Source organism: Longitalea arenae (genome assembly GCF_016924755.1).
Lineage (GTDB): Bacteria > Bacteroidota > Bacteroidia > Chitinophagales > Chitinophagaceae > Niastella > Niastella arenae.
In genome coordinates, this window is sequence record NZ_JAFFJX010000003.1 from 173,014 (window position 1) to 403,699 (window position 230,686).

At 47.3% G+C, this 230,686-nt stretch carries 153 protein-coding genes and 1 riboswitch (2 of these 154 running past the window's edge); of the genes, 39 read left to right on the top strand and 114 right to left on the bottom strand.

The window, feature by feature from the left end:
• Positions 1–840, top strand: the 3' portion of a protein-coding gene (locus JT717_RS09550) for a diacylglycerol/lipid kinase family protein (protein WP_205509988.1). Its footprint begins 57 nt before the window's first position; 840 of the gene's 897 nt are visible here — the last part of the coding sequence; its start codon lies off the left edge, out of view; it ends in the stop codon at positions 838–840.
• A 228-nt stretch (positions 841–1,068) separates the two neighbouring features.
• Here the strand turns inward: JT717_RS09550 and JT717_RS09555 are convergent, their stop codons facing one another.
• On the bottom strand, positions 1,069–2,130 hold the full coding sequence (locus JT717_RS09555) for a response regulator (RefSeq protein WP_205509989.1): 1,062 nt from the start codon (positions 2,128–2,130) through the stop codon (positions 1,069–1,071).
• Between the two features lie 503 nt (positions 2,131–2,633).
• Positions 2,634–5,456: an FAD-binding and (Fe-S)-binding domain-containing protein gene (locus JT717_RS09560; protein WP_205509990.1), complete on the bottom strand. Its 2,823-nt coding sequence runs from the start codon at positions 5,454–5,456 to the stop codon at positions 2,634–2,636.
• A gap of 344 nt (positions 5,457–5,800) precedes the next feature.
• Here JT717_RS09560 and JT717_RS09565 point away from each other — a divergent pair, with 344 nt between their 5' ends.
• The 3 genes from JT717_RS09565 to JT717_RS09575 all read left to right on the top strand — a co-directional run bounded on the left by JT717_RS09565 (position 5,801) and on the right by JT717_RS09575 (position 9,570).
• Complete coding sequence (locus JT717_RS09565) at positions 5,801–6,319, top strand: hypothetical protein (protein WP_205509991.1); 519 nt, start codon at positions 5,801–5,803, stop codon at positions 6,317–6,319.
• A 115-nt stretch (positions 6,320–6,434) separates the two neighbouring features.
• Entirely contained in the window at positions 6,435–8,678 is a 2,244-nt protein-coding gene (locus JT717_RS09570; protein WP_205509992.1) for a CRTAC1 family protein, read from the top strand.
• Between the two features lie 424 nt (positions 8,679–9,102).
• Positions 9,103–9,570: a response regulator gene (locus JT717_RS09575; RefSeq protein ID WP_205509993.1), complete on the top strand. Its 468-nt coding sequence runs from the start codon at positions 9,103–9,105 to the stop codon at positions 9,568–9,570.
• Here the strand turns inward: JT717_RS09575 and JT717_RS09580 are convergent.
• The 8 genes from JT717_RS09580 to JT717_RS09610 form a co-directional block, all read right to left on the bottom strand.
• Positions 9,535–12,561 carry a glycosyl hydrolase gene (locus JT717_RS09580; RefSeq protein ID WP_205509994.1) on the bottom strand — a complete coding sequence of 1,009 codons (3,027 nt, stop codon included), beginning with the start codon at positions 12,559–12,561 and terminating at the stop codon, positions 9,535–9,537. The two genes, JT717_RS09575 and JT717_RS09580, sit on opposite strands and share 36 nt — an antisense overlap.
• Positions 12,562–12,682: 121 nt before the next feature.
• Positions 12,683–12,817 (bottom strand): hypothetical protein, encoded by a 135-nt coding sequence (locus JT717_RS28605; protein ID WP_255552944.1) that lies wholly within the window; start codon positions 12,815–12,817, stop codon positions 12,683–12,685.
• Positions 12,818–12,880: 63 nt separating this feature from the next.
• The gene (locus tag JT717_RS09585; protein ID WP_205509995.1) at positions 12,881–13,819 is read right to left on the bottom strand and encodes a glycerophosphodiester phosphodiesterase family protein; all 939 of its coding nucleotides are present in this window, start codon (positions 13,817–13,819) and stop codon (positions 12,881–12,883) included.
• Positions 13,820–13,839: 20 nt separating this feature from the next.
• On the bottom strand, positions 13,840–14,436 hold the full coding sequence (locus tag JT717_RS09590) for a histidine phosphatase family protein (protein WP_205509996.1): 597 nt from the start codon (positions 14,434–14,436) through the stop codon (positions 13,840–13,842).
• Positions 14,429–15,886, bottom strand: a complete 1,458-nt coding sequence (locus JT717_RS09595; protein WP_205509997.1) for an FGGY-family carbohydrate kinase — start codon at positions 15,884–15,886, stop codon at positions 14,429–14,431. Before JT717_RS09595 ends, JT717_RS09590 begins: the two co-directional genes overlap by 8 nt.
• 53 nt (positions 15,887–15,939) lie before the next feature.
• Complete coding sequence (locus JT717_RS09600) at positions 15,940–17,382, bottom strand: FGGY-family carbohydrate kinase (protein WP_205509998.1); 1,443 nt, start codon at positions 17,380–17,382, stop codon at positions 15,940–15,942.
• 6 nt (positions 17,383–17,388) lie between these two features.
• The gene (locus JT717_RS09605; protein WP_205509999.1) at positions 17,389–18,390 is read right to left on the bottom strand and encodes a 2-hydroxyacid dehydrogenase; all 1,002 of its coding nucleotides are present in this window, start codon (positions 18,388–18,390) and stop codon (positions 17,389–17,391) included.
• A gap of 43 nt (positions 18,391–18,433) precedes the next feature.
• On the bottom strand, positions 18,434–19,765 hold the full coding sequence (locus JT717_RS09610) for an MFS transporter (protein WP_240347929.1): 1,332 nt from the start codon (positions 19,763–19,765) through the stop codon (positions 18,434–18,436).
• Between the two features lie 536 nt (positions 19,766–20,301).
• Here JT717_RS09610 and JT717_RS09615 point away from each other — a divergent pair.
• Positions 20,302–21,066: a DeoR/GlpR family DNA-binding transcription regulator gene (locus tag JT717_RS09615; RefSeq protein WP_205510000.1), complete on the top strand. Its 765-nt coding sequence runs from the start codon at positions 20,302–20,304 to the stop codon at positions 21,064–21,066.
• Between the two features lie 74 nt (positions 21,067–21,140).
• On the opposite strand, the gene JT717_RS09620 is transcribed toward JT717_RS09615, so the two are convergent.
• Positions 21,141–21,515: a hypothetical protein gene (locus JT717_RS09620; RefSeq protein ID WP_205510001.1), complete on the bottom strand. Its 375-nt coding sequence runs from the start codon at positions 21,513–21,515 to the stop codon at positions 21,141–21,143.
• Positions 21,516–21,683: 168 nt separating this feature from the next.
• Here JT717_RS09620 and JT717_RS09625 point away from each other — a divergent pair, with 168 nt between their 5' ends.
• Positions 21,684–23,588, top strand: coding sequence for an AAA domain-containing protein (locus tag JT717_RS09625; RefSeq protein ID WP_205510002.1), 1,905 nt, complete (start codon positions 21,684–21,686; stop codon positions 23,586–23,588).
• A 99-nt stretch (positions 23,589–23,687) separates the two neighbouring features.
• Here JT717_RS09625 and JT717_RS09630 read toward each other — a convergent pair whose 3' ends face one another.
• Positions 23,688–25,499: an ABC transporter ATP-binding protein gene (locus JT717_RS09630; protein WP_205510003.1), complete on the bottom strand. Its 1,812-nt coding sequence runs from the start codon at positions 25,497–25,499 to the stop codon at positions 23,688–23,690.
• Between the two features lie 147 nt (positions 25,500–25,646).
• On the opposite strand from JT717_RS09630, the gene JT717_RS09635 reads away from it, so the two are divergent.
• On the top strand, positions 25,647–26,396 hold the full coding sequence (locus JT717_RS09635) for an SDR family oxidoreductase (RefSeq protein ID WP_205510004.1): 750 nt from the start codon (positions 25,647–25,649) through the stop codon (positions 26,394–26,396).
• 41 nt (positions 26,397–26,437) lie between these two features.
• On the top strand, positions 26,438–27,022 hold the full coding sequence (locus JT717_RS09640) for a TetR/AcrR family transcriptional regulator (RefSeq protein WP_205510005.1): 585 nt from the start codon (positions 26,438–26,440) through the stop codon (positions 27,020–27,022).
• 191 nt (positions 27,023–27,213) lie between these two features.
• Here the strand turns inward: JT717_RS09640 and JT717_RS09650 are convergent, their stop codons facing one another.
• The 9 genes from JT717_RS09650 to JT717_RS09690 form a co-directional block, all read right to left on the bottom strand.
• The gene (locus tag JT717_RS09650) at positions 27,214–29,787 is read right to left on the bottom strand and encodes a PAS domain S-box protein (RefSeq protein WP_205510007.1); all 2,574 of its coding nucleotides are present in this window, start codon (positions 29,785–29,787) and stop codon (positions 27,214–27,216) included.
• 415 nt (positions 29,788–30,202) lie between these two features.
• On the bottom strand, positions 30,203–31,258 hold the full coding sequence (locus JT717_RS09655; RefSeq protein ID WP_205510008.1) for a DUF6807 domain-containing protein: 1,056 nt from the start codon (positions 31,256–31,258) through the stop codon (positions 30,203–30,205).
• 126 nt (positions 31,259–31,384) lie between these two features.
• Entirely contained in the window at positions 31,385–32,740 is a 1,356-nt protein-coding gene (locus JT717_RS09660; protein ID WP_205510009.1) for a Gfo/Idh/MocA family protein, read from the bottom strand.
• 170 nt (positions 32,741–32,910) lie between these two features.
• Positions 32,911–33,681: a cupin domain-containing protein gene (locus JT717_RS09665; protein WP_205510010.1), complete on the bottom strand. Its 771-nt coding sequence runs from the start codon at positions 33,679–33,681 to the stop codon at positions 32,911–32,913.
• A gap of 178 nt (positions 33,682–33,859) precedes the next feature.
• Positions 33,860–35,569, bottom strand: coding sequence for a cellulase family glycosylhydrolase (locus tag JT717_RS09670; RefSeq protein ID WP_205510011.1), 1,710 nt, complete (start codon positions 35,567–35,569; stop codon positions 33,860–33,862).
• 10 nt (positions 35,570–35,579) lie between these two features.
• Positions 35,580–37,637, bottom strand: coding sequence for a chondroitinase-B domain-containing protein (locus JT717_RS09675; RefSeq protein WP_240347930.1), 2,058 nt, complete (start codon positions 37,635–37,637; stop codon positions 35,580–35,582).
• A 434-nt stretch (positions 37,638–38,071) separates the two neighbouring features.
• Complete coding sequence (locus JT717_RS09680) at positions 38,072–39,013, bottom strand: hypothetical protein (RefSeq protein ID WP_205510012.1); 942 nt, start codon at positions 39,011–39,013, stop codon at positions 38,072–38,074.
• Positions 39,014–39,317: 304 nt separating this feature from the next.
• Positions 39,318–40,139 (bottom strand): HAD-IIA family hydrolase, encoded by an 822-nt coding sequence (locus JT717_RS09685; protein ID WP_205510013.1) that lies wholly within the window; start codon positions 40,137–40,139, stop codon positions 39,318–39,320.
• 488 nt (positions 40,140–40,627) lie between these two features.
• Positions 40,628–42,010: a hypothetical protein gene (locus JT717_RS09690; protein ID WP_205510014.1), complete on the bottom strand. Its 1,383-nt coding sequence runs from the start codon at positions 42,008–42,010 to the stop codon at positions 40,628–40,630.
• A gap of 317 nt (positions 42,011–42,327) precedes the next feature.
• On the opposite strand from JT717_RS09690, the gene JT717_RS09695 reads away from it, so the two are divergent.
• Both JT717_RS09695 and JT717_RS09700 read left to right on the top strand, forming a co-directional pair.
• Positions 42,328–42,690 (top strand): hypothetical protein, encoded by a 363-nt coding sequence (locus JT717_RS09695; protein WP_205510015.1) that lies wholly within the window; start codon positions 42,328–42,330, stop codon positions 42,688–42,690.
• Positions 42,691–42,720: 30 nt separating this feature from the next.
• A complete protein-coding gene (locus JT717_RS09700) occupies positions 42,721–44,313 on the top strand; it encodes an FAD-binding protein (protein WP_205510016.1) in 1,593 nt (530 codons plus the stop codon).
• Between the two features lie 128 nt (positions 44,314–44,441).
• Here JT717_RS09700 and JT717_RS09705 read toward each other — a convergent pair whose 3' ends face one another.
• The gene (locus JT717_RS09705) at positions 44,442–45,572 is read right to left on the bottom strand and encodes an acyltransferase family protein (protein ID WP_205510017.1); all 1,131 of its coding nucleotides are present in this window, start codon (positions 45,570–45,572) and stop codon (positions 44,442–44,444) included.
• A 95-nt stretch (positions 45,573–45,667) separates the two neighbouring features.
• Positions 45,668–46,441 carry a phosphatidylinositol-specific phospholipase C/glycerophosphodiester phosphodiesterase family protein gene (locus tag JT717_RS09710; RefSeq protein WP_240347931.1) on the bottom strand — a complete coding sequence of 258 codons (774 nt, stop codon included), beginning with the start codon at positions 46,439–46,441 and terminating at the stop codon, positions 45,668–45,670.
• 168 nt (positions 46,442–46,609) lie between these two features.
• Between JT717_RS09710 and JT717_RS09715 the strand changes: the two genes are divergently transcribed.
• On the top strand, positions 46,610–47,251 hold the full coding sequence (locus JT717_RS09715; RefSeq protein WP_205510018.1) for a matrixin family metalloprotease: 642 nt from the start codon (positions 46,610–46,612) through the stop codon (positions 47,249–47,251).
• 79 nt (positions 47,252–47,330) lie between these two features.
• Here JT717_RS09715 and JT717_RS09720 read toward each other — a convergent pair whose 3' ends face one another.
• Positions 47,331–47,942 carry a hypothetical protein gene (locus JT717_RS09720; protein ID WP_205510019.1) on the bottom strand — a complete coding sequence of 204 codons (612 nt, stop codon included), beginning with the start codon at positions 47,940–47,942 and terminating at the stop codon, positions 47,331–47,333.
• Between the two features lie 623 nt (positions 47,943–48,565).
• Between JT717_RS09720 and JT717_RS09725 the strand changes: the two genes are divergently transcribed.
• The gene (locus JT717_RS09725) at positions 48,566–48,886 is read left to right on the top strand and encodes a LytTR family DNA-binding domain-containing protein (protein ID WP_205510020.1); all 321 of its coding nucleotides are present in this window, start codon (positions 48,566–48,568) and stop codon (positions 48,884–48,886) included.
• A gap of 922 nt (positions 48,887–49,808) precedes the next feature.
• On the opposite strand, the gene JT717_RS09730 is transcribed toward JT717_RS09725, so the two are convergent.
• The 11 genes from JT717_RS09730 to JT717_RS09780 all read right to left on the bottom strand — a co-directional run bounded on the left by JT717_RS09730 (position 49,809) and on the right by JT717_RS09780 (position 67,920).
• Positions 49,809–50,975 (bottom strand): DUF4861 family protein, encoded by a 1,167-nt coding sequence (locus JT717_RS09730; protein WP_205510021.1) that lies wholly within the window; start codon positions 50,973–50,975, stop codon positions 49,809–49,811.
• 7 nt (positions 50,976–50,982) lie between these two features.
• Positions 50,983–52,611, bottom strand: coding sequence for a hypothetical protein (locus tag JT717_RS09735; protein ID WP_205510022.1), 1,629 nt, complete (start codon positions 52,609–52,611; stop codon positions 50,983–50,985).
• 148 nt (positions 52,612–52,759) lie between these two features.
• The gene (locus JT717_RS09740; protein WP_205510023.1) at positions 52,760–54,163 is read right to left on the bottom strand and encodes a sugar porter family MFS transporter; all 1,404 of its coding nucleotides are present in this window, start codon (positions 54,161–54,163) and stop codon (positions 52,760–52,762) included.
• 32 nt (positions 54,164–54,195) lie between these two features.
• Positions 54,196–55,098: an ROK family protein gene (locus tag JT717_RS09745; protein ID WP_205510024.1), complete on the bottom strand. Its 903-nt coding sequence runs from the start codon at positions 55,096–55,098 to the stop codon at positions 54,196–54,198.
• 25 nt (positions 55,099–55,123) lie between these two features.
• On the bottom strand, positions 55,124–57,073 hold the full coding sequence (locus JT717_RS09750) for a glycoside hydrolase family 97 protein (RefSeq protein ID WP_240347932.1): 1,950 nt from the start codon (positions 57,071–57,073) through the stop codon (positions 55,124–55,126).
• A 2-nt stretch (positions 57,074–57,075) separates the two neighbouring features.
• Entirely contained in the window at positions 57,076–58,308 is a 1,233-nt protein-coding gene (locus JT717_RS09755) for a glycoside hydrolase family 88 protein (protein WP_205510025.1), read from the bottom strand.
• Positions 58,309–58,399: 91 nt separating this feature from the next.
• Positions 58,400–61,249, bottom strand: coding sequence for an endo-acting ulvan lysase-like protein (locus tag JT717_RS09760; protein WP_205510026.1), 2,850 nt, complete (start codon positions 61,247–61,249; stop codon positions 58,400–58,402).
• 133 nt (positions 61,250–61,382) lie between these two features.
• A complete protein-coding gene (locus JT717_RS09765) occupies positions 61,383–63,146 on the bottom strand; it encodes a RagB/SusD family nutrient uptake outer membrane protein (RefSeq protein WP_205510027.1) in 1,764 nt (587 codons plus the stop codon).
• A 19-nt stretch (positions 63,147–63,165) separates the two neighbouring features.
• Positions 63,166–66,441 (bottom strand): SusC/RagA family TonB-linked outer membrane protein, encoded by a 3,276-nt coding sequence (locus JT717_RS09770; RefSeq protein WP_205510028.1) that lies wholly within the window; start codon positions 66,439–66,441, stop codon positions 63,166–63,168.
• 234 nt (positions 66,442–66,675) lie between these two features.
• Positions 66,676–67,701, bottom strand: a complete 1,026-nt coding sequence (locus JT717_RS09775) for a LacI family DNA-binding transcriptional regulator (RefSeq protein ID WP_205510029.1) — start codon at positions 67,699–67,701, stop codon at positions 66,676–66,678.
• Positions 67,702–67,722: 21 nt separating this feature from the next.
• Entirely contained in the window at positions 67,723–67,920 is a 198-nt protein-coding gene (locus JT717_RS09780) for a hypothetical protein (RefSeq protein WP_205510030.1), read from the bottom strand.
• Between the two features lie 564 nt (positions 67,921–68,484).
• Here JT717_RS09780 and JT717_RS09785 point away from each other — a divergent pair.
• Positions 68,485–69,507, top strand: a complete 1,023-nt coding sequence (locus tag JT717_RS09785) for a LacI family DNA-binding transcriptional regulator (RefSeq protein ID WP_205510031.1) — start codon at positions 68,485–68,487, stop codon at positions 69,505–69,507.
• A gap of 513 nt (positions 69,508–70,020) precedes the next feature.
• Positions 70,021–72,885 (top strand): DEAD/DEAH box helicase, encoded by a 2,865-nt coding sequence (locus JT717_RS09790; RefSeq protein ID WP_205510032.1) that lies wholly within the window; start codon positions 70,021–70,023, stop codon positions 72,883–72,885.
• A gap of 180 nt (positions 72,886–73,065) precedes the next feature.
• On the opposite strand, the gene JT717_RS09795 is transcribed toward JT717_RS09790, so the two are convergent.
• Together JT717_RS09795 and JT717_RS09800 are read right to left on the bottom strand one after the other, a co-directional pair.
• A complete protein-coding gene (locus tag JT717_RS09795; RefSeq protein ID WP_369411698.1) occupies positions 73,066–74,481 on the bottom strand; it encodes a sugar porter family MFS transporter in 1,416 nt (471 codons plus the stop codon).
• Complete coding sequence (locus JT717_RS09800) at positions 74,411–76,402, bottom strand: glycoside hydrolase family 2 protein (protein ID WP_205510034.1); 1,992 nt, start codon at positions 76,400–76,402, stop codon at positions 74,411–74,413. Before JT717_RS09800 ends, JT717_RS09795 begins: the two co-directional genes overlap by 71 nt.
• 158 nt (positions 76,403–76,560) lie before the next feature.
• Between JT717_RS09800 and JT717_RS09805 the strand changes: the two genes are divergently transcribed.
• The 5 genes from JT717_RS09805 (at position 76,561) to JT717_RS09825 (ending at position 81,823) form a co-directional block, all read left to right on the top strand.
• Positions 76,561–77,448, top strand: coding sequence for an AraC family transcriptional regulator (locus tag JT717_RS09805; protein WP_205510035.1), 888 nt, complete (start codon positions 76,561–76,563; stop codon positions 77,446–77,448).
• A 224-nt stretch (positions 77,449–77,672) separates the two neighbouring features.
• Positions 77,673–78,005, top strand: a complete 333-nt coding sequence (locus JT717_RS09810) for a YegP family protein (protein WP_205510036.1) — start codon at positions 77,673–77,675, stop codon at positions 78,003–78,005.
• A gap of 280 nt (positions 78,006–78,285) precedes the next feature.
• The gene (locus JT717_RS09815) at positions 78,286–78,723 is read left to right on the top strand and encodes an SRPBCC family protein (RefSeq protein ID WP_205510037.1); all 438 of its coding nucleotides are present in this window, start codon (positions 78,286–78,288) and stop codon (positions 78,721–78,723) included.
• A gap of 292 nt (positions 78,724–79,015) precedes the next feature.
• Complete coding sequence (locus JT717_RS09820; protein ID WP_205510038.1) at positions 79,016–79,477, top strand: (2Fe-2S)-binding protein; 462 nt, start codon at positions 79,016–79,018, stop codon at positions 79,475–79,477.
• A 216-nt stretch (positions 79,478–79,693) separates the two neighbouring features.
• Positions 79,694–81,823: a xanthine dehydrogenase family protein molybdopterin-binding subunit gene (locus tag JT717_RS09825; RefSeq protein WP_205510039.1), complete on the top strand. Its 2,130-nt coding sequence runs from the start codon at positions 79,694–79,696 to the stop codon at positions 81,821–81,823.
• 100 nt (positions 81,824–81,923) lie between these two features.
• Here JT717_RS09825 and JT717_RS09830 read toward each other — a convergent pair whose 3' ends face one another.
• The 3 genes from JT717_RS09830 to JT717_RS09840 all read right to left on the bottom strand — a co-directional run bounded on the left by JT717_RS09830 (position 81,924) and on the right by JT717_RS09840 (position 85,804).
• The gene (locus JT717_RS09830; protein WP_205510040.1) at positions 81,924–82,517 is read right to left on the bottom strand and encodes a protoglobin domain-containing protein; all 594 of its coding nucleotides are present in this window, start codon (positions 82,515–82,517) and stop codon (positions 81,924–81,926) included.
• A 321-nt stretch (positions 82,518–82,838) separates the two neighbouring features.
• Positions 82,839–83,681 carry a metallophosphoesterase family protein gene (locus JT717_RS09835; protein ID WP_205510041.1) on the bottom strand — a complete coding sequence of 281 codons (843 nt, stop codon included), beginning with the start codon at positions 83,679–83,681 and terminating at the stop codon, positions 82,839–82,841.
• A 140-nt stretch (positions 83,682–83,821) separates the two neighbouring features.
• Positions 83,822–85,804, bottom strand: a complete 1,983-nt coding sequence (locus JT717_RS09840) for a glutaminase family protein (RefSeq protein ID WP_205510042.1) — start codon at positions 85,802–85,804, stop codon at positions 83,822–83,824.
• A 160-nt stretch (positions 85,805–85,964) separates the two neighbouring features.
• On the opposite strand from JT717_RS09840, the gene JT717_RS09845 reads away from it, so the two are divergent.
• Complete coding sequence (locus tag JT717_RS09845; protein ID WP_205510043.1) at positions 85,965–88,544, top strand: calcium-translocating P-type ATPase, PMCA-type; 2,580 nt, start codon at positions 85,965–85,967, stop codon at positions 88,542–88,544.
• On the opposite strand, the gene JT717_RS09850 is transcribed toward JT717_RS09845, so the two are convergent.
• The 3 genes from JT717_RS09850 to JT717_RS09860 form a co-directional block, all read right to left on the bottom strand.
• Positions 88,545–89,627 (bottom strand): WD40/YVTN/BNR-like repeat-containing protein, encoded by a 1,083-nt coding sequence (locus JT717_RS09850; RefSeq protein WP_205510044.1) that lies wholly within the window; start codon positions 89,625–89,627, stop codon positions 88,545–88,547.
• Positions 89,628–89,672: 45 nt separating this feature from the next.
• On the bottom strand, positions 89,673–90,422 hold the full coding sequence (locus JT717_RS09855; protein WP_205510045.1) for a hypothetical protein: 750 nt from the start codon (positions 90,420–90,422) through the stop codon (positions 89,673–89,675).
• Between the two features lie 356 nt (positions 90,423–90,778).
• On the bottom strand, positions 90,779–90,973 hold the full coding sequence (locus tag JT717_RS09860) for a hypothetical protein (protein ID WP_205510046.1): 195 nt from the start codon (positions 90,971–90,973) through the stop codon (positions 90,779–90,781).
• A 134-nt stretch (positions 90,974–91,107) separates the two neighbouring features.
• Here JT717_RS09860 and JT717_RS09865 point away from each other — a divergent pair, with 134 nt between their 5' ends.
• A complete protein-coding gene (locus JT717_RS09865) occupies positions 91,108–91,707 on the top strand; it encodes a phosphoribosyltransferase (RefSeq protein ID WP_240347933.1) in 600 nt (199 codons plus the stop codon).
• Between the two features lie 26 nt (positions 91,708–91,733).
• Here JT717_RS09865 and JT717_RS09870 read toward each other — a convergent pair whose 3' ends face one another.
• From JT717_RS09870 to thiS, 8 genes are all read right to left on the bottom strand, one after another.
• Positions 91,734–92,087: an HPF/RaiA family ribosome-associated protein gene (locus tag JT717_RS09870; RefSeq protein WP_205510048.1), complete on the bottom strand. Its 354-nt coding sequence runs from the start codon at positions 92,085–92,087 to the stop codon at positions 91,734–91,736.
• 131 nt (positions 92,088–92,218) lie between these two features.
• Complete coding sequence (gene thiH / locus JT717_RS09875; RefSeq protein ID WP_205510049.1) at positions 92,219–93,352, bottom strand: 2-iminoacetate synthase ThiH; 1,134 nt, start codon at positions 93,350–93,352, stop codon at positions 92,219–92,221.
• Positions 93,336–94,109, bottom strand: a complete 774-nt coding sequence (locus JT717_RS09880) for a thiazole synthase (protein ID WP_205510050.1) — start codon at positions 94,107–94,109, stop codon at positions 93,336–93,338. Before JT717_RS09880 ends, thiH begins: the two co-directional genes overlap by 17 nt.
• A gap of 110 nt (positions 94,110–94,219) precedes the next feature.
• Positions 94,220–94,846, bottom strand: a complete 627-nt coding sequence (locus JT717_RS09885) for a thiamine phosphate synthase (protein WP_205510051.1) — start codon at positions 94,844–94,846, stop codon at positions 94,220–94,222.
• On the bottom strand, positions 94,843–95,595 hold the full coding sequence (locus tag JT717_RS09890) for a hydroxymethylpyrimidine/phosphomethylpyrimidine kinase (RefSeq protein WP_205510052.1): 753 nt from the start codon (positions 95,593–95,595) through the stop codon (positions 94,843–94,845). The genes JT717_RS09885 and JT717_RS09890 overlap by 4 nt, the downstream gene beginning before the upstream one ends.
• Before the next feature lie 3 nt (positions 95,596–95,598).
• Positions 95,599–96,216: a thiamine phosphate synthase gene (locus JT717_RS09895; RefSeq protein WP_205510053.1), complete on the bottom strand. Its 618-nt coding sequence runs from the start codon at positions 96,214–96,216 to the stop codon at positions 95,599–95,601.
• A 93-nt stretch (positions 96,217–96,309) separates the two neighbouring features.
• The gene (gene thiC, locus JT717_RS09900; protein ID WP_205510054.1) at positions 96,310–98,196 is read right to left on the bottom strand and encodes a phosphomethylpyrimidine synthase ThiC; all 1,887 of its coding nucleotides are present in this window, start codon (positions 98,194–98,196) and stop codon (positions 96,310–96,312) included.
• A 215-nt stretch (positions 98,197–98,411) separates the two neighbouring features.
• Positions 98,412–98,615, bottom strand: coding sequence for a sulfur carrier protein ThiS (thiS, locus tag JT717_RS09905; RefSeq protein WP_205510055.1), 204 nt, complete (start codon positions 98,613–98,615; stop codon positions 98,412–98,414).
• Positions 98,616–98,682: 67 nt separating this feature from the next.
• Positions 98,683–98,775, bottom strand: a riboswitch (TPP riboswitch).
• A gap of 406 nt (positions 98,776–99,181) precedes the next feature.
• Here thiS and JT717_RS09910 point away from each other — a divergent pair.
• The 4 genes from JT717_RS09910 to JT717_RS09925 all read left to right on the top strand — a co-directional run bounded on the left by JT717_RS09910 (position 99,182) and on the right by JT717_RS09925 (position 104,959).
• Positions 99,182–100,009: a LamG domain-containing protein gene (locus JT717_RS09910; protein ID WP_205510056.1), complete on the top strand. Its 828-nt coding sequence runs from the start codon at positions 99,182–99,184 to the stop codon at positions 100,007–100,009.
• A 246-nt stretch (positions 100,010–100,255) separates the two neighbouring features.
• Positions 100,256–100,627, top strand: coding sequence for a hypothetical protein (locus JT717_RS09915; RefSeq protein ID WP_205510057.1), 372 nt, complete (start codon positions 100,256–100,258; stop codon positions 100,625–100,627).
• Between the two features lie 252 nt (positions 100,628–100,879).
• Positions 100,880–103,174, top strand: a complete 2,295-nt coding sequence (locus tag JT717_RS09920) for a TonB-dependent receptor (protein ID WP_240347934.1) — start codon at positions 100,880–100,882, stop codon at positions 103,172–103,174.
• A gap of 198 nt (positions 103,175–103,372) precedes the next feature.
• The gene (locus JT717_RS09925; RefSeq protein WP_205510059.1) at positions 103,373–104,959 is read left to right on the top strand and encodes a PepSY domain-containing protein; all 1,587 of its coding nucleotides are present in this window, start codon (positions 103,373–103,375) and stop codon (positions 104,957–104,959) included.
• 94 nt (positions 104,960–105,053) lie between these two features.
• Here JT717_RS09925 and JT717_RS09930 read toward each other — a convergent pair whose 3' ends face one another.
• On the bottom strand, positions 105,054–105,962 hold the full coding sequence (locus tag JT717_RS09930) for an AraC family transcriptional regulator (protein ID WP_205510060.1): 909 nt from the start codon (positions 105,960–105,962) through the stop codon (positions 105,054–105,056).
• 115 nt (positions 105,963–106,077) lie between these two features.
• Between JT717_RS09930 and JT717_RS09935 the strand changes: the two genes are divergently transcribed.
• Both JT717_RS09935 and JT717_RS09940 read left to right on the top strand, forming a co-directional pair.
• The gene (locus JT717_RS09935) at positions 106,078–108,417 is read left to right on the top strand and encodes a DUF5703 domain-containing protein (protein ID WP_205510061.1); all 2,340 of its coding nucleotides are present in this window, start codon (positions 106,078–106,080) and stop codon (positions 108,415–108,417) included.
• 1 nt (position 108,418) lies between these two features.
• Positions 108,419–109,111: a hypothetical protein gene (locus JT717_RS09940; RefSeq protein ID WP_205510062.1), complete on the top strand. Its 693-nt coding sequence runs from the start codon at positions 108,419–108,421 to the stop codon at positions 109,109–109,111.
• A 40-nt stretch (positions 109,112–109,151) separates the two neighbouring features.
• Here JT717_RS09940 and JT717_RS09945 read toward each other — a convergent pair whose 3' ends face one another.
• The 32 genes from JT717_RS09945 to JT717_RS10100 form a co-directional block, all read right to left on the bottom strand.
• The gene (locus tag JT717_RS09945) at positions 109,152–111,173 is read right to left on the bottom strand and encodes an aceric acid hydrolase (protein ID WP_205510063.1); all 2,022 of its coding nucleotides are present in this window, start codon (positions 111,171–111,173) and stop codon (positions 109,152–109,154) included.
• Positions 111,174–111,203: 30 nt separating this feature from the next.
• A complete protein-coding gene (locus JT717_RS09950; RefSeq protein ID WP_240347935.1) occupies positions 111,204–114,674 on the bottom strand; it encodes a glycosyl hydrolase in 3,471 nt (1,156 codons plus the stop codon).
• A 78-nt stretch (positions 114,675–114,752) separates the two neighbouring features.
• The gene (locus JT717_RS09955) at positions 114,753–116,294 is read right to left on the bottom strand and encodes a RagB/SusD family nutrient uptake outer membrane protein (RefSeq protein ID WP_205510064.1); all 1,542 of its coding nucleotides are present in this window, start codon (positions 116,292–116,294) and stop codon (positions 114,753–114,755) included.
• Between the two features lie 10 nt (positions 116,295–116,304).
• The gene (locus tag JT717_RS09960) at positions 116,305–119,451 is read right to left on the bottom strand and encodes a SusC/RagA family TonB-linked outer membrane protein (protein ID WP_205510065.1); all 3,147 of its coding nucleotides are present in this window, start codon (positions 119,449–119,451) and stop codon (positions 116,305–116,307) included.
• Positions 119,452–119,770: 319 nt separating this feature from the next.
• Positions 119,771–121,114 carry a bile acid:sodium symporter family protein gene (locus JT717_RS09965; protein WP_205510066.1) on the bottom strand — a complete coding sequence of 448 codons (1,344 nt, stop codon included), beginning with the start codon at positions 121,112–121,114 and terminating at the stop codon, positions 119,771–119,773.
• A 131-nt stretch (positions 121,115–121,245) separates the two neighbouring features.
• On the bottom strand, positions 121,246–121,905 hold the full coding sequence (locus JT717_RS09970) for an aspartate/glutamate racemase family protein (protein ID WP_205510067.1): 660 nt from the start codon (positions 121,903–121,905) through the stop codon (positions 121,246–121,248).
• A gap of 30 nt (positions 121,906–121,935) precedes the next feature.
• On the bottom strand, positions 121,936–123,273 hold the full coding sequence (locus tag JT717_RS09975) for a four-carbon acid sugar kinase family protein (RefSeq protein ID WP_205510068.1): 1,338 nt from the start codon (positions 123,271–123,273) through the stop codon (positions 121,936–121,938).
• 152 nt (positions 123,274–123,425) lie between these two features.
• Positions 123,426–124,670 (bottom strand): ribulose-bisphosphate carboxylase large subunit family protein, encoded by a 1,245-nt coding sequence (locus tag JT717_RS09980; RefSeq protein ID WP_205510069.1) that lies wholly within the window; start codon positions 124,668–124,670, stop codon positions 123,426–123,428.
• Positions 124,671–124,757: 87 nt separating this feature from the next.
• Positions 124,758–126,974, bottom strand: a complete 2,217-nt coding sequence (locus JT717_RS09985; RefSeq protein ID WP_205510070.1) for an alpha-L-rhamnosidase-related protein — start codon at positions 126,972–126,974, stop codon at positions 124,758–124,760.
• 27 nt (positions 126,975–127,001) lie between these two features.
• The gene (locus JT717_RS09990) at positions 127,002–128,582 is read right to left on the bottom strand and encodes a sodium:solute symporter (protein ID WP_205510071.1); all 1,581 of its coding nucleotides are present in this window, start codon (positions 128,580–128,582) and stop codon (positions 127,002–127,004) included.
• Positions 128,583–128,742: 160 nt separating this feature from the next.
• The gene (locus JT717_RS09995; RefSeq protein WP_205510072.1) at positions 128,743–129,807 is read right to left on the bottom strand and encodes a Gfo/Idh/MocA family protein; all 1,065 of its coding nucleotides are present in this window, start codon (positions 129,805–129,807) and stop codon (positions 128,743–128,745) included.
• Positions 129,808–129,935: 128 nt separating this feature from the next.
• Positions 129,936–131,816 (bottom strand): right-handed parallel beta-helix repeat-containing protein, encoded by a 1,881-nt coding sequence (locus tag JT717_RS10000; protein WP_205510073.1) that lies wholly within the window; start codon positions 131,814–131,816, stop codon positions 129,936–129,938.
• A gap of 26 nt (positions 131,817–131,842) precedes the next feature.
• Entirely contained in the window at positions 131,843–132,730 is an 888-nt protein-coding gene (locus JT717_RS10005) for a sugar phosphate isomerase/epimerase family protein (RefSeq protein WP_240347936.1), read from the bottom strand.
• Between the two features lie 61 nt (positions 132,731–132,791).
• Positions 132,792–134,180, bottom strand: a complete 1,389-nt coding sequence (locus tag JT717_RS10010; RefSeq protein ID WP_240347937.1) for an alpha/beta hydrolase family protein — start codon at positions 134,178–134,180, stop codon at positions 132,792–132,794.
• Positions 134,181–134,298: 118 nt separating this feature from the next.
• Positions 134,299–135,882, bottom strand: coding sequence for a sodium:solute symporter family protein (locus JT717_RS10015; protein WP_240347938.1), 1,584 nt, complete (start codon positions 135,880–135,882; stop codon positions 134,299–134,301).
• A 29-nt stretch (positions 135,883–135,911) separates the two neighbouring features.
• Positions 135,912–137,069 (bottom strand): four-carbon acid sugar kinase family protein, encoded by a 1,158-nt coding sequence (locus JT717_RS10020; protein WP_205510074.1) that lies wholly within the window; start codon positions 137,067–137,069, stop codon positions 135,912–135,914.
• Entirely contained in the window at positions 137,069–138,115 is a 1,047-nt protein-coding gene (pdxA, locus tag JT717_RS10025; protein WP_205510075.1) for a 4-hydroxythreonine-4-phosphate dehydrogenase PdxA, read from the bottom strand. Before pdxA ends, JT717_RS10020 begins: the two co-directional genes overlap by 1 nt.
• A 1-nt stretch (position 138,116) precedes the next feature.
• On the bottom strand, positions 138,117–139,040 hold the full coding sequence (locus JT717_RS10030) for a dihydrodipicolinate synthase family protein (RefSeq protein WP_205510076.1): 924 nt from the start codon (positions 139,038–139,040) through the stop codon (positions 138,117–138,119).
• A 2-nt stretch (positions 139,041–139,042) separates the two neighbouring features.
• Complete coding sequence (locus tag JT717_RS10035; RefSeq protein WP_205510077.1) at positions 139,043–140,191, bottom strand: iron-containing alcohol dehydrogenase; 1,149 nt, start codon at positions 140,189–140,191, stop codon at positions 139,043–139,045.
• 249 nt (positions 140,192–140,440) lie between these two features.
• Positions 140,441–144,199, bottom strand: coding sequence for a family 78 glycoside hydrolase catalytic domain (locus tag JT717_RS10040; RefSeq protein ID WP_240347940.1), 3,759 nt, complete (start codon positions 144,197–144,199; stop codon positions 140,441–140,443).
• A 38-nt stretch (positions 144,200–144,237) separates the two neighbouring features.
• On the bottom strand, positions 144,238–147,027 hold the full coding sequence (locus JT717_RS10045) for a glycoside hydrolase family 2 protein (protein ID WP_240347942.1): 2,790 nt from the start codon (positions 147,025–147,027) through the stop codon (positions 144,238–144,240).
• A 108-nt stretch (positions 147,028–147,135) separates the two neighbouring features.
• Positions 147,136–148,683 carry an MGH1-like glycoside hydrolase domain-containing protein gene (locus tag JT717_RS10050; protein ID WP_240347945.1) on the bottom strand — a complete coding sequence of 516 codons (1,548 nt, stop codon included), beginning with the start codon at positions 148,681–148,683 and terminating at the stop codon, positions 147,136–147,138.
• A gap of 182 nt (positions 148,684–148,865) precedes the next feature.
• Positions 148,866–150,713: a sialidase family protein gene (locus JT717_RS10055; protein WP_240347947.1), complete on the bottom strand. Its 1,848-nt coding sequence runs from the start codon at positions 150,711–150,713 to the stop codon at positions 148,866–148,868.
• 137 nt (positions 150,714–150,850) lie between these two features.
• Positions 150,851–151,684 carry a glycoside hydrolase family 43 protein gene (locus JT717_RS10060; protein ID WP_240347949.1) on the bottom strand — a complete coding sequence of 278 codons (834 nt, stop codon included), beginning with the start codon at positions 151,682–151,684 and terminating at the stop codon, positions 150,851–150,853.
• Between the two features lie 125 nt (positions 151,685–151,809).
• Entirely contained in the window at positions 151,810–153,228 is a 1,419-nt protein-coding gene (locus JT717_RS10065; protein WP_240347951.1) for a glycoside hydrolase family 140 protein, read from the bottom strand.
• Between the two features lie 63 nt (positions 153,229–153,291).
• Positions 153,292–156,453 (bottom strand): DUF6298 domain-containing protein, encoded by a 3,162-nt coding sequence (locus JT717_RS10070; protein WP_205510080.1) that lies wholly within the window; start codon positions 156,451–156,453, stop codon positions 153,292–153,294.
• A 201-nt stretch (positions 156,454–156,654) separates the two neighbouring features.
• Complete coding sequence (locus JT717_RS10075; RefSeq protein ID WP_240347953.1) at positions 156,655–158,307, bottom strand: pectate lyase family protein; 1,653 nt, start codon at positions 158,305–158,307, stop codon at positions 156,655–156,657.
• Positions 158,308–159,006: 699 nt separating this feature from the next.
• Positions 159,007–160,974 (bottom strand): RagB/SusD family nutrient uptake outer membrane protein, encoded by a 1,968-nt coding sequence (locus tag JT717_RS10080; protein ID WP_205510081.1) that lies wholly within the window; start codon positions 160,972–160,974, stop codon positions 159,007–159,009.
• 35 nt (positions 160,975–161,009) lie between these two features.
• On the bottom strand, positions 161,010–164,378 hold the full coding sequence (locus JT717_RS10085) for a SusC/RagA family TonB-linked outer membrane protein (protein ID WP_205510082.1): 3,369 nt from the start codon (positions 164,376–164,378) through the stop codon (positions 161,010–161,012).
• Between the two features lie 164 nt (positions 164,379–164,542).
• A complete protein-coding gene (locus JT717_RS10090; protein WP_205510083.1) occupies positions 164,543–165,247 on the bottom strand; it encodes a DUF3826 domain-containing protein in 705 nt (234 codons plus the stop codon).
• 527 nt (positions 165,248–165,774) lie between these two features.
• Positions 165,775–168,195, bottom strand: coding sequence for a beta-galactosidase GalB (gene galB / locus JT717_RS10095; protein ID WP_205510084.1), 2,421 nt, complete (start codon positions 168,193–168,195; stop codon positions 165,775–165,777).
• 176 nt (positions 168,196–168,371) lie between these two features.
• Positions 168,372–169,475, bottom strand: coding sequence for a glycoside hydrolase family protein (locus tag JT717_RS10100; RefSeq protein WP_205510085.1), 1,104 nt, complete (start codon positions 169,473–169,475; stop codon positions 168,372–168,374).
• Between the two features lie 221 nt (positions 169,476–169,696).
• Here JT717_RS10100 and JT717_RS10105 point away from each other — a divergent pair, with 221 nt between their 5' ends.
• Positions 169,697–171,124: a pectate lyase family protein gene (locus JT717_RS10105; RefSeq protein ID WP_205510086.1), complete on the top strand. Its 1,428-nt coding sequence runs from the start codon at positions 169,697–169,699 to the stop codon at positions 171,122–171,124.
• Between the two features lie 341 nt (positions 171,125–171,465).
• On the opposite strand, the gene JT717_RS10110 is transcribed toward JT717_RS10105, so the two are convergent.
• Positions 171,466–175,146 (bottom strand): malectin domain-containing carbohydrate-binding protein, encoded by a 3,681-nt coding sequence (locus JT717_RS10110; protein ID WP_205510087.1) that lies wholly within the window; start codon positions 175,144–175,146, stop codon positions 171,466–171,468.
• A gap of 76 nt (positions 175,147–175,222) precedes the next feature.
• Entirely contained in the window at positions 175,223–178,060 is a 2,838-nt protein-coding gene (locus tag JT717_RS10115) for a glycoside hydrolase family 95 protein (protein WP_205510088.1), read from the bottom strand.
• Positions 178,061–178,467: 407 nt separating this feature from the next.
• Here JT717_RS10115 and JT717_RS10120 point away from each other — a divergent pair, with 407 nt between their 5' ends.
• The 3 genes from JT717_RS10120 to JT717_RS10130 all read left to right on the top strand — a co-directional run bounded on the left by JT717_RS10120 (position 178,468) and on the right by JT717_RS10130 (position 181,521).
• Positions 178,468–179,409: a tetratricopeptide repeat protein gene (locus tag JT717_RS10120; RefSeq protein ID WP_205510089.1), complete on the top strand. Its 942-nt coding sequence runs from the start codon at positions 178,468–178,470 to the stop codon at positions 179,407–179,409.
• 151 nt (positions 179,410–179,560) lie between these two features.
• Complete coding sequence (locus JT717_RS10125) at positions 179,561–180,136, top strand: hypothetical protein (protein ID WP_205510090.1); 576 nt, start codon at positions 179,561–179,563, stop codon at positions 180,134–180,136.
• A gap of 773 nt (positions 180,137–180,909) precedes the next feature.
• Positions 180,910–181,521, top strand: coding sequence for a hypothetical protein (locus JT717_RS10130; protein WP_205510091.1), 612 nt, complete (start codon positions 180,910–180,912; stop codon positions 181,519–181,521).
• A 75-nt stretch (positions 181,522–181,596) separates the two neighbouring features.
• Here the strand turns inward: JT717_RS10130 and JT717_RS10135 are convergent, their stop codons facing one another.
• Positions 181,597–183,075, bottom strand: a complete 1,479-nt coding sequence (locus JT717_RS10135; RefSeq protein ID WP_205510092.1) for a hypothetical protein — start codon at positions 183,073–183,075, stop codon at positions 181,597–181,599.
• Positions 183,076–183,474: 399 nt separating this feature from the next.
• On the opposite strand from JT717_RS10135, the gene JT717_RS10140 reads away from it, so the two are divergent.
• Together JT717_RS10140 and JT717_RS10145 are read left to right on the top strand one after the other, a co-directional pair.
• Complete coding sequence (locus JT717_RS10140) at positions 183,475–184,545, top strand: hypothetical protein (RefSeq protein ID WP_205510093.1); 1,071 nt, start codon at positions 183,475–183,477, stop codon at positions 184,543–184,545.
• Between the two features lie 3 nt (positions 184,546–184,548).
• Positions 184,549–185,478 carry an FtsB/FtsL family cell division protein gene (locus tag JT717_RS10145; protein ID WP_205510094.1) on the top strand — a complete coding sequence of 310 codons (930 nt, stop codon included), beginning with the start codon at positions 184,549–184,551 and terminating at the stop codon, positions 185,476–185,478.
• A gap of 712 nt (positions 185,479–186,190) precedes the next feature.
• On the opposite strand, the gene JT717_RS10150 is transcribed toward JT717_RS10145, so the two are convergent.
• The 15 genes from JT717_RS10150 to JT717_RS10220 all read right to left on the bottom strand — a co-directional run bounded on the left by JT717_RS10150 (position 186,191) and on the right by JT717_RS10220 (position 204,894).
• Entirely contained in the window at positions 186,191–186,733 is a 543-nt protein-coding gene (locus JT717_RS10150) for a hypothetical protein (RefSeq protein WP_205510095.1), read from the bottom strand.
• 193 nt (positions 186,734–186,926) lie between these two features.
• Positions 186,927–187,343, bottom strand: coding sequence for a hypothetical protein (locus JT717_RS10155; RefSeq protein WP_205510096.1), 417 nt, complete (start codon positions 187,341–187,343; stop codon positions 186,927–186,929).
• 106 nt (positions 187,344–187,449) lie between these two features.
• Positions 187,450–187,779 (bottom strand): DUF7710 domain-containing protein, encoded by a 330-nt coding sequence (locus JT717_RS10160; RefSeq protein ID WP_240347955.1) that lies wholly within the window; start codon positions 187,777–187,779, stop codon positions 187,450–187,452.
• A gap of 109 nt (positions 187,780–187,888) precedes the next feature.
• On the bottom strand, positions 187,889–188,332 hold the full coding sequence (locus tag JT717_RS28790) for a polymorphic toxin-type HINT domain-containing protein (protein ID WP_205510319.1): 444 nt from the start codon (positions 188,330–188,332) through the stop codon (positions 187,889–187,891).
• Positions 188,333–188,406: 74 nt separating this feature from the next.
• Positions 188,407–188,820: a hypothetical protein gene (locus tag JT717_RS10170; protein ID WP_205510097.1), complete on the bottom strand. Its 414-nt coding sequence runs from the start codon at positions 188,818–188,820 to the stop codon at positions 188,407–188,409.
• Positions 188,821–189,419: 599 nt separating this feature from the next.
• On the bottom strand, positions 189,420–191,222 hold the full coding sequence (locus tag JT717_RS10175) for a RagB/SusD family nutrient uptake outer membrane protein (protein ID WP_205510098.1): 1,803 nt from the start codon (positions 191,220–191,222) through the stop codon (positions 189,420–189,422).
• A 30-nt stretch (positions 191,223–191,252) separates the two neighbouring features.
• Positions 191,253–194,273 carry a SusC/RagA family TonB-linked outer membrane protein gene (locus tag JT717_RS10180; RefSeq protein ID WP_205510099.1) on the bottom strand — a complete coding sequence of 1,007 codons (3,021 nt, stop codon included), beginning with the start codon at positions 194,271–194,273 and terminating at the stop codon, positions 191,253–191,255.
• Between the two features lie 429 nt (positions 194,274–194,702).
• The gene (locus JT717_RS10185) at positions 194,703–197,450 is read right to left on the bottom strand and encodes an alpha-d-galacturonidase (RefSeq protein ID WP_205510100.1); all 2,748 of its coding nucleotides are present in this window, start codon (positions 197,448–197,450) and stop codon (positions 194,703–194,705) included.
• A 39-nt stretch (positions 197,451–197,489) separates the two neighbouring features.
• Positions 197,490–198,551, bottom strand: a complete 1,062-nt coding sequence (locus JT717_RS28795) for a Gfo/Idh/MocA family protein (RefSeq protein WP_205510101.1) — start codon at positions 198,549–198,551, stop codon at positions 197,490–197,492.
• Positions 198,552–198,671: 120 nt separating this feature from the next.
• Positions 198,672–199,709 (bottom strand): L-rhamnose/proton symporter RhaT, encoded by a 1,038-nt coding sequence (locus JT717_RS10195; protein WP_205510102.1) that lies wholly within the window; start codon positions 199,707–199,709, stop codon positions 198,672–198,674.
• A gap of 156 nt (positions 199,710–199,865) precedes the next feature.
• Positions 199,866–200,711, bottom strand: a complete 846-nt coding sequence (locus JT717_RS10200) for an amidohydrolase family protein (protein WP_205510103.1) — start codon at positions 200,709–200,711, stop codon at positions 199,866–199,868.
• 123 nt (positions 200,712–200,834) lie between these two features.
• On the bottom strand, positions 200,835–201,998 hold the full coding sequence (locus JT717_RS10205; RefSeq protein WP_205510104.1) for a CaiB/BaiF CoA transferase family protein: 1,164 nt from the start codon (positions 201,996–201,998) through the stop codon (positions 200,835–200,837).
• Between the two features lie 134 nt (positions 201,999–202,132).
• Positions 202,133–203,281, bottom strand: coding sequence for a CaiB/BaiF CoA transferase family protein (locus JT717_RS10210; RefSeq protein WP_205510105.1), 1,149 nt, complete (start codon positions 203,279–203,281; stop codon positions 202,133–202,135).
• Positions 203,278–204,444 (bottom strand): ABC transporter substrate-binding protein, encoded by a 1,167-nt coding sequence (locus tag JT717_RS10215; RefSeq protein ID WP_205510106.1) that lies wholly within the window; start codon positions 204,442–204,444, stop codon positions 203,278–203,280. Before JT717_RS10215 ends, JT717_RS10210 begins: the two co-directional genes overlap by 4 nt.
• 6 nt (positions 204,445–204,450) lie before the next feature.
• Positions 204,451–204,894 carry a MaoC family dehydratase gene (locus JT717_RS10220; protein ID WP_205510107.1) on the bottom strand — a complete coding sequence of 148 codons (444 nt, stop codon included), beginning with the start codon at positions 204,892–204,894 and terminating at the stop codon, positions 204,451–204,453.
• A gap of 880 nt (positions 204,895–205,774) precedes the next feature.
• Here JT717_RS10220 and JT717_RS10225 point away from each other — a divergent pair.
• Positions 205,775–206,833: a phosphotransferase enzyme family protein gene (locus tag JT717_RS10225; protein WP_205510108.1), complete on the top strand. Its 1,059-nt coding sequence runs from the start codon at positions 205,775–205,777 to the stop codon at positions 206,831–206,833.
• A gap of 1 nt (position 206,834) precedes the next feature.
• Positions 206,835–208,142, top strand: a complete 1,308-nt coding sequence (locus JT717_RS10230; RefSeq protein ID WP_205510109.1) for a sugar MFS transporter — start codon at positions 206,835–206,837, stop codon at positions 208,140–208,142.
• 264 nt (positions 208,143–208,406) lie between these two features.
• On the opposite strand, the gene JT717_RS10235 is transcribed toward JT717_RS10230, so the two are convergent.
• The 3 genes from JT717_RS10235 to JT717_RS10245 all read right to left on the bottom strand — a co-directional run bounded on the left by JT717_RS10235 (position 208,407) and on the right by JT717_RS10245 (position 212,699).
• Complete coding sequence (locus JT717_RS10235; RefSeq protein ID WP_205510110.1) at positions 208,407–210,815, bottom strand: TonB-dependent receptor; 2,409 nt, start codon at positions 210,813–210,815, stop codon at positions 208,407–208,409.
• A gap of 173 nt (positions 210,816–210,988) precedes the next feature.
• Positions 210,989–211,705, bottom strand: a complete 717-nt coding sequence (locus JT717_RS10240; protein ID WP_205510111.1) for a LytR/AlgR family response regulator transcription factor — start codon at positions 211,703–211,705, stop codon at positions 210,989–210,991.
• On the bottom strand, positions 211,698–212,699 hold the full coding sequence (locus JT717_RS10245) for a sensor histidine kinase (RefSeq protein WP_205510112.1): 1,002 nt from the start codon (positions 212,697–212,699) through the stop codon (positions 211,698–211,700). The genes JT717_RS10240 and JT717_RS10245 overlap by 8 nt, the downstream gene beginning before the upstream one ends.
• Before the next feature lie 592 nt (positions 212,700–213,291).
• On the opposite strand from JT717_RS10245, the gene JT717_RS10250 reads away from it, so the two are divergent.
• The 4 genes from JT717_RS10250 (at position 213,292) to JT717_RS10265 (ending at position 219,274) form a co-directional block, all read left to right on the top strand.
• On the top strand, positions 213,292–215,001 hold the full coding sequence (locus JT717_RS10250; RefSeq protein WP_205510113.1) for a ribulokinase: 1,710 nt from the start codon (positions 213,292–213,294) through the stop codon (positions 214,999–215,001).
• A 63-nt stretch (positions 215,002–215,064) separates the two neighbouring features.
• Entirely contained in the window at positions 215,065–215,763 is a 699-nt protein-coding gene (locus tag JT717_RS10255) for an L-ribulose-5-phosphate 4-epimerase (protein ID WP_205510114.1), read from the top strand.
• A gap of 131 nt (positions 215,764–215,894) precedes the next feature.
• Complete coding sequence (gene araA / locus JT717_RS10260; RefSeq protein WP_205510115.1) at positions 215,895–217,394, top strand: L-arabinose isomerase; 1,500 nt, start codon at positions 215,895–215,897, stop codon at positions 217,392–217,394.
• 113 nt (positions 217,395–217,507) lie between these two features.
• Positions 217,508–219,274 (top strand): sodium:solute symporter family transporter, encoded by a 1,767-nt coding sequence (locus JT717_RS10265; RefSeq protein WP_205510116.1) that lies wholly within the window; start codon positions 217,508–217,510, stop codon positions 219,272–219,274.
• Positions 219,275–219,402: 128 nt separating this feature from the next.
• On the opposite strand, the gene JT717_RS10270 is transcribed toward JT717_RS10265, so the two are convergent.
• From JT717_RS10270 to JT717_RS10310, 9 genes are all read right to left on the bottom strand, one after another.
• Positions 219,403–220,518 (bottom strand): glycoside hydrolase family 88/105 protein, encoded by a 1,116-nt coding sequence (locus tag JT717_RS10270; protein WP_240347957.1) that lies wholly within the window; start codon positions 220,516–220,518, stop codon positions 219,403–219,405.
• 168 nt (positions 220,519–220,686) lie between these two features.
• Positions 220,687–223,659 (bottom strand): exo-beta-1,4-galactosidase, encoded by a 2,973-nt coding sequence (locus JT717_RS10275; protein WP_240347959.1) that lies wholly within the window; start codon positions 223,657–223,659, stop codon positions 220,687–220,689.
• Positions 223,659–224,450, bottom strand: a complete 792-nt coding sequence (locus tag JT717_RS10280) for a rhamnogalacturonan acetylesterase (RefSeq protein WP_240347961.1) — start codon at positions 224,448–224,450, stop codon at positions 223,659–223,661. Before JT717_RS10280 ends, JT717_RS10275 begins: the two co-directional genes overlap by 1 nt.
• A gap of 7 nt (positions 224,451–224,457) precedes the next feature.
• Positions 224,458–226,344 carry a rhamnogalacturonan lyase gene (locus JT717_RS10285; RefSeq protein ID WP_205510119.1) on the bottom strand — a complete coding sequence of 629 codons (1,887 nt, stop codon included), beginning with the start codon at positions 226,342–226,344 and terminating at the stop codon, positions 224,458–224,460.
• Between the two features lie 156 nt (positions 226,345–226,500).
• The gene (locus JT717_RS10290; protein WP_369411699.1) at positions 226,501–228,186 is read right to left on the bottom strand and encodes a GH39 family glycosyl hydrolase; all 1,686 of its coding nucleotides are present in this window, start codon (positions 228,184–228,186) and stop codon (positions 226,501–226,503) included.
• 334 nt (positions 228,187–228,520) lie between these two features.
• Positions 228,521–229,453: a glycoside hydrolase family 43 protein gene (locus tag JT717_RS10295; RefSeq protein WP_205510120.1), complete on the bottom strand. Its 933-nt coding sequence runs from the start codon at positions 229,451–229,453 to the stop codon at positions 228,521–228,523.
• A gap of 180 nt (positions 229,454–229,633) precedes the next feature.
• On the bottom strand, positions 229,634–229,933 hold the full coding sequence (locus JT717_RS10300; RefSeq protein ID WP_205510121.1) for a hypothetical protein: 300 nt from the start codon (positions 229,931–229,933) through the stop codon (positions 229,634–229,636).
• A 44-nt stretch (positions 229,934–229,977) separates the two neighbouring features.
• A complete protein-coding gene (locus JT717_RS10305) occupies positions 229,978–230,424 on the bottom strand; it encodes a hypothetical protein (protein ID WP_205510122.1) in 447 nt (148 codons plus the stop codon).
• A gap of 111 nt (positions 230,425–230,535) precedes the next feature.
• Positions 230,536–230,686 carry the 3' portion of a thioredoxin family protein gene (locus JT717_RS10310; protein WP_205510123.1) on the bottom strand. 323 nt of this gene lie beyond the right edge of the window, so only the last 151 of its 474 coding nucleotides appear in the window; its start codon lies beyond the right edge, outside the window — the gene reads right to left on this strand; it ends in the stop codon at positions 230,536–230,538.

The following is a 230,686-nucleotide window of genomic DNA, read 5'->3' on the forward strand; positions in this document are numbered from 1 at the left end:
TCAACGCTGTTACAGCTGATTGAAGCAGCCGGCTATGAATGTAGATATTGTTCTACAGACGATGACGACTGGCAGAATATAGATCCAAAAACCGATTTTATAGTCATCGCCGGAGGTGATGGCACTATTAAGGAAGTGGTTACAGAATTGCTTGAGAAAGAACCTCCCGTCAAAAAATTACCGATAGCCATTCTACCCTGCGGTACAGCGAATAATATAGCCACATCGCTCAACATCAGGGGCGAACTCATCGACATCATCCGGCGCTGGAGCCAGCCGCAAACGACGGCCGTTGATGTGGGTGAAGTATTCGATATAAATGGCAAACCAGATTTCTTTATTGAAAGCTTTGGATACGGGCTCTTTCCCTACCTGATGAAAGAAATGAAAAAAAAGGGCAAGGACGATATAGAGGATAAAGATGAAAAAATGAAGGCCGCCCTGCAGCTTATGCGCGATATCTCACATACCTATCAACCGCATCATTGTGAGCTCATCATCGATGGCGAAGATCATTCCGGCGAATTCCTGATGGCTGAGATCATGAATACCCGCTTCATTGGTCCCAATTTATTTTTATCACCTCATGGCCATCCCGGTGATGGCAACTTTGAAGTAGTGCTGATTCCCGGTGAACACCAGGCGAAATTTGCAGCTTATATCGACAGCAAACTCAATGATGCAGAAGTAGTGTATTCATTCGTAACCCTCAGAGCGGAAGATGTGCGCATAAAATGGAATGGCACCCATGTTCATGTAGATGACCAACAGATCAAATTAAAGGAAAATACGCCGGTGCATGTGCGGGTTCAAAAAAATGCGCTGGTGTTCTTAACATAAGCGTTACCACAATCATAACAATGCATGACACCCATCATTCTATAACATACCAGGCTGTTATATTTTCGATATACGGGTTTTTCATAGGATATTTAAAAAATCAGAACGAAGCTCCGATGTCTATCGGGGCTTCCTTGTTTTATATACATAAAAAAACGCGCAACTGTGCCTGTCGCGCTTACCGCGATGGCCAGTTGTGCGTTTTGCGTAAATCTGTTCAGGAAAGTATCAGTTCAATAAGTTCTCCAGTTCCTTTTCATTAAGAATAGTAATGGCGCCATCGTGAATATCGATCAGCTTTTCGCTTTTAAATTCACTCAGCGTTCTTATCATCGATGCGGTGGCCGTACCGGCAATGGCTGCCAGGTTCTCACGGCTTAAATTAATAGATGATTTGTATTTTCTGTTTACGGTGATCAATGCATCTGCCACCTTTTTACGCAAAGAATTGTATGCAAGTCCCAACAGCAGCTGTTCTTTTTCGGTTATGTTCTTTGCCATCATGGTCATAAAACGGTATACAACTTCCCGGCGGGTATTCATGAGCGCGTCGAACTCGTCTTTCGGAATAATGGCCAGCTCGGTATTTTCCATGGTCTCGGCCCTTTCTTTATATACAGTGCCTTCCAGCAGCGCCACATAGCCCAGGAAATCACCTTCCCCATAGATCCCTACTATAAGCTCCTTGCCTTCTTCATTGGTCTTATATGTTTTTACTTTTCCTTTTTTTATGTAATACAACCTGGCGGGGCGATTACCCTCCACGTAAATGATCTGTTTCCGTTTGTATTTGCATACGTCGCGGTTCTCAGACAAGAGGCTTAAAATATCCCTGTCATTGCCCATCTTCGGCTGTTCGTTCAGCAGGTGGCCGTTCACATGCGCTGATGTTTCCCGTCTAACGAATTCCTGCTTCATCCACTCAGCGCGTTTTAACCGGCATTCAATGGCTTGCAGCAATTCTGTTTTCTCAAATGGTTTGGTAATGTAATCGTCGGCGCCCAACTCCATACCCCGCCGCACTTCTGCCCGGTCGGTACGGGCTGAAAGAAAAATAAAGGGGGTGTTTCGAATAGCTTCATGTTTGTGCAACAAATGAAGAACGCCAAATCCGTCCAGTTGCGGCATCATCACATCGCACAAGATCAGATCAGGTTTCTCCTGCAAGGCAATTTCGATTCCTTTTTTTCCATCATCTGCAGTAAATACGTCGTAATTAGCCAACTCCAGGATCTCCGCAACATTCTCTCTGATTCCGGCATTGTCTTCAATAACAAGAATCTTTTTCATGTTTAGTTGGGTTTTAAAAATGAAATAAAGCTGTTTACCATGCCATGGCAAGCATAGTTTAAAGACATAGTCTTCGAGGGAATATCATAGATTATGAAACGGTTAAGGATAAGGCGGGTAAGAGCTGCTTTCGGAGTAGTACTTATTAATTTATCAATATAGCGGAGAGAACTATCTCTATGAATTCACTGTCATGAAAATCAAAACAGTGATAGCAATTGTTTGGTTACCTGCTAAGGATTCGGTTACTGTCAGAGCATGAATAGAATGGATCGTTAATTTTAAAGATAATGTATTTTATACATTATTCACATCCCATTCATATTTTTTTTATGAGTTCCAATCAGGCAATCATTCAATCTGTTTCCAATAATGTATTGTGGATTATAATTTCATGATAAGACACGGAAGAGGTATGCAAAGTTGCACAATTTTAAACTTTTTGCGTCCTGTACTATCAGGTTTTTTTTCTATTCTAAATAATTTAAGAAGTAGCAATTACTTTACTGCGATACTTCATCAAGTAGATACAATACCGAACGGTAGTTCTTACCAGATGCTTCGCCCAGCGCCATTTCACAGGTCTTTGCAGTAGAATAACAATCATTGCATTGAGTGCTGTTGACTTCTGCGACTTCAGCGCGCGTTGCTGCAGCTGTTAAGCCGGGATAATAAAAGCCGCGATCACCGGCCATTCCGCAACATCCTGCTGTTGCAGGCATAATTGGTTCTTCCACGGTTGATGCAGCAAGCTGTAACAAATTCTTATTCAGGTTCATCTTATGCAAGGAACAAACCGGATGAAATACTGCCTTTGTTTTCTTTTTGACGATTGTCAAACGTGGCATAAGTATATCAGTGGCAAACTGCAGACTGTCAATGATCTTTAAGCGGTCAAAGCGAAGCTGGTTCTCCGGCGACAAAAACGGCCGGCAGGTCTGCAGGGAATGCGTACACGAAGTAATATCAAGCACAATGGGCAGGCTGCCCTGTTTACTCCATTCCCACAGAACATCGATGGTCTTGTTTACGAAATAGCGATAGGCAGGGGTAAATCCTTTGGAAGCAAAAGGCTGGGCGCAACAGGTTCCGGTAAGTCCGGAAGGGATCAGTAAACGTACATTGGCTTTCTCGGCCAGCCGGCGGCATACATCCACGATCGATTCTTTTTTCTCCATATCGCGGCCCATGGTACGGCTGATGCAGGAAACGAAATAAACGACATCAGCTTTTTCAGGCACTTGCGGTGTAACTGTCACCGGAGCTGTTAATTGGCTGGGCCATAATGGCAAAGCAGGCGCCAGCTTGCGCATGCCGCTGGTCAGGCGGAACATCGTTTTCTGTCCAAATATGCTGTTGACCATACGGCCGCTGCGCAATCCGGTCTTTATGAGCCATTCCACGAGGCCGAAATTTTTAGCCACCTGCATGGCAATAGCATTGCCGGTTTTGGAATGATTCTCTTTTCTCAGCCGTTTTACGAGTTCTCCTGTGTTAATGGCTACAGGACAATCTGTAGCGCAGAGACCATCCACTGCACAGGTGTCGAGGCCATCGTATGTATAATCCTTTAGAATGCTCTTATAGGTGGCCGTGTCACCGGCTTTTTGCAGTCTTGCCAGCGAGCGTCTTAACACGATGCGCTGGCGGGGCGTAAGGGTGAAATGGCGGCTGGGACAGCGGTTTTCGCAATAACCGCACTCTACGCACTTGTCTACTTCTTCTTCCACCACCGGCATGGGTTTCAGGTTCTTTAAATGACAGTTTGGGTCGGCATTGATGATCACCCCGGGATTCAGGATATTGCCGGGGTCAACCAGGGCTTTCAATTCCTGCATAATGGCATAGCCATCCTGCCCCCACTCCGTTTCAACATAAGGCGCAATGATTCGGCCGGTGCCGTGTTCCGCCTTTAACGCTCCATTGAACCTTTTGATGATCAATTCCGCCAGTTCATCATTAAAAGCGCCAAAAACGGCTATTTCCTCCGGTGTATCAAACGATTGCGTCAACAGGAAATGCAGGTTGCCTTCTTTGGCATGACCAAATACAATGGCGTCGTTATAGTTGAATTTAGTAAACAGCTGCTGCAGGGCTTCAATGGCATCACCCAGGCGGTCAACAGGAACAGCAATATCTTCGAGCATCACCGAGGTGCCTTTTTGCCGCACGGCGGCCACGGAGGGATACATGCCTTTGCGCAGCTTCCAGTAATTGGCCTGGATGGCTTCATCGGTGGTAAACGCTGTTTTATATATTATAGGTAGTGCATCGATGAAAACAGCAGCCCGGGCTAATTTTTCCTGCAGGGCGGCCGCGGTTTCCGCCTGGTATTCGCACAGGATGCCGGCGCAATTGGCCGGTAAGGTTTTCAAAAATTCGGGCGCACCGGCCAGGTCTTCAATGGAATAAATAGCGGCCCGGTCCATAAACTCAAGCGCTTCGGCGTCGCTTTCCTTCAACGCAGGAATAGCATGGCAGGCTGCAGCCGGCGAAGCAAAAAAGAGCAGGCCGGTACTCTTATACGGCTTATCGGGAATCGTGTTCAGCACGGCTTCTGCAATAAAGGCCAGTGTTCCCTCGGCCCCGATGAGCAAATGGGCCAGCACATCCAGCGGATGGTCGTAATCGAGAAAGGCATTGATGCTGTAACCAACCGTATTCTTTATCTTGTATTTGTCCCGGATCTTCGCGCTCAGGGCCGGATTGTTTTTAACCCGTTGCGCCAGTTGTTGAATACCGGCAAACAATTGTGGCTGGGTGGTTTCAAAGCGCTTGTAATCTGCCGCATTTTCGGTATCGAACACTTCGCCATTGGGCAGTACGAACTTCACATATTTCAGGGTATGATAGGAATTATAGGTAACCCCGCAACACATCCCGCTGGAATTGTTCGACAGAATGCCCCCCATCATGGCGGCATTGATCGAGGCCGGGTCGGGCCCGATCTTCTTTTTATATTGTTTCAGGAAAAAATTCACGCGGCTGCCGGTGATGCCGGGTTGCACCCGAACGGTTTCACCCGCCTTTTCGGCTTTTACCAGCGGCCAGTTGCGCGACAGATCCACCAGAATGCCATCGGTCACTGACTGACCCGATAAACTGGTGCCGCCGGTGCGAAAAGTAAGGGAGGTTTCGAATTGTTTGGCCAGCCTGAAAAGCAGCTGCACTTCTTCAATATTCTCAGGAAATACAACGGCCTTGGGCACCAGGGTGTAAAAGCTGGCATCAGATGCGTACGCATGCAGGTCTATGAGCCGGGTCTTCAATCTGTTTGCCGGGAACTGAGCTGCCAGGGCTTGTTGGATCTGCTTTTCTTTCGTCATTGGGGATTTCGCTGGTTTCAGCTTGCAATTTAAGCCATAGAAGCTTAACGCCGAACGCTTAACGCTTAATGCTTTATTTACCAGCCAGATAATTCAGGCAGGCAGTTTTGGCGGCAGCTTGCAAAAAAGCGCAGATTGACCGGCTATTTGCAATGCGTTTACAGCTATGGCTCTCTGCGCAGTTTAATCTTAAATTTCTGCGTACACCAGAAGTGAACAGCGCCTTTATTTCACGCATGTATAAGCGCATTTCAGCCATTATAATAAAAAATATGCATCACCGTTTGAACGATTTTTTTTAAATTCAGGAAATTTTCGCCCTGAAGAAAAGCTTCGCCATACTAATGCTCGCCGTCCATTTGTTTAACCTGGGTGGTTATACGCTGTTGTTCGAATATTTTACACAGCGGTCAGATGAACAACTTACCAAACGGCTCGATAATGACCAGTATGACAACAGCGAACTGATTGAAGTAAAGGTTGCCCTGCATATGCCGTACATCCAGAGCCGGACCGGGTACGAACGGGTAGATGGTGAAGCGGAAGTAGATGGTTTTTACTACAGTTATGTGAAAAGAAAGATCTCCAACGATACCCTGTACCTGCTGTGCCTGCCGAACAAGCAGAAAACGGAGCTGAACGCTGCACGCATCGAATATGTCGGAAAGGCGCACGATGCGCCTGTTAATGCAAAAGATACTCATGCGTTCAAAAAAAATCCGGCCGGTATTGAATACAACCAACCTGAAATCCATTACGCTGTACCAGTTCTTTCAATGGCAACCAAAGAACCAGGCGAACATCCGACGCCTCCGGTTACATTGACCTGCATCTCCGGCCCCTTCCATCCCCCACAGGGTTAAATAAACTAAACGCTTTGCAGTAACCCGGTGGGGAGGCATTCTCCCCTGCCCATTCATTCACCAGCTTATTATTCAACCCATCGTTGAGATAAGCGTCAAGATATACAACACTTCCATGACCATTGCCTTTCCTCGATGGCTGGCCATTCTGTTATGGCCGGCCATCTCTTGTACTTCACAACCGTCGCCGAATCAAAAAATGATCAATTTGCTTTCAACCGTGGCTACGAGCACCAATGTAGCCGCAAACCCATTTGCCTCCGAAAGCAGGCTGCCTTTTTACGATTCACTGCTGCAGGCGGCGACCGTTTATCCCGACTCAGCGACGGCCATTTTTGCAAAGGCCAATACCTACCTGGAACTGGGCGAGGAAGAAAAAGCCATAACACTGCTGGAAAAACTATTTCACGATCTGCCGCCATACCTTTTCGATCATAAAAAGATGGTGCTGAAAACCCTGGCCATGTGCCACCTCCGCCTGGGAGAAAGAAAGAACTGCATCTATAACCATACGGGCGAATCATGCATTTATCCCATCAGCGGCAAAGGCATACACGTAGATAAAAAGGGGGCTGAAAAAGCGATTGAATTATACAAGACAATACTGAAATACGATGGTTTTGACCTGGAATCCAGATGGCTGTTGAATATTGCCTATATGGCAGCCGGCGGTTATCCTGATGCAGTACCGCCGAAATTATTACTTAACATATCCGGCACCGATAGCAGCTGTACCGTAAAACCGTTCACCGATCTTTCGGCCCGTGTTGGCCTTAACATCAAGAATATGGCCGGCGGCAGTATCATCGAAGATCTTAACAACGACGGTTATGTTGACATTGTCACCAGCAGCTGGGGATTACAGGAAGGCATGCATTATTACACCAATAATCGCGATGGCACCTTCAAAGATGCAACTGCTTCCTCCGGATTAAAATACCTTACCGGCGGCCTGAACCTTTTGCAGACCGACTACAATAACGACGGTTGGAAAGACATTTTTGTATTGCGTGGCGCCTGGAAAGATGCTTATGGCAAAGAGCCAAACTCACTGTTGCGCAATAATGGCGATGGCAGCTTTACCGATGTTACGCATAGCGCCGGACTGCTTTCCTTCCACCCTACTCAAACCGCTACCTGGGCTGATTTTAATAACGACGGCTGGCTGGATCTTTTCATTGGCAATGAAACAGGTTTTAATGGTGAACCACATCCCTGTGAACTTTATATCAATAACAGGAACGGCACCTTCTCCGAAGCAGCTGCAGCAGCCGGTTGCAGGATCACCGCATTTGTAAAAGGCGTAACATCCGGTGACTATGATAATGATGGCTGGATGGATATTTTTCTATCTACGCTGGATGGTAAAAAGATCCTGCTCAAAAACGAAGGCATAAGCAATGGCGCCGCTCACTTCAGAGATGTTTCCCAACAGGCCGGCCTTGGCAATAACCGGGCCCGCACATTCACCACCTGGTTCTTTGATTATGACAATGATGGCTGGCTCGACATTCTCGTTTGCGGATACGAGTTCAGCCAATCGCTTGCCTGGTATGCAGCAGCAGAAGCCCTGAACATGCCGCAGGGCCATTCAGGCAAGATCAATCTGTACCGCAACCGGCATAACGGCACATTTGAAGATGTTTCCGCAAGAACAGGCCTGAACCGCATCGCTTTTGCTATGGGTGGTAATTTCGGAGATATTGATAATGACGGCTGGCTGGATTTTTATCTTGGCACCGGCAACCCGCAATACGCATCCCTTGTGCCCAACAAACTATTCAAAAACGTAAAGGGTCAGCGCTTTGCCGATGTAACCACACCTGCCCGTGTAGGCAACCTGCAAAAAGGGCATGGTGTTTCCTTCGTTGATCTCGACAACGATGGCGACCAGGATATCTATATTGAAATGGGCGGGGCCTATGTGGGCGATGCCTACGAAAATGCGTTATACATCAATTCGGGTGAAAGTGAACATCACCGTATACTGCTTTCCCTGCAAGGCAATACATGCAACCGCGCTGCCATCGGCGCACGCCTGAAAATAACTTTTACCGATAATGGTATTAAACGTACCATATACCGCGATGTAAATTCAGGCGGAAGCTTCGGCGCCAACCCATTGATGCAGCATATTGGCATCGGCCGGGCAAGGCTTGTTGACGAGATCGTTGTACAATGGCCGGGCAGCCGAACATCACAGGTCTTTACACAGGTTCCGGCAGACATGGTTGTTTCGATCAAACAAGACATTCAGGCCTATACGGTTACCCGCCTGAAAACTTTTAACTTCAATAGCCAAACACCCGGCATCATCCATTGTTTTCCATCGGTTAAACCGGCCCTTACAGGGAAATAATTTTTACAGCTATTAAAAAACCGTCGGCATGGTAAAAGCAGTCTCTTTTATTGCAAAACTTTATTAATTTTGCGCCCGACACAACTGATTTACACGCTATTATAACTGCTAACGATAAACACGGTGGAATTTGGCCAGATGATTGCTGTATAGTTTGGGATAAGGAATCCTTATCTTTCGACCAATACATACATTGAATCCCGGTTCCGGTATATCTTCAAACTAAATCGCATGAATTCCTGGATATAGTTCAGGCCCTGGCAAAAGCTCAGTCAGAACGATTTCTTGTATTCCGTTTCCACCCTACATTAATCGACGCCGGAGTATGCCTCTCCGGAATAACCTGTTCACGGAAAAGGAAATAAATAACCATTTAAACCTGGGTAAAGGAAATTTATCCAATTGCAAAACATTGTTAGCGCACATGCAACGTGAAATAACGACCATACTGTATATAGATGATGATCAGGACGACCTGTTGATCTTCGAGGAGTCTGTGAACGCTTTATATCCTGATGTAACGCTGTATAAGGCGCAAAGCAGTGAAGCAGGCATCAAGCTCCTGCACCAGCTTGAATCGGAGAAAAAACCTTTTCCATCGCTGATCATGATCGACCTGAACATGCCAAAAATGAACGGCCGGGAAACGTTGCAGCATATCCGGAGCAATGAAAAATGGCATGACATACCAGTGGCTATTTTCACTACCTCTGCCAATCATGAAGATATAGAGTTCTGTAAAAACTTTGGATCAGCCTGTATCACCAAACCCATGAGCTATACCGACTTCAGCGGCACTTTAAAAAAACTGTTCAGTACGGCCCCTCCGCACCGCGGGAAAAATGAATTTGGCGATTCACGATTCACGCGTAATAATCACTGGTCCCAATAAGCCCGAAGGCATCAGGGGCGCATCTTTCTTAAAAGCGATATTAGTGCGGGTCAACCTTTTTTCCGGGGGCAAAGCCGCATCTCCGATCAGACGGTTGGGCCAGCAATTCACCACTACGATCTCCAATACATTTCCGGTTGGCTTTAACAAGCCCGTCACTTCAACGCGCCAGGGCGCCGTCCATAAAATACCCAGCTTTTTACCATTCAGGGTTAGTTCAGCAATGTTTTTCACAATGCCTGTCTCCAGGAAATAGCGCGTTTCTGGCTGAATATTCGTTGCCTCAAACTGTTTTACATAAGTTGCACTACCAGCATAATACTTAATGCCTTCTTCCGGTCTTTGGGTCCAGTCTTCGAGTTTAATAAACTCCACGCTGGCAGGCCCGCCCCACTTTGTATCGAAATGAACCATCCAGGAACCTGTTAATTCCATCACAGGGGTGTAAGACAAGAAATTAGCCTTAGCCGGTTTTACAGCGATCTTCTTTGGTGCAGTCGTTTTTTTGAATACAATGAACCACGACTGAAAAGGTGCAAACTCCAACGGGATTTGAGTATAACCTCCTCCCTGGCTGAATATTTTTACCGGCATCATTTCACCGCTTACGGCGTCCCAGATCTCCGCTTGCCCGGCTCTAACACGGAAGCGGCAGTTTGTTTTTTCTGCCCGGTTATTGCGATTGGCAATAAAATAAATTTCGGTATCCCCGGTGCTGCGATGAATGAAATCAATAAATGCATTTTCATTGTCACAGATAAAGTCCGGTCCTGCCCCTCTTTCCTGCAATACTTCTTTCAATGGCAGATTCCATACGATCTTTCCTTTGCCATACACCTGCTGTTTGATCGTTTTTCCGTCGCATTTGCCCCATATGGCGGCTGCCAGCTGTTTTATCTGCATATCACAAGCCGGATAATCTTTTAGCCCGCTGTCTTTTTCAGGTTTCGGTCCTATTACGGTAGCGCCTGCCATTACCAGCGCTTTTATTTTCTGCAAAACCGGCAGCGGCATGGAAGTGGTTTCGGGCAACACCAGGATGCGATAGCTCATGCCATCGGGCAATACCAGCCTGCCGTTTTTGACGCTCAGCCGCGTCAGCAGCACTTCTTCGTTACATACATCATAATCGTAGCCTTTACCGGCGGAGGGATCAACATGTTTGGGCAGCACGATATTCGGAGCGATATCACCGTTATAATATAAGATGTCGGCTACAAAGAGCCCCTGTTGCAACATATACTGGCAACGGGTGAGGTAATCAAGGAATGGCCCGGCCTGGTTCCACCAGGTAACATTGGGATTGAAATGCGTACCTGCACCGTATTCAATCCCCGGTTTTCCATCCTGCGGTCGCGTTGCAGTGGCCGTGTGAATGAGGAAGCGGTTAATGCCTTCGCAAAAGGCGCGGTCGGCCGCCTGTTTCATATTACCCGGATAATCGTACCAATGACGGAAAGAAGTGAATGATTCAGCAGAAGCGGTTTTCTTGCCATAAATGTGCGCCGCCGATGCTACCATCTTGGTCACTTTGTTCTGCCCGCCTTCCAGGCGCACCATGCCGTAACCCAGTTTTTCATCGAGCCCGCCTTCCTCATCGTGTTTCCCGCCCAGCCAGAATTCGCCCTGCGGTTTATCGCTTCGCCCCAGGTTCTTCAAAGCATCCATACACATGGTGCCTGAGCGGCTGGGGCCTGCCGCTTCATTCTGCACCTGTAAACCGTTCTTATGGCAGAGGGCGGCAAAATGTTTATAATGTTCATCGGCCAAACAATCGGCTACAGTTTTACGATAGTCGTTAAGAAAACGGTCGCTCACGTCAATATTGCCAATAATATATCCATTGAGCACCGGCAAATAAGGAACAGGATCATAGCCCCGGTATTTTTTAAAATGGGCAATAATATTTTCGGTCCAGTTGGGAAAGCCGTCCTCAAAACTATCGTCACATAAATACACGAGGGTTTTACCGGCCAGCTCACCGGCCTCTTCGATCAATATTTTTCCCAGGTGTTCAAATTGCAGGTCGACGCCGGTATGACTTAACCAGTCGACCGACAAGCCGCTGGCTTCCGGCTGCGCGATCATTACTTTAGAACCGGTCATGCGATGGCCGGTACGGATGATGGTCCATTCACCGGCAGGCACATCCCAGTCAAGCTGACCATCGGCCCTCACTTTATCGGTAAGATCGATCACTCTATCAACAGCAATGGGCTGGTCGCCGTGTTTGGCTTCCCAGGGGGTTGACACAGGCCCCATTACTTCGTTTGCTTTTATGAAATTGCTGGCGTCTTTGCGGTTGGTTTTTGCAGGAAATAATGCCGAACGCGCATCGGTCTTTAATGGATTAAGATCGGCACCGGCAGGAATGGCAACAATGGCGGTATCGCGATAATCGATCTGCTCCAGCGGCAGGTCGATGTATTCTTTCCAGCCGGGCGCGTTCACGAGCTTGTCGTAGCCGTCCCGATTGCCCGGCAGCGGTAGTTTGCCGGAGAATTTTTGCGGACCAGTAAGCGTTAATTTCGATTGCAGGAACCAGCGGCAGGCATGTTGCGGCGGGATCCAGGGGCCGCCCATACACCAGCCCGAACTCATGTTCACGCCCATTGTAAGACCCAGGCGATGGGCTTCTTTTAAGGAGTGGCGATAGAGTTCCCGCCATTCGGGCGACAGGAATTTGGCGCCCTGGGGTACTTTGGCGCCGCCCAAACCATCGGCCGAATTGATCAACAACACTTCGCCCATGCCCTTGGCTTTGAACTCCTCCAGGTCGCGGGTAATGCCTTCCTTATTTACAAATCCGTTAAACCACCACCAGTAACAACCGGGTTGAAAAGGCTGTCCGGGTGAAAGGAACTTTTCTTTTAATACCGAATAGCCCTCAAGGCCTGTAAAACCAGGCAGCCATTTTGTAACGCCGCTTTGCGCAGAAGCAAAATGAGCAGTGGTCAGCGAAGTAAGTGTTATGAATTTGCGACGGTCCATGCTTAATGACTTCTAAATTTAGATGTAAGCGTAAGCTTCTTAACAATCGGCAGCTCCGGTGCCGGTTACCGGTTGCCAGTTGCCGGTTACCAGTTACCGGTTACCGGTTGCCGGTTACCGGTTACCAGGTACCAGTCGCCGGTTGCCAGTTACCGGTTACCAGGTACCAGTCGCCGGTTGCCGGCTTTAATACGTTTAATGCCGCACTTACCACCACCCACTTAACAAAAGGGTAACGAAAACCGCTTTCATTCAAGCAAGTTCTTACTTTACATATCATTCCCGGCAACCGGAGACAGGTAACCGGGAACTGATCCGGCTATTTCTTCCGAAAATATTTTGCCTTCGCACTGTTGGCGGGCGCCAGTGATCTAATGGCAGCAGCCGCTTCAATGGCGCGGTCTGCTTCTATTACGTCGGCGCCATTCCTGATGATCTGTGCATAGGCTTTGGCGCGTTCTTCCGCCGTGGGCAGTTTATCGTAGATGGGCGCTGTAGAGATCATACACATCACACCGCGCTGGTGCAGCAGATCGAAGATCTCTTTGTTTTCCGGTTTATCGTGCGGACCTACATAAGCCATGATCTGTTGCCAGGGAATGCCTGCCTTTTCATATTCCTCCAAAGCTTTTTTTGTTTTTACAAATGCCTCGAACATCACATTCTTATTGTCGTCATAGTAAAATTTTGCTTCCTTGGCATTATGCACGGTGATCATTACCCATGCTTCGGCCTTGTGTTTCTTTATAAGCCTGGCGGTAGTAGCCAGCGGTACATCTTTTTTATCGAGGATCAGCACCGTTTTTCCTTTGGCCCAAATGATGGCTTCTTCCAAAGTAGGAATGCGATAAGGTGTCACTTTGCCTTCTACATCTTTCAATTGCAGCTTCTTCACTTCTTCCCAGGTATGATCTCTCAATTTACCAGTACCTGTTGTGGTACGATCGAGGCTGTCATCGTGCAGCAAAACCACCACGCTGTCTTTAGTAAGGCGGGGATCGATTTCAAAAGTGGCGGGTGTATACTGCAGGGAATGCGCCATGGCTTCGATGCTGTTCTCGGGATAACCTTTATCGGGTCCGCCGCGATGGCCGCTGATCAGCGGAATATCATTACCGGTGTATTTGAAGTACTGTTGTAACTGCTGCGGCTTGTTGATCTTCAACACATGCAATTTGCCGGATTGGCTATACAGGGGTGTTGCATAAGAGCAGAACGCCACGAGCGCGAACTGCCCTATCTTTTTGTGGAGGCTCATCGTATAAAAGATTTAAACTGTCAGAATTTTGAATTGAGGTGCCTTAGTACAAAGCTGCCATCAGGTTCCAGGGTGAACATGCTGGCAGTGGCGTTCTCCATAAAAAAACGGCGGTAATTACTCAACGGCATACCGAGCCTGTGTGCCAGGAACAAACGGTTCACGCCATTATGCGCTGCTACCAGGAAATTGCCGGACTGATATTTTTGTTGTAAAGATTGAAAAAAATCATCCACCCGCGAAACGATCTCAGCGCCGGTCTCACCAGTGCCGCCTGCCCTGTTGCTGGCCGGGTCGCGCATCCAGTCGGCCCAGAGTTTAGGGTTCTCTGCCAGGAATTCTTCTTTTGTCTTTTGCTCCCACAAACCGAAATCCGCTTCTATGAGGCGTTCGTCTTTAACAACGGTGGTTCCGCTCGCGATTTGTGCGGTAGTATAAGCCCTTTGCAGCGGTGATGAAAAAACGCCATCCCAGGTGATGGATCCTAATTGCGCTCGTAAAAGCTCCGCCTGTTTGAGTCCTTTTTCTGTCAGGGGAATATCTGTTCTTCCGCAGTACCGGTTATTATCGGCATTCCAGGCAGTTTCGCCATGCCTGATCAAATAAATATTAAGCATATTGTGTGTTGCTAATATAGCCTTTGCTGGCCAGTATCTCGATGAATTGCTGGTAATTCTGTTGATAGATCGCTGCCTGTTCCTGTTGCGGATGCACTTCTTTTTCAATTTGGGTCAATGCTTTTGCCGCTTCGGTCAAGCTGGTAAAATGCGTTTGGGAGGCGGCGATAACAGCTGCGCCCACTGCACCGGTAACATGTTTCATTTTATATACGGGCAGCTGCAGCACATTGCTCCTGATCTGCAACCACAGATCGCTGTTGCTGCCACCGCCGGCGGTGTACACGGCAGCTACGCGTTCGCCCGACAATTGCTCAATCACCTCATAGGCATACCGCTCAATATAGGCAACGCCTTCCATAGAAGCCGCAAACAATTCAGCGCGGGAAAGACCGGCCGGATGAAATCCCTGGGCCTGCGGTGCTAAGAAGGGAAAACGTTCACCGGCCTGTTTCAGCGGCCAGGCCATAAAACGGGTGGGCACCAGAGCAGCTGCCTGTCTGGTAAGCTCCTCCAGTTCATTCCCAAAATCACGTGTAACCCAATCGGCCCCGGTATTACTGGCGCCGCCGGGCATCCAGTATCCTTCGGGATGGCGATGACAATACAATCGGCCGAGGGGATCGTTGATCTCCTGCGTGGTTACACCTTTAACCACCAGCGTTGTTCCAATGGTAGTGTTCCAGTCGCCGATCTGCACAGCACCTGAGGCGATCTGCGCGGCACAGCCATCCGTCATACCGGCCACTACCTGGATAGTGGCGGGTAATCCCAGGGTCCCTGCTAATTCGGGTAAAATGTTCCCTACGGTTGTGCCCGAGGGTTGTACCAGCGGCAACCATTCTTTTTGTATGGGCAGCTTGTTCCAGATATAGGCCGGCCATTCTTTCTGCCGCACGTCGTAGCCCGATTTCAGCGCATTGGTATAATCGGTTACATCGTAACGGCCACTTAATTTGCCGATGATGAAATCAGCTGCATGGATGAATTTTCCCAGCCGGGCTGCTTTATCGGGATACCGGTTGATGAACCATAACATCTTGGGCAATCCGCTGCTGGCATTAAAGGCTGTATAACCGTTGCTATTTGCTGCCAGCGCCACTTTCTTACAATAGCCGGCTTCTTCTGCCGACCGCGGATCACTGTACATGATCGCATTATACAATGGCTGGTTATTGGTATCGAGCGGAATAATGGTTCCTGAAGTAGAGGTCACGGAAATGGCCAGGATATCGGATAACCTGATATGCGGCTTTACCTGCCCTATCACCTGTTGCAGACATAACATACAATCCTGCCACCATAAGTCCGGCGATTGTTCTTCCCTAGATTGATTACTGAGAGCAAAAGGCTGCTCCCCACTGCCCAACACCTCACCATCTGCATCGATCAATACGGCTCTTGCTCCCTGGGTACCTATGTCTATACCTATGAAATATGGCTTCTTCATCTAAAAATTTTATTAGTCGCCGGTTACCGGTTGCCGGTTGCCGGTTCCCGCTTTTACACATTCCGGAAAAAATTCCTGGTCTTCTTCCATTCCTTCAGCAACGCCGCATAATACGGTTGTTGCTGCGGATGGATCACTTCGATGGTATCATCAAAATCTACTTTCACTTTCAACGCTTCATTACAAATAAGCGCGCCGCCGATAACAGAGGACTGTTCAAAGCCGCGGCGAACCTGCACTTTCTTGTTCAACAAACCAGCGAGTAAACTGCGCAGGGTCACACTTTGCAAACCACCGCCACAGGCCCATACATAATCGGGCCGGTGGCCGGCCACTTCGCATAAGATCTTATAATTCTCTGCAATGGAGCAGGCGATATCCAGGATGGTGGCCCATACGAAATGGCCGCGCGTCAACTGATGCGATACAGGTGTGGGAAAAACAAAACCGCCTTTGATCAGCGGCGTTTTTTCATCGGCCACCAGCGATCCCAGTGAAGCCATGCAAAATGCATCTTTGGTAGCCGCCAGTTCCTGCTCAATGACACTGTAATTCTCATTGGGATAAAAGATCTCTTTCAGCCGTTGAAAGTTCAAACCGGTAACACCGGCATTGGCTTCAAATACCAGGCGATTGGCTTCAATATCCCTGCTCGTCCAGGTACGCTGGCTGGCATCAAGCATATAGGTATCAACCAGCTTTACTATAGGTGTTGTAGTGCCTGACACGATCACAATATCTTCCACGGCCGGCTGGGTGCTCTTGATGGCAAGCTGCGTATCGCCGCCGCCGGTCACCACCAGCGCTTCTGTTGAGATCTGGAAAGCACCGGCAACGGCTGGTAATACCGGTCCCAATACCGTACCCGAATTCTTCAGTACGGGCAAAAGTGAACTGTCAAGGTTGAAGAGATCGCAAAGCTCATCGCTCCACTGGCGTTTATCTACATCATAGAGCAAAGTTTCCGATGCCTGTGAATGCTCATATTTTATGACGCCGCTCAATTGAAATTCAACCCAGTCGCTGATGCTTACAAAGCTGTTGCATTGCTGCCAGATCTCTTTCCAGCGCTTTTTGACGCCAAGTAGTTTAAAGGCGGAAAACAATGAAGTTGGATACCGGCCCGTCATTTTATATACGAGCGTTTTATCGGGCAGTATATCTTCCCATTCACGGCCCCGGTGATCGATGTTCGGCAAGCCGACCAGCGATTCTCCCTTACTGCCCAGCAAAACAATACCTTCCCGCTGGCTGGTAGCGGTCAGCGCCCGCACGGTTACACCCGGTAATTCAGCAATGACCTGTTTCGCCAGCCGGCTCACCTGCTGCCACAATGCATTGGCATCGAAATACAGGGCATCAGGATATTTTTCATCGCGGATGTATTGAAGATCTTCGCGGGCCACGCCCAGCACCGTACCATTGGCGCTCACGGCTGCCACGCGCACATTGCCGGTGCCGATATCAATAACGATATATGCTTCTTTTGCAGTCATAGTCTATCAGATCTGTACAGTCAATAATTCTTTATTAGCCAGCCTGGCGCCTGTTCTTTTATTATGCACGTACCAGTCGACCAGGGTCTTATTTAAAATGGTCACATGATGGTCTTCCACTTCAAAGGTAGCTCCTGCAATATGCGGTGTTGCCAGCACATTGGGATGATCGATGATCTTATAATCCATTTCATCGGGCGGTTCATGATCAAAAACATCCAGTATCGCCCCGCGAATGGCGCCTTCTTCCAGCACCCGCAACAGGTCTTCGCGTTTTACCACCACTGCCCGGGCAGTATTAACAAAAATGGCACCGGGTTTCATTTTCGACAGGAGCGAATAGTCGATGAGTCCTTTTGTTTGTTCCGTAACCGGCAGGTGTATGGAAACGATATCGCTGGTTGCAAACAGTTCGTCTAAAGATACAGACCGGTAATTTTCGTTGAAACTGTTAACATAGGGATCATAAAACTGTATCGGGCAGGGATAACATTGCAACATGGAAGCGATGAGCTGCCCAATGGCGCCAAATCCTACCATGCCAACCGTTTTACCGGCCAGTTCAGTTCCTTTGAACTGAAGATAGGAAGTATGGGCACCGGCTGCCCAGTTACGGCCTTTCAACCATGCTACACCGGCCATGGTATTGCGCATAAAAGTGATCACATTGGCGATGAACATTTCTGCCACGGCCTGCGCATTACGCGCCGGCGTATAAAAAACAGGAATGCCATGTTTGGTAGCGGTTGCAAGCGCCACATTGGAAGGGGTTCCGCGGCAAACGCCGATGAACTGCAAATGGCTGCAGGCATCGATCACCTCGGCCGTTACATGGTCGTGCTCTGTTATCAATGCATGGGCGCCGGTTTCCTTCAACAAGGCCGTTAACTCATCTGCATAATATGCGCGGCCATTGGGTTTCCAGGGCCTGTATATTACCTCGCCAAAATGTTCCTGCAATGTTTCCAGGCCGTTGTCATTATAAGGCGCCGTCACAAGGATCTTCATATTTATTTACTTTGATTGTTATTTCCTTAATTATAATGTGATTCTATACTTTCTGATATTCCGGTGAATCGTCAATCGATTCCAGTGAGTGGCTCGCAGCCTGCACGCCTTCTCCCTTCACATGATGAAGGGTTTTTGCATTATCGGGCAGTGTGATGAATTTGGTAAGCACGGCGCTGATCAAATACAGGATGGCCAAAATCCAGATGATGCCTTCATTGCCCATGGCGCTGAAGAACAAACCCACCAGGGCAGGCCCTACAAATACCGGCAGGCCCGCACCCAGATTTAAAATGGCAATGGCCGCCCCTTTGTCTTTTTTTACCAGTGATGGAACCAGGGCCGATAATGGCACATAACCTGCCAGGCAGGCGCCCCATAATACACCGGCCGTTAATACGATCGCAAAATTGCCGGGCGCCGCCTGCGGCACATAATATAATAACAGCGTTGTAATGGCGCAGCCTACGCCGCCAAACCACATGATGGTATTGCGCCAGCCAAGGCGATCGCCCACAAATCCGAAGATCAGGTTGAAGATGATATTACTCGTAAAGATGGTGCCCCAGATCTTTAACCAGGTAGTGGTATCGAAGCCATGGTTCTCCATATACATCGGCAGAAATACCGGAAATGCGAATTGCGCCGTGGTATTGATGATGCGTACAATACCACCCAGTAACACCTTCGGTTCTTCTTTTACGATAGTGAGCCCCTTGAGCAGCTCCCGGGCTTTACTGCCGGTATGGTTGCCATTGGAACCACTTTTAAAAGGGGCTTTATTCAAAATGAGGGCGAAAAAAGCGCCGATCAGCACCCAGAATACGGAAGTCCATAAGGTATTGATATAACCCAGGCTTTCGATGGCCCAGCTCGAATAAAAAGCGCCCAGCACATTCAGTCCACCCGTGAACACGAACCAAAACCAGCCAACGGCCCGGCCGAGTTTTTCTTTCGGGCTTTGATATGCGATCCATACCATAAACGAATAGGCAAATAAGGGATAGCCAAATCCCCGTAAGGCATAGGTTACGATCATAACGGGAAAGTTCAGGTGCGCCAGGCCATATCCTACAAAACCGGCAGTACCTGCCAGGTATAGTAACAAGCCGGCCAGCATGGTTTTTTTCGGCCCATACCCTTCTGCCAGCACGCCGGAAAACCAGGCAGATACAGCCACGGTTATTCCATATGCTGTGAACAGCGATGCGTTCTGTTCAATGCTCATTCCCCGCGTTGTCAGGTAGGGGCTTAGCCAACCTGTTTCCATACCATCGCCCATCATAAATATGAGAATACCTACATAGCCCCAGAGCAGGGACATGGGAATGCCGGTTTTGTCGGCGAATGATGTGTTGTTGGCAAGCTTTTGCATGAATCGTTATTTTATCCCCTACCCGAACGGGTAGTACAGTTGTGAATAATCTTAATCTTTTTGTCGACCCTTTACATCCGAACCGGTCTGCCTGGTCTGCAGGTCAACTGACAAAGACCTGATCAAATGGCATTCATTATAACGGGAAAAGACCGGAGCCACCACCATTCAGCTTTGAAACGCTTTAAATTTTATTTAATTCGCATAAAACAGAACAGTGATTATTAACAATTGACAACAAAACTGTAAAAAAGTACTAGCCCCGCCTTTAAAAAGGGCGAAATAATGCAGCTCCTGTCATTGAATAAAGGCAAATCCGGCAACAAAGTAAACAAAATTTACAAGATTTAAACAAAAATAAATACAATTAAATCTTTTTAAACCACCAATTAAACATATTTGAGGGAAGTTTCGGGCAAGAGGCCATTATCTTTATTTAAAAAAGTAAACAAACCGTAACCTTTTTACAGAAACCGATTACATTTGTGGTCACTTATCCACCTTATACGTCAAACCATACCAGCAATACCATTCTAATGACTATAACCGACAGACACCAGCTCATTATCCAAAAACTTCAGGAAAAAGGACGGGTAGACATCCAGGAGCTCAGTGAAGAACTGCAGGTTTCAGGCGTAACCATTCGAAAAGACCTGAAATTGCTGGAAGAAAAAAACCTCCTGTTCAGAACGAAGGGCGGGGGTTCTATCAATAATCCATATGCGGCAGAACGCACGATCAATGAGAAGGAATTTATCAATGCCGATCAGAAGAAAAAGATCGCTAAAGCGGCGCTCACCCTGCTTGGGCAGAACGACAGCATCATTATAGGTTCAGGCACTACGGTATTTGAGCTGGCGCAGGCCCTGTATCCCTCCAAACACCTTACGGTGATCACACCGGCTTTACGCGTAGCGCTGGAATTGTGTAACCGGCCCAATGTTGATATTCTGCAGATAGGCGGACTGATCCATCATAGCTCGGCATCGGCTGCCGGCGCCTTTGGCGAACGCCTGCTGGAAGATATTTCCTGCGGTTTGCTGTTTATGGGGGTGGACGGTATTGAACCCGAATTCGGCTTAAGCATTACCAACCTCGCCGAAGCCAGTCTCGACAAAAAAATGATCCAGGTTGCCCAGCAGGTCGTGGTCATGGCCGACAGCACGAAGTTTGGCCGCCGCGGCATCGGCCGTATTTGCGGTCTCGACCAGGTTGATTACATCATCACCGATGCCGGCGCTCCTATCGAAAGCATCAGGCAACTGGAAGAAAAAGGCGTAAAGACGATCATAGCGGAATAGCTGTACAATCTCCATGTTGCAGGAAGACAGCTGTTGTTACCAGTTAGCGGCACCGCTAGCCGGTGATCATCTTTTTAAGCATCCGTTGACCTGTCAGCAGGCGCCGTCTGAACGGCAGCAGCAGGCACAGTTTCATCCACCCAATCGGCAGGCAAATAAGCTTTATACTTTAGCAGCATGGGATCCATTTTCTTTTTCACCCATTTTGAAATGACCTCAAAGACCAGGAAACCAATAATTATTGAGATCATCCACTCGAGGCCGCTGAAAGTTTGTTTGTCCACCACTGTTTTTTTGGCGGTCAATCCCCATAAGTTCTTAATGCTGCGCGTAGTGAAAAAATGAGAAACGAGGCGGGAAGAAGCCATCCCAATGGCAAAACCCAGGAAATTGCCGGTGAAATTACTGTACATGTATTGCAGGAATTTCCGGCTGACATTGCTTTTCATAGTGTAAAGTTTGGTATCACTAATATATGATCTTCCCGGGGGATTTTCCATAATCGTGCAACCCGGCTTACCAACTACTCCTAATCAATTAGTTATACTGTTTCTCAGACAAATGGCTTTACGGCAATTACAACAATTCATAAACGATAAACTGATTATTTTTGCAGAATGGATTATTTTAAAAGGCTCCTGGATCTGCTGAGAACGGAACGTGAAGAAGACCGGCAATTGTATCTGAAACTTACGCAAACTACTTCTGTAGCCCATCGGAGGGCTAATGGACTTACCTGGTATCCCATCGCCATCCGCGACCAGGAAATGAGCCGCGGCGATTACCTTACCGTAGAGGTTGAACGCACTACCCACCACGACATTATTCACCAGTTCAGGTTCGGCATGCCTGCCGTACTCTTCTCTAACCACGATGCAGTATCGAATAAGGTCGAAGGCACCATCAATTTTGTGAATGGCAACCGGCTGAAGATCACCCTGCGTACCGATGAGCTGCCCGATTGGGCCGGTGACGGAAAACTGGGCATCGATCTGCTTTTCGACGAGAACAGCTACGACGAAATGCAGAACGCCTGCAAACAGGCCATGGTGCTGGCTGAAAAACCGGTAGAAGGCCGCTTGATACAGATCCTCACCGGCAACAAAACACCCGGTTTTAAACCGCTCCATGGTTTTGAACCAAGCAAAGCCTTAAACGCCTCGCAGCAAGCAGCTGTAGAAAAGATCCTTGAAGCAAATGATCTGGCCATTGTGCATGGTCCGCCGGGAACGGGTAAAACCACAACCATCGTGCAGGCGATCAAAGCCATGATCAAAAGAGATAATCAGCAAATCCTGGTGGTGGCGCCCAGCAATACCGCGGTTGACCTGCTCAGTGAAAAATTAAGCGATGAAGGGTTGAACGTCTTGCGGGTGGGTAACCCCGCCCGCGTATCGGAACGCCTGTTATCGCTGACCCTCGACTACAAGATGGCCGAACACAGCCATATGAAAGAGATCAAGCGGCTGAAGAAACAGGCTTCGGCCTATCTCGATATGGCGCATAAATACAAAAGACATTTTGGAAAGGCAGAACGCGACCAGCGCAAGGCCCTGTTTGCGGAAGCGCGCAATATCATGAAAGACGTTGATCAGTCGGAACAATATATCATCAATGACCTGGTAGCAAAAGCCCAGGTGATCACCGCTACCCTGGTGGGCGCCAACCATTATACGGTTCGCAACCTGAAGTTCAATACCGTGGTGATCGATGAAGCCGGACAGGCCCTTGAACCGGCCTGCTGGATCCCTATCCTGAAAGCGCAAAAACTGGTGCTGGCCGGTGACCATTGTCAGTTGCCCCCTACCGTTAAAAGTACCGAAGCCGCTCAAAACGGACTCGCCACTACCCTGCTCGAAAAATGCGTGGCCCTGCATCCGCAATCGGTAGTATTGCTCGAAGAACAGTACCGCATGAACGAAATGATCATGGGGTATTCCTCTTCTACTTTTTATGCCGACCGACTGAAAGCGCATGCATCGGTAGCCCGGCATGTGCTGTTCAACAACGACAGCCCGCTTGTGTTTGTAGATACAGCCGGTTGTGGTTTCGATGAGAAGACGGAACAAACGAGCACCTACAATCCGGAAGAAGCGGCTTTCCTCTTCCGCCATCTTACACAGCTGGTATCGGCGCTGGACAGTCATTATAAACCCGAGCACTTTCCCAGCATTGCCATCATTTCTCCGTATAAGCAACAGATCGATACGCTCAAAGAACAGTTCCTGAGCTCGCCGGCCCTGCAGGCGTATGAACATAAGATCGCCATTAATACCATCGACAGCTTCCAGGGACAGGAGCGCGATATTGTATATATCAGTATGACCCGCAGCAATCCCGACAGCCGCATCGGTTTTCTGAGTGATATCCGGCGCATGAATGTGGCAATGACCCGGGCCCGCAAAAAGCTGGTTGTTATTGGCGATAGCGCTACCCTGTCACAGTTCCCCTTCTATTCTGATTTTATAAGCTGGGCACAGGAGCGGAATGCCTATCAAAGCGCCTGGGAGTTTGTGGAGTAATATAGTTGGCAATGAGCAGTTGGCAATTTCCGATCGGCAAACTGCAGTTCTGTTACCAGCTACCGGTTACCAGTTACCGGGGCGCGGCCGTCAACCAAATCAACTTTTCTCCAGGTACCGTTTCGCCTGCATATTGTATAGTTCCGCATACTTCTGCCCCAGTTGCATCAATTCGCGGTGTGAGCCGGATTCAACAATGCGGCCATGCTCGAGCAGGATGATCTTATCGGCATTTTTTACCGTGCTGAAGCGGTGCGTAATGAGTATGACCGTTTTCCCCTGCATATTCTGTTCAAGGGTGCTGAAGATCTTTTCTTCCGTCACCGCATCTATAGAAGCGGTAGGTTCATCGAGGATGGTGACTGGTGCATTTCGGTAAAACATTCTGGCCACGGCCAGCCGTTGGTGCTGCCCCTTCGACAGGTCAATGCCACCGGCAAATTCTTTCCAGATCAGCTGATCATAATCCCTGATAAAATCATCGGCGCCGGAGAACTGCGCGGCCTGTTGCAATCTTTTTTCTTTTTCTGCCGGCAACTCCCCATTCTCTTCAATGCGCCCTACGCCAATGGATTCGCGGATGGTCAAATTATAGACGGGAAAATCCTGGAACAAAATACCCAGCGCACTCTGCCAGTCTTCGAGATGAATGTCTTTCAAATTAATGCCGTTAATGAAAATATCCCCTTCCGTAGGATCATAAATGCGGCAAAGCAATTTAATAAGCGTTGTTTTACCGGAACCATTTACGCCCACGATAGCTACTTTTTCGCCCGGCTTTATGGTAAATGAAAGATGCTGCAATACATAGGGCGTTTCCCCTTCTTCTGACGGATACCGGAAGCTGACATTCCTGCATTCGATCAGGGGCGGTTCGGTAAAATGCACCCTCACCGCATGTTCTTTCGAAACAATGCGCGGCTGCATATCGAACAATTCAAACCAGCGGGCTGCATAGCGGGATGCTTCTTCTGCGTGCGAAATACTTTCAATATAGGCGTTGATGGTCTGGTAAAAACGTGTATACGTGGTAAATGCCAGTAATAAACCGCCCACAGCAATACGGTTGTTCAATGCTTCATGCGTCATGAGCCCAATGGCCGCCAGCAGGAAAATGAGGTACCAGAAGCTCATTACACCGTATGATATGGCCTTTTTCCGTTCGGCCACAATGATCTTGTTATGGTATGCCATTTTGCGGTCCCTGATCTGCGTTTTAAGCCATTGCTGCAACTTGAGCAAAATAACATCCACGGCCTTTTGCAATTCTTCAAAATGCGAAATGCGGTTGTGAATAATGCGGTGATCATCGACGGAAAAATGACGAATGCGGAAGACCTCCATGCTGTACTTCTTGTAAAAGAAATAGACCGGGGCCGCCGCCAGCACCGCAAACACCACCAGCCAGTAATTCAGGGACCACAGGATGCCGATGGAAGTGATGATGCCGGCAAAATTCGTAGCTGTGTTGAAAAAGAAATCCTGCAGGTTCAACACACTGCCCGTACCCCACTCCTTCGCACTGCGCAGCAGGTTCTGGTAAGAACTGCTTTCAATGGTGCCGATATCCAGTTTACCCTGCCGTTCGATCTTATACAGGTCGAACTGCACGCTTTGCTGCATGCGGAAGATCATGCGGTAATGCGAACCGATATTGCCTGTAATGAGCGGTACCAGGAAAGACAAACTCAGGATCACCGATTGATAAATGAGCTGACTGGTTTTACCCGTACCCTCTTTTATTTTGACGATCTCATCTACAATAGCGGCAAAACTGGTGAACTGCAGGTAAATAACAGCTCCCTGAAAGATATTCAACACCATGAGCAGAATCAGCAAACGCCTGTTCGTTTGCCAGGCAAAACCAATTGATTTATTGGCCACTGCAAACATGTTCCGGTACTTTTTCATTCCTCGCTCCTGTTTCATCGCATAATATTACCATTTTCCTGCCAATTTGTTAATACCGGAAATTTTATTTGGAACATTCGTTCCAATATGTATACATTTGTACCGGAATGATCGTTCCAATATCATTTACAACTTAATTTATCACTCATGAACCGTTTACAAAATAAAACAGCCCTCATTACGGGCGGCAACAGCGGTATTGGTTTTGCTACCGCCAAAGAATTCCTGGAACAAGGCGCTACTGTGATCATAACCGGTAGAAACCAGGCCTCCCTCGATGAAGCCAAACAAGCACTGCAGGGAAAAGTGTTCACCATTTTATCGAACAGCAGCAACCTGAACGATGTAAGAGCATTGCGTAAACAAGTAGAAGAAATAAGCCCGGCCCTTGATATCGTATTCATCAATGCCGGTATTGGCAAGTTCGCGCCCATAGAGGCGGTTACCGAGGAACATTATGACGAACAATTCAATGTCAATGTAAAAGGCGCTTATTTCACCATCCAGCAATTACTGCCCCTGATCAATGATGGCGGTTCCATCATCCTCAACACTTCGGTGAATGCACATATGGGTATGGCCAATTCGAGTGTATACTCTGCTACCAAAGCAGCGTTGCTCACCCTGGCCCGTACCCTCTCGGCCGAATTATTACACCGCAGAATAAGAGTGAACGCGATCAGTCCGGGCCCGGTGACCACCCCGATATTTGACAAACTAGGCATGGCCGCCGATGAAAAAGAAGGCTTAAAGACCGCCGTTCAAAGTAAAGTTCCCCTGGGCCGCTTCGGTGATCCGGCTGAAATTGCGCGGGTTGCCACCTTCTTCGCTTCCGACGACTCCACCTTTGTGCTGGGCACCGAGATCATTGCCGACGGTGGTATGATCACATTGTAAAATTTGCGGTAATTTTGGAACAAAGATTCCAAATACAACCGATGCCAAAGACAAAACAGTTCGACGAAACAGAAGTACTGCTAAAAGCCAAGGAGCTTTTTTGTGAAAAAGGATACAACGGTACTTCTATGGATGACCTGGTGCAGGCCACCGGTTTAAGCCGGTCGAGCATCTACGATACCTTCGGCGACAAACATGGTCTGTTCATGAAAAGTCTTAACTATTACCGTTGCTCACAGCAGGGTGATTTGGAAAAGCAATGTACCCGGTCAGACAGCCCGAAAAAGAATATCCGTGCCATTTTCGACTATTATATCAAGGATATCCTGGCCGACAGGGGCCGGAAGGGCTGTTTGCTGATCAATGTAAGCCTGGAACTGAGTGCGGTGGATAAAGACGTAACAGCCATTTTCCAGTCGAATATGGAAGATATAGAGCAGGTGCTCAGTGCATTGATAAAAGAAGGGCAAAGCAAGGGCGAGATCTCGAAGAAATTTTCGCCCAAAGCATTGAGCCGGCATTTGTTCAACAGCCTGGCAGGCCTGCGGGTAACCGGTATGAACCGGCCCGATGCCGATGCATTGCGGGAAATAGCGCGGATCGCGCTCTCCATCCTGGATGAATAAACGCTGAAAGTGAAGGCTGCATCCGCCAAAGGCGGACAGGCGCTTACCGCTTAACACAAAACGCTTAACGCGGAAAACAGGCCATGAGCATGGCGACCCGCGTTAGGCGTTTTGCTTTTTGCATTCCGCCCCGCCAAAGAACCATAAACCACAAACCACAAACTATAAACTATAAACTATAAACTATAAACCTATTTATCAAAAACAACCCGCACCATACAACCCTGCCCCGGTGCGGTCTCGATATCTACCTTGCCATTGAACACATCGGCGCGGTTGATGATATTATTCAACCCAATGCCCTTGCGTTTGGCATTCAGATCGAAACCTTTTCCATTGTCAACGATGGTGAGAATGAGTTTTTTATTCTGTTCCTTGATACTGATGCCGATCTTGGTAGCATCGGCGTATTTCAGGATATTATTCATTTGCTCCTGTACCATCCGGTAGATGGTGAGCTTTAAACCATAATCGAGTTTCGTTTCATCGAAGCCGCTATGATTGAAGCTTACATCAATTTTCTGCGCCCAGCGGATATCGCCGATCATATCCTCGATGGTCTCGATGATACCCAGGTCTTCCGTACTGGGCGATACCAGCGATTTGGAGAGCTTGCGGATCTCTTCGATGGCCATATGAATATGTTCCGCCGCTTTGTTGGTAAACTTTTCGCGCTCCTCTTCGGTTTCCAGGAAGGGAGACGACAAAAAGAGTTTGGCGGAAGCCAGGATCTGGTTCACGTTGTCATGCAGTTCCTTCCCTATTTCCGACCTCTCTTTTTCCTGGGTATTGATCGTATTGCGGGCGATCTGCCGCTGGTAATTCACTTTTTCTTCCGCCAGGCGGGCCTCCTGCTGCCGCAATTGTTCTTCTGCTTCTTTCTGGCTGGTAATATCATGCACCACACCGATCAATTTTTCGGGTTCCCCCAAATGATTAGTGAGCAGCTGACCCTGCGAATGAACGATGCGAATGCTGCCGTCTGGCCGAACGATGCGGTGCTCGATATCGAAACCGCCCTTCCCTTCCACGGTTTTTTTAATGATGTTGCCTACATATTCCCTGTCATCCGGGTGAACAATTTCCAGGTCCAGCTTCGGGGAAGGGAATGAAGGTTGATATTCGTAACCGAAAATGCGGTATAGTTCTTCCGACCAAAAGACTTCACCCGTCTTCAGATCGCTTTCCCAGCTGCCGAGGCAGGCAATGCGTTCGGCCTGTTCCATCAAACGCTGGTTGTGCTCGATCTTTTCTTTGGATAACCTGCGTTCCGTACTGTCGATACCGATCGCAAAATAACCGCTGAGTTTACCTTTTTTATCAAACTGGGGTTGCGCCTGCAGGGTCACCCATACCTTGCGGCCCGATTTGGTGTACACCAGGATCTCGGTATCAAAAATGCGGGCAGCCGTCCTGTTTTCCAGCAGTTCTCTGATAGTATTAACATTCGTTTCTTCACCATATAAAAAGTCTTCCGGCCTTTTGCCTACGGCCTCTTCCAGCGTATATTCCGTTACCCTGGTGAAAGCGGCATTCACCCACTGGATCCTCCTGTCTACATCGGTGATCAGGATCGGGCTCAGGGTCTCGCTGGCGATATGGGAGAGTTTTTGTAATTCTTCTTCGACTTTTTTCTTGGCCGAGATATCGCGAATGATCGTACTCATCCGCTGCTCGCCATTCAGATCGGTGAAGCAAACCGATGAGAACTCACTGGGAAAACGTTCGCCGTTCTTTTTGATGCTGATCTGTTCGCCCTGCACATACCCTTTTTTATTCCGTTCTTCAATCAGTTTTTTGAATTCATCGGTGAGCACGACGCAATCTTCCCGCCTCAGCTTTGTAAACTCTTCCTGGGTGTACCCAAACATTTCACAGGCTTTGTTATTCACTTCCAGGATGGAACCGTCGGGTTTACCCAGGATGAAAGCGTATAAACTGCTGTTGGCAATGGCCCGGTATTTGGTTTGGCCCACATAGATCATCTCCTCGGCCTTTTTCTGCTGGGTAATGTCCTGGAATGTGCCAAACAATTGAATGGTCTTATTGAAGATCTGTTTGGGCCGGCCAATAGCCCGCATCCATTTTACATCCGATTCACATTTGTTACAATCAAGTTCGATATTAAAAGGAATTCCTTTATCAACTGCCAGCTGTACTGCATCTATGAATTGCTGGTAGGCCTCCCTGCCAACAAATGAAAGTACATGCTCCCAGTTGATAGTAGTATATTTCTGTATACCAAGCAGTTTGTACATACCTTCTGTGCATGACAGGTGGTTGGTTTGCACATCGAGTAACCAACCGCCAATACCTGTTGCCAGTTCGGTTTCTTCGAGCAGTTGTTTATAATTATTGGTTTCCGTAATATCTGTTATGGAAGCGATCATATAGCGGTGATTATCCGGTTCAATGACCACATTTAATTTGCAGTATACGCCAAAGATGTGCCCGTCTTTTCGTTGTACGTGAAACTCACCGATGGTTTGTTTTGGAACGGGGGAAGCCATCGCCTCATTAAACGTGTATAAAGTGAAATCGCGTTGTTGTTCGGGCACCACCGATAAAAAATGTCTGCCTATCAATTCCCGGCTGTTGTAGCCAAGCATTCGGCAATATGTTTCATTCACATCCAAAAAGAATCCCTCATGGTCAACCACCAATACACCTACATCCAGAGAATTAAAAACAGCATTACTTACCGGATTTTTTGCATCACTCATCGCAGAGAACTTACCCCGTTGAGATTTGGAATGTACTCGCATATCACCCTTTTTACCAACTCTGTGTAGCTGCCCCGGCATTTACCAAAGGCAGTAAAGTCAGTTTAATTAAATTATGTAAATATGAATCATCAGGTACAAGCCTCATGGCAGGCAGCTTGAAGGAACAGGTTGACAAAAGGATTTCCATTACAGGGAACCGGGATACGCAGGATTATTAAAAAAGCAGCAATAGATCGCGAACATTGGTACCCGATAAATTTACTATTTTATCTAATATAAAGGCAGAAATTATTATGCCCTGCACGGGGTTTTATGCAGTTTATAAGCAGGTGGGCAAGTTTCGTGACCCTGATCACTTTACCGGTAAATATTTGTCAAAGAACGGGATATAAAAAACAGTGGCACACCTCAACGGTGTGCCACCTGGATGCATTATCATTTAAATGCGATGTGATTACCTGGCGATGTCCTTGATCTTTGTTTTGGCAAATTCATCGGCCAGCTGGTTCAGCTGGGCGGGGGACAGGGTTACCGGCCCCTGGTCAAAGACCACCCGGTATACAAAACGCACACTTTCCCCTTTTTTCAATTGCAGGTTTTTGGCCGATTTACCGTTGGTGAACACTTTCTCCCCCAGCGGATTGGCTGCGAATAATCCATAACCTCTTGCATGCCAGTAAGTGGGATAATTGATGTTGCTTGGGTGGTCAATGATGGCGATGCTGATGGAATCGTTCTTCATTTTGCCATACATCTTACACCACACCGCCCTTGTGCTCCAGGCGCTGTCGCCTTCCTTGCCTGCACTGGTCAGGTAATTACCCGTGGCAATGGCATCGGTATTGCCTTTTACCACGGTCACATTGCCCTTATCATCTTTAAATAATTTATCTTCCTTGGCCGAAACCTGGAGCTCGTGGGCCACACGCAAGCCCAGTAAACCGTCTTTGGCATCGGTGAACAGCACATTGGTATTGGCGGTCAACACGGTGATGCGATCCACAATACGCTGGTTTTCGGTACCGCTGAATTCATACTGCGTGGTCTCTTCCAGCAACACATTGTTCTTGAAATCTACCCAGTTCGCATGGTAAGCCAGTACCCCTTTTGAACCATCTTCTTTTTTCAGGATCTTATCCGTTTTGATCGTTCCGTACATCGACTTTTTACTGGCGGGAATGGCGAAAGAATTATTCCAGAAATCGAGGCCGTTCACATTTTCAAAATTGAGCCACAATCCCAGGTGATGCGGGTGGTCGGTAGGATCGCCCGGCAAAGTATAAATGGGATAGCCGCGGGTAAGCATGGCGCCATTGCCTGAAAAAATGGGATACAGCACCGGCTTGGCCAGTGAATCGGGATAAATAAAACTGGTGAAGAGTTTTGACCCCATCATTACGTTAATGGTATTCTTGTCTTTTTCCTGTACCAGTTTTACAGTTTCCTTTTTCTGCGCAAAACCGGCTGTCGCCAGACAGGAACCAATTGCCCAAAGAAAAACATGTTTCATCTGCGATTTATTATTTTTTTTGGCCAGATAGATCTTACCATGACAAAATTCTCAGTACCCTTAATTATAATAATGAGAGGTTTGTCATGGACGATTCATAACGGTTATACAATGGTTTTGAAAGTATCAATATTTAAACGGCTTTCCGCCTACCATTACTTCCTGTGTTTTTTCATCGAATGTCGCTTTCAGTCCGGTATGCGCTGCCGCTGTTGTCATGATGCAGGCAATGGAATGATTATAACCTGCTTCTACCGGTGCATTGGGTTGTTTACGGCTGCGGATACATTCCATCCAGTTACGTACGTGGTTGCTGGTTAGTTTATCTCCCCCGGTATTGGCGCTGGCGACTACCGCTTCTTCCTGCGAAAGGCTTTGCTCGGGCAGGAGGTTGGGCTGCATGCCCATGGCATCGGCAAACTTTTTGGTAAGGCCACCTTTGGGCGACACGGTATTGGTAATGAGGTTCAACTCACCGCCATTGGAGAAATATACCTCAGACGGACGTTCATCGCCATTGTGCATGCGGCTGCCGAACACCACCTGGAAGCCGCTTGAGGTATCGTTCAACGGACCGTAATCGAACACGGCGGTAATGGTATCCCAGTTCCTTCTGCCGTCCTTCCACATATAGATGCCGCCATTGGCCACCACACTGCGCGGATGTGCAAGCCCACTGAACCAATGCACGGTATCGATCTGGTGGCTCATCCACTGACCGGGCAAGCCGGAAGAATAAGGCCAGAAGAGGCGGTACTCGAGGTATTTGCGCGGATCAAATTTCTCAAACGGCCGGTTCATCAGATAGCGTTTCCAGTCGGTATCTTCTTCTCTTATTTCTTTCAGCAGTTCGGGCCGGCGCCAGCGTCCGGGCTGGTTCACATTCCAGGTAAGCTCAACCATGGTAATGGGACCGAACTTGCCTGATTTTATAAAATCATTGGCGGCATGGTAGTTGGAACCGCTTCTGCGCTGCGAACCGATCTGTACGATGCGGTCAGTGGCCTTGATGGCCTTCAGCGCAGCCCGGTTATCTTCCATGGTCTCGGCAAAGGGCTTTTCAACATAAGCATCGCAACCGGCCTTTACGGCTTCGATCGCATGCAGGGCATGTTGAAAATCGGCTGTACTGATGAACACGGCATCTACCAGCTTCTTGCTGTATAATTCTTCATTATTGCGACAGGCGACGATATCGTGCCCCATTTTTTCTTTCCATTGGGCAGCGCCTTCTTCCCTTCTTTTTTTCCAGATATCTGATACGGCGACGATATCAAAGTTCAGTTCCTTGTAATGGTTCATGAAACAAGGCATGTGAGAAGCACGATGACGGTCTGAGAAACCGACTACCCCTACCCGTACCCGGTCGTTTGACCCAATGATCCTTCTATAACTTTGTGCAGAAAATCCGGCCTTTGCAGCTAAGAGACTGGCTCCGGCCATAGTGGTTTGCTGAATAAACCGGCGACGAGAATTTTTCATATCGGCATTATTAAATTGGTTGATTGAGTGGCCTTAAAATTAAGGAGAACAATACCAATTTCAGCATTAAAAAGCGAATAGTATAAATTTATTACTAGTTGGATAGTATAGGTTAATACAAAAAATAAAGGTCGATGCAACCTTTTTTCAACCGGCAGCATCCGCAGTTCCTATTGCCACTGCAAGGCAAAATACTCCAGCGGCGTGGTACCTGTATTTTTGATCGAATGCAAACTGCCTGATGCAAAGAAGATGAGATCGCCTGCCGTAGCGGCCTGTGTGCTCTCACCCAGCAGCACCAGCGCATCTCCTTTTCTTACCAGGATGATCTCTTCCTGAGGGTGTTTGTGCGGACTATGACTTACCAACCCGGGCTTCAGTGCTGTTACATGCATTTCCATTTTCATGAACAAGGCCGTAAAACGATCGAACACCCCCCTGCGCTCGCCTTTTTCATTTTCCGTAACAGACCAGTTCTCCCAGTCGCCGGCAAACGAACCGCCGCCCTGGTTACCCCGTTCAATATTTTTCGGTGTGGTGGTATTAAAGCGCAGCACATAGTACACCGCGAGCGCCTTGCCGGTGTTTTCAAAACTATGTTCATCCCCCGGCATGATCAGTGCTACGCCGCCCGGACCAATAATAGTAGCCGTTCCTTTTACGGTCACTTTGAGGTTGCCTTCTTTTACAATGATGAGTTCTTCTGCATCTACGTACGCGAGGGATGAGTGGTGTGTTTTGCCGGGATCGAGCTCGATTACCCGGATGTTGAGGTTAGACAATGTAGCCGTGGGGCCATTGGCCACTTTCATAAAGTAGGTGCTGGAATCCTTTTCAACGACCAGGTCTTTCCAGGCAAATACTTTCGAGGTTATTGATCCCTGCTGCGCCTGCCCCAATAAACAGGCTAACAGGGTAATGGTCAGCAAGATAGGTTTCATTTGGTAAATATAACAATGGTTTGTTATAAGTCCGGTTAACCTGTATATAACGAACATTGCCCGGTCGGGATTGTGGCTGCCGGGGGTTCCTTTGAAAAAATTAAACCGTGCCCGGCTGGCCCGCCAAGCCAGGGGCTTCCCCCAGCCAGGCGCCAGCCATGACACGGTTTATATAAGTCTATTCTTTCAACAGTTTTGCGCTGCGAACTTTTCCATTATGCACCATTTTCAGCAGGTAGGAACCGGCTGGTAAACGGCGCGGCTCGAACCGGGCGCGGTGGCTGCCGGCCGATAAATTCCCATTTACCAATACGGCCACTTCCTTACCGGTAAGATCGAATACCGAGAGATACACATGGCCTGGTTGATCCATTGTGAAAACGATGGTACTGGTTTGTTTGAATGGATTGGGATAGCTCTGCAAGGTAACACCCGTACTCATCTGCTGCGTCGACTGCTCCGACAAGGTCAACAGCTGGCTACTGCCGGAACTGGTCTGGATCCTCACCTCGGTATAACTGTTCCAGGCATTGTTGCTGTTGCCATGTCCCACAATGCGAACGTATTTCGCAGATCTTGGCGCGAAGGGGAATGTTTCGAGGTTCAACGAAGTGCCGCTGCTTTGCAGGCCGGTAGCGGCATTGGACCAGCTAAGTCCATCGGCGCTGGTTTGTATATCAAACGTAGACCTACGGGTATTGCCCTGGTAAAAAGCGATCTGAACACCAGACACCGTAGCAGTTGTAGTTAAACAGAACTGGATCCACTGCCCGTCGCCGCTGGCCGACCAACGCGTACTCAGGTTGTTGTCGAGCACATTGGCGGGTACATTGCCGTCGTGGCTGCTGGCAGTAACCGGCTCACAGGTGGGTGTACCACCAGGAAAATCATCAGCCGGGCTCAGGATCCGCTGGCGGATCCAGGTGCCTGCTTCTTTGAGCCGGGCCGTGGTCCAGGGGCCATTTGAACAGGTTCCGGTTTGCCATACAGCGCCTGAACGGAAATCGTCGGAATAATTCCAGTTGGTCCAGCTGATCTTTTTAGTACGCATCAGGTCGATGAACTGTTGCGCCATCGCAAAATCATTTGGTCCATCACCGCTGGCCTGCTGGGTACCAAATTCGGTCACGAATACTGGCAGCCGGTCAGATGCAGCATTCAACTGGTTCAAATACGCGGTACGGTGATCCCTTGCATAGAAATGAAAGGTGTACATCACGTTGGGGAACTGCAGCGGGTTGTTAAACACGTCCTGCAGCGAACCATCGCCGGAAAGGCCGAAGGTAGACCATCCATGGGTACCCACGAGGATAACGGCATCGTTATCAATAGCCCGGATATGCGGGATCATCTGGTCGGCATAGGTCTTGATCTTTGCCCAGGTAGCGCCCGAGTTGGGTTCATTACAAATGTCGTAGATGATGTTGTTCTTGTTCTTGTGCTGGTTGGCAATGGCTGAGAAGAAGGTCTTTGCCCTGGACAGATTATAGTTGGGATCACCCGGCGTCAGCTGATGCCAGTCAACCAGGGCATACATGCCCCGTTCGGTAGCTTCTTCGATCAAACGGTTCACCTGGGCGGTAAAACCGGCCGGATCGGTCTCATAACCGCCTTCCTGCACATAGAGGGATATGCGCAGAACGTCGGCGCCCCAGTCATAAGCAAGGGCGTCGAGCGAAGCTTCGGTTAAACAGTCGCCCCAGCCGTACCATTGAATGCCGTGGGTGCTCATCCCCCGCAATTGAATGGGATTACCGTACTGGTTGCACAATTTTGTGCCGATCACGCGTAACTGGCCATTCCGGGCCACTGGTGTTTGCGCCTGGGCGTCGGACCCCAGCAGCAGGCGCAACATACTGCAAAGTGCAATGATTGTAATTCTTTTCATTGGATAATTATTATAGGTTAACGATCTTCCTGATAAAAGGCTTTCCATTATGCAAGAGCTTTATCCAATACACCCCGGCGCCGAGTCTGGCTGCATCAAATACCACCCGATGCGTACCTGCTTTCATATTCCCATTCAGCAACAGCGCTGCCTGCCGCCCCGTTATATCGTAGACGCTCAACTGCACATGGCCATCTTTTTCAAGCAGCCAGCTTATAGTGCTTGATGTACGGAAGGGATTTGGATAACTATTGAGTGTTGTCCTGGCCGCTGGCGTTTCCACCATCTCCCGGGCAACCATCAATGCACTGCTTTGAATGCGCACTTCGGTATAACTGTTCCAGGCATTGACGCTATTGCCATGCCCTACAATGCGTACATATTTTGCGGTAGCAGCAGGAATGGAAAACGTTTCCAGGTTCAGGCTGCTTCCACTGCTCACGCGGTTGGCAGCGGCTGTTGTCCAGTTTGTACCATCAGCACTCAGCAGGATATCAAACGATGAAGTGCGCAGATCGCCATTGAAGAAAGCGATCTGCACGTTGGTAACGGTGGATGCACTGCCCAAACAGAACTGGATCCATTGCCCGTCGCCGTTAGCCGACCAGCGGGTATTGAGATCATTGTCGAGCACATTGGCAGGCACATTGCCATCATCGGCGCTGGCCATCACCGGCAGGCAGCCAGTTGCATCAGCGCCATTATGGCCCACCATGGAAGTGGTGAGGATGCGCGCGGTCACCGGGGCTGAGGAGCTTTCATCGGCCCCTTTATCGAGTGGCGCAGTACGGCTTTGTCCATCCATGTCAACGGTAACCGCCGGATAAGCACCGGTTGCGGTACCTATGGCCGGACTACCGGCCTGCAAATGAAAAGTGCCGGTAGCATCGCGGGCCAGCAGGGGATTTACCGAAGTATAGCCGCTGGAAGGCATGGCGCCTGCGCCATTGGTCTGGTAAAGGATATTGCCCGACCAGACTGCTCCTGTATACGGGCCAGCAATGGATGCGGCAGCACCTCCACCCTGGATGATATTATTTGCAAAAGTGGTATTGGTAGCGCCTAACCCGTTTGTACGGCCGCTTTGTACATAATTGGATGGATTATTGACCAGGGTATTGAAAGCGATCAGGTTGCGATCGGGACGGTCATGCACTGTCAGCGCATCCCCATCAGCCACTTCCCCATCGCCATTTCCGATATTGATAGCCGGATTGCAATTCTCAAAATGATTACTGAATACAACATGATCATCGCCAAAAATGCGGATGCCGGGGGTATTGACAAAGTAATTGCCATAGACCTTACAAAAGTTGCCATGGCGCAGGGTAAATTGCGCCGGACAATTTCGAATGGTATTATACCTGATAGTAACCGCAGAGGCTTTTACCGAGATCAGTTCATTCTCGCCTTCGCATTCCTCAAAGAGATTGTATTCAATGATGCTGTTGCTGGAAGAAAGACTATAACCGCTCAGCCCGAACTGCAGGGTTTCGGCGCCGTTGGCGGTTTGTGGTTGCTGATCGTAAAAATAGTTATGGTGAATATGGATGCGTTGTGCGATCTGGCTGCCGCTGCCCCTTACCGTAATAAAACGGCCCAGGGCATTCTTATGCTGGAAGGTGTTATAATCCACTTCATGATCATTGCCGTTGAGCGACAGGTTCTCTCCGGTGCCCGGCGTTTGAAAGATATTGCGGGTCCACCGGCAAAAGCTGGTGCCGCTGGCCATGGTGGCCTGGGAAGCGCTGTGCGTGAATTTGAATCCTTTGATAATAATGTACCGGGCCGGACTTACAATATTAAATCCGTTGGTACCGCCAATTTCAGCGCCTCCTACAGATTGCGCCTGGATAGTGATCGGCGAAACAGCCGTGCCCTGTTTATTGATGGTGATATCGGCACTGGCGGTATATACGCCATTGGCGAGGATGATCACATCACCCGGCGCTGCATTGTTAATGGCAGTTTGCAAAGCCGGTAAAGAAGTAACGGTAATGGTAGCAGCCCTGAGTACCGCCGGTACTGCATAGAGCATTCCAAGCAATAGTAAAACTCTTGCATTCATGATTGATTGATTGTTTTAAGGTCATCAGCAGGCAGAACGATCCCTGGCAGGGTCGTAACCAGCCGGATGATGACAGGTAATAAGTAATTGGGGCTATACTTAATCCTGCATGCCTTTTAACAATACAGTGAAGAAGGTAAAAAAGTAACTGCCGCAATTGCTACACAAATCGCACCGCAATTACAGATGGGGAAAAAAAGACATGGCAGGCAAAAAGAATGTAGTGCTGGACGTTAGTATGGGATGTGTACAGTCAGTACACACCGATCGGTTTTCCTTTTCTCATATGACAAGCGTTTAATGAATGGTTAGAGGCAAATTAACAAAGTAAGAAAAGGGATGTGTTCCGGTTCTTGGCGGAATAATAAACTATTTTAGCATAATCGTTCTCGTTAACCATAAACTGCCAACTGAGCACTTTGAACTGTGAACTGTTATCTGGCCGGGCGATTATATAGTTCAAGACTGCCACTCTTTGACATACTGGAACTGAGCAGGAAACTTTCTTCTTTTTTACCATATATTATCCGCACGAGGGCGGTATTGGGCGGATAGATACCCAGGCTTTCGGCATGGATCACCAGGCGGTTGGGATAATCGGGAAAGAGCGGGATCCTGATAATATGTGGTTTTTCTTTTAAGCCCAGCTTTGGCTCGATCAGCTGACCATTATAAAAGATACTGATCGTATCGCCGTCTACGATCCCATTATCCATAAACCTGATCTCGGCCGAATCGGCATTAATGATATACCGGTTAGGCGGGCTCACTGCCCGGCCGGCGAAGAAATCGCGGCCCACCAAAGAATCTTTGTAAACAGGTTTAACAAAGGTAAAGCTGGTACCGGCTGTTTTGGTGGTGAACTGGCGGGGTGTAATGTCGGGCTCGTAGAGGAAGGCGGCTTTGTATTTCAACAATGCAGCATGTTTTGTATAACGGGCAACGATATTACATAGGGTATCGCATTTTCTTTCGCCCTGTAAGACCACCGTATCGCCTGCCTTTTCAAAGGATAATTTCATGCTGTCGCATAAATGGCAATGTTTGGCCCAGGTATATTGCCCCGGCGGATCTTTGAAATAGGTCACTTCCTTCAGCTTGGTCATAATATGGTCTTTATAGATCCTGCCGGTAATGCGGGTTTGCAGCCGTACGGTAGTATCGGAAGGCAGCATGCATAACACGGTTCCTTCAAACTGTGAGCCATGAACGCTGGAGATCTGCAGGCGGGTGTCAAAAGATTTGGTAAGTTTACTTTTCTCACCAAAATATACGCCATTCCATGTGCCGGCCAACCACTCGTTCTCCTGGCCAAGACCAGGTAAAACAGCCAGCAAACAAACCAGGTGAACTATAACCAATCTATATTTTGCCATCGTAGTACAGTTGTACAATTGCTGTAAGCAATTCAGTTAAAGGCCTGGCGCTCCAGGTCACTGTACAGTTCAGGGATGAAATTATCAGGACTGCTATGTGGGGGTTAAGTGCCCGGCAAATGCATTACATATACCAGGAACCGGCGGCAATTTAAAGCCAAAAAAGAATCCGGCAAAAAGGAAAAACCGGGTGGTGATATCCAGTGAATTAGGAACAAAAAAGAATCCCGCCAGCGGCGGGACCCTTTCCTCTTAAACATGTAGTATGCGGAAACTAAAGGAAAGCTTTGGAGTACTGCGCCCGCTATGCCACGAATAAAGCGGGCTCATGTTGTTTATCGAGCACCCGGGCAAAGAGGTTCTCATCGAGCAGGTCTTTGACCGACCTGATAATAAAATCGGGCGCATAACCAAACTGACCAAGATCGCTTTCTTTGGTTACGCCAGACAGGGTCAAGACCGTAGTAAAACCCATGGAGCCTGCACCGAGGATATCCGTGCTCATGGTATCACCGATCATAATGGTCTCGTCGGTCGACAACTGCAAGATCTTCCGGGCCATGCGCATCATTACCGGACTGGGTTTACCTACGCTGAAGGCCTGTTTACCGGTAGCAAATTCGAGCATGGCGACAAAAGCGCCGCAGCCGGCCCGGTACTTTCCACTGCCTACCGGGCAGTTGGGATCGAGGTTGGTGGCAATCAATTTCGATCCGTTCATGATCATGTTGATCGCCTTGTCAACCGACTCCAGCATAATGGTACGGCCTTCACCAATGATCACATAATCGGGATGATCATCTACAATTGAATAACCCACATTGTGCAGCTCGGTCAATAAACCACCTTCTCCAATGACATACGCAGTACCATGCTCTTTGCGCGAAGCCAGGTACCGGGCGGTGGCCATCGCACAGGTAAATATATCTTCATCATTTACATTAAAACCCAACTTGCGCAATTTATAACACACATCGCGGGGAGTACGCTGGCTGTTATTCGTAAGGAATAAAAACGGAAAACCTTTTTCTCGTAATGAGTTAATGAATTCAACAGCGCCGGGTATTGGTTCACTGCCTTTGTAAATAACGCCATCCATGTCGATAAGAAATCCCTTTTGTGCCATACGTTTACTTTTTTAATTTGCTAATATGCTAACTGATCAGCTGATGTGCTAGTTAGCTGATGTGCTAATTTGCTGATGTGCTAATTTGCTAATTAGCTAATGTGCTAATGAAATCTTCGCGGCAAGAACAATTCGCTGATATGATAATATACTCACAGGCAAGAATGAAAGTAGTGGCAAGGAACTGGCAAGATATTGAGTTAGGGAGTGATGCAGATCGCGATCAGGCAAGTACTATAAGAACGATCAATTGTTACACTTATTGTAAGCCGTACAAATATAGGAGTTAATGTTTAGAATCTTAGTTTAAACTATTATTAAATCGGGTCAATGGTGAATGGTCGATGGTCAATGGTGAATGGCGAATGGGCGGCGAACATGATACAAACAATATTAATAGCAATCTTCGCGTAAAGAACAGCCTGATAATATTACATAGATCATATTCAACAATGCCGTTAACAACTTTATAAACTTTATAAACCTTATTAACTTTTCACGGCTAAATCTTTTAATGCCTTATTATACCGGTATAATACCTCCACATATTTTTCCAGCACGGGCAACAATAACCAGCCGGAGGCTTTGCCATCGACGAGCATAAAATAATATTGTACCGAACGTTTGATGTCTTTTTGTTCAAGGCTTATCCAAAGGCGGGTGAGCCAGAAGTTGATGACTTCAGAAGCATGGTATTGTTCATAACCAGGCACGGCTTCGCGGATATCGGTATATGCATATATATGTTCAAAGCGCGCATCCGGTTCATGCTGGATCAAAGCACCCAGCGCCAGGCTGAAATGTAATACCGGATAATATTTATACATTTTTAGCGCATGCCGTTTCGCTACCTCGCACAAGTTATGCAGGTCGAGCAGGATGCCCTGTTCATATGCGGTTTGTAAGGCCAGCGGATTATGGGCGTACCGGTTGGTTAATGCGATCATTTTCTGTTCGAATTCATGCATCAGCTGCTCATTGTTGCGATCCAACAGTTCAGCCAGCTCATCGGCCTGGTTTACGACCTCGAGGTGTTCTGCAAAATGTTCTTCCAGTACATTATTAGGCTCTTCGGCGCCATGGCCTATTTCATCCCACATCTCATGCCACATTTGTTCCTCTGCCACCGTGCAGGTATTGATCTCGGGCGGCAATAAACGGGTAAGTAATTCCGCATGAATGGTGATCTGCTCAAGCACCGACCGTTGCTGCACTTTTTCGGTATTCAGCATATCGTCTGAGCGGATGCTCTGCACATTGCCCAGGCTTAGCTCTCCGGCCGGAATATGATTTATAGGCAGATTGGTAACGCTTGCTTCTTCCCGTAAACGGGGCACTGCGTTAGCATCTTCGACCGTATAATAATAATTTCCTTCGCCGGCATATTGCTTCAGCTTGGCCAGGATATCGGCAAACTGTCCGGCTTTTTCCACGATCAAATGCGGCAAACCGTCAGTACCTACCGGCACATCGATCACCGGCACGCCATGATCATCTTCTTCGAGTATAAAGCGGGTAACTTCAAAATTATGATGGGGATGAATATTGAACTCCAGCGCAAAATCATGGCCGGCATAAATGATATTGTGCGCCAGCGCATATTCTATTTCCTTGAAATCAGCCAGGTGCTGGCTGTATTCTTCAAAGAATTCTTCTTCAGACGTATTGAAAAAAAATACCGTATCTTTTATGCCCAGGCAAAGCAGGTCAACCCGGTATAAGCCAATAGTTACATTGCCATTAGGGTGTTTTCGCATTACCGATACATTGGCGATCTGGCTTTCTTCCCAATCTTTATTCACCATACATTTACTCACAGGCATCGAGCGTGCCTTTGCTTGCACGTATTTACGGGGAGAGAGTGTTTGCATACCCAATGTATTTATTGTTGCTGTGTTGACCTGGATTAATGAATCGTAGAAATAACCTTTAACGAGTAGTAATCCGTACAATCAAAGTAAACGCATTTTATGGTACAAGTATGCAAAAGTTGTTGTCATAATTTTCACACATTTCTGCACACAATGATAAAGTCCTGTTTGATATCGTTTTGTGATCGGCGTTCCATTTGACGATCGTCATTAAATATGCTTACCCCCTTTGTGGTATTGTTATGACCGTTACAAAGCCTTAGATTTGATCTTCGTTATCCACTTCCAGCCTACCCTCGCACCTTTAAACAAACTATATGATGCTTTTGCCTGCACCATTAACAAGATCAGTTTCCTTTTTTTTATTAGCCATCCTAACTGCAATAACCTGCATACTCAGCAGTTGCAGCAGCACCAAGATCATTACCGAATACGACTGCGCCGATGCGGCGAATGTCAATAAAGACACGACGGTATGGCATTATTTCTGGGGACTGAAACAATCGAAAGACATCCGGCCGCAATGCGATAACCGGTATAATCACCTGAACAAGGTGGTGGTGAAATCTACCCCCGGCAACGTATTGCTTGCTGTTATTACCCTGGGTATTGTGATACCACAAAAGATCTCCTGGTGCTGTGCACCGCCAAATCTGCGCCCGGGGCAACTGGGTAATTAGTAATACTGTCAACTTTTCAACGCTAACTACATGTCATTACCAGAAGGCATACTACCACTTCCTATCACCGATTGGCAGAATGGCCACCAAAACTTCCGGGTTACCTTAACAAAAGATGCCAGCTTTAATTTGCGACTGCCATTCCCTTTTGCTGAAACAGAAAAAAATTATCATGCTACCACCAAAAACTTTCAATGGCTCATCCAACATGCCATTGATAATAATCTGCGGTTAAGGGCCATGGGCAATGGCTGGAGCTTCAGTGATGTGGGTGTTTGTAATGGCGGACTGGTTGACACCCGCGAACTGCGTACTTTCTTCAGCATCGGCAATAACTTTTTATCGCCTGAGTATCTCGCAAGCGGTAAAACGGCGCAGGACCTTGTTTTCACCCAGTGTGGCATGAGCATTTTACAATTGAATAAAGAACTGGAACAGGAAAATGGCTGGCTCCGTTGCCTGCGTGCTTCCGGCGCCAGTAACGGACAAACCATTGCGGGCGCCACTGCTACCGGCACCCATGGGGCGGGCTTGTGGGCAGGCGCCGTTCATGACGCCATTGTTGGTTTGCATATAATAACCGGCGCTAACAGGCATGTATGGCTCGAACGCGCATCGAACCCGGTGGCATCTGCTGCATTCATCGACTGGCTGGGCGCTGAACTGTTCCGCGATGATGACCTGTTCAATGCGGCCGTAGTAAGTTTTGGCAGTTTTGGTTTTATTCATGGCGTATTACTGGAAACAGAACCCATCTACCTGCTCGAAAAATATACCGCTGCCAATATTCCGTTCAACGATAACCTGAAGCAGGCCATCAATGAATGGAACTTTGATGCGCTGAATGATCATCTCCCCTTCCCGCCCGAAAGCCCTGGCCGTAGTTTATATCATTTTGAAGTGTTGGTGAACCCGCATCGCTTCGCGATAGATGATGCCAGCAAAGGCATTTTCCTGAAAGTGATGTACAAAACACCCTACCGTACTGATTATCCCAAACCGGTACTCCCCAATGGTAATTTTCAATATGGCGATGAACTGTTGGGACTGTTGCAAACCATACTGGATAATATCGGCAAAAAATTAACCCAAAAGCTCGTTCCGCCACTCGTCACCAAATTATTTCCCCTGGCTTTTGCCGCTAATGAAAAATCCATCGGCACCATTGGTGAAACATTTACCAATACCCGTTTCCGTGGCCAGGCAGCCAGCGCCGCCATTGCTATTGATACGGCCAATGCAAGCCGGGCTATTGAGGAGATCGTACAGCTCAATAACAAAACAGCTTTTGCCGGCGCCCTGGCTTTGCGCTTTGTAAAAGGCACGAAAGCCACCCTCGGTTTTAATAAATTTGAAAAGAGCTGTGTACTGGAAATGGATGGGGTTGATGCTGCCACCAGCCGCCGATTTTTTACGAGTGTCTGGAACCGGTTTGAGGAAATAGGTCTGCCTTATACCATTCATTGGGGTAAGATCAACTTCCACCTCACCGAAGCGCGTGTCCGCGCAATGTATGGCAACACCGCCGTGAATAAATGGCTCACCGCCCGGCATAAATTATTGGATGATGTGACGCAACGCGTCTTTAATAACGACTTCATGGAAAGAACCGGCCTGATCTAATGTGATAATGTGATGATTCGATGATTCGATAATTAAATACAGCGGCCTGCTATCAGCGGGCGTTTCCATTATCAAATTATCAAATTATCACATTATCAAATTATCACATTATCACATTATCACATTGTTCACACCCTCACATAGATCTTCTTCTTATCCATCCAGTACCCCACTAACCAGCACAAAAGCATGTAAGCGATCGCTTGTATGAACGCACCCACATACGGCGTGGCCAGGTGAATGAAGATTTTATCATACAACCACCTGAAGACGGTTGTGCCAGAAGGCAGGCGGAATACACTCCACAGGATCACCAGCAGTTCAGAGAGCAGGTAAATGAACAGGGGATTTTTGCCGAAGACCTGGAAGAAAGGCGTCCAGGCCGTTTTTTGCTGAATATCGGCTACATAAACAATGGCAGCGATGATCAGGCAATCGAGCCCCACGGTGTGTAACACAAAGGAGCTGGTCCAGAGCTTTTTATTGAAGGGGAATGAATAATTCCAGAAATGGGCCAGCACCAGTAAGGCAAAACCGGCCAGCATCAGTCTGGTAAGCGCTTCATAGGTTCCCCCTTTCTGCTGCAGGAATTTTCCCACCCAATAACCGGCCACCACATTGGCGATCGCGGGAAAAGTACTTAAAAAACCTTCGGGGTCGAAGGGAACGCCATTCCCATGGTATAAATGATCAGGGCCCAGCAGCCAGAGATCGAGTTTCAGCACCGCATTGCCGCGCAATGAAAAAGGATCGGCGGCATCGCCGAAGAAATATAATACAGGCCAATAGAGCAGCAGGATCGCCGCAGTAATGATAGCTGCCGCCCGGAATTTAAAAAAGTAGATCATTAATGAAGCGAAACAATATACCAGCGCAATGCGTTGTAAAACGCCAAAAACGCGCGTTTTCCCGAAGGGCAGGAAAGCATATCCGCCGGTAGTGGCATCGGGCCGCACAAAAGGAAACCAGTACATCAGGTAGCCCAGCAGAAAGATCAGGAGGGTGCGTTTAAAGATCTTCCTTAACACGGATGCCGTGGAAGCCGCCTCCCATTTGGGCATTACAAAACTCAGGGCATTGCCTACCGCAAATAAAAAAGAAGGAAAAACCAGGTCGGTGGGGGTGAAACCATGCCATTGCGCATGCTTCAAAGGGGCAAATGTAAAATCTCCATCCGGGGAAGTATTTACAATGATCATGAAGCAGATGGTCATACCCCGGAATACATCAAGGGCCAGGAAACGTTTTTGTTGTAGCATGTCAGTTCTTAGTTAGCGTAGCAGTAAATACCTGGCGCTTCGAAAATAAACATTTCAACTGAACATGCAAATTCCGGTAAGCTCCGACAGGCAGATCATTGTTTCTCTTTTTCAAAAAAAGCAGCCAATGCCCTGATACTGTCGGTATTAATATAATCCACTTTCAGTTTCATCAACTGGCGCCAGGCATTGGGATTGTCGGGCGCAGCCCAGAAACGAACGGTCTTACCCTTGCTATGAGCCCGGTTTACGAGTTGTTGCAGCGTATCCTGTTGGGCGGCCGGCATACGCTCATTGCCGGTCCAGGATGTATACTTTTTCAAATTATCACTCATCATTACGATGCGCGACAAAGCCGAAGCAGGATAGTCCTTATACAATTCTCCATCGAACCAGATAAAAGCGGGATAAGAGGTATAAGCGGTGACATCGGGCCGATTGCCGCTAATGGCTATTCGCAAAGAAGGGCATTCTGTTAGGGCAGGATATTTTTGCAGCAGTTCTATCAGTTTGGCAAGGGTGGTCACTGCTTCTGTTTTTATATCGATCATGAACTGCAGGCGGCGATTGGTATCAGCATACACATGCCCCTTGTTCTTTTCAACCAAAGCCTGCAAAGGTTTCAGGTACAGGTCTTCCAGGGTGCGGCGCAAGGCAAGTTCACGGGTAGTATGGGCTACCAGCAATTCGCCGTTGTGCCAGAAGATATCGGCTTCAATGGACCCGAATTGTTCGTTATAGGCCGCCATCAAAGGCATGGACTGTTCATAATCATTATGCGAATGGGCGTTGGCTGTGGTATAAATAATAGGTTGGGCAAAGGAAGCTGTGCTGATCAGGAGGATTACTGAAAAAAGTAGCTTATTCAATATATTATGATTTTTGAGTTGTTCAGTTATTCAGTCTCGCGACTGTATTTAACTTAATAACTTATAAACTTATGAACTTGATAACTCAGGAACAAAACGCAAAAATAAATAGATTAGCACTCCATTTAAGTATTCTTATATTTAAGAAATTATTATTAACAAGCCCCTATGCCAAACACCTTAGTCAGGCAATTTACCATTTTATTCGCGGCTACCCTTTTGAGCTATTGTTCCAGTCCTATAAAACCCGGCAGCAAACAGATCATCGGGTTACAACCCCTGGGCAAGTACGATACAACGCAACTAAGTTATATTGAAAAAGAATTGCAGCAGTTCTTTAAAGTGCCGGTCGTGATCCTTCATGAAACTGCCCTGCCGGCCGCTTTCCTCAATACCACCAAGGGTGAACGCTATTCAGGTGATTCGATCATCAAATGGCTGGCGTTTAACGCGCCGGACTCCATAACAAAGGTAGTAGGCCTTACGCACAAAGACATCTTTACCACCAAAAAGGAAAACGGGCAGATCAAAAAACCTGAGAGCACCTATGCCGTATGGGGCATCTTTGGGCTCGGTTACCGGCCAGGCCGTTCCTGCGTAATAAGCGATTTTCGGCTAAAGACAAGTGAGCATACCAAATTTCAACACCGCCTTCGCACAGTGGTCATTCATGAGTTGGGCCATAACCAGGGCCTTGACCATTGCCCGGCAAAGAACTGCATCATGAGCGATGCTAATGAAAGGATACAAACTGTTGATAATAGTGGCGTGAACTATTGCGGCAAGTGTCTACACTGGTTAAAGCATTAACGAAGCAGCCACATTAAAAACAAGGGGCTGCCCATAGACAGCCCCCTAATGATCAGTTAATATGTAATTATCCCTCCTGTTATTGAATAACCCGGGAAACGGATGTGGAAGCAGACTGCTGGTCATTTACGCCGAAAGCGATCACCTGGAACCAGTACTTCTCTTTCGATTCAAGACCGGTAAAAGTATAACTGGGTTCGGTGGAGACCTTACTCACCCATACACTCTCGCTTGTGAGCGGATCGTTCGTATACTGGTGAGCGTAGGCTTTGGCGCCTGCCACTCTTTTAACTGAAGTAACTGCTTCACCAGGACGGTCAATCGTTACTTTCAGGTCTTTAATGGGCGGTATAGGCTTTGTACCTCTCGCCCGGTTTCGCTCAAAACCGCCGCTGACCAGGATAACAGGGTCGCCTCCCGCTTTGCCTGTTACATACTCAGCCAGTTCGGCTAATAAGTCGACCGTTTTCACCCGCAAAGCCTTTCTTTTAAGACGCATTACTTCATCACCGTTACGTGATCGGTAATTGACCTCCTGGTACTCGGGCAGTACTTTTTCAAGTTCAGCCAGCGCCGCGGGCGCATCCGTAAAATGGGCATTACCGCTCATTTTTCCGGTAACGCCGTACCCAAAACTGATTAAATCGTTATCACGGAATTGTTTGTATCCGTGTGTAATTCTGTGTGCCATGATCTTGCATTTTAAAGATTAAGAAATGAAATACCTGCTACCTGCCCCAACATGAGCGCCGGGGCAAACCAGAGCCATTACACATTTTATTGGCGCCAATAAAGTGTGTCAAAATGAATCCCGGTCGGCCGGGAAACAGTTGATGGATCCATCGTACTTGTTACAACTGGAAGTTTCATTGCGCCCATCGCATCCTCGTTTCCGGTTTGCCGGTCAGCAGATGCAATGGTTGCCGATTGCAAGCTGCTACTTGTTTTGTGGAGCGGGGACCTTAATGAACATTGTCAATTGCAAGTACTCATCTGTTTGATTATACATCCTTGTTCATTTGACTGATGACACAAATGTAGATCAGTATCCAACGCCCTTTTTCAAAAATGTGACGGAGTTGCCTTCATGATGTGACGGTCTTCGGAAATGGGTGTGATGTTTGGTAAGCTTCCCTGGGGAAGCTCTACTTTTTATGTGACGGCATTCGAAAATGGGTGTGACGAACAGTCGAAAACAGGGGATGTTTGGTAATATTTGTTCTTAATGTTAATGGCGTATAGTTAACGCATACCTCTCAATAAAAGCTTTTATTTTTTAAATTGTCAGCCATTAACCTATAACCTCTTTCAACTATGCTGAAGCCCTTTTTTGTATGGCAGAATAAAATATTGAAAAATATCAACCCGGCAGAGGTCATGTGCCTCCTTACGGAAGGGAATTATACCAAAATAATTCTTTCAAATAAATCTTACTTTATGGTGCGTTCCAGTTTATCCAGCGCCTTAAAAAAACTTCCTACGGATATTTTTATTAAAACACACCGCTCGATCGCCGCCTCCATTTATTTTATCGACAATGTATCCAGGGATCATTTAACGGTCGGCGGCGAGCCTATTCCCATTGCGAGGCAATATTACAAGCGGGTGATCGATCAGCTGAACATTATTGAGTGAGCCGAATAAGCGGAATGCATTCGTTTAAATGCGTTGCCCTTGCATTAAAGGGAATGAACCTGGTACAATTGAGTAAAATTACCGGTACGATAATCACTGTTCACTCACTTATAACATTATTTTACCTGTTCATAAATCAAATATCGGGTTCAATGAGCTCGTTTTGCCCGTTTTTAATGTACAAACGGCGCCCAAAACCGTTTTTATTCCCTTAAAAACGGAAATGATCGCACCAAAAAGTGGATTGATCGTAACAAAAAGGACATATGCAGGCTTTTTAAACTTAATATTGTCAAAATCAAGTTTAGTATCGTCCATTAATAGCCTACGATCGACAGTAATAAGTTTACTGTTGGCAATAAACAAGTTACTACCAGTGATCAATAACGAAGTTTCAACAGTCAGCAGCATGGTATCGAAGGTCAACAGCTTACTATCGGCAATCTAAAGCTTATAGTTCCCGTAAAAGGATCAGGCAATGAGAAAACGTAATCATTTGCTGAGCCGTTTAAAGCTATGAGCAAGTGCGCATAAGCTATTATTGGCAACTAATTGCCTTGTTTTAAAAATAAATGGATCAGTTATGCAAAACAATTGATCATAACCGGAAAAAGTACATCTTACTTCCCGGGAAAACAGGTTTCGCACCAGGGAAGGATAATCATTGCATGAAAAAAGGGATCTTTTGAACGAAAGAGCATGACCATTTTCCGGCAAAAAGATCTATTCCCGACCAAATAAAAACGATCTCACAAGCAAAAGGGATCATTGCCGAAAAAAAAGAGCTATATCGGCGGAAGAAAGAACTATCTCCGAAAAAAAATAGTTACCACCGGAGTGGCTACTGACCCATTTCTTTTTCTATAAACTGCTTAAACCCCTCCAGCGTCGTAAAACGGCTATCACTTTTTTCCCAACCGGCCTAAAAACGAAATACCGCTGGTTTGTCATTTGCTATTTTCGCTTTTATGATAAAAGTATTCCGGATATCGGTATGGGCATCAGGCGTAGTAGCCGTACCCGCCACCTGGTCAGCCGGCATTATAATAGCCATCCCGAGTTTGTCTTTATTCTCCGCCTGCCGGTCAAACGTATAAATCCCTTCAGCCTTACCACTGCTGATCTCATACACCTGTTTACTGTTCAGGTTAACGATGCCGGTTACGAGCTGAGCGCCTGCCGGTGCAGCTGTCACCCTCACTTTGCTTTCATAGAAATATTGTCCACCCCAGATATGTATCTCCTCTGTCAGGGAAACAGGAGCCAGTCCTTCCCCCGGTTTCCAATTCTTATAATGTAATCTGCAAATGGCGCGTACCGGTCCATCCGCTACTTTTTCATACACCACCTGCTCAATATTGGTTCCGCCTAAACGGACCAAAGTATCTTTTCCATTGGGTAATGTAACCTGCAGGGCCAGCGAGCCTGCGCCCAGGGAGGGGCCAACTTTCAATACATCCATTCCCCACTCCGCCTGGTGATGATAGTTATGGGCCGTATCGAGCCCTACTTCATCGAGCACCATACGATCGGTGGTTTTGCCCCAGATATCTTTTCCATTACGCACGTCAAAATATAATCGAAAACCTACTTTATCATTTTCCCAGGCCGGCCCTTCCGTTAAGTAAGGCGGTAATGGCTGTTTTGAAAAATCGGTAGGGGCTGCATTCACCGGCATGGTATCTTTTTGCAGGGAAACCGGTCCGAAGCTATTATCAGCGTTTTTTTTCATATGCCGCACATGCGCCCGTACCACTGCTTTGATGGTTGGCGGCGCATCCACGATCACCGGATGCAGCACAAACTTTTCATTCGGTTGAAAAGAATATAAAAATGCCGCTTCATCCCATTCATGATCCCCATCCAGGTCATCGAATTGTATGACAAGAGGAACTCCGGTGGGCTGTTTAATACTAATATACTTACCGGCCGGAATAGCACCGGTCTGCTTTTCCACGGCAGCTCTTTTCAGCACGATCAGCTGATCGGCCAGGGCAATATTTTGATGATTTTTGTATGCCAATTCTTTCTGGGTCAGACAAGAGGCCAATGCTGCTAAGAAGGCCAAGGCGATATAATTATGTTTCATTTTTAACCTATTCTACATAAAAACTTTGGGCTACCGGTTGGGCGGATTGAATTTTTGGTACCGCAGTGCGCCCATACTGCCAGGCAATAACCGTAATTCTAACCGGTAACCTGCTACGGGGCGGGGTCTCCGTTAACACCAGTGTGTTGTCTTTAATATACGCCGGACCTTCGCGCACAAAATAAAAGACCGGCAGTTTTTCGCTTGATCTTGCCTGTAACTGTACCGACTTCCTGCCTTTGCGAATCGTTATTGGCGGGAAGGATATGGTTTGCGGCCTGCCTGCTGCATTCCTGCCGGGGATATCCATTTTTGCCTGTTGCACGGCCGGTTTATACAGCGCATCCCCTGCATGTTCGACGGCGAACCAGCATTGATACCCGGAAGCCTGGTCAGGCAATCCTTTTTCAAGATATAGCTGGAAAGTAGTATCATTTATTTTTCTGCAGGGTCCTGCGATGCGGTTAATAAGAATCTCTCCTTTTTGTGCATGGCCAATAGCGCTTCCTGCAGCAAGCCCGGTCCATTCGGCCGTACGGGGATGGGCAGCCGGCACTTTGTCGAGAAAGACCGGTTTTACTATAAACGTTATCCCATCTGCCTGGGGTTGAAATTGCAGATCCACCTGCTGATGCGTATTCCTTTGTGGTACAACCTGGCCATTTTGCATAAAGCCTAATAACTGCGCTTTCTTATTTCGATGACGCGCCTGGTATTCCTGTGTTGCCTTTACCATCTCTTCATCAAAATACCAGAAAGCCTGTGCCAGATCGCCTTTGTATTTGTTAACAGGCGCCGGGGATGCAGCCGGCTTTTGATTATAGCGCCATTTCTCCATTAACCAACCTGTTTTAACAGGATCTACCGGCAATAGTATTGGTGCGCCCTGCGCAGGTTTTGTTTTGGGCAAGCGGTACAACGCCGCTTTTTTTATATACAATGCTATATATCGGATCTTCTTTTCAGTCGCGGCAAAATGGCCTTCGGCCGGACAAGCCAGCATACTTAAAGGCAGTAAGGGGTGCTCCTGCCTTTCTTTTAATCCTTCTGTAGACCAGCTATCGGCTGCTTCATATTCACCCATGGTTTCCAGGCAGGGAATAAAATCAATATGCTGATCGCTACGCCAGATCTCGGGCGCAAAGACCGGATGGCGGAAATAAGGCCATTGCCCGCTTACCGAAATAGCACAGAGCGTTCGCTGCGGATCCCAGGCGGCAAAATAATAGGGCCAGCTGGCAGCAGCTGAATGGCCAATAGCTGCTACCGGCACATAGCTGAGTTCCTGATATCCTGTTTCCTGCGCCAGGTCTTTCATCATGCCGTTGAATATCTCACCTGCGCCCTCATTAAAGCGAAAAAAATGATCGAAGGAGGGCGATACCCAGATCACCGCGAAGGATAAGCGGCTCATTTCCTGGCGGAAAATGGGGTGCTCTACGATGGATTGTTCTTCCATATTGTTCTGCGCCAATACCACTGCCCGCAGGTTTTTACAATGCGGCGGGATCCAACAGAAAGCCCGGGCGCCGGCACTGCGCGCATTCTTTACCGGTACCGACCATTGCCAGAGCTGTGCTGTCATAGAGCTGCCAATAAAGCATGCCATCAATACCGCTACGATGTATCTACCCATTAGTAACGAATCCTGAATGTGATAATTTGATAATTCGATAATGTGATAATGAAATGCAAAATGCGCACTAAATCCGGGCGTTTCCTTATCATGACTTGTCCCGACTTCAGTCGGCATTATCACATTATCACATCATCACATTATCACATTATTGTTTGACTAATTTCCTTTCAAGCTCCTCCAGCGACACCCCTTTCGTTTCGGGCACTTTGGTGAGGACCCATATTAATTGCAAGGCCATCATAAACGCAAAAAACGCAAAAATGGGCCAGGGATTATCTTTGAAAATACCGTTCTGTTCATCTAAGAATACCGGCGTGATCAGGGTTATTATAGCCGCAAACACCCAGTGCACACTGGCGCCAAATGATTGTCCCATCGCCCTTGCTTTATTGGGAAAGATCTCTGCAATAAATACCCAGATCACAGCACCCTGACCAATAGCGTGCGCAGCAATGAACAGCAGCAGGAAAACCATCAGCAAACCGGCGCTGGCCTGCGCATAAAAACACCAGGCTACCATGGCCAGACTAACAATATAACCGAGCGAACCAATGATGAGCAGGGTTTTTCTGCCCAATCTGTCGATGAGGTATAAACCGGCAAAGGTGAAGAGCAGATTAGTGCCACCGATGGCAATGGAATTGAAAAGGGATTCTTTGGCCGCAAGTCCGGCGCGGCCCAGGATCTCGGGAGCATAATACAGGATGAAATTGATACCCGACCACTGGTTGAAGAAAGCCACTAAAAATGCCAGCCAGATGATCGTTTTATATTTTCCACTGAAGAAACGGTTATTGGCCTGCCCTGCATGGGCTTCGTGCTGCGCACTGTCGGCGATCAGTTTTATTTCCTCATCGATCTTGTTCATGCCCAGGCGTTCCATCACCTTTCTGGCAGCGTCCTGGTCTTTTTTAACGGAAACCAGCCACCGCGGGCTTTCAGGGATCCCAAACACCATTAAAGTATAGATCAGGGAAGGAATGGCCATAACGCCCAGCATCCAGCGCCAGTCATTGCTGCCTCCTACCCCCTGTAAAAAATAATTCGACAAAAAGGCGACCAGGATGCCAAACACAATATTGAATTGATACATGGCCACCAGCCGGCCTCTTGTTGAGGGCGTAGAAATTTCAGAAACATAGGTAGGCGCCGCTACAGAAGAGATGCCAATACCCAGGCCGCCAATGAAACGGAAAAAAGAAAATACATAGGGATCATTGGCCAGGGCCGAACCGATGGCAGAGACGCTGAACAGGATACCGATCCATAACAATACTTTTTTACGGCCATATTTCTGCGTGGGCAGTCCGCCGAAAATAGCGCCCACCACGGTCCCCCACAATGCCATCGACATAATGAAAAAACCATGGAACAAAGGCGAAGTATGCCATAATTCTTTTATCGGCAAATTGGCGCCGGAGATCACTACGGTATCAAATCCGAATATAAAACCGGCCAGGGCTGCGATGAGTGAAATGCCAAACAGTCCGGCGCCGGAACCTGTTGCGCCATTTTGTGCAGTAGCCCTGGTATCGAATGAAACTTGCATGGTGTTGGTTTTAATAATTTAGTTGGTGAGCATTAGTAAGCAGTTGACACTATATTGTGCTGGTGATGCAGCGCCGCACCGATCATGGCAGCCTGCTCACCCAAGATCGCTTTTTTTAACACCGGCAAGGGACGATCAGCCGGTAATTGTTGCTGAACCTGGTGTATAAACAGCGGATACGCATTTGAGATATTTCCACCGATCAGGATGGCCTCCACATCATAGGTACACACGCAATACCGTAAGAATTCACCGAGGTTGGTCGCAAATTCATCAAAGATCCGGTTTGCTGTTTCGTTGCGGCCGTACATTTCGGCCAGCTCTTTTACGCCGTCGATCGCTGTACCGGTACGCTGTTGCCAGCTTTGCACAAACCAGCGGGTCGACAGGAACTCTTCGGCTATTCCGTACTTAAAAGGTAACACATTTAATTGGGCATTGGTAATTTCTCCGGCAAGATATACACAGGAGCCTAGGCCGGTGCCCAGGGTCAGCGCCAATACGCGGGAATAGCCCTGCGCCGACCCGCCCTGTACCTCCCCATCGAGAAAAGCATCGGCATCATTCCGGAAAAGGAAACGATCGACCGCACAGCCGGTTCTGGCCGCCAATGCTTCCCGGATATTCATCCCATACAGGGCTTCATATTTATCGAATCCTTTGATAAGACAAATGCCATTCGTATAATCAAAGGGCCCGGGCATGGCAAAACCAATGGCCTTTGCTGCCGAAGGATACTGTTGCAGGCGGTCGTTGATGGTTCCGGCCCAAATACCCAGAATTTCATCAGCCGCTGCATGCCGGTTCACCGGCTGCCGCACGACTGATCCGCTTACTATATTTTTATGAACAAGGTCTACAACCCCTGCCGAGATATGCGACCCGCCTATATCTATTCCCAGCGCCAGCGATGCCGACGCATTGCTATTATCCATTCAATGTATTTTTTATTCCAAACTGTTATTTTACAGGGGTGAGCCAGATGGCTTGTCCACCCGAAGCTTTCAGTTTTACTTCCAGTACAGTCGCTGCATTTACGATTTTTTGCTGCACCCCTACTTTGGTTTTTGTCGTTGCCTTGTCGTCATCACTGTAGATGGTTGCTTTATATTTTTTCCCTCTGGGCAGAAAATCAAAGGTCAGTTGTACGGTGCGTGCATCGTTATTGGTAATGGTGCCTATGAACCAGTCTTCGCCTTTTTGCCGGGCCGTAGTTATGAACTCACCGGGTTTGCCCTGTAATACTTTTGTATCGTCCCAGGATACAGGGATCCTGTCCCAGAACTCCAGCTCCGGCTCGTTATCACTATAAGCTGGTTTATCGTACCAGTACAGCGTTTGAATAGGACTGTAATAGATAGCGGCCAGGGCCAGCTGATGTGCATGCGTTGTTTTGATGCGTTTGTCGTAATAGCAAATGGTATAGTCAGCCGCGCCCGCAATATAGCGGGTGAATGGCAGCACGGTATTATGCGTGGCATCGGGCATTTCTTCATTACCGCGGATCCCTTCCGCCGTCATGAGGTTAGGCCAGGTACGTTGTTCACCCGTAGGCCGCCAGTCGTCGTGCACATTCACCATGATCCTGTTCTCCGCGCATTTTTTGAACATCTCTTCCAGCCAGGTGGTCCAACGATGCGAGCCCACCTGCACAAAACCAAACTTCACGCCTTTTATGCCCCAGTCGCGGTAGACCCGGAACAAGGAATCGGATTGCGCATACAAACCCTGCAGGTTGCAATACAACCAAACACCCACGCCTTTTTCCCTGCCATAATTGATGATGGCCGGCAGATCGAAATCAGGGATCGCTACTTTGGTGGCGTCTGAGCTAAATGTAAATGCCGGACCATACCATTTCCAGTCGAACAAAATATATTGCAATCCATGTTTAACGGCAAAGTCAATATTCTCATAGGCGTCTTTGGTGGTCTGGGTCATTACGCGCATGATCTTGCCTGGTTGGATCCAGCTGGTTTCGCTGATTTTTGAGGGCTCGTTAAGGTTCAGCACCAGGTCATTGTTCATGATAAGCGTTCCCGGCTTCTCTGCTACCATGATCACCCGCCAAGGTGTGGCAAAGGGAGAAATGAGGTCAGCCGGTGTGTACATGGCCGTAAGGATCGTGTTGGGCTTTTCCTTACTTACCCTGAATTTGGTGCGGGCATAGTCTACCATTTGCGCTTCGGCCAAACAGGCATACCAGCCATTGGGCAATTGCAGGGTCAATGGTCTTTCACTTTCATCGGGCCATTGGTCCAATGGCAACAATTTGTATGGCGCCTGCGCCCAGGAAGCATGCCAGGCCCTGGTGCCGGCAGGTAAGCTGAAGCTGGTGTTTTCGGCGACTACCCGATAATACGTTCCTTTTATATTCTCGGGGAAGAAATAACGCAGTGCAGCGCCTTCGTTGTAGACCCTGATCTCTACATGCATCCGGTAAATAGGATGATCATCCTTTACCATTTCGATGGTAACTGCATTGTAATGATCTTTTACGAATTTTCGTTCGCCATAGACTGGTTTCCAGCTGGTATCCCTGGCAGCATACCTAATGGCTTTTACCTGCAGGTTCTCACACCACCTCGGATGTTTATCTACTTTCAATGCCATGGCGCGTTCGGAAAGATCATTATCCAGCTGAATGTCCAGCACCGATTCGCTGATCACCGCCTGCTGTTTATAATGCAGGGTATAGAACATAGCACGTGTGCCATCGCTGTTTTGCTTTTGATAAAAGCTGACCACATAATTTTTATCGGGCGAAGTGATCACGGCTTTGGTTGAATCGATAATGACCTGTGCGGTCACATTGCTCCCTAAAAACCAGGAAGCCAGTAAAAGCATCATCGTTTTCATTGAATGAAAGGCCAAGCGGGAATGATAAATGGTTGTTCTGTATTCGGGCATAATCACTGAATTTTACCACAGGCTTTAATAAATATTTTTCCTGCTGTTATTTTCTTTAAGCGCAGCAGTGCTTCCAGATAATAATAATCGGCGTAGATGATCGAGGCGTCTATTTCCCCGCCATTGGGTTTATGCCCGGTACTGTGCAGCAGCAATGCATTGTTCAACTGCCGGCTCTGGTAGCGGGCTGTTGATAATGATTGCAGCATTTCCCTGGCCTGCTGCCGGTAATAAGCCGCTTTTGTCGTATCTGGCACGAATGTGCTCAGCTCCAGCAGGGCCGAAGCGGTGACTGCCGCGGCTGAAGCATCCCTGGGCGCCGCCGGAATATCCGGTGCATTGAAATCCCAATACGGGATGTGATCAGCCGGCAGTTTTTTCAGATACACATCGGTCACTTGTTGAACAAAGTTTAAAAAGCGTTTATCGTTCGTTTCGCGGTACACCATGGTAAACCCGTAGATAGCCCAGCTTTGTCCGCGCGCCCACATACTGCTATCGCTATAGCCCTGGTGTGTAATGCCTTTGATCTTTTTGCCGGTAGCTGTATCGTATACAACCACATGGTAGGAAGTAAAATCAGGGCGGAAATGATTTAACATGGTCGTCTCCGCATGTTTCAGCGCTATATTGTATAACTCTTTATTACCACCTTGTTTTGCGGCCCAGAACAAGAGTTCGAGGTTGATCATATTATCCATGATCGTGTTATGCCGCAGCGGCCAGTCGACACCAGGCACATCCCGCGGCCATGATAATATGGTGCCTGTTTTTGGGTTGAACAATTTCGCGAGCGTATCTGCGGCTCTCAACAACACAGTACGATACATGGTGTCGCCGGTTAAGCGGTACCCATTGCCGATGCTGGTGAATACCTGGAAGCCGAGGTCATGATCGATGGCTGCGGAATCAACCAGTGGAAACAAAGCCTGCGAATAACGCCGGGCCTGCTGCTTCCACAGCGTGTCCTGCGTATATTCATAGGTGTACCATAAAATGCCCGGCCAGAAACCGGAGGTCCAGTCGCGGTAATTCACAAAACGCCATTCGGTTTTACCATACGCGATACTGCGGGGGATCCGGGCCGAATCCGCCGGCAGGCTTTGAACCGTTTTACGCACCTGCCCTACACAATAATCCAAAGCGGCAGAGAGTTCATTGTCATCAGGGCGATCACAGGCTGCCAGTATTATGGCCATCGCCGCTGATATTTTTGCTAGTGATCTTAGATACATGTTTATAAGTTACGGGTTAAGGGCGACCTCTCAGGCCCGCAGCAGCAGGCTGAAAAAACAAGCGCTGCAGCGAACCTGGCAGGTCATTCGCTTATTCAATTTTTGTATAAGGCAATGCCGGCAATGCAAATGACAAAAAGGAGCTGCCATTGATTAATTTCTTTCTGCCCGGAATGGTAAGCGTTTTACCTGCAAGTTTCACTACAAGCGCCGTTCTGCCGGGCAGTAATTCCAGGGGCATGGTCAATGTAAAGGGTTGCGAACCGCCTACATACCAGCTATTGTTTTCCCTGCACAGGACGACCGATGCACTATCAACATTGGTGCTGATACTGACCCCCCCTTTTGCCAGGCTGCGTCCGTTGCCCAGGAACAAATAATGTATTTCATGGCTATATTCACTGACCACGCCATAGGTTCCCCGGAATGTATAGTCTTTATGATTGATCACTTCCTCACCGGATGCTGTTGAAAAAACAGTTTGGGTACTGCCGTTCCTGCTTTTTACCACGATACCGGTAAAATCAGCCGGGGCTTTGGCCGGTGTAATGGAGGAAATGGAAACAATAGAAGCCGGCTGTGCACCCGACGACGGTTCATACACGGCCACAAATGGTTTTGTCCACGCTTCTCCATATTGCCTGGCCACGATGGTTGGCAAAGGCAGATCGGCAATTTCTTTCGGCACAATGCCGCGATCAATGGCGGTTGACTTAGGTGATTTAACCGTAAACAATTCCCGGCCGCCTGATCCCTTCATCCACATATTCATAAATATAGAATCGCGGCCCGGCATTTTCAACTGGAAGCTTGCTTTGATATCAGCCGTAGTTTGTACGGATCGCTCATCATACAAATAATCGTAGGCAAAGAGATCGCCATTGGCGAATGCGAGTTTATCAACAGGCTGCAAGGGTAATGGTTTGCCGTTATTGTCGCTCACGCTCAAGCCCTGCCCCATGTTATGATAAAAATAATCGTGGTACTTGTCGCCACCTTCTTTCCGGCGCGACCTGAACACATCGATATAATAACCGCTGGTATCGCTGGTGCGGATGATACTCATCAATCGCTGCTGATCGGCATTGGTTTCCGGTTCCAGGAAATAGAGGTCGGAAAAACTCAGATGCGGAAAAATACCCGTTTTCACGCCGGAAGCGGGATAACAACTTTTCAGCTGGAAGCCATGGTTGCTGCGCATCTCTGGATAAGAAGAAATGCCATTGACCACAACCGTATTGTGGGCCGGAAACTTCGAGTAATACTCTGCATAATCGGGTTGAAAATAACTGGAGCCAACACCTGCTTCCGGCGCCAGCGGCAATCCTTTGCCATATAATTCGAGGGAAATGCCATTGGCATGCATGTGATTGCCTTTCGATCCGTTCAGCGAAAGGGCCAATGCATGTTGCGGATCCCTGCCGTTTCGCTGGATCAGCCAGCTAACATTCGGCGAATAAAATAAAGGACTTACAAAATCCGTCAATTCCCCGGCTGGTATATTTTCTTTTAATGTAAAATCAGCATACGTAAGCAAGGAAACCAGGTTAGCTTTTCCACCCATAACCGACGGCTTCTCCGCTGCCGCTTGTGGATCCACCATTGACCATTCACCATTCACCATCCTGATCATCTTCGTGAACAACTCTTCCTGCTCCGGCTTCTTATTTTTCTGCGCATTCATTACTACCTGCCGCGCGGCAGCAGTTGATAAACGGCCATAATGCGAATCGCCAAAGGAGATCATATATCCATTGGGCATCAGGTATTGTGCAGTTGCCAACACCGCTTTTTTCAACAGGGGCAATTGTTCCAGCAGATCGAAATGAAGCACCCGGTCGAACAGGGTCACGAATTCCATGAACTCGTTGATGACCACCTGCGAATAACCCGGACTTTCATTCCAGATGCCGGTAACAGGGTCATAACCTCTTTTGATCAGTTCGGGCAATGACCATTGACGCACTGCTGTTTTATTCAGGATCTGATCGAGGTAATACTGGCAGCCCCGGCCATCGGCATATGTTTTATCATCCTCCAGCACCAGGGCGATCATCGCGACAAAACGCGCTTCTATCAGATCCCAGTTATTGAATGGAACCCCGTTCCTGATAATGAGGTCGGCCCATTTTTTAAAGGCACCCGCATATATAGACATATTACCGGGTGCGTGCACCTGAATGTAATTAAACAGGAAATCGTAACAAACCGTCAGTTCGTTGAGAATATCTTCATGGATCACTTCAAAGGAAGAAAGGCCAACCAGCGTTTGATTATGGCCGTGGTTGAGATCATAGGGTTCCTTCCGGTAATAGATCCCCTGCATGTAGGTATCAAAAAGATCATAGGCAAACTTTGCATACTTTTCGTCGCCCGAATACCAGTATACAATGGCCGCATTTTGCGCCATTGTCATGATCTGGCGGTTGATGCTTTCTACTACCCGGCCGGTTTTCGATGGCTCCACCCATTCCAGGGGTTGACCGGGTTTTGACCGGTTAACATAATACAAACCCCGCGGATCGTCCATATAGGGCACAAGATCTTCCAGCTTCGGCGCCCCATAGGAACTAACGGCATCACGGGTACCGGTGAACCGCACAGTAGGTACAGGGGCTTCCCCTTCAGCATGGTCGTATACCCCGCCTTTTATGAACACGTCGGTGGACTTAGACTTCCAGTACATCTGCAAACGCGACACGATCCAGCTGCTGTCGCTCTGGTGGCGGTTCACATAGGCTTCCAGATTACCGATCGATTGTTCCCAGGCCGAACGCGCCCAGTCGGTGCTGCCGATCAATTGTTGCAGGCGCGGTTTTTCTTTATCATTCGTAAGGAGTCTTGGATGCAGCGGGGTGATGCTGGCAGGTATTCTTATCTGCTGCCCATAACCGAACAGTGCGAATAACAGACTCAATAAACTTATACCTATATTTTTCATTACCGGCGTAACATTAGTATTAACAGAAGCTCGGTTATCCTGATTTTGCGATTTCGGGATTTTGAGATCTGGGGATTGCTTTTGCTTCAGCAGATCGGCAGACTGCAAACTCCCACATCGCAAAATGCGCTTATTACCAATCCGGATTCTGATCCAGGTTGGGATTAAGCGCTCTTTGCTGGGTTGGTATAGGCAGCAGGTAGTTCTTTTCGGCCCACTTGCGGCTGCTCTCAAAGATCAGGTTGCCGTCGGCGTTCACCGGAAAGGGCGAACTGCCATTTACAACCCAGCGGGTCTGCCAGCGCGTACCAGTCCATTTAATGCCCAGAACGTCCATAGGCATTTCTACCTCCGCCGTTTTCCAGCGCTTCAGATCATCTATTCTGAATCCTTCCAGGAACAGCTCGATGGTCCGTTCCCGCCTGATCTCCGTGCGCATATCCAGTGCATTCGTATTCACCAAGGCATTGTTCAATTTCGGCATTGATTTATTTACGCGGTTACGTACCAGGTTCAATGACCTATCCAGATCTGCATCGCCAATGTTCCCATTGCGCTCATACACCGCTTCTGCATAGTTCAGGTATACTTCCGCCAGGCGGATGACCGGCCAGTCGTATCCTTCTTCATTATCATTCAATCTTCTTTCGGTGGCCCATTTCTGACTTTGGTAACCGGTACCGGTAGCGGCATTATGGCGGCCGCGCGAACTGGCGACATCAGCCGCATCGCTGGTCCAGTTGGTGCGGGCGCCGGGGTTCTCATTGTCCCAATAGTAGTTGCTATCGATCATCATGGTATAACGCATACGGTTATCGCGGTTCATGAATTCCGAGCGGGTGGTGGCATATCCCTGGAACAAAGGCGATTTGTTGATCGGCAATCCATCCTGGCAGAGGTACATATCGGCCAACTTTTTGGTAACGCCACCCCCGATCAGGGTGTGCGTAACATTGTTCCTGATCTGCCGCAGCGTGTAGGAATAGCGGTTAGCCAGAATGTATTCTTTATTGCTTGATTTGTTCAGTCCGGCCGGATTCGATTTCTCGTCTTCCAGGATGAACATATATTTCTGTGCAGAATCGCCCAGCACGGCAGGAGCAAACAACTGGTATTCATTACTGGTGATCACTGCATTGCTGGCGCTGATGGATTTATCGAGCAAAGCATTGTACCGGTTCGCATTTCCATTGCGGAATTTTTGCCAGGTGCCTTCGTATAAGGCTACGCGGCCGAGAAATGCCTGTGCAGCGCCTTTGCTGATGCGGCCTTTATTGGCGGCGCTAATAGCCGATTCCAGGGGTAATACAGTGATCGCCTCTTCCAGGTCTTTGATAATAAGATCAACCACTTCATCGCGGCTGTTGCGGGGCGCCTGTAATTCGGCGGAGCTTGTCGAAAGCGGCCTGGTGACGATCGGCACACCGCCGAACTGCTGCAGCAGATCGAAATATACATAAGCGCGGAAGAACTTTGCTTCTGCTACATACAGCAGGCGGTCGGCCCTGGCTGGATTATCCATATCGGCACTGTCCTTTGCCAGTAAATAATTAATAGCCCTTAACCTTGTGTATGCATTATCCCAGTTGGCATCGGTAGCCACCAGGGTGTTGGTGCCGTTACTGAATGGACTGCGCGAGGGAGTTAGGTCGCTGCGGATATCAGCATGGGGCGAAGGGGGTTGACCAGGCGCCGGATCATACAGTACATTGGCAAAAGTGATCAGGTAATTATAGAATTCATTTGCAGCGAGTTTATACTGTTCGGCCGTTTTCCAGTAATCGGCATCAGAGATCTCATTGATAGGCTTCAGATCAACCAGCTTGTTACAGCCGGAAACCGCCAGCATCAGCACCCCGGCCACAAAGGCTATATAAGTAAGAGTTATCGTTCTCATTCTTGCTGTTTTAATGATTTTAGAAAGTAACATTTACGCCTGCAGTGAGGTAGCGGTAAAAAGGATAACGGCCGCTGAAGGTGCTTACGTTATTGTTATTACTGTCTCCCCCATTGGCCACATTGCGGGTGGCTTCAGGATCCCAGCCATCGCGGATCCGGCTGCGCTCCCAGAGATCATTACCCGAAAAATAAACGCGCAGTCTTTGAATGCGGGCTTTTTGCGTAATGTTTGCCGGCAGCGTATAACCGATCACCAGGTTTTTCAACCGCAGGTAGGCGCCGTTCTCTTTCACCCAATCGGAAGGGAAATAATTATAGTTATTGATGCCGCCGGTTGAAGAAAGGCGGGGCAGATAAGCGCCGGTACGCTCTGGCGTCCACCAGGCATTTTCAAAAGCTTTGTTCTGCGCCTGGAATACAACGGCTGCCGGTATCCGCCAGTTGCCGTCGCGGATAAGCGTTCTTTTACCTACACCCTGGAAAATGACATTACAGTCAAAGCCATTCCATTCCAAACCTGCATTGAATGAATACACCAGGCGCGGGTCGTCGGTGCCCAGGAATTTGGCATCCTCGGGGAATGTGATCTTGCCATCGCCATTCAGATCTTTGAACATATTATCGCCCAATGCCAGCCGCGTATTGGCAATAGCGGCAGGCGCCCCGGTAGGCATGCCAATATTATTATCCTTGATATAAGCGCGGTAATCATCCAGCTCTTTTTGAGTTTGGATGCGGCCTGCATATTCGAGGCCAAAATAGGAATTGATGGGATAACCTTCCACAGCGGTGTTCAGGCCCCGGTTATCGGTGCGGATCAGTTTTTGTCCGCCAAAATTCACCAGTTTGGTTTTATAATCAGAAATATTACCGCCGATATGGTAGCTTATTTTCTTACCGATGCGATCACTCCAGTTCAGGGAGATCTCCCAGCCATTGGTCCTTAATTTACCATTATTACCTGCAGGCGCGGCCGCACCCAACACCGTGGGATAGGTACGTGCGATCAGCATATTGTCATTATTCTTTTGAAAGACCTCAAAACTTCCACTCAACCGGTTATTCAATACACTCAGATCAAGCGCCAGGTTGGTGGTTTGCACTTTCTCCCAGGTTCTGTCTAGCGCCACCAAGCCGCCGGGTGTTATGCGCACGGCCGGACTGGCGCCAAGGATGGGGAAACCTGCACTGCCGGCACCGCCGGAAAAAGCAATATTCAACATTTGGATATAATCATACAAACCAATGCCGCCCTGGTTACCCACATTTCCCCAGGATGCTCTTAGTTTCAGATCATTGATAAATCTTAGATCTTCCATGAATGATTCCTGCGAAATGCGCCAGCCGCCTGATAAGCCGTAAAAGAATTTCCAACGGTGATCCGGATGGAATTTCGAAGAACCATCATAACGGCCATTTATTTCAAACAGGTATTTATTCCTGAATGCATAATTGATCCGGCCGAAATAACCGGACAGGGCATAATGGCTCTGGTCTTCGCGCGATGTCTTGGAGGTGGCGTCACCGATAGTAAGATTCAGGGAGGAAGGCACATCGGGGATCGCATCCAGCGCTCTTGTAAAAAAGCTGTTCAGCTCCTGCCTTTCATATTGCGCACCGGCCATCATCTTTACATCATGATCCTGGTTAACAATTTTCGCGTATTCCAGGTAAGCGTTCAGGTTATAATAGGCTTCTTTGCGGTTGCCGCGCTGGTAAAAGCTTCTGTTGGTATTGGAAGGCGATAGCGTTGAGATCACCTGTGTGCCGGTATAATCGTACCAGGTGATCACATTTTCGCTCGTCCGGTAATCGGTGTTATGAAAATAATAACCGGCAGCAGCCACTGCTTTCAGTTCCTTCGTGAAATTATAAGTTACATTAAAGCTGCTGTTAAGGCGGGTATTCATTTCCCTGCCATCACCACCATACTTCGCGATATTATTATTGGTGGCATTGGAGATACCCGAGCCCCATACATAGGGCTTGCCATTCATGGTTTCCAACGGCACGCCCGGCTGAATACCATTATTAAGCACCGCACCGATATTGGAAGGTTGAATGATATCATTCTTCTCCACCGAGATATTACTTTCCAGCTTCAGCTTTTCAGAGAAGCGGTAATCATGCGTCAGGCGCAGGTTATATCTTTTATTTGAATTGTTGCCTACCTGCAAGAGGCTGCCATCATTGAGGTAACCCATTGAAATGCGGTAACCCGATCGATCGTTCCGCGATGCAATGCTTAACTGATGTTCATTGGATACCGCATCGCCCCATAATACATCCTGCATAGTGCCGGGGAAAAACACAAAATCCTTCACATCGGTAAAAAAACCGGCAGGGTTCAACCCCATCCCGTTCAGGGCCGCTGCAGCCTGTGAATAAGGCATGTATTGAATATCGTTCGCCACCGCATATTGCGCCAGTTTACCATATTTGTACCATACATCGTTTGGCGCCAATCCATCGGTGACGCGTGCTTCTTCCATCATCGGGCCCCAGCCGGCTATATCGATAAGCTTCGGCATTAAACCGATCTTTTTCTTCGATACAGATCCATTGTATTGAATGGTAGCTTTTCCCGACTTCGCTCTTTTGGTAGTGATGATCACCACGCCACCGGCAGCACGGGCGCCGTAGATAGAAGCCGCCGCCGCATCTTTCAAAAAAGAAATATTATCTATATCGGCCGGGTTGAAAGAGTTCAGCGCACTGCTGTTGGGCAGTGTTAAGCCATCTACGATCACAAGGGGCTCCGTACCATTAACGGAAGAATTGCCTCTTATTAAGAAGTTCCATGCTTCCCGGCCAGGCTGCGCGGAGTTCCTCGATATTGTTACTCCCGGTACCTGTCCCTGCAAGGCAGCGATCGGACTGGCAATAGGTCCGCGGTCCTGGAATGTTTTTGCATTAACGGTTGATACGGAACCGGTCACCGATCCTTTTTTGGCAGTTCCATAACCTACCACTACCACTTCACCCAGCTCTGCATTGCTAACGTGCAGGGCAATGGACATAGGTTGGGTGAGATCGGCCTTTATGGTTTGTGCGCCGAATCCAACGGCGCTGATCTCCAGGCTGGCATCGGCCGGCGCCTGTATCGTAAACTGGCCGTCTTCTTTAGTGGCGGTGATCTCATTACTGCCCTTCACCTTTACAGTAGCGCCAGCAATGGGTTCTTTGCTGGCCGCATTAAAGACTTTGCCGGTTACCGGCTTGTTTTGCGCATGGGCCATATGGCTGCCCAGCAGCAATAAGAGCACAAAGAGTGCAGAAAGGGGCAATCGCATAGTAGTAGTTTTAAGTTGTGGGTTCTTTTGTTGATTGTCTTTTATTGGGAGTGTTTCGTTTTAGTTTAGAGTTTGTGGTTTGTGGTTACTTATGTTCAACCTGACAAGTGAATGTTTGCTTCGCTATTTTCGTGGCCCATTCACCATTGACCATTCACCATTCACCATTGACCATTCACCATTCACCATTGACCATTCACCATTCACCATTGACCATTCACCATTGTCTATTGTCTATTGTTTTTGGCTCGATTCCCGGATGATCAGTTTGGTTTGTAATACCGTGGTCTTTTTTTCCGGTGCTTTTTCATGACCGGTTAAACAAGCCATCAATTGCTGCATAATGTGTTCAGAGATCTCGCGGATAGGTTGCGCAACAGCGGTTATTGATGGTGAGAATAAGGAGAAATGGGTATTATCGTCGAAGCCGATCACGGCGATATCACGGGGCACTGACTTTCCCAATTGTTTAATAGCTTCCAGTCCGCTTATGGCGAGGTAGTTGGTAGCAAATAAAATGGCATCGATCTGCCGGTGCTCCTGCAGAAACAATTTGATCTCATGGCTGATCTTCTCCTGGTCGGGCTTCAGATCGAAAGCAATGGTCTTCACATAAGGCGTGCGCCCGCTTTCTGTTATGGCATGATGATAGCCATTCAGGCGATCGCGCATCTGGGTTTGCGAAGAAGGAATGGTCACCAGCCCGATGTTCTTATAATTGTGCTGTAAAAAATGGCGCATCGCCTGGTATACACCATCGAAATTGTCGACCACAATATTGCAGGTGGCCAGGCCGGGGAAATACCGGTCGAAAAGCACCACCGGAAAATTGTCATCCATCAATGCCTGGATATCATCTTCAATGCCGGGTGGCGGTACTATAATATAACCATCCACCTGGGTGTCGCGAAAGGCGCCGATGATGTTGCGGGTTATGCGGGAATCATTTTCGGTGCTTGCATAAAAGATCTTATAATCCAGCTTGTATGCCTGTTCTTCAATGATGCGGGCGATCGCCGAAAAGAAAGGATCGGCAATACCTTCCACCAGCATACCGATGATCTTGCTTTTGCCGGTGCGTAAACTTTTGGCGATCCGGTTAGGCCGGTATCCCAGGAGGTTTACATGCTTCAGGATCTTCTGTTCCATTTCTTCGCTGATGCGCTTTTCAGCCGCCTTTCCATTCAACACAAAAGAAACAGTAGCCGCAGAAACGTTTAGCTGTTTGGCAATGTCGTGTATAGAGACTTTCTTTTTCAAGGTGTTATACTATTTAATCGATTAAGCAAAACGCTTAAAAAACAATTGCTCATCAGCTGTGAAAAGCAGAGCTGTATTATTATAATAAGCGGTGTTGAATGCTGATAAGAAATGGGAAGAGTTCCTGACGCGAGAAGCGATAAACGGTGCAAGATCCTGAGACACACCGTGGAATATTGTCAATTGAACACGAATATCAAGCGAACGCTTTTTTGGCATAGCAATCTTATTTCGCTGGCAATAGCAGTGAGTTAAAAAAGCAAAACAGCTTTTTTTTACTACTAAACCGGCAGTTTAGTTAATCGATTAGGCAAATCCTGTAAATTGGTGTCAAATTAACGCTTCTTACTGAACGCTACCCTTGAATGCGGTCAGTTTATTTGGGCAAACGTTGGCATTGGAAGAAGCAAGGGCAAGGGGCAATAGACAATAGGCAATAGGCAATTCTCAATGGGCAATACACAATTGACAATAGGCAATGCAATATGCAATAGACAATTGACAATGGGCAAGAAGCAATCGCAATGGGCAATGGGCAATACACAATAGGCAATGGGCAATGCAATATGCAATATGCAATAGACAATTGACAATAGGCAATGCAATATGCAATAGACAATTGACAATGGGCAAGAAGCAATGGCAATGGGCAATGGGCAATGCAATACGCAATAGACAATACGCAATAAACAATAAACAGTAAGGCTAGATGATGGGTTGCTGCCTGCCAGCGGGGCCGAACTGATAACTGTACACTTAACTGCAACTGAGAACGATTGACTTATGAAACATGAAAACATTACAATAAAAGACATTGCCAGGGCACTGAATCTCTCCTACTCTACCGTTTCGCGGGCCTTGAAAGACAGCTATAAGATCAGTGAAGCCACCCGGCAACTGGTAAAAGAATATGCAGAAGCGCATCATTACCGGCCCAACCTGATGGCGCAAAGCCTGAAGAACCAGAAAAGCCGCTGCATCGGCGTAGTGCTTTGCAGTATTCCCAATAGCTTTTTTGCAGAGGTGATCAGCGGGATTGAATCCATTGCTTACAGCAAAGATTATCTGCTCATCATTACTCAAAATCTCGAATCCTATGAGCGGGAAGTAAAAAACCTCGAGAATTTGACCTGGCGTTCCGTAGACGGGCTCTTGGTTTCTTTATCTACCGAAACAAAAGACATCGGTCATTTTCAACGATTGCATGAACAGGGTCTGCCCATCGTCTTTTTCGACCGGGTAACCGATGCCATTCCTACGCACCAGGTAATAACAGATAATACCGGCGGCGCCTACAAGGCCACCCGTCATTTGATTGAACGTGGGTATAAACGCATTGCCACCATCACCAGTTCACCTTATTTGTCTATTACGCGGGAAAGGCTGGCCGGTTATGAACAGGCGCTGGCCGAACATAATATACCTGTCAATGAAAACTATATTCAGTATTGCGCGCATGGCGGCATGATCATCGAAGAAACAGAAGCGGCATTGAATGCCCTGCTGCAGTTACCGGAACCACCCGATGCCGTACTGACCGCCAGCGACCGTATCACCGTCGGCAGCTATTCATTAATTCAAAAAAGAGGGCTTACCATTCCGAACGATATAGCCGTTGCCGGTTTCAGTAATTTTCAATCACCGGAATTATTCAATCCACCCCTTACAACCGTGCGGCAAAATGCCTTTGACATGGGCAAACTGGCTACCGAATTACTGCTGCAGCAAATAGAAAGTAAAAGGCCGGTGGATACATTTAAAAAACTGGTGCTCCCGGCGGAGCTTATTGTTCGTAGTTCTACGTAGTATTAGTTCAAAGTTACCGGTTGCCGGGTTCCTGTCGCCGGTTGCCACCGGCGTTCAGGTTACAGGTTACAAGTTGCAGGGGAAGGCGCTTTAAAAGAAGTGATCTGGTTATAAAATGTGTGTGTCTATAACAGGAGCTGTTACAGGTTACAGGTTACAAGTTACACGGAAAATGCGCCCAAAAAGAATGAACCTGGTTATTAAACGTGTGCCTCGATCACAAGAGCCGTTACAGGTTGCGACAGGTTACAGGTTACAAGGGCTACCGGTGCAGGAGGCTGAAATGCATACAATTAAAAAGATGGAAGACCCTGAAACCTGAAACCTGCAACCTGCAACCTGAAACCTGAAACCTGAAACCTGTAACCTGAACCTGCAACCTGAAACCTGAAACCTGCAACACATCGCCCCTGCCCCCTGCCTTTATATTTCCACACCTGTGCAAAAAACGGATCGCCCAAATGGCCCCGTCCCCCTATTTTTGCCCATTACACCAATAAGTATTTTCTGCCAATGATTTCTACGAAAAGCGATCAGAAAAATGTGTTATTGTTACAGCCCCATCGTTTATTGTCAGATCATCAACTGCTGGAATGTTTACAGATCACCAAAGAAAAAGGCATTCCGAAATATGTGAACAGTGAGCTGAATAGTGCGGAATTGAACAAAACTTATCCCAAATTGCCCAAAGAGGTAAAAGACGCCCTCTTGTGTTTCGGCAAAGAGCGGATCGGCCTGTTAAAAGAAGAGATCCAGAAAAAGTTCACCTTACAACGCGCCGGCATTTCTTATGAAGTGTATTATAAAACAGCTATCACCCGCCGCCTGCACGAGCATATGGAAAGAATGAAACCATTTGCTGCACTGGTAAAATGGTATCATAAAATACCGGGCGAAAAAGGTAATTTCAAAACAGCGCCCGGCAGCTTCAGCACTTTCAAACCGCAATTGCAGTTCGAAGTAACGAAAAACGGCAACGCCCTGCAGTTACATACTTTTATTTCCATAAACGGCGCCACTTATGGGCTCGAGCAGTTCAGCCGCTACCAGTTCCTGCTGCTCAGCGGTAATGAATATTTCATTCTTGCCTATAAAGACTTTCAAACCCTCGAATGGCTGAAAGAAAATGACCCGCAGCAATACAGCCATCAGCCGCAGGAATTTTCAGAGATCATTCTGGCTAAACTGGAAACAGATTATACCGTTAACCGCAATAACCTCTTTCAGAAAAATGAGATCAGGGAAAAACCGGTGAACCGCGTGCTGTTGAGTGAGATCAGCCAGTCCTTCCTCGTATTAACGCCACAATGGGAATACGACGGTTTTATTACCGAAGGTCCGTGGAAAGCAACCTATGAGATCACGCGTAATGGACAGGCCTACGCCATCTACCGCAACCAGCAGGAAGAACAGGCCCTGTGGCAATTGCTGGAAGGATTACATCCCAACTTTGAAAAACAACTGAACGGGTATTACTATCTCTCCTTTGAGGAAGCGCAAAAAAAGCAATGGTTCCTCAAAGTATACCATAAACTGCTCGACCTGAACATCCAGGTGATCGGCATGGATATGCTGCAGCATTTCCGCTATTCGCAGTTCAAAGTAAAAGCCGATGTTACCATTCGAAATGAGATCACCGATGCCCTGGTACTGCAAATGGTCATTTCATTCGGCGATGAAGAAGTGTCGCTGCTGGAAGTTCAAAAGATCATCCAGGCCGGACAAAGAGCCATTCTCCTGCAGGATGGTTCCTTAGGCATTCTGAACGACGAATGGTTACAAACCTATGGCACCATCATCAGGCATGGAAAAATTTCCGGGCAGGAAATACAGGTGCCGCGCTGGCTTGCCTTCAGCGAAGAAGAAAGCGCCGATGGCAGCGCTGTATTAAAACCTACTTTGAAAGATACCTGGTTGGAAAAATGGCAGCAATGGCAACAGGATGGTGAAAAAGTATACGAAGTGCCAGCGACTATCAAGGCCCAGCTGCGTCCTTACCAGCAAAAAGGCTTTGAATGGATGTTGCTGCTGGCCGAAGCAGGCGCCGGCGCCTGCCTGGCCGATGATATGGGTTTGGGTAAGACCCTGCAAACGATCAGTCTGCTTACCCACCAGCTACAGGAAAAAGCCAACCAACGGCATTTGATCGTTTGTCCATCCTCGCTGATCTATAACTGGTCGCAGGAATTACAAAAATTTGCATCGCATGTGAAGGTGCTGATCTATCATGGCGCGCATCGCACCATCGAGGACGCAGCTACCGGCGATTTCCAGGTGATCATTACCAGCTATGGCACCGTACGGCAGGATATTGAAGCTTTATGCCTTATCCCTTTCGGCACCATTGTGCTCGATGAAAGCCATACTATCAAGAACCCGGCTGCGCAGATCACTAAAGCGGTAGAAAGATTGCAATCGAGTTTCCGCGTGGCGCTCAGCGGTACGCCGGTCATGAACAATACCTTCGACCTCTATGCACAAATGAATTTCCTGCTGCCGGGCATCTTTGGCAGCCGCGAATTTTTCCGGCGCGAATATGCCGATGCCATCGATCATCGCCGGGATACCGATAAGATCAAAACCCTGCAACGCATTACCGCTCCCTTCGTATTACGCAGAACCAAAGAACAGGTAGCCGGCGACCTTCCCGCTAAAACCGAAATGGTGATGTGGTGCAAAATGAGCGATGCGCAACAGCGTTTGTACGACGAAGTAAAGGACAGCATCCGGCAAAGTGTATTCCTCAATATAGAAACCGAAGGCCTCAATAAAAGCAAACTCGCGGTCTTACAGGGTATGCTAAAGCTGCGGCAGATCTGTAACTCGCCCCTGCTGCTGCCCCGGGAAGAACAAAGCTGCAACGATTCGGTGAAGACCGATCTGCTGATGAATGAATTGCAGAACAACCTGAAAGACCAGAAGGTGCTGATCTTCTCGCAGTTCACCACCATGCTGAACCTGCTGGCCGAAAAATGCCGGGAGGAAGGCATTGCGTATTATCATCTTGACGGACAAACAGCCCCTGAAAAACGGATCGAGATGGTTAACAAATACCAGGAAGCCGGCAATACCACCAATGTGTTTCTGATCAGCCTGAAAGCCGGTAATGCCGGTTTAAACCTCACGGCTGCAGGGTATGTCTTTCTGTTCGATCCCTGGTGGAATACGGCTGTGCAGCAACAGGCCATCGACCGTACGCATCGCATTGGCCAGACTAAAAATGTATTTGCTTACAAGATGATCTGCAAAGACACGATCGAAGAAAAGATCATCTCCCTGCAACAGCATAAGAAACAACTGGCGGAAGAATTGATTGCCGAGGACGAGGGTTTTGTGAAGTCGCTGACGGAAGACGATATCAAGTATTTATTCAGTTAGTACCCTTGGTACCGTTACAGGGTACAGGTGTCAAGGTTTCACGTTTCATGTTACAGGTTGATTTGTTACCGGTTACCGGGTACCGGTTACCGGGTCTCAAATTTATTGCAGATTGAGTATGGGCGGGTGTTCCGCATTAAGGGCCTGGCAACCGGTAACTGGTAACTGGAAACGCTTTCATTAATGTCGTATGCTTATTTCCTCCAACGTCTTCCCCTTGGTTTCGGAAATCCTGTTACGAACAAACAAAAATCCCAACACACAGATCCCGGCATACATATAGAAGGGACCAAAGGCGCCCAGCTTTTGCGCCAGCACGGGAAAGGTAAATACCAGCACGAAATAAGCGGCCCATAACGCCACTACCGCCACGGTAGTGGCTTTTGCGCGGATATGATTGGGAAAGATCTCGGCAATAAGCACCCAGGTGACCGGCGCCAGCGAACTTGCATAAAGAGCTATGGCGATCAACACAAAAACCGAGACCAGCGAAGCCGCTGCCTGTGCCTGTAATAACAATGCCAGTATAATATAGATCGCCGATAAACCGGCAGCACCGGCCAGCATCAATGGTTTGCGGCCCAGTTTATCCACCTGCCACATGGCAATGATGGTAAAGACCAGGTTCACGGCCCCAATGGAAACCGTTTCAAACAATTGCTGATCGAGGCTTGCGCCAACCGACTCAAAGATCGTAGAGGTGTAATTGAACACTACATTGATCCCGCAAAATTGCTGGAACACGGCGAGCAAAATACCCGGTATAATGAACCTGCGTACCGATGGCGACCAAATACCGCTGACCGCATCTTGTTGCGCACCCGATAAGGATCGCTTTATATCGGTAATGGTATGTTCTGCAAAATCCGGATTGCCGATCCTGCCCAGGATCCGCCTTGCTTTTTCCTGTTGACCGGCCTGCATTAACCAGCGCGGACTTTCAGGTAACCACATGACCCCTAACAGGAATAATAAGGAAGGTACTGCGCCTAAGCCGAACATCCAGCGCCAGGCATCGGGGCCATTGTCAGCCAGCAGATAATTAACGAGGTTGGTAACAAGGATGCCGATCACAATGGTAAGCTGATTGATAGCCACATTACGGCCACGCACTGCCGGCGGTGAGATCTCTGCAATATACATGGGGCTTAACATCGAGGCCATGCCTACGCCAATACCTGCTGCAAAGCGCATCACAATGAAAACCGTTAAGGACCCCGATAAGGCCATGCCAATAGAAGACAATGCAAAGATGATAGCAGCGGTCATCAATCCGGGCCTGCGGCCATACCGGTCTGCCAGCGCACCCGCGATCAAACATCCGACGATACAACCCAGGGCCAGGGAACCGGTCAGAAAACCTTCCCACCAGGCGGTTAAGCCAAACATGGTACGCAAAAAAGGAAGCGCGCCGGAGATCACGGCAAAATCGAATCCGAACAGATATCCACCGAGGGCTGAAATAAAAGAGATGGCTATAATGTAACCTGAATTAAAACGGTATTGGGTCATGGCAAGCATTTGATTAATGTACGAATGGATAACTGATAACGCGATAACCGGCCGGTGTACAAATATCGAAATTGGCGCGCGCATGCATACCGGCCAGGGTAATGGTGGCGCTTTCGCCCGGTTTTAACGTTGGCAGCTTTTGAGATAAACGCTGTCCCTCCGTCCCCGGCCAAACGATGGTAAAATCACGCACGGTATAAGATGGCAACTGGTCTTTATTTTTAAGGCTTACCTGTACGGTGGTCTCGTTCAGTTTTTTTGTATTTGTAATGACGATCGGTGATGCCAGCTGCTTGAATACATGGTAAGATGATTTCTTTTTGAAATACAGATCGGTGATCCCATGAATGCGGGCTTTGTAGTTGGCGGAACCATCTTCCCCCATATGTGTGCGGTAATCGTTCAAACAAAAATAAATGCAGCCCGCAATGTATTTCCGCCTGGCCCATTCATTATAATGATAGGTCATATCTTCAATGCGCCGCAGATCACCGCCGGCAAAGCGCGGTTCACATAATCCATTTTCCGTGATGAGCAGGGGCCGGTCGCCGATACAACTTTCAATTTCGGCAAAATAGGCCGGCAGCTCTTCTGTCTTTTTACCAAACCAGGTGCCGATGTATTCGTTCCAGGTGGGCAGATCGCCAATGAACGACTCATCGTTCTCTTTCCGCCGGAACGTTTCATTAGATACCACATTCACCAGGCGCGAACTATCCAGTGTTTTTACATATTGCTTCAAGCGCCGGTATTGATCGGGATCCCGGTCATTGCCATGTACTTCATTGCTGATGCCCCAGGCAAAGATGCAGGGATGATTATAATCCCTTTCGATCATTTCCCTGAATTGCAAACGCGCCACCTCTTCCAGTTCAGGGCTTAGCCGGCCGGGTTGCTGCCACCAGGGAATTTCCGCCTGCAGCAGCACGCCTTTTTCATCGAGCTGATCGAGCATATATTCATCTACCTGCCAGTGAAACCGGCTGATGGTCACATTCAGGTCTTTGAACATATTTGCCACCGAATCCATTACCCAGCGCGGTTCTGCACTGCCATGGTCCGGGTGGCTCGAAGGCATATACTCCAGTCCCGGCAAACGAACGGCTTCATTATTCAGGAAAAATTGCGGCCCGCGCAGCTCTATTTTACGGCAACCAAATGTTTGCGTCACCTGGTCGGTGGCTTGGGCATTATTGCTAACGCTTACCTGCAGCTGATACAGGAAGGGATCGTTAAAATGCCAGAGATGCACTTTGCCGAGATCGATGTAACTGGTGAACGCATCACCTTGCTTTATTAATCTCAGATCTTGCGTGAACACATTTTTCTTAGAGCGTTTTTCATAAATGCGAACGGCTGCCTGTACCGCTTCAACATCCTCCTCCCATAACTTCAGGTTAAGCCTTGCTGTAGCTGTTGAATCAGCCATATTGATATCGGGTGTAATGTGTACATACCGTATAGAAGGTTTGCCGCTAAGCTGTAACTGCACGCCACGGATGATACCACCATCATTACACCAGTCGAACTTTTGTTTATACGGCAGGTTGGAAGCCGAGAATGCATTACTTACTGAAACTACCAGTTTATTAGGTGTGCCGGTCTTTACACTTTTTGTTACATCTACATAAAAGCTCGTATAACCGGCATTGGTATGCGTAGCAAGCTGGATTCCATTCAGGTAGATCACTGCATCATGATATACGGCATCGAATTTCAACCTGATCTGTTTATTACGGTGCTGTGCAGGCACCGTAAAGCTTCTTTCATACCAGGCCAGGCCGCTGTAATCTTCCAGTCCCTTCATTACATTCCAGGTATGCGGCACCTGAACTGTAGTTGCATTGGCCGGTAAGCCGGCAGACCAGTTGTTGTTTTGGCCGGCTTTGGCAGAATCGACGATGAAACGCCAGGCGCCATTCAAAGGGATGGTATTTCTTAAGGTTTGGGCAGGAATCGATATTATAGTAAATAGCAGCAGGCAGGTGCAGATAGTTCTTTTCATGAATGGCAGCATTGTTGATCGCATAAAAAATATTATACAAATATGCCGGTAAGCGGTTGGCGGGAAAATAGAAATTTTTACGGAAATGATGGACAATGTTATTTTCCGGCTGTTAATTATCAACTATATTTATAGACAAATCACACAAACAGCTTGCCATGCCGGTACTCAAGAAAAGGGAAGGTTTTCAGGGTCAGCGCTCCATCGTATTGCCCAGGAAGATCATCACGGAATTCAGTAACAGCAATACGATCGCCACAGGGCTTTACATAACAGATATAGGCTATTACCCGAAGGCAAAATATCATTACCGGCAGCGAACCCATGGCAGCGATCAGCATATCCTTATATATTGCCTGGAAGGAAAAGGCAAAGCGCAGGTAATGAAAAATAATTATTCCCTGCAACCCGGTTCATTTATTATCATTCCGGCCGGACATGCCCATAGTTATGCATCGGCGGAGGAAGATAGCTGGACAATTTACTGGATCCATTTTACCGGCTCTTTGTCGAAAAAAATAGTAGACACATTAAAACAAAAAATGAATGGCTATTGCAGCCGGGTCACCTTCAAACAAAAACGGCTCGATCTGTTTGATGATATGTATGCCTGCCTGGAACGTGGTTATGGAAATGATAACCTCAGTTATGCCAATATGTGTCTGTATCATTTCATCTCCACCTTCCTGTACGACGACCAGTTCAACCTGGCAGAGAAAGTACATGGTGATGATCCCGTAGAATTGTCCATCAGCTTTATGCAGCAGCATATAGCGCAGGCGCTTTCCCTGGAGGCCATTGCCCAGTCGGTAAATTTTTCAGCCTCTCATTATTCGGCCCTGTTTCGCAAAAAGACGGGATTTGCGCCTATTGAATATTTCAATCATTTGAAGATCCAGCTGGCCTGCCAGTATTTACATTTTACTGAATTGCGGGTAAAGGAGATTGCGGATAAGCTGGGTATTGAGGACCCCTACTATTTTTCGCGGCTATTCACCAAATTGATGGGCATGTCGCCTAACCAATACCGGAGCAGTAAGAGCTGATGTGCTAATTAGCTAATGTGCTGATTTGCTGATGTGCTGATGTGCTAATGTGCTAATGGAAACAGCCATTAAACAGCTTGATCTAAATCAAAACTTACTCAGGAATGAGCGAACATGTATCATATTTCAACAATATGATTATTTTTATGCTATGCGTAATTGTTAGTTAATCAATACCAGCTACCGGTTCCACAACCGGAGCGTTAACCACAAACCTTGATGATATGGGAAAATTCATTATCACCAAACGCGTAAATGGAGAATTCCAGTTCAGCTTAAAGACCGGCAATGGCGAAACCATTCTCAGCAGTGAAGGATATTCCACAAAATCCAATTGCCAGAATGGGATTGAGTCGGTCAAACGCAATGCTCCGGACGAAAACAAATATGACCGGAAAAGAGCCTCCAATGGCAAATTCTATTTCACCCTGGAAGCGGTTAATGGTCAAACCATTGGCATCAGCGAACTGTATGAAAGTGAAAGCGGCTGTACGAATGGGATCCTGTCGGTAAGAATGCAGGCCCCGGATGCCACTATCCAGGATGCAACGATCTAGTTTTGAAAGCGCAATTCAGCTACACGCGGTCCGCCAACTGGCGGATCGCTTTTTTTATTGCATACAGCATATAACTGGCAACTGGTAAAGTTTACCAGATATGGCTGACTGAATACCGGGTATTCCGCCAACTGTTTAACTGGCAACCGGTAACCGGGCAGCGTCACCCTGTCGCATTCACCCCCCGAATTTGTCCCAACCACACCCTTTTCAGGTTCGGAATTTGTATCAACTTTATACTGTTGAAAAAACCAATTCTTTCATTCAAAAAAGTATTAATATGGAAAAGCAGGAATTCAAGATCACCATCGACGCACCCCGTGAAAAAGTATGGAAGGTTTTATGGACGGATGATTCCTACCGGGCATGGACAGCTCCTTTCTCTGAAGGATCTCATGCTGTTTCCGACTGGAAGAAAGGCAGCAAAGTGCTGTTCCTGGATGGTAATGGAATGGGTATGGTTTCCAAAATAGATGATGCTGTTCCAAATGAATACATGAGCTTCTTGCATCTGGGCATTGTGAAAGACGGTGTGGAAGATACCGAAAGCGAAGAGATCAAAGGATGGGCCGGTGCACATGAGAACTATATTCTGAAAGACGTTCAGGGAAAAACAGAACTCCAGGTAGAACTGGATATCGATGAACAACATAAAGAAATGTTTTCCGACACCTTTCCGAAAGCGCTGCAAAAGGTTAAGGAGTTAGCGGAGAATTAGTTCAAAGTTCATAAGTTCCTGAGTTATTAAGTTCCTAAGTTCTTGAGTTTAGAATTAATCGCAAGAAAAAATAACTGAATAGCGAAATAACTGAACAACTGAATAACTGAATACTAAATAACAGAGCGAACCCCATCCCGGGCAGTTCGCTCTTTTTATTTTCTCACCAAAAGTTAACCTTAATTGTCACGGAATTCAGCCACAGTATCATTTTTTGGTAAAGAGCACAACCATCCCTCCCATTATGACGTCATATAGGCCTGATTTCTTTAATTTTATCAAAACCAATGTCATGGCTTCCTATACAATTACCGTCAACAATAAAAAACACAGCGTTGATGTGCTGCCTGATACGCCCCTGCTTTGGGTTTTACGCGATGAGCTGAACCTGGTAGGCGCCAAATTCGGCTGCGGTATTGCCCAATGCGGCGCCTGCACGGTGCTGATGAATGACAATGCCATCCGCGCCTGCAGCTACCCGGTGTCGGCAGTTGGCACCAATAAAATAACTACCATTGAAGGTTTGAGTGAGAACGGCGATCATCCCGTGCAAAAGGCCTGGGACGAAATGGACGTGCCGCAGTGCGGCTATTGCCAGAGCGGCCAGGTAATGGCAGCGGTAGCGCTCTTAAAAAGGAAGCCCAACCCCACTGATGACGATATCAATGCAGCCATGAGCAATATATGCCGCTGTGGCACATATGTGAGAATTCGTAAGGCCGTGCATTTGGCGGCAAACAAAACTGGGAAATAACAGTTACCGGTTACCAGTTACCGGTTACCAGTAACCAGTTACCAGTTACCGGTTTCCGGTTACCGGTTACCAGTTACCGGTTGCCGGTTACCAGTTCCCGGTTTCCGGTTACCGGTGATTCCAAAAACAATGAAGGCCGCACCCTGGTAACAGGGAACCGGCGACAGGTAACTAATTCCCATTCACCATTGTCGATTCACATCTAAAGCTTCTCCCATGAAACAGGTTCAATCAAATATCTCCAGAAGGAATTTCCTGAAGATCACCTCCCTGGCAGGTGGCGGCATCTTATTGGGTTTTGAATTGCTGGCGAATGCAGGCGCCGAAGCCATAACCGATGCCCCGCTCTTTGCCCCCAATGCCTATCTCTCCATCGATCCGAAAGGCATCATTACATTGATGGCGCCCAATCCCGAGATCGGTCAGGGCGTTAAAACCGCCTTACCCATGCTGCTGGCCGAAGAGCTGGACGTGGATTGGAACAAAGTGGTGATCAACCAGGCTGATTACGATAAAGAAAAATACGGCAACCAGTCTGCCGGCGGCAGTGGCGCCATCCGTGGCCGTTATGAACCCATCCGCAAAGCAGGCGCCGTAGCCCGGCACATGCTCATCGCTGCAGCCGCAGAGACCTGGAATGTTCCCGCTGAAGAATGCAGCACGGAAAATGGTTTCGTTCTGCACAAGGCAAGCGGTAAGAAACTCAGTTACGGTGAACTGGCCACGAAATCAGCGGGTATGCCGGTTCCGCAGAACGTTTCACTAAAAGACCCGAAAGATTTCAAGATCATAGGGAAACGCATAAAAAATATTGATAACAAAGGCATCCTAACCGGTAAACCTTTGTTTGGGATTGACACCCGGCGCGAAGGCATGCTGTATTGTATGGTATCGCGGCCACCCGCTTTTGGCAAGAAGCTAAAATCATTCGACGATAGCGATACCCGTAAGATCCCCGGGGTTAAAAATGTGGTACGCACGGAGCATGTCGTGGCCGTACTCGCCACCAATACCTGGGCGGCGAAAAAAGGACGCGACGCCCTGAAAGTGGAATGGGAGGATACCGGCAAATTGGAAAGCACCTCCGATCACCTGGCCGCTTTTAAAGATCTCATCCAGCAGAAGAACGAAAAACCCGACCGTAACGACGGGGATGCGGAAAAAGCGCTGGCGAACGCCAAAAAGGTGATTGAAAGTGTTTATGAAGTGCCTGTATTGAGCCATGCGCCCATGGAACCCATCAACTTTTTCGCTGATGTACGCGATGGTAAAGCCGACCTGTACGGACCCACCCAGGTGCCGGGCCGCGCCATTGCCGATGTAGCCAAAGCACTGGGCATCGCTGAAGCCAATATTACGCTTGGCCTGCCCCGCCAGGGTGGCGGTTTTGGCAGAAAACTACGCAGCGACAATGTGGTGGAAGCGGCATTGATCTCTTCCGTTGCCAAAGCGCCGATACAAATGATATGGACACGCGAAGATGATATGCAGGGTGATTTTTACCGCCCCAATGGCATGTACCGCTACCGGGCTGCCATCAATGCCAACAACGAACTCGATGGCTGGTACCTGATCGCTGCGGCCCTGAATGCCGGCCGTGCCGCCGCTGCCGATAATTTCCCCGCGGGCGCCATTACCAATTACCGTACCGACAGCCAGGGGCTTAGCTCCAATATTCAAACCGGCCCATGGCGCGCCCCAACGCATAATGCCATTGCATTTGCCGAACAGAGCTTCCTCGATGAAATAGCACATGAACTAAAGAAAGATCCGGTTGCATTCCGGCTTGAATTGCTCGACAAAGCAAAGAATAACCCGGCAGGCAAAGTGAATTACAATATCGATAAATTCAGATCTGTTATTGACCTCGTTACCAAAATGAGTAACTGGGGTAAGAATACACCAGGCCGTTACAAAGGTTTTGCCGCTTATTATTCGTTCAACACCTATGTGGCGGAAGTGGCCGAGATCTCTATGCAGAACGGCAAACCCAAAGTACATAAAGTGTATTGCGCCGTGAACTGCGGACAGGTGGTAAACCTCAGCGGTGCCGAAAACCAGGTGCAGGGTGCTATCGTAGATGGCCTGGGCCATGCCTGGTTTACCGAGATCACCTTCGATAAAGGCGCTGTACAACAAAAAAATTTCAATACGTATAAGATGATGCGGATGCAGGATGCCCCGCTTGATGTGGAAGTGCAGTTTGTAGAAACGAATGAAGCTCCAACCGGTTTAGGCGAACCTGCCCTGCCGCCGATCGCTGCGGTCGTATGTAATGCAATCTTCGCCGCAACGGGAAAGCGAATAAGAAAGCTTCCTTTTAACGGAGCCTTTCAAGATAAATGAGCAATGCGGCAAGAACAGGAAACAGACAATGGCAATAGACAACGGGCAATAAGCAATGGTATGTTTTGCCAATTGCTTATTGCCAATTGCCGGTTGCATGTCACCATCCGCTTTCACAATATGCCCTTGTCCACAACACAACGTGCAATAATACCGCCTTGCACCAGGCCTTATGCATTTTTTCAATAACGCCCAGGCTATGTCCTTTTTTGGCCAGAAACGGTTTTACGGTATCATTCACTACAGCTGTGAAAGCCAGCACATATCGCATAGGGATATGCGGGGGCGTATTCACATTATCTGTTTTGTTCTTTTTGGCCTCCATATGGCGCATACCAATTTCATGCTGATAGTTGAGCCAATCCTGGTCATATGGTTTGTAACATACATCCAGTATCCATTGCTTGAAGCGCTCTTTTACTTTCTCTTTATATTGTTCATCGATGTTGCCTTGCGCATCTTTAAAATAATACGACAGGTGTGGTGTAGAACTTATAACCCCACGCCATAAGGTCACGATCGCCTCTGTTTGCGTTTCGAGCACGTCTCCTGCGATCCGCAGGTATTTCATATCATCTGAATCCAGGGTGATGGTTTGCTTCAACTGTTCCAGCTCTTTCATAGAAACTGGTGAGGTGGCCAATTCTTTCGCACCATAGTCGTACCCGGCTACATTGCCCACTACTGTTTCCATAACTAATTGTTTTTATTCATTTTAAACAATTCTAAAAAAACCGTACCAGCAGTATGGAGAAAATTACACACTGCTTGTATAACCTGTAGTTACACCAAACACCTAAAGCTTACCTGTTATAAATCTGTTCATTAGTTCAACGACCCATGCCTGCAGGCCGCTTCAATGCAAGTAAGACACCAGCCTGGCGGACGAAAAAATGCGGACCAGCGCTTGTTGTAGCGCCGGCATTGTCTACAGCTGCTCAATTTTTGAGGAAGGAACTACCGGGCCGGTAAGCCATTCGCGGCATGGCCACAGAGAGGATCTGCATTGTATTCCCTAAGAAGCTACCGCCTGCTGCCGCGCCCGCAGTTGGTGCTCGTTCAGCTTCACGCCTGGATTTAAAATATAGGTAGCAATAGTATTATCGCTCAACACTTCTACCATACGGAAACCTTTATACGTTGTACCCCAGCTTCCGCCAATATGCGAGTCAAACAGAAAAGGGATCCCTTCTGTTTCTTTCATATCGTCCTGGTCGTGATCATGGCCGTTAAAGACCGCCCTCACATTTTTATGATCTTTCAGCAGGCTGATGAATTCCGGACATGCAATTCCATTGTCGGTCCATTTTACCGGCGTGATATGAATGGCTATAAAAACATTCGGCGCCGCTTTGTATTTCTCCAGCTGCGCGCGCATCCAGTCGAGGTCCGGACAAACATACTCGCCTTTTTCATTGGAGGTGGTGGCCAGCAGGAACACCTGTTTGTCGAGCTCGAATGCATGATTCACCGGCATCTTCCAGGTGTTTTGCCACACTTCGGCATTCACCCTGTCATGATTGCCCTGGGTAACATAATAAGGCATCTTCAATTGATCGAGGCGTTGTTTGGCCAATGGCAACATCGCCGGATCATCGTGGATAATGTCGCCGTTGATGATGCAGGTTTTCAACCGGCTTTTTTTATGCTGCTGGTTGATATGCTGGATGATATTGGCGTAATCATTTTCCCAGCTGGTCTTGGGTTGACCGAAATGTCCGTCACTGGCCACTGCAAAGCGGAACTTTACGCTTTTGCCTGCATTCGCCAGGGAAGAAACAGAACGATACAGCAATTTTCCATTGGTAAGCAGTAATAGAATGGGTGTGGAGTTTTTAAGGAATGAACGACGATCCATAGATGTGCACTCTTTAAGGTTAAAGGTAATCAATTGTATTTTTGTGTTACCGGTTACCTGTTACCTGTTACCGGTACGAGGACATTGGAGGCCGCGCCACGGGGAAACCGGGAACCGGCGACCGGGAAACTGTCGCTCACTCACCACTTCCCCTCCAGCATCTTCATAAAATACCCTCCTACCACACTTCTTGCCTGGAAACCCACCTGTTTACCATTGGTGGTTTCGTGCCAGTCGCTCAGGGGGACCCTTGTTGGCGTTTCTGTAAGATACGCATAAACGGGGTTGATCAGTGCATTAAAATCGGCCGGTTTATCGGCCAGGGTAGCCGTCCAGATGATCCAGTCAGATTTGGTATAGGTCTTCCGGCTGTCGAGCGGCAAGCCATAAGTATTCTGTTTGGTGAGATAATACCTGATCTCCTTTTCATATACCTCAGCCGGGAAAAGATGGAGCTTTAATATTTTATCCCAGGCCAGGTTGTACTTCTGGCTCCAGGTATTTTTGTCGGCAAAGGTCAACGCATAATGATCGCCATCGTGGGCCAGCTCCATCCATTTTTTCACCATCTCCTTCGCCATAGCGTGGTATTTTGCGGCGGTATCTTTTTCCTTAAGCATATCAGCCAATAACGCATAACAGCCGATCCCTACAATGGCTTTTACCGATAGGTTGGCATTTCGCGCCAGGTGCCCGGCAAAATCATCGGTACATAACTGGTTGGCAGGATCAAACCCTTCCCGGCTTAAATACTGCACCCAGGTGCTGAGCGCCTTCCAGTGTTTTCTGGCGTAATTGGCGTTGCCCTCCGCTTTGGCAATGGCTGCGGTCAGAATGATCATATTGCCTGACTCTTCCACCGGCATATCCTCGCCATAGGTTTGTCCGTTCGCCAGCGGATAAGTTCCCAGGTCATGGGCCGCGAAGGGTTTATTAAAGCGGCCGCTTTCCGAATAATAAAAAATACCATTCAGCATACCTTTCAACAACTCCGGATTGTACAGGAGGAATAAAGGCGCAGAGGGATAGGTCACATCTACGGTATTGATAGAGCCATTGCTATAATTTTCCTTCGACAGGAACAACAATTCCCCCTGCGGGTCTTTAACGATCTTATGCGCGGCAATACATTGGCGGTAAGCGGCCACACATAACTGGGCATATTTCTCGCCGCCTGCTTTTTTAACATCGGCATATAGTTTCTCATCAAAAGCGCTGCATTGTTTCAATATGGTTTTGTAATCAGCGGCAGCGGTGGCTAGTTCTTTTTCGATGGTACGCCCTTCCGCCCTCCATACCGGCGGAAGGTTCTGATTGAAATATTGAACAGCATACAGGTCATCATAGCCCAGCATAATGAATTGTTCCTGCGGGCTGCGGCTGCTTTGCAGGGCGGGCAGTACGGTCTTTAATGACAGCTGCCTGCCGGTGATTGAATCAGCTGTGGGGATGAATGCGGGAAGATCCTTGTCAGCCTCCACGATCGCCTGTTCAGCGCCTGCCGGTGAAGCCACATACAAATAGCCCCAGTCAATCCGCAGATCATCCCCTTTCTTTTGTAAGACCGGCTGTGCTACCGAACCGGCTTTGATCACCGGCCATTTAGCTGCGGTCATGTATTTTACGGCAGTGACCTCCTGCTCAGGTTTGTTGATGCACACATTGGTAGATACGCTGATACTTGCCTGCGTCTTATGCGTTTTGCCATCGTTCGATTGCACGATGAGTGAAATATAGGAAACGGGCCGCGTGAGCACCGCCCAGTTGTTTAACAATAAAGGAGAGGTGAATTGCACCTGCAGGTCAACAGCACCACAGGTGTAACGGTAAATGGTGCGCGTAGCAGTAACAGTTACTTCTTTTTTTACGGCAACCGCTTCCTGTTTGCCATTGCCTTTCCCCAGGAACCGGTAATACCTGCCATCAACGAGCAGCCAGCCGGTCAATGCCTGCTCAGCACCCGTCCAGTGTTTTGCATTTTCTGCAGTAAGATCATCGGTGAATGACCAGATGCTGAAATAAGGGTCGTGGGTGATCAAAGGATAGGCAGGCATTTTTTTAACCTGGGCAGAAATTACAATTGAAAAAAGCAGGAAAACAGGCAGTAAAATAGTATTTTTCATATGCAGGAAAAGTAATTACGATGTATACATTTGCAACAAATACTGACCCCGATCAGGCCGGAATATTGCATATGTTCAGGATGTGTTATAGTATAATGGTCGAATTTAAGGCGTTTAGCAACTTTCAAACCCGATTGACTGTAAAAAAATAATTACCATAATGAACTGGCATACTTCTTCTATAGACGACGTTTTAAAAGAACTTCAAAGCCAGCCCGATGGCCTATCTACCGATGAAGCAGCTAAAAGGATGCAACAGTATGGCCCCAATCAGTTGCAGGAAAAAAAGAAAAAACCGGCCTGGGTCCTGTTCCTCGTACAGTTCAAAGATGTTATGATCCTGATCCTGATGGTGGCCGCCATCATTTCTGCCATCGTTGGCGACCTCAAGGACATGATCGTGATTTTGTTTATAATTGTCATTAACGCCATCGTTGGTTTTGTGCAGGAATACCGGGCTGAAAAAGCGATGGAGGCCTTGAAGAAAATGTCGGCAGCCCATGTGCGGGTGAGAAGGAATAAACGGGTAGAACAAATTCCCGCTGCAGAAGTAGTACCGGGAGATATTGTTTTACTGGAAGCCGGAGATATGGTGGGCGCTGATCTCCGCATCCGCGAAAGCCATGCATTGAAAATAGAAGAAGCTTCTTTGACCGGGGAATCACAGGCCGTAGATAAATCGGCTGACGCCCTCACAACAGAAGATGTGCCCCTTGGTGATCGTATTAACATGGCCTATAAAAGCACCCTCGTTACCGCCGGTAATGGAACCGGCGTAGTAGTGGCCACCGGCATGCAAACCGAGATCGGTAAAATTGCCGGTATGCTGCAGGAAAAAGAGGCCACCACGCCATTGCAACAACGCCTGGCCGACTTCAGTAAAAAATTATCTTTTATAGTGCTGGGCATCTGCCTGGTCTTGTACTTTATCGGCATCCTGCGCGGCGAAAAACCGGTGAACATGCTGCTTACCACCATCTCGCTGGCGGTAGCGGCTATTCCTGAAGCGCTGCCGGCTGTAATTACCATTGCGCTGGCCCTGGGCGCTAAAAAGCTGGTGAGAAAAAATGCGCTCATCCGCAAACTGCCTGCTGTTGAGACCCTTGGGTCTGTAACGTATATCTGTACCGATAAAACCGGTACGCTTACGCAGAACCAGATGACCGTACAGGAGATCTGGCAGTATGATCAATCAGACCTTTCCATTCCCGGCATACAAAAAGACCAGGTTTTGCTGCTGGTGATGAGCCTGAACCACGAAACACAGGAAGATCATACCAATAACAACAAACGAAAAGGCGACCCTACCGAGGTAGCCCTGGTAGAATATGCTGTTCAACAGGAAAAATACGATAAGAAATGGGAAGCGGCTTTTCCCCGGAAACAGGAACTGCCCTTCGATTCAGACCGTAAGCTGATGACCACCGTACACGCGGTGAACAATGAATTCCTCGTCATTACCAAAGGCGCGCTGGAATCTGTATTAAAGATCTGCCGCGCCGCCAATGAAGAACAGATCAACACAAAGAGCGATAAACTGGCAGCAGCGGGACAGCGCGTCATTGCCTACTCCTGCAAACTCATAAAAGAATTGCCCAAAGAAGGCGACTTTGAAGCGCTGGAAAGCGATCAACATTTTTGCGGACTGGCAGGAATGATCGATCCGCCGCGGCCAGAGGCGCGCAAAGCCATTGAAGAATGTAAAACTGCCGGTATTGTACCGGTAATGATCACCGGCGACCACCCGATAACTGCCGCTGCCATTGCCCGTGAGATGGGCATCCTGCAGCACCAGAGTGATAAAACAGTGACAGGTGTGGAGCTGGAGAAGATTTCCGATGAGGACCTCGACAATGAGATCACCCAGATAAAAGTATACGCCCGTGTATCGCCCCAGCAAAAACTGCGGATCGTTAAAACCCTGCAGAAAAAGGATCAGTTCGTGGCCATGACCGGCGACGGGGTGAATGATGCGCCTGCCCTGAAACGTGCCAATATCGGTGTGGCCATGGGCATCACCGGAACCGATGTATCGAAAGAAGCCGCTGCCATGATCCTGCTCGACGATAATTTCGCTACCATTGTAAAAGCGGTGAAAGAAGGCCGCCGCATTTATGACAATATCAGGCGCTTCATCCGCTATGTACTGGCCTGTAACTTTGCAGAAATACTCACCATCTTCATTGCTCCTATCGTCGGTTTGCCGATCCCGTTACTGCCTATTCATATTTTGTGGATCAACCTGGTAACAGATAGTTTACCCGGGCTGGCACTGGCGGGGGAAAGAGCCGATACCAAAGTGATGCAGCGACCGCCGCGGGATCCCCGAGAAAGCATTTTTGCGGTGGGTTTAGGTTTTAATGTGATCTGGGTGGGCGTGCTCATGGCTGCGGTTGGACTGGTGACCCAGGCATGGTCGATTCATCATGGTGATGCACACTGGCAAACCATGGTGTTTACCGTACTTTGTTTCAGCCAGATGGGGCACGCGCTCGTATCGCGCAGTGAACACGAGTATATTTTCCGGCTGGGCGTATTCTCGAACCGGCCATTGATCGGCGCTATTGCACTCACCTTTATTTTACAGATCGCCATCATTTATACACCGTTCCTGAACAAGATCTTCAATACAGCGCCCCTTACCTGGAGAGAACTGGGCATATGTCTCCTGATCTCCACCATCACATTCCATGCGGTGGAATTTGAAAAATTTATAAAGAAGAGAATGGGCAAAAATTAATTATTCAACGACATAAGCATAGGGATACAACAGCGTTTTCCAACTGATGCCTCCGTCGGCGGTGAGGTACAATTTCTGGTCGCCGTACATTATACCATTCTGATCATCCTGGAAATGCAGTTTTTTCATATTGAGGTATTCGTATCCTTCGCTGGAAACCGTATTCCAGGTAACGCCGGTATCGCTGCTTTTTACCAGGCTTTCTTTGGTTAACCCATAAATGGTATGTTGGTTTACCATGTGGGCAAATGTGAGCTTCAGATCGGCGGCAGGCTTCTTCCAGGTTTTGCCGCTATCGGGTGAAACATATACATTGCCAAAATCTTCAATTGCACAGATATTGCCTTTGCTACCGAGCTGCAAACCGGTGATCACCCGGTTGTCTATAGCTTTCGGTTCACTCCAGGTACGGCCCGTATCGCGGGTTCTGGAGATGAAACTGCTGTAAGAACTATTTTTGTACAACAACATATAGCCGGTGCTGTCATCTGCGAACTTGATATTCATGGGTTGAAACGCATCGTCAAAATAACTGATACGCACCGCTTCGTGGGTGGTAAGATCCAATTTGTAGAATTTGCGGCTGTCTGCGGTGGTCAGCGCCTTTTGCTGATAGGCGAGCATCAGGAAATTAGGGTTCACATAACTGGCGGATACCAGTTCGGTGGAATTGAATCCGGCCGTATTGATAGCCGGACTGAATGCAGCCGGAACAACCGTAGTCCAGGTGGTTCCATAATCCTTTGAATAATGTAAGACCGGCGCCAGGGCACTTCCTGAAGCAACGACGATAGTATTTCCATTGTAACTGAATGGCGTTATTTTCGCATTTGGCAGCGAATACGGGCCATAGGTAAAATTCCTGAACTGATCAGTTGTCTGGAAATAGCTGTTGGTGGTAATACCACGAATGCCCGTGGTGCTGTCGAGCCGTACATCCAACAGGCTGTTATCTTTAATTAGGACTTTGATATTTGCATTGATGACAGGTTCCGTAGGAATGCTGGTTATCATAAACCGGTCCTTATCGCCACAACCCCAGGCCACCGCACCCATCAAAAAAAGAAAGTATAATTTTTTCATCTGAAAATGTTTATGGTCTTTTACCAGATGTAAGCGTGTATCAGGTTATTTTTTGAAATTCAGGTTAACGCCAACGCTCAGGTTGATAGAGCTGCAGTTGTATACTTTTTTCTCCTGCATGATAATACCTGCTGCCAGCATCTCGCGAACCAGCTCGGGATTTACGGTCATTTCGGGTTTATAGTATTCATAATCGAGCTTTACATACAGATCTCCTGAACGAACGACCATAATACCAGCATCGAAGGAAATTCCGGAACCGGTAAGCACTTTATCTGTAGTAGTAAAAGCAGGCGTTGCCGTCTTTTCATCATTTATTTTAGTGAACTGGTTTACCGACCAGTTCTGATCAACTCTGAGGATCGGAAAAAACGAGTATTTCTTTACGGTAAATGCGTTGTATTGTAATTCAATGCCTGCTTTCCAGGTGCGGAATGCTTCGCGCTGGGTTTCGCCCAGGTTGGCATCTTTAAAATAATATTTCAATCCACCCAATGGCCGGATCCATAACTTGTCTTTCAGGAAAGCTGTTTTTACCCCTGCAGAAGCATTGAGACCGCCTTTAAAAACATCGCTGATATCTGCGTTGCCCGGACTCGCAAAGCCTGCATCGAAATCAACAGTAAACTTCCATTGCTTTTTAACCTTCGGCTTTTTTTGTTTACCCTTTTCAATGGTTATTACCGGAGAAACGGTCGTCTGTTGGGTTGCGGGAGCAACCTGCGCCTTTGCGGCATGCTGGAAGAACAGTACAGAAAAGACCCATAGGATACAACGGATGCAAAGGGTTTTCATTGGATATTTTTTATGGTCAGGCTTACAAAAATTAAAAATGGTCATACGTTATGTATGCCATATATCTACGCTAATTAACATGTAAAACCAGCAACGGATCAATACCATATGCCGGATCTTACGAATAAGCGCTTCAGGACGGCTATAAAACGCTAATGTCCATGCCGGTATTGTAGAACGGTGTGATTATTTGAGAATGTGCCGGTTAGAAGAGTTCAGTTGGCAGTTCGCAGTTGGCAGTTCGCAGTTGGCAAGTCATTCATCGCCCAGATACAGTTCACAGTTTAAAGTAAACTTTCCATTACCTTAAACTGTGAACTTTTTGATTTAAGAACTTCGGCTTTCGGGTTGAAGTTTTACTGTTTTGCCGGCTGTTCAGAAGGTTCTTCTACCGGAATTTCTCCAGGCGAAGTACCACCGGGATCATCTTCAGGTATAATTTCAGGCTCCTGGAAAGGTGGTGTTGGCCTGTCAGGAATTATTTCTGGTGATATATCCGGATCTTCTGGCTTGGGTATTTCCGGGTTTTCCGGGTTTATCTTTTTGGCCATAGTATTTCGTTTATGGCGAAAATGCAAAAGCCATTCCACGCCATATGCTTAGCGGGAAACGCCACGGTTAAGTATTGCTGGCATAATTGTTCCATTGATCATATATGCAAGCTCAGCCAATATTTCAGGATAGAATGGATGCAGGACTGGCCCTGTCGCGCCATTTACAACATTGCAAAAATGTTGATGGTGTAACGCTGGCTGTACCGCGTGGGGGTGTGCCTGTAGCCCTGCCCATCGCGAGGATCCTGAAACTTCCCTTAGAGATCATTCTGTCAAAAAAGATAGGTCACCCCCTGCACAAAGAGTTTGCGATCGGTGCGGTGAGCTTAACCGGACAGATCATTGCGCCGAATGCCTTTGCCTCGGATGCATATATCAGGGAAGAAACGGAAAATATCCGTGAGGAATTAAAGGCGATGTATGAAAGGTTCATGGGCGATAAAAAACCAACACCGGTGAAAGGCAAGACCGTTATCATCATTGATGATGGCATTGCTACCGGGCATACTTTGTTAAGCACGGTGGAAATGATCAAAAAAGAAGCGCCGAAAAAGATCATCGTAGCGGTACCGGTAGCAGCGCAACAGGCCGCGCAAAAAATAAGTGAAGTATGTGATGAGTTCATTTGCGCCTGGATACCTTCGCAGTTCCGCTCTGTAGGTGAGTTCTATGAAAATTTTACGCAGGTTACTGATGAAGAAGTGATCAGTATGCTGAGCCCGTTAACCTAGCACTTACCACTTAGAACTATCAACTTCTAAACTTTAACCGTGCTCGTTATCTGGTCAGGCAATCCGAGATCCAGTCTTGCCTGTTCCCGCACGGCTTTTTCGAGTTCATTCACGGCCAAACAGGCGCTTTCATTAAAACTGGCTGAGCGGCGATGCACAAAGAGGGAATCACCATACATGGTAAGCCTGATCTCACAGATCTTGTTTTCCTGTGGTGAAGCAGCAGTATCGTCTCGCAGTATAATTTCGGCTTTTACAACATCTTTGATCAGGTGGGAAAATGATAGTACTTTCTCCTTGATGGGTTTTAATATGGATTCATTTACTTCCGAATGCGGGGCATGAATCTCAATTATCATTGACTCAAATCGGAATGCCATATAAAATAGTGTATATCCTAAGTTACGACTATAAATGCAATTAAAAACGCAGCAGCAGGGCTTTAACAACTGACCCGCCGGCGGCACCAATAACACCCCAACTGTAACTTAATGATAAACAAGCATCAGGCTTACTGCGTACGGTTCGACAAGGTCATGTCCCAATCCTTCCATACCGGTTCATACCCGATGGAAGAAATGACCTGCGCCATTTCCGCCGGGCTTCGTTCGTCGGCTATTTCAAACTGCTCCAGGGATTCCGGCTCCACTGCATAACCACCGGGATTGGTCTTTGACCCCGCACTGATCGATGTGATGCCCAATTTTATCACATGATCGCGGAAGCGCGGCAGCTCACGGGTTGATAAAGACAATTCCACTTCCTGGTTGAAGATCCGCCAGGCACAGATCAACTGCACCAGCTCGCGGTCAACCATTTCCACTTTTGGTTCCAGTCCGCCCGAGAAAGGCCGCAAGCGGGGAAAAGAGATACTGTATTTTGTTTGCCAGTAAGTACGCTCCAAATATTGCAAATGCAGGGCTGTAAAGAACGAATCGGTGCGCCAGTCTTCCAAACCTATCAGGATACCCAAACCGATCTTGTGCACTCCTGCCCTGCCCAGGCGGTCAGGCGTTTCAATACGGTATTGAAAATTCGATTTCTTTCCTTTCGGATGATGTTTTTTATAATCCTCGCGATGGTAGGTTTCCTGGTATACCAGCACCGTATGCAAACCGGCTGCGATCAGTTCGCGGTAATCCTCCTCATCGAGTGGCTGCACTTCCATGGAGATATGGGCAAAATGATCACGTAATAAATGGATCGCATTTTTAAAATACGGCACATGCACCGTATGATTGGCTTCGCCGGTCACCAGCAATACATGCTCATATCCCATCGATTTGATGGCAGCCGCTTCCTGCAGGATCTCGGTGGCCGTGAGTGTTCTGCGCCGTACTTTGTTATCGAGACTGAACCCGCAATAGGTACAGATATTATTGCATTCATTGGAAAGATACATGGGCACATACATCTGTATCGTTTTCCCGAATCGTTGCTGGGTAAGTTGCTGGCTTAATTGAGCCATCGGTTCCAGGTAAGCAGCTGCAGCGGGCGAGATCAATGCCATAAAATCTTCGAGCGATCTGCCGGGCTTTGTTAAAGCAGCTTCCACATCGGCCGCTGTTTTACTGTAAATACGTTCCTTTACCTCGTTCCAGTTATACCTTTCGAATATATTGATAAAACTATCCATAGTGTTCATCTAAAAATGCCGTTAAGGGACTACTTGCTGCAGCTGTATGTAATGGTTTGGCCAGGCGGGCTTCGTAGGCTATTCTACCTGCTTCTACTGCCATTCTGAATGCTGTTGCCATTTGCACCGGTTGCCCTGCTACTGCAATGGCTGTGTTCACCAGTACGGCATCAGCACCGATCTCCAGCGCTTTGGCTGCGTCGGACGGGGAGCCAATCCCCGCATCCACTATCACCGGTACTTTACTTTGTTCGATAATGATCTCCAGAAAATCAATTGTCTTTAACCCTTTGTTGCTGCCAATCGGCGAGCCCAGCGGCATTACGGCGGCAGCGCCTGCCTCTTCCAGGCGTTTGCACAATACCGGATCGGCATGAATATAAGGCAGCACCACAAAACCCATTTTTACGAGCTCTTCGGTTGCCCGTAAAGTTTCTATTGGATCGGGCATCAGGTATTTGGGATCCGGATGAATTTCCAGTTTCAGCCAGTTCGTTTGCAATGCTTCCCGCGCCAATTGCGCAGCAAATACCGCTTCTTTGGCTGTACGCACCCCTGAGGTATTGGGCAGCAAATTGATATGCGGGTGTCGCAGATGCCGCAGGATATCGTCCTGGGGATCGTTCATATCTACCCGCTTTAAGGCTACCGTCACCAGTTCTGAACCCGATGCCAGTAAGGCATCTTCCATTAATCCGGCAGCACTGAATTTTCCTGTTCCGGTGAATAATCTCGAATTGAATGTTTTATTTGCTATTGTAAGCATACAATGATTTTTTGTGATCAGCAGTAGTTAATCAGTTATCGAGTTATTGAGTTATTCAGTTATTGAGTTTATAAGCCATTCTGAACTGAATAACTAATGAACCGAATAACTTACGAACTGAATAAAGCGTTGATTTTTTTAACCGCTCCCTTTCGATCCGTTGCATTCAGAATAGCGCCCGATATAGCTACACCATGAATTCCGGCATCCCGTAAACCCGGTACATCATCGGCGACAATACCGCCAATGGCCACAATGGGTAGTTGAATATTGGCGGCTCGTACCTGGTGCATGATCCGTTGGTAGCCTTCCAATCCTAAGATGGGACTCAGCTTCTCCTTAGTTGACGTAAAACGAAAAGGGCCCAGCCCGATATAATCAACGCCTTCCGCTACCCGTTGCTGAATATGATGGAAAGTATTGGCCGTGCCTCCGATGATCATGTTTGGGCCTGCAATCGCCCGCACTTCTTTAACGGGCATATCCTGTAAACCCACATGTATGCCCCAGGCGCCTACCGTTTTGGCCACCTGCGGAAAATCATTAATGATGAGCTTTGCATGATAGCGGTCGCACAATTGTTTGGCGGCGGTTGCCAGCGGCAATACGGCTGCCTCCGGCTGCTTCTTTACCCGCAACTGGATCAGGCGGCAACCAGCTTCCAGCGCTTCTTCAATGGCCGCCAGGTGCGTTTTTGCCGCTGTTTGTTGTGAAATAAAATACAATCGATCCATCATATTGAATGATACCCCAGTAATGACTGGTTACTGTTTAAAAATGATTCTACATATTGTTTTGCCATTTTACAGGCTTTTTTCAGAGGTACACCGGCAGCCAGGCGGGCGGTGATGGCAGCCGCCAGCACGCAACCCGAACCATGTTTTTGAAATACTTTCTCAACACCGGCTTCTATCACGGTAAGACCACCCGGTTCATACAGGGAATCGGTGCCCAGGGCATCCGGCCGGTGTCCGCCTTTCAATAAGACCGAACAAAAAACGGCATGATCGTCCTTTACCAGGTCTTCGCCGGTAATAAGCTGCAGTTGCTGCAATTCATGATAGTTCGGCGTCAACAAGGTCAGTTCCGTGAGTATTTCTTCCAGGTTATGAAAGGTATTCAGCTCATGAAATTCAAAACCGGCGCTGGCTTTCAGAACCGGGTCCCACACGATGCGGATCGCCGGATTATAGTCTTTTATAAAACGGATCACCCGCAGCAGGGTTTGCGGCGAATTGATCACCCCGATCTTACATACGGAGATCACAAACTTGCGCAGCAGGGGTTCCAGTTGTTCAAAGATCTGCTCTTCGCTCAACCAGTGAATATTCAAGAACTGATCATCGGTTTGAACCGTCCAGGCGGTAGAAACCCCAAAACCATATACGCCATGTTGTTCAAAGGTTTTGCAATCGGCCAGCACACCCGCCCCACCACTGGGGTCGAAGCCTGCAATGCTCAATACATACGGTCGTAGTGGTTGCATAGTTTAATGAGTATGGGTTCGCTTCAACTGGGTTAGTAATGATGTATAATTAGCTACGGCCTTCGCCGGCTCATTCCAGATGGTTCCCAACACGGCAGCCCCATCAAAATTCATTGCCGCAACCGATCGAATATTTCCTGCATCGATCCCGCCCAGGCCGATCACCGGAACTGCTTTCTGTTCCTCCTGAAGATAAAATCCCTCACCGGCCACGCCTTTGTATTGCTGTTTTGAAATACTATCAAAGACCGGTGAAAAAAAGCTGTACGAAAAACAGCCCGGCAGTATTTGCAGGGCTGACAACGCATGCACAGAAGTGCTGAGGTTATAACCCTTAGCTTTCATGTCAAAGAAAACATCTTCCTTCGTTGCTTCGCGATGCGCTTCCGTAAAATGCAAACGCCGGATATCATATTCATGCATCAGCTGATGATGGCCATGTATCGCGATGCGTTGATGCCATTGATCGGGAATGGCGTTCAGCAATTGCCTTAGCGCCTGATCATCCGCCTGCGGTTTCCGCAGGTGAAAAAGCTCCATGCCTGCTTCAAACAATTGTTGAATAATGGACGCTTCTTCCCGGAACATCTGTGCATGTGATATGACAACTAATGAAAACATAGAACGGCTGTTGCAGGTTACCCGTTCCATGTCACAAGGCCATTCCAACATGGAGGCCCAGCAACCTGAAAACATGGAACATGGAACCTGTAACTATAAATAGAGATTACTTCCTTTTTCTGCAAACTCTTTTGATTTCTCCTCCATGCCTTTTTGCAAAACATCTGATTCTTCCAATCCTTTATCCGCCGCATACTGGCGTACATCCTGCGTGATCTTCATGGAGCAGAAATTAGGTCCGCACATAGAACAGAAATGCGCGATCTTGGCGCCATCGGCAGGCAGGGTCTCATCATGGAATTCCCTTGCCGTATCCGGATCGAGGGAGAGGTTGAACTGATCTTCCCAACGGAATTCGAAACGCGCCTTGCTCAACGCATTATCGCGGTATTGCGCCCCCGGATGTCCCTTTGCGAGGTCGGCGGCATGGGCGGCGATCTTATAGGTGATCACGCCATCCTTTACGTCTTTTTTATTTGGCAAACCCAAATGTTCTTTCGGGGTTACATAACACAGCATCGCTGTTCCAAACCAACCGATCATGGCAGCTCCGATGGCCGATGTAATATGATCGTAACCCGGCGCAATATCCGTGGTTAAAGGCCCCAGGGTATAAAAAGGCGCTTCATGGCAATGCTTCAGCTGCTTTTCCATATTTTCCTTGATCAGGTGCATGGGTACATGGCCGGGCCCTTCGATCATGGTTTGTACATCATGTTTCCAGGCAATCTTCGTAAGCTCACCGAGGGTTTCCAGTTCGGCAAACTGGGCGGCATCATTGGCATCGGCCAAACTGCCGGGACGTAATCCATCACCTAATGAAAATGCCACATCGTAGGCTTTCATGATCTCGCAGATCTCTTCGAAATGCGTGTACAGGAAACTTTCTTTATGATGGGCCAGGCACCATTTGGCCATGATGCTGCCACCGCGCGACACAATACCCGTAACCCGTTTCGCAGTTAAGGGAATATAACGCAAGAGCACACCTGCATGAATGGTGAAATAGTCAACCCCCTGCTCGGCCTGCTCGATGAGCGTATCGCGGAAAAGTTCCCAGGTAAGCTCTTCGGCCTTACCGTTCACTTTTTCCAGGGCCTGGTAAATAGGCACGGTGCCGATGGGCACGGGCGAATTACGAATGATCCACTCCCGCGTTTCATGAATATTTTTACCCGTGGAAAGGTCCATAATAGTATCAGCACCCCAGCGGCAGGCCCACACGGCTTTTTCCACTTCTTCTTCAATACTGGAACTAACGGCGGAGTTCCCGATATTGGCATTGATCTTTACCAGGAAATTGCGGCCGATGATCATCGGTTCTGTTTCGGGGTGGTTGATATTGCAGGGAATAATAGCGCGGCCTGCAGCCACTTCCTGCCGCACAAATTCCGGTGTGATATAATTTTTGGGCGTATTGGCGCCAAAGCTATGGCCTGCATGCTGCTGGGCCAGCATTGCATAGGAACCGTTCAACTGTTCTTTCAACAGATCGATGCGCTGGTTCTCGCGGATGGCGATATATTCCATCTCGGGTGTTATGATGCCCTTTTTCGCATAATGCATCTGGCTGACGTTGGAGCCGCTTTTGGCGCGCCGTGGTTTACGGATATGCTCAAAGCGGAAGGCATCCAGCTTTTCATTCTTCAGGCGCTCCAGTCCGTAAGATGATGATACTTCTTGTAATTGTTCGCTATCCTGGCGGTCGATGATCCATTTTTCACGCAGGGGCGACAAACCTTTTTTTACATCGATGATCACGTTCGGATCGGTGTATGGCCCGCTGGTATCATATACGGTGACCGGGGCATTCTTTTCGGTTAGTCCTTTTTTACCATGTAATGCGGTATCGGTAAGCGATATTTCACGCATGGCAACTGATACATCAGGATGCAATTGTCCTTTTACATAGATCTTCCGCGAAGCCGGAAAGGGATCGGTCGTTATTTTATTCTGATTGGGAATGGACTCTTTTTTCATAATTATATTTTACGTGGATGATCAATCATCTATAGCGAATATGGTCTTGGGTCGCCGGATACCGGTTACCGGTTACCAGGTCCTTATCGCAGCTTGCACACAAATGACTAAACTGGCGTTCATATGAGCACCGGTAACAGGTAACAGGTAACCGGTAACTGTATTTCATTAGCACATTAGCAAATCAGCAAATCAGCACATCAGCACATTGCTCCCTACCCGCCCTGCGTAGCGCGTATCAACATCACCTTATCGGCCGGACGTAAGATATAATCCGGCCATTCGGTACTGGGAATAACGGTTTGGTCTACTGCTACAGCCAAACCAGCCACGGGTATGCCTAATACCTGCGTGAGCAGTTGTTCGAGCGAACATTGATCCGGAATATCCCTGGGTTGTTGATTGACAAGAATGTTCATAGCCTCGGTTTTAAATACTTCAGGGAATGAACATGCAGCAAAAGAGAGTAAAAGAGAAAGATATATAAAGAAGACTTTCACTTTTCCCTTCGGCAGTACGAACTGCATCAGGTTCAAAGGGTATTATCTCAGTCCGTTATGGACACCCCTAAAGTGATGTAAAGGTATACAAAAATTGGAATTACCAATTTTTTTTTGCAGGCGCTTATTTGTTGCCCTTCTTTTCTACCAATACTGTCATATCTGCTTTCATCCTGCTGATGTTCTTAATTTATAAACCCCTGAATGAAAAACAGCTATTACCGGCCACTTCATTCAGGTGTATGTTTGACACTTTTCTTGGCTGCATTGATCTGCCGCCTTATAAAATAGTTTATATTAGTAGAGGGTTATTATTTGAGAACCTGAGAACGTTGAAAAAGTTGATAGCGTTGATAACGGTAAATCCGGGTTCATGACTTGAGTATAACGATGCACAATTTGCCGATACTGTATTCCATTAGCTAATCAGCTCATTAGCAAATCAGCACATTAGCTAATCAGCCCATTCACCAAAACACAGTCATATGAAAAAAATGCAAGCTTTCCTTTTATGGATCCCCTGCTGCCTACTCTTTGTTCATTGTAAAAAATCCCTGAGCGATCCAACGGCCACCACCGGAAGATCAGCCACTCCGGAAGTATTCGAGACCGTTATACAAAACACCTTCGCCAATTACGCCACTTTTGAACAATACTGGAACTATCTGTATCCCTGGGGTTCCGACCACAACGGTTCCGCCCGCATGTATGGAAGTTCCACAGATCATAATCATATTTACCTCGATGGCTCCGGTGTCTTAACGATCAAAGCTACCCGCATCAACTGGAATGAAGGCAATAGCAGTGCTGACCCATACTTACCCATCCGTTATCATTCCGGCGCCATCAATGCCAAATTCCACGTACTCGTGAACGACCAGTTCCCCAACTATGAGGTAAGGGGTGAATTCCAGGCGCCCTCCGTACGAGGCTCCTGGCCTGCTTTCTGGCTTACCGGTGTAAACAGCTGGCCGCCTGAAAGCGATATCATGGAATTCAAAGGCAATACCAATAACTGGCAAAATACTTTCCGCGCATGGAACGATGTATCGTCTATTATCACCAATGTTTCATCGCCCGGCAACTGGCATACCTATCGCATCTGGATGCAAAAATCAACGGCCACCGATGTCATCATTCATTACTATATCGATGGCGTGTGGAAAGGACAACACACGGCTAATTTTGTTGGCAAACCGATGTACATTATTATCAATATGCAAATGGAAGGGTCCAGCGGCTCGCCCGGACCTACTACCGATACGTACCTGCGCGCCCGGAATATTTATGTAGGAAGAACAAGAGCCTTTTAAAGGGAACATCAACATGAAAAAATGAAAGTCGGAATAACAGTCCGGAATTTGAAAGCAGTACAGAGAGGGTCCTTTCAAAGCTCCGGACCCTCCGGCTTTCTGATCAGAGATCGGAGGTCACAGGTCAGCAGTCTGGGTTCCGGCTTCTGACCTCGAAAAATAAATATGACAAAGATCAAGAGATAGTCTGATACTTTTCATTCGTTATATCCGTTTACCTGATATCTTTGCCGGAAATTTGGCATTTTGTATAAATGGTGGACGATAGTGTTTTTCATCGGCATGCTGGGACAAACCTTCAGCAAGAGCCTTATCGTCCTCAATTTCAAGCTGAATCAAAAAGCCATTGCCGCCAGCTTATGCGAAAACCGTTTCAAGCCAAAGAGCTGCTGCGCGGGCAAATGTTATTTAGGCAAGCAACTTAATAAAGACGAAGATTCACAGAACACCCCATTGAATGGCGGTTCCGGCTTTAAATTCGAAGTAGTGCTGTATAGCGAAAAGAAAGCCGAGACCCATCACCCGCTCATTGACGAAAAACCGGTACATGTATCGCGGTATACCGATCCCATTTCCCAACAGGTAATAAAGGCCGTTTTCCATCCTCCCCAGGCCTGATCGCTACTTCCTTACTTTCCATCAAACACATGCGGGTTTATTAACCGGCAGGATGTATGTATTCGTTATGCATGCTGCCAATGGCTGATGTCTGTATTCGGCAGACATCAGAAAAAAAAAGCCCCTTGTTGTGATCCGCTGTGTTTAAGCAGTAACTATTCCCTGGTTCCCATCCACTTCAACCTGGCATATGCAGGCTTGGAAAGGCATGTTATTGCCTGAACAAACTACGTATGCACCAACGTTATGACTATGAAACTTTTTATAACCGGTGTAACTGTTCTTTTCATCTTACTTCGGGGCGTCGGTTCCTATGCGCAAACCCATTGTAGCGGCAAAGTAATAGATGCAGCTACGAAAGAACCTGTGGCCCGCGCCTCCGTACAGATAAAAGATACAAAGCTTGGCACTATTACCAATGCAAATGGAGATTTCACCCTGCCCCTGGCAGATACCGCATACAATCTGATAATAACTTCTTTAGGCTATCAAGCGCAAACCATCCCCGCTTCTTCACAAAGGCCTTTACTGATCAACTTACAAAGCCATAACAATAGCTTACAGGAGATCGTGATCAGCGCCAGCAGAACAGCGCAGCGACGCGGTGAGGCGCCGGTGGCCATTGCCACCATCAGCAAACAAACCATGGAAGACACCAAAGCCACGCGGATCGATCAGCTGGTGAATAAAGTAAGTGGTGTTAACATGGTTAGCCTGGGCAACGAACAGCATCAAATGAGCATTCGCCAACCCATGACCACCAAAAGCCTTTTCCTGTATCTGGAAGATGGCATTCCCATTCGCACCACCGGCGTCTACAATCACAATGCCTTGCTGGAAATAAATATGCCTGCAGCCCGACAGATCGAGATCATCAAAGGGCCAGCCTCCTCCTTATATGGTGCAGAAGCTATTGGCGGCGCCGTGAATATCATTACCCAGGCGCCACCGGCCATTCTAAGCGGACAGCTAAGTGTTCAGGCCACCAATACCGGTTACAAAAGAACCGATGTACAGGTGGGCAATACCTTTGGCAAATTCGGCCTGCTGATCAGTGGTTATTATGCCAACCGCCGCAATGGCCCTGTCGATCACAGCGATTTTCATAAAACAGGCATTACCATCCGCGGCGATTATACGATCAGCGAAAAAACAAAATGGGTAAACAATATCACCTATGTAAATTATTACAGTGATATGCTGGGCTCGCTCGACAGTGCACATTTCGCCGATAAAGACTACAGCACTCCGCAAACCTTTACCTACAGAAAAGTGCCGGCGCTGCGGTATAAATCACAACTCTTCCATCAATGGAATAACAACAGCAGCACACAGGCTTCGTTTGTATACCGGAATAACTCCGTGCAGCAAAACCCTTCGTACCGCGTAAGAAATGTGGCCAGCGATCCCACCCTGGCTTATGGCGAGATCAATGAAAGCGCTTTCGATACCTATATGCTGGCGGTACAACACCAGCAGGCATTCAACTTTCTAAACAGTAAACTGATTGCAGGTATAAGTGTAGATAACAGTCCGTCTACCTACCACAGCAACTTCATTAAGATCCGCCGCGACGAACGTGGTTATTATGTCAGTTATTCCACCACTGACTCTGTGTTGAGTAAATACAAAACGGATATCAGGAACCTGGCTTCCTATCTGCATTACGAAGCGGAAATAGTAAAAGGCCTGAAGCTGACAGCCGCCTTGCGGTACGACTTCTATCAATACAATTTCGACAATGCGTTACCACCATCAGCTTTTACGGGGGCGCCATCTACCAGGAACAATTTCAAACGCTTTTCGCCGAAAATAGGCGCCACCTACAACTATAAAGGCGCCGGTTTATATGCCAATTACAGCGAAGGTTTTGTACCTCCGCAGATCAGTGAATTATACACGGGTGTTAAAGTTCCTTACCTGGGACCACAAACATTTTACAATTACGAAGTGGGCGGCTGGTTTGCCCTGCTGAATAATAAACTGTATGCCGACTGGAGCTGGTATCTTTTACAGGGCACCAATGAGATCATCAGCGTAAAGAACCCCGATGGTTCTACCGAAAACCAGAATGCCGGTAAAACAAAACATACCGGTGTCGAATATGGTATTACCTATCGCCCCATAACGGCCCTGGCCATCCGGTTTAGCGCCGCTAATAGCAAACATACATTTGTAAATTACATTGAAAAGGGAATAGACTACAATAATAATGAGCTCGCCGGTGGTCCGCGCTTTATTGCGAATGCAGAGGTCACCTACAAACCTGCTTTCATGAAAGGCCTACGGCTTGCCGCGGAGTGGCAGCATATTGGTCCTTATTACATGGATAACGCCAATACAAAAAAATACGGCGGGTATGATCTCTTACACCTGCGTGCCGGGTATACCATCCGGCAGTTTGAACTATGGGTGAATGCATTGAATGCCGCCAACACTTATTATTCAACCATTGCCAGCAAATCGGGTAGCCTGCTAAGTTATAACCTGGGTGACCCCAGGGAGTTCAATGTAGGCATAGCGTATAAATTTGGCGCTAAACGGTAAGGCGAAGCGTTACAGGTTTCAAGGTACAGGTTACAGGGTTTATGTTCCGGATTTAAACCCGGCGTATACGCCCTGAAACCTAAAACTGGCAACCGGTAACTGGAAACCGGCAACCGGTAACTGGTAACCGGCAACCGGCAACCGGTAACTGGTAACCGTGAATCACCCACTTTATTAATCATACATTCTATAACAAAGATGTTTCGTAAAAAGATCTACGCCTGGCACCGCACCTTATCATTGATCATTGCCATACCGGTATTATTATGGGCAGCCAGCGGTTTTATGCACCCGTTGATGACAAACATCAAACCACAGGTAGCCTCTCAAAAGCTCGCGCCCATGGCGGTGGACAGCCAGGCCTTGCGTGTTCCGCTCCGGGAAGCGTTGCAGCGCAATAATATCAAGGCATTTCATGACGTCCGGCTCATACACATTGATACCAATTTCTTTTACCAGGTACAGCTGGAACTCAATAAGGTGCCTGTATACCTGAGCGCCAGCAACGGCAAATTGCTGCCTTCGGGCGATTGGTTATATGCGCAGTACCTGGCCAAACAATTCCTGGAAGCGCCTCAACAGGCGGCGCCGCCCGCTGCTACGGCAGCGACTGTTGCGATGGTAAGTGAAGCATCGGAAGAAGAACATGATTGCTGCAATGCGGCTACAGCCTGTGTCTTGAAAAATACTACCGGCAGCAAAGTAGGCAATGTGGCGCGTTTAACAGCATTCGATAAAGAATACAAATACGTGAACCGTTTATTGCCGGTATACAGAGTTGCCTTCAACCGGCCAGACGGCATCAGGATCTACGTAGAAACAACGCAGGACCGCTTTGCATTTGCTATGGATAACAGGCGTGCTTCATTTGATGCGCTCTTTCAATGGCTGCATACCTGGTCATGGCTCGATGCCCTGGGAAATATGAAGTTGTATTTCATCATTGCTATTTGCCTGCTGGCATTATTGACGGCATTGATGGGTATCTATATTTTTTGCATTTCGAAAACGAAAAAAGCGAACGGGCACACGCTATTGAAAGCACGGCGTAACCACCGGTATACAGCCATTATAGGGGCGCTCTTCACCTTAGCATGGTCGTTCAGCGGGGCCTGGCATGCATTGGCGAAATTCACTCCTGATGACCGGCTGGCACAGGTGATCAGCAATCAGTTCCCGCCCACTATTGATCTTGATTTTGCGCGATTGCAATCGAAGGTTCAGCAACCTGTTGGCAATCTCAGCCTGGTAAAAATGAATGACGAGACCTGGTGGCGTGTGATCACCCTGCCCGGGAAACCACCTGTTACCCACACCGCCATGAGCCCAGGCAAAAGCATGGAAGCAAAGTTGCCAACCGTTGTGCTTGTCAGCACAAGGGACTATTCCATTTTACCCCAGGGAGAAGAACAATATGCGGCCTGGCTGGCTAAGCAATTCAGCAAAGAGGCCTCCGGGAAAGTGGCGACCGTAACACCCGTTACAAAATTCAATGAGGAATATAATTTCACCGACAAACGTTTACCCGTATGGCGGGTGAGTTTTACAGCGCCGAACGATGAACGCTATTTTGTGGAAACAGCAAGCGGCAGATTAGCAGCAAAAGTGAATGACATTGAACTGGCAGAAGGTTATTCATTCTCAGTCTTGCATAAACATCATTTTATGGATTGGGCGGGCAAGGCCGCAAGGGATTGGAGCACCATGGTATGGGCGTTCGTTCAGATTTTGATGATCGTGATCGGCTTGATGCTTTGGCTGAAAAAGAAGAGGTTGAAAAGTTAATATAGATCATTATAGCGTTGATAAGGGCCTGAGGAACCAAAGCGACCGGTTTTTAATGGCCTTTATCCACTTTATCACCTTTATCAACCGCCCCTCAATCTTTCTTCTGCGACCGGTATTGCTTGGGCGATAACCCAATGATCTTTCTGAATCGCTTGGAGAAATAATAAGGATCATCAAAACCCATACTCAGCGCTATGTCCTTTACCGAGCTGGTACTGAAGTCAAGCTGCTGGCTCGCCTTTTGCATTTTCATCTGAATGAAATAATCAATAGGCGCATAACCGGTCTTTTGCTTGAATAAGCTGGAAAAGCGCGAGGCGGAATAATTGTAATGACTGCTCAGGTCCTGCAGGGAAATATTTTCATTGATATGTTCCTGCATGTACAGGATGGCGCTGTCAACCACATCCAGCTTATCGTTCGGACTAACGGCCGTATGCTTCGAATTATAAATGAAGAGGCTTAAAAAATGCGGCAAACATAAATTGGCGAAGATGAGGTTATCAGTACTGTATCCCAACTCAAGGGCTTTATACATCCGGGAGAACATGGTTATGATCTCGCCGCTGCTTTTTATGTAAAAGGGCTTAAAATGCTTTTGTACGGCATGTAATGCATTTAACTGCGGCAGCGATTCGCCGCCGAAATGGATCCAGTAAATGCTCCAGGGATTGTTATCGTCACTGGCATAGGCATGCTCCACATTCTGTGGTAAAATGAAGAACTGGTTCGGACCTACTTCAGATTTCTTATCCCCTATCTGGTACCAGCCAGTGCCATCAACGCAATAAAATAAGAAGTTCTCGGGCAATCCTTTTTTCCGGTAAGTATAATGACCCCGTGCATTTGGATAATATCCCAGGCTGCAAACGTACATTTGGTTCAGCAACACGTTTGGCAGCACCTTTTGTTTAAGCACCGTTTTGGGGATTTCTATCCGTTGGCGGCCAATGCCATACCAGATGTTCTTGTGAGACCCTTCTTTATTTTTCGCATTCATATGGTATAACAAAAGAATTTACGGCAAGATACTTACATTCGCTGATTCCCGGTCCGGTGGACCTATGTTATCAATGAATATTCCGGAACCGGGAAATACAGAATCGTCTTCACCCATGAACAAAAAGAATGTCTTTCTTATTACAGGTATCTTCATTGCAAATTTATTACCGCTGGTTTTGCCGGCACAACCTGTATTGCCAACTTACAATATTAGCTGGAATTCACAAAGTAAACATGCGGGCGAATCCATGCCCTGCGGCGGCGGGGATATCGGCCTCAATGTATGGGTGGAAAAAGGCGAACTATACTTCTATATGGCCAAAAGCGGTTGCTTTGATGAAAACAATGCGCTGTTGAAGCAAGGCAGAATACGTGTCAAACTAACACCGAATGTATTTGACGGTGAATACTTTAAACAGGAACTGAAATTAGAAGAAGGTTATATCCAGATCGACGGCCGCCATAACAATCAGGCGGCAAGCATCAAAGTATGGGTCGATGTTTTCCGCCCGGTGATCCATGTCGACGTTACAGGAAATACGGCCCTGAAAGCAGAAGTTGCTTATGAAAGCTGGCGATATACCGACCGTAAAAGTACCGGCAAAGCCAATAATGCCAACTCTTACAAGTGGGCGCCGCCCGCACCTGTAATTACTAATAAAGATAATATTGGCTTCGACGGTAATACCGTCTTGTTTTATCATCGCAACCGTTCAGATGCACCGAATATCTTTGACGTCACGGTAAAACAACAGGGATTGGATGCGGTTAAAGATCAGTTGTATAACCCAATCGCTGGTCTCACTTTTGGTGGAATTATGCAGGGGAGCAACCTGCAGCCGGCCGGCACCTATACCGGAACGTATATGGATAGCGACTTTACCGGCTGGAAACTCGAAAGCAAAAAAGCGGCCCGCAATCACCAGGTCAGTATCATTTTACATAGTGCTCAAACGGCCACAGCCGAAGCCTGGCGCAACGGCCTGCAACAGGTCATAGCCAACGCAGGTAAACAGGCGGCCACCGCCTGGCAACAGACCCGCCTCTGGTGGAAACAATACTGGCAACGCAGCTTTATTTATATACAACCCAATAAAGCTGATACCGGTTCCGCCCTCTGGCAAACCGGCCGCAATTACCAATTGTTCCGGTATATGCTGGGTTGCAATGCATTTGGCAACAATCCTACTAAATTCAATGGCGGTCTCTTCACGTATGACCCCGCCCTCACCGATACCAGCCTGCGCTTTACGCCCGATTTCCGCAATTGGGGCGGTGGTATTCATACCGCCCAGAATCAGCGGCTGGTCTATTTCCCCATGTTAAAAAGCGGTGATTACGACATCATGAAACCCCAGTTCGATTTTTACCTGCGCATCCTGCGCAATGCTGAACTACGCAGCAAGGTATACTGGGGTCACCCCGGCGCCTGCTTTGCCGAACAGCTTGAAAATTTCGGTTTGCCCAATAGTGCCGAATATGGCTGGAAGCGGCCGGCCGATTTTGATAAAGGCATTGAATACAATGCCTGGCTGGAATATGAGTGGGATACCGTCCTCGAGTTCTGTTTAATGATGCTTGAAACCGAACGGTATAACGGCAATAATATACAGGAATATATTCCCTTCATTGAAAGCTGTTTGCGTTTCTTCAATGAACACTACCAATACCTGGCAGGTAAAAGGGGCCGGAAAACACTCGATGGCAATGGCGACCTGGTCATCTTCCCGGGATCGGCGGCAGAAACGTATAAAATGGCCTATAATCCCAGCAGCACGGTGGCCGGCCTGCATACCGTACTAACAAGATTACTCGAACTGCCTCCCTCCTATCTGAACGATTCCGCCCGCAACGAATGGAAATTGATGCTGTCGCGTATTCCACCCATCAGCTTCCGGCAATTCGGTAATTACACGACGATTGCGCCTGCAAGATTATGGGAACGGATCAATAATACGGAATGCCCGCAATTATACCCGGTTTTTCCCTGGGGTATGTATGGGGTGGGCAAACCCGGACTGGATACCGCTATCAATACTTTTAAACATGATACGGATGCAATAAAGTTCAGAAGCCATGTTGGCTGGAAACAGGATAATATTTTTGCCGCACGCCTGGGTTTGACCGAAGAAGCGCTACAGCTCACCACACAAAAACTAAAGAACAGCGGCCGCCGCTTTCCGGCATTCTGGGGCCCGGGGTACGACTGGACACCCGACCATAACTGGGGCGGCAGCGGTATGATCGGCCTGCAGGAAATGCTCCTGCAAACCGATGGTAAAAAGATCCTGCTCTTCCCGGCCTGGCCCAGCAATGAGGATGTTCATTTTAAATTACATGCTCCTTATAATACGACGGTAGAAGCATCGCTTGTGAACGGTAAACTGCAATCGCTTACCGTGACACCGGCAGCAAGAAAGCAGGATGTAATCGTCCTATTGAAAGCTGAATAATATGAAGACCTTATTAACCGCCTCCATACTCACAATACTTGTACTCCTGTCACAGGCACAATCGCCCTGCGACAAGATCAAATACCTGGATAAGCTGGCCATGGCGCCGGGGGAATTACCGGTGCAGGAATTCAAAATAATGGACTATAATCAGATCCCCGATTCGGTGAAAGCCCGTTTACAAAATGAGATCATTAAAGAAACATCGGCATCCTTCTTTTCATCGCTGCGCGTCAGAAGCGTCAAATACCTCGATTCGGCCATTAATGAAAAAATGTTCAGTCCGGTAATCATTACCGACGAGAACAACAACCCGGTAGACTTTGTGTATGTTATTTTTTACGAGATGCAATTCAAGGGGAATATCCCTTTTGTATTTAAACTGGAGGTTAAAGAAAATGGCGGATTATTAAGGAAAGGGCAGTTTGAAGGCGTCTTTGATCAGAAGAAGAGGATCATTCCCTGCACAAAGGCATTATCGATTGCAGCCACCGATAAGGAAGCGCCCATCACCAAACCGGGTGATATTTACATGTACTATAATCAAACCTATAAGACCATCGTATGGCAGATCATGGAAGCTGACAACAGCTCGGGCGACAGCCAGCATGTAACCGTGATCAATGTTTTTAATGGCGAGGTACTGGAAAGAAATGAGTTCCTGAAAGGAATGACGGAATTTGACAACGATTAATAAATGTGGCCTCCGCCACTGGCGGAGGCCACATTTATAGTTATTTTCTCACCCACACGGTCATATCCGATTTACCTCTGTTGCCCCATGCATAGTATGGAACCATGGTTATTTTAATCGGTGTTTCAGTAGCACGTACTTCTTTATATAATGCTTTCGACCAGTCTGTTTTAGGTTGCAGCAGGCCAGTACCCTGCAGCGTTGCTATTTTACTTTTGCTGATCGTGGTCATTACCGGTTTCAGATCATTCTTAACAGGAATGGCAATATCAAATACATTGGTGCCTTTGGGAAGATCAGTCGATTCCAGGCAATACACGATCGGTCCGCGCTTAACGGCCATCTGATTCCGGGTCTCTTCCACCAGCGGATTGCTTTCGATCAGGGTTACCGGCATGCTGAGGTTCAGCTCAATCACATCACCGGCTTTCCAGGTACGGTTGAGCTCTTCGTATTGCGCCGCTTTTGCCTTTAATGTCACCGGTTTACCATTCACTTTCAGGTCGGCTTTTTTGCACCAGCCGGGAATACGCAGGAATAATGAGAAAGCGCTGGCGGGCGCTTTGTTGACCGTGAATTTAACAGCACCATCCCAGGGATAATTGCTTTGCTGCGACAATTCCACTTCACCGCCTTTTTCCAGCTGCGTCGATAATTTGTTACCGCCATACATATGCACCCACACGCCTTTATCGGAAGTGGTGTACGCATAATCGCTCACCTGCGTCATGGTGCGCACGGTATTGGGCGGACAACAATTCGACAGGCTGATATATGGGATTCGTCCCCCTGCCCAACGCAGGGTATACGGAAAATCAGCTGAAGCACTGAGCGGGTTGGTATAAAAGAAATTATTGCCATCGAGGCTGATGCCCGACAAGATCGCATTATACAATTCAAGTTCCACTACATCGGCGTACTTGGCATCACCAGACAATAATAACATCCGCCAGTTCCACAAGAGATTGCCAATGTTCGCACAGGTCTCATTATGCGCCGTCATATTCGGCAGTTGATATGCACGTCCATAGGCCTGGTGTGTTTTCTGAATATAGGGCGGCTTATAAGAAGTGCCATAAGGAGAAACGCCGTCATAAAGGGCGCCGCACCCGCCGGTTACATACATTTTACGGTATACCACATCGTCCCAGATGCTGTGCAGGCAATCCATCAAAGAGTCGTCCCCGGTCTCTGCATATACGTCGGCTACACCGGCATACAGGTAGTTCGCTCTAACGGCATGGCCCATGGCCACTTTTTGCTGACGGAAAGGAATACGGTCCTGGTTATCATCGGTACCATTCTCTACCAGTCCACGAATGTTGATGAGGTTGATCGCCAGCTGCAGGTATTTGGGATCTTTGGTGGTACGGTACATTTCCACCACACCCATGTAATGGGATGGACAGATCGCATTACGCGCCAGCTCAGGGGAGGATCTTTTATAAAAAGCATCCAGGTAATCGGCTGCTTTAATGGCCACATTCAGCAGGGTCTTTTTACCGGTTACACGATAGTGCACACAACCGGCGGTCATCAGGTGGCCCAGGTTGTAGGTCTCAAAATTCAACCTATCGGCAAATGCTCTTTCTTTATTCGTTTGTTTGCGTTCTTCTATTAATACGGGCGTATGAATATAACCATCCGGGCGCTGACAGGCCGCAATGGTGGCAATAGCCGTATCCATCATGGTCTCCAGCTTCTTGTCTTTTGTTACGGCATAGAGTTTGGCCACCCCTTCCAGCAACTTGTAAAAATCACCATCATGGAACGGCGGACCGCTATGCGAACCGGTATCCTTTCCGGCTGCAATTTCGAAATTCTTATAAGCGTGGCTGACATTGGCATCGGTATAGGTGCGCCATAAATTAGGCACCATGGAATCTTTACATACCTGCATACGTTCGCCCCAAAATCCGCTGGTCCATACAACCGCGTTCATATTGACCGGCTGCAGTTTTGCGTGGGTACTGTTGCTGGTATTCACCAGGCTGTTATCCTGGCTATACACAGAACCTCCCAGGCCCAACAGGAAGAAAAAAAGATGAATACGTTTATACATAGCTTTTACAAAATTTTACAGGTTTCATTGTTATTGTTCTGTTACCAGCATCACCGGCCCCAGCAAACCCGCCGGCAACAGTGGTTTATCTTTCGCCCAGAATGGCGCATTTGTTTGGGTGATCCGTTCTTTCTCCGGCAATAGCAGGTCACCTTTTAGGCGGTTGAACCAGGTATTGGTAACGGCTATCGTCAGGTCATTTTTACCAGGGCGCAAGGCCTTTGTAATATCCACGCGGTAAGGCGGCGTCCAGGCAACTCCGCAGGACTTACCATTTACAAACACTTCCGCCAGGTTGGCTACATCGCCTACATCCAACCAGGTTTTTGCTATGGCGTCATTCGACTTATGATCAAAACCGGTGGTATACACGGCTGTACCTGAATAATATTTAATAGCGTTGTTATTGTCTGTTGACCAGTCTTTCAATTGATCAAAGACAACGGGTTTTGCCGGACCACCTTTTGTATGATCGAATGTGACCGTCCAGGCAGCCCGGATAGTGTCTACGGATATTTTCCGCTGATCGATCCGCTGAATGGCCTCGTTAGCAGGTTTACTGAATACAACGAATAAAGAACCATTAGCAGGTAATTCCAGGGTCAGTCTGGTACCACCATGTACGAACTTATACCCTTTTGCAGGGTACTGCTCACCGGTTACCGGATCCAATACTTCCGGTAAACGGCCGCTTATCCGCAGATCTACCTGGATGGTGCGTTTTTCATTGAGCTGATTGCTGATAAAATAGAGATCAAATCCATTCCCGGCCCTATGGGTCCATGCAATGTCCCTGATCATTTTACCGGTACTGATATCGCGCACATCCACATCCCGTTTTAATGCGAGCGGTTCGAAAGAACTTTCTTTATAAGGCCCCTGCACCACGGTTCCCTTCCCTAGTTTCCATTTCATCAATTTACCGGCAGGTACTTTTTTCCAGAGAGCAGCGGCAACCCTTTTCACCTCTTTATCTGCGGTGGCCGATTGCGTGAGGCTGTACGATTGCTCAGGCGCATCATTCACAATAATGGTTGCACCGGCCTGCACTAATTCCGCTATTTTTTTTGCAACGGCGGGCGTCATGCGTTTGGTTACCGGCGACATGGGATGTGGTTGCGGCAACACTAATATTCTATAACTCGCCCCACCGGGAAATTCCACCCTTCCATTGCGCACGGTGGCCTTCATCAATACATCCGGGTTAAAGCAATCATACGCATACCCGTGTAAAGGATCGATCCAGTCTTCGGGGTCCGCCATATTGGCCGTATGGGTCACTCCTTCGGGCATCGTCCGCAATGGATTGCCGCTATTCGCAAGCCGCTTTTTTTCTGCTTCTACAATAGAATCGCCAAAGATGCCCGGCAGGGTTTTCACCAGCCTGTCTGGCAAGATAGAACGGCGGGGAATCTCTTCGCCGGTGAAAACGGCTATATCCACCACGGGCTTGCCCAACTGCAGCAAAGCCTGGCAACGCTGCGCATATTCTACCCATGCTTTACCAGGCTTCCACCAGGTTTGGTTACGCTGAAAATACAAGCCGATACCATTCAGGGTCATGCCCGGCGCACGATCTACCCAGGGGTTATGCATGAACACATGGTAGGCCATGCGATTGACCCCTAATGCAAAATTGCGATCCTTCAGCGCTTTCAACATGCCGGGATGCTCATCCCAGGCCATCCGCAATTCCGTAAACGCTTCTGCACCTATAATTTGTTTACCGTAGATATGCGCCCCTGAAATGGCATCGAACATATCATTGGGTTTATCGTGGGTTGGACTGCGCACCCAGAACTCGCCCATGGGAACATCAACTACCTGGTAATGTAATAAGCCATCACTCGTCATAGTAGGCGCAATGGTTTCCCCGGTCATGATGCATCCTTTTTTACTGGACAGCTTTTTAAGGGTCATATAGAAATTATCCTTTACCAGCTCCATAATTGTCTGGCGTACATCATATAAAAACCGCTCTGATACATCAGCGCTTTCCACCGGAACGCCGCTCATGGTAATGAGGTAGGGTAAACAATCGTAACCGCGACGTTTCTTAAACTCCTCCCGGAAAACCGGCGACCAGTTCTGGCTACCGCATTCCCAGCTGTCGAGATGCAGCATTTTTAAAACGTCTTTAGTTATATCAGGGCCGGCACGCCGGATGGCTTCACCAAACCAACTATTGAACTGCAGCGTCACTGCTTCTGGATTGAATTTATCACACTCGAGCCCCCTGCCGCCACCACCGGTTGCATTGGTTTGCCCGGTAGACGTATGACCAACCCGCATGATGGTCCAGTTACCTTCAGGCACATCCCAGTTGAGGCGGCCGTCGGCTGTCATTTTATCGGTGATATTGAGGATGCGATCCAATGGCACACATAAAGAATCAGGAACCATTGCAGCCGTTGTGCGTTCGCTTACGCGCCATACCGAACCATTTTTTCCCTCGTATTGATGGATCACCGGCTCGCCTGATAACAGGATACCATTTACTTTTAATGTGGGTTTCCATTTGGCGGCATCCAGGTCTTCCGATCCCGGCTCGAGGCCGGTTCTATCGTATACAAAGCGGAAATAACGGGCGGTGGTTGGTTTTATGGAATAAGTAATATCCGCATCAGTATCCTGCCAGCCACTGCGGGGCGCCTGCATGCGTTGGAGGAGTTTGAACTGTTTACCATCATTGCTTACCAGGATCTGTAACTGGCGCGATGGATAGTTCGTACCACTGGGACGGATCACGATCGAACGGCAGGTAAACGGTTTATCATAAGCGTACTGGATCCAGCAGGCGCTATCGCTTCTAAAGCTCTGGCGGTTGTTCTTATTGACAAGAAATTGCGGCGATACGCCCGCTACACTGCTGGTGACTACCGGCACCATGGCCGTATCGGTTATGCTTTTTTGGATCACGGTAGGATAAGCAAAGACGGCGATATCGCGGTAATAATTCACTCTTGTTTCCGGCTGGGGTAAAATGCCGTTGAACTTCTTTTTACCGCTTACATATGTAGTAGTACTTACCACGCGCTGCATCGACATTTCCGGTTTGATCCAGGGACCACCGGCCAATGCAAAACCATCACTGACGTGCATACCCAGCTGTAAATTCAGCCGTTTGGCCTCCTGCATGGCGAACAATACCAGGCTCCACCAATGGGGTGTTAATTGCTGCGCCGGCGGATCCACCAGGGGAATACTGTCGGCCCCTTTGATGAACATCATATAGGCGCCGCCAATGCCGGCTTCTTTCATCGCTTCCAGGTCGGCAGTAATGCCTTCCTTGGAAGCAGCAGCCTGCATCCAGTACCAGATCACCCAGGGTTTTGCCGATTCGGGGGGATGGCGGAACAAATCATCCAATGAAGTATCTGCAACAGGGGTATTTTCAGGGAACGCAATCGTTCCCGGAAACTTTTTAGCATACGGGAACAGGAATAATACACCTACACTACATAGTATTACAATGGTACGTTTTCTCATCCTTGTTGTCATATCAGGCGTGAAGATAAAACAGAAAATGGGAGACTAAACAGTACTCCCGATTTTCTTACTTGCCATATAAAGAAAACACTATAAATAATCGTCGTTTTGTTGCAATTGTGGATTGGCATCGATCTCCGTTTGCGGAAATGGCCAGAAATAATTGCGCTGTTCAAAAACGAATGGAACACCATTCGGATCTTTTAACTTCGGCAAAACAACATGTGCGATATTCCATCGCTTCAGGTCATTATAGCGGTGGCCTTCCAGCGCCAGCTCTATGCGCCGTTCATGCCTGATAAAATCTCTTAACTTTTCTTTAGTATTATATCTTGCTTCATCCACCGCCGGCATATTGATACCGGGCCTGCCGCGCACATCATTGATCGCTTTATATACGGTTGCGTCCGGACCACTTACTTCGTTCTTTGCTTCTGCATACATCAACAGTACATCGGCATATCGCAAATGAATATAATCCTGGTCGGTTAAGTTAGCGGTTGCCGTAGTGAAGGGGGCTCTTGACAGATCGACATATTTTTCCATAATAAAACCAGAAGCCGGATTGTTGATGCTCGGAACATATTCCGAACCATTCGGCGACAGCCATTTTTCGCCCGGCAATTTTACCGTAAGATTCAGCCTCGGGTCGCGGTTGGCATAAGGCATCGCAGGATTATATAAAGGTGATTCCGTGATCGGCAGACCATCAATAGCTTCATACTCATCTACCAGGTTTTTATATGGCTGCATAATGGCATAATGCCCCAGCTCCAGGTCCATGCCATTGAGATTGCGATGGATCTTTGTGGGCGCCAGGTATTGCGTGCTGAACATGATCTCGGTATTCACAGCAGCATTTGATTGCCCGGCCGTTCTGAACAAGGCAGCATAGTTGTTCGACAGAGCGAATTTACCACTGTTCATGATCTGCTGCAGTATGGGCACTGCTTCCGGAAACTTTTGCTGGGTGAGTAAAACGCGGGCCAGTAAAGCGGCGGCGCTGCCTTTCACTGCATGGCCATTGTATTTTTCATCGGGCAAATTGTTCATGGCAAATTGCAGGTCTTCTTCTATCAGGGCATATACTTCAGCGCGCGGGCTTTTATCGATCTGCGATTCTTCGAGCGTAGCTGGTGGTGCGGTATAAATAACTACATCACCGAATGTTTGAACCAGGTCAAAATAAGCCAGTGCTCTTAGGAAACGAACTTCCGCACTGTAGGTATTTTTTTTCTGGTCTGTCAACGGCGCTTTATCAACATTGGCTAAAAAATAATTGCTGGAAGCGATCACCCGGTAAGGCGTGCTGTACATTTCAGCGGTGGTTGCGGTGGTGGAAGAGATACCGCCAAACGCTATTGTCGTGATGCCGGAGTGAAAAGGATTCGCAATCAGATAGGCATTATCCGTAAATCCATCGAGATAGACCCGTTCATACCCTAAAAAATTTTCCTGCAAACGGGTATATACACCTGCCACAGCACTTTGCACATCAGCTTCAGAGGTCCAGAAGATCTCTGTTGAAACGGCATTGGGCGGATTCTTATCCAGGAAATCTTTTTTACAGGAAGCACCTGTTACAATGAATGCGACAAGTATAATTTGATATATAAGATGTTTTCTGTTCATGGCAAGGCATTTAAAATTTAACATTCAAACCCACATTTAAAATGCGCGTTTGCGGATACTGACTGAAGTTGGTTGACGGACTGTTCTCAGCCGTTGAGAAATTGGCGCGCTCAGGATCACCATTCTTGAAATCGGTCCAGGTGACCAGGTTATCAGCCGACACATACAACATTAGGTCCTTTACTTTCAATCTCGACATCATGACCCGCGGGAATGTATACGAAAGCGTTACATTCTTTAACCGCAGATAGGATGCATCGCGCAGAAAATAGGTGGAGCCATTGTAATTGTTCATGTGCGGATAATCCTTGATGTAAATCGCCGGCATCGACTGGCTTTGGTTTTCCGGTGTCCAGGCATTCCGCCAATCGGTTGTAGGCGGTGTTCCCTGCATAAAAGGATCAACGCCCCAGTTAAGTACCCGGCTCTTCACGCCTTGCACGCCCTGGAAGAAAAAGGTAAGACCAAATCCTTTATAGTCGACATTGCCTCCGAATGAATAGGTATAATCAGGATAAGCGCCTTTTACGATCACCCGGTCATCCGGTGTAATTCTGCCATCGGGTTTTCCCTCAGGACCGCTTACATCTCTCATTTTTATATCGCCCGGCATCAGTGTGGTGGTTTGGCTATGCGGAATAGGCGTTTCTCCTTCCTGTACTATGCCATCCCAGAGATACAAATAATAAGAATTGTAAGGAGCACCTACCTGAACAGTAGTGGTTCCAAAGCTTGGGATGCGCACTTCCAGCACTTCATTCCTGGCTGTGCTAACGATGCCATTCAGGCCATAAGAAACCTTACCGATCCTGTTTTGGTGTGTTAAAGACAATTCAATCCCCAAGTTGCGCATTCTGCCATTATTAATGGTAGGTGCATTCATCCCGATACTCGCAGGGATAAGCGGTGCGGCCAGAATATCGTAGGTGTATTTATTGAACCAGTCAAAAGTGAGGCCGACCAGGCCTTTCTGAATGACGAGGTCAAAACCGAAGTCAAGCACACGGGTAGATTCCCATTGTAAACTTTTATCGCGGAAAGTGTTGTTCACAGCGCCCTGTACGGCGGGCTGGTTACCGAAAGGATACTGCACATTGCTGATGGTAAGCACATCCTGGTATAAGTAAGTCCCGATATCCTGGTTACCCAGCACACCATAGGAACCTCTTAATTTCAAATCGGTCAACCAATAGAATTTGTCCTGCAGGAAATTCTCCCGCGAGATCATCCATCCTGCAGATACAGAGGGGAATAAGCCCCAGCGATAATCGGGATGCACTTTCGACGTACCATCATAGCGCAGATTACCTTCCAGGAAATACTTGCCCTGAAAATCATAATTCACACGACCAAAGAAAGAGCGCAAGCCCCACTCCTGCGGATTTACATTTCCGGGAAGCCGCGGATGGCTGAAGTATAAGGATTCATTGGTATTGTTATAACCCGTAAGGTCGGTGAGCGCCTGGGAAACCGTACTGATCCGGCGGCCCCTCAATCCCTGGTTGCGTTGTGACACCTGTTCATAACCGGCCAGCACCTTGAGGTTATGATCGCCGAACTGGGTATTGTAGGTAAGTGTGCTATAAAGCGTGGGTTGTAATAATTTTGAGTATTGATCAGTTACCCCAACAATGTCGGGACCAAAAGTCCACATCCGGTAATCACCGGTAGTAGCATCCCGTTCCTGCAGCAAATAAGAATTGTAATTGTGCTGATACATTTTATAGTATTCATCCACATAGTTTATGGCTGCTTTTGATGACCATACGAGGTTCTTCATCAATTTAATATCGACGAAGACCTGTCCGTTCAGGTTATACTCCTTGTTATTCTGCCAGCCCATTTCATACATTTCCTGCGGGTTGCGGTTCCTGCCTTCTCTTTCATAAGCGCGGGTAACGATACGGCCGCTGCCATCTGGCAAGAAAGGCCCGTATAAAGGACCTGCCGCATAAACAGCCAGCATCATGTTCTCACCGGTAAAAGGCGGCTCCTGCCTGTTCTTATAAGTTGCATTAATAATGGTTCCGATCGTGATGGCCTTGGTAAGCTGACTGGTATAATTGATGAGGCCATTATATCTTTTGAAATTATAACCTGGCAGCAAAGCATTCTGATCGAGATATGAAAGCGAGATATTAAAAGTATTTTTTTCACTGCCGCCCGACATGGAAAGGTTGTGATTGTGCACCAATGCCGGTCTTACATAGTGATCAATATAATTGAAACTGGGATATTCATCAGACGGCGTCCTGTATTTTTCAATTTCCGCCTGGGGATATCGCACCGGCACACCATTGGTTCTGCCCCGGTCGATCGCTGCATTGAACATCTCCATGTACTCAGCGGAGTTGGTGATGAACTCAGGTAAGCGGGTGGCTGAATGCCGTGAGATATTGGTACGGTAACTAAACTGCGTGGCGCCCTTTTTACCTTTTTTAGTGGTCACCAGGATAACGCCGTTTGCCGCCCTCGCCCCATAAATAGAAGCTGAAGCTGCATCTTTTAAGACGGTCGCTGTCTCGATATCATCAGGAGAAAGATTGTTCAATGATCCCGGTACCCCGTCGATCAATACAAGGGGCGCATTGCTGCCGGTAAAGGAGCTGCGGCCGCGTATCAATAATGAATTACCATCCCTTCCTGGTTCTGCCGTATTTTGATTTACCGTTAAACCAGGTAAACGCCCCTGCAAGAGGTTAACCGAATTAGGGGCGGGCCGCTCGGTCAACGTATTACCAGTCACCGTGGCAACGGCGCCGGTTACATTCGCGCGCTTCTGCGTACCATAGCCAATCACCACGACATCTTCAAGCGCCGCCTCAGCAGGTTTTAACCGTACTGATATCGATGTTGAAGTACCGACGTTCACTTCCTGCGTTTCCATACCGGCATAAGAAAAAACAAGCACGGTAACACCCGCAGGCATTTCTAAACTAAAGCTACCTGCTTCATTGGTTTGCGTAACTCTTTGTGTGCCTTTGGCAGCAACTGTTACGCCTGGCAATGGCTGATCTTTATCATCAGTTACTTTTCCGGTAACAGGAACAGCCTGATAAAAGCCATTGTTATGGTCAAATATTCGATCGCGGGGAATGGAAAAGACAGGGGAATACGCCAACAGGCTTACCCCGAGGGAAAGCAAAACCAGTTTCATACGTTGCAATCGTTTAGATTAATAAATGACTAGGATACGTAGGGATCGCCGGAAGAATAGTTGTGTATCCAAATCTAGCTTTATCAATTACAGTAAACAATTACACATTTCACTATAATGATGGACTTTTTTACTATTTATAAAAAAGAAAATCTTCCATCTGAATTGTGGAACAGCGCTGTTGCCAGTTCGGAGTTCAAAGTTCTCAGTTCTCAGTTCGCAATTGGCAGTTCGCAATGGTTAGGTGTAAATTCGATAATTCAATAACTCAAAAAATCAATAACTCAATAACTCAATAACTATATAAACCGCTGTCAACCTAGGTCAGCTCCTTCACCCCATCCACCTGCTTATTAATTCCGAGCACCGTATCGTTCTCTTCCGGCTTTTTGTCAGCCACCGGCCTTTTGCGCCAGTAATTGGCTAAAATAGAACCGGCGATATTCATCCATGGACTGAAGACAGCTGCTGGTAAACCCAGGGTACCTAATTTTCCCATGCCTGCCGCAATACCGGAAGCCATGCCTGCATTTTGCAGGCCCACTTCAAATGCCACTGTACGGGCAGAATTTTTATCCAGCCGGAACAAACGGCCTAACCAGTATCCAAAAAAGAAACCGGCCGCATTATGTATGACAGAACAAAGAAATAATAACCACCCTGTTTTTAATAAATTGTCGTGCCCGGCTGCAGTGGTGACAGTAGTAAAATAAATGATCCCGAACATGGAAAAATAAGGCATGATCCTGTCGAGCCCGGTAAATGTTTTTGCCAACAGGTGATATAACACACCTGCAACGATGGCGCCCAGCAGGAAACCAAAAATTTCCAAAGATTGAAGCAGTGGTGTTGAACCAATATGCGTTGCCAGATAATTCCACGAGCCTAATGGCAATGCCGTCAGCCACAAAGCAGCAAAGATGAACATCAAAGTTACCAGCCGCACGCCCCGGGGTGAAGCGCCTTTCAGGAAGTCGTGCAAGAGGGCTGCGCCGATGGGTACGATAACGATCTTGATAATCTCCATCATCATGTGAAGCACTTTCACTTCTACCAGGGTACCGGCCAGCAGTTTCATCAACAAGGGGGTGAAAAAAGGGGCTGCCATCGTAGCCATGGCCGTAACCACTACCGACAATACGAGATTGGCCCTTGCCAGATACACCATTACGTTAGAAGCCAGCCCACTCGATGTAGAACCAATGAGAATGATACCGGCTGCTATCTCCGGTTCAAAGTGAAAAATGCGTGTAAGCAAAAACCCCATCAGCGGCATCACGGAGAAATGACATAATAAACCAATGGCCACTCCCTTGCCGGTCCTTGATACCGCCGTAAAATCTTCCAGTTTCATTTGTATGCCCATACCGAACATCACCAGCTGGATGATGACCAGCATTAACCATTTATTCCGCAGATCGATCGATCCCCAATTGGTAAAAGAAGCAGGATACATCATACCGGCTACCACGGCAGCAATGATCCAGCTTGTATATTGATATCCCTTTAATGACGGTATCGCTCCTAAACCGATGGCCATACATACAGCAGTACCTACGGCCGCCGGCCTATATAAGACCGGCTGCTGCATAATGATTCCGATCAGCAAAACAATGAATGCTGCAATACCGATCACCAGGAACAGTTGGGAGATCTTTTTCATATGGAACACAAGGTTACATGTTTCAATTTACAGGCTACAAGGGCAGGTACGGGCATTTCCCTGTAACCTGAAACCCTGCAGCCTGCAACTACTAAATAAGAATAATATAGCTCCTTTATTAGTTTAAGCCATTAAAGAACGGATGCGATATGTTGAACGGCAATACCCGGACTAGCCAGAATAGGCACTTTCTTATCTTCCGGAGCAAGGTTATCAGCTACCCGCGCCATAGAGGCCTGCGCCAGTACGATCACATCGGTTCTGGCAGATAATTCACGCAACGCCTTTGCTACCATGGCATCGTGTTTTTCTGCATCACCGCTCATCAATGCGTCAAAAGCGCCTTCGCACAATACGGCTTCCAGTTCTATGGATTTACCCGCTACGGCCGCCCTGCGTTGTACCAGGTCACTGGTCGGTTGCAGGGTGGTTGACAAAGTAGCGATAACACCAATACGTTTCCCCGTGCGCACTGCCTGATCTGCCATCGGCTGATCAACCCGTAACACAGGCACATTGGTCAAGGCAGCGGCTGCTTCTACAGCAGCTCCGATAGAAGAACAGGTTACCAGGATGAAATCGGCGCCTGCCGCTTCTGCAGATCCCACATAATTTACCACCCGCCGTGCCGTACCAGGTGTTAGTTCGCCACAAGCGATCGTATTTTTAATGAGACTGTCGTCAACAATGTTGAATACTTTTACCTGGGGTAAAAACTGACTGCACAATTGCTGGAACATAGGCACCAGGGTGGCTGATGTATGAATAAGCCCTAATGTTTTTTGTTGCATGTTTATTCTGTTTACTTCTTTACAGTTAAATTAATCGATCCTTCCTTTCATCAATACTTCAAAATAATTGTCGCCCCCTACCTGTCCACCTTTGAAATTCACTTCCAATCCATGTACCGGCGATCCCGGCGCAGTGGCCTTACACAATGGCGCACCGGGTACCAGGGCTGCGATCATTTCTACCGCTTCAATACCCATTGCCCTTGCTGCATAACTGCTGGTATCGCCACCGGCGATCACGAGCCGTTTTACGGTTGAACCAGCTGCTGCTTCCCTGGCGATCTTACCTAATGCCGTACCTAATAAAGCAGCGGGCAGATTGGCAGTTTGTTGTTGCGCAGCGCCACCAGTATGAACAATGACATGTTTTCCGTTATTCAAACAGGCAAGGGCTTTACGGATAGATGTATCAACAGAAAGATCATCGTTATTACAGATCGCAGCTGCGTCGATCAGGATCTCTTCAAATCCTGCTGCTATGGCATATCTGATTTGTGCGGCCGTCACCGGCGAACAGCTTCCGGCAACCACCAGTAATGGTGCTGCTGTTCCGGGATCTTGCCAGGACCTAACGGGCTGCAATATGTTGGTATGGTTCCAGTATTGTCCCAATGCCATTTCAATGCCTGATGATCCTACAGAGAACAAAGTACCTGCCCGGGCCTGTGCATCGATCAATTCACCGATGCGCAACAATTGCTCCTGGTACAATGCATCCACTAATACGATCTCAAAACCAGCCTGCACCTGGTGTTCCCATTCCCTGTTGATGGCTTCGGCAGAAGCAGATACCTGGAGGATATCGACCAGTCCGGTCTTCTTACTGGTTTGCTTTGACAAATGCAGGCGCAGGTCGCTTTCATCGGCCGGAGTAACCGGATGACGGCTCATCGATGGATGCCGGTCGAGCCGGTAGATATTCCCATTGCTGCCAATGCCCATACGCGCAAACAGATTGCCGAATAAGCAGTAGCGGCCTAAGACCGGAGCAGCCACCAGCAAGGGTATTGCCCTGTTCTTAAACACTGCAGCGCCGGTATCAATGGCTTTACCGATACTTCCTATTGCAGGGGAAGAATCGAACGTGGAACATACTTTATAATGCACATGACGGGCGCCTGTTTGCTGTAATTTTTCAAATGCAGGCAACAGGGTTTCTTCCATGGCTGCAGGCGACATTGCGCGGGTTTTACCGGCAACGCCAAAAGCGTTCAAACCCGGATACTTTTTCAATAACTCCACCGTGGGTGGCTCAATGAATAAGGCCGTCCTCGCCCCTGCCCTGCTTAGGAATTCCAAAGCATCGGTGGAACCGGTGAAGTCGTCGCCGTAGAAGGCTAGTAATATATTACTTTGTTTGTAAGACATTCGGGTCAATGGATATAATCATTGTTAATGATCCTTGTTACCGGTCACCGGTTACCGGTTTCCAGGACCTTACTGTGCGTTTGTTAAAGTTTTTGGTGGTTGCCCGGCAACTGGTAACTGGCAACTGGTAACTGGTAACTGGTAACTGGTAACTATTTCTTACCAAACTGCTTCACTGACTCGCCGAACTCTTTGTAAGCGGCCGCCGCCTGCTCCACACTCAAACCATCCACCGCGGCCTGCCATGCCTGTTGCAAAGCTCTTACGCCGGCTGCAGCGCCCATGGGATGCGCCATGATGCCGCCGCCGGCCATATACAAGAGGTCAACGGTTTTTGTACGGCGATACGTTTCTGGCGCTTGTCCGCCCCATTGCCCCGACGATACTACCGGCAATAAAGGCTGGTGATCGTAGAATGGCTGCAGACATGCTTTGATAGATGCCACCACAGAGTCATCGCTTTCCCAGAATTTATTCTGGATACCATTTACATGCAGCTGGTCAACACCTGCTACCCGCCATAATTTTTGATAAGCCCTGAAATCGATCCCGAGCAATGGATGACGGGTTTGCATTCCCCAGCCATTGCGGTGTGCATGAATAGCCAGTTGCCGCTGATCGCAGATCTTTTTAACACCCGCCATTCCCACACTGTTGATACTTACCATGGCGCAGGTACCGCCACTGCGCAGAATATATTCATAGCGTTGCAGCATCTCGTCAATTTCACCGCTGATATTGAATGCATACATTACTTTTTTCCCGGTAGCATCGGCATGTGTATTGATCACTTTCATGATCGCATCTACCCGGTCATTGAAGCGCGAATTGGCCGATGAAGAGAGCAGCTCATCATCTTTTATAAAATCAATGCCTGCACCCACCAGCGTTTTCACCATCTCAGCGGTTTGTTCGGGCGTGAGGCCGATACTGGGTTTAATGATGGTGCCGATCAACGGCCTGTTTTCAACCTTGGTAAGCTTTCGGCAACCATCGATACCAAATGCCGGTCCCTTGTAGTGTTGCGCAAAAGATGCCGGCAGCCCGATATCCATGAGTTTCAAACCAGTGAACTGGCGCAGCTCATACAAATTCCCCTGCAGGGTAGAAATGAGTACCGGCAGGTTATAACCGAAATTTTCGATACTCCAGGAGACCTGGATCTCCGCGCGATGGTATTGCCCCGTTTTGCTGCTGGCCCCGGGCATGGCTGGTTCGGACACTGTTTCCAGGGGCGTCACTTTTTCAACCCGGGCGGCAAAACGCTGTTTCAATTCTTCCGTTTCACCAGGCACGGCAATAAAGGTTCCCGACGATTGTTCGCCTGCCAATACAGCCGCTGCCTTTTCCGGGTCTAAAGGAGTTTCAATATAATATGTTGCTGTAATTCTGTCCATACTTCTTTTTTTAGTTCTTAAGGTATTCTGTTCATAAGCTATTAGTTAACTCAATGACTGAACCTGATAACTCAATAACTGAATAACTCATAAACCCTTATATTTTACTTCATACTGTTTACCCGCTTCCACCGTCATCTCATACAGGTTATTCCCCTTGCTGGTAATAACGGCACCCTTAGCGGTTGGTTTGCCCTTACTCTTAAAACGCAGGGTTCCCGTTCCTTCGCTGCTTTTGATCTTAATTACCGTAGTGCTGCAATACACATCGATGTCACCCTTCGGCGTAGGCACTTTACCTTCCATCCATTGCAAACCTCCCAGTACCGGCTCCGCTACCCAGCTTGCATAACCTGGTGCTGTGGGCTGAACACCCAAATAGTATTTACCCAGGAGATAGATCGGACTGGCGCCCCAGGCATGACAAAGGCTTTTGCCAAACGGACGGCCATACATCGCGTAATGTTCAGCACCCTGCTTGGAAGGATTGTATTCTTCCCAGAAAGAAGTGGCGCCTGCCTGCAACATGCCGCCCCAGTAATTTTTCATTTCATTCAGCACGTATTTCTGTTCACCCATAGCACACAAGGCTTCCAGTTCATAGAACCGCATGTAAGGCGTGGTGATCTTCTGGATCTTTTCGTTTAACAGCACATGCTCTTTTACCGCCTGCTTCTGTTCATTATTAAAATAATCAAAAAAGATAGCGAACATGTTGGCATAGCGGGTTACATTGTCGGTAGGTTTGCCATCAACCCGGCTATGCACCAGCGCGTGCTTTTCATCGCTCCAGTAGATAGCGAATAATTTTGCTTTCAGATCGGCCGCCAGTTGTTTATACAGCTCCGCATTTTTTGTATCGTTCACCATATTGGCACAAAGCGCCATGGTTTCGAGGCTGCGGCAGAACAATAATTGTTCAAAGCTCACTTCTCCTTTTTTACTTAACCCTGCTGCCCAGTCGATGAATATCCAGTCCCCTGGCAGCCCCTGCATCAGTCCGTCTTTATTGCGGCGTTGCAGGCAATAGTCCATGAGGCTTTGCATACGCGGATAGAATTGCTGGATAAAGGTCTTATCGCCGGTATACTGGTAGAGATCATAGATACCGAGGAACCAGTAAAAAGTATAATCCATAATGGTATTGATGTGACTGGTCACCGGGTCTTTTCCCCGCAGGGCCATCAGCGTGCGTGATACGGTAGGCACATCGAAATACAGGTAGTAGTTCATCAGGTAGCTTTGGTAAGCATCCCCACTCCAGATCCAGCGGTCGCGTTTGATACCATCGATGAAGAACTCGCGGGTATTCAATTCCATGGTGTAGGCGGCTACATCCCAAATTTTATTGATAGATTCATCTGCGCAACGGAAAGTGCCGCGTTTGGCCACCGGCAGGTATTCATATAACATCGAAACCGAGTCAAGCGCAGCACCGCCTTCTGTTTGAATATTCACAAAGCGGAATGCTTTGGATAATTCCATTACAGAATCTTTTTTTGATCCCAGGTTCACTTCCACCCGATCGAGTGTTTCGCAGGTACCGGTAGCCAGGGCTTCTTCTTTGGATTCGCCATAATACAACGACACTTTGCCGTTGCCCTGTAAACCATGCAGGCGGATATAGCCAAATGTTTCCTGGCCAAAATCAACCAGTAAAGAGCCGTTGTTCCTGGTTGCGGATACCGCTGATTTCGGTTGTACGGCCAGTTTAAATGCAGAGGGCCGTTGTGCGGGATCGTTGAAATTCCAGCTGCCCGCATTTAACCATACAGTCGCCGAAATGTCGGATGTTTTGCCGGTTTCATCGATCCACTCTTTATCTTCAAAGGTTACCAGCCAGGAGGAATCGGATCTGATCGTTTTTCCTTTCACATAAATAGCCGGCACATTGCCCGTGCTGAACACTTTTACATTGATGCGGTGTTTACCGGCAGGAACTGTTATTTGTTGCGGCGTTCCTTCAAAACCTTTTCCGTCGAGTTTCAGGATATATTGCCCTTCCACGTATACATCGATCTGTTCGGGCTCGGTCAGCTCTACATCTTTGTGAAAATCCATCAGCACATAATGACCATCCAATTTCCAGAATGGTGGAAAGAAGGAACCGCGCTCTGTACGCCGGTTCTGCATTTTATTGGCCAGCCAGATCTCAAAATCACCTGGATACCAGATCCAGGTCGCTTCTCCGGCAGCTGCCTTTTGCGGCTCTACTGTGCGGGCAGGTTGCGCCGGCACAGCGCCGGTCGAAAGTAATAGTGCGATCAAAAGTGCCTGTTGCAATATGGCGTGTTTGCAATTCATCCGAAATATTTATTTAGATACAGAAAATTAATGTCCGTTAAAAAATATATACAATGCCAGCATGACTACGATCAGTAGTCCCCACATAAACCATACCTGCTTATCGGTTTTGGCCAGGCTTTTAAAGTAAGTGGCCTCTTGTATCTGTTTGGCGCCTTTTTTATCAAATACCGATATTAAATAGGTCATTACACTTAATACCACAAAGAGGTAGAACGACAACAAGAGGAAATGCGGCCATTTGTCTGATTTTATCACCCACAAATTCAGGATCCCCACCAATAAACAAAATGCAGTACCAACTGTCAATACATAATTGATGGCTTTAGGCGTTGTCTTTTTCCAAAGGACACCAAACAGGAAGGCGACTGTCATTGGCGGGGCCAGAAAACCCAGGACCGATTGAAATACATTGAACAGGTCGAGTCCTTTTATATTATCAATAGCAAGTGTAACCGAGACCGATACCAATGCGCCGGCCACCGTGATCAGGCGGCCAATGCGAATGATGTCCTGGTTGCTGGCTTCGGGTTTGTATTTCTTCACGTAAATGTCCATGGTGAATACGGTGCTCACCGAATTCAGCGAAGCGCCAATAGTACTTATCAAACAGGCTACCAGCACTACAATGATCAAGCCTTTCATACCTGGCGGGAACAAATTGGTCACCATCGTCAGGTAGGCTTTATCAGGATCCTGCAGCTGCGGATATAAGATGAAACAGATAATGCCAGGAAGAATGAACAGGGGCACATCCAGGATCTTCAACCAGCCAATAAAATTGGCGCCCAGCTGTCCCTGCTTCAGGCTTTTGGCGCCCAGGACCGATTGCACCATCGATTGTTCCGTACACCAGAACCATACGCCCATGATCGGGTAGCCGAGCAGGATAGCCGGCCAGGGAAATACTTTATCACTGGCAGGCTGGAACAGGTTCCAGAAATTGGCGGGCGTCTTTTCATAAATAGCGGCGATACCGCCTGCTTTCGACACCCCGAGCACCACCAGGATCAATGATACCACGATCAATAATAACATCTGGAATACACTCGTGTAGGCGATGGTCTTTAAACCACCTGCCAATACAAACAGCGTAGAGACCACCACCATGATCATAACGGATAACAACATATCCATTCCCAACAGTTGCTTAATAAGCACGCCACCGGCAAATAAGCCGAGTGACAACCAGGAGATCAAAATGGTGATCAGGGTATACCAGGCCAGGATATTGCGGGTATTTTCGCCAAACCGTTTACCCAAAAACTCAGGCAGGGTGGATACATTGGCGCCCAGGTAACGGGGGCCGAATACCACGGCCAGCATAAGTATGAAAACAAATGCATACCAGGCAAAATTGCCCGCCACAATACCGGTTTGATATCCGGCACTGGCAGATGCCACCAGCATGGATGGACCTACATTGGTGCCCCACATGGTAAAGCCGATACTCGCCCAACCCAATGAGCGGTCGGCCAGGAAAAGGTTCTGCTCCCTGTTCTTCTTTTGTCCGAAGCTTACCCAATATCCGATTGCGATCAGGATGAAAAGGTAAATGCCTACAATGACAAAATCGACAGGTTGTAAAAGGTCATAGATGGCGTTCATCGCTGTTTTTTATATGAAATACTCTAAGGTGAATACTTTCTGATGTAAGGGTTGCTTATCAATGGTACCGGTTACCGGTTACCAGTTACCACCACTTACCAGGGACGCGGCCTCCGCTGTGATTCCCGGGAACCGGTGACTGGCGACGGGTAACTGGCAACTATAGACCATGTGCACTTAAGATTTCACTCACTTTCACCGGCACACCTGTCTTCAAGGATCTCTCCATCGCCTGCAATAAGGCAATGGTGCCGATACCTTCTTTCAGATCAGGATATGCTATTGTATTATTGGTAATGCTGTCGGCAAAATATTCCAGGTAATTCTGGTATTCACCGGCATGATGGCTCTGGCCTTCAAAACGGAAATAATATTTGATGGTACTATCGCCCCAATGAACTACTTTTTCTTCGCCGGTCCTATCGGTGATGGCATAACGCAGTTCGTGATAGTCGGCCTGGGAGGCGCCCTCGGTGCCCCGCAGGATCACGCTCATGCCGCTATCTCTTTGTGCCGGCTGAATAGGCCCGGTATAAGCGCCGCTTACCCGCGCGATGCGGCCATCTGCAGCCCGGAAGATAAAGTGCATGGTATCTTCGTTTTTCAATCCCGCTTTTTTTCCGTTGCTGCTGATCATCCCATACCCCATCACTTCTTCAATCTCAGGCAGGTACCAACGGATAAAATCAACCGGATGGCTTAAACCTCCATAGAGCCATTTGAATGAATGCTCCAAAGCCCATGGCTTTTCTAAAAACCAGCGATGATCGGCATGGTAATGGCTTTCCACGGTGATCAGCTCACCTAACAAACCAGCTTCAAAGTCCCTGCGCTGCCTTTTGGCCGGCTCAAAGAACCGGGAGCTTTGGCCTACAAACAATTTCTTTCCGGTCTTTTGCTGCAGGTCAAGCAGTTCTTTGGCAGTCGACAGGTCATCTATCAGGGGTTTCGTACATACCACATGTTTATTGTGCAGCAATGCCTGTTTGATATGCCCGGCATGCCATTTGTCGGGTGTATAAATAGCAATGATATCGATCTCCGGATCATTTAGCATGTCTTCATACTTCGTCGTATAATTAAAGAACTGAAATTCCTTGCTCCGCTGTTTGCACAGGTCTTCGTTCAGGTCGCAAATGGTTTTCAGTTTCAGTTTGCTGCTGCTCAGGGCGGCAGACATGGTGCTGCGACCTTCGCCTAATCCTAGTATGCCTATCGTTAACATATTGTATTTGGTTCTTAGTTCAGTTTCTGCTTTTATTTTGAGCGTTACCGGTTACCAGTTCCCGGTTACCGGGAATCTAAGACAACGGAGGCCGCGCCACCGGTAACCGGCGACCGGGAACCGGTGACTTATTTTATATTTTTAATTGCCTTATACGCATCTTCCAGCCCCGCCCTGTTCTTAATACTATCCGCCACTTTCGGCCCATTGTTATCCCACGTATTACCGGGACCGTTGGAGTTCTTCATAAACTTCTCTTCCTCGCAATAATTATCCTTCAGCGTGATATAGGCAGAACCTTCATCGAGGTACATGTAAAAGAAATGGTTGGGATCATGGGCATAAGGCGCTTTCAGGATCGTATGCACATAATTCTCACTGATCACAGAACCAGGTTGGGCCGACAATGTATATAAACCGCCCACATCGTACATATGCTTTGCATAGTGATGCACCAGGTTGGCGTGTACGCGGTTATTCCGCATGGCATTGATGGTTTTCGTCCAGCCCCAGCCTACGCAAATGCCGCTGTAGGGAAGATCGCTCAATTCATTGTGTTCAATGTTAATGCCCTGTACATAACCAGCACTGATACCCACACAACCCCAGTCTTCATTAGCGCAGTTGGTAATAAAACAATTGCTGATGGTGAGCTTGCGGCATAATTCCCTCGCATCGGCCGGATCATACGGCAAATGCGTCTCAAACGCCGGGTCGGAGAATACGCCGGCCTGAATAGCAGTGCCGCCAATATCACGGAAAGTGCAACCAATAATGGTATCGTATTGGGTACCTCGTATATAATCCAATCCGGTAGCGGCCATGTGTGAGAAATTACAACGCTCGAAACCCGTGTTCCGCACATATTGCAATTCAACAGCTGCAGGCTGACGGCCGATCCAGCCTTGGTTTTCCAAACCTCTTTTATCTGGTGTACCGGGTATTTTCAACTTGTACGCATCCAGCAAATACATACCTGCCTGTAAGGGTACATGCCCTGCCTGTGAAGGCCTTAACCAGGTGGTATATTTGAAATCGATGCCTTTGAAAAATACATGGGCAACAGGATTGTCAATAGTTCCTTCTACGCGGGCGATATTCTGTAAATAAGGGACTGTTACCTGGACGCTGCGCAGGTCTTCATTATTGCGCGGCCAGTAAACGATCTGTTGTTGTTTCACATCGAGGTACCATTCACCAGGCTCGTCGAGGAACTGAATGGCATTGGTGAGAAAGAAAGCCGAGTTGCCCGTCTTCTGCGAGATCCAGGGAGCCGGCCAGGGATGTTCCGACTGAATGCGGCTTTCCGGCTGATGAAAACCAAGCAGTGCGCTGTCACCTTTAACCGTAACCGATTTAATGCGTAAGATGGCAATGGCCCACCATTGGTGAATGACCATTTCCAAACCGGCCACCTTATCCCAACCCGGCGTTTTTGGCGCCGGGATCCAGCATTGTTCCGTTTGATGGTTCCAGGAAAGAATACGGTTCATGCTATCGGCATTACGATCGCGGGCCCGAGTGGCTTTTTGATCGTTTATGTATAACTGGCGGAAATCGAGCAGGCGGCCTGCTTCCACCGGTGCATCCGCTACCCATACTTTGCCCTGCGCTGCAGCCGGCAGTCCGGGCATTTTTCCCGAAGCTTTGCGCCAGCCTTTGACTGACATACCACCGCTGAACACCGGCCTGGCGCCGGGGGCTGCTTCGATGATGGTAGGGCTGCCGGGCGTACCGGAATCTTCGGGGCGAATAAACAATGGTTCGCTGAAAGTATATACGCCGTCGCCGACAATGATGTGAATACCGTTTTCAACCGCCGGGTCTTTCAAGCGGCGCATTTCCCTGGCCTTACGCAATGCCATGGCAACGGTGGCCATGGGTTTATCTTTTGTACCAGGGTTCGTATCTGAACCAGTAGGCGCTACATAAATATCAGCGGCCTGAACCGTTATATGGAAACAGGCAAATAATAGAAATAAAAGCGCGTAATTGAATAGAGTCTTCATTTTGTTCTTATAAATAGATGATCCTGCTATTGAAATATCGATTTCATGTAAGCGGTATTGGCACCGAAATTCTTTTTTACGTTCCGCGGGTCCTTCGCATCGCGTGACCGCTCGATCACCAGCCAGCCCTTCCAGTTCATTTTCTCCAGGGTCTGTTTTACTTTCTTCATATCTATCTGCGGATCGTTCTGCAGCCACACACTGTCCTTATTGGTGCAATGGATCTGGCAGATGCGATCTTTTCCGAGTATTTCCAGTTCTTTATACAGGTCTCTTCCCTCTTTTAAGGGATTTGAAAAATTGAAATAGATCTGGATCGCGGGAGAACCGATCTCCTGTAACAGTTTTACCTCTTCCGTAGCGCTTAAGGCGGTCTCGATACCAATGACCACGCCCGCTGCTTCCGCAGCCTTTCCTACTTCTTTCAGGCGTTCTATAACGGCCGGACGTAATTCCGGGTATTTTACCAGGTCGCCTTTGATACCTAATGGCAGAAAGCCCACTTTTACATTCATCTGCTTCATGGTATTGATGCAATCCTGCACTGCCTTTACAGCGGTAGGCCGTTCCGGAAATGATTGCGCGTAAAAACCGGTCATACCGAGAGAGGCAATTTCCAGGTTCAATTCTTTGGCCTTATCCATGAACTGCTTGCGTACCGAATCAATCGCCAGTTTATTATCGAAGGTCTCGCGTTGCCCCAAACCGCCCATATCCAGTTCCAATCCATCAGCGCCAATGTCTTTGGTCAATTGCAAAGCCCCCAGCTTTTGACGTTTCAGGATCATCAGGTCAACCACTGCAATTTTATAGAGCTTGCCTTCGTTCTTAGTGTGCGTTTGCCTTGCAGTACTGGCACAGCCGGCCGCTATACTCATTAATACTGCTACTGCGAATATTCTTTGCTTTTTCATATCATGTATTGTGCATCGTAATCAGTTACCAGTTCCCGGAACTGGTAACCGGGAAAGCCATCTACTTCACTGGATCAAACATTGCTTTCAATTGATCATAACTACGGATAGCATTCGCCGGTAACTTCTCCCCTTTTTCACCAAATACTTTCAGCGCTGCTTCCGGCTCAATGGTCACTTTGGTTTCATCGAACTTACCGGTCTTGTCTTTTACGGCATTCAGATCCAGCTTGAAATGTTTAGCGATAAACTCATATAAGGCAATACGTTTGTTAATGCCATAATCATGTCCTTCTGCCGGCAGGTGTACATTCTCTACCAGTTCCGGTTGGCCGTAATAAGAATACATTTTTTGCAGGTAAGGGAATTCCGTTTCCGGTACGTGGGCGGTCCAGTCCTTGCCATCCGAAACCACCAGTTGCGGACGAGGCGCCGCCATGGCTGCGATCTCGGCATTATTGGTGCCGTTGCCGCATAAATGCACAGGCATTCCGCTTTCACAGGGACAACCGCCACTATGATAGCTGGATAACATGACCACCGGCGCACTTAATTTAATCCGGTCGTCCAGGGCCGTTATCAGCATGGTATGGCTGCCCCCTCCCGAACCGCCGCTGATGGCCACACGGCTGGTATCTGCTTCTTTTAACCTCAGCAAATAATCCAGGATGCGAAAAGCACCCAGTGCCTGCACCGTCATGGCCAGGCTGCGGCGATGATCTTCCGGTTTGAACTGCAACAGCGATTCACCCCAGGCAAAAATATCATAGCTGATGGCGATGCAGCCCATCCGGGCCAGGGTAGCACAGCGATACTGGCAATCGGCCCGGTAGCGGTGTTTGTCCCAATGACCATCGGGACATAATACCACAGGCAGTTTCCCTTTTACTTTTGCGGGACGGTATAATGACCCGGCCGTATATACGCCGGGTAATATTTCGAATGCAATATTCTCTACCGTGTATCCATCCATTTTCCGTACAGGTGTAAGGATGGGTTTTGACGCAGGCGCCGCAGGCATGGGCGATAATTTCAGTGCTTCGAACATACAGGCCCGCATCTCTTTTTTGCGCTGCTCCCAGCTGGCTGCATCATTGTATAAAGTGGACAGGTATTCCAGTTGCGCTTTGCCTTCCTCCACCGTTTTTAAATGGTATTGAAAAGCGCTGATCTTATAACTCTTATCCCCTGTTTTGCTGAAGGAAAGGTCCTGCGAGGCCAATACATTGCTCAATGTTTTCTCCACATCGGGCCGGAAGCGCCAGCGCGCATAGGTGACCCAGCGGTCGCTCACCATATTTTCACTGTAACGGATCTTGATACCATACTGCTGCTCAATTTCCGTTAACACCTGCTTCAATGGTTCTTTATAGGCATCATCTGAGGTCTGGCTGAAACAATCGATCCAGATCAACAGGCAACCAATGATATAGATTAATTTGCGTATCATATTTATAATTAGTCATTAATCGGGCCGGTTCGCAGTTGGCAGTTGGCAATCAAAAAACAGTTATTAAGCCTGTAAATTGAATAACCTTAAACTATAAACCACAAACCATAAACTGCCTTCATACTGCCCGTAAAGCGACCCGCTCTTTCTGCCCGTTTTTTCTTGCTTCTTTCCAGCCCGAGTACAGGAGGTTTTTATCCAGCACCGGTTTGGGAAAGAAAAGACTGGCAATATACCCCACAACAATCACTACCAGGTGACTGTACACTCCCAGCATAAGTTTATCGTGTTTGAAATTGTAATCACCCAGATCAAGCAAGAGGTGTTTTTCTTCGCCCGTCCCGATACGGGTAGAAGTCAAAAACGCATATGCCGTAAAGAGGATACAGGCAATAATGCCAATGGTGATCCCCTGCCGGTTGGCACGGGCGGTAAAAATACCCAGCAGGAAAATACCGACAATACCGCCGGAAAAGATCGCATATAAAGTGAACACAATACCCAGGACGCCCTCACTACCAGCATTGATATATAAGGCGCCGATGCCGATGGCGATCAGTCCCGAGATCACTACCGTCCATTTACCCGCTTTTAAATAGTCTTTATCCGGTAGATTACGGCGCATCTTTTTATAATAATCCTCCACCCCTACAGCAGCCAGGCTGTTCAGATCGGCACTCAAACTGCAGATGGCTGCAGAGATCATGGCGGAAAGAATGAGTCCGGTTATCCCTACCGGTAACTTTGTTGCAATAAAATAAGGAAACACCTGTTCGGCGCGGATCCCTTCCGGCAAACTGTGCTGCTGATAATACGCAAACAGGGCCGTACCAATGAACATAAACAACATCCACACGGGAACTGTCAATAATATGCCCATAAGCGAAGCCCTGATAGCGCCTTTGTCGGTTTTTGCCGTCAGGTAACGTTGCACCACAGTTTGATCGGTACCATATTTTTGAATAGCGTAAAAAGCGCCATTGATGGCCATGACCAGGAAAGTAAGCCTGGTAAGATCTGCATCATATGGACCAAACCCCGTCCGGCCATTGGCTTTGGCGATCTGCCAAACAGCCGGGGCGCCGCCATCTGTCGAGAACAGGATCACGGTTAAACATATTATACCGGTAGCAAAGAGCATGAAGCCCTGGAATACATCGAGCCAGATAACGGCTTCAATGCCCCCCATCAGGTTCACCGCAATGATAATTAAACCAATGATCAGGATCATGATCATGGTATTGCCACCAATCATATAATCGAGCGCAGATGCCAGTAAGAACAAGACGGTTCCCATAGAAGAGAACTGGCGCAGCACAAATGCCAGGGAGCTGTAATAGCGAGCAAAGGCGCCGAAGCGTTTTTCAAAATATTCGTAGGTGCTTAACCCGATCACTTTGCGGTACAAGGGAACAATGAACCAGATGGTGCCTAACAAAACGACCGGCACCATCAGGCCCTGTACCAATAAGATCCAGTTGCTGGTGAATCCGGTCCCGGGATAGGCAAGAAAGGTAACACTGCTGATGAGCGTGGCCAGCAGCGACATCCCGATCGCCCAGGCTGGCACCCGGCCCTGCGCCAGGAAAAAGGACTTCAACGAAGTTTGCCGGCGCGCAAACCGGAAGCCAACATATAAGGTCACCACCAGGAAACTGATGATGATGATATAGTCAATTAAATGCAATGATATTTTCTGCATATGGCAATAGATAAAAAAAAACAATCTGATTAAAAATTCCATAGCCCATCCGGCCATTGGTAACTGCCTGGCTTAACGGTTATGAACAAACCGGTATGATTTGTCTGCATCCGCACGACCCCCGGCGCCATTTCTTCCACCGGAAAAAAGCGGGTAAATCCGGCCTGTTTGATCAGCGCCCAGGCAGTAGCGCCGCCTTCCACGATCAGTTCCTGCACCTTGCTGCGCTGCAGCACTTCAAACACCAAGCCCGCCATTTTATCCTTTAAAAGGCTGGGATCCACTGCGGCATCCCTGGTTGCATCTTCATGGATGGCCACAATCGCTTTCCGATGGGTATTCAGCCGGGCCACCACTTCATTGGCCCATTTCACATAGCTGGTAGCGTCCAACTGCGCCGACAGCACCAGGTCATTGGGCATATAACATACCGGCCCACCAGCAGCCTTGATCTTTTTAATAGCATGGCGGCTATTGGCAAAGGTGGTTCCACATACAAATAAACTCGTCACCTCACCTTCTTTTGGCAGCACCTTTGGATCGCCGGATCTTTTGCCCGCCAGCAGCTTTTCAAGTATGGCAGTGAAAAAGCCCGAGGCGCCTGCCAGCAAGGTGCTGTTATCCATTTTTGCCGCCCAGGCATCCAGGTCGCCTGTGTCGCTGGCTTCGCCTGCAATAATTCCCGCTGCAGGCAAACTAATTTCCGGTCGCTGGATGTGAACCGGAAAGTTCCTGCAACGCAACATATCAACGATCGCAGAGCTGGCAATGGGAAAATCTGGATCATCTGAAAAGCTGGATTCATGTACCGGCTTTCCGTGCAGGTAATAGGTACCGTTCACGATCGTTCTTCCCAATGCAGGATTAGCCGCTACCAGCAGCGCTTTATCAAAACCGGTCAACGACAATTGCGCCCGTAATTCTGCCAGCACATGGCCGCGCAATACGGAATCTGTCTTTTTAAAGATCAGCGCCGGTTGCAGGGCCAGCAATGCTTTCGTATGTTCTTGCATGATCTGCACCGCTTCCAGCTGTGGCAAAGAACGGGTATCGGTCGCGATCACCAGCAGATCTGCTTTTGTGTCTTTATTTACCTCAGTGACCAGCTCCACATTCAGGCGATAGCGAACACCAATCCCCGCCAGTTCTGCCGCCCCGGTAAAATCATCAGCTATCACCACTATCATTACACTGTTTTTTGTTGTTTAATGCGGTGTTTGCTTAATTGCACGGCCGCTTCAATGGCCAGTACCATTGCATCAGGACTGGCAATGCCTTTACCCGCGATCTCGAAAGCGGTTCCGTGATCAACCGAAGTGCGGATGATCGGTAATCCCATAGTGATGTTCACGCCTTTCACACTATCCATCTGCTGTTTCTCGGCATTCCAGTGAAAGCCGGTCAGTTTAAAAGGGATATGTCCCTGGTCGTGGTACATGGCCACTACCCCACCATAATAACCGGTAGCTGATTTGGAAAACAGGGTATCTGCAGGTACGGGGCCATCTACATCATAACCCAGCTTACGCGCTTCTTCCACAGCCGGTTTGATCTCCCCGTCATCCTCTGTACCAAACAAACCGGAATCACCTGCATGCGGGTTTAAGCCGGCCACCCCGATTCTTGTATTGGTAGCACCCAACTGTAAAATACCGTTGTGCAACAATTCGATCACCTGGATGATCCTGTCTTTTTTAACCAGGTCGCAGGCTTCGCGTAAGGACACATGGGTTGACACATGTATAACCCGCATATTTTCTTCTACCAGCAACATGGCGTATTTCTTTGTGCCGGTGTAATGCGCATATATTTCGGTGTGACCGGCAAAGTGATGCCCGGCCTCGTTAATCGATTTTTTATTGATTGGGCCAGTTACAGTAGCGTCCACTTCACCTGTCATCGCCAGCTCGATCACTTTCTTTACGGCATCAAAGGAAGCGCCGCCTGCCATGGCCGAGATCTCGCCAAAGACGAGTTTGCCCGGATCCACATTCTTCAGATCGAACACATCAACGGTGCCCGGTATAAAGGTGGCATCCTTCACAGCAGTGATGGCGTTCACTTTTGCCGGAAGCTTCAACCGTTTTACGATATCATTGAACACACCGGCATCACCTACCAGCAAGGGCCGGCAAATGGCATGGATACGGTCATTCAATAATGCTTTAACAGCTATCTCCGGTCCTATGCTGGCCGGATCACCCATAGTAATTCCTATAATTGGTTTTTGCATCTTAGTTTATTTTACTTGTCCGGTAACCCGATACGGCTTCCAGGTTATTAAGTACTTTCTGTTCTTCTTCAACAGGCAACTGGTGTAATGGCGGCATCATATACGTATCGCAGAGACCTTCTTTTTTCATCAACACCTTTAATGCCCATAATGATTCACCCAGGGTTTTACCGCCCTGGTATACATTGCCCAGGACATCCGACTGTTTTTGCAATGCATTGGCTATTTCTGCATTCCCATTGACTGCTGCCTTGTACAATTCTTCATACACTCCGGGGGCAAAATTGCCGGTGCTGGGGATGATGCCATCACCACCTTTCAGAAGGGTTTGCGCAGATTGCGCTGCCCATCCGGCAAAATAGCTGAAGTCATTTCGCTGTGCACAGAGTTGCAAGGCGGCCAGCAGGCGTTCTTCGTTGCGTTCAGAATCTTTCAAACCCACGATATTGGGATGATGGCTCAATGCTTCCACTATCTCTAATGGGATGGACATATGTACGGTAGGCGGAATATTATAGATCATCAATGGACCGGGCACTTTCTCGGCCAGCTGTTCAAAATAAGTTTTTATTTGTGCGGCCGTTAGCGGATAATAGTTTGGCAGGGTCGCCACTACTACATCCACCCCCGCATCAAAACAGCGGTTGGCAAAAGCGATCGATTCTTCCAATACGTTGGAAGAAATACCGGCATATAATACATCACCCGGTTGTTTCAACCGGGCGGCGGTTTTAAGATAGTCCTGTTTTATCTGTTGAGGCAGCGATGCTGCTTCCCCGGTCGTTCCGAGGATAAAGGGCGCAACATGATGTTTGCGAAAATTAGCCAGCATCCTTTCCACAGCGCCTTCGTCTAATGTAAGCCGGGCGGTCAGCGGCGTTACTGCCGGCACCACTACGCCTTTGTATTTTTTATTATGTAACATGGTTAGTAAGCTGCGTTAAAAATTTCAATGGCATCTGCTTCAGTCACCGGCCTTGGATTGTTCTTCAACAAGCGGGTGATCTTCATGGCATCGGCAGCCATTTGCGGTATCGCTTCCTTCGGAATACCTACATCGCGCAAGCGGGCCGGAATACCACAATCCCTGATCAGCTCCCTGATCTTTTCAATACCCTTCAGAGCGGTCTTCACATCGTCTGCCTGCCGCTCACAACCCAATGCAATGGCCACATCAGCATACCGTTTGGGCGCTGCCACATAATTAAATTCCATCACATAAGGTAGCAACAGCGCATTCGACAGGCCATGGGCCAAATGAAAAGTGCTGCCCAGCGGATACGACAAAGCATGTACACCTGCCGTATTTACCGGACCTAAACAAAATCCACCGAGGAGACTGCCCATCGCTACCTGCGTACGGGCTTCTTCATCGTTACCATTTTTTACAGCACGCATAATATGCCCGGCGATCAGGCGCATGCCTTCAAAAGCGTAGACATCGATCAGGGGATGTGCAAAGAGGTTGGTATAGGCTTCCAGGCAATGCGTCAGCGCGTCTAAACCGGTTGCTGCGGTAATAGCCGATGGCACGCTCATGGTCAACAACGGATCTACATACACTATATCGGGCACCAGGAATGGACTGATGATCCCCTTCTTTTGATTATCGGTTTCATCTACCAGGATCGAGTTGGGCGACACTTCACTGCCGGTACCGGAAGTAGCCGGTAAACAGATCAGTTTCTTTGGTCTGCTTTTAAGGAAACCGATCCCGACAATATCTCTCAGCCCCTGTTCATTGCCCACCAGCGCTGCGATCAGTTTCGCCACATCCAGCACACTGCCGCCGCCAATACCTGCCACCAGATCGGGATTGAACGCATTTACTTCCTGCAGCAGCTGTTGCACATCGGCAAAGGATGGTTCCTGCGTTATGCTCGTATTTACCAGCACTTTAACGCCTTTTGCTTCGAGTGTTTTGATCAGTTCACTCAATTGGTTCAGCAATGGTGAAATGGTCACTATTAAAACCCGGCTGGCCGATAAAGCCACTATTTCGTCGGGCAGTTGTGCCAGGGTGCCTTTACCAAACACCAGCTTGCCCGGAAAACTTATTTTTAATATCTCTTGCATGATGGTTCTACATTCTTTGTTTTCGGTTCTTAACTTATGGTGCCGGTTGCCAGTTACCGGTTACCAGTTACCGGTTGCCGGTTACCAGTTGCCAGTTACCGGTTGCCAGTTACCGGTTGCCGGTTGCCGGTTACCGGTTGCCAAATACCCGTTTCAGGTTACAGGTTCCAGGTTACAGGGCTGTCTTTTAAAACCCAGGATTGCATGCCGCCCCCTGCCACTTGCAACCTGTAACTTGGAACTCCTTCTTTACAAATCGTCATCACCACTCTTTGCGCCACTTGAAAAGCTTTCGATCGACTTCACCTCCAGCTTCGCCGGATCTACCTTCACATATTTCACCCTTTGCCTGCGCCAGGTATACACTATATGGATCATCCCGTCGGCGGACTGGATCACGGATGGATACGAATACTGGCTGACCGGTGAATCTTCCAGTATCAGCGCGGCATTCCATTTTTTACCATCTGTTGATATAGCTACATTTAAGGGCGTACGGGCGCCTTTGGGTGCCCCCTTCGGCGTGGCCACGTGATTGTACACGATCAAATGACGGCCATCTTTCAAGGTCACCGCATCCGTGCCTGAATTATTATTGGGCAGTTCGCTCAATGCCATCGGCGACCAGGTCTTACCGTTGTCGCCTGACCATGATTCCGCTACGGCTGCACTTTTGCTGCGGCACAGGATCTGGAGCTTACCATCTTTATGCACCAAGATACTTGGTTGAATAGCATTGATCTTTTTATCGGGATTGATAGGCCCTACCATTCGCCAGGTCTTGCCTGCATCGGAGGACACTTCGAAATGCACGGTCCATCCATTGCCTTCCTTGCTGGAAGGGCAAATAATGTCTCCATTGCTCAGGAGCACTGGTTTGTTCTTCACCGGTCCCAGGAAACCTTCCGGCATCGCCTGTGGTTTACTCCAGGTAATTCCATTATCGGAAGAACGGATCAGGAATGCGCGCCAACCCGCCACATTGGGCCCTACTTTATAGAACAGCAACAATTCATCATTGGGGATCTGAAACAAAACCGGATTCCAGCAGGCATAGCGTAAGGTGTCGTTTATAACGCCATCCGCTACCTGAACAGGTTCGGTCCATGTATCGTTGACCTGGCGGCTTACCCAAATACCCACATCCGGATTTCTTTCCTTCGTTCCACCGAACCAGGCAGTCACCAGTCCTTTTGGCGTTTCAGCAATAGTAGCTGCATGGCTTTCGGGGAAAGAGGTCTTATTGAAAATGAATTCATCGGTAACAATGCCATTTTTCAATTTGTAGTTGCTGACAAAAGCATATTCGCCCGAACCAACTTCGAGCACGGCTTTCTTAGCTTCCATGCGCAGAAAGCGAACGCCTTCTGTGGCCGATAGCGGTTTATTGTTCTCTAAAATGCTTTTTACATCATCGGCTGGAATATAGAGCAACGCCGTTGTATTGGCGGGAACTGTTACATTCCATACAAAGCGGCCGATCTCATTTTTCCAGGAGCTCTTAATAAGGCCATGAACCGAATTATAAGAAGCATTCACAAATTGCAATCCATCCAGCGGCGTTGGTTTCATAATGATCTTTTTGAAACCGGTTGCCGTATCATCAGATTTAATACCGGCCGCATTCTCGTACATCCATACCAGCAGGTCGCCGAGCAGCATTACGTGGTTCTGTGAATTCATGCCGGGGTTGGCGGTATTGCCATTCCATAATTCCCAAATTGTAGTGGCGCCGTTCCTGGCCATATATCCCCACGATGGATACGTTGTATCTGAGATCAAGGTATAAGCCAGATCAGGCAGATCGTAATCGCTCAGGCAACGCATCAGCCATTGTGTTCCTATAACGCCGGTGCTGATATGGCCATGGTTCTCTGACCAGATCTTATGGGCTATTTTGCCAAAGACCGCCTGTTTTAAACTATCGGGTGTAATGTTGAAATAGAGCGGCAGCAGGTTGGCGGTTACCGTATTATTATCGTAGCATTTTTTTTGTCTGTTATAGAAACGTTTATTGAAGGCTTCCTGAATTTGGCCGGCCAGTGATGCAAATGCGCTGGCATCTTCCGGTTTATTCAGGATGCCGGCAAATTTTTGCATATACCACAACATGCGGTAGTAATAGGCAGTTGCGATAAGCGTACCATCCGTTTTGCGCAAGCTGTCCTTTGAATGGATCAGCTCCGGCGATTCGGGCGGCACACACCAGTCGCCATATTTATCCTTGGAAATGATAAAATCCTTCATGAATTTGGTCTGCATATACACCAGCCATTTCTTCATCGAGGGATAATGTATTTCGATCACCCGCTTATTCGCATACTGGTTGTACAGCATATCAGCAACCACCAGGTAAGTGCCGGGCCAGGTCATATTATCGCTGTAATAATTCCAGTAAGCGGGCGCCACATCGGGTATGGAACCTTCGGAGGTTTGCGCTTCTTCAATATCCTGCAGCCATTTGGCATAGAGATTACCATTGGCAAACAAAAAGCTTTCGCCGAGCGAACCAACAGCATGATCGGCCAGCCAGGGCATGCGCTCATTGCGTTGCGGACAATCCAGTGGCATTCCTTTATAATTGCCGCTAATGCCCCACCAGGCATTTTTATGGATCTGATTCACTACTTCATTCGAGGATTCGAAGGTTCCGGCAGTGGCCAGGTCATCATAGATCACTTTGCCTTCAAAATCATTTACGGTTGGGGTACCGGGATAGCCGGTGATCTCTACATACCTGAAGCCATGGTATACGAAACTGGGCTGCCAGCTTTCCACGCCATTGCCTTTGGCGGTGTATTTATCAGTAACCTTCGCGTCGCGCAGGTTGGCCACAAACAATTCTCCATTCGGTTGCAGGCTTTCGGCAAAACGCAATTTCACCTGCCGGCCAGGCGCTGCCTTCAGGCGCATCTGCAGGTTGCCTACCATATTTTGGCCCATATCCATAATGAAGACACCGGGTTTCAGTGGCGTGATCTTCACCGGTTTTATGGTTTGCATAATTTTCATGGGCTCATGCATCTGGGCAGTTAATCTGCCAGCGGGTGCTTCCACTATTTCCGGTTGCAGCCATTTCTTATCGTCGAAGCCTGTATTGTTCCAACCCTGCATTTCTTTGGTGGCATCATATTCTTCGCCGTCGTATTCGTTATTGGTACGAATAGGACCATCGGCCGTCATTTTCCAGGAGCCATCGCTAATAATGCTTTTCCGGGTCCCATTGGTATATTCTATTTCCAGTTGCAGCAGCAGTTTGGGAAAACCAAACGTATTGATCTTTTTAGGTTTGTAATTCTGACGCATGGTGAAGAAACGGCCATTACCCAATACGGCAGCAATGACATTATCTCCCTTCTGCAATTGTTTGGTTACATCGTAGGTATTGTACAGAACTGATCTTCTGAAATCAGTACCGGCCGGCGCCAATACCTGGTCGCCTATGCGCTTTCCATTAATATACAATTCATATAAACCCAAACCGGAAATATATACCTGGGCTTTTTTTACAGCCAGCGGCTGGGTAAATGATTTGCGGTAATAGCGGGCGCTCAGGCGGGAGAACTGGGTCATACTATCCCAGGGCATCGCTTTATCCAGACCGATCCATTTTGCTTTCCAGTCATTGGGTGATAATAAACCCATGCTCCAATGCGCAGGTTCACTCCATTTCGTTTCGCCTTTATTGGTCCATAACTTCACTTTCCAGTAACAGGCCAACCGGCTGGCCAGCTGTTTGCCTTTGTAGTCAATATTAATAGACTGGTTCGAATTTACCTTACCAGAATTCCAGAGATCTCCTTCGCCTTTAGCCAGTTTCTCTGGTGTAGATGCTACCAGGACCTGGTAAGCCTGCTGCTGTATGTTGCGTGCTTTACCCGCCAGCTGCCAGCTCAGGCGGGGTTGTGACACATCTATCCCCTGGGGATCTTTCAACATTTCACAACGCAGGTGCTGCACGGCAAGCTGCGCATGAACAGCAGATGCCGCTGAGATAATCAGCAGCATGCCTGTTAATAATATCGTCCTGAATTTAATTGTCATGTTTATTCTTTGCCAGAGAAATTAAAGAATAAGGTTATCTCCTTTGCATGCATAGGATCTTTCCAATAGTCGAAATACATATTCTTTACGCCCATGGGACCCATCTTTTCTGCTTTCTGTGATTTTGTTCCAATGGCTGAAATACCATGCATGAAAGAAAGATCACCGCCGGGGAACTCCGGTGCAGTATTGAAAGGTGTTACCGAGAACTTCGGTGTGAACAAACGCAGGAAAATGTCTTCATTGTTGCACACTACCGTTAACGGCTGACCAGTCGTATGCAGTTTCATCCAGTACAGGTTGGAATAATAACCCTTGAACTCGGGATAGATCAGTTTACCTTCACCAGTTGAAGTATTGTTGTATTCTTTGTTCCATACGTTCAGGGTACCGCCTTTCATCCGGTTCTTCCAAACGCGGTAAGGTCCTTTACCCATCCATTGCACTGATTTAACAGTGCTTTCAGGGAATGAAAAATTAACGCCGATCAATGATGACTCATATTCTTTCGGGAAAAATTTCAGTTGCATTTTTACCCAGCCTGAAGGATAAATGGTCCACTCCAGGGTTTGGCCCAAACTTTTCTTTGCGAACTCAGCGGAGATCACCTGGTTATTGCCATCCTTGCGGGTATTCCATTTTATAAAACCTGCGGAAGCACTATCCACCAACACCGGGCCATTGGTCAGGGGAATAATGCCTTTGCCATTCTGCACGGTTTGCAATAAACCGGTTTTTGTATGGAAGGAAATGCTTACGTCGCCGGCAGTGGCGATCAGCAATGAATCCTTTTCAGCTATTGTTACCGCTGCACCACCTTCCTGCTTAACCATTGTTTGAGCGATTGTTGTGGGAAGTTTTACAGGCCAGCTCCAGGTAAAGATCTCGCGTTGATGTACATCATAAGCTGTTATATACAAGACGCTATACTGCTGCCAGTTTGCTGGCAGGTTACAGGTAATGATCCCACTGTTACCCGGTGCTATATCAGGTACCGTTACATTGCCCACAGCAGAATCCTTTCCATTCAATGAGGCCAGCTTAAAGGTAAAGCGGCACTGATTGAGATTGGTAAAATGATACCGGTTCTCTACGCGGAATTGTCCGTTAAAAGCACCTGTAAGATCTTTTTGCTCAAAATGCACGGGCGCCCATACTTCTTTGATAGTATAATAGCTGCCTTCTTTTTCGTGCCAGGGCCCTACAATACCATCGGGGGCATGACTGCCATCATTATCAATGCTGTCGTTTTTGTCTTTTCTGGCGATGCCTTCATCGGCGAATACCCAGAGGAAACCACCGGCCGATAAAGGATGCCGCCACATCAACTCCCAGTAATCTTCCAATCCGGCGCCTAAACCGCCATCATAGAGGCCATGTAAGAATTCAGTGGGGAAAGTTATTTTATGACCATGCAGGTGGGTGTTATTGCCATAATCCCAATTGATATAGTGTTGCGTATCGAACTCGCGGAAGACCTGCCAGGGGTGCACCAGCGGCCGTTTTTGAATATCCAGCTCATCGAACCAATGATCGAGCTCGAAATTATGTCCGCCTTCATTACCGTTATCCCACAGCACGATGGACGGATGGTTCACATCATGTGCGATCATTTCGTGCACGAGTTTTGTACCAACCTGCGTATCGTATGCTTTGTGCCAGCCGGCCAGTTCGTCGAGCACCATCAGGCCCAGCGAATCACAGGCATTGAGGAAATGCGCATCCGGCGGATAATGCGACATACGCACGGCGTTCATGTTCATGTCCTTTATCATCAGCACATCGGCAATGCTCATGGCTTCGCTCATAGCCCTGCCGGTGGCAGGCCAGAATGAGTGCCGGTTCACGCCTTTGAATTTTATTTTGACGCCATTGAGGTAAATGCCATCTCTTTCGCGCACCTCTACGGTACGAAAACCGAATTTCTCCTGCAGGGTATGCAGCGGTTTGCCATTTGCCAGTAAGGTGAATACAACGCGGTAACGGTTGGGGAACTCGGGTGTCCATAATGCAGGGGATGTTACATTCGTTTGCAGGGTGGCAAGCGAATCCCCGGCTTTTACTTGGGTGGAAAAAGCGGATCCTACTTTTTCGCCACTCATTGTATACAGTTGTGCGCTTACTTCATCGGCCTGGGCTGCTGCCAGTTTTACGTTGGCGGTAAATACACCGCTTGCTTTTGCATCCACAGCAACATGTGCAATATGCCCGGCAGGTAGTGCCTGTAAAAATACCGGGCGGAAGATGCCACCAAAGAGCCAGAAATCGCCGCGGCGTTCTGCCCCGTTCACCGATTCATTGGCTGAATGTTTGCTCACGGTCACTTCCAGCAGGTTCTTTTTACCGAACTTCAACAGCTTTGTAATATCATAGGAGAAGCTATAGAATGAACCCTGGTGAATGTCCCCGGCCGGTTTACCATTGATCTTTACCTCGGTATCGGTCATGGAACCTTCGAACGTTATTTTTACCGCTTTGCCCTGCCAGTTAGCAGGTACGCTGAAATTGTATTTATATAAACCCTTCTCTTTTCCACGAACCGAATCTTTGTCGTGGCCATAGTTATATTTTCCAAATCCCTGCTGTTCCCAGTTCGAAGGCACCGGAATGGTTGTCCACTTACCGGAATTACGGCCTGCGGTACAAAAGAATTGCCAGTTAACCGTTTGGTCGCTGCCTGTGCCGCTCAGATACTGAATTTCGGTTTGCTGTGCATTCGCTGCATGGAAAGCCGCCAATGCCAAACCACCAGTCAAAGCCCGCAATAAACTTCTTTTAATAATTGATTTCATTTTTATTATTACTTCTATTGGGTTCAATTTCCAAATTCTTCAAATGACCTGTCAGGCTCGATCGCGCTTTCCGATTATGCAGAACACGATGACGAACCTTACAGGTCATTAAAATGTTCCCGTTACCCGCTGCAGCTTATCAGCAGCGGCCACTTTTTTCCCGTTCACCCAAACACTAAGCCCCCTGCCCTTTTTATATTTTGATCCATCTTTATCCCAGATAATGGTAACCACCTTGCCATGATAAGCTACATTGTCGAGGCAGAACCAGTTCCATTCGTTCTCGGGGATCAATGGGTTTACTTCAATCGTATTATCATAACGGGGACGCAGTCCTACCAGACCAGTTATGATCAGGTCATTATAGGTAGAGTGATTATAATAACGGCTGCGTTCCTGGTCACCTTTCAACCAGTAACCGGTCTTTTCGTCGAGGTACTCGCCGATATAGGGACGGCCCCGGTAATATTGCGATTCCACATAGAGCTCCATATGCCGGAAATACACAGAATCGGTTATAACTGACTGTTTGTAATTATTCATCAGGTTGGCCATGGCGGTCATGGTTTGCGCAGTGGCATAAGGCCATACAGCGCCATCCCACTCACACTGGCAGCAACCATGGCTACGGAACTGGGGATGTTTTCTTTCTGCTGTGGTCAGGCCGAATGGCGCGAAGAAACCTTTTTCATCGGTCACTTTTTTCCAGGCAGCTTCATGCCCTGTTTCCGGAAGATTGAAATACCAGGGAATAAATCCAATTTCTTCCCGCACATTGGCGAGCGTATCTGCCTGCTTGCGCGTTTCAAAAAAGGTATCCTTCTCATTCCAAAGCAGCTGGTGGAATAATTTTTTAATACTGTCTGCTTTCAATGTATACAGCTCCGCTTTTGCTTTATTGCCAGCCATCATTTCTATTTTGGAAAGCGCCAAAGCATTGCCATACATATAGCTGTTAATGGTGGGCCGGGCATTTTTTTCCTTGCGGCCGCCACTGATCGTTTCTTCCATCCCGTCTCTTACATCTGCCTGCCAGTACAAACCACTGGGCAAGCGCTTTTCTACTTCCCAGGCGGCATGGTCGGCTTCCAGGTCGGGCAGCATATTCAATAGCCAGCTGCTGTCGCCATTCACCAGGTAACGGTTATACATGGCATCTATATTCCAACTGCTGTAGCCATGTAATTTCTTCATGGGTTTGCCATCATTACCCCGGTACCATACATGCAGGTAGTCGTTCAGGTATTTATTGTCGTGCAACCAGCGGGCTTCATAAATATGATGGCCAAGCGCACTGGCAATGAGGTTGTATTTATCGGCATAACTGCGGTTCACCAGGAACTCGGTAAAGATATACCCTACCGGTGTTTGCTTAATGTGTTTGCGCAATGTCCACCAGCGGTAATACCACATTTCTTCAAAGTTCTGCTGCGGACATTCAAACAACGGAATATTCGCTTTCATCCAGTCCCAGGACTGTGCATTGGGAATGGCCTGGGCGATATTCTCATCTTCCATTTTATTGAAATAATCCACATAATGGCGGAAATGATCGGGCTTTAACACCATACCGCCATTCCTTTTGCTCTTCTGTGCAACGGCGATACCGGCGCAGAGCACCAACAAAAGCGATAGTAAAACTGGTTTTCTCATCATTTGAATTGCTTATTGTGGTTCCCGGACCTGTAAGGTGGACAGCCGGAACTTATACTTTTATTGGACTGCGTCCACCTGACAGGTCTGTCTGTTCTTAATTCGACCTGTCGGGTCTGTTATATCGATCCGCCCCGCAAGTTGCCGCCACAGACCTTACAGGTTTAAGTTTTCATCACTCACTGCTAATCTCTTTTCGTTTTCACCGACCTGAGATACCAAACTGCTTCCTTCGTATGAGCGCCGCTATTGGGCAGATCATACCTCTGGTCAGTAGGGGTATCGGCATCCGGGAAACGGCGCACATCACCTGTTCTGAATACGAGCCTTTGCACATTTTCCAGCGGGGCAAAGAAGATCTGGTTGCCACTCTGTTTGCCATTCACCGCTACGGTATAAAAGCGCGCGTTCGTATTCAGTGAAATGCTGATCTCACAAGCTTCACCGGCTTTATATTTTCCAATATTCCTGTTCCTGTATCCTGCCTTTACATAAATATTTCCGGTTGAATCCAATACCAACCTGATCCCGGCATTGCCTTTTGCATCCTGGAATTCTACGTGCAGATTACCATGGTCTTCCTGTTGCGGAATAACCGTAAATGCAGCGGTCATTTTTTTAGCTGCTGGTAATACGTGTTCCAGTTTACCATAATCGAATGGATCTTTGTCGCGCATAGCCAAAACCTGTGTGCCATCGGCCGCTTTTTCAATAGCTACCGGCGCCCATAATGGACTGTAAATATTCCATTCCTTCAATGCACTGGTGGCAGGCAGTTTTGTGAAATCATCATTTACATCTGCTTCCACTTTGTCTTTTACCGGTATGGGAATTTTTGTTACCCAAATGTCTTCTTTGTTCATGCTGTAGGTTATCCAGCAATTGCCATCGGGCGATTGGGCGCCACCTTCCAGCCCCCGTACATATTGCGGTCCATAACTTTTATAATTTCCACCATAGCGCATGGAAGTGATCTCGCCATTCACCAGCAGCAGATTTTTATAGTTCAGGCCATCATCGCTTACCGACAGCGCCAAAGGCCAGCGGAACTCGGAAGGATTGTACACCGTGATGTATTTTCCATCAGCCGTGCGCTGCCCCCAGATCTTGGCATTGCTGTTCACAAAATGCGGCGCCCGCACCGGGTTGTATAACCAGGTCTTGCCTTTATCCGGACTAATAGAAGTAAGCGCCAGCTTCCAGAGCCCTACGGTTCTGCCATCGGGCAGCTCATAATAGCTGAATGCTTTATAATTATCGTTCTTCAGGCTGATCAGCGGATCGGTGCGATCTGCTTCTTCACTCCATTGCTGTAAGAGCAGTGTATTGCTTAGCACTTCTTTACAGGCTTCTACAAAACCCTTGTCTTTGCTTTTTTCAAAAAAAGGATAGCTGGTATTTTTAGCATTGAAAGCATGGTTGTAGCGGATGAAATAAATAGGTCCAAAACTACCGTCCTTATAGATCTCGCGAACTACACGGCCGATACCATGGCCATCATTGGGATCGTCTTTGGGCCCCAGCACCAAACCATAGTAAGCAAAGGCCAGCAACCTGTTCTTGCTGGAAACATAAAAGCCCATACGCTGGTGCATGACCGCAGTAAGGTCTTTGGCCACTCCGTTATAACCTTCCTTGGTAGTACCGTCAGGGATCTTATAGGGAGGAAACACAATCACGGGCGCCGTCCAGTGATAACCATCTTTGGAGGTCTGCAGCAGGGATTGTCCCGGCGGAATATGCTCGCCAACGGGATTGCTGAGGTACTCCATGAAAAAGGTGTTGTTCCAGTAAGTGAGCATGGGCGCATGGTTGTAGGTCCAGCCAAAACCGGTAGTAGAATCTTTAATATCCCGGTTAGCGCGCATGGTCTGGATATTGTGCACACCCACAGCCGGCGATAACTGGCCATGGTGATAATCTACATTCGACAGGGTTGTGCCTACATAACGCACGGTATCCTGGGCAATGGAATGCAGGCAGCCTGCCGCTAATAACCCTGCTATTGATATCTTTTTAATACGAATCATCATTTTAATACTTTTTCGTCAATGGTGAATGGTCAATGGTGAATGGTCAATGGTCAATTTTGCTCAATCAACTTTGTCAACCTCATCAACCCTATCAATGCTATCAACCAGTCAAAGGCACCAACCAATCAACTCGTCGTTCATTTCGCACTCAACAATCCCTTCAAAACTTTTTTATTGGTCGTAAAGATCGTCCCGTGCTTATGTCCTTTCGGTATGGATACGGCAGCCGAATCGAACCGGATAAAATCGGTGGTCTTTTTAGCGTCGTAGGATTTGTTGCGATAGGCATCAAAATAGATCAGCCATTCTTTACCCACTTTTGCTACGGACGGACCTTCGGTAAAATTACCGGTAAAGGGCTGCGACGATTTGCCCCAGGGTCCCAGGGGATCAGTGCCAAACGCCACTTTTATGTTGCGCTCGGGACGGGTATTGTCTTTATGTACCAACACATAATCTTTAGGGGCTCTTTTTACGATCACGGCATCGATCACGCTGAAGCCGGGATCGAGGTATAATTTCGAAGGCGAAAAGGTTTTAAAATCTTTTGTCACCGTATAATACAGGCGGTGGTTATTGTTCTCTTCCTCCTGCCCTTTGGGAAAACGGAAGGGAATGGTAGAAGCCCATACAATGATGAACTGCTTTTTCTCATCATCATAAAAAAGCTCCGGCGCCCAAACATTTACGACGTTTGAGTCGTTTTCCATAACGGGGATAAAGGCCGGTTCCGACCAATGCACCAGGTCTTTCGAATGGGCATAGCCGAAGCCTTTGTCCTTATTCCAGCCGCTGGTCCATACGAGATGATACTCGCCATCTGCGCCCCGGGCAATAGAAGGATCCCGCATTACTTTGGAGCCTACGCTGGGCTTTATAAAGGTGCGGCCAACATCTGTCCATTTATAGCCATCATAGCTGTACAGGAAGCGCAAGCCCCCGGTAGCCGGTTCGTTAAACGACGTGAACATGTACACTGGTTTTTGTGCCGTGCAACTAACCAGGAAAAGGCAAACTATGTATGTTACTACTCGCATTATTGTATCTCGTTAACTTATACAGTTCAAAGTTCTAAGTTCACAGTTCTAAGCTCACCTTAGAAATCCAAACAGAGTACCCAGTCATTGCCCGCCTTTTGGTCACCGGGTGCATCGAAGTTTTGAACGCCTTTGTTCTCAAATGTTCCAATGTCGGTATACTTTCCATCGCGGGGATTGAACCAGGATGCTTTTATGGTTTTGCCGGTGAACCTGTCCATTTTTACCGGCATGGTGCGGCCGGTGTATGTATATACCATCGCATAATTTTTTCCCCGGGTCGCGAAAAGGCGGTCGTATTTTTGACCAACATCACCTGCAATCAGGGATTGATCGGGCACCCTGTCGAAATAGGATCTTGACAGCATCAACTGCTTAAGGTGCACCATTTGTGATGCACCCGGCGCGTTGATGGCTTCATACCAATAATTGGTAACCCCATAATTGCCGTCAGTATCTTTCGGGCGGTGCATTTGCATCACCGCATTGTTACCATAGGTATAACCACATCCGCCGGCAAAAACCGACCAGTAGGCATAACGCCTTACATCATTATCGTTCCACCTGATCTCCAGGGAATCATGTAAGCCCTGGGGGATCTCTTCGTAAGAAGGTTCACCGTCGAAAGTAGGTTTCGCTGGTTTCCGGCGATAATCCATGTCAACGTATTTCCAGTTGTCTTCGCCGAAATGCAGGTCACCCTTGCTGGTATCCTGGTTATAACGGCGATGACCACTCTGGAACATATTGAACTGTAACCAGGGCTCATTATGGAACCAGATCGAGGAAGTTGTACGACCCCTCGGGTGAAAGGTCATCAGGTGGCCGGGATCTTTTTCATGCAGGGTCTTGCCAAGGGTCTTCCAAACGGCCATGGAATCAGTGCCTTTGATATCACCTCCATTTAACCAAACAATATTGCTTTGCGCTTTATAGCGATCAGCCAGAAAGCCGGCATATTGTTTGGCCTCTGTGCGCTTGACATGGCCTGCTTTTACTTCACTTCCCCAAACCGGCACCATGGCTATATAAATACCCCGCTCGGCAGCGGCTTTTACAATAAAATCTACATGATCCCAATAGTCATACTGCGTGCTATCATCCGGATCATTGCCCGGTGTGGTATTGGGCGTGCTAACATTTCCATTCTTCAATGCGGCATCGCCATAAGCGTTCTTCACTTTGGTTTGGTGCAGCACCATTACCTGGATCACATTGAATCCTTTTTGTTTGCGGTCATCCAGGAACTGAATGGCTTCCTCGCGTTTCAATTTTGAAAACAATAACCAACCGGTATCTCCCAACCAGAAGAATGGTTTACCATCTGCGGTCATAAAATAGCGGCCGTTGGGCGATACCTTCAATGGTTTCAGCGGCTCCTCCCCTGTTTCTTTATCCATTGCTTTATTATCCTGCTTGCGGAAAGCAAGACCTGCTGCCAAAGCAGCCAATAGCACTATCGAAAAAAATCTATACATAACTGATCGTATACTTAGAGTTTGTATTTAATGAGCACATCAGCACATTAGCAAATTAGCTGATTATGCTTTTCTTATCCAGGCAACCACATTGCCTTCCCTTGCCTTTAAGGTTACCAGCTTTCCACCTTTTATCTTCTCTTCTTTTCCGCTCAGCTGTCCATTACGTGTATCGAACCATTTCACTTTATAACTGCCTGGCACACCGGTAAGATCAATTTGCAGATCACCCTGACCATACAGGATATAACCGTTGCCCGGGTTGGCCAGGGTATATTGTTCTTTATTTAAATTGTCAACCGGTTTCATGGTAGCTGCTGCAGCCAGAAAACCAGCATCTGCCATTTCGGGAATAGCCGCCAGTGAACCACCCGCCATGAATACGGCCCAGCCATAGCTGTCATAGCTATCGCCGGAATAGATCACTGCCTTACTGCTGTATTTATCCCGGTATTCTCTAACTGCGCGGTATACCTGCTCGAAGGAGGTCTTTTTCGGTTTAAATTGACGGGCCTGTTGCCGGGGCGCCAGGTTTTGTCCGCCTGCCGGTGCATATGCCGTTCCATCCGCCTGGTAATGCCAGTAGCGGATATCGATCAGGTCTACCACAGCAGCACGGGCCGCATCGGCTAAGATAGCGTCCTGCACGTCTTTGGTAGCGCTTAAGCCGATCAGGGCTTTCTTACCCGTTTCCTGTTCCCACTCTTTTATCACGTCTATCCAGAATTGTACAAAATGTAACGGGCCGGTGTATTCTGCACTGGTCAACTGGATCACGCCGTTGTTGGCGGTAAAATTGTTCAGGCACTGGCGAATGTAAGCCCTGTGCAATTGGCGGCGTACCGGATGATCTACATCGTAGAACTGCTCTGCCATAAATACGCGTTTGTCGCCGGCATAGGGAACCGGTTCGGGAAAACCGGTATTATTGATATTGTTCACCGGGCGCCATGGGAAATCGGCATAATGGGCGCCGGCTTCAATGATATTATGCTGGAAATAATTTTGATGAACAAGCACCAGTCCTTTCTGATCGGCCAGGTCGGCGAATTCTTTCAGCCTGCCCCAGTACCAGGGATTGTATTGAGTAAGATCGTATTTGCTCAAACCATCCCAGGCCGTGTCTTTGCCACTGCGGGCAAAAGGCAGTTCATAGAAAGGCGCCCAAACATCACCATCGATGCGGCGAATGCGCTCATGATCATCACGGCGGCGGTCATACCATAATGCATAGTTCTGCTCAAAAGCCACCTGGTGCTTCACCTTCATGGTATCGGTGAGTGCACCGAGATCATCGGTGAGGCCATTGCCGGTTTGCCCCGGCAGAAATCTTGTAATAGCAGGTTTTGATTTGTCCAGCGCATAAGGCCGGGCGCTGCCACTCCACCAGGGTGTTTCCACCCGCGTACCCGTTAATACGGCATTGCCACGCAGCAGCCAGCTGTTCTGAATATGCATAGCGGGGCCAGCGGTTGGCGCGATGGCCGCCTGTTTAAATCCGATCTCATCGATCGTCTTCACCCCATCGGCTGAAACCGGTATGGGTTGCCGTTTCGCGGCGGCATCAATAAATGCGGAAACCGTAGGCTGCGGTTCTTTTGATATAGCTGTTAACTCGGCTGCCTGTGCTACGGTTGGACTGCTGGTTGCATTTGTTTCGATCAACAGCAACTGTGCTCTTTTTGAAATATCGTCGCCGAGCCGTTCTTTTAATTGTGCATAATACAGGCTGCGGGGATCGATGGTATTGTTCGACTCGCCCCAGTAAGCATCGCCGGCAAATTGCGCCCAGCTGCCAAAGGACCAGTTCTGCGCCGTAGGCGGCTGATAACAATCAATGCGGGCCGCAGCGCAATTCCAGAGCACGCTATTGGCCATATTCCAACCGGCGCCATTCCCATCCATGCCGCGGTTCATGAAGCTGATGGCTTGTCCATCCATGGACACCAGGTCAAACAACACCCCGGAAGCCCAGCTATCGAGGCCGCCACTGAAGCCGTAGGCCCTGTATGATTCGCATTGCACGAAAGCATTGGGGCCGGGCGCACAAAAGCCAGTTACAAAATCATGGCAACCATATTCGGCATACAAACGCTGAAAAAGCGTTTGCTGGCCAGCGGTATAAAATGTATTTCTACGCAGGCCGCCGATCTCTGAAACGGGCGACAGCGATTTACAATCTTCAACAGTAATGCGTTTACTGGTTTCCGCAACATATACGGCAGAACCCGCGAAATGCTCGAACCTTACCTGCCGTACCCAGGCATCGGCAGTATTCTCGATAGTAATTGCCATCCAGCGATGTGATTCATCTTTCGGATTATTGCTATCGTATTCCGATACACAACGAAGATTCTCCACACCCACTTCCTTGATCCGGCCGGGCCAGTTATAAGAAGCGATGAAGCCGCCGCCATACCGTTCATCGAGGGCGGTGGTGAGCGGCGCATCCAGTTGAATGGTCCCATTGTTTACAGACAGAATGGTTCTGTCCCAGTAAATATCGCGTTGACCGGGTTTCCAGCCCAGGGCGGTAATACCACCACCAAAATGTGCGGTACCCAGGTCATCGATCCAGGCAGCGGTTGAAGGGCGGTGAATGATCACCTTATCCCCTGCTTTAAAATTATTAGGGGTAGCTGCAGTTACCGTGGTACTGTTCACCGGAATATATTTATCAGTAAGCTTTATCCCGGTTGCTAATTGCCGGTCGTTCTTACCGGCGATGGAAATAAGGGTCGTCCGGTTTTTTCCCGTGCCCTTTACAATGGTTCCACCGGCGCCAAAACCGCTGCCGCGTAGTACGACGCCGGATGCGCGGATGATCAGCTGGCCGGCCACTTCGTATTCCCCCGCTTGCAGGAGCACAGCGCCACGCAAATTATTTTTATCAGCGGGTAATGCCGCCACATAATCGAGAGCGGCCTGGATCCGCCGCGTAGCGTCGCCGGCTTTTACGGGAACCACTATCCGAACCGGTGCATCGGGAATGGTTTTATCACCTGCCTGGTAACCACAAAAGGAAAAGTCGGGGATGCGGTTGCCCAGGGAATCGGCCACATAAGAAAGTTTGCCTTTTACGAACGATAAGGGCGGAAGGGGTCTTTTTTTATCTTTCTGGGAATAGCCTGCACCTGTCATCAGCAACAGGCCGATAACAAAGAATGATCTTTTGATAATTCGTACCGAAGGATCTTTATATATCAGTTTGTTCGTTAAAAACATGGTGCCGGTAATTAAAAATGTTGTTAGAACCACTCAGGTGTGACAGACTTTGAAAGTGCGACATACCTGAGATCCAACAATGCTGCGATATCAAATGACTCAGCTGCGAATATATTAAATGAAGCTGACCTGCCGGGTAGACCAAGGTCCACCAGACAGGTCAACCCATATATTGTTTTTCATGACTGCTATAAAGAGCTATTACTTTTTTGCAGTTTTGCTAACGTCGGGCTTTACGTTGCTCATGGGCACTACGCTGTTCAAATACTCTTCAATATTCGTATAACCATCTTTGTTCTTATCCTGGGAAGCATCGGCTGCATTTTTAGGGTTCAGCCCATGTTTTACTTCCCACTCATCGGGCATTCCGTCCTTATCGCTATCCTTGTAGGGAGTGCCTTTGTATTCAGGATAACCACCTACCTGCGCAGGATCGGTGATGATGCCCATTTTATAAGAATCGATCGGCAATTTCCGGTGCTCGAACTGGGTTGCCGGCAAAGGAACGTTTTCTTTATAAGCGATCTTTCCTGTTCTTACCTGCTCTGCAATCCGAATGTCTACAGCATCCCGTTTTGGCAGGGTGGCGCCGGCATTTTTAATGACATAGGCGTATGCTTCGTTAGCTGATACGATGGTAAGCTTCGGCATAGGCAGCGGCTCATTCCATTTGATGAAATCGGTGTATTCACCGGCATCTTTCTCATCTTCTACCTGAACGCCACCAGCCCAGTTATTTTGGGTGATCGCATCATACCCTTCCATGATATTGCCATGTACATAAGCACGGCCATATACTTTGTATTTTAATTTGCTGCGGCCGCTTTCCGGCTTCAGGAAACGGTGCCCTACCGGCGTATTTTTAGGCGTTACGGGACCCGGTTTGTAGTAATTGTTGATGAAATTATACATCGCGCGGTAGTCGCCGCCATCGCTAGAGCGGTGCATCCAGTTAAACACGACGTTGTTTACGAAATTGAATGTTCCATTCCAGCCCACGGAAGGATTACGGCCGGTATTGTTCGCCCACATGTTGCGCATGAAGGTACAATTCTCGCCACCCAGGGTGCTGCCAAAAGAGTGGTTATAGGTGTCCAGCGCTTCCGCAAAAATGGAGTTCTGGATGGTAATATTTACGGTTCCGAGTTTTTGTTCAATGCTGCCGGTGCTGTCGTTGTACATGTGACGGTACATGCTCATGTTCTCATCCAAACCCCAGCTGGCCGACACGTGGTCGATCATAATGTTGCCAATGGGGTTACCGCCAATGGCGTCATCGCGACGGCCAACATTGGTTTCACCACGACGGAAACGCATATACCGGATGACCACGTCGTGGGTATTGATCCAAACAGATTCGCCGGCAATACAAACGCCATCACCGGGCGCTGTTTGACCAGCAATGGTAATATAGGGAGCGCGGATGATCAAAGGACTTTTCAGGCGAATGATACCCGCTACGTTAAATACGACAATACGGGCGCCGCCGGCCTCACACGCTTCGCGGAAGGTACCAGGGCCCCTGTCTTCCAGGCTTGTTACCACAAACACTTTACCACCACGACCGCCGAAGCTATAGGCACCGCCACCTTCTGCACCGGGGAAGGCCGGAATATTTGCCTGCGGCAGATCATAGGGCCGGGCTGCCCAGGGAATATAGGGTTTACCCTGTTTGGCCTCCTGGGTAATGATTGGCAAAGCTTTGGCCCATGCCTCGTCGGAATGCTGCCGTTCGGCTTCCAATAAAGAATCTGACCATTTTTTTACATCCTGCGGGATCTTGGGGTATTGCGCCAATACCGGCGTAGTTAATCCTACTGCAGAAATTAAAAGAAGGTTGCGAAAAATTTTCATAATCATCATTAAATTAACAAATCATGGTGTTTTATCAATACGTGACGTTGTTTGGCCGTTTACTCTTCGGGTTACTTTCCCGCTGTTTCTATAAAAAAAGTAGGGAGGATAAAATATCCTCCCTCTGCTTAAAATTTATTAAAAACTGGCTGATCCATAATTGTTCTGTTGGTTTTTCCAGGATAGTTCACGATCAATTAAAAGGGATCAGCTTTTTGCCGGAAAGATGTAATCGATAGACGATTGGATATTCTTCCCGGGTTGCACCACATTAAGAATAATTGTCTTTTTTACCCTTCTTCTCCCTCTTTATTCAGGAAATTCATAATTTATCATTTTGTATTTACGCTTCCTGTTGCATAACGGCGGCATATGCTCCACCTGTTTTTAACCACTCCTGAATTGGTTAAAGCAATGCTTCATCATATACCCAATTACTGTTCAAGAACCGTATTACAAATATTGTTATAATTTATCTGGATGGTTCAAAAATTATCATTACCAGAATAAGGTAAGGAGCAAGGGACATTTTATGCAATTAATTAACCGTGTTGAACAAGTATGTTAAAGAGCTGAGAGTTACTGATACGTGTAATATTTGTTTCGATAATGATCTGTTTACAAATTCAAAAAACCGGATCTTAAGATCAGAGGGCATTTAAAAATGCCCTCTGATGATATGTTATTACGCTGCTAAACTTATTTCTTATAGTCAAAAGTTCCCATTGCTCCGTTATAGTCCTGCCAACCGATTGTTTGTTCTAACCATGGGTTATTGGATAAAAGCGAAGAATGTAATCCATAAATGTAATAGTTTGGTCTGAACAGGATGTTCACAGGCGTTGAACCATCCCTGTCCCAGGCCTGGTCAAGCGGGGTCATTACAAATTTGGCTTCATATAACTTTCTCAGCTTTTCTATTTCAGCGGTAAATGTTCCAGCATCCGGGTCAATTGAAATGGCCCTGTCTGCGGGGGTCAATGGATCATTTTTGCTAAAGGTCTTAACCTGCCAGTAATAGCCTGTACGGTTAGTACCGTTGAGCACGGGTATTCCCAGTTTCGCATTGGTATTATCTCCTTCCCCGTCGCCGTACAACATCCAGCGCTGCAGATCCCAAAAGCGTTTTCCTTCATAAGCGAGCTCAACCCGGCGTTCATACAGGCACGCTTCCAGCGCAGCATACCGGTCTGCAGGCGTTCCGATGCCATAGTTGTTGGCAGCAGGGATACCTACACGCTTACGGATCTTGCTGAGATACGTAATACAATTTGCGATCTCGCCTTTAGCAGCGTAACACTCGGCAATATTCAACAATAATTCGCCATAGCGGTAATCGAAGATATCTGTGCCAGAAAATGGAAAGTTGGTACTGTCAGCAGTGGGGTTCGACATTTTACGAACCACGGCCGGACTGTTTGTATTGTTATTTCCGAAGTAAGAAGCAGCCTTCGTGGCGCTTTCTCTCCATCTGTACAGCCAGGTGGTTTTATTGGCATTGCCTTTTACGCCCCATTTAGCGCCTGAAAATGCAAAGGTGCGATAAAAGCGCGGATCCCTGTTCTCAAAGAAGAAAGTATCGTTATAACCGTTGGCTGCAGTAGGACGTACGCCACTCGCCAGCGGAAACAGATCGAGCATCGCTTTGGGGGCGGATATACCGCCTGAACCGTTATGATCTTTTGGCCTGATGGTATTTTCCCAGCCGCTGCTCAGTCCGGTAGATGATGTCACCGTGTTGGAGTTAAGGATCACAAAGATCCCCTCACCATTAAAGCTGTTGTCATTTTTAAACGTTACTTCAGCCCAGTCTTTTGCAGAGTTGATTGCGTTCCCATAACCAGCAGCTGTCAGTGCAGTTTCTGCTGCAAGGCCAGCGTCGAGGGCTTTTTGCCAGCGCTGATCACCCGGATTGTCCCAGTTAGGATTAAACAGGGGACTTGCAGCGGTCAGCAGCACCCGGCTTTTCATTGCCAAAGCAGCGGCGCCGTTAAACCTGCCATAATCTGTACCTTCGTTCGGCCATCTCATCGGTAACAAGGCTACAGCCGAATCAAGATCCTTTATGATCTGGTCAAAAACTTCAGACGTAGTAGCGCGTGGTATTTTAATGCTCTCATCATCTGCACTGGCATTTTGTACATCTAATACAATGGGAACGCCGCCATACACGCGCACAAGATCAAAATACTGCAGCGCCCGGAAGAAGAACATTTGCCCTTTTGCTTTATTGCGGAAATCTTCAGACAGCGACTGGCCAACGCCTTCGTCAATTTTTTCAATCAAAAAGTTGGCAAACCGGATCCGCGTATAAGGTTTGTTATCAACAGCACTCCTAAGCGCATCGCCAAAATAGGTATCCGATTGCGAGGCCTGCAGCAATTGCCGGTTGGGATGAATTAAATTGGTTACATTTCCCCCCATCTCGTCGGTACTGTTTGTGCGGTTTGTTTCATAGGTTCCTACCAGGGTCTGTGTAGGATTCCTGTAAGCGGAGAAATAAAAATGGTACATCCTGTCGATATAAGAGCCAGTCAGCACTTCGCTGCCAAACATGCTTTCATCGAACTTGTCATAGCTTCTCATTTCCTCCAGGAACTTTTTATTACAACCTGCCGTCGCCACAACAATGACGAAGAACAGGAGATATGCTACTTTATTTTTCATATTAACAATATAATCAGTTAACAAATTTGTTTGATCTAGAACCCTAAGTTTACGCCCAGCGCCCAGGTGCGAAGTGTTGGGTACACCACATTTGGCGCATCATACATATTGCGGTATTTGTTTGGATAAGGATTATAGAAATCCCACAAATTGTTACCGGATAGAAATAACCTGGCATTGTCGAGGCGGGCTCTTTTCACCAAATTTTTCGGTATTGTATAACCAATGCTCAGCGTACGCACATACATACGGAAAGAAGACACTTTCCAGAAATCAGCGTCAGAATCCAGGCCGCCAAAATCAGAATAGTATGCCAGATTCGGATATTTACCATTGGGGTTGTCTATCGGATCATAAATGTCATTCATTATGATCGGCTGTGCCCACAGCATAGCTGTACTGTTGGTATTATTCCTTATGAAGTCGATCCTGTTCAGGCCACCCCATGATGTAACGAGCTGTGCCATTAAGCTGATCCCTTTATAGGAAACATTCAGGTTTGTGTTGACTGCATAAGTCCTGTTGTTCTTTTTCAGCCGGACAAAGTCCTGCTCTTTATCATCACCCATTCCAATAACACCGTTTGGCCCGGCATAAGTGCCGTCAGCTGTATTAAGCGCACCACGCACATCCTCATAGGCAACCATCCCTTTTTTCATACCAGCCTTGGTTGAAATCTCGCCGTATTTAGGTGCAGCGCCGGGAACACCTGATTTGTTTGCATTATCAGTGAGGTATGCCCAGTAAGCATCAATATCTTCGTCCGTACGTAAGATGCCGTCACCGCCAGAAGTATACTTCCAGGTTTGAAAGCCCCAAATGCCGGGGTAACCGTAATTACCCACTGCTTTTCTTGTTTCCATCGCGGCTGGATAAGCGAAGGGCAGGTCAAAGTATTTGGTTGTTTTATTATTACCTATGCCAAAGTTCATGTTGATCGAGTAGTCAACTTTATTCGCGATCCTGTCTTTCCAGGTAGCTGATATTTCGGTACCCCATGATCTTAAACTTGAATAGTTCTGCTCGGCAAATCCACCGCCCACTGTATAAGGTACGCCGATAGCTCCGGTCATTTCAGTAAGTACATCGGAATGTGAATTCAGGTACTGGTCGATACTAACTGACAGGCGATTTTGCAGAACGGCGAAATCAATACCGAAGTTCCGTTGAATGGTACGGTCCCATCTGATATCCCGGTTAGGCGCCACTTCCGGTGTAATGCCCGGTGCAAAGTAACCACCGGTGGTAGTTCCACCAAAACCCAATCCCCTGCTGGATTCAATCTTATACAACTGCATCCATTTCCAGGGCTTCACGTTATCGTTACCTGTTTTACCGATTGAAGCGCGCAGCTTCAGGAAGTTCATCCAGTTAACATTGTCTCTGAACCAGTTTTCATCAGATATTACCCAACCCGCTGAAACCGTTGGGAAGAAACCCCAATAATTTTCGGGAGCGAAACGCGAGGATGCATCCTGGCGGAAGACAAACTGGAACAGGTATTTGCTTTTGTAGTTATAGCTCACCCGGCCCAAATAGGAAAGGGTCCCATTTTCCTGGCGGTAGGTGATAGAGTTATCGGGATTTATTGTTCCCGCAGTAACGGAAGTACCGTTGTACACACCGGCAGTAGGCTGATCATAGAGCAAGCGTTGTTGCTCCCATGTATTTTTTGCACGCTCGCCTGAGAATACGGCAGCGATATTATGGTCACCAAAGCTGCGGTCATAGTTCACAAAGAAGTTGATCTGCTCTGTGGTTCCTACAGTAGTTTCATATGAAACACGGGCGCTGGACTTATTGATCGTAGGCGCCGACCAGTCTGCTGAATCATATAAGTGTTTACCCATCGTAGCTGCGCCCCTGTTCTGTACCAATGTAACCGGCATCATGGCCTGTTCGGTCTTGGCAGAATAAGATTGTATAGCATAATTCGCTTTCACAGACAAGCCTTTAACAAAAGGCAATTCATACTGCAGCGAAAAATTAGCATTATAGCCGAAGTTATTTGTAGTTGTTTTAGACCCGTTGTTCAACAGGGCGTAATAGTTCGTATTTGAAATAGAGTTATTACCACTTATATTACCTGTTCTGTTAGGACCCAGGGCCGGAGACACATACCTGTCGACCCCGCCAACATTATAGATCCAGGGAATGTATTTGGGCATATGGAGCAAGGTACTGTAATCCATTTGCTCACCCCCTACTCCGTAACTGCCATCGTTAACATTGATCTTTGTAAAAGATTTCTCCAGATCAGAGTTGTTTGCACCAAGGGTTGCAGACAGCTTGAGGCCGTTTGTTACGGTTACCTCAGAGCCGGCCCTGAATGTATATCTATTGAAATCCTGTGATCCTAAATTAGCGCCCTGCGTGTAATAAGAACCGCCCATAAAATAAGTTGCTCTTTCAGAACCTCCGCTTACATTAAGCGAATGCTGCATGGCGTTTGACGCTTTCCAGTCGTTCGCCAGCCAATCATAGTTCAACCCCTTCATCCGCTCCAGTTCGCCTTCACTGTAAAAGTTGTTGTCAGTCCAACCAAGGGCCCGGCCAAAACGGTTGGCAAAGATGCCATACTCATAGGCATTCATCACCTTGCCATGGCTGATCGCATCCATAGTCTCGAACTTGCCTGAGTAACTGATCTTGGGCGCACCTATCTTTCCTCTCTTTGTTCTTACAACAATCGCTCCCTGGGAAGCGCGGGAACCATAAATAGCAGCACTTGCGTCACGCAGTACTGTAATGCTTTCCACTTCTGAAAGATCAAGCAGGTTAAACCGGTCCATCGAAGACAAGCCGGTCTGCGGATCCACCTGTATTACATCATCTATAATGATCAAAGGATTGGTAACACCGCCATCTTTACCCCAGTTGAACTGCTGGCGGATGCTTAAGCTGGGCATAACGCCGGGACGCTGACTGCCTCCCTGTACGTTAAGGCCTGGCACCTGGCCTCTCAAGGCTTCGGTCACAGTTGCTACAGGCTGATCTTGCAGCTTTGACAGATTAACGTTCACCACAGATCCGGTAACATTTTTTTGCCTTTGTGTACCATAACCAATTACAATCACATCATCGAGTTGCAGGTTGGCTTTGCTTAATGTTACGTCCAACGTTGGTTTGTCCCCTACTTTAAGCGTTTGTGGATCGAAACCCACGAAACTCACAGTAACCGCAGCATCGTTCGCTACGTCCTTTAATTTAAAGGCACCTTTTACATCCGTTGTTGTGCTTTGGCCAGTACCCAATACCCGGATAGAAACACCTGGTAAAGGCTCACCAGATTCCTTATCGGTGATCTTACCGGTGATATCCCTCGTCTGGGCAAAAGCGCCCACCGTCAACAGCAACAGCAGGATAAATAAGGAAGAAAATTTTTTCGTTTGTTGCAGATTCATACAGCATTAGTTTTTAGGACTGATAAAACTTTTTCGCAATCTTTTGACTGGGGTTTAAGACTACAGTGTAAAACATACAATTATAGATGAAATGTAAATCGCGTAATGTGTAAAGCAGACATTAATACTAATCCCTATTAGGAACTACTTAGTGCCTGATAAGTCTATTTACTTTGTTTGGCGGCCTCTCTTTTTTCCTTCAATCGCTGTTGCCAGGCTTTCTCTTCTTTCTTCATATCTATACCGGCTTTGGCCAGGTAATTATTAATCCGGCCTTTATATTTTCCAAACACCGCATGTTTTTTGTCGGAAGATTCTGCATCCATCGCCTTTTCCCGGGCTTCGGTTAACCAGGTAAGTATTTGCGCCTTCTGTGCTTCAGTAAGGGAAGGTATCATATCCTGGTAAGCAGTATACGTAACGTTCAACACGTTGTAAGTCATTCCATTCTTGATCTCTTCTACCTGCTGTGGGGTGCAATGCGCAGCTAATTTCTTCAGGTAGGTTTTGTGCAATTTGTGGAGCTGCTTGTCGGAACGGGCCTGCAGCTTCTCAATAGCTGCTTTATCCTTTTCAGTGAGTTCTGCACCTTTTGCTTTTATTGCTTTTATCTTTTCGTTGCGGGCATCATGTATAGTACCCAACGAGAGATACTGATCGGCAACGATAGCCGTTACCTTCTTGTTGAAAACACTATCTGTACTTTGTAACGCTGCAACGATCTTAGCAGCTCTTTTATTGATTACTTCTTTATAATCTTCTTTCGATTGAGCGGGGGATGTTTGCGCAACTGCGAGGGTCACCGACAATAGCATCATTAACAATGTTACTGCCATCAGCAAAATGGATAAATTACCTGTGCGTTTCATTATGACAAGATTGTTATGAACTAACGGTACATGCCCGAAAGTCATTTATGTTTTAGTTACCTATGGTTATTTAGTCGTTTCTGTACTGCTGCGTATACACGATCCGGTAATGGGTAAACAGTTTGCTACGCTTATGGATTGGTTAAAGCACCTGGTAATTCAAGCGTGGGTACTAAGCCTGTCTTGTTGATTAGTGAGGATTGCGCATGGCGTGTTTTTGGAATGTCCGGATATTGCGCTAGTGATAATGTCTGCCGGAAGAAGGCCATATCATACAGTGCGAATAAAGAAGACCGGGCAAGCAAAAACGCTACATATGCTCAATCGTTTAAAAATTCCTTCAGAACACAATGGATATTCAGGACCACTTAACCAATACTTTCAAACGCATTGTTATCTGTTTGTTATTCATTTTACCTCAATAAAGGTACAGGTGACCCTATCTGTAAACAATGTAAGGTTTCACTAAATTGATGGAATATTTTACTATTTTTTCTTAGTCACCTGTACTCCTGGAATGAATGCATTTAACGTGTTTGCAGAACAATGTTTGCAGTTGGCAGGCCGGGCGTTTTTATGGCGACCCGGATATTGCCGGCTTTTGGTTTCGATTGTATGATGGCAAGGCATAATCCGTTGTAAGCCTTGTGGGATACAGCTTTAAATGATTCCAAACTGGCCGGATACCCATTGTCCATGCCTGCCAAAACGCCTTCACCTGTAATTTGTACAGTTATTTTATGATCGGCATGAGGCACGAGGTTACCGTTTTTATCCACCACACGAATGGTGACAAAAGACAGGTCTTTTCCGTCGGCATGGAGGATTTTTTTATCTGGCACAATTTCCAACCGGGCTGGCGCCCCTGCAGTATTTATGATTTTTGACGCAATATTTTTTCCATTTTTACGTGATACGGCCTTCAGGGTGCCGGGCTCGTATTTAACGCGCCATTGCACATGAAAATCAAGTGGTTGTTTTTTGCGCACCCCCAGCGAACGGTCATTGAGGAACAGTTCAACCTCATCGGCATTATTATAATAAGCCCATACATCTACTTCCTTGCCCCGCTCCCAGTTCCAATGCGGGAACACATGCAGCACCGTTTTATTCGTCCATTCGCTTTGATACATATAATATGCATCCTTGGGAAAACCAGCCAGGTCGATAATTCCATAATAAGAGCTTCTTGCCGGCCATGGATAGGGTACCGGCTCGCCCAGGAAATCGAAGCCCGACCATACGAACAAGCCGGAGATAAACGGATGTTGCTTCACTATACGCCAGGTTTCTTCATGCGAAGATCCCCAATAAGCGGCGACATGATCATATGCAGAAACCGTGTAATCGGGGTTGCCGTTCTGCACGAATTTTTGTCCTTTCAACGGCCAGAAACGCATAGTGTCTGAAGGCATATCATAATGTCCGCGGCTGGCCAGGGCCGACATTGTTTCCGCAGCAATGAATTTCTTCCCCGGATAGCGGGTTGGAACCTCCGGATATATTTGCTGATTATAGTTCAGGCCCAGCAGATCCAGCGCATTTGCCTGGTAGATAAAATTTTTGGTAGTATCCAGCTCGGTCAGCGCCGAGGTCACCGGCCTGGTGCTGTCTAATTGTTTAATAGTGTTCACCAGTTCCCGGGTAATGGGAATACCGGTGCTATCGAATTGCTCCCTGATCTCATTGCCAATGCTCCAAATGATCACCGAAGGATGGTTGCGGTCTCTTTTCACCTGGTCTTCCAGGTCCTGCTTATGCCATTTATCAAAATCAATATTATAATCGAACTTGTTCTTTTTCTTGCGCCACATATCAAAGGCCTCATCCATCACCAGGAAACCCATTTTATCGCAGAGGTCAAGAAATTCGGGCGCTGGCGGATTATGCGCCGTACGGATGGCATTACAGCCCATATCTTTCAAGATCTCCAACTGACGCTCCATGGCCCGCACATTAATGGCGGCGCCCAGTGCGCCCAGGTCATGGTGCATACATACCCCCAGGATCTTCGTTGGCTTACCGTTCAGAAAGAACCCTTGCTGCACATCGAAGGAGAAATACCGGATCCCAAATGACGTTACAAATTCATCCACCGCATTTCCATTTACCACAACCCGGGTTATGGCTTTATATAAATAGGGCTTTTCAACTGACCATAGTTGAGGGTTGGTGATATGGGCAGTATAAGTAAGGGTTGACTTACCGGCCGGCCAGTTGCTATTGACTGCGCCTGGACTTGCCTTTACGACCAGCTTGCCTGTTGCATCATAAATGTCGGTGTAAACGGTCCCCTGCCCTGCCTTACCGGTGCTGTTATTGACCACCGATTGTATTTGAATATTAGCGGTCTTATCATTGACCACTGGTGTGGTGATAAAAGTTCCCCATTGATCAATGGCTATTTTATTAGCCGCCACCAGCCGTACATTCCTGTAAATGCCCGAGCCCGTATACCAACGGGAATTGGGCTGCGCCAAATTATCTACTTTCACCGCGATCACCTGTTGAGCTGCGCCTGGTTTAATGTAAGGAGTTAGATCATAACCAAATGAAATATACCCATTGGCGCGTTTGCCAATATAATGGCCATTCACCCACACCTCGCTGTTGCGATATACCCCGTCGAACTCAATGAAAATATTTTTGTCCTTTGCAGTGGCAGGCAGTGTAAAGGTCTTGCGATACCAGGCGATCCCTGTAGGCAGTGCCGCCTGGTTGGGCGTACCCGGATGCTTTTCACTGAACTCCCCTTCTATGCTCCAATCATGCGGAAGATCAAGCGTTCGCCAGTTTTTATCGTTATAAGCCGGTTCTTTCGCAATAGCCGTATCACCTAACCAGAATTTCCAGTTCTTATTAAAATCGATAATCGTACGGCTTTTTTGTTGGGAAAAAGTGCTTCCACTCAATATAGCCAACAGTGAAATATAGATCAGTCTTTTCATTTTTGTGCTTGTGTAAATGGTCAATGGTGAATGGTCAATGGTGAATGGTCAATGGATCCTCAATTTTGTACCTCACTATTTTTTCTTACCACCTGCTCATTACCCTAATAGCTTACCAACCTTGATCAACTCTATCAACCCCTATTAACTCTATCAACCCTTATTAACTAGTCAACTTATTTAACAAAATCAAGTTTACTTTTACCAAGGTCCTTCGAAGTAGCAACAGCAATACCACGTTGATCTTTATTATTCACCCCGCAGTAAAAATGATAAACAACGCCATTATGTTTTACCACAAATGATTTATGGGCGAAGCGTTCATCATAAGGAACAGATGACTCGATCAGGTTATCGCCTTTCCAGTCGGTCCAGTTCACCAGATCATAGGAACAGGCAAAGCGGTTGAAGGCGCCTTTACGATCCTGCCAGAAAGCGCCAAAATAGAACATTACATACAGGTCACCGATCTGCTGAATAATGGCATCGCCGGTAATGCCCACGGGATGATGTACAACCGGTTCGGACTGAAAACGTTTCCACTTCACCATATCGTTCGACACCGCCATACCAATGCGTTCAAACCAACGCGTCTTCTTGTTATCAATAGCCGTATCCCCATTCGCATTGTAATACATGACAAAGGGATAACCGGTGATTTTTTTCTTATCCCAGATCACAGAGCTCTTGAATTGCTTTTTATTTTCCCACCACCGCACATCGGCGTCTTTGGAAGACAATACCGGTTTTGGCAGGCGCTGCCATTCGTGTGGTTTGGAGGGATCTTTGGTAGTATAAGCCATACCGATCGACAATAAGCCGGCTTCATAACCGCGCGCATTGCCGCCGAAATACGACATCCAGTATTTTTTATTGTATGGCTGCCATTCATAAGTGCCGCCCCATTGCATATCCTGTAAGGCAATATAACCGGCTTTCTGATGGGCATCCCAGAGGGTAGTATCTGCAGAAAACGACATTAACCGCCCTTTGGTTGTCCAGTGCAGCAGGTCTTTACTTTGCGCAAGCCAGGTTTCATACCCACGGCCATCGAAAATGATATAGGTCATATACCAGTTGCTGCCTTTGCGGAAAACGGTTGGACAATCCAGCTTTTTTCCATTATTGACGGGAACTACTACCAACCCATATTTATACGGGGTTTTTACCTGTTCATAGATCGACTGCATGACCGAATCGGGCACTGTTGCAGCAGTTTGCTGCGCCCGGACTGCCAAAATACATACCAGCAGAAGTATAAAAACCAGACTCTTTTTCAAAATCATTGTTTTAGGAGTAAATCGTTGATACCAACCACTTCCAAGATGGAGGCCGACCAAAAAACGTGGCATGTAAGTTCCATTTTTGCAAAGATATAAGCGTACATAATACATTTATACAACCAATGCCGCTTTAAACCCGTCTAATAATAATCTAATTATAAATTATATCCTGTTTTACTATTTTTATCGCTCTTAAACTTGCGTTAAATCAAGTCTACATGAAAAAATTTGGCAGAACCCCTGTTTTCCGGATAGCCCCACTCATTATATTGGTTCATTTATCAGCATTTAAATATACTAAAGCGCAAACAATTGCTTTTCCCGGTGCAGACGGGTTTGGAAAATACGCCACGGGTGGCCGCGGAGGCAAAGTGGCCATCGTTACCAATCTGCAAAATGACGGTCCCGGCAGTTTACGCCAGGCGCTGGCGGCTTACCCCAATGAGCCGCTCACCGTCGTATTCCAGGTTTCGGGCATCATTGAGCTGAGCAGCCCCCTGATCCTGAAAAGATCAAATGTGACCATTGCCGGACAAACAGCGCCGGGTGATGGTATTTGTCTGAAAGGAAACTCTTTTATCATCAATGGCGCCAGCAAGGGCGGTAATCATGGAAATATCATTATCCGTTATATCCGTTCGAGGCCCGGCAGCACTTACAATAAAGGCGTGTATGGTTTAGACATAGAGAACTGTCATGATATCATTGTAGACCATTGCTCTTTCAGCTGGGCGAATGAAGAATGTGTGGCTGCATACGATGTAAAGAATATTACGATCCAATGGTGCATCATCAGCGAAGGATTGTATGAAGCCGGTCATCACAAGGGGCACCGGTCATATGGCGGGGTCTGGGGCGGACAATATGCTTCTTTTCATCATAACCTGTTCGCGCATTTAAACAACCGCGTTGTTCGTTTCAATGGCGCCCGCGCCCATGATACCATGGCGCTCGTAGACTTTCGAAACAATGTTAATTACAACTGGGCCAGCGCCAATGCCTGTTATGGGGGCGATGTGAAGATCCCCGGCGGCGTATCCCGCGTGAATATAGTGAACAACTATTATCAGCCCGGGCCTGCTACGGATGATAAATTAAAATTCCTGCATGCCCTGTTCGCAAAAAATCCTGATAACCGGGTTGGACAATGGTATATAGCGGGTAACACTATGCGGGGCAATAAAGACCTTACAAAAGACAATTGGAAAGGCGTTGATCTTTCCGCTTTACCCGACAGCAGCCGCCCATTTGCCAGAGTGGACACCCCTTTCGCTGTGATGAAACTGAGCCGTATACAAACCGCTAAAGAAGCTTATAATGCGGTATTGGCCGGGGCGGGCGCTGTTTTACCTAAAAGAGATTCCACTGATATCCGTATTGTTTATGAAGTGCAGCACAAGATCGCTTCCGGAAAAGGCGTATATGGCAAAGCAGGGATCATTGACAGTCCATCTGCGGTTGGCGGCTGGGCTGTTTACGAAACCGGACCTGTGCCTGCTGACAGCGATAAAGACGGTATGCCGGATGAATGGGAGACCATGAACAGGTTAAATCCTAAAGATGCTGCTGATGGCAATGTGATCACTGCTTCTGGCTACACTAACCTGGAACTTTACCTGAATAGTTTGTTAGTAAGTAACAAGTAAGGTTGCCGGTTACCAGTTACCAGTTACCAGTTGCCGGTTGCCGGTTGCCAGTCGCCGGTTGCCGGTTGCCGGTTCCCAGTCGCCGGTTGCCAGTTGCCGGTTGCCGGTTACCAGTTACCAGTTGCCGGTTACTGGTTACCGCTAAACAAAAAGCTCAACGCGAAGTACTTTGCGTTGAGCTTTTTTATTTTTCAGACCTGCTTCAAGACCTGTCAGGTGCACATTGACTTACTGATAACGCAAGAGACTACCGTGCACCTTACAGGTCTGCGAGCGTTTAAGTTGGTATTTAGGAGGCGGGTTCACATTAGCGATTGCCTTCTTAGGGGGCCAGGGGTGTTTTACTGCACATCCACGCCCCCAATCGCCACCCCCTCGGCATCGGTTGAAGTTATCCGTATGATGTATTTCCCTGCATTGATCATAGAGCCCGTGGTCGTGGTGATATAATTCCATTTGCCCTCGCGGGTAGTGGTAAATTCCATGGCTTCGGTTTTCATCACCGTACCATCCGCCTGCAGCAATTGCCAGCTGGCCTTTTTGGTTGCAGCCAAGGGATTGTAATACCGGAAGGTCAGGGAATACACATCTGCTACCCCTGTGTTGATGGTTATATCTATTTGGGTACCGGCCGCTTTGGTAAATACCACCGATTCCCTTTTGTTAATCGTCTGCCGGGTACTGCCATCGCCTGTAGTTACTGCTTTGTCCATTTTATAGCTTGTAGTCGGTTTCTGGTCGAATGGCGGCTGTAAGGTAGTAACCGGTTTTACGATCACAGAATACATCAGGCCTTTATCACCCGTTCCATTAGGGCCCAGGCTAACGCTCGTCTCTTTCGAAAAACGTTTTCGATACACTTTAAAGCCAGTGCCGTTTCCGGTTTGCCCGGGGCTCGCATGGAAACGGTTGTTTTGCAATACGGTTTTCGTATCCTCATATTCTTTTAACCATGCAGGTAATTCAAGACTGGAATCCATGGCAATGAATACATCCGCATCATTAGTTACGGTAAATGAAGCCCAACTGCCTGAAGTTCCCGCAGACGAATGAACAGGCATTTGGATCCATTCAGTACCATATAAGGTCGGTGGCAATGCAGTAAAAGCAATATTGCTATCGGCATATTGTTTATCCCCCGTATTCAACCAGCTTTGCGCTTTTACCTGTTGCGCCAGGGAAGGTTCGGCCAATGTTATTTTTCCGATCAATGCAGGAGACGGTGCCGCAGCCATCGCTTGCTGGTTCTTTGTCGCGATGGCGATCGCTGAGATAATTGCCTGTCCGGCAGTGATGCGCGGAAAGGAGATTTGTAATTGCCCACCGGTCACAAACACATTCACGACTTTTTTCACCGCCCGGTCATGACCGGCTTCTGCCCAAAGATCGAGATCCCTGATAACTGTTTTATTATTGACGGCCACATCGAACATGCGCCAGCCTTTACAATTAAGGCCGCCACCAGTTCCCCACCACGGTTCGGTAAAATATAATTCCACCTGGTAATAGCCATCAGGCACCGGGAATTCATAGCGCAGTTGCTGCAAACCATAGCGGAAGGACTGGAACAATGGCCAGTCAGTTGTACCGGCAATGGGATCATAGGTTTGCCGCTGGCTGGCATAAAAAGCCGGCATGCCGGGAAACTGCTTTGTCCAGGAAAGCGAACCCCAGCTGTTAGCAGATGTTTTCTCGCGGTCGGCCAGCCAGGTATTCCCATTACTGTCTTTATAGTCAGGGCCACCGCAGTTAACACGGTATAAATAATTATAGCCTGATTGAGCTGCAAGGCTCACCTTGGCTCCGGCGGATGGAAGGGAACTGCCTGCCCTGCCCACGCCGATGGAGGGAAGATCTTTATAGAATGCATTGAAGTTGGGCGATTGCGGCAGGTATTGCAACACAATATAGTCCTCCGCTACTTTTTTCCCCTTTACATAACCTACTGCATATAATACATTGTACTTAATATCAACCCCGTCCCATTGAAAATGGGTTCCTACCCCATTACGGGTGCGTTTACCTAATGACTCCTTATTTACATCATTGAACAACTCTACTTCATCACAACTGGAGTACACGACAATACCGTCTTTTTTGCCGGGGCTGGTCCAGCGGCCGGGCCAGGTATGCGAAGCTATGTACACCATCGGCTCTTTTTCCTTTGGCGCATAGTTGGCGCGGAACATATAGAATACATCGAGCGGTTCTTCCCAGGGCGTTAGCAATCCTTTATAGTTCACCGGCCCAATGCGATCGAGCTCCCGATAAGCTTCACCACTTTGCACGCGGCCGGGATTGTCATGTGACGTATACAGCCAGAAGAAATGACCACAGGTACTGTCTTTCACTGATTCGGCTAAACGCACTTTCATTTCCATCAATTGAGTCATGCGGTCTTCACTGACCGGACCATTCTGTACAAAACCGCCCTCGGTATGCAGATCCAGGGTGCGCCATGCGCCGTATTCCCCGATCAGTTGTTGCCGGATCACATCACTGCCATAAGTGGCCGGATTACCACCATAGGTGCCTGTCCAGTTCTGCGGCACATCCCAATCCGTTCCCTCGCCACCATTACAGGTGGTCACTTTTCGCTGCGACGAGGCCGTGGGATCCAGTTCCCGGATAAGCTCGGTACATTCCCGCGCAAAGTCTTCAGGGATCTTGCTTTCATTCTGCAAACCCCATAAAACCAGGGAGGGACTATTACGCCTTTCTATTACCCATTCCTTCAACAATGTTTTGAAATTATTTTTGAACTCAGGCGTGTTATACCATACATGCGCTGAGATCTGTGTCCACCAAAGAATGCCCATACTGTCGAGCAGGTATTGATAGCGCAGGTTATGCGGCTGATGCGCGTCGCGAAAAGCATTAAAACCCAGGGCCTTGATCTGTTCTACCCGGGCACGAACGGCCTGATCGCTAAAAGCATGGCTGGCGCCCATTAAATGCTCATACTCTGCAACCCCATTGATGAACACCGGTTTTCCGTTCAGGTAGAACTGTCTGGAATTGCCTGCCCTGCCAACCGGCCAGCTGATCCACCTGATGCCATACGGCGTTTCGGTAACATCTACCACTTTCCCATGCTGCAGCACTTCCGTTACCAGCGTATAACAATAAGGATCGGTCAATGACCAAAGATGTGGCGTTTTTATTTCCGGAAATGTTTGTTTTTCTTCTATGGTTTTCCCCGGTTGCAGAGTGCTGTTAGCAGCGGTTCGCACCACCAGTTGCCGGGCCTTGTTTAAGAGGCGCTGCTGAATGGTAATGGTCACCGGCTTGTCTGTGTAGTTCTTTACGGTAGTGGCCACCTGTAAGCGGGCCGACTTTTCCGACAGCGTAGAATCACTCCAGATGTGCACGCCAAAAGGTTCTACCCGCACTGCATTTGTGGTTATTAAATGCACCGGCCTGAAAATACCCATTGGCTGTGATCCTTCACTGAAGCCACGTTCATCGGAGCATCCACCGCAAACCCAGGGTAAGGTAGTGATATTCGCCGGGTGATCGGCACGCACCGCTAATAAATTCGGTTTGTTATTATCAACGATAAGATCAGTTACATCCAATGTAAATGTCGTTCTGCCGCCAGCATGTGCGCCGGCTTTTTTACCATTCACCCATACCGTAGCAAAAGAACCTACGCCTTCGAACCATAAAAAATAGCGTTTACTTTTCTCCTTACGCGCTACCCTAAACGTTTTCCGGTACCAGGCATAACCATGTCGGTTGCCATGATGCAGGCGCCGGTAGCCTTCGTACTGGTCCCAGTTATGAGGAACATTCACCGGCTGCCAGCCCGTGGTCCTGAACGATGGATGTTCGAAACCATCATATGCCTGCTGGTTGGTATCGTTGGCGATGGAGTACCAGTTGTCGTTGAGAGAAATATCGACGCGGCTACTCACCACCCTGTTGCCTGAAGCGGGAAGATAGATCGTTTGCGCTGAGGCGCCGCATACACTAAACAATAATGAAAGAACAAGAACAACTTTTATTTTTTTTAGAACCATTATATTCATTTTAATAGCGATGATACACCTTACTCTATTGTATGTTGTCTATGTCAATTTGCCTGTTGCCAATTGTTTATTGCCTATTGGTTCTCAGGCTGCCATTAAAGGTATAGCTGCCGCCTTTCTTTGTAGGAAATTTCACTTCCGCGTTTCCATATTTCAGGTGACAGAAATTACCACTTTTAGAAGTAAGTTTTACCTGTTGTAATTTTCCCTGATTCCATTGAAGATCCAGTACAAAACCACCGCGGGCGCAAATGCCTTTTACGCTGCCTTCCGGTAATTCAGCAGGCAATGCCGGCAGTAGTTCAATTACGCCGGTATGGCTTTGAATGATCATTTCGGCAATTCCGCTGGAACCGCCAAAATTACCATCGATCTGGAAGGGCGGATGCGCGTCGAACAGGTTATTATAAACGCCGCCTCTTTCACGGCCGTGATCGTCAATAGCAGGGGTGAACAAATTCTTGATCATCAGCAGCGCATGATCACCTTCCTTAAAACGCGCCCATACATTCACTTTCCAGGCAAGGCTCCAGCCGGTACCACCATCACCGCGATAGATCAAGGATTGACGGGCGGCCTTCATCATGGCGGAGTCTTTCCAGGTAATATCGGTGCCCGGATAAACGCCCCATAAATGGGAGATATGGCGGTGCTGGTTTTGCACCTCATCAATATCTTCCATCCATTCCTGCAACTGTTGATGTTTACCGATCTTATTAGGCGCAATTTGCGTGATCAGCGCTTTCAACCTGTCAGCGAAAGCGGCATCCTTGTTTAGTATAGCTGCTGCGGTTATCGTATTCTTGAACAGTTCGCGAATGATCTGGTGATCCATGGTTGGACCAGCCACCAACCCGCCCTGTTCAGGGGAATTGGACGGAGTACTGATGAGGTATCCGGTTTTAGCATCTTTCACCAGAAATTTTTCGAAGAATTGCGCAGCGGCCAGCATGTTGGGATATTGCTTGCGCAGGAAAGCCGTATCCTGGGTGAACAGGAAATGTTCCCAGATGTGCAAACACAACCAGGCTGCCCCGGTGACCCAAATGCCATGGTTACTCGCGTTGATCGGTGCGGTACCACGCCATAAGTCAGTATTGTGATGCAATACCCAGCCCGGCGCGCCATAATGCTCTTTGGCGGTTATTGAACCGGCAACAGCCAGCTCATCGATCATTTGAAATAAAGGTTGGGTACAGGATGGCAGGTTCAATACTTCTGCAGGCCAGTAGTTCATTTGCAGGTTAATATTGCTGGTATATTTACTGCCCCAGGGTGGCGTTAACAGATCGTTCCAGATGCCCTGCAAATTGGCGGGTTGCGTACCCGGCCTCGATGAAGAGATGAGCAGGTAACGGCCATACATCACAAATAACGATACCAGCGAAGGATCGTTCTGCATACTGAAAGTACTGATGCGCTCATTCGTAGGCAACAGCGCATTTTGACCGGCCGGTACCGTGAAGCTGAATGTTCCTGCCAGCTGACGGTATTCTTTCACATGCGCCGCTTTTATCGTATTGTACGGAATATGCATTATTTGCGCCAGCGCTGACTTACATTTCGCTTCCGGATCACCCGATACATCTTTATAATTTTTGAAACTGGTAGCTGCTACAAAGTAAAAATCAGCATCATTGGCATTTTCCACACTGATGGCAGTGTCGCTCACGCTCAGTTTGCCACCATTTGACCTGGCATACAGATAGCCCACGCCTTTCAATACGCCATTGCTTACCTGTAACGAGATAGAAAGGGTACGATCATCGATCTTCTTTACCACATACTTTTTATGAGGCGACTGCAGCAGGGCCTGTACCGAGAGAGCGCCCGGTTTGGCAGCCGTCAAATGCGCCACCAGGCATTGATGCGGCGCGCTGATGAAATACTCCCGGTTATAGCCAATGCCATTTGCTGTGTAGGATACCTTTGCGATGGCGTTCTCAAGATCAAGCGATCGCTTGTAGTTGCTGCTGTTATCGCCATGCGCGAAACGGAAATACAGATCCCCAAAAGGCAGGTAATCGGCTTCATAGCGGGGCATGGCCGGCGGGTTCTCATCCTGAATAAAATACTTCCAGGGATTGGCCAATGCCGCCGTATCTGTATCTCCGCCTTCCGGGTATACGACCAGGGTTTTGGCAGATCCTTTTACGCCGGTAAATCCACCTTTATCAAAAAAATTGATGACCTGAACAGCCACTGTATTCCTCCCTTCTTTTACCAATGCCGCTGGAATGGTATATTTTCTTTTTTTGCTGATGCCTTCATCATGACCTACCAACTGACCATTTACATAGGAGTAATCGACGTCGCGGATCCGGCCCAGGTCAAGCACCAGGTTCTTCCCCAGCCATTTCGCCGGCACATTGAAAGAAGTGCGGAACCAAAGCACGCCATCCGTACCCATCAAACCGCTGCGCTCCCACCCTTCCAGGGTGGGCAGTTCCATGGTAGCCCAGTTATTATCGTTATGATCAGTGGCAGCGGGCGCTGTTTGCTGAACCATGGCTTTGAACCAGGCATCTTTTTGCACACTATAGGTACTGTCGTCAGGATCTTTTACCGCCATGAAATATTTCTCACCCATTGCTTCTGCTTCTTTCTGTTTGCCCTCGGCCAGTAACTGGCGAATGGGTTGCAGGTATTGTACAGCGCCGGTACGGGCATAAGTGCGCGGACGGCCACTCCACAAAGTTTCCTCGTTCAGTTGAAAACGTTCCTCCGCCACACCACCGAATACCATGGCGCCGATCCGGCCATTACCGAGCGGCAGGGCATCGGTCCACGCTTCGGCGGGTTGCCGGTACCATAAAGTATTTGGCTGTTGTTGTGCCGTAGCCTGGCTAAAGGGGTTAACAGCTGTTAACAGGAAAGCGCATCGAAACAATGTTTTCAGGTGCATATGTACAAGATATATGGGTAATTAGACGGAAACGGGATCGTCTGGGTTGGCAAGATAGTTCAAAGTTCACAGTTTAAAATTTACAGTTCATAGTCCCCTGCCCTACAAAAAGCGTTAAAATGACATTAATGTTGCCTGTCACCACCTGCCGGTTACCGGTTATTAGTCCCCGGTTGCCGGTTACCGGTTACCCGTTTCAGGTTACATGTTGCAGGTTGCAGGGGGCCGATGCCAGCCGGTGCGTTCAAAGAGTAGGGCCTTGTAACCTGAGACTTGTAACTGGTAACACAAGTTTGACCTTGAGATCCAGCCGGCCACAATGATCATCCCCGTCGACTATTGACCATTGACTATTGCCCTGTTAATATTTTGCTTTACATTCACGGGTTCAAATTCCATTTCAGTTTATGAGTAATGAGCAGCCGGCCGCCCGTTTTGAGCAGGAGTTCCAGCTTACGATTCCCCGGTATTTATCGAAACCCGGCGTACATGTAGGCCTGAAAATGCGCCATAAAGAAACGAACGAGATCATGTCCTTTGCCGAAGCTTTTCCGGAGCAGTTTGCCAGCTGGCAAGCCATAGAAAGCCGGTATGATCGCCGGAGCCTGATCTATTCGATCCTTGATACTATTATGGGAAAAGACCTGCAGCTGTGGCAGATCATGGAGCGTTTTACTGATGACCGGTATGCGCAACGGGCGGTGGACACCGCCAAAGCACATGCAGATGCAACTGATCTGAACAGTGTGGATTACTGGACGGCACTCGCCAAAGCGAATCTGGTTCTAACCAATACGACAACAGCAGCAGAAAACGCCCGCAAAGCATTATCGCTGGATGCCAACCATCACCGCGCAAAGATCGTGCTGGCCGATATTCATCATGTTACAGGGAATATACAGGAAGCGCATCAGCTGTATAACGAAGTACTCAAGGACCGCTTACCTAAAACAGGAACGTCTTCGTTAACATTTGCGCAATTGGTGGGTTTTGACGGCAATATACTGCCCTCGCCTTTTTATGCGCTTGACTGGCTGCAGGCCCATCCCGATACAACCATCGATAGCTGGAACTGGGCGAATGACGAATTTTATTACAGTCCGCATTTTAGAACGCAGTTCGCATATTACCTGCTGAAAGAAAAAGAGACGATGAAAGGACTGGTAAAATTATTTGCCCTGGCCCAGGAAATGCCCTGGTATAAAGAAGCGGTGATCAACAGCTGGCATTTGATCAACCAGTTAGGCATGGCCGGGAATATGGAAAAGGCATATGCCTGGCTGCAAAGCGTAATCGAAAACAATCAATGGGATCCGCATGATCCGGGCTTGCACAGGATGGAGGTGTGATAAAATAAGTTGAATCGTTTACCATAAGCAAGACGCCGGAAAAGCTTATTCTTGCCCGATAGCTAGTCATACTAACATGATTTAGATCAATTTCGATCTTAGCTACCAACAGATTGCCTTAACTTAGAAAAAACCATTAACCCTCATTAGTATGTCTACTGCTAACTTAAACGAAGAAGAACTTTTCAAAGATAAAACCGCTAAAAAACAACATAAGCAGATCAGCGCTGAGCAAGAAAATGCAAGTGATGAGCAGGGAAAAGAGAACGACATCATCCACGAAATGATACTGGTGTCAAAGCAACTTACGGAGGCCGCCAAAGAACCATTCCCGGAAGAAGATGCATGGTGCACCATTGGCGATATCCGCTATGGCCATCCTACTGCACCATTGCTTCTAAGATATAGAACATTGATGTGGATGGCGGCTCACCCACCGGATCCCCGGGGCGAAAGGATGTGTAGCCGGCCTGCGCCTTATAAAGTGAGGCTGGAAACGCAGGATCTCATGGATTTATTCAAAGTAAGCCAACGCACAGCAGAGCGCGTTATCAAGCAGATCCGTGAGGCCCGGGAAAGAACCGGCTTACGATGGGTTACGGTGGAAGAATTCTGTACTTTACATCACCTGGATGAGGATTATATACAAAAAAGATTACATGAATTTTTTCTGATGAGATGGAATAAGATCAAAAGAAATATTGATCTTGACGGCGACAAGAAATAAGTCACAGGACGACTTGAGCACATTACTTGCCCGTTTCGCCAAAGCGCTAGGGCAGTTTTCACTTTGGCTATGCAACAAATGACAGTTAATAACAGACTTTCTTACCTCAGTACTTAACTGTTCATAAAAGTCGACGACTTGTAGTGGCAAGTAGCTTGCAGGAGTGATTTACCAGCTTGCACAACACAACTGCTCCGTAACATGGAAGCTTTTCTACGCAACTTCTTTGACCAGCAGGCAACTTCTATTACCAGGTCTTTAACTTGCCCCCAAACTGAAGCACGCCCCTTCTATTGTTACTAATCTATAGCACAAACTCATCTACTTGCTACCAAACTTACAAAGCTGTTATGTTAAGTTGGCCAGCAAACATGTCTTGCAAGTTTCTAACATGTTTTTTAACCAAAAAAGCGCATCTGCCAGGAAGTAAGTTGCAGGTTCAACCGATTCGCACGTATAAAATCAGCAAGTTCAAAGAAGAATTTTACTGACCACCGTCAGCTCCACTAAGTAGTTCCATGTAAAAAAACCGCCAAATTCGCCATTGTCGCCAACTATTTGGAAACCGGCCGGGGCCAGCTATATATTTGACTTAACAAAGCCACCGATTACTATCAAACGAGTTTACCGGGTACAAGTACTGAATGGATCCTCCTGTAAATAAGGGAGAAACGAAAACGGAGCTTTAGGAAAGCATATTGGCCAATAAGCTTTTTACGGTGCTGATAGCGTAGCGTTGGAATTTCAATTTTAAACTTTTAAATTTTCTAAAAATGAAAAACATAATATTAAGCGTTTACAAACGTCAATCAGACAGCGAATTGATCACCACCGGTCACCGGGTAACAGGGAAAATAAAAGACAATCCAAATTTTCCCGACCCGCCTCCCGAATTGGATGAAGCAATAAAATTGTTGCCGGAATTTCAAAAATCAGTAAGTAATGCGAAAGGGCGAGATATGGAGGTCATTAATTTAAAAAATGAGCAAAAAGCAGCCCTGGTAACATTACTTGTAACGCTGGACAAGTATGTAACAGTTACCAGTGACGGCGACCGGGGCAAGTTATTAAGCAGCGGTTTTCCGGTTGCCGGAGACAGATACTATCAGGCAGAACCGGTTATTTTACAACTGGAAGTGGAGTTAGGTCCACCCGGGGAAGCCACTACCAGTATCAAGCGGTTGCGGGGTGCACGGGCATATATGCACCAGTACACTACCCAACCGCCAACTGCCGAAACAGTATGGATCAGTGAAGGGAGCAAGTTTGCGTATTATACGTTCAGCGGGCTCCATTCAATGGCAAAATACTGGTTCAGGGTAGTGGCCATTAGCCAGGATGGGCAAATGATCTATTCACCGGTTATTACGAAAGTGATCCAGTAAAGGTTCTCCTAGTATTGACAAACGAAAGCCCCTGGCGTTTGGCCGGGGGCCTTTTACTATACTTGAGTGATCCCATTAAAAATTATAACCCACCCTAAACTTTACAGGTTGCGTTCGTGGAAGCTGCTGGTAACTCAGAAAATCCCACATCAACTGCAGTTTGGTCTTCTTGAAGAATTTGCTTTTTATGGAAATGATCTTGCTGATGCCTACCAATCCGCTTTGTTTCCAGGGAGAGATCTCCTCTACTCCGCTGGTAGCGGGCAAACTATCGGTTTTCAAAGGTTGGTAATTGTATTCAAAGCCACCGCTGGCAAAAAAGCTGCCTTTGAGTTTTATATCGAGGTATGATCTTAACCCCATTCCCTGGTGGGTAATATCGATATGTTTGATGTCTTGTCCGAGTCCCAGCTTATAACTGGCGCCTACCCCAACAGTGCTTTTGTCTGTGATCTTATAGCCTACCGAGAGGCCGAGGTCGGTTGTCGTGGGAAAGAAATTGTTCTTGGCCGTTTGAAAATTCGTGCCGTATTCCAGGCGTTTCCAAAAGGATTTAGTCTTTTGATTATTGGGTTTGAAATCCGGCATATCCATATCATCACCACCGCTGCCACCGAGTTTGTTTATTTTATCTTTGAGCTGATTGAGCTGGCTTTGCGCAGCCTGCAGGTTCTGTTGCAGGTATTGTTGCGCGTTGGGACCGGCGCCGGCCAGTTGCGATTGTATCTGCTGCTGTACCTGGGAGCGGGTTTGCAGTCCAGCCAGGCTTTGCGGTGTACCGTAATTATCCGGCAACCTGAATAAACTGGCCAGTTCGCTGTGTTGTTTCATGAATTGCGTAAAAGCAGGCAGTTTATTCAGCAATGTCAATCCCTTTTGAATAAGCCTGTCAGGATCATTCAGCATTTCCCTGTATTCTTTTATCTGGGCGCTGTAGTAATAAGCCTGCGCTTTGAAATCATTGAAGTCTTTGGTAAGACCGGCTGGTAGTTTGGTATATCTGCTCAGGGATACTTTTATCTGCTGCTTACGTTGCTGGATAAATGCTTTTACCTGTTCAGCCTGCTGCAGTTTTCCCTGCAACTGGTTAACCTGTGAAAGGGAGCCTTGCAGCTTTTCCTGCATTTCTTTCGATTGACCCAATAACGAATTGTTCTGTCCCAGGAACGACAAACTGGTTTTTACACTGTCGAGCATGGGAATATAGGCGCCGCTTTTTCCGGATAGTTTGTCGCCGTCTGCCTTTACTTTGGTCATCATTTGCGTATATTCTTTTTCAGAATTGGCGAACAACTGTTTAGCGCCGCTAGAATCTATTTTGGCCAGCTTGCGTTGCATTTTCTTTTCCCGGCTAAATAACTTTTGCAGGTATTTTTCGGTTTGTTTGGTTACCCGGTCTTCCAGGTGCTCATATTTATTTTCAATTTTGGAAAAATAAGAAACAGGAAAATGCAGAACGCTGTCTGTAGTGAGTTTTGCATCCTGGGCCATCCCCCAATTACTCCACAAGATGCACATGCATATCAGTAGTAGATAAAGATAAATTTTTGTCATATGCAGGGGGCTGTTTTTGGTTCAGGATAATACGAAAATAGACCACTTCCGGCAAGTAAAAAAAAATCTAAAGTCACTTTTGATAGACGTGCAGTTTTGCCAATAGACGTGTTAATTAGGGCGATAAGTGTGCAGCTGAAACCCGGGCAGTGGTGCCAGTGAAAATCGCTGCACAGATATTCCCAAAAACTGCACACTTATTGGCTAAACTGCACACTTATCAAATTACCGGGCGACTACCTTTCAATTTAGCTACATTCGTTTTTTCAAACCCCTAAACCATTCTACATGCACCGGTTCCATAGAGTCGATATTATCCTCTTTTGATGCTATTCAGCCTTATACGAATAGCAATTTTATTTTCTCAACAATAACCAACCAAGAATAAAAATCAGAACTATGTTTAAAGCAGGGTTAACTACCATAATTGGCGCGCTGATCTTTCAAGCAGGTGTACAGGCACAGATATACGTAAAAAGCCCGGGAAATGTAGGCATTGGAACGCAGACGCCGGCTACCAAGTTACATATAGAAGGCGTAACAACCGCCGGCCCGGCCAATGGAGGCTACCATTTAATTGTAAATGATATCCCCAACGCCCGTTGGGCACTCGGAACCGGCAATTACGGCTTTCATATAGCCAGTGATTATCCAGTTACAACGACCTGGGAAGAAAAGTTAGTGCTTACCAGAGATGGAAATGTAGGGATTGGCGTAGCGCAACCGACTGCAAAACTCACATTGCCCAATGCCGGAAATGAAAGTTTGCGGGTGGGTGTAAACAGCAATATGGCCAATACGCATACGCAGTTGATAAATTCTATGGCTGTGGTGGCCGACGATCATTTGACCACTTCTTCCTGTGGTGCCGTGGCCTGTGACTACTTTAACAATAACAACAATCCAACTTGGCGGGGAACACTCTTGTTACACACTGGCATAAGTGTACAGGGTGACAAATATGGCATTGGAGCGGGAAACCAGGGCACCCTGCTTTTTCAAAATGAAAATGCTGGCGTGATCGCATCCAATGGCGCTCCCATTTATATAGCACCACTAAACAGTCCAAGCGCAACCTTTACAACCGATGGTAAAGTTGGTATTGGTACCAGCAGCCCAGAGAAAAAACTACATGTTGCCGGTGATGTAAAGGCAAACACCTATTGGGCATATAATAATGCACATTGGCCCGACTATGTGTTCGAAACAACCTACCAGTTACCTTCTTTACCAGAAATCAAGAACTTTATCAATCAGCACCATCACCTGCCAGATGTACCATCCGCAGAAGATGTTAAAAGAGATGGGCTGGATCTGGCCGCCAACCAGGCGATCTTTTTAAAAAAGATTGAAGAATTAACCTTGTATGTGATCGATCAAAATGAAAAGCTCACAGAACTGGCATCGGAAAATGCCGCGCTGAAAGAAGCAGTAAAAGAATTGCAGACGAAACGTAAAACCAATAAGTAATTTATGTGTAAGACTTGCCTAGCTACTATTGTAGGTGCGGTGCTATTGCACATAGGGGCATTGGCGCAGCTATATGTAAAAAGTCCGGGAAATGTAGGGATCGGCATCCAAACACCATCTACCAAATTGCATGTGAATGGCGATGTGATTGCCGGCGTTGCTGGTGGAGGTTATCATTTAATTGTAAATGATGTTCCAACAGCCCGTTGGGCCCTGGGAACCGGCGCTCATGCATTTCATATTGCTAATGACTATCCTGTTACAGGCACCTGGGGTGACAAGTTCGTGATCAGTAAAGAAGGGAACGTTGGCATAGGCACCCCGACTCCCTCTGCATCTTATAAACTTGATGTTGTGGGATCGGCGAAGGCCAATTTGATAGATATAAACAGTGGAACTGCGGATGGCGGCCGATTGATCTTTCGTTCTGAGGGGTTCCCCGAATGGCGGATCAGAAATTTTAATGGACTCGGTTTCTTCCCGGGCGAGGGTGCAGCAACATCCTTATGGCTTGACAATTCCGGAACTGTAGGTATTGGCGTGCAGAATACTGACGGACATAAACTGAGAGTGGACGGAAGCGTTAGGGCTGTGTCCTTCACTGCCAATAGCGGAAATACATGGGCTGATTATGTGTTTGATTCAACGTACCACTTACCATCCTTAACAGCAGTGAAAAATTACATACAACAAAACCATCACCTGCCCGATGTACCTTCAGCAGACGACGTAAACAGAGATGGCGTCAACATCGTAGATAACCAGGTAATTCTCTTGAAAAAGATCGAAGAATTAATGTTGTATGTGATCGAGCAAAATGAAAAGCAGCAGCTGTTTGAAAGGGAATTAAAAGCAGTAAAGGAAGAGAACGAAGCGCTTAAAGAAAGGATCAATCATTTAAAGAAAGATCGCAAAGAAGCCCGCAGGAAATAGCACCAACTCGTTTTTGGATGGATTGAGATAAGCAGCCCCTGATGGTCAGGGGCTGTTTTTTAGGCGCTAGCCGAGGTGAGACTGTAAAATAATCTTTTGACGGGTCCGACCGTTGAATACCGTTGACAACTTGAGTTCCCTTAACTTTATAGACCTCCGGAAGAAGCCTTCACGTTAATGGTACTTATTTTAAGTCCTTAAAATAATCAGGCTGGAACGTATATTGCCCATATGTCATTGGGCATTTGTTGAATACAATTGGCGATCTTTTTTATGAAGGATCCCGTGCACATTCAAGAATTGCCTTTTCATAAATATAATAAAGTGATAAGCATGAACGAAGTTCAAATATGAAATAGTCTCTCCATTGGCCTTGTAAAGATGCTACTATTCCGTCTCTGCTATTCAAGCCCGGCTTTCAAAACTTAGCCTTACCTCTGACGAGCTAAAAGGAGTTTTGAAAAAGTCTCATTGTCAATTACTTAATTCCTAGCAAAGCGCTCAAGCATAAGGCATTAGAGCTATTGCACTCTGGAATGTCTCTTGTTGTAAAAGATGAGGCCTTTGTGCCATTAATTAAGGATACCTTAAAAGCCGTGTGGCAGGAAAGATGGCAGATCATCCCGATTAAAGAGTAACCTGCCAATGATAACTTCCAAAAAAATGTGTGATTAAGTCTGCCCTTGATTGGCGGGCATTAAATTGATAAATATCAATAAAGCTCATGATAATCTAAATCTTTTATAACCTGAAAATAAAACCACCGGCTTACTGCGTATTCTTTAGGAGCATAAGGAGGATCATTAATAGGTATTTTTAGTAAATGTACACGCATTCTATATTTTCCTTTATAAAACGCGCCAATTCTGCTTATTAAATTAAAATGCAATTCTGCTGTATCACCAGGGCTCAGTTTTGCATACTCAATTATAGGATCAGTAATACTATCACCATAAAAATAGTCAACATGCTTGTCAACGAACCGTTTATATTTTCCGTTTTCTAATTTTTGTAGTTCCGTGTAAATATTAGCATAGGGTTCATATTTGGTACCTTCAATTAAACTAAAAGGAATTAAGATTGTATCCAGCTCAGTGTTAGTGTATCTTATTTTCAAATTAAGGTTGTTAGTATCAGCTACTACTCCTTCGCTAAAAAAGAACCTAAATGTTTGGTTTTTAGGATAAATTGGAGATTGTGAATACAAACGATTTGCATTTACAAACAACGTTAAAAAAACAATAAGGTGTTTCATTCTATTTTAAGTTAAAGACAATACCTAATCGCCTTTGCACCTCGCTTTTGTAATTTGAAATGGTATTTTTCGACAATGTCTTAAGGCATGACTCTAAAAAGGTTTTGTGTGCGTTTATCAAAGATATTGATTGCTCTTGGTAATGCTTGGTCTTTTTATATTTTCACCAGGCAAGAAATAATTTCTAAACAAATTACCCCAATGATTTTTTTTCATAGCCATTTTCTGTTGGCAAATTAACGCCTAACTCAAAACCTTTTTTATAAGTGTCAAGTTCTCCATTATGACCAGAATAGTCCATCTTAGTAACTTCTTTTACATGAATGAACTCATGCAATATATCGTGCAGAACGTCTACCGTTTTGCCATTCACCTCCAATTCAGTGGTCGATTCGTTGGTGATAGCATACACATACCTGGAACCGGCTGATGGAGCGAGATGGGCTTTAAAGGCATCGGCGTCAGTATTCAATTCTGTAATTACATCTGCACCTTTGGCTCTGTCGTCTTTATAAGTTGTAGCTGAGTTATTTAATGAATCGCATGCATACAATATCAATACACTTGCCCACGAGAAAGATAAACTTTTGAATTTTGAATAAAAATGCATTATGTAAAAATTAGTTGCTTGTGAAAAGCTGGCTAGAATGAAGAGCAAACAATACAAGCATCTTAAGCAAATGGAAACTAATAATCATATCAAAACCAATAAATTTTTAAGAGTCTAATTCACCATTTTCATAATGAAAATGTTCTTGAGAAGCAGAAGAAAACCCTCCTATAAATTCCGAAGTCAATTGATTCTCCTTTTTAGGTTTAAAAAAGCCCATGCGAATTGCCCAGTCATAAACTGCTTCATCAATGGGATAAACTGTAAGAACTCCTGTTAACGAATATTTTTTTATATATTCTTCAGCTTTTTCTTTTGTTGAAAAAACCCCGCTACAAAAGCGCCCATTATTAGGAGCTTGAAAAACGTATACTTCATTAAGCATAAAACACTTTATTTTTGGTTCTGGCCTATGATATTTCATTATTTTCTTCATAGCTCTTCGAATCTTTGCCTTATGCTGATCAACTACAGCTTGTTGCCTAGCAGAAAGTTCCGGGCTGCCATCTATTGGTTTACCATTTTGCCCAATTTTTGCACTTTTATCACCCCTTCACGTGTGCGTGGGCAGGAGCATGATCCCCGGATTTATAATAATGTTCAATAGTTACACCATCCTGTTGTGCTATTGTCTTATCTGGCAATTTTGTTTTACATGGCCCCGCATTATGAACCAATACTTTCTTATCCGAAACATAATAAGTATGATAATCTTCAACCTCGAAGTTGTAAACCGTCCTTTGTCCGGGAATTATCGTTATGCTGTTAACGGCTAATTTCTGTCCGGCATACGTTTGAAGACTGTCACCAACTTTCAGATCATGTACCCGAACCCGTTTTCCAAATACAAAGAACGGATGGTCGCTGGTGGAATTAATGATTTCTCCGCCGATTGAAACAGCATAAATAGTATCCCGAATATAGGAAAAGAGTTGTTTTACCCTTTTTAGATCATAATTTCCTGTGGTGTCATTGTATGCCCATACAATGAAAAATCCTAATCTTCACTAGCATCACCATTTCACGCTCTCATTCAAAAAAATAAAGATGTTCTGTGGCTTTTTTAATCTGCATTACAAATTGACTCAATGGAATCCAAAACCATGGCAGATTCATTTGACGGGATTAATTTATATTTCTGGTAGCTTTTCCGAGTCAATAACATTTTACAGTTATCCGGATCAGTTCTTTCATATACTATATCCAGCTTCTTCCCTATTAAATAGTCTTTGAACACGGCTTTCTTACTTTTAGCACAATCTACACTCGTCTTTGAGGTTAACTCTTTACCATCAATTTTTGCTTTAAATTTTATAAAAATATTTTTACCGCCATTGTGAAATGTTTCTATATCGATTATTTCAGCTGTACTTCTCTTAAAATCTCTCATTAATCGTGATTCTTGTGTCACCGCTTTATAAACTATAAAGGAGACTATGATCACAAATACAACAATTGACGTAATATTTTTCTTCATAAAATTCGTTCTAATTACCAATTACATCAGTGAGTATGTTACCCATCCATTCCCCTCCAAATGTAAATGTTACTTCCTATGCTTTTCCGGTAAATTTACCAGTTTCGTAATTAATACCCGGCGCAGACAATCCAATCAAATTTCCAAATGCATTGCCTGCCAAGTTTCCTATAAATCCAGCTCCAAAATCAGCCACCCGGCTTTATTAAACTTAAAAACATTCTCTGTTTGAATTGAATAGGCTGACAAATTAAAGAACCTCCTGTTGATATTAGTTGAATCAGAAATTATTATGCGCAACATTCATTTTTCCAGCCATACTTTAATTTTCTAGCGCCGTGGATGATCCGACTTTCATACCATCCATAATGTCATTCAGAACTCATAACTTATAATTGTAACCCTTGTAAACAAAGATCCCCCCGAACATCGGAGGGATCTTTTTCTTCCATGACTTAAAGGTTACTAGATCAAATTACTGCTATGTGTATTAAAACGGGTTGCTGTTTTGTCCTTCCCGGAAGCCTGGTTAGGGCTCCCGGGTACGGTTGGACACATCTTCAGAGGATAAGTAACTATTTAAATCTCTTTATGAACTTCTATTGATAATTTGGGTTCTGACCAAACTCTTCCGCATTCTCCAAGGCACTTAATTCCAATTGAGGAATCGGACGTACCCAGTGGTGAGGCTGAATTAAAGTGATATCAGGATTCCATTTTTTGATGTAATTAACCCAATCCTGACCACGGAATACTCTTTTCAGATCGTACCAGCGATGTTGCTCACCGGCAAATTCTCGGGCACGCTCATCCAGAATAAGGTCCATGTTAACCTGTGCGGCAGTAACCTCCATATCAGTTTCTTTGCCGGGCTTGGCAGCTCGTCTTCTAATAACGTTCAGCATAGTAGCAGCATTCCCGAGGTCATTCAGTTGCGTATAAGCTTCTGCGGCGATCAGGTACATTTCTGCAAAACGCATGATATAGGCATCACTATAGTCAGTGGCGGCGGTCAGTGTTGCAGTACGGTTTGGATTAACAAACTTCCTGAATGATGGATAGTACTCAGTCAACACCGTATTGTTAATTATAGGTGCCGGCTGACCATGAACAGGATTTACATACAGGTCGCTCTTGCCCATGGCGATAATATTCGTATCCTTCCTGTTATAAGGCAGATCCCCTTTTGTAAGGAACATAGCAACATCACCAACTTTCGTTTCCTTGCCTACAACTTTTGCGTTTTTATCGAACCTGGCAGCTCCAACATCAGCAGATGTCCAGGTATAGCTGTTATTGGCAATCCATGTTTCCTGGAAACAAGCATCATAACGGGAATCAATGGTTTCATTGAACAGATCAAGAAAATGCCAGGTTGGCATCAGACGACCTTCCCCATCAACACCGTAGGCATTGATATATGTGTTGTTAAAGCCTGGTTTGCCGGTATACCTTGTTATTGTGTATTTGAATATACGATTACCACCGGGATTACCACTTGTGTACATGTTGGCCGCATGATTTTCCTCATTATAAGCCAACACAAACATAGCTTCTTTGTTTCCTGCTCTCAGGGCAATAGGTTTAGCACTAATAGCCAGGCATGCTTCTTTAAATGTGGGATACAGGTCCAGCTGTAATGAGCCTTTGCTGTTGATCACTTCCAGCGCTGCATCCTTTGCTTTGGTAAACCAGGTAGTTCTATCGCCTCCTGTTGCATAATAAGCCCTTGTCAACAATACCCTCGCCAGTAATCCCATGGCAGATCTTTTGTCAGCACGGCTGTATTCAGCAGCAGGCCATTTTACGGGTAAATTATTCTTAGCAAATTCAAGGTCACTGATGATCACTTCGTAGAATTGTTCCGGTGAACTTCTGTAAGCTTTCAACTCAGTACTTTCATCAGTTTCTTGAGTACGTAACATTACACCGCCAAATTGCTCAACCAACTGAAAATTATAGAAGGCTCTCATGAAATGCAATTCAGCCAGGCGTTGGTTCTTTTCTATGTCGTTGGTAAATCCAGCCTTATCGATACGGCCGATACCGGCATTACACAGGTTAATTCCTCTATACGCATATTGCCACAAATTCCTTGATTGGCCCTGTTGAGACGTTAAACCATCATAGTGGAGATATTGCCGTGCGTAGCTACCCCTTTTTGAGCCATACCATAAATCGGTTCCACCTTCCAGCAACCACATACCGTCCTCAACACCATACCAAAGGTGTAAGTCCTGGTAAACAGTTGCTGTAAGACTGGCAAAACCTGTTGGTGTACTCCATAAGTTCTCAGCGGTAGCATCGCCCGGGTTAAATTCTTCGAGTTGTTTGGAACAGGAGGTAGCGGTGGTTACCAAAAAAGCCGCTACCGCATATGATAGATTCTTAAGCTTATTCATATTAGTAATCATTTTAGAGTAGAGAATTATTTAGAAATCAATGTTTGCACCAAATACAAACTGGCGTGTGATCGGTGCATTTTCAGTACCTCCCGCTTCAGGGTCATAATTCTTCAGCAAATGATTTTTCGTTTTGATAAACATATTGTGACCTGTTACATACAGGCGGATCTTTTCAGAATAAACCTTTCTGCTCACTTGAGAAGGCAGGTTATAAGCCAGTGTTAAGGTCTTTAATTTGAAATAAGAGCCATCAACAATGTTCATAGAAAGATAACCGGTATATCCAGTACTGTTACCACTTGCAAATGTTTGTCCCAGGCGCGGCTGAGGGAAATCGTTGGTTGGATTTCTGGGGGTCCAGTAATCGAAGTCAGCGATACCATTGCCACTGCCATCAACATTGTAACGGGCTGCCAGGAAATCGGCATTGATGATCTGACCGTAACGGGCAACAATGTAGGCGCTTAATTCAAAACCTTTATAAGTAAAGGTATTTTGTAAACCGCCATACCATTTAGGCACATCAGCACCATTCCAAGCCTGGTCGTTGATGGGATCAATGATCTTATCGCCATTTCTATCCAGTACTTTTATATCACCGGGTTGATAAACGTGACCGCTTCCTGTTTTATATCCTTCTTTATTTTCATCTGTTTGCCAGATACCTATCTTTTTATAACCATACCATGATCTAATGGGACGTCCTACAAACAAAGAGTTTGTTTCAGCCTTGATGATATCCTTGTCTGTGATCAAACTGGTAATTTTCTCACGGGCAGAAGTAAAGGTCAAAGTGGTAGTCCACCTGAAATCGCCGCGGTTTACATTAACCGTTGTAAGGGCAAGCTCAACACCTTCGTTCTCAGAAGTACCAATGTTCTCCCAAATATCTTCAAATCCTGAAGAGAGCGGGAACGGACGTTTGAACAGGATGTCGTCAGTTTTTGTTTTGTATACTTCCACTGTACCATAGATCCTGCTTTTTAACAAAGCAAAGTCAAGACCTATATTGGTAGTGGCCGATTTTTCCCAGGTAAGGTTGGGGTTACCACGGGTAGCTCTAAATATACCAGTAGGAACTACAGAAGTACCAATAACGGCATTTTGGGTCTGCAATACAGATTGTGTGGCGTATGGTGTTACCGAAGCATTACCAGCGACACCGTAAGTAGCGCGGATCTTTAAATTATTAAGCCAAAAAGCGCCCTTCATGAACTCTTCCTGGTGAACGTTCCAGCCTAAACCCACGGAAGGGAAATAATCCCATTTGTTTCCGGGAGATAAACGCGAAACACCGTCTGCCCGCATAGTAGCAGTCAACAGATATTTGCCTTTAAAAGTATAATTTATACGGCCTCCATAAGACATGGTAACTGTTCTCGTAAAATCAGAATTGAGTACGCGGGTACTTGCTTCTGAGTTTTCCAGACCATAGAATTGCCAGTTGCTCAGAATCAGTTTTTGGCCGATTGCTTCGTAGAGATCATAGTCCTGGCGTGTATAGCTGGTGAAACCGGTAAGGGTGATATTATGATCAGCGAATTTGCGGGTATAAGTAAGGATGTTATCCCAGTTAATAAAGCGGGTGAACGCACTAGCCACTTCTGCTGAAATACCCCTTGAGCTACCAAAGTTTGCAAGGGTATTTGCGTCATACATTTCACCGCGACGGCTATAAGTAAGCGTTGTACCCAGGTTACTGCGGAGGCTTAAGCCGGTAATCGGCGTAATTTCCAGGTAACCGTTAGCTATAAGATTTCCTCTTTTCGTATTGTCAACAAGCGCATTCGGCCTTTCGTCTGCCAATGGACTCAGTAAATTTCTATTGGTAGTTGTTTGACCTGTAGGAAGCAGTGGGAATAATTTGATGTTTCCGGCACTATCATAAGCTTCACCTAAAGGAACAAAACCATTTATTCTTGAGAAGGGATCAGTACGGCTGTTGGTATTCTGATATGTCAACTGAGTCATCAAACCGGCCTTAAAGATGCTGCTGATACGCTGGTCGTAATTCAAACGCGTATTATAACGTGTATTATCGGTTCCCCGCAGCACACCTTCCTGCCTGTAAACACCTGCAGCAAAATATACTTTTGTTTTGTCGCCGCCAGACTGAATAGAAGCCGTATGGCTCTGTTCAATACCATTGCGGGTAGCCAGGTCGAGCCAGTCAACCCATTTGTCTTGCTGATACCAGGGGCGTTCATTGTTATCAAATACACCTGCATCATCAGGAACAGGCGCATTATTACCCTCATAAGCATCCTTTCTGAATTGTATGAATTCCTGGCCCATACGGGTTTTAGGATATTTCAAGGAATTTATCCCATAAAAACCGTTGTAAGAAACCTTCGGCCGGTCTTTACCTCTCTTGGTAGTTACGATGATAACGCCATTAGCGCCCATCCATCCGTAAATGGCGGTAGCAGAAGCATCTTTCATCACATCTATCGATTCAATATCATTGGGGTTCAGGTCGGCAATGTTACCACCCTGAAAACCATCAATGATCACCAAAGGCTCACTGGTTACATTCGTACCTCCTAGACCATTGGCTGTACCACTCAGGGTTCTGTTACCACGTAATTGGATAGAAACACCACCACCGGGTGCACCGCTGGTACGGTTGATATCCAAACCGGGAATTCTACCCTGTAATGCTTCTGCAGCATTTGAAACGGGTTGTGCGGTTACCATACCGGGTTTTACTGAATATACAGCACCGGTAAGGTCTCTTCTTTTCGACGTACCATAACCTACTACTACCACCTGGTCGAGGTCGGCATTGTCGTAGGCCATGCTTACGTTAATAGTGGAATCGTTTCCTACTCTTTGCTCCTTTTGTAAAAAGCCTACAAAGCTGAATACAAGTACGGAATTTTCAGAGGAAACTGGAATGCGGAAAGTTCCTGTTACATCGGCGGTGACACTTATTCGGGTGCCAAACACGTTAACGTTCACCCCGGGAAGCGGATTCCCCGACGGGTCTTTAACTTTACCTGTAACAACTCTTTCCTGTGCGATCAGGTACGTGCAGTTTAGTAGCATAAAAAACGCCATCATCATCAGGCATTTCAAGGACGACGGTTTTCCAATCATACAACAGTTGTTTAAGATTTATGTTTTAACAATTGAGAGGAGCATATTTAACCAAGGAACAATTACTGCTACTACGTGCATAGCTACGCGCAAAGAGATGGGGTGGATGTTGGTTTTTCGGATATTGCATACTAATCACAAGAAACGGCTACGTGCCGGGTGAAACAATGTCATTTATTCCTAAAATGATGGAACATCTTACTATCCAATAAAGGCTTACCCATATTCCAGGACATATAAGTATATTCCATTGACCGTCATAACCATTACTTAACATAACGGTAACGCCATGGCATAACCACTTAGTTTTTTCCTTAATATGTAGCAGCGATTATTAAATCAATAATCCATCTACTTCACGTTGGCAAAAGCAATCATTTATTTTTCGAATAACCAGTCCAACGCTCCGGCGTTCTCAGTAACGCCCAGTCCGGCATCAACTACCGGCAATGGATCATTATCATTGATAAAGCCTAGCAGTAAACATGACCCCTTACCCAAGGTAAGTGTATGTGTGCCAGCTTGAAACGTAAATGCATGTATGTTTATTGCGGGGAAACCATCTATTGCAAGCGCATTTGCCACCTTTATTTCAGCCTGGCCATAATCATTGGCGCTTGCATCCACTTCCAATGTTGGCTCGGGCAAATAGGCGCTGTTCTTTTCTGCAAAGTATGCCACCAGCAATTTCACAGGCACTGCTGTCTTGAACTGTAAACTGGTGCCTTCTGTGATCTGGCGGGCCTGGCTGTAATGAATACCCTGTAAACCAGTCAGGAATGCGGGCAGGTCATTGATCACTACACTCAGATCAGGGAAGATCTGCGCATTCTTTTGCACCGTATATCTTTTTAGGTTTTCAGTCAATATCTCTACAGGCGCATTCTTAAACGGCTTCAGCGCAGTTACTCCAGCGCCTGCACCCTGCTTCTTCAATACGGCAATATGCTTTTTGAAGTTTTCCAACTCACGTTGATAATAGGGCAACAACTCCACCCAGGTCTTATTCTTCGTGTCCCTTCCCACTACCGGGATCTTGCGTTGCGCCGTTTGCATGCTGTTCGCATATAAATAAGTAGTATCGGTACGGGCCGCCAGTTCCGCAAAATGCGCCACGCTCTTTTCCAGCAAGGGCACAGCCTGCTCCAGGTCAGATACTTTGTTTGAATACTTGAATTTCAACACCTGGATAGCCGCTCTTGCCTTCCAGGCATAGAATTGCGCCATCGACTGATAGCAATACATATCATTTTTCAAGCGGTTGAACTCTTCCAGGTTCGTTTTGATATGTAGCGCTGCCTTTTCAATAGCCGCTACCGCCTTGGCGCCATGTACAATGATCTCATCTGCGATCTGCACCGGCGTTTCGCCAATATGCGGTTCTTTTTTTGCTTCCTTCTCGGCATATTCTATGATCATCTCCCCTTCCGGGCTTTCTGAATTATATAATAAGGTAAATAAACCGAAACGTTTGGGGTCGATCAACTGGGTCATTAACATCCCCAGCGTCATGGTCTGGCGGTTACCATCTGTAATTCCATAACGTCGCAGGATCTTGGGCGAAATTTCACCTGATTGCTCATACGCTTCTACAATATGTTTTGCCTGATCTGCCGGGCAGCCGAATTTAGCACCCAGGCTGCCTGACCAATATGCCAGTTCCTCCTGCCGGTTGCGATTGGCCTTCCAGGCATACCTTGCCCAGGTTCTGTACCAGATCCAGTCGCGCTCGATCTCCAGCAAACGCGGTGATGTTTTATCCGCCGTGTATGGCCAATCCCAATAAGAAGCCTGGGGATAGAGGTGAAGTCCATTAGCCTCCATGATCGTGTGCATCGACTGCACACATTTTTGTATAAAGTCAGGCGAACCGTAACGGAATGGTTCCAGGTTGGCCAGAATGTGCACGTTCTCTATCTGCACGGTCCCGATGCGGCTAAGGCTCCGGTGCAGTTCTGCCCAGGGACCCCGCGGCTCATATGTTGTTAAGGCTTCGCCATTGAATTTCGCTTCGGTATACAGGTTCTTATAAATAGGTAAGGCTTCTTTCATAACCCGGGGTGCATCGGTATCGTGTGCGCGCAGTACGATCGGGGGTTCATCTTTCTTGCCCAGGATCTTCAATCCATCCTGCACGCCTGGGATAATGGTTTTTGTAAACCAGTCAACATCGTCCTGCCCTACTCCTTCCATGGCTTCCCCCAGCGCCACCATTAAACCCACGTTCGGATACTTGGCTACAAATGCGGCAATAGACTTGCGCGTGTAATCGGAGATCAATGGGACGATAGGCCGGTTGCGGTCCTGTGTTTTTATATTGTGCTTTTCAGCAAATGGCTTTGACACAATAATATTATAGAACATTTGTATCACCCAGATGCCGCGTTTGTCTGCTTCCGATGTGAGAAAAGCAAACAACTCTTCATTTTTCTTAAAAGTGGCATCGTCTACTTCTACGGCATACGGATACTCTTTAGTGCGAACGAGTGAAGCAAAGGGGTGGCCGTTCCATAAATAGAGTGAGTTCAGGCGGTTCACCACCAGTGAATCGAGGTACTGCACCCAAAGTTGTTTATCGTACAACCAGGGAAATGTTTCGGGTGTATAAGGATATTCGTAAACGGTTCTTCCCGGTAAATAATATGGTTTCTGAACGCCTATACAGGTTCCGCGTAATACCATTTCGGGTTTGTCGACCATCGAGAGATCAGCGGGGATCATTTTTTTATTCGTTACCTGCTCGGCCAGCTCCAGGCAGCCGTATAAAGCGCCTGAGGCATCGGTACCGGCGATGATCACGCCTTTACTGTTGCTCTTTATAGAAAATCCCTCCTTGCCTGTTGTATCGGGTTTCAACTGAAAACTTCCGGCCGCTTTTTTAATGAGCGCATCACCGTAGTTACCTGCTACGATCGTAGTTCCGGTGCCCGCAAATTTTGCATCGGCTGAAACCGCTACTGTATAACCCGCAGCACGTAAGGCCACGGCCAGTTTTTCTGTTCCGTATTTAACTCTTGGGGAATTATTTGCAGTTACAATTGTAACGTTCTTATCCGTGGGTTTGTCAGAAGCCCAGCTAGTATTCAGGGTCACCAAGCTAACAACCAATACAAGAAAGCCTTTCATTAGAATGTTGTGATTTAGAAATTTACGGTTTGGGTATGGTTAATGTATGATCTCATTTAGTTTAACGCCTCCGGCTGCACTCGACCTATACGCTGCTTCTACACAAGCCATCGTATATATGCAATCTTCCACTGAATTATCAGGTTTCGAAATATTACCGGCGGCTGCCTGCATCACCTGCTCCATGCTGCCCATAAAGGCATGCGGGAACCAGCTTCCTTCTACCGCCAGCTTTTTCCATTCTCCGGTCTCATTGCCGGTCATGGTCATATACTGAAATACATCTTCTACTCCATGCGGGTAATTCATCAGCAAGCCCATATCTATTTTAATGGCGCCCTGCGTTCCTTCGAATTTTATATAGGAATGCTGGTGCTCCAGTCCAAATTTGTGACAATGGTTGGTGATAATATTCGCCCTGATCATATCGCCATAATCCATGATGATATTGCTGCGCACAGAAGCCAGCTGGCTCATATCAGGATGTTTCACCGTTTTGGCATACACGCCGGCCGGATTTCCAAAAAAGGTTCGCACCAGGTCAATGTAATGTATGCTATGGTATAATATTTCCACCCGCGGCGATTCATAGAGGAATGTCCATAGATGCCAGGGTGTGAAAACGTTCACATTGATCTCAATGTCGCAGAGCTGCCCGAGTGCGCCCTGTTGGATCAATTTTCTCGCAGCTTTTATGAAAGGGGCATATCGTAGTTGAAAGTTAATGGCCGCCACCAGTTTTTTATCCCTCGTAAATTGCAGAATAGCTTTGGCTTCTTCGTAATCATCGCCCATGGGTTTCTGGATCAACACCGCTGAACCGGCGGGCAAATATTCGAGCACCTGCCTGATCGCAGCGCCAGGTACCGCTACGTCATATACTACCGGCGAGAGGTTCAGCCGCGCTACATCTTCCATGCGCTCAAACACGATCGGTATATTGAACTTCTGCGCGGTGGCAACGGCTTTTTCTTTATCGATATCATAAATGCCGGCCACATTATAACCGGCCAGCTGATAAGCCGGCAGATGGGCATCGTTTACGATACCACCGGCTCCGATGATAATGATGGGTGCTTTATATGATAATGCTTCCTTCACTTATTTATAAATGTGTCGGTTTATGGTTTCTCGTTTGTTGTTTATGGTTCTGCAGGTGCAACCGGCTGATTAATTTTATACCTCCCAAATGGGAAGCAACCATAAACTATAAACCAAAAACTATAAACTGCCTAAATAATTTCCATATGTTAAGGCAAGCACCGCTATTACTAAAATAATAAGGGCCAAAACAAGCGTAACAATCGTTTTCCGGCGGCAATTTACCCATTCCCGCATGATCAAACCCGCCACCGAACTGAACAAGACCAGCATGATCATGTGGATAGCCCAACTGCTATATTCGTATTTCCCCATGCGCACATGTCCTAACCCATAAAAGAAGAATTGTGAGTACCACAACATGCCGGTGATAACCGCCATTACAAAATTAACCAGCAGGCGATTGTTGGGTCCATTTTGCCGGTACTCGCCAAATGTTTTTTCCTTGCGGTGCAGGTATATGCAATATATAAGGGTAGATACAAAAGCCCCGGTATTTGAGAAAATGTAAACAATATTGATCTTAAAACTACCACTGCCATATTTGGCAGCCACTGCTGCAATCGGCTCCCCCTGATCAATCGAAAATCCGTACACCGCCGATAATACGCCTGCCAGAAAACACAACGGCAAACCTTTGGCCAGTGAAAATGTTTGGCCTGTATCCTGGTTTATTTTCAGATCATGTTCCTTGAACCGGCCCGCCACGCCACAGCAGGCAATGCCCAACGCACCAATGATGATGCCGGCCATGATCCAGCTGGCGCCGTTCTGCGTGAACAAAGTGGCCAGTTGCCCATGCACCAGTGGTGGCAATAAAGTACCCAGCACACAGGAAATGCCCACTGCAATCGCATAAGTCAATGAAAAACCCACATACCGGATGGCCATACCAAAAGCAGTTCCACCAATGCCGTATGCAACGCCATACACGAAGGTTTTAACCATGGCATCGGTTGGCGCCTCCTGCAATACCCTGCCGATCTGCGGTATGGTTAACCAGGCAACAACCAGCGGTAATAAGAACCAGCAAACAGCGGCCTGGGCCAGCCAATACGTTTGCCATGACCATTTCGCCACTTTTTTCTGCGGCGTGTAACACATGGCTGCACAGGAGGCCCCTACTGAATGATATAAAACACCGGTTATTACTTCCATTGGTAAAGCACTCGTTATTTAATTGTCAAACACACATTAATGTTACAACACAGTCCGGGATAACTACCCGATCACCGTATAACGCAAAAAATAAGGATTTATCATAAGCTGTATTAACACTTTTGTATATATTAATACAGGTTTAATTTATTTCAATCACAGACTATAAAAGGCGACGGCATTGCCATACACCGCTTTTTGCAAGGCAGCGTCGGGCAATACATCAGATAACACTTTCATATACTGCTGCCAGGTTTGTTGATAGGTTCCCGCCAGTAAACTTACAGGCCAGTCGCCGCCACAGCAAACGCGGTTCTCGCCAAAATGCTCCAGTACAAATTCAATATATGGTTGAATATCGTCGGTGGTCCAACTGCTGCCTTTTTTGGAGCAGGTACCCAGCCCTGATATTTTAACGTAAAAATTCCGGTGCGAAGCGGCTGCTTTCATCAGTTCCCCCCATTCGCCAAAGCGTTCACCGCTGGCAATGGGCGGCTGGTTCAAATGATCGAGCATCAGCCTTAGCTCGGGCACTTTCTGGGCCACTTCCAACGCTGTCAGCAAATGCTGTGGTGTAACGCCTACCACATCGTAGGGCACATCGTAGGCTGCCAGCACAGAAAGGCTTTGGGTCACCGCCGGTTGTAGTAACCATCGAGGATCAGGTTCATCATGTATCAGGTGGCGCACGCCTTTGAAATAGGGATTGCCCAGGTATTCTTTAAGGGCGGTTGCTGTGAAGGAGGGATCCTGTAAAGGCATCCAGCCCACCACCCCTTTTATCCATCCGGTTGCATTGGCAACCTCTAACATCCAGTTGGTATCTTCAAAATTATTGGCCGCCTGCACCAGCACGCCGCCGGTAATGGCGGTCTTTTCCACTTCGGCCTGTAATTCTTCTATGTCATAATTCCGGTTAAGAATAGAGGTATCGTTCTTTAACCACTCGTACTCGGCTTTTGCAAAATTCCATATGTGAACATGGGTATCGATAATGTCCATAGCAATCCGTTTGATATCGAATATTGATTAATGATCAGGGAAGCCGCAAGATACATGGCAAAATTCTCAAATAAGGAATTTTCACCAATCACCATTAATCAACAAGTGGCTTCTGCTGGTTATTCATAATTCGATATTGGATGTTTTCAGGCCAAACTGTAATTCTATCTGTTCATTATGTTCACCGAGCAGCGGCGCGCCGATGTCGGAAGTATATAACTCACCGTCGATCCGGATCGGACAACGCGTAGTCGTTATAGAAAGCCCGTTACTGGTCTTAACCTTTAATTCCATATTCAGCATCTGATAGCCGTTCTCCTGCACCAGGGTATCGTAATCGAGCACTTTAGCGCACCAGATATCGGCGGGTTCCAGCACGGCGAGCCAGTCTTCGGTTTTGCGGCTGAGTAAATGTTCCGCCAGGATCGTTTTTATTTCATCGCGCTTTACAAACCACTCGGCGGTATTGGTAAACTGCTGTAACGCGTCGCATTGCAGCAGGGTTGCCAGTTGTACAATATTACCCATGGCCAGCGCCAGGTAACCATCGGCTGTTTTATAAATACCATAGGGGGCCGACAAATACGCATGTCCATTATTGATCTCGCTGCGCACCGGCAGTTCGCGGCCATCATTATAAAAACAAGTGAGCACTTCAAACTGAAAATCGAGGATCGATTCCAGCATACTTACCTGTACCAGGCTTCCTTCATTGGTTATGGTCCGCTGGTATAAGGCGGCCAAAATACCCTGGGCAATATGGGTTCCTGCCAGAATATCAACAACCGCCACGCCCATGGGGGTAGGATTATCACTGCGGTTGCTGCTTAGCCAGGTCAAACCTGATACGGCCTGCAATAAGAGGTCCTGACCCGGCAGGTCTTTCCAGGGCCCTTCGTTACCATAGCCACTTACTTCGGCATAAATGATCTGCGGGTTAATTGCTTTCACCGTTTCATAATCCAGGCCCAGCCTTTCCATTACACCGGGGCGGAAATTATGCAACAGCACGTCTGCCTGGGCAATCAGTCTTTTCACTTTCTCCAGCTCCTCTTCATTCTTCAGGTCAGCCGCATAACTTTGCTTATTGCGGTTGATGGCATGAAAAATGGTAGACTCCCCTTCTATCATCACATTCGATACATACAATTGCCGGCAGATATCGCCTACGCCCGTCCGTTCGACCTTGATCACCTGCGCCCCCATATCGGCCAGTCGCAAACCAGCCGATGGGCCAGATAAGAACTGGCTAAAATCGACAACAATGATATCTTGTAAGGGTTTCATTACTAATTTAACAATTTGTGACTTTTGCAGCAGTTACCGGTTTCCGGTTGCCAGTTCCCGGGTCCCTGTTCTCAATGTCTTTGTTTTCCCCGGTAACCGGAAACTGGTAACCGGCAACCGAATCGATTCAACACTCACTTTCCTTTGATCAGTTCCTTATTTATCGCCTCCGTATGCTCTCCCAACTGCGGAGCCGGTTTCGATGAATACAAGCGTTCCCCATTGATACGGATGGGACAACGGGTAGTTGTTATACTTTTTCCCTTCGATGTGGTGATCGTTTGCTCCATTTGCAAACAGCTATAAGCCTCCTGCTCCGTCAATCTCTTCCAATCGAGCACTTCCATGGCCCAGAGATCCCTGGCATGCATTTTTTGGAGCCATACCGAAGAAGGCTGGGTTAACAGGTGTTTTGCCAGCACTGATTTTATTTCATCCCGTAAACTGAAAGCAACTTTCTGGTCATAGGCCATCAGTTCGTTACACCCTATGGCTTTCGCCAGTTGCTTTATATCTACCATCGCTATGGCAATATGCCCGTCGGCCGTGGCGTAAATGCCGTATGGCGCATGTAATAACGGATGCCCGTTATTCACTTTGCTGCGTTTGGGCAGTTTGCCACTGCTATGGTAGGTAGTTAATAATTCAAATTGAAAATCGAGCAGGGATTCCAGCAGACTGATCTCTATTAATGCCCCCGTGCCGGTCTTATGTCTTCTTATCAATGCACTTAAAATACCCTGTACCAGTTGCGAACCGCATAAGTTGTCGGCAATGGCCAAACCAAAAGGCATGGGATTGTCTTTGGCATTACCGGTGGTGTAGGCCAAACCGCTCATCGACTGCAACAACAGGTCCTGCCCCGGGCGGTTCTTCCAGGGGCCTTCTTTTCCATAGCCGCTGATAGCGCCATAGATAATACGAGGATTGATCTTTCTTACTTCGGGATAGCCCAGACCTATCTTCTCCATAATACCAGGCCTGAAGTTGTGGGTGAGCACATCTGCTTTTTCAATCAGCTTCTTTACCAAAACCAGGTCTTCCGGATTCTTCAGATCGGCTGTATAACTTTCTTTATTGCGGTTGATGGTATGAAACAGCAGGGAGCTGTCATCGGTCCAAAGGTCTTTGATAGATAAGCGGCGGCAGGCATCTCCACCCTGCGGACGTTCCACTTTTATGACGCGTGCCCCCAGGTCGGCCAAACGCAACCCGGCCGAAGGCCCGGATAAGTACTGGCTGAATTCCAGTACCAGCAATCCCTGTAAAGGCAATCGACTCATATTGACAAGCTCATTTTTTCGCCCTTGCGGCTTTGTTGATAAATGCGGTCTATCTCTTTCAGCACAGTTTCAGGGTTTCCGCCCTGTAACAAATATTGTTGAACCGGGTCGCCGGCATGATCCTGGAAATGAAGGTACCCATTATATCGCGGGCGCATGTAACCATTCTTCATCACCGGCAATACGGTATGGAAAAAGCTGTTGGTAAGCAGGTTCGCCATATTGTTCGTCCATGCCGCCAGATGCCCCGGTTGCCCGCCATGCTGCACATAAAAAGTTGACTGACACTCTTCACTGCAAACCCAGGCTGCAAATTCAACGGCTTCTTTTTTATGTTTAGTATAAGACGATACGGCCAATCCGGTGCCGCCAATCGTACTCCGCAACCGTTTTTTGCCAAAATGAACCAGGTTGGCATAGGTCAGCAGGTGTTTCGCATATCCCAGCCTGGCATAGTTCGAATAGCAATAAGCGAAAGGACAATACCAGTAATCATTGGTAGTTGTCATTAACTCTGCCACCTGAATGGGATTACAGGAAAACAGTTTTTTATCGATGAGCGAATACAGCTCGCGCATGGTTTGCAAAACCTGTACGCCGGTCTCTTTACTGATCACCTGGTCCCTGCTTCGGAAAGGTTCTTCTCCCAGGGCAATACAAAACATATAAAAGTTCATCAGGATATCGATGGGAATCGAAGGTATGGCCACCCTGCCTGCTTTGGCCAGGGCGATCAGTTCGTCCCAGGTATCGGGCACGGCTACACCGTTCTGTTGAAAGAGGTCGGCCCGGTAACTGGCAGCAGGCGTAGCGGCATCGATGGCCAGCGCCCACTGATGATTGTCGTAGTAATAGCTTATATGTGATTCCCCTACCGTATTGCTCGACTGGTTATGCAGGTAAGCGGCCGGTAAGTATTCGTCTAAAGGTAATACACTATTTGTAGCTGCTGCGCAGCCTACCCAGGGGTGATCGATGATCAGCAGGTCATAATCGTTTACCAGTTTCTCGAGGGGAAAATCGGCAAACTCCTGTAAAGTCCTTTTTTTCCATTGTATGGTCACCTTCGGGTTAAGCTCCGAAAAGCGCTGGGCTGCAGCCAGCAAGGGGGTTATGCCTCTGCTGTGTCCCCAGGTAATGCCATTCAAAACGATTTCAGACATAAATTCCTAACTTTCTTTTTTATTTACCAACAGAATGTGTTCACAGATCATTACCAGTTCGCCGTGTTGGTTAAATACTTCTACCAATTCGGTCACCAGGCCATACCCTGGTTTCTTATGTTCTTTTTTATCAGATATGGTGACAGTGGCTTTGATCGTGTCGCCAATAAAAACAGGCTTAATGAAACGGAGCCTGTCGTACCCATAGGTCATGGACACTTCGTTAATAACATGTGCTGTTAATCCAACGGCAATGGTAAAGATGAGGGTACCGTGGGCGATGCGCTTTTTAAAGGGTTGGGTCTTACACCATTCTTCATCCATATGATGGGGGAAGAAATCGCCGGACTGGCCTGCATGAATAACGATATCTGTTTCGGTGACCGTGCGTCCGCCGGTTGACCGTTTTTCGTTCAGTTCAAATTCTTCAAAATATTTAGTAATACCCATACAGGATGTAGAAAATTATCTTATATCTTTTACCAGGTTTAGAATATCAGGCTAATGGATGGCGTAGTGCCATTATAAATATATAACGCAGGCTGGTGAAAAGGCTGATGTGGCCACGTGCAGATGTAGAAAATGAATCCATTTTTTTCATAAGCAACTATTTTTCAATCGTAATAGATCTCAGGCGTTAAACAACCAGAATACCATTGGATGCCTGTTAAGAACTGATGATTTATCACATTCGGAGTTGATGGAAAGACGTGCCACGTCAGTTTTTGAGACAGTCGCTTTTGAGAGCTTCAGGTAATTGTTAACTGGCCTTTGTCGTCGTTTGTAGATACAATAACAATGTAGGCACAACGTGGCACGCCTCGTCCTTGCTGCTTTTGCTAAATAACCAACACTGAACGCTTTAAAGTGGAAAGCTACACAAATTAGCCAGGGGCGTCAATGTCAGGTTTAACTGAAATGATGGAATATTTTACTAAATAATATCAGCTGACAGGTAACAGCTAAAGCACTTTGAGGCGAAAGCCCTTCATATCTTACTAAAACAGGCACCGGTTACCGGTTACAGGTTTCAGGTTACAGGTTACAGGGTACAGGGTACAGGGTTACAGGGTCAAGGGTACCGAGGAAGAATAATTGATTAGCGGCCAATGCAGGAAGTTTAATAATGCAAGCCGTGCCGAATAAAAAGAACCACAAACAACAAACAACAAACCACAAACCCCTTAAAGACGACTCCGATCCCGAATAAAAGAACCATAAACCAAAAACCATAAACCATAAACGCATAAAAAATGAAACAACCGTTTGCGTGTTCCTTTTCCGAATGAAGGCTGTAAGTTTGAAAAAACCACGATTCAACAGACGATCCATGTTCAATAATATTTTAACCCGGTATGGCCTCAACCCTGATCTTTATACGATACAACCATTTGGCAGCGGCCTGATCAACCACACCTGGAAGATCAGCAAACCGGATGGCCGGCCCTGTTATATTCTGCAAAAGATCAATACTGCCGTATTTAAAGAGCCCGAAGCGATTGCCGCCAATATCGAACGCCTGGGCAGCTATTTACAAGCGCATGCACCAGCTTATCTTTTCGCGGGGGCACTGCCAACGGCTGCCGGTGAATACCTGTGCCGGAACGAAAAAAATGAGTATTTCCGGCTTTTCCCATTCATACCCCGGTCGCATTCCATAGATATGGTGAATAGCCCTGAGCAGGCTTTTGAAGCAGCCCGCCAGTTCGCCCGCTTTACCAACCTGTTGAGCGGGTTCGATGCCAGCCTTTTACAGATCACCATACCCCAATTCCATGACCTGTCATTGCGGTACCAGCAGTTTCTTACCGCCCTGGCGCAGGGAAATCCTTTTCGCATCGAGGACGCTGCCGGACTGATCACCTATTTACAAGACCAGCAACACCTGGTTGAAACCTATGAGCGCATTAAAAAAGATCCGGGCTTTACCCTGCGGGTGATTCACCACGACACGAAGATCAGCAATGTGCTGTTTGATGAACATGATAAAGGTTTATGTGTGATAGATCTCGACACGGTAATGCCAGGTTATTTCATCAGCGATGTAGGCGACATGATGCGTACCTATTTATCGCCCGCCAATGAAGAAGAAAAGGATTTCCAGCAAATAAGCGTCCGGGATGAATTCTTTAGCGCCATTGCCAAAGGCTACCTGGGTGAAATGCAGCATGTTTTAAGTGCTGCCGAAAAAAAGCACTTTGTATATGCCGGCCAGTTCATGATCTATATGCAGGCTTTGCGTTTTTTAACAGATCATCTCAACAATGATGTATATTACGGCGCCCGCTACGATGGACATAACTTTATAAGGGCACAAAACCAGGCAGTGCTGCTGCAACAGTACACTGCGAAGGAAGAATTGTTTAACGAAATTATTTCAACCATTTAACATGACTACTGCTAAAACGCTGGTTGTTCCCATGAATGCCCGGCGCACCAACACAACAGCGATTTTCATCATCGGTTTTCTGTTCTTTATCTTTGGCTTCATTACCTGGTTGAACGGCAGCCTCATCCAGTTCTTAACACTGGTTTGCCAGCTGGAAAGTGATGTACAGGCCTTCTTTGTGACCTTTGCTTTTTATATGGCCTATTTTTTCCTGGCCATACCATCCTCCGTTATTTTAAAACGCACCGGCTTTAAAAAAGGAATGGCGCTGGGTTTACTGGTCATGGCCATTGGTTCATTGATCTTTATTCCGGCCGCTAAGGAAAGAAGTTTTGGTCTCTTTCTCACCGGCCTGTTTATTCAGGGAATGGGACTGGCGTTGCTGCAAACGGCTTCCAATCCCTATATCAGTATTATCGGGCCTATCGAAAGCGCCGCCCAACGCATCAGCATCATGGGTATTTGTAATAAGATCGCTGGCATCAGCAGCCCCCTGATATTAAGTGCCCTGCTTTTAAAAAATGCCAATAAACTGGAAGAAAATATCAATAAAGCCACGAGTCTTGCTGAAAAGGAAGAGCTATTGAACGCATTATCAGCCCGGGTGATCAATCCTTATATCGTTCTGGCCGTAGTGCTGGCTGTGCTGGCTTTCCTGTTACTGAAGTCACCACTGCCGGAGCCACCGGCTGAAGAAGAAGTGACTACTTCGACCAATGCAGCCACCAATAAAAAAAGCATCTGGGAATTTCCGCATCTGTTATTGGGCGCTTTATGTATCTTTTTATATGTGGGGGTTGAGGTAATGGCCGGTGATGCCATTGGGATATATGGTAAAGCCATGGGCATGCCATTAGATGAAACCAAAAAGTTTACTTCCTTTACGCTCGCAGCCATGCTGGTGGGTTATATCATTGGCATATTTACGATCCCAAAGATCATTTCACAGCAAACAGCGCTTAAGTTATCTGCCATCCTGGGAATTGTTTTTTCGGTTGCGGTCTTCCTTACAAGCGGTTATACCGCCATCACTTTTATTGCTTTACTGGGACTGGCGAATGCCCTCATGTGGCCTGCCATCTGGCCCCTGGCCATTGACAAACTGGGCAAATTCACCAAAACAGGTTCTGCCCTGCTTGTTATGGGCATTGCCGGTGGCGCCATAGTTCCCTTAATATATGCATCGCTTAAAAAAGAAGACGGTTTGAACATGCCTAACCACTGGGCCTTCTTCATTTGTATGCTGCCCTGTTATTTGTACATTCTATATTACGCGATCCAGGGGCACAAAGCAGGAAAGAAAATGTGATAATGTGATAATTCGATAATGTGATAATACGATAATGTGATAATGAAATACAAGATGCCACGCTGTTTTGCAAGAGGTGGCATCCTGGTTTATGATCGGCTTTAATCGAAGGGGTCCCAGCTTTCAGGATCATCGTAAGGATCGTACATTGGTAAAAGCTCAAATACCCCGAATCCGTCGATAAGATCGATGAGTATAGAATATAAAAAGTACCGCCACATAGACATCTTGTGCGTTTTTAGCGTTTTGTGTTCAGCATTCCTCCTACCATTGGATCTTATACATTATATCGGGAAAAAAGCCGATCTGGTTTACGGTACCTACCTGCTTCTGTACGGGGTTGTACCGGCGGATAAACACATTATCACGATTGGTCACATTTTGCAGATCGAGATAGAATGTTTGTGATAAGCGCCGTTTGCCGCTGTTCAACCGGAAACCAAAACGGGTATCGAGGCGGAAATAAGCATCGAATTGCTCTGTATTGTAACGGGTCTCATCCAGCTTTTCGGTGCCTGCTCGGTCAGAGGCGGCCAGGTCGATCGGCGTATAATAGCGGCCACCGGAATAGGCCATCTTGATATCAACGGTAAACATATTGCGGCCGCTGTTGCCAAGTTTCCATTCTTTACCGGCCAGCACGTTCAATACATTATTGTTGTTGAAAGTTGAATTGCGTTCGATACCATCACTGCCTTTGTATTTACTATCGAACAAAGAGGCAGTAGTAAGCAGGTAATAGCCTTTGCTGAAGAATTTCTCCAGGGTGAGCTCAACGCCTCTATTGAAGCCTGTACCATTATTCACCAAGCCGGCCTTTTCGGGGAAGGTATAATCAGCGCCACTGTTCAGAATAGAAAATCCGCTGGCTGTTCTTTCAACAGGAGCATCAAAAATATCCTGGTAATAAACTTCTGCTTTCAGCCGCCAATCCTTCGCAAAAGCCCAGTCGTATCCCAAAATGTAATGATGCGCTTTGGTAAAACCAAGATCCCGGTTACCCTGATCAAAACTACCGTCTGGCAGTTGTTGCTGGTAGAGGTAAACCGGCTGGGGTTGTAACTGGCTGTGCAGGCCATAACTTGCCGTAACTGTCTTTGTATTATCCAGCGCATAACTTAGCGAAGCACGGGGTTCAACAGCCGAGCTTTCATTAAAAGTATAATACATGCCATGCAGTCCGGCATTGAGCGAAAGCTTTTCTGTAAACCGGTATTTACCCTGCACGTAAGGCTGCAACAGCCAGGAACTGCCGTCGTAATCGCGAATGACTTCCCAGTCGGGACGGCCGTCACGGGTACGCTGATAAGTATCCAGGCCATTCTGCTCGGCCAAAAATCCGCCCCGCATGGTGAATCTTGCATTCAGCTTAGCATTCATATAGGTTGAAAAACGCAGGCCGGTATTCGCTGTTTCCTGGTGGGCATGGTATTGCCGCTCCTGCAGGGAATCGTAATATTTGTATATATCGCCTTCGTTGCTGGTGTATGAATATGACAGCACCGAACGGATATAGGAATTGCGGCCCACATCGATGGTATGTTTAACACCTATTATGCCTATACGGGATTTAAAATAAGTATCCTCATCTTTATTGGCAAACATATCTGTACTATCGAGGTCGGCGCCAATGAAATCAATATTACTGGTGCCGCCCATACCAAAGACGCCAAACTTACCCAGTTTTGAATGCGCAAAGTTCAAATGGAAGATCAGATCCTGGTATTTGGGAACTGCTTCAGTGCCGAAACTGAGTCCAACCGACTGCGCCAGTTGCGCAAATGAATAGCGGTAACCGATCAGGAAGGAAGAACCGTTCTTATTTTTACTTAACGGCCCTTCGATCATGGCTTCCAGTCCACTAAAGGCATTTAATTGCAGGGTCTTTTCTACTTTATCTTTATTCCCGGGCCGCAACGACAGATCGAACACGGCACCGCTGGCATTGCCATATTCCGCCGGAAAAGCGCCGGTATAAAAATCGGAGTTCTTCAAAGCATTTGTGTTCAGTGCACTCACCGGGCCACCCGTGGTACCCAGGGTTGAAAAGTGATTGGGATTGGGAATAGGGATCCCTTCCATTCGCCATAAGACGGCCGCCGGTGAATTGCCGCGCACCACAATGTCATTGCGTGAGTCGTTGGTGGAAGAGACGCCGGCAAAATTACTGGCCAGGCGGGCAGGGTCGTTACGGCCGCCTGCATAACGGGTCACTTCATCCATACTGAAGGAACGGGCGCTGCTGCCTGCAAATTCATTCAGGGCCATGCCTTTGCGGGCGCGTGGTGCAGATACCGTTACTTCGTTCAGGGCATGGATGGATTCTTCCAGCGACACATCGAGCATTACCTGCTTACCGACCGTCACCAACACTTCTGGAATGGAAACGGGCTTGTAACCAACGGAAGAAAAAGAGATCCGCTGGCGGCCTACCGGCACATTGGCCAATGTATAATTTCCTGTGGAGTCGGTAGTAACGCCAATGGTCATACCTGCTACCGTTACACTAACACCTGCCAGCGGCTTTTCTGAAGCTTTGTCAACAACAGTACCTTTTACGGTCTGCGTATGGTGCTGGGCATGCAGGCGAAGCGTGGCGAAAGAACATATCAACAACCAGGCTGGCATGAACCTGGCTGGCTTGCGAATGAGCGCGAAAAGATTGAATAGCATAAGTGGGATATTACTTTATATCCCAAAAATGGTGGATAGCCGAGGCCCGGAAAAGCGAAGTAGGTCTGTTCAGCAATTATTTCGACATGAGGGCAAAATTTGTAGATGAGAGGATTATTAGTTATTCAGTTATTTAAAGCTCATGACTGTATTTAACTTAATAACTTACGAACTTAAAGCTTGTGACTTATTGCCTTAACTAACTCCTCCTTATAAAAATCACTGACGGGAATAATATGATGATTGATATATACGCGGTTCTTGCGGATGAAGGAAATTTTATCAATCGCTACCATAAAGGATTTGTGCACGCGCACGAAGCCGGTGCATGGCAGTTTATCGGCCAGGGATTTCAGGGGCAATTTGGTTAGCACCGGTTTATCGTTCTGCTGTAAATGGATCTTGATATAATCCCTTAACGATTCAATATGGGTGATCTCCGCAACGGCGATCTTTACCAGGCTGTATTCTACATTTACAAAAAAATAATCATTGGCGGGAGGCGCAACAGGGGCCGGAATACCCTGCTTTTTCAAGGTACAGAAATCAGCCGCTTTATTTACCGCCCGCAAAAAACGTTCAAAGGTCACAGGTTTTACCAGGTAGTCGAGCACATCGAGCTCAAAGCCTTCCAATGCATATTTCTTGAATGCGGTTATGAAGATGACCACCGGTTTATAGGTAAGCGATTGCAGGAACTGGGTGCCGGTAACTCCGGGCATCTGAATATCGAGGAAAATAAGATCGATCTGTTCGCGCCGCAATACATCCATAGCCTCGTACGCGTTCTTGCAACGCTGTACCAGGTGCAGGAAGGGAATACGTTTGATATTATCTTCCAGCAGATCGAGCGACAGTACTTCATCATCAACAGCCAGGCATTTAATCATGCGTTAGAATTTTAAGGGAGGCATGGAACCATTGACCATCTTTTTGCGCAGCCAACTGGTGTTTACCCGGATACAGGATCTTCAACCGCCGTTCAAGATTGGTTAGTCCAATGCCCTTGGTCTTATCGGCCACCTGCGCCGTATAAGGAATGGTTTTGTTGCTGACGGATAAAGTCACTTCTTTCTCCGTAGCCGCCAGCTTTATATTGATCTCCGGGTCATCGGCTACATTCACCCCATGCTTAAAGGCATTTTCAATAAGCGGTATCAGCAGCATCGGTTCAATAATATGCGTATAATTTCCGGGCTGCACCATAAAGAAGATCTTCACCGAATCGCCAAAACGCATTGTTTGCAGATCGATATAACTTCGGATATATTCCACCTCCTTATGCAGGCTCACTTTTTCTTCATCGGAATCATATAGCATATAATGCATGAGGTTCGACATTTTTAACAACGCAGGCTCCAGCAGGTCTGATTTTTTCCGCGCCAGTGATACCATGCTGTTCAGTGCATTGAACATAAAATGCGGACTAACCTGCGATCGTAGAAAAGACAGCTCCATGGTGAGGGTCTCCTGTTGCAAACGTTCATTGCGGATCACATCCACTATGAACCGGTAACTGGTGGCCGTACCCATTACAAACAAGCCTATAAAAACTTTTACCACAATGCCCGCATAGATGGCATACATAGGCATTTCTCCAGAAACAACCAGAATACAACCTGGCACCAGGGAAAATAAAAAACTAAGACCCAGGATCGCCAGAATGTAGGTGGCAACACGTTTCTTTAACAATAAGCGCGGATACAGCCCGTATGCACTAAAATAGAAACCGGCGGTTTGCAGTCCGGTAAAAATGATCGTATGCCATTGCAGGTAATTGGGTTTGTTAGTGTCCTTCAGGGGCATGATGAAAATGGGCACTACAATGATCAATGCGGTGCACAAAATATGCAGGAGAATATTAACCAGTTTTCCAGACTTCATACGATAATTCAGGCACGAATGTAATTTTTTTACCGGTACCCGCCTTTTGGGAATGACAACCGGGCCTTTTTTGGCGGCAAACGGCCGGATTTTGTCGATGCCCCTGCCCCCAAAAGGGAGCTCAAAGGCGCAAGGTTAAAGGCCATTGACCATTCACTATTCACCATTGACCATTCACCATTAAGCATTCACTGTTGATCCGCACCCGGTTAACCTTTTGACCTTTATCAGGTTTTCAACAGTCAACTCGCCAACCGGCCTCAGTTTCTCAGCCTTATCTACTTTACTTATAATACGTTAGATACAGCTCTCCCCACCCCCTACCCTTTGTATTCCCGGCACTGATTAGCCCTGTCTTTACTTTATGTAGGCTGCGACGCTAAAGTCGTTAGCTTCCCATACCTTGCCTACCCGTTTACCCCGATTTATTTGTATTCCTGACATAAGTAATTTTTGAGAATTCATAGTTTAAGTGTTATTTTGACACAAAACAGGCATGAAGGGCAATTCACACTGTATCTTTGTAACCGAAACCCGAACTTTGCCCGGATCGGAATCTCAATAAAAACACCTATTTGTTTTAGTTGCCGATATGAAAAAAGAAAATTATGTAATAGGGGTTGACTATGGCACTGATTCAGTGCGGTCAATCATCGCCAACGCTGCCAATGGGCAGGAAGTTGCATCAGCAGTATTCTACTACCCCCGCTGGAAAGATGGTTTGTATTGTGACCCGGCCGTTAACCAGTTCAGGCAGCACCCGCTCGACTACCTGGAAGGACTGGAGCAAACCATTACCCGGTGTTTACTGCAGGCAGGCCCTTCAGTAACAGCCAACATCAGGGCTATTTCGGTAGATACAACAGGTTCTACCCCTGTAGCCGTTGATGAAACCGGCACTCCCCTGGCCCTCTTGCCCAGGTTTGAAAAAAATCCCAATGCCATGTTCGTGCTGTGGAAAGACCACACGTCGGTTCGCGAAGCAGCCGAGATCAACGCGCATGCAGAAAAGTATGACACCAACTACCTGCAATATGTAGGTGGAATCTACTCGTCGGAGTGGTTCTGGGCAAAACTCTTGCATGTTTTGCGGGAAGACAAGGAAGTGCGCGCTGCCTGCCACTCCTGGGTAGAACATTGCGACTGGATCCCCTTCGTGCTCACCGGTGGCAAACAGGCTTCCGCTATGAAACGCGGCGTATGCTCTGCCGGTCATAAAGCACTTTGGGCAGCCGAATTCGGCGGCCTTCCGCCTAATTCATTTTTCGCCGAACTGGATCCCTTATTGAACGGATTTACCAACAGGCTTTTCACAAACACCTATACCTCTGACCAGGCGGCCGGCACCCTGAGCAAGGAATGGGCCGATAAACTGGGGCTTTCTACCGACGTCGTGATCGGCGTTGGCGCATTTGACGCCCATATGGGCGCCGTAGGCGGACAAATTGAACCTTACCACCTGAGTAAGGTAATGGGAACTTCTACCTGCGATATGCTGGTAGCCCCCCTGCAGGAAGTGGAAGGCAAACTGGTAAAAGGCATTTGCGGACAGGTACCCGGTTCGGTAATACCCGGTATGATGGGACTGGAAGCCGGGCAAAGCGCCTTCGGTGATGCATATGCCTGGTTCAAACAGGTACTGGCCTGGCCCCTGCAACATGTATTAGGACAATCTACCATCATCAATACAGAAACTGCCAAAGCCATCATCGATGAAACAGCCGATAAGCTGATTCCTGAGCTGAGCAAACAGGCGGCCCAGATCCCGGTCGATGAGAACAGCGAACTGGCGGTTGACTGGTTCAATGGCCGTCGTACCCCCGACGCCAACCAGGAACTGAAGGGCGCCATTACCGGCCTGAACCTCGGCAGTGATGCGCCCCGGATTTTCCGGGCGATCGTTGAAGCTACCTGCTTTGGCGCCAAAGCCATTGTAGACCGTTTCAACCAGGAAGGGGTACCCGTAAAAGGGTTGATCGGCCTGGGCGGTGTGGCGAAAAAATCGCCCTTCATTATGCAAATGATGGCCGACGTTATGAATATGCCTATCCGCATTCATAAGTCAGAACAAACCTGTGCCCTGGGCGCTGCGATGTTTGCCGCAACAGCAGCAGGCATTTATAATAAAGTGGAAGATGCCATGAATGCCATGGGACAGGGTTTCGATGCTACTTATTATCCCGATAAAACCAGGGTAGCCCTGTATCAGCAGCGTTATAAGAAATATCATCAGTTGGGTGGAAACATTGAACGCGCCACAAAAGAAAAAGGATCGGTTTCCGATAAAGTATTATCAAACTAAAATGGGTTACCAGTTGCCAGTTACCGGTAACCGGTAACTGGTGACCAGTAACGCTTTACTATCATGAGTAAATATCAACATATTCAGGAGGCCTGTTACAAAGCGAATATGCAACTACCAGAACTCAATCTGGTATTATTCACATTTGGTAATGTAAGTGTAGCCGACAGAAGTCTCGGCGTTTTCGCCATTAAACCAAGTGGTGTTCCGTATAAAAACCTCAGCCCCGAAAAAATGGTGATCGTTGATTTCGATGGCAAGATCATCAGCGGCGACCTGCGTCCTTCGAGCGATACCAAAACACATGCTGTCTTATATAAGGAATGGCAAAAGATCGGCGCCATTGTGCATACCCACAGTACATATGCTACTGCCTGGGCACAGGCGCAGCGCGATATTCCCATTTTCGGCACTACCCATGCCGATCATAATACCGTAGATATTCCCTGCGCCCCCCCGATGAGCGATGAAATGATCAAAGGCAATTATGAGTTTCAGACCGGTTACCAGATCATCAATTGTTTTAATGAAAGGAAATTATCGTACGAGGAGGTTGAAATGATCCTGGTAGGTAACCACGCCCCCTTTGCCTGGGGAAAGAATGGCGACAAAGCCGTTTATAACGCCGCCGTACTGGAAGAAGTAGCCCGCATGGCCTACCTCACCGAACAGATCAACCCGCAGGCACCGCGGCTGAAAGACGCCCTGATCGATAAACACTGGCAGCGCAAACACGGCAAGGATGCGTATTACGGACAGTAACAAATGTGATAATGTGATGATTTGATAATGTGATAATGAAATACGGTCAATAGCTGTTACATTATCGAATTATTGAACTATCAATTATCGAACTATCAAAATATCGAATTATCAAATTATCAAATTAACATATGGAAGATTTGAAAAAACTGGAAGTCTGGTTTGTAACAGGTAGTCAACACCTGTATGGCGAAGAAACCTTGAAACAGGTCGCCGAACACTCAACACAGATCGCAAAATTCATAGATAAAGATCCCGTAATACCGGTACGGGTCGTATTCAAACCGGTGGTTAAATCTCCCGAAGAAATTTACCAGGTTTGCGTGGAAGCCAATACTACGCCGACCTGTATTGGTATCATCGCCTGGATGCACACCTTCTCCCCCGCCAAAATGTGGATCGGAGGCTTAAAAGTGTTGCAGAAGCCTTTATTACACCTGCATACCCAGTTTAACCGCGATATCCCCTGGAGCAGCATCGATATGGACTTCATGAACCTGAACCAGAGCGCTCATGGCGACCGCGAGTTTGGCTTCATGGTAAGCCGGATGCGTTTGAACAGAAAAGTAGTGGTAGGGCACTGGCAGGAAAGCCAGGTGATCAAAAGCGTTGAAGTTTGGATGCGCGCCGCCGCCGGCTGGAACGACTGGCAGAACGCCCGCTTCTGCCGCTTTGGCGACAACATGCGCCAGGTAGCCGTTACTGAGGGCGATAAAGTAGAAGCTGAACTGAAATTCGGTTATTCTGTAAACGGTTATGGGATTGGCGACCTGGTGAAAATGATCAATGATGTATCTGACAGCGCCGTTGCACAAACAGTTGCTGAATACGAAGAAATATATACCGTACAGGCGCCGCTGCGCAAAGGCGGCGACCGCCACAGCGCATTGCGTGATGCTGCTAAGATCGAGATCGGCATGCGCAACTTCCTGAAAGCCGGCAATTTCAAAGGTTTCACTGACACTTTTGAAGACCTGCACGGCATGGTACAATTACCGGGTATCGCTTCTCAACGCCTGATGGCGGAAGGATACGGTTTTGGCGGCGAAGGCGACTGGAAAACATCCGCCCTGGTGCGCGCCATGAAAGTCATGGCAACCGGCCTCAAAGGTGGTAACTCATTCATGGAAGATTATACCTACCATTTCGACCCCAATAACCAACTGGTGCTGGGTTCGCACATGCTGGAGATCTGTCCTTCTATTGCCAATGACAAACCTGCCGTGGAAATTCACCCGCTGGGCATTGGCGGTAAAGCCGATCCCGTGCGCCTGGTGTTCAATGCAGGTTCCGGTCCGGCCCTGAACGCTTCCATCGTAGATATGGGCAACCGTTTCCGCCTGATCGTAAATGAAGTGGTAGCGGTTGATCCGATCGAGAGCCTGCCAAAACTGCCCGTAGCCCGGGTATTATGGAAGCCCTACCCCGACATGAAAACCGGTTGTGCAGCGTGGATCCTGGCCGGTGGTGCTCACCATACCGGTTACAGCCAGAACCTGACTGCCGAACATATGGAAGATTTTGCAGAAATGGCGGGCGTAGAGTTCGTATTGATCGGCAAAAACAGCAATCTGTACGATCTTAAGAATCAATTGAGATGGAATGATATGTATTATCGTCATTCTATTTAAAAAATAATCCACATATTGCAGCCGCTTTTGGCCGTGCCACGGGTAAACCGTGGCACGGTTACGTAAATAATAACAACCAACATTCATTCTTTAAAAAACTTTTGCAGCCCGCTATGAATACGCTTGCGTCAATTGACTATGTCATTTTTGTTCTTTACTTCATCCTGGTGGCCAGTTACGGATACTACGTTTATAGAAAAAGAAAGACCCAGGAACATGACTCAAAAGCTTTCTTCCTGGCCGAAGGGTCATTAACCTGGTGGGCCATTGGCGCATCCCTGATCGCTTCCAATATTTCTGCTGAACAGTTCATTGGGATGAGTGGTGAGGGATTTTTTGTAGGCACGGCGGTAGCCGCCTACGAGTGGATCGCTGCCGTTGCGCTTATCATCATCGCCGTATGGTTTATGCCGGTGTATCTGAAGAACCACATTTACACCATGCCACAGTTCCTGAAAACACGTTACAATGATACCGTGGCATTGATCATGGCGATCTTCTGGTTATTCCTTTACATCCTCGTTAACCTCACTTCTATTCTTTATCTGGGCGCTACCGCTATCACCGGCCTGGTAGGCACTGCCACGGCAGGTACCCCGGAATTTCAAAATATTTTACATATCATTATGATCGGGCTGGCGGTTTTTGCGCTGGTGATCACATTGGGCGGTATGAAGGTGATCGGTTATACCGACGTTATTCAGGTGGCCGTTCTGATCGTAGGTGGCTTGGCCACGACTTACCTGGCCCTGACAGTTGTTAGCGAACAATTCGGCTTGGGTAAAAACGCTATCGCTGGTTTTAAAGCGCTGATGCAGGATTCGCCCGAACATTTCAAAATGATCCTACCCAAACCGGCGGCTACAACAGCTACCATCAATGATCCGCATAACCTTGACATTCAGAAATATGTGGTGTTACCTGGTATTGCTATGTATTTCGCCGGCCAGTGGATCGTGAACCTCAATTACTGGGGTTGCAACCAGTACATCACCCAACGCGCATTAGGCGCCGATCTGAAGACAGCCCGTACCGGCCTTATCTTTGCCGGTCTGCTGAAATTGATGATGCCGGTAATCGTAATGCTGCCTGGTATCGCGGCTTATGTATTGCACAAACATAATGCCCTGCCTAACTTTAATGGCGTAAAAGACGGCGCTTATTCCGCCGTACTGGGCTTTCTGCCATCTGGTTTGAAAGGCTTGTCAATCGCTGCGCTTACCGCCGCCATCGTTGCTTCCCTGGCTGGCAAGGCAAACAGTATCTCAACTATTTTCACGCTCGACATCTATCAAAAATATTTTGGCAAACAAGCGGATGAAAAGAAACTTGTGATCATGGGCCGTTACACTGTAGTGGCAGCAATGATCCTGGCCATCATCTTTACCTGGGACGACCTGCTGGGTATTGGCGGTGAAGGTGGATTTACCTTCATTCAGAAATACACCGGTTTCATTAGTCCGGGTGTATTTGCCATGTTCCTCCTGGGTATGTTCTGGAAACGCACCACCGGTACCGCTGCTATAGTCGGTGTTATCCTTGGTTTTGTACTCGCTATCTTCTTCAATAACTATGCAGTGAGCATTTTCGGCAAAGAGACCTGGCTATACACAGCCTACGAATACCAAAAATGGGCTAAAGATCCAGTAACCGGTAAAAAGATACTGGAAACCGTTGTAGAGATCCCCTTCCTTATTAACATGGGTTGGTCATTCGTGATTACGGTGGCTGCCATGGTTGGTATCAGCATGGCCGGACCTAAAGTAAATCCGAAAGCATTTATAACCGATAAAAGCTTATTGAAACTTGAGCCCCGCACCGTTGCATTGATCGTAGTTACATTAATGTTACTGGCGGCCCTGTATATCAAGTTCTGGTAGTTGTTACTTCGGTAATGAAAAAAAGTCCGTTGGCTAAGCCAACGGACTTTTTTATTGCTGATTTTTAGATTTCAGGATTGCGATTTGCTCAAATATGGATATGCTGATAAATCCCTGATCTTTACTTCTTACTTCAACTTATACATCTCACTCCCGGCCAATAAGAAACAACCCAGGCCATAATCTTCAAAATCGGGCACCTTGTCATAGGTTACCGGCTGGCCATCCTTGGGCTCTTTACCCGTACCCTGCACATACCCCAGCATACCATCCGGATGAATACAGTCCTTCATCATGGCATCCCAGGCTTTCAGCATAGCCGGTTGGTAAGTGGCTGCATCAATGAGATTGTTGTTAATGCCCCAGGCCATCCCGTAAACGAAAAGAGCGGTTCCGGTGAGCTCTTTACCGCCATAATTGGTAGGATCTGCCAGGCTTACATTCCAGAAACCATCGGTGCGTTGCAGCGGAAGCAGGGCTTTCAGCATGTCTTTATAATCCTGCAGATACTCATTGTAGTGGGGGTCTGTGTTAGGCAGCATCTGCAACGTGCGTACCAATGCAGCTACTACCCAGCCATTTCCGCGGCTCCAATAACAATTAGCGCCATTCGGTTCTTTATACGGGGGATCAAAATCCTTATCCCGCCACCATAATTTTTCCGCGGGATTGTACAAGCCCTTATCACCGTGTTTATATTTGGTGAATGCATACATTTCATACATGCGGCTGAAATAGCTGGTATCGTTGTAGATCACGCCCAGGCGCACAAATACCGGCATTGCCATTTGCAGCGCATCTATCCAGTTCCAGTCATCCACCTTCTCGGTGCCTTTCATCAGGTCGATTGACGCTTTTATGTCTTTGATGCGCTCTTCTTTTTTATCCATCAGGTAGAGGTCAATATAGGTTTGACCGCAACACTGGTTATCGGCATTACGGGTTTGAATACCGTCGCGCAGTCCCCATTTGTGCTTGTTACCCCAATCGATGGCATAATTGAGGTACTTTTTCTTTTTATCGATATCATAAAGAGCCATCAATCCTTCATAGTACACGGCACGGGTCCAGATATTACTGGGCCGTTCCCTGTTCGTTACAATAGTTTTCCCCGGATCCGGCCATTTCTTCATGAAATACTGGTTGGTCAGGCGCATTACCTTCAGGATACTTTTCTTTGAAGGCGCTTTTTGCGCCTGAACGGACGAAGCTAATAACAAAACAGCAGCTAACAACAATTTCATTCTGTGTATCATGATTACTTATTAAGGTATTATTCATTAATGTAGGCAGACAGACGGGTAGGATGCTCTGCCTTGTTCCTGTCAGGTCGTTTTGAATGACTTTTCAGGCCACGACATCACACTGGTAATGCAAGACCCAATGACGCACCCTTCAGGTCTATCCTTTTCTTAATTCACTTTCGGTTTCAGTTCATCCGGACTGTCCTTCGTATATCCATTCCAGGTTTCCCGGGATGGTTGGGTGAACAGCGCCTGTATCGCTGACAATTCCACAGCATGGGCCGGATCAAAATCTTTTGACAACAGATAGTTTATCAGACTGCTTAACAGCTGCGCTGCAGCAGGCCGGTTATTCAAATCAGTTTTAAGGTCAATACTGCATAACAACAGTTTTCCTTTGCCCACTTTTGCTTCCAGCAGCAAAGCCAGTTTACGGCTTATGAACCAGGTATCGATGGGTTGCAAAACCGGACTGAATGATCCGGGAAAGTCTTCAAGGTGCATGACCTGTGCTTTGTTCACTACGTCCCACCACTGCATATCGCTGTGGTTAGTAGCCGGGAACGCTTTAAAAGCAGGATGGTTGGGATCGCAAAAAATACCCAGCGTATGAGGCGGACGCATTTTAAACCAGCTGGTATTCCAGAATACGGGCGTAAAGTAATTTACAACTTCTTTTCCTTTAACGATCTTTCCGGCAGCCTGTAAGAACACGGTACCGCCATTTTCCAAAAATGAAATGGTTTCCTGATCCAGCGTATCGGTGATACGAACCCGGCTTCGATCAATGGCAATATCGGGTTGCGTTGCCGGGAATACCCATAGATCCCAGTCGTTCCCATAGGCGGTTCCTGCAATGGAAAGATCCAGCTTTAGCCGCATTGGCGTTGGTATACCTGATAATGGAACCTCAATATTCCCCACCGGCAAACAGTTCCCAACGGCATAATCCTTTTTATCAAAACTACCTTTCGCGATCACTTTATTGGTGCTGTCTTTGAGCACCCAGTTGATCACTGCATTCTTTAATGCTCCGTTGCCATAATTGAACAGCTCTACCCCGGCTTTTAATTTTTCATTGTTCTTATACACAAATGAAGGCATGCGAACAAGCGGCACCACGGCATTGCAAAAGCGCTTTACCTGCTGCGGCGTTATATAGGGTTTGCTTTGCCATAATGCATTCAACATACCTACCAACGCCGTACCCTGACCAGGAAAATCCTGCAGGCCCAGCAACTGAAAACCGGCAAGCCCTTTGGTACGCATGGCTTTCTCAATTTCATTTTTATAACACAACGCCTGCAATTTGCCACTGGCCATTAAAAATGCCTCCGCCTTATCAGCCATACCATGTTCAGCCAGCTGTTCACGGAACAATTCAAAATTTTTTTCTTTATATACACCGTTGAAGCGATCGATCTCATTAAAGTCGGGAAATGCGCACCACTGCCCCATTTCATGCACGACATAAGGCACATTGAATTTTTGAACAGCCGCATGGTAATCCGAATCACTTTCAGGTTTTGCATTGACCCAGTTCAATCCACGGGCGCCTGCCTTTACCATATATTCATTTTCGGGCACCAGCGGCCAGCTATTGCCTACAGAAGCACCTGTATACGCGCGGCGTTTGTCTTTCGCCTGCCAGTAGTGAATCATATCTGTCAGGTATTTAACCTGGTTCCGGCCGGCAGGTTCATTACCGCCGGGCGCTTCCATACAGAACGATGCATAATTGCCATACCAGTTGGCCATACGATCGGTTTCCTCATACATATATTTATCAACCGGACGGCCGTCACCCAGTGAAGTACCATGGTTCACCCAACCCGGCCCTTCCGGTTGCAGGTAGAATCCTGTTTTATCTGCAGCTTTGAAAGCCGCTTCGGGCGGACACCAGCTGTGAAAACGCATATGGTTCAATCCATGCGCTTTTGCCGTTTTGAATTGTTGTATCCAGCCCGCTTCATCCATGGGCGGAAAGCCGGTCAATGGAAACTCACAATTATTTACAGTGCCCCGTAAAAAAACCGGGCGGCCGTTGATGGTGAAACCAGTGCCCACAATTTTGAATGACCGCATTCCAAATGTTGTTTCTTTTTCCTGCTTGTCGCCATTGGGCGCCTGCAGCAATACTTTCAGTTTATATAACGCGGGGGTAAACTCATCCCATAACTGCATATTGGCCGTCATGGGCAGCGTAAATTTTTGTGTGATGATGGTGTCATTCAAGAGCACCGATCTCGTTACCGGCGGCACAACATGGGGTTTATTCGTATTAAAAGCGGTAGCCGAAAGTGTTAGTTTCGCAGCGCCCGCCTGCGCGCCTTTGATGGCCACCATTACGATCGCCTGCTTGTTGGTCACATCAGGATATACCTGGATCTGGTCTATATGGATCTTCGGCGAGGCCTCCAGCGAGATCTTACCAATGATGCCGTTCCAGTTACCCTGGGTATGATCGGTCAGGCTATGGGAATCGGGGCCTACATTAATGGCTTTAATGCGATTATCGACGCGGATGGTGATCACATGTTTACCCGGTTTCAACAGCGCACTAAGATCATATACATGCGGCGCCACCAGGCTGTTCTGCATACCTGTTTGCTGGCCATCGACCCATACCATGGTCTCTGTATGGCATCGCTCCAGGAATAATTCAATATGCCTGCCGCCGAAAGTGGCGGGCACTGTTACCTCTTTCTGATACCAGGCAGCACCTACATAATACTTATCCGGCGTAAGCCAGAAAGGGAATTTCAAATTGCCGGGCTGGCGGTATTTTTCCATCCGGGGATTGAAATACCAGCTGCTGTCGTAAATACTGCCGGTCCATTTCGTTTGCAAGGTCACTTCATCGCCTTTGCCATTGGTGAGCATGGAACCGGGCAGTTTGATATTATCTTCAAGCTTTTTATTGAACCATTGTTCTTTAATGCCGGCATCCTGGCGATCAACCTGGAAACGCCAGTTGCCAGCCAGGGAAACAGATTGAGCATAAGCGGTATTGAGCAGGCAAAAAATAGCTACCAACAATAAGCTGAAGCGCCTTTCGAAAGGCCGCCCGGTCTGGGTTCGCCGCATAGGCCTGCTGTCAAAACAAAACTCACTCTTATTTAAATTTTCATTTGTCGTCATTACTTCAGGTATTTTTTTAGAGCGCATTTCTTCAGGTCCTTGATACCCTTTACAACCAGGTCGGCGTTCAGGGTAGAGCCTTGTTTATTCGGATGGGTATGATCAACAGGAAAGAAATGTTTTACAGAATCAGCACCCAGTTTATCATACTGATCGGCAATGAGATCATTCAGGGGAATAAAGAACGCTTTGCCCGCTTTGGCTACTTCCGCCGCCCATTTGCCATAAGTGTCACGGGCCCTTTCGGTTTTTCCGTTTTTGAAATTATTCCTGGGTACCGGCGAACATACAATAGGTACCGCACCTTTCGCTTTTGTATCGTAAATATATCTGCGCATATACCAGCCATAGGTATGCACCACTTCATTCATTTTACGAATAGGGTTGTAAATAGCCACGCTATCGTCACCAATCCCTTTTATGGTTCCCCGTGCGCGGGCCGTATCATCGAGCGGACTGGCATCGTTATGTCCGAACTGCATGATCACAAAATCTCCGGGTTTCAACTGTTCAAGAATGCGATCCCAGCGGCCTTCTGTGATAAAGGTGCGGCTGCTTCTGCCGCCAATGGCATGGTTTTGTACACTGATGCGGCTTGTATCAAAACGATCAGCCATAAAGCTGCCCCAGCCCCACATATCTTTTTCCCCTTTTCCACTGCCATTCTTTACCGTGGAGTCACCGATTATATATAAAACAGGCCTGGGAGCTTGCAGTAAAAAAGAAGAAATAAGAATGGCCAATCCGGTCAGGACAAAAGAACTGATCAATCTCCCGTGTTTACTTTTCATACCCATGCTATTTGTTTTTTGCATTGTCATTTTTACGAGGTTCTATAATACTGATCGCTGGCCGGGGTGGTGTATTCATTCCTTCGCCCAGGTAAAAGCCAGGATGCGGAGGTTGATTATACGCTACATTCTGCCAAACAATACTCAGCCTGTATTGCGGGTCCTGCATCAGCGTATAGAATTTATGAGTAGTAGGAATAGTGGTTGAAAAAATGCGTAATTCCTGGTTATCTCTTGTACGGTAAATAAGCTCTTCCCGCCAGTCGCCCAGGAGATCGGCCGATAAACAGGGGTTTGACTTTGTGCCATTGTTATGCTGGCAGTTGTAATCGCGGGCATCGAGCAGTTTATTGGTTACACTATTGGTATAGTCCCATTTGCTTACCACGGTGGCATTCAGGATCTCACTCAATACATCGCCATCCCAGTAGATGCCCATATTGCAGGGCGGGGTTTTATCGGCGATCCTGTTTCCTTTACAATCGAAAAGACCGGTTATGTTGGCGCCTGCTACCCAGCATTCATACCCTTTATAACGGGGATCAATATCCAGAGCCAGCGCACGGCCGGGTCCTTCTCCATCTTCGCCCGCAGCAATGGAAGGTTTTTTCCAAATCACTTCACCGGTCCTTGCATCCCGGAAATTAGCACCGGCATCGCCAAAGCGCTCCTGCGTACCAAATACTTCTATTCCCGGCCTGTCGGGATCAAGATCAGCTACATGCAACGCATCGGCATGACCAATACCGGTGGTGTACAAACCTTTGCCGTCATCATCAACGGTCATTTGTCCGTATACAATTTCATCTTTGCCATCACCGTCCACATCCGCGACGGTCAGGTTATGATTGCCCTGCCCGGCATAGGTTGGATATCCATTTTCCGTATCAAATACCCAGCGTTGGCTGAGCTTATTGTTCTTCCAGTCCCAGGCCGCCAACACGCTGCGGCCATAATAACCGCGGCACATGACCAGGCTTGGGTGAACCCCGTCTAAATACGCTACACAAGCCAGGAAGCGGTCAACCCGGTTGCCATAGTTATCGGTGCGGCCATTACCGCCAGAACCGCCCCAACCGTCTACCCGCCCCCGTGCGGGCACATAATCGGTGGTATACAATGCGGCACCGGTCTTACCATCAAATATGGTGAGGTATTCGGGGCCTTCAATGATCCGGCCCTGACTGTTGCGATAATCTTTTGTTGAATCGCCGATCACTTTGCCCAATCCGTCAATGGAACCGTCAGCGGTTTTCATGGCCAGCTCTGCCCTGCCATCGCCATCGAGATCGTATACCATGAACTGCGTATAATGTGCGCCCTCACGAATATTTTTACCCAGGTTTATCTGCCACAGGAATTTGCCTTCCAGCGTATAAGCCTGGAAGATGGGGGGATCGGTTAGGCCACTATGTGAATTGTCATGCCCTTTTCCGGCCTGGTGCAGAATGATCTCATAGCTGCCATCTCCATCCAGGTCGCCGGTACTGGCGTCGTTGGGTGCATAACCTGCCGGTGTCTTTAAAGGAATGGAAATATAAGCTGGCGCGGCCGCTTTTACGGTATAGGTACGCGCATCTTTCATTTCTTTACCATTTACAAGGGCTGCCACCTGGTAGGTATACGACTTTGCTGAATCTGTTTTTTCATCGAGCCAGGAAGTAACGGCTGTTATAGGTTTCGGATTCAGCCTGGTGGCTTTGCCATTATTTACTGACCGGTAAAGGTTAAAGGAAATATTATCAGCATCTGTTGCCAGCAAGCGCCAGCTGACAAAAATGGCGCCTTTTCCATTGGGCATAGCCACAATGCCCCGGTTGAGGAATTCCATCTGGCGTTGAGAAAAAGTCGCAAGAGGTAATATTAAACCGAGTGCATAGTATAATATTTTCATTGGCATTGTAGTTATCTGTTTCAGGTTCCTGGTTTCAAGGAATAAAATGTCAGGTATTGAAAATCGAAATAAAGCCGTTTAACTTGCAACTTGTAACCTGTAACTGTAATATTTTAACCGCAACGCCATACAATTCATCGTTACGCGACCAACGGTTTACCAGTCGATCTTGGTAAAGACGATCCCCTGCCGGGGCACTTGCATGTTCATCTTTAATGATCCATTATTTATCGTGGCTTTTGCGGAGTGCGTTTGTTTCAACTGCCCGGCTTTCTCTAATGCTGTTACCTGCTCGGCTGTTGGCTGTTGCGGCGATCCCATTTTTTTCCATACCTCGTATGAATTACTAAATTCCTTATCTATGCGATACTGTTTTATGTTCACCTGTTTAGCTGGAATGCCCTGGCAATTAAGAAGAACAGTGGCCGGCTCGCCGGTAGTGTCATCGTCATGGTAATTCCAGATCATGGCCGTAGCTGTTCGGCCATCCTTTGCAGCGATGGCGCCAATGTCGCTTGTTTCTTTACGCACCCCCGAATCGCGAATGCTAAATAAAGGGTACATACGGTCGCTGCTTACCGCCACCCGTTTGCCCGACATCATTCCAAACATCCGGAAAACATTCAGTACCGGTTTATCAACGCCATTGGTGGCCAGATCACGGAATCCATAGAACCAGGGCTGGTCCTCAAATTCAAATGACCACGACACAGCGCCTAGAAGATTGACCTTAAAATGGTCGGCCAGTAAATACTTACGCGCAAAGGATGCTGCTGTGTACGAGGAATACATAGTGCCGTTACGATAAGCATTCTCCGGATTGGTAGCCATGCCACAGGCTGCGCATCCTTCCGGATCAGACTCGCCTATTACGATGGGCAAATGACGCCATTCTTTAAATGAAGCAACGATCTCAAATCCATTGGAGATATCTCGTAACTGGTTGCTGATCCCCATGCGTACATGATTGTTTACGATCTTCGGCGCGCCCTTCGCATGAAAAGCGATGAAATCGAGCGGGGCGCCAATGGTACCGCTTACGGCATTGGTATCGCTGATGCAATGCGTTAAAAACTTTTTGAGGAATTCTGCGGCGCCTTTTCCCGATGGCCCGGTCACATGCGGACCACCAATACGCGCTGTTGGCAAAGCCCGCTTTACAGCATCCGCCGTATAGTCGTATAATTTACAATAATCTTTTACATCCCCTTTCCAGTAACCACCATTCGGTTCATTCCATAATTCCCAATACCAGCTTTCCACTTCTTTTTTGCCATACCGGTTTACACAATGTTTTACCCACTCATACACCAGGGCTGCCCATTTTTTGTAATCGGCCGGCGGGTAAGCCCAACCGGTAAAGATCTTAGTGTAAGGCTGTCCCGGTTGCCAGTCATGTTTGTATGGTTTCGGCTGGGTCGACAATGCTTCCGGCATAAATCCAATTTGCGCCAATGGCTTCATGCCGCGTTGTATATACGTATCAAATATACTGTCGGTAATGCGCCAGTCGTATACCGGGTTTCCATGGGCATCTTCGGTATAAGCATTGGTAGAACCCCATTTCAAAGCAGGTTTTCCATCGCCACTGGTCAATAAATTATGGGCCCGTACATACACCGGTACCGGACTTAATGCGGCGAGTTCCGACAACAATTTCTTTCCGTCTTTCATGTAAGTATAGTTCGGTTCGTCATAACCGAACCAGGCCCAAATGGGTTTCATGTCACCGGTTTCTTTCCCAAAATTGATCTGAATATTGGCCCTGTCCTGGGCTACCACAGTTGCGGTAATTACAAGAGAAATGACAAATGCAAATCGTTGTTTAAATGAAGGGCTCACTTCTTGGTATTTTATGGTTGATGGGAACCGTTAACTTCAGTAAAGTCAACCGCTCCCCATGAGCTTTGCAAGCATTAAAGCTTGTAAAATTAGGGGAAACGGATTCGGGACTATCCTGCTGTGTCCTGAGGTAAATGCCTCTATAATACTGTTGAAAGAACTGCTTGTAAAGTGATTGTTCCAGGTTACAAGCTTCAGGTTGCAGGGGTACCGGTTACGGTTTCAGGTTGCCAGCGGCGACCTGAACTCCATGATCACAGCGCCGACCTGGCAATTGAGATCCTGGCATTAAGGCCCTGTAACCTGAACCTGCAACTTGCAACGGCTTATTAAATTATTGCTTCATCAATAACAGCAATTCTTTCTGTTTAATTTGGAAAACCGTTCCATGCCTGATGCCTTTGGGCATGACCAATTTGTCGGAGATCTCCGTCCAGTTAACGAGGTCGGTGGAACTGATGGCGCCGTACTGGTGCTGGGTGTATTTATCGAAATAAACGATCCATTGGTTACCATGTTTCAATACCGTGGGTCCTTCCGCCCAGTACTTGCCGGTGATGGGCGCAGAAGGTGCGCTGTAGCCGCCTGTAAGGCTGACGCTGGTTGCTATGCGTAGATTCTTTTGAGGCGGATAGCGGGTCTCGTCTTTCAGGAACATTATAAACTTACTTCCGTTTTTCTGAATGGTTGCGTCAATGACATTAAAACCCTGGTCGTATAAGATGGCGGCCTTGCTGAAAGACCTGAAGTCTTTGGTGGTTACATAGTACATGCGGTGGTTGTACTTGTTATCGCCGGCGGAATCGCCTTTGGGAAATCGTCCGGGAATGGTAGTGGCCCAATAGATCATGTATTCTTTTTTAGCGGCGTCGTAAAAGATCTCGGGCGCCCAGCAGTTCAGGGCGGTTGGCTCATGCTCCATTACCGGAATGGCCTGTTGTTCACTCCAGTGGACCAGGTCTTTGGATGAAGCATAACCAATCGTCTTTTCGTTCCAGCTTACCGTCCATACCATATGGAACAGACCATCGCCCCCACGAATAATGCATGGGTCGCGCATCAGTTTGTCTTTTCCCGCAGTGGGCCTTAAAAAGGAGCTATCGTTCTTTAATGCCTGCCAGCTAAGGCCATCTTTACTGTAGGCCAGGTGCAGGCCGTCTTCACCATTGCCTTTAAAGTATGAGAAGAGATAAACGGATCTGTTTTTCTGAGCGCTTACTATCAGGAATTGGGCCAGGAGGAAAAACAGCCAGACGAATGCTTTCATTATGGGAATCGTTTGGCGCAAGATAGAAAAAAGCTGTTACATGTTGCAGGTTACAAGTTGCAGGGTTGCTTGATACCAATTGCCGGTTTTCGTAATTTTAGTTCGAGCCTCGCGAATAATGGTTTCAATTACAAGTTTCAAGGGGCCATTTGCAGCAGAATGTACTCTACATTTTTAAGGTCAATTCACGTGTAAGGATATTTCTCTCCCTTTAGGGGGTTGGGGGGCATGCAGCTTCGTCATGATGCCGGTGATCAGCGATCTTATGCCAATGAGGAGCCCGATCAAGAGCAAGCTCAATACGAAGATGCCGCCGGCAAACTGGAAAGGGCTGATATCATACCAGGCAGGAAAGCCAGTGGCGCGCAGGGGTAGTTCGAATACGGCCAAGCCGCGTAATTTAAATTCAATAAAGGCACCGGTGATCAGTAAGGTGTTGAGGAAAGAAGCTACAATGAAAACAGGCCAGTTCTTTTTCATGGAGGAAAGGTTGTGACAGGTTTACAATTATGGTTAATTAAGGTCTACATGTTGATGTCGTCGTAATACACCAGGAACCACTTGCCTTCTTTTAATTTAAACCGGCGTTCTACTTTAAAACCACTCTGATCGATCCAGAATTTTTCGGTGACCATCGAATCTGTCATTGTAAGGCTATGGCGGCATTCTGTTGTGTCGGGATCCAGGCTAACCGGTGTTTTCAGGAACTCCCAGTTCTTCTTTGACCATTTTGTATTCTCGAGGTCATTCACTAATTGTCCATCAATGGGAAAGGGAATTCTGGAAAGCTGAAAGCCCGAGTCGGAATGGAATCTGGTATTGAAACTATCGAATGATTCTGCGCCGGGGATCTTGTTGAACGTTGCGATGGCAGGAGGGGCCTGTATAGGCAAAGGCGTTTTTTTCTTATCACTGCTGTTACAGGCAAACAATACGCTTACAAACAACGGAAGAAACTGGTAAGGTTTCATAGCGATCAAATTAGGTTTTAAAATAATACCAAACCATCCTGTTGCTTTTTGTAAAACCAAATACCGTTCCTTTTCTGTTAATGGGGAAAACTTATTGTTTAACCAGGGAGATCATTTTTGCTGCAGGGCGTTGATCGCGTTCAAAAGCGCTTTCAATTGTTGGGGGGACAATACACCATTGTACCTGTAGAGCACCTGGTAATCTTTGTTCAGCAGCACCCAGGCCGGAAAGGAAACGCTTTTGTCGCCAGCCAGGGCAAGG

Bases quoted from the DNA above. Each gene is read 5' to 3' on its own strand.
- JT717_RS09555 (WP_205509989.1), bottom strand. From the start codon at position 2,130: ATGAAAAAGATTCTTGTTATTGAAGACAATGCCGGAATCAGAGAGAAT.
- JT717_RS09560 (WP_205509990.1), bottom strand. From the start codon at position 5,456: ATGACGAAAGAAAAGCAGATCCAACAAGCCCTGGCAGCTCAGTTCCCG.
- JT717_RS09565 (WP_205509991.1), top strand. From the start codon at position 5,801: ATGCTCGCCGTCCATTTGTTTAACCTGGGTGGTTATACGCTGTTGTTC.
- JT717_RS09570 (WP_205509992.1), top strand. From the start codon at position 6,435: ATGACCATTGCCTTTCCTCGATGGCTGGCCATTCTGTTATGGCCGGCC.
- JT717_RS09575 (WP_205509993.1), top strand. From the start codon at position 9,103: ATGCAACGTGAAATAACGACCATACTGTATATAGATGATGATCAGGAC.
- JT717_RS09580 (WP_205509994.1), bottom strand. From the start codon at position 12,561: ATGGACCGTCGCAAATTCATAACACTTACTTCGCTGACCACTGCTCAT.
- JT717_RS09585 (WP_205509995.1), bottom strand. From the start codon at position 13,819: ATGAGCCTCCACAAAAAGATAGGGCAGTTCGCGCTCGTGGCGTTCTGC.
- JT717_RS09590 (WP_205509996.1), bottom strand. From the start codon at position 14,436: ATGCTTAATATTTATTTGATCAGGCATGGCGAAACTGCCTGGAATGCC.
- JT717_RS09595 (WP_205509997.1), bottom strand. From the start codon at position 15,886: ATGAAGAAGCCATATTTCATAGGTATAGACATAGGTACCCAGGGAGCA.
- JT717_RS09600 (WP_205509998.1), bottom strand. From the start codon at position 17,382: ATGACTGCAAAAGAAGCATATATCGTTATTGATATCGGCACCGGCAAT.
- JT717_RS09605 (WP_205509999.1), bottom strand. From the start codon at position 18,390: ATGAAGATCCTTGTGACGGCGCCTTATAATGACAACGGCCTGGAAACA.
- JT717_RS09610 (WP_240347929.1), bottom strand. From the start codon at position 19,765: ATGCAAAAGCTTGCCAACAACACATCATTCGCCGACAAAACCGGCATT.
- JT717_RS09615 (WP_205510000.1), top strand. From the start codon at position 20,302: ATGACTATAACCGACAGACACCAGCTCATTATCCAAAAACTTCAGGAA.
- JT717_RS09620 (WP_205510001.1), bottom strand. From the start codon at position 21,515: ATGAAAAGCAATGTCAGCCGGAAATTCCTGCAATACATGTACAGTAAT.
- JT717_RS09625 (WP_205510002.1), top strand. From the start codon at position 21,684: ATGGATTATTTTAAAAGGCTCCTGGATCTGCTGAGAACGGAACGTGAA.
- JT717_RS09630 (WP_205510003.1), bottom strand. From the start codon at position 25,499: ATGAAAAAGTACCGGAACATGTTTGCAGTGGCCAATAAATCAATTGGT.
- JT717_RS09635 (WP_205510004.1), top strand. From the start codon at position 25,647: ATGAACCGTTTACAAAATAAAACAGCCCTCATTACGGGCGGCAACAGC.
- JT717_RS09640 (WP_205510005.1), top strand. From the start codon at position 26,438: ATGCCAAAGACAAAACAGTTCGACGAAACAGAAGTACTGCTAAAAGCC.
- JT717_RS09650 (WP_205510007.1), bottom strand. From the start codon at position 29,787: ATGCGAGTACATTCCAAATCTCAACGGGGTAAGTTCTCTGCGATGAGT.
- JT717_RS09655 (WP_205510008.1), bottom strand. From the start codon at position 31,258: ATGAAACATGTTTTTCTTTGGGCAATTGGTTCCTGTCTGGCGACAGCC.
- JT717_RS09660 (WP_205510009.1), bottom strand. From the start codon at position 32,740: ATGAAAAATTCTCGTCGCCGGTTTATTCAGCAAACCACTATGGCCGGA.
- JT717_RS09665 (WP_205510010.1), bottom strand. From the start codon at position 33,681: ATGAAACCTATCTTGCTGACCATTACCCTGTTAGCCTGTTTATTGGGG.
- JT717_RS09670 (WP_205510011.1), bottom strand. From the start codon at position 35,569: ATGAAAAGAATTACAATCATTGCACTTTGCAGTATGTTGCGCCTGCTG.
- JT717_RS09675 (WP_240347930.1), bottom strand. From the start codon at position 37,637: ATGAATGCAAGAGTTTTACTATTGCTTGGAATGCTCTATGCAGTACCG.
- JT717_RS09680 (WP_205510012.1), bottom strand. From the start codon at position 39,013: ATGGCAAAATATAGATTGGTTATAGTTCACCTGGTTTGTTTGCTGGCT.
- JT717_RS09685 (WP_205510013.1), bottom strand. From the start codon at position 40,139: ATGGCACAAAAGGGATTTCTTATCGACATGGATGGCGTTATTTACAAA.
- JT717_RS09690 (WP_205510014.1), bottom strand. From the start codon at position 42,010: ATGCAAACACTCTCTCCCCGTAAATACGTGCAAGCAAAGGCACGCTCG.
- JT717_RS09695 (WP_205510015.1), top strand. From the start codon at position 42,328: ATGATGCTTTTGCCTGCACCATTAACAAGATCAGTTTCCTTTTTTTTA.
- JT717_RS09700 (WP_205510016.1), top strand. From the start codon at position 42,721: ATGTCATTACCAGAAGGCATACTACCACTTCCTATCACCGATTGGCAG.
- JT717_RS09705 (WP_205510017.1), bottom strand. From the start codon at position 45,572: ATGCTACAACAAAAACGTTTCCTGGCCCTTGATGTATTCCGGGGTATG.
- JT717_RS09715 (WP_205510018.1), top strand. From the start codon at position 46,610: ATGCCAAACACCTTAGTCAGGCAATTTACCATTTTATTCGCGGCTACC.
- JT717_RS09720 (WP_205510019.1), bottom strand. From the start codon at position 47,942: ATGGCACACAGAATTACACACGGATACAAACAATTCCGTGATAACGAT.
- JT717_RS09725 (WP_205510020.1), top strand. From the start codon at position 48,566: ATGCTGAAGCCCTTTTTTGTATGGCAGAATAAAATATTGAAAAATATC.
- JT717_RS09730 (WP_205510021.1), bottom strand. From the start codon at position 50,975: ATGAAACATAATTATATCGCCTTGGCCTTCTTAGCAGCATTGGCCTCT.
- JT717_RS09735 (WP_205510022.1), bottom strand. From the start codon at position 52,611: ATGGGTAGATACATCGTAGCGGTATTGATGGCATGCTTTATTGGCAGC.
- JT717_RS09740 (WP_205510023.1), bottom strand. From the start codon at position 54,163: ATGCAAGTTTCATTCGATACCAGGGCTACTGCACAAAATGGCGCAACA.
- JT717_RS09745 (WP_205510024.1), bottom strand. From the start codon at position 55,098: ATGGATAATAGCAATGCGTCGGCATCGCTGGCGCTGGGAATAGATATA.
- JT717_RS09750 (WP_240347932.1), bottom strand. From the start codon at position 57,073: ATGCCCGAATACAGAACAACCATTTATCATTCCCGCTTGGCCTTTCAT.
- JT717_RS09755 (WP_205510025.1), bottom strand. From the start codon at position 58,308: ATGTATCTAAGATCACTAGCAAAAATATCAGCGGCGATGGCCATAATA.
- JT717_RS09760 (WP_205510026.1), bottom strand. From the start codon at position 61,249: ATGAAAAATATAGGTATAAGTTTATTGAGTCTGTTATTCGCACTGTTC.
- JT717_RS09765 (WP_205510027.1), bottom strand. From the start codon at position 63,146: ATGAGAACGATAACTCTTACTTATATAGCCTTTGTGGCCGGGGTGCTG.
- JT717_RS09770 (WP_205510028.1), bottom strand. From the start codon at position 66,441: ATGCGATTGCCCCTTTCTGCACTCTTTGTGCTCTTATTGCTGCTGGGC.
- JT717_RS09780 (WP_205510030.1), bottom strand. From the start codon at position 67,920: ATGCCAAAAAAGCGTTCGCTTGATATTCGTGTTCAATTGACAATATTC.
- JT717_RS09785 (WP_205510031.1), top strand. From the start codon at position 68,485: ATGAAACATGAAAACATTACAATAAAAGACATTGCCAGGGCACTGAAT.
- JT717_RS09790 (WP_205510032.1), top strand. From the start codon at position 70,021: ATGATTTCTACGAAAAGCGATCAGAAAAATGTGTTATTGTTACAGCCC.
- JT717_RS09795 (WP_369411698.1), bottom strand. From the start codon at position 74,481: ATGCGCGCGCCAATTTCGATATTTGTACACCGGCCGGTTATCGCGTTA.
- JT717_RS09800 (WP_205510034.1), bottom strand. From the start codon at position 76,402: ATGAAAAGAACTATCTGCACCTGCCTGCTGCTATTTACTATAATATCG.
- JT717_RS09805 (WP_205510035.1), top strand. From the start codon at position 76,561: ATGCCGGTACTCAAGAAAAGGGAAGGTTTTCAGGGTCAGCGCTCCATC.
- JT717_RS09810 (WP_205510036.1), top strand. From the start codon at position 77,673: ATGGGAAAATTCATTATCACCAAACGCGTAAATGGAGAATTCCAGTTC.
- JT717_RS09815 (WP_205510037.1), top strand. From the start codon at position 78,286: ATGGAAAAGCAGGAATTCAAGATCACCATCGACGCACCCCGTGAAAAA.
- JT717_RS09820 (WP_205510038.1), top strand. From the start codon at position 79,016: ATGGCTTCCTATACAATTACCGTCAACAATAAAAAACACAGCGTTGAT.
- JT717_RS09825 (WP_205510039.1), top strand. From the start codon at position 79,694: ATGAAACAGGTTCAATCAAATATCTCCAGAAGGAATTTCCTGAAGATC.
- JT717_RS09830 (WP_205510040.1), bottom strand. From the start codon at position 82,517: ATGGAAACAGTAGTGGGCAATGTAGCCGGGTACGACTATGGTGCGAAA.
- JT717_RS09835 (WP_205510041.1), bottom strand. From the start codon at position 83,681: ATGGATCGTCGTTCATTCCTTAAAAACTCCACACCCATTCTATTACTG.
- JT717_RS09840 (WP_205510042.1), bottom strand. From the start codon at position 85,804: ATGAAAAATACTATTTTACTGCCTGTTTTCCTGCTTTTTTCAATTGTA.
- JT717_RS09845 (WP_205510043.1), top strand. From the start codon at position 85,965: ATGAACTGGCATACTTCTTCTATAGACGACGTTTTAAAAGAACTTCAA.
- JT717_RS09850 (WP_205510044.1), bottom strand. From the start codon at position 89,627: ATGAAAAAATTATACTTTCTTTTTTTGATGGGTGCGGTGGCCTGGGGT.
- JT717_RS09855 (WP_205510045.1), bottom strand. From the start codon at position 90,422: ATGAAAACCCTTTGCATCCGTTGTATCCTATGGGTCTTTTCTGTACTG.
- JT717_RS09860 (WP_205510046.1), bottom strand. From the start codon at position 90,973: ATGGCCAAAAAGATAAACCCGGAAAACCCGGAAATACCCAAGCCAGAA.
- JT717_RS09865 (WP_240347933.1), top strand. From the start codon at position 91,108: ATGGATGCAGGACTGGCCCTGTCGCGCCATTTACAACATTGCAAAAAT.
- JT717_RS09870 (WP_205510048.1), bottom strand. From the start codon at position 92,087: ATGGCATTCCGATTTGAGTCAATGATAATTGAGATTCATGCCCCGCAT.
- thiH (WP_205510049.1), bottom strand. From the start codon at position 93,352: ATGAACACTATGGATAGTTTTATCAATATATTCGAAAGGTATAACTGG.
- JT717_RS09880 (WP_205510050.1), bottom strand. From the start codon at position 94,109: ATGCTTACAATAGCAAATAAAACATTCAATTCGAGATTATTCACCGGA.
- JT717_RS09885 (WP_205510051.1), bottom strand. From the start codon at position 94,846: ATGATGGATCGATTGTATTTTATTTCACAACAAACAGCGGCAAAAACG.
- JT717_RS09890 (WP_205510052.1), bottom strand. From the start codon at position 95,595: ATGCAACCACTACGACCGTATGTATTGAGCATTGCAGGCTTCGACCCC.
- JT717_RS09895 (WP_205510053.1), bottom strand. From the start codon at position 96,216: ATGTTTTCATTAGTTGTCATATCACATGCACAGATGTTCCGGGAAGAA.
- thiC (WP_205510054.1), bottom strand. From the start codon at position 98,196: ATGAAAAAAGAGTCCATTCCCAATCAGAATAAAATAACGACCGATCCC.
- thiS (WP_205510055.1), bottom strand. From the start codon at position 98,615: ATGAACATTCTTGTCAATCAACAACCCAGGGATATTCCGGATCAATGT.
- JT717_RS09910 (WP_205510056.1), top strand. From the start codon at position 99,182: ATGAAAAAAATGCAAGCTTTCCTTTTATGGATCCCCTGCTGCCTACTC.
- JT717_RS09920 (WP_240347934.1), top strand. From the start codon at position 100,880: ATGAAACTTTTTATAACCGGTGTAACTGTTCTTTTCATCTTACTTCGG.
- JT717_RS09925 (WP_205510059.1), top strand. From the start codon at position 103,373: ATGTTTCGTAAAAAGATCTACGCCTGGCACCGCACCTTATCATTGATC.
- JT717_RS09930 (WP_205510060.1), bottom strand. From the start codon at position 105,962: ATGAATGCGAAAAATAAAGAAGGGTCTCACAAGAACATCTGGTATGGC.
- JT717_RS09935 (WP_205510061.1), top strand. From the start codon at position 106,078: ATGAACAAAAAGAATGTCTTTCTTATTACAGGTATCTTCATTGCAAAT.
- JT717_RS09940 (WP_205510062.1), top strand. From the start codon at position 108,419: ATGAAGACCTTATTAACCGCCTCCATACTCACAATACTTGTACTCCTG.
- JT717_RS09945 (WP_205510063.1), bottom strand. From the start codon at position 111,173: ATGTATAAACGTATTCATCTTTTTTTCTTCCTGTTGGGCCTGGGAGGT.
- JT717_RS09950 (WP_240347935.1), bottom strand. From the start codon at position 114,674: ATGACAACAAGGATGAGAAAACGTACCATTGTAATACTATGTAGTGTA.
- JT717_RS09955 (WP_205510064.1), bottom strand. From the start codon at position 116,294: ATGAACAGAAAACATCTTATATATCAAATTATACTTGTCGCATTCATT.
- JT717_RS09960 (WP_205510065.1), bottom strand. From the start codon at position 119,451: ATGAAACTGGTTTTGCTTTCCCTCGGGGTAAGCCTGTTGGCGTATTCC.
- JT717_RS09965 (WP_205510066.1), bottom strand. From the start codon at position 121,114: ATGAAAAAGATCTCCCAACTGTTCCTGGTGATCGGTATTGCAGCATTC.
- JT717_RS09970 (WP_205510067.1), bottom strand. From the start codon at position 121,905: ATGCAACAAAAAACATTAGGGCTTATTCATACATCAGCCACCCTGGTG.
- JT717_RS09975 (WP_205510068.1), bottom strand. From the start codon at position 123,273: ATGTCTTACAAACAAAGTAATATATTACTAGCCTTCTACGGCGACGAC.
- JT717_RS09980 (WP_205510069.1), bottom strand. From the start codon at position 124,670: ATGGACAGAATTACAGCAACATATTATATTGAAACTCCTTTAGACCCG.
- JT717_RS09985 (WP_205510070.1), bottom strand. From the start codon at position 126,974: ATGAATTGCAAACACGCCATATTGCAACAGGCACTTTTGATCGCACTA.
- JT717_RS09990 (WP_205510071.1), bottom strand. From the start codon at position 128,582: ATGAACGCCATCTATGACCTTTTACAACCTGTCGATTTTGTCATTGTA.
- JT717_RS09995 (WP_205510072.1), bottom strand. From the start codon at position 129,807: ATGTTAACGATAGGCATACTAGGATTAGGCGAAGGTCGCAGCACCATG.
- JT717_RS10000 (WP_205510073.1), bottom strand. From the start codon at position 131,816: ATGAAGACTCTATTCAATTACGCGCTTTTATTTCTATTATTTGCCTGT.
- JT717_RS10005 (WP_240347936.1), bottom strand. From the start codon at position 132,730: ATGAAAAAGCAAAGAATATTCGCAGTAGCAGTATTAATGAGTATAGCG.
- JT717_RS10010 (WP_240347937.1), bottom strand. From the start codon at position 134,180: ATGATACGCAAATTAATCTATATCATTGGTTGCCTGTTGATCTGGATC.
- JT717_RS10015 (WP_240347938.1), bottom strand. From the start codon at position 135,882: ATGCAGAAAATATCATTGCATTTAATTGACTATATCATCATCATCAGT.
- JT717_RS10020 (WP_205510074.1), bottom strand. From the start codon at position 137,069: ATGATAGTGGTGATAGCTGATGATTTTACCGGGGCGGCAGAACTGGCG.
- pdxA (WP_205510075.1), bottom strand. From the start codon at position 138,115: ATGCAAAAACCAATTATAGGAATTACTATGGGTGATCCGGCCAGCATA.
- JT717_RS10030 (WP_205510076.1), bottom strand. From the start codon at position 139,040: ATGTTACATAATAAAAAATACAAAGGCGTAGTGGTGCCGGCAGTAACG.
- JT717_RS10035 (WP_205510077.1), bottom strand. From the start codon at position 140,191: ATGCAAGAGATATTAAAAATAAGTTTTCCGGGCAAGCTGGTGTTTGGT.
- JT717_RS10040 (WP_240347940.1), bottom strand. From the start codon at position 144,199: ATGCTGCTGATTATCTCAGCGGCATCTGCTGTTCATGCGCAGCTTGCC.
- JT717_RS10045 (WP_240347942.1), bottom strand. From the start codon at position 147,027: ATGAAATCAATTATTAAAAGAAGTTTATTGCGGGCTTTGACTGGTGGT.
- JT717_RS10050 (WP_240347945.1), bottom strand. From the start codon at position 148,683: ATGATGAGAAAACCAGTTTTACTATCGCTTTTGTTGGTGCTCTGCGCC.
- JT717_RS10055 (WP_240347947.1), bottom strand. From the start codon at position 150,713: ATGATGATTCGTATTAAAAAGATATCAATAGCAGGGTTATTAGCGGCA.
- JT717_RS10060 (WP_240347949.1), bottom strand. From the start codon at position 151,684: ATGTTCACGTCGTTTAACGAACCGGCTACCGGGGGCTTGCGCTTCCTG.
- JT717_RS10065 (WP_240347951.1), bottom strand. From the start codon at position 153,228: ATGTATAGATTTTTTTCGATAGTGCTATTGGCTGCTTTGGCAGCAGGT.
- JT717_RS10070 (WP_205510080.1), bottom strand. From the start codon at position 156,453: ATGTTTTTAACGAACAAACTGATATATAAAGATCCTTCGGTACGAATT.
- JT717_RS10075 (WP_240347953.1), bottom strand. From the start codon at position 158,307: ATGAAAATTTTTCGCAACCTTCTTTTAATTTCTGCAGTAGGATTAACT.
- JT717_RS10080 (WP_205510081.1), bottom strand. From the start codon at position 160,974: ATGAAAAATAAAGTAGCATATCTCCTGTTCTTCGTCATTGTTGTGGCG.
- JT717_RS10085 (WP_205510082.1), bottom strand. From the start codon at position 164,378: ATGAATCTGCAACAAACGAAAAAATTTTCTTCCTTATTTATCCTGCTG.
- JT717_RS10090 (WP_205510083.1), bottom strand. From the start codon at position 165,247: ATGAAACGCACAGGTAATTTATCCATTTTGCTGATGGCAGTAACATTG.
- galB (WP_205510084.1), bottom strand. From the start codon at position 168,195: ATGAAAAGACTGATCTATATTTCACTGTTGGCTATATTGAGTGGAAGC.
- JT717_RS10105 (WP_205510086.1), top strand. From the start codon at position 169,697: ATGAAAAAATTTGGCAGAACCCCTGTTTTCCGGATAGCCCCACTCATT.
- JT717_RS10110 (WP_205510087.1), bottom strand. From the start codon at position 175,146: ATGGTTCTAAAAAAAATAAAAGTTGTTCTTGTTCTTTCATTATTGTTT.
- JT717_RS10115 (WP_205510088.1), bottom strand. From the start codon at position 178,060: ATGCACCTGAAAACATTGTTTCGATGCGCTTTCCTGTTAACAGCTGTT.
- JT717_RS10120 (WP_205510089.1), top strand. From the start codon at position 178,468: ATGAGTAATGAGCAGCCGGCCGCCCGTTTTGAGCAGGAGTTCCAGCTT.
- JT717_RS10125 (WP_205510090.1), top strand. From the start codon at position 179,561: ATGTCTACTGCTAACTTAAACGAAGAAGAACTTTTCAAAGATAAAACC.
- JT717_RS10130 (WP_205510091.1), top strand. From the start codon at position 180,910: ATGAAAAACATAATATTAAGCGTTTACAAACGTCAATCAGACAGCGAA.
- JT717_RS10135 (WP_205510092.1), bottom strand. From the start codon at position 183,075: ATGACAAAAATTTATCTTTATCTACTACTGATATGCATGTGCATCTTG.
- JT717_RS10140 (WP_205510093.1), top strand. From the start codon at position 183,475: ATGTTTAAAGCAGGGTTAACTACCATAATTGGCGCGCTGATCTTTCAA.
- JT717_RS10145 (WP_205510094.1), top strand. From the start codon at position 184,549: ATGTGTAAGACTTGCCTAGCTACTATTGTAGGTGCGGTGCTATTGCAC.
- JT717_RS10150 (WP_205510095.1), bottom strand. From the start codon at position 186,733: ATGAAACACCTTATTGTTTTTTTAACGTTGTTTGTAAATGCAAATCGT.
- JT717_RS10155 (WP_205510096.1), bottom strand. From the start codon at position 187,343: ATGCATTTTTATTCAAAATTCAAAAGTTTATCTTTCTCGTGGGCAAGT.
- JT717_RS10160 (WP_240347955.1), bottom strand. From the start codon at position 187,779: ATGAAGAAAATAATGAAATATCATAGGCCAGAACCAAAAATAAAGTGT.
- JT717_RS10170 (WP_205510097.1), bottom strand. From the start codon at position 188,820: ATGAAGAAAAATATTACGTCAATTGTTGTATTTGTGATCATAGTCTCC.
- JT717_RS10175 (WP_205510098.1), bottom strand. From the start codon at position 191,222: ATGAATAAGCTTAAGAATCTATCATATGCGGTAGCGGCTTTTTTGGTA.
- JT717_RS10180 (WP_205510099.1), bottom strand. From the start codon at position 194,273: ATGCTACTAAACTGCACGTACCTGATCGCACAGGAAAGAGTTGTTACA.
- JT717_RS10185 (WP_205510100.1), bottom strand. From the start codon at position 197,450: ATGAAAGGCTTTCTTGTATTGGTTGTTAGCTTGGTGACCCTGAATACT.
- JT717_RS10195 (WP_205510102.1), bottom strand. From the start codon at position 199,709: ATGGAAGTAATAACCGGTGTTTTATATCATTCAGTAGGGGCCTCCTGT.
- JT717_RS10200 (WP_205510103.1), bottom strand. From the start codon at position 200,711: ATGGACATTATCGATACCCATGTTCACATATGGAATTTTGCAAAAGCC.
- JT717_RS10205 (WP_205510104.1), bottom strand. From the start codon at position 201,998: ATGAAACCCTTACAAGATATCATTGTTGTCGATTTTAGCCAGTTCTTA.
- JT717_RS10210 (WP_205510105.1), bottom strand. From the start codon at position 203,281: ATGAGTCGATTGCCTTTACAGGGATTGCTGGTACTGGAATTCAGCCAG.
- JT717_RS10215 (WP_205510106.1), bottom strand. From the start codon at position 204,444: ATGTCTGAAATCGTTTTGAATGGCATTACCTGGGGACACAGCAGAGGC.
- JT717_RS10220 (WP_205510107.1), bottom strand. From the start codon at position 204,894: ATGGGTATTACTAAATATTTTGAAGAATTTGAACTGAACGAAAAACGG.
- JT717_RS10225 (WP_205510108.1), top strand. From the start codon at position 205,775: ATGTTCAATAATATTTTAACCCGGTATGGCCTCAACCCTGATCTTTAT.
- JT717_RS10230 (WP_205510109.1), top strand. From the start codon at position 206,835: ATGACTACTGCTAAAACGCTGGTTGTTCCCATGAATGCCCGGCGCACC.
- JT717_RS10235 (WP_205510110.1), bottom strand. From the start codon at position 210,815: ATGCTATTCAATCTTTTCGCGCTCATTCGCAAGCCAGCCAGGTTCATG.
- JT717_RS10240 (WP_205510111.1), bottom strand. From the start codon at position 211,705: ATGATTAAATGCCTGGCTGTTGATGATGAAGTACTGTCGCTCGATCTG.
- JT717_RS10245 (WP_205510112.1), bottom strand. From the start codon at position 212,699: ATGAAGTCTGGAAAACTGGTTAATATTCTCCTGCATATTTTGTGCACC.
- JT717_RS10250 (WP_205510113.1), top strand. From the start codon at position 213,292: ATGAAAAAAGAAAATTATGTAATAGGGGTTGACTATGGCACTGATTCA.
- JT717_RS10255 (WP_205510114.1), top strand. From the start codon at position 215,065: ATGAGTAAATATCAACATATTCAGGAGGCCTGTTACAAAGCGAATATG.
- araA (WP_205510115.1), top strand. From the start codon at position 215,895: ATGGAAGATTTGAAAAAACTGGAAGTCTGGTTTGTAACAGGTAGTCAA.
- JT717_RS10265 (WP_205510116.1), top strand. From the start codon at position 217,508: ATGAATACGCTTGCGTCAATTGACTATGTCATTTTTGTTCTTTACTTC.
- JT717_RS10270 (WP_240347957.1), bottom strand. From the start codon at position 220,518: ATGAAATTGTTGTTAGCTGCTGTTTTGTTATTAGCTTCGTCCGTTCAG.
- JT717_RS10275 (WP_240347959.1), bottom strand. From the start codon at position 223,659: ATGACGACAAATGAAAATTTAAATAAGAGTGAGTTTTGTTTTGACAGC.
- JT717_RS10280 (WP_240347961.1), bottom strand. From the start codon at position 224,450: ATGAAAAGTAAACACGGGAGATTGATCAGTTCTTTTGTCCTGACCGGA.
- JT717_RS10285 (WP_205510119.1), bottom strand. From the start codon at position 226,344: ATGAAAATATTATACTATGCACTCGGTTTAATATTACCTCTTGCGACT.
- JT717_RS10295 (WP_205510120.1), bottom strand. From the start codon at position 229,453: ATGAAAGCATTCGTCTGGCTGTTTTTCCTCCTGGCCCAATTCCTGATA.
- JT717_RS10300 (WP_205510121.1), bottom strand. From the start codon at position 229,933: ATGAAAAAGAACTGGCCTGTTTTCATTGTAGCTTCTTTCCTCAACACC.
- JT717_RS10305 (WP_205510122.1), bottom strand. From the start codon at position 230,424: ATGAAACCTTACCAGTTTCTTCCGTTGTTTGTAAGCGTATTGTTTGCC.